This window comes from Acidobacteriota bacterium, from assembly GCA_030697165.1.
GTDB lineage: Bacteria > Acidobacteriota > Vicinamibacteria > Vicinamibacterales > UBA2999 > 12-FULL-67-14b.
Genome location: JAUYQQ010000011.1, coordinates 1 through 228,525, shown reverse-complemented (window position 1 = coordinate 228,525; position 228,525 = coordinate 1). Strand labels below are relative to the sequence as shown.

Below are 228,525 nucleotides of genomic sequence, written 5' to 3'. Positions count from 1 at the left end.
CAGCAGGCCGGCGTGCGCGTGCACGATCCGGTGGGCAACCTGGATCCGGTGTCGCGCACGAAGAGCGCGCTGGCCGAAGCCAAGGCGGTCGGCAACGACGTCGTGATCGTCGACACGGCGGGCCGGCTGCACATCGACGACGAGCTCATGAAAGAGCTGGTCGCGATTCGGGAGATTGCGGCGCCGACCGACCTGCTCTATGTCGCCGATGCGATGACGGGCCAGGACGCCATCAAGAGCGCGGGCGAGTTCAACGCGCAGATGGGCGTCACCGGCGTGGTGCTGACGAAGATCGACGGCGACGCGCGCGGCGGCGCGGCCCTGTCGGTGGTGTCGGTCGTCGGCGTGCCGATTGCGTTCGTCGGCAGCGGCGAGAAACTGGAAGACCTCGAACCGTTCCACGCGGATCGGTTCGTGTCGCGCATGCTGGGCATGGGCGACGTGCTGTCGCTGATCGAGAAGGCCGAAGAGGTCATCGACCAGGGCGATGCCGAGAAGCTGGAAGCGAAAATCCGCAAGGGCGGGTTCACGCTCGAAGACTTCCGCGATCAGCTCCGCATGCTGAAGCGGATGGGCCCGCTCGACAAGATCATGGGCATGCTGCCCGGGATGGGCGGCATGAAGGAACTGGCCGGCCAGAAGCCGGACGAGAAGCAGCTCTCGCGGATCGAAGCGATCATCAACTCGATGACGCCCGCGGAGCGGAAGCAGGCGGACCTCCTCGATGGGAGCCGCCGCAAGCGCGTCGCGAAGGGCAGCGGCACGACGGTTGAAGACGTCAACCGCCTGCTGAAGCAGTTCGTGGAAATGCAGCGGATGCTGAAGATGGTGGGCCAAATGACGGGCGAGCCCATTGCTGCGGCACCGAAGAAGAAAAAGAAGAAGAGCCCGTTTAGCTTGATGCGTTAGTCGTTCGTCGTTCGTAGGGGCGCACTTTAGTGCGCCCTCGGAAACCAAGAAGCGCGGCCACCATGTGCCGCAGGTAGAGAGTTCAAGATGTTGTCGATTCGCATGCGTCGCACCGGTTCGAAGAAGCGCCCGTTTTTCCGCATCGTGGTGTCCGAGGCCCGCTCCAAGAAGGAAGGCGAGTTCATCGAGGTGCTCGGCTTCTACAACCCGCGCAACCAGCCGGCGGTGTTCGAGATCAACAAGGACCGGGTCGCCCACTGGGTGAAGGTCGGCGCGAAGCCGTCGGACTCGGTGCGCACGCTGATGGCGAAGCACCTGACTCGCGACCGTGGCGTCGTGGTTGAGCCGGTCGTGGCCCAGCCCGCGGCCCCGACCGCCTAGGACCTCCCTGTGGCCGACCTCAAGGGACTCATCGAAGCCGTGGCGCGCGCGCTGGCCGACCAGCCCGACGCCGTCAGCGTGCGGGCATCGGAGCGCCGCGGCGCGACCGTCTACGAATTGCAGGTGGCCTCGGGCGACCTCGGCCGCGTGATTGGCCGGCAGGGTCGGACCGCCGCCGCGTTGCGGACGCTGCTGTCGAGCGCTGCCGAGGACGACGACCAGAAGGTCAGCCTCGACATCCGCGATCAAACCGGCCGCAGCTAAGTCCCGTGGAGTGGGACGCGGGCATCCTCGTGGGCGTGATCGCCCGGACGCACGGCAATCGCGGCGAGGTGATCGTGAATCCCGAGACCGACTTCCCGGAGGAGCGGTTTCGCAAGGGTGCCCGGTTGTGGACGCGCCGCCGGGGCGGCGAGCCGTCCACTCTGGACGTGGTCACGATGCGAATGCACCAGGGCCGCCCGGTGATCATGTTCTCGGGCATCGGCTCGATGAACGACGCGGAGCTGCTGGCCGGCCAGCAGCTGCGCACCGACGAAGTCGAGACGGCGCTGCTCGATGAGGGCGAGTTCTTCCACCGCGACCTGATTGGGTGCGAGGTGGTGACCGAGGCCGGCGAGTTCGTGGGGCGCGTGACCGACGTGCTGGACGACAGCGCCCAGGCGCGGCTGGTGGTGGCGGGGAAGCGCAGCGAGCTGCTGATCCCCCTCGCTGACGAGATTTGCACGGTGGACGTCGCGGCCAAACGCATCACGGTGCGCCCGCCCGATGGCCTGCTGGAACTGAACGGAGAGTGGCGTTAGCCCGCCGCAGCGGAGCGAGGCCGGGAAACAGCCCGCCGAAGCGGAGCGAGGCCAGGAGAAAATGAAGGTCGATATCATCACGATCTTTCCGCGGATGGTCGAAGCCGGCCTCGCGGAAGGCGTGGTGGGGCGGGCCCGGACCAGTGGACTGATCGACATCGTGGTCCACAACCTCCGCGACTACACGACGGATAAACACCACGTCGTGGACGATGTGCCGTTTGGCGGCGGCCCGGGCATGGTGATGAAGCCCGAGCCGTTCTTCGCCGCGCTGGCCGCGATTCGCGAGACGCGCGGGACGCCCGATGCGGTCGTGATGCTGACGCCGGCCGGAGTGCCGTTTACCCAGTCTGGGGCGCGGCGGCTGGTGGGTCTGGGCCACCTGGTGCTGCTGTGCGGGCGCTACGAGGGCATCGACGAACGGGTGCGCGAGGCGCTGGCGACCGAAGAACTGTCGATTGGCGACTACGTGCTGTCGGGCGGCGAGATTGCGGCGCTGGCGGTCGTGGACGCGGTGGCGAGGCTGGTGCCGGGTGTCGTCGGCGACGAGCAGTCGGTGGAGGGGGATTCGTTTACGCGCGGGTTGCTCGATTACCCGCACTACACGAGGCCCGCGGAATTCGAGGGACGGGCGGTGCCGCCGGTGTTGGTCTCGGGGCATCATGGCGAAATTCGCCGGTGGCGGCGCAACGCGGCGTTGGAACGGACGGCCGAACGGCGGCCCGACCTCCTGGCGGACGCGGCGCTCGACGCCGATGAACACGAGTGGTTGAGCAAAAGGAGCAAGTGATGACTGCGATGGAGATGGTAGAGAAGGCGCAACTGGTCGAGCGGCCCCGCATGAAGGCCGGCGACACGGTGCGCGTGCACGTGCGCGTCAAGGAAGGCGACAAGGAACGCATCCAGGTGTTCGAGGGGGTCGTCATCGGTCTCCGCAAGGGCGGCAACCGGGCCACCTTCACCGTCCGCAAGGTGTCGTTCAGCCAGGGCGTCGAGCGTATCTTCCCGATGCACTCGCCGACCATCTCCAAGGTCGAAGTGCTGCGCTCCGCCAAGGTCCGCCGCGCGAAGCTGTACTTCCTGCGCGACCTCAAGGGCAAGGCGGCCCGCATGAAGGAAGTCAAAAAGACGTCGTAGCCAGGGTGCCTAAGGTGCCTAATGTGCCTCGGGTGCCAAGGGTGCCAAGGGTGCCGGTGTGGCGAGGGTAAGCGCGCGCCGCACGATTGAGAACGCGCTCCGACGATACGGCTTTGTCTGTGTCGCCGGAGTGGATGAAGTCGGGCGGGGATGCCTGGCCGGGCCGGTCATGGCCGGGGCCGTCATCCTCGACCCGCAGCGGCGCATCGACGGCCTGGCCGACTCGAAGGCCCTGACCGCCGCCCAGCGCGACCGGTTGCACGAAGAGATTGTCTCGAAAGCCATCGCCTGGGCGGTGGTGTCGGTGACCCCGGACGAGATCGACCGCATCAACATCCACCAGGCCACGCTGCAGGCGATGCGGCGGGCCGTGCTGGCGCTGGCCCCCCTGCCAGATGCAGTTTTGGTAGATGCCTTTCGAATTCCGTCATTGCCGATGGCCCAGCGCGGGGTGATTGGCGGCGATCGCCGCTCGTCGGCCATTGCCGCGGCGTCGATCGTCGCCAAGGTGACCCGGGATCGAATGATGCACGAGCTTCACCGCGCTGACCCGCGATACGGTTTCGACCGACACAAGGGCTATGCGACAGCCGAGCATCTGGCGGCGGTCGCCCGGTTTGGCTACTCGCCGCAGCACCGGCGAACGTTCCGGCCGGCGACCCTGTTTGATACCATTGCCTGAGGGCCGTTTACAAAGTGCCGCCGTTCGATCGTGAAGCCGCACTTAAAAGTGCGGAAAAAGCACTCCGACAGGGCCGCATTGATGCGGCTATCGTGGAGTACGTCAAGGTAGTCGAAGCCCAGCCGCGCGACTGGAACAGCGCCAACGCCCTGGGCGACCTCTACGTGCGGGGCAACCAGCTCGACAAGGGCCTTCAACAGTTCACGCGCATCGCCGACCACCTCGCCGAGGAAGGGTTCTATCCAAAGGCGGCGGCCCTCTTCAAGAAGATCCTCAAGCTCAAGCCAGACGACGAGTACGCCCTGTTGCAGTCAGGCGACCTGGCCGCCCGGCAGGGCACCCTCGCGGACGCGAAACAGTACTTCCAGACCGTCGCCGACCGCCGCAAGGCCCGCGGCGACAAGAAGGGCGCGGCGGAGATCGCCATCCGCCTGGGGACCCTGGATCCCGACGACCTCGAGGCCCGCATGCGTGCGGCCCACCTGGCGGCCGAAACCGGCGATGTCGTGACGGCGCTGCGTGAGTTCCGCGACGTGGCCGCGCGCTACGAGAAGCAGGACCACGGCGCCGACGCGCTGAGCGCCTTGCAGGCGGCGTTTGACCTCGACAGCTCGGACGAGGAGACGCGGACACGCTTGTTTGTCGCGTACCTTGCGGGACAGACGCCCGACCTGGCGCGCAAGGTGGCCAGTGGCGCCGTCGAACTGAAGCAGGTCGCGGCGGCCTTTGCCCAGGCGGGGCAGGGCGACCTGTCGCTCGAAGTGCTCGGGCAGGTGGCGGAGGCGGATCCCGCGGACCTCGAGGTCCGGGCCGGGCTGGCCATGGCGTACGTGGCGCGCGGCGACCTCGCGAAAGCGCGCACCTATCTCTCGGCCGAGACGGCGGGGGCCGACCCAGCCCTGTGGATCACGCTCGGTGAAATGGAGCTGACGGCCGGCCGCACCAGCGAAGGCCGCGCCGCGATCAAGCAGGCACTGACGCTGGATCGCAGCCAGGCGCAGGCGGCCGTCGTGGTCGGCTGCCGCCTGGCCGAGTCGAACGCGGAGGCGGGGTACGAGTGCATTGACGCGGTCGCCGATGCGGCGCTGGAGGACGGCGACTACGCCGCGGCCGCCGTGTCGCTGCACGAGTTCACCATTCGCGTCCCCACCCACCTGGTGGCCCTCATGCGGCTGGTGGAGATCTGCGTGGACGGCGACCTCGAGGCCACCATGTACGAGGCGCAGGCGCAGTTGGCCGACGCCTACCTGAACGTCGGCCGCGGTCTCGAAGCGCGCATCATCAGCGAGGATCTCGTCGCTCGCGAGCCGTGGAACCGCGCCAACCTCGACCGGTTCCGCCGCGCCCTCGTGATGTTGGGCGAGGCCGATCCCGACGCGATCATTGCCGATCGCCTGAGCGGCGACAGCCCGTTCCTGGCCACCGAAAAGCTGGATCTGAACGAAGGCGTGTCGTTCGATACGCCGCCGGTTCCCGAACCACCGCCGGCACCGGTCGCGAAGGCCGCGCCAAAGGGTGCGCCGCTTCCGGTGGAGACGTTCTCCGATTCCGGCACCATCGAGATCGATCTCACCGATGCGCTGGCGGATCCTCCGGTGCCTGCGCCGCTGACGTCCCCGGCGCCGCGGTCGCTCGACCAGGTGTTCCGTGGCCTGCGCGACGAGTCGAACCGCCAGTCGGCCGAGGAGGCCGCTGCCGAACAGTATCGGCTGGCGCTGACGTATCACGAGATGGGGATGACCGAGGACGCCATGAAGGCGCTCGAGGGGGCGACCCGGTCGCCGCGGCAGCGGTTTGATGCCGCCTCGATGCTGGGGCGGCTGTATCTCGAACGCAAGGACCTGGAGCACGCCATCGAGTGGCTGGAGCGGGCGGCGGAAGCGCCCGCGCCCACGGCCGATGCCGGCCGGTCGCTCTTGTACGATCTCGCCCAGACGCTCGAGGTGGTCGGCGAGAGTTCGCGCGCGCTGGCAGTATTCGTCGAACTCGAATCCGAGTCCGGTGGGTATCGCGACGTGTCCGGGCATATCGATCGGCTGTCCAAAGTCCAGGCCCGGGGCTGATTTCTGTTCAGGCGCCTTCTCTTCGTCGCCCTCCTGCTCGAAACCGGTCTCCTGTTGGTGTTGATCCCGTGGTCGACCTTCTGGGAGCGCAACTACTTCGTCGAGTGGTCGCCGGCCCTCGAGGCGGTGTTGACCAGCAACTACCTGCGCGGGGCCATCAGCGGTCTGGGCCTGGTCAACATCGCCGTGGGGCTGGTGGAACTGGGCGACTCGCTCGCCTCCAAGGCCTCCCAGCCGCCGGCTGACGACCAGCCATGATGCTGTGCCTCGTCACCGACCGGCGGCGCCTGGGCGCAGCGCTCGGGATCGAGACGGGCGCCTGGGTCGAGGCGCTCCGGACGCAGGTCCGTGCGGCTGCCGAGGCGGGGGTTGACCTGGTGCAGGTTCGTGAACCCGACCTCGAAGCCGCGGCCCTGGTCGGCCTGGCCAAGGCGATCGTCAGCGATCTCAGGGATACCGCCACCCGGGTTTTGGTAAATGACCGACTGGACGTCGCCTGGGCGGCTGGCGCAGCGGGCGTTCACCTGAAGGAGCGGTCGTTCCCGGTCGAGGCCGTCCGCCACGTGACGGCTCCCGGATTCTGCATTGGGCGGTCCGTTCACAGCGCGGCGGCCGCAGTTTCTTCGGGGAATGCCGATCACCTGATAGCAGGCACGGTGTGCCCGACGGTTTCGAAGCCCTGGGCAGTGTGTCTGGGCTGGGAGGGGTTGGCGGCAGTGGTAGACGTGTCAGCTGGCCGGCCGGTGTTGGCGATTGGTGGGATCGACCTGCCATCGATTCCTCTGGTGGCAGCTAGTGGCGCAGCCGGCGTGGCGGCCATCGGCGCCTTCATCCCTTTAGGCGGAGAACGCCTGTCTCAGTTTGTGCAAAAACGAGTCATCGATCTGCGTTTGGGGTTTGACTCGGAGCATTCGGTTTCCTAATATGTCGTTCTGCCCCCTTGAAAGATAGGCAGTTCTGGCAATTAACCAACGTTCGTACACCGCAGCATTAGCTATGCAACGCCCGCTCGATCCGGCGACGCGTCTCAAGATGGCCCGCGAAGCCAAGGGCTTGTCGTGCCGGCAACTTGCCGAGATCACGAAGCTCTCGGTGCGTACGATCGAATCGCTCGAAGGCAATTGCATTACGGCGTTGCCTGATGGCATCTATCGCCGCTCGATCGTGAAGTCGGTCGCGAGCGAGGTCGGCCTCAATCCCGACGAACTGCTGCGCGAGTTCATGGCCGCGCATCCCGACGACCTGCCGCTGCCGGTGTCGGCCACGGTGGTGCTCTCGCCGGAACCGTCGCGCCCGCTCCAACGGATCATCGCGGTCGCGGGCGCCATTCTGCCGCTCTTGGCGGGCGTCGCTTACTTTGGTTGGCCGGCACGCTCGGGCGAGACTCCGGCCCGTATCGAATCGGTGTCCGCTCCATCGCGTCGTGCCGAAGTACTGCCGGCCGGCGGCTTCACGGAAGCCTCGCTGGCCTTGCCGCGGCCGGTGGTTGTGACGCTCACCATGTCGTCCCGCTGTCAACTGCGCGTCATGGCCGATGGCCGCGAGATCGTGGCCCGCATGGTCGAGCAGGGCGAGACCCTGCGAATCGATCTCGGCGAAGAGCTGTGGCTGTTGGGCGATAACGCGTCGGCCGTGCAGTTCAGCATCAACGGCCAAGCCGGCCGCTTGCTCGGCGTGCCCGGCGAGGTGCTGTCGGTGCGCATCGGCCGCGACGACTACGAAGACTTCCTGGTCCGATACTGATGGCCGCCGGCCTCGGCAGCCCGCTGCTGGACTTCTTCAGGCGCGGTGAAGTGGCCCGCGATGTGCGCCTGCTGGCGGCGCAGGGCGCCGTCGCGCCGCGGCCGCTCGAGCAGCTCGGTATCCTGATGATCCTCACCTCGGACGCCGATTCCGAGATCCGTGAAATCGCCAACACCACGCTGGGATTGCTGCCGCCGGAGCTGGTGGCGAGCTTCATCGCGCGCTCGGACGTGCCGGTGGAACTGCGCGAGTTCTTCATCGCCCGCGGCATCACGCCCTCGGCGACTCCGGCGCCCGACTTCGACGAGCCGCTGCTCGACACCGACGAGTCGGGGCTCGAGTTCGGGCAGCAAGAAGGGGAGACGGCGCTCACCTTCGGCCAGCGCCTGGCCAACATGGGTGTCCCCGAAAAGCTGAAGTGCGCGATGAAGGGCACGCGGGAAATGCGATCGGTGCTGATTCGCGATCCCAACCGCCTGGTGGCCTCGGCGGTGCTCAGCTGCCCCAAGGTCAACGACGCCGAGGTCGAGGCCTTTGCCAAGATGGGCAACGTCTCGGAAGACATCCTGCGCACGATCGCCAACACGCGCGCGTGGACGAAGAACTACTCGGTGGTGCTCAGCCTCGTGAAGAACTCGAAGACCCCGGTCGCCATGTCGATGAACCTGATGCAGCGCCTTACCGAGAGCGACGTGAAGAAGGTGGCGGCGGACCGGAACGTCCCCGAGGCCCTGCGGCTGGCCGCGAAGAAGCGCGCGGCGGCGAACCGGGGGTAGCGACGCCCCCGCGGTTGGCCTGGGCCCACTCCGACCGCATCTGCGACAACCCATCCATGTAGACCGCGACCCGGTCGCGATCCTCCTCGGACGGCAGCGTCTTCAGCAAGTCGATCGCCCGCTCCAGATCACGCTGGATGGTGGCCTTCGTGGCGCCGTAATAGAGTTTCTTGATTTCCGCGACCGCGTCCATTGGCCGCCATTATACGGGTAGGCACGGTCCGGCTAAAGCCGGACGCCACGTTCTCACCCCGCCACATTCTCACCCCCGGTTCCGGCGCAGGGCCTTTCGGAACTTCGGCAGCGGCAAGGTATTGAGCACGTCGTCCTTGGTGAGCCAGGCGCGGCGGGCGGTCAGCACGCCCCAGCGGGTGTAGCCGAGCGCGTCGATCTCGTGCGCGTCGGAATTGATGGCGATCTTCACCCCGCGATCCCGCGCCAGCCGGGCGTGGCTGTCGGACAGGTCCAGCCGGTAGGGTTGCGAGTTGATCTCGAGCGCCACGCCGTTGGCCGCCGCCGCATCAATCACCTTCTCGACGTTGACACGGGACGGATCGCGGCGCAGCAGCATGCGGCCCGTCAGGTGGCCGATGATATCCACCGACGGGTGCTCGATCGCCTTGATAATGCGCGCCGTCATCTCGGCTTCGTCCTGCTGCATGGCCGAGTGGACCGAAGCGACGACCAGGTCGAGACCAGCCAGGCAGTCGTCGGCCAGGTCGAGACGGCCGTCGGCGAGAATGTCGCATTCGATGCCGGCCAGAACCGTGAAGCCCTTTAGCGTCGCGGAATACGCGCGAATGCGCTCGGCCGCGGCGTAGGTGCGGGCCTCGTCCAGGCCGTTGGTCATTGCCAGCGACTGGGTGTGGTCGGTGATCGCAATGTACTCGAGGCCGCGGGCCATGGCGGCCGCCACCATCGTTGCCAGGCTCTCGCGGCCATCGGACTCGGTGGTGTGCATGTGGACGTCACCGCGCAGGTCCTCCTGCTTGAGAAGGGCGGGCAGGGCCTGCTGGTCCGCCGCATCGAGCTCGCCGCGGTTCTCGCGAAGTTCAGGGGGAATCCAGGCCAGGCCCAGGGCCTCGTAGATGCCTTCCTCGGTCGGGCCGGCGATCGCCCGGTCCCTGGCATCGAACAAACCGTACTCGTTGAGCTTCCAGCCGCGCTCGAGCGCCCGGTCGCGCAGGGCGATGTTGTGTGCTTTCGAGCCGGTGAAATATTGCAGCGCGGCCCCGCGCTGATCGGGTTGCACGATGCGCAGGTCGGCCTGGTAGCCGCCCCGCAGCAACACGCTGGCCTTGGTCGGCCCGTGGCCGAGGATCCGCTCGACCGTGGGATAGGTCACCAACGCGTCCGCCAGCGTCTGGTCGGCGCCGGTGGCCAGCAGGTCGAGGTCGCCGCTCGTCTCGGCGCCCCGGCGCACGCTGCCCACCGTCACGATGGTAGCCGCCGGCGCGTGCGTCGTCAGGTAGGCGATCAGGGCCTCGGCCACCTCGGTTGACTTGTGCAGCAGGTGGCGGCCGGCGTGGCGCTGGCGCTCGTCGAGCGCCTTCAGGATCAGCTCCTCTTTCTTGGCGCCCATGCCCTTGAGCCCGCGGATCCGGCCCGTCCTCGCGGCCTGGCCCAGGTCGTCGAGGCTCGTGATGTGAAGTTCCTTGTAGAGCATCGCGACGGTCTTGGGACCCACGCCCTGCAGCCGCAAGACCTCGAGCAGCGTCTCGGGAAACTCCTGCAGTAACACCCGGCGCACTTCGCAGGTGCCGGTGGCCGCGATGTCGCGAATCCGCGTGGCGAGGTCCTTGCCAATGCCGGGCCAGGCCCGCAGGGCGGCCTCGTCCAGGCCGGCGGCGGCTTCGGCGGCATGCGCCACGACGTCGGCGCCGTTGCGATACGCGCGAATCTTGAAGGGGTTCTCGCCCTTCAGTTCGAGCAGGTCGGCAATCTCCAGCAACACGCGCGCGATGGCGCGATTGTCGAGGGGCGCGGGCAGGGGTGCGCTCATGCCTCGATGACGCTCAGGCCGGTGGTTTCAATCTGGAAGTCCAGGATGCGGGCGCCGCCGTCGGCGAGTGCCTCGCGCACGGCCGGAACCTGGTCCGGGGGCGCGATGCAGACCAGGCACCCGCCGCCGCCCGCGCCGCAAACCTTGGCCCCCTGCGCGCCTGCGGCCATGGCGCGCCCGATTAGTTCGTCAATGGCGGCGGTGGTGACGCCAGGGGCCAGGCGCTTGCGATTGTCCCACTCGGTGGCGAGGCACTGCGCGGTCGTGTCCCAGTCGCCTTGCGTGAGGGCCGCGCGCATGGCGGCCGCCGTGTCGCGAATACGCTCGAAGCAGTCGAAGATGTGCCGGTCACCATCGATGTGCCGCTTGGTGATCTCCCAGTTGTTGGTGCCCGAGTTGCGCGGTTCCCCCGTGTAACAAAGGACCAGGCGCTGCTGCAGCTCGTTGGGGTCGACGTCAAGCGCGACCCGAACTGGCCGGCCGGCTTCGAGTTCGAGCGCCGCGATGCCGCCGTACATGGCCGGCCGGTAGTCCTGCAGGCCCGTCGGCACGTGGATGACCTGGGCCTCGACATCTTTCGCGACGTCCATCAGGGTCTCGGGATCGAGCTCCTGGTGGGTGAAACGCGCGAGGGCCCCGCAGATGGCGATGTTCAGGGCAGAGGAGCCGGCGATCCCGGCACCGGCCGGCGACTCGCCGCGGGTCGTCAGCCGCAGGCCATGCGCGCCAAAGCGGTGCGCCAGGCGGCCGAGCAAGGGCAGGGTCTCGTCACCCCTGAGCTGATCGGCCGGCAGGTTCACCATGCGATCGGTGTCCTCGGAGATCAACTCGATTCGATCGTCGGGCCGCGGCTCGATCCAGGCGTGCGCCCGCAGGCTGATGGCGATGTGCAGCGTCTGCGCGCCCGGGTGGAACAGGTACAACGGCCAGATGTCGATGGTGCCACCGGCCAGATCAATTCGTGTCGGAGCGGACGCTGAGATACGCACGGCGCAATTATAATTCTGTGGAGTCCGCCTTTAGGCGGACCTGAGCTCCGGCTGAAGCCGGAGGCTACAGGGAGCAAATGCCACTAGCCACGAGACGCGACCTCGGCCAATTCCTGATCGGCAGCATTCCCGATCGCACCATGCCGGTCGAGATGCGGTCGCTGGCGCGGGAGTTTGACCTGGGCGGCATCATCCTGTTCAGCCGCAACATCGAAGCGCCGGAGCAGGTGGCTGAACTGGCGGCGGAAAGCGAAGCGCTTGGCCGCACCAGCCCGGCCTGGGTCAGTGTTGACCAGGAAGGCGGCCGCGTCGCGAGACTGAAGGAGCCGTTTACCCAGTGGCCGCCCATGGCCACGCTGGGCCGCGCCGGACGCGAGGAAGGCGAGGCGCTCGCCGAGCGCTTTGCCAACGCGCTGGCCGAAGAGTTGCGCGCCGTCGGCATCACGCTCGACTACGCGCCGGTCCTCGACATTCACACCAACCCGAAGAACCCGGTGATCGGCGATCGCGCGCTTTCAGAACGGGCCGACGACGTCGCCCGGCTCGGACGGGTGATCATCAAGACCCTGCAGGCCGCCGGCGTGGCGGCGTGCGGCAAGCATTTCCCCGGCCACGGCGATACCAGCACCGACTCGCATTTCGAGTTGCCGCTGGTGGAGCATCCCCCCGATCGGCTTCGCGCCATCGAGTTCGAGCCGTTCCGCGCCGCCATTGCCGAGAACGTGGCGTTCATCATGACCGCCCATGTCCTGGTGCCGTCGCTTGACGACCAGCGGCCCTCGACCCTGTCGCCGAAGGTGGTGCAGGACCTCCTGCGTGACGAGCTGGGGTTCGAGGGCGTCATTTTGAGCGACGACCTCGAGATGAAGGCGGTCAGCGCCCGCTACCCGGTGCCCGAGTCGGCGGTCGAGGCCATTCGCGCCGGCTGCGACGGCATCCTGGTGTGCAGCGGCGACCTCGACCTCCAGGCGCGGACCCTCGAAGCCTTGGTGAGGGCGGTGGAGTCGGGGGTGATCGCCGCGGCCCGGTGTGACGATGCGTTCGCGCGCCTGCGGCGGGCCAAAGAGCGTTTCCTGATGGGCGAGCGGCGGCCGGCGGCCCGTCGCATCCGCGACTTGCGCCAGGTCCTCGGACGCCAGGAGCACCAGCTGGTGGCCGCCGAAATGGCAGCGTTCTTGTGATTGCGCTCCGGCGGCTGCAGTCCGGCGACCGCGTGGCCCTGGTCGCCCCGGCCAGCTCGTTCCCCGCAGAAGAGGTCGCCGCCGGCGTCGCCGAACTCGCGCGCCTGGGCTTCGAGGCGGTCTACGACGAGTCGCTCTTTGCCAGGCAGCGTTTCGTGGCCGGCTCGGCTGAAGTGCGTGCCCACGCCATTCACCAGGCCTGGGCCGACCCATCGATCGCCGCGTTGATTGCCATGCGGGGCGGCTACGGCAGTGCGCAGGTGCTGCCGCTGCTGGACGTGGCCCGGTTGCGCGACGCGCGTAAGGCGCTGATCGGCTACAGCGACATCACCGCGCTGCTGTCGTTCTACCAACTGAACGGCCTGAACGCGATTCATGGACCGATGGTGGACCGCCGCCTGTCGCAGGGGCCGTCCGCCTACGACGAGGATTCGTTTCGCCGGGTGATGATGACGGCGGCGCCGGCGGGGGAACTGCGCCCCGCGGGGCTGGAGGTGTTGCGGCCGGGACGCGCCAGCGGCGCGCTGATGGGCGGCACCATCACGCAATTGGTGTCGTCACTCGGCACGCCCTGGGCGTTCGCCGCGCTGCCGGGGTGTGCGCTGTTCCTCGAGGATATCGGCGAGCGGCCGTACCGCATTCACCGCATGCTCACGCAACTCGCCCAGGCCGGGGTCTTCAGCCGCGCCGGTGCGATCGTGTTCGGCGAATTCCCCGGGTGCGACGAACCGGGTGGCGACCCGGCCATTCGCGACGTACTGCGCGAGTTCACGGCCGGCTTCGCCGGTCCGGTCCTGTTTGGATTTCCCTCCGGCCATACGGCCGGTGCGACCTGGACGCTGCCGTTCGGCGTGCGCGCCGACATCATCGGCTCGTCCTCACCGGCCGTGGTCATCATGGAGGCAGCGGTTTCATAGTGGCTCGGATTCACTTAATCGGTGTTTGTGGTACGGCCATGGCAACGTTGGCCGCGCTGTTGAAGCATGCCGGGAACGACGTGAGTGGCTCAGACGAACACGTCTATCCACCCATGAGCGACTTCCTGGCCGCCGAGAGCATCACGGTGCTCGAGGGGTATCGGGCCGAGCACGTCGCCGGCGCGCTTGACCTGGTCGTCGTCGGCAACGCCATCTCCCGCGGCAACGCCGAGCTCGAAGCCGTGCTCGATCGCAAGCTGCGCTACACCTCGCTGCCTGAGGCGATTCGCGATCACTGGTTGTGGGATTCGCAGTCGATCGTCATTGCCGGCACGCACGGCAAGACCACGACGACGTCGCTGGCCGGGTGGTTACTGACAGCGGCGGGTGCGGATCCGACGGTGCTGGTGGGCGGCATCGCCCGTAACTTCGGCGTCGGCGGCGCCAGCTACCGCATGGGCAAGGGACGGGCGTTCGTCATCGAAGGCGACGAGTACGACAGCGCCTACTTCGACAAGACGGCCAAGTTCCTGAAGTACCTGCCCGACATCGCGGTCGTGAACAACATCGAGTTCGATCACGCCGACATCTACGCGAACCTGGACGAGGTGCGCCTCGCGTTCAAGCGGCTGGTGAACCTGGTGCCGCGGAGCGGACTCACGCTGCTTGGCGCCGACAGCCCCGATGCCGCGGCGTTGGCACCCCTGGCCCGCAGCCGCGTGCAGACGTTCGGTCTGGGCGAGGGCGCCGATTGGCGGGCCCTCGACATCACCAGTGGCACGGACACGGCGTTCACGGTCGTTCGCGGGGGGCGAGATCTCGGACGCTTCCGCATGGTGATGTTAGGCGAACACAACGTGCGCAACGCCGTGGCGGCGATTGCCGTGGGCGTGGACCTCGGCCTCGACCGCGAGGCCCTGCGCGAGGGGCTGGCGAGCTTCGCAGGCATCAAGCGTCGCCTCGAAGTTGTCGGCGAGGCGCGCGGCGTGACGGTCTACGACGACTTCGCGCACCACCCGACAGCGGTTGACGAAACCCTGAAGGCGCTCAGGCGCTCGATCGGGACGCGCCGCATGTGGGCGATCTTCGAACCGCGCTCGGCCTCCTCTTGCCGCCGCGTCTTCCAGGATGACTTTGCCCGCGCTTTTGCCGGCGCCGACCAGGTGGTGTTGGCGTCGATCTTCCGATCGAGCCTGCCGCCGGAGGAACGGCTGTCCGAAGCACGGCTGGTCGAAGACCTCGACGCCGCCGGCGTAGCCGCCCGCCACTTGCCCACGGTGGACGCCATTGTCGACGCGGTTTCGAAAGAGGCGCGCTATGGGGATGTGATCGTGGTGATGTCGAATGGCGGGTTCGGGGGCATTCACGGCAAGTTGCTGGACGCCTTGCGATGAGGGTTCGCGAGTGCGGGGATGCGATGCTGCTGGTCGAATTCGAGCCGGTGATCGACCCGGTCGTGAACGAGCGCGCGATCGCGCTGGCCGCGCGATTGCGCGGACGGAACCTGCGGGGGGTGCGCGATGTGGCGCCCGGATACTGCACGGTCGGCGTGCACTTCGACCCCCTGCAAACCGACCTCGCTGCGCTCGAACACGCGATTGCCGACGACGGCGGCGCGGTGGCGGCGATCGAGTCGACGGCCGCGAGCACGCCGATCGAGATCGGTGTGCACTACGGCGGGCCGGATGGCCCGGACCTCGCCGCGGTCGCCGCATACGCGGGTTGCACCGAGGACGAGGTGATCGAACGGCATGCGGGCCGCGTCTATCGCGTCTACATGCTCGGGTTCGTGCCTGGGTTCGCGTACATGGGGCGGGTCGAGCCCAGTATTGCCGCGCCACGGCATCGCGTGCCGCGCGAGCGCGTGGCGGCCGGTTCGGTAGGCATTGCCGGCCAGCAAACGGGCGTCTACCCCGTGGCCAGTCCGGGCGGTTGGCAACTCATCGGCCGCGCGGAGCGCGTGATGTTCGACCCGAACCGCACCCCGCCGAGCCTGTTGGCGCCGGGCGACCTGGTCAGGTTTGTCCCCATCACGGGGCGCCGTTCATGAACCTCGGTGCGTTGGAGATCACGAAGCCGGGACTGCTGACGTCGGTGCAGGACCTCGGCCGACACGGTCATCAAGCCGTCGGCGTGCCGGTCGCCGGCCCCATGGATACCTTCTCGCATCGCCTCGCCAACCATTTGGTGGGGAACGATCCGGACGCCGCGACACTGGAGATCACGCTGATCGGTCCCGAGGTGCTCCTCGATGCTGATACCACGGTCGCCATCGTCGGCGCGCTGTTCGAGGTCACGTGCGACGGGCGACCGGTGCCGATGGGGGCGTCGTTTGGTGTGGAGCGCGGCCAGCGCCTGAAGTTCGGCCGGATTGTGCAGGGCGCGCGCGCGTATCTGGCCGTGGCCGGCGGATTGCTGACCGGGGTCGTGCTCGGCAGTCGGGCCACGCACCTGGTGAGCGGCATGGGCGGTGTCGAGGGTCGAGCACTCCGGGCCGGTGATCGCCTGCCGGTCCAGGATCGGCCCGGGTCCCGGCCGCCGCGAAAGGCCAACGGCCTCACCTTGCCGACCGGCGGCCGGGCGCGCCTGCGCATGATCGCCGGACCGCAGGACAGCTGGTTTCGTCACGATTCGTTGAAGGCCCTGGCCGGCGTCAGCTTTCGGATCTCGCCGCGATCGAACCGCATGGGGTATCGCCTCGAAGGTCCGCCGCTCGTGCGCGCGCTAGAAGGGGAGTTGATCTCCGAGCCGGTCGGCATGGGCGCGATCCAGGTGCCGTCGGCCGGCGAGCCGATCCTGCTGATGGCGGATCGACAGACCGCCGGCGGATATCCGAAGGTGGGTCACGTCATCTCGGCGGATCTGCCGCTGGCCGCGCAGCTTGCGCCCGGCGACTTCATCGAGCTGATCCTCTGCTCGCGACAAGAGGCGGTGGCGGCGTTGATTGCCCGCGAACGCCAACTGTTGCGCTACGCCGACTTGAGGGACGCGTCGTGAGCGCCCTGGTCGAGAACCTGGCGGCGGCTTTTGGTGCCGGGCGCATCATCGTCGATGCGCCGCTGGCGCCGTTGACCACGTTCAAGGTCGGCGGCCCGGCCGACGTGTTGTTCGAGCCCCTGAACTCAGACGAGGTGCTGAAGGCGCTGGCGATTGCGCGAGCCGCTGGGCAACCGGTCACCATGCTGGGCGGCGGGTCGAACGTGCTGGTCTCGGACCGTGGCGTGCGTGGCCTGGTCATTCGTCCGCGGGGCGGGGCGGTCAACGCCGTGGGCGATCGGCTGGTGCGGGCCGACGCGGCCGTGACCATCAACGGACTGGTCCGGTGGACGATCACCCGTGGCTACGCCGGCCTCGAGGCCTGGGCCGGCACACCGGGTACCGTCGGCGGCGCCATCTATGGCAACGCGCATTGGCAGAAGACCAACCTCGGCGACCTCGTCGAGAGTGTGCGCCTCGTCAGGCCCGACGGAACCTTGCTGCAGGCGCCGGCGGATCGGATGGAGTTCGACTACGACTACAGCCGCCTGAAGCGAACGGGCGAGATCGTGCTGTGGGCGGCGTTCCGGGTCACGCCGGGTGCCGATCCGACCGCGCTGCGCCTGGTGGCGCGCGAGTCGCTGGCGTTCCGGAAGCGGACCCAGCCGCTGGCGGCGCCGAGCGCCGGCTGCATCTTCATGAATCCCGATCCGTCGCGCGATCGCATTCCGGAGGGCATTCCCCCCTCGGCCGGCGCGCTGGTCGATCGCGCCGGGCTCAAGGGCGCGGTGCGCGCCGGCGCGCGGGTGTCGCCGACCCACGCCAACTTTGTGATTAACGACGGCACGGCCACCGCGGCCGACATCAAGGCACTGGTCGAAGAGTGCCGCGCGGCGGTGAAAGATCGCTTCGGCGTGACCCTGCGAGATGAGATCATCTGCTTAGGTGAATTCTGAGCCATGTCTACATTAGTGATTGAAGGCGGGCACCGCATCGAGGGCCGGATCGACGTCGAGGGCAACAAGAACGCGGCGCTGCCGCTCATGGCGGCGTGCCTGCTGACGAGCGAGTGGTGCACCCTTCGCAACATGCCTCGCATTGCCGACGTGGAGGTGATGGCGCGATTGCTGCTCGACCTCGGTGCCGAGGTCGAAGGCATCGGCAGCACGACCTTGCGCATCCGCTGCACCGAGGTCACCAAGGACGAGCCCGATAGCGCGCTCGTCGGGCGGCTGCGGGGGTCGGTGTTGTTGTTGGGCCCGCTGCTGGCCCGGCGCGGCCGGGCATTTGTCGCGCCTCCTGGTGGAGACTTTCCGGCGCGCCGCACCATCAAGACGCATCTGGAAGCCCTGATCGCCATGGGCGCGCGCGGCGTGGCCGGCTCCGGGCATCGCCTCGAAGCGCCTGACGGCCTCAAGCCCGCGTCGATCTACCTGGACGAAGCGTCGGTCACCGGCACCGAGACCGCGATGCTCGCGGCGGCGGCCGCCATCGGCGTGACCGAGATTCGCCATGCGGCGTGTGAGCCGCACGTGGTGGAACTCGGCGAATTCTTGCGTGCGATGGGCGTCGGCGTGAGCGGCGAGGGATCGCACACGATTCGCATCGAGGGCGTGGCGAAACGATCGGGGGCCGAGAAGACCCTCTATGGCGACTACATCGAGGCCGGCAGTTGGGCCGTGACCGGCGCCATCACCGGCGGCCACGTCGAGATCGGCGGCACGCGGCCTGTCGACATGGAAGTGGTCGCGTCGGTGCTCGCCAAGATGCGCGTCCAGTGCGTGCAAGACAACGACGTGTTCAAGGTCGAGGCTTCGCGCCTCCGCGGCGCCGGGCGCATCACGACCGGGTTGTGGCCGAGTTTCCCGAGTGACCTCGTGAGCCTGGTCACCGTGCTCGCCACGCAGGCCGATGGCGCCACGCTGGTGCACGACTGGCTCTACGAACTGCGATTGTTTGCGCTGGAGCAGATGAGCGGCATGGGGGCCGACCTGTTCCTGTGCGACCCTCATCGCATTATCGTGACCGGGCCGTGCAAGCTGCGCGGCAAGAGCCTCGACAGCCGCGACATCAGGTCGGGCATGGCGCTGATTGCCGCGGCGCTGGCGGCGGACGGGCAGAGCAGGGTCGAACCCCTGGAGACCGTGGAGCGCGGCTACAGCCGCCTGGTGGAGCGCCTGCAGAAGCTGGGCGCGTCGGTCGCGAAAGTCTAGCGGCCCTTAGGCGGCTTGACCGGGGTGGGCCCCGGGGCCCGGACGGGAGCCGCCGGACCGGCCGGGGCATTCGGGAACGAGGGGGCAGTGCCAGCCGCATCGTCGCCGCCCGGTGGACGCTGCGGCAGCGGCAGGGGAATGGGCAGCGGGGCAATGTCGGTAACCGGTGCGCCGCCATCGCGGCCCATGCGGAACGGCTGCAGGTCCTCGGCGGTCAGGTTCAGCACCCGCACAATCCGCGGCGTCAGCGTCAGGATGATGTCGGTCTCCTGCGTCTCTTTCTTGTTGTAGCCAAAGAGCCGCCCAATCACCGGGATGTCGCCGAGGCCGGGGATGCTGGCGAGTGACGACCGCTCTTCATCGCGAATCAAGCCCGCGAGCATGTTGGTCTCGCCGTCCTTCAAGCGAATCACCGTGTTGATCGAGCGGCTGCCGAACGTGGGCAGGCCGCCGAACCCGGTGCCCGAAATGCTGCTCAACTCCACCTTCAGCGCCAGGGTCACGGCATCGTCGTGATGCGTCCGCGGCGTGATGTCGATGTTGACGCCGATCGGTTCGTAGTTGAAGGACGTGATCGGCTGCGTCTGCACGCCGCCGGCGGCGATCGGCGCGAACGTCGTGACCGGCACCGGCACGCGCTCGCCGAAACGGGCCTGCGCCGGGATGCCCTCCGACGTGCGCAACTGCGGGTTGGCCAGGATCCGCGTGGCCCCGTCGTTCTTCAGCAGGCGATAGTAGAGCGACGGCAGGTTGGTCAGCAGCACGTCGGCCTGGGTCAGGTTGGTCAGCGCGCGCAGCGAGATCCCCCCCGGCTGATTGATCTCCACCTGGCCGTTGATGCCGGTGGGCGACGACGCCGGCGAGGCGATCTGCAGGCCGTACTCGTGCATGTGCGTGCGGTTGACCTCGAGCAACTCGACGTCGATGATCACTTCCGGCCGCGCCTTGTCGATCGCGGCGATGATCCGGCCGGCGGCGGTAATGCGCTCGGGCGTGTCCTTGATCGTGATCGCGTTGGTCGCCGTGATCGACGACAGGCGGCGCGCATCGACGACGATGCGGAGCATGTCGATGGTTTCCTTGAGGTCGGCGTTGCTCAAGTAGAAGGTGCGGACGATTTCCTCTTCATACTCACGCCGCTTGGCGGCGTTGTCGGGGACGATCGTGATGGTGTTCGCCGAGGTGGCGCGCCAGAAGTTGCGCGTGGTCGTCGAGACCGCGGCCAGCGCCTCTTCGAGCGAGACGCCGCGCAGGTCGATCGACACCGGCTGGTCGCGGAACGTCGGGTCGAACAGGACGCTCAGGTTGGTGAACTTGCCGATCGCCGCATAGACATCCCTGGAGCCGGCATCGCGGAACACCAGGCTGTCGGGCAGCTTGACGCCGGTCGGCAGGGTGGCGCCGGGCAGCGGCGACTCCAGGCTTTGTTCGATCAGCGATTGCAGGCGGGTCTTGCCGTCTTCACGGACGGCGACCTTGGCGCGCAACTGCGAGCGCGTGGCCTGCAGCTCCACGTTGATGTCGCCGTTGCCGGGATTGAGTTCCGAGGCGAGCTGGTATTCGACCAGGGCCTCTTCGAGGCTGCCGGTAGCGGCGAGGCGGCGAGCCCTGGCAAAGTGGTCCTGCGAGGCGCGCAGCTTGGCCCGCTCGAGTCCGGCGCGGGCGTTTCGGTCATCGGGCCTGGTGCGCACGAGCTTGGTGTACTCGGCCACGGCGAGATCGTAGTTCTGGGAGGTCTCGGCGTCGCGTGCGACTGTGAAGGAGCCGCCGGAACTGGCGCAGGCCGCAATCGTCACGACGGCCGCCAGCAGCAGGGCGGTCCGAATGGAGCGGGGGAGGCGGTTATTGAGAGCGTGCACCATTGGTCAATACTTCCACGCCGCGGGGAATGCGAAACTCAAAGTCTTTATCGGTCAAACCGCGATTTTCCTTCAGGTTGGTGAAGGAAAACGACGACCGGCCGCCCTGCTTGTCGAGGGCCGTCAAGAACTGGATTTGCAGGGTTTTCGGGTCGATTCCGATGCCAAGCGAGTCGTAGTCGTGGTGGGCCTTGCGCGGCACCAGTTGCAGCGTGACCAGCCCCGGTGCCGCACCGGGCAATGGTGTGAACGTCGCCACGTAGTCGCGGCCCAGGTCTGAATGCCCGGCCAGGAAGAGCGCCGGGATGTCGCCGTCTGCGGGGTCCGGCGCCGGGCTGACGATGACCTGCTTGTCGGCCACCAGGTGCGTATAGAGCCGCGTGCCGTCAGAGACGAATTCCTTGCGCTCGGGCTTGGTGTAGGTGAAGCGCATGCGGCCCGGACGCTTGATCGCGACGGTGCCACGTTCGGTCGTCTTGGTCCGCAGCACGCCGCCCTCGTAGGTCTGGACGAAGTCGCCAGAAAAATCACGGACGGCGTTGTAGCGTTGTTGCACCTTCGTCGCCAGCGCGGTGGGATCCTGAGGAGCCTGCGCGGCGGACATGGTCAGGCCGGCGAGAACGGCGAAAGATGATGCGAGAAGAAACCTCACGGTACCCATACTATTAGGACTCGTGAGTGAGTAGTTAAGTTGCTTTGGGGGAGGTCCTTCGACTCGCATCGTCCGGCTGAGCCGGCCGATGACTCGCTCAGGACATTCGACCTGTGGAGGCCCGCCATGAGCGAACCGACGGTTCGCCGTAGGCGGAACGTCGGTGAGTCGAATGGTGGACGGCACGAGGATCGAACTCGTGACCTCAGCGTTGCGAACGCTGCGCTCTCCCAGCTGAGCTAGCCGCCCGTCAAGTCGACAACTGAACAATAATATCAAAGCTTTCTGCTTTTTCACCGTTTCTTAAGGGTTACCAAGTGCCTCAGGTCAAGAAAATCGGCGTTCTCACGGGTGGCGGCGACGCCCCGGGGCTGAACGCCGTCATACGGGCGGTCGTCAAGGCCGCCCACAATGCCGGCATTGAAGTGGTGGGGCTCGAAGATAGTTTCGACGGCCTCCTCGACCCCTCGCGCACGCGGGTGCTCACGCCGCGCGACGTCACCGGGATCCTGCGCCTGGGCGGCACCATTCTCGGTACGACCAACCACGGCAACCCGTTCGAGTATCCCGTCGATACCGCCGAAGGCAAGGTCGACTACTCCGACAAGGTGGTCGATACGTTCCACAAGATGGGGCTCAATGCCCTGGTGGTGATTGGCGGTGACGGCTCGTTGAGCATCGCGCACCAGTTCTACCTGAAGGGCATCCCCATCGTCGGCGTGCCCAAGACCATCGACAACGACATCGTCGGCACGACCAGTTGCTTTGGCTTCGACACCGCGGTCGACTTCGCCGCCTTGGCCATCGATCGCCTCCACACGACCGCGGAGGCGCACAAACGCATCATGGTGGTGGAAGTGATGGGCCGCTATGCCGGCTGGATCGCGCTGCACAGCGGCGTGGCGGGCGGCGCCGATGTCATCCTGATGCCGGAGATTCCCTTCGACCTCGACAAGGTCGCTGCGACCATTCGCAAGCGCGAGTCGTTCGGGGCCAAGTTCAGCATCGTGGTCGTGGCCGAGGGCGCCAAGCCGGTGGGCGGCAGTTTCACCGTCAGGCAGCCGGCGCGCGCCGGGTACGTCGAGCGTCTCGGTGGTGTCGGCATCACCGTCGCCGAGCAACTGGAAGAGAAGACCGGCAAGGAGGCGCGCTGCGTCGTGCTCGGCCACTTGCAGCGCGGTGGTGGCCCCACGGCGTTTGACCGGGTGCTGGCCACGCGATTTGGCGGCGCCGCGGTTGCGCTGTTGCAGCGCGGCGTGTTTGGCAAGATGGTGGCGAACAACCCGCCCGACATCGTGCCGGTGCCGCTGGCCGACATCGTGGGCCGCACCAAGACCGTGCCGCTCGACTACGACTTGCTGCGGACGGCTCGCGCGATGGGCGTGTCGCTCGGCGACTGAGTAGCCAGATGCCAGTAGCCAGATGCCAGTAGCCAGATGCCAGTAGCCAGAGGCCAGAAAGACAAGCGCTCTTCTGGCTACCGGCTACTGGCTACTGGCTACTGGCTACTGGCTACTGGCTACTGGCTACTGGCTACTGGCTACTGGCTACTACGCAAGACATCCATGTACTTGAGGGCGCCGCCGGTGTTGAACAACACCACCGTTTCGTGCGGCTTGATTCGGCCGCTCGCGACGAGCGTGCGAATGGCGCTCAGGGCCGCGCCGCCTTCGGGCGCGGCCGACACGCCTTCGAGGCTGCCAATCAGCTTCATGTCCTCGACCATCTGCGCGTCTGACACGGCCACCGCCGCGCCGCCGCTTTCCCGGAGCGTGCGCAGGATCAGGAAGTCGGCAACGGCGCGCGGCACGCGCAGCCCGTCGGCCACGGTATGCGCGTTCTCCCAGGTGCCGGCGGTCTCGGCGCCGCTGTCGAAGGCACGGATAATCGGGGCACAGCCCTCGGTTTGCACTGACACCATCTTCGGGCGCTGCCCGGCGGCCAGCCAACCGATGGCCTCCATCTCCGCAAAGGCCTTCCACATGCCGACCAGGCCGGTGCCGCCGCCGGTTGGGTAGATGATCCAGTCAGGCAGCGTCCAGTTCAGCTGCTCGGCCAGTTCGTAGCCCATGGTCTTCTTGCCTTCGGCCCGTCCCACTTCGCGGAACGTCGCGACTTCGTACCAGCCGAGCGGCTTGGCGGTGTCGTTGGCGACCTTGCCCGCGTCGGTAATGAGTCCATCGACCAGCGTCACGTTGGCGCCGTAGAGGCGGCATTCGTCAATGAATGGCTGCTTCGCATCCCGCGGAATGAAGACCTCGCACTTCATGCCCGCGGCTGCGGCGTATGCTGCCGCCGCGTTGCCGGCGTTGCCCGCCGTCGGCAGAAACACGGTTTCGGCGTGCAGGGCCTTGGCGCGCGAGATGGCGGCCGACAGGCCGCGGGCCTTGAACGAATTAGTGGGGTTGAGCGACTCGTCCTTGATCAGCAGTCGTTCGAGGCCGAGCGTGCGGCCGAGACGCTGGGCGTGCAGCAGCGGCGTGAGGCCTTCGCCGAGCGTGACGGGGGAGTCGGCGGCCAGCAGCGGCATCAGTTCGCGATACCGCCACATGTTCGGGGCGCGGTCCGCCAGCGTTTCTTTCTTCCAGGCGCGCGCCGCCTTGAGGTCGTAGCGCGCCAGCATGGGCAGGTTGCAGGCGGGGCAGAGGAAATGGACTTGCCGCGGATCGAACGGTCCCGCGCCGCACCCGCTGCTGCACTCCAGGTGCGTCAGGTAGCTATTTGCCAAGCAGTTCCTGGTCCTTCTTCTCCTGCAGGTCGTCGATCGCCTTGACGTGCTGGTCGGTCAGTTTCTGCACTTCATCGAGCGCGCGCTTCTCGTCGTCTTCCGAGATGTCGTGGTCCTTCAGCATCTTCTTGAGCCGGTCGTTGGCGTCGCGGCGCACGACGCGTACGTGGTTGCGGCCTTCCTCGGCCATCTTGTGCACGTGGCGCGAGAGGTCCTTGCGCCGTTCTTCGGTCAGCGACGGAATCGGGATGCGCAGCACCTTGCCGTCGGAGGCCGGGTTCAGGCCCAGGTCCGACAACCGGATGGCGCGCTCGAGCGCGGCCATGATCGACGGGTCGAACGGCTGGCACACGATCAGCGCCGGCTCGGGAATCGACAGCGTCGCTACCTGGTTGAGCGGCATCTTCGAGCCATACGCTTCGACGTGCACGCCCTCGAGCATGCCGGTGGAGGCGCGGCCGGTCCTGACCCCCGCCAGTTCCTTGCGGGCGAACTCCACATGCGCGTCCATGCGCTTCTTTGCTTCGGCGAACAAACCCTTGACGTCAGTTACATCCATAGTCCTGAACCTGCGTGCTTGAACCCTAGTGATTGAACCGTCGTGATTGAACCGTAGTGATTGAACCTTAGTGATTGAACCGTCGTGTTAAGCCGTCACGAGTGTCCCGATGGTTTCCCCCATCACGACCCGGCGGATGTTGCCCGGCGTCTTGAGGTTGAACACGAGAATTGGCAGCTTGTTGTCCATGCACAGGGAAATGGCGGTGGCGTCCATGACCTGCAGGCGTGCCTGCAGCACCTGCAGGTACGAAATGGTGTCGTAGCGGGTCGCTGACGGGTCCTTGACCGGGTCGGCGGTGTAGATGCCGTCGACCTTGGTGCCCTTCAGGATGACTTCGGCCTTCATCTCCATGGCCCTGAGCGCCGCGGCGGTGTCGGTCGTGAAGTAGGGATTGCCGGTCCCGGCCGCGAACACCACGACGCGGCCCTTTTCCAGGTGGCGGACAGCGCGGCGGCGGATGAACGGCTCGGCGACCGCGCGCATTTCGATGGCCGTCAGCACCCGCGTGGCGACCCCGTTGTGCTCGAGGGCATCCTGCAGCGCGAGGGCGTTGATGACGGTGGCCAGCATGCCCATGTAGTCGCCGGTCGACCGGTCCATGCCGCGCGCACTGGCCGCCAGCCCGCGGAAGATGTTGCCGCCGCCGATGACCACCGCCGTCTGGACCCCGAGCGCCTGGATCTCGGCAATGTCCTGGGCGATGCGCGTGGCCACGGCCGGGTCGATCCCGTAGTTCTGGTCGCCCATGAGGGCTTCGCCAGACAGTTTCAAAAGGATGCGTTTGTAGTGGGGAGGGGGAGAGGACGGGGCGGACACAGACCGATTATAGCTGGTGCCTAAAGTGCCTAGGGTGCCTAAAGTGCCTGAGGTGCTGATCGCACGCCAGGCACCATAGGCACTCTAGGCACCCTTAGGCACCTTATTCCTGTGCGAGTTCGCCCAGCTTGAAGCGCACGAACCGCGTGATAGTGACGTTTTCGCCCGTCTTGGCCGTGGCGGCCGCCACCATTTGATTGATCGTGACGTTGGGGTCGCGCACCGACGGCTGATCCAGCAGGCACACCTGCGAGTAGTAGCTGTCGAGCTTGCCCTCGATGATCTTCTCGATGACGTTGGCCGGCTTGCCCGAACTGGCGAACTGGGCGCGGTAAATCTCGCGTTCCTTCTCGAGGACGTCTGGGCCGAGCTCTTCGCGCCGCACCACCAGCGGGCTGGCCGCGGCGATGTGCATGGCGATCTCCTTGGCCAGCGTCTGGAACTCGGGTGTGCGGGCCACGAAATCCGTCTCGCAGTTCACTTCCACGAGCACGCCCACCTTGCCGCCCATGTGGATGTAGTGACCAATCACGCCGTCCTTGGCGAGGCGGCCGGCGCGCTTGGCCGCCTGGGCCAGGCCCTTCTTGCGCAGAATGTCGACGGCCTTGTCGACGTCGCCGCCCGATTCCTCGAGTGCCGCCTTGCAATCCATCATTCCCGCGCCGGTCTTGTCGCGCAGTTCCTTGACCTGTGCTGCTGTCGCTGCCATTTCACTAACTCCTCAACCAAAGATCGCTGTACGTAAAACGCGCCGGCCCGTGTTATCGCAGCCGGCGCGGAAAGTGGCGACAAACCTTCAGGTTTGTCGAATCGGCTCTAGGCCGTCGGGGCGGGCGTCTCAGCGGGACGCTGGGGCTTGTTGATGTCCGCCGGGCGCACCGTGCGGCTGGCCTCGCGCGCGGCGGCCGCTTCGGCCTCGCTCTGCTGCTGCTCGGCCATCGCCGATTCACGCTGGCTGCGGCCGTCGATGACCGCATCGGCCACGCGCGACACGAACAACTTGACCGAACGCAGCGCGTCGTCGTTGCCCGGAATCACGTAGTCGATCTGATCGGGATCGCAGTTGGTGTCGACGATGCCGATCACCGGGATCTTCAGCTTGCGGGCCTCGTCCACGGCAATCTGTTCCTTGCGCGTATCGACGACGAACAGCGCGTCGGGCAGGCGGCCCATGTGGCGAATGCCTTCGAGGTTCTTGAGGAGCTTGCGCTTCTCCTTCTCGGCCTTCGCGATTTCCTTCTTGGGCATCGTCTCGTAGCGGCCGTCGGTCGACATCGCCTCGAGATCGCGCAAGCGGTTGAGGCTGCGTTGAATCGTGGTGAAGTTGGTCAGCAGGCCGCCGAGCCAGCGCTCGTTGACGTAATACATGCCGCAGCGCGTCGCTTCTTCGGCGACCACGTCCTGGGCCTGGCGCTTGGTGCCCACGAAGAGGATGGACTTGCCTTCGGCCGCCAGCTGGCGCACAAAGTCCTCGGCCTCTCGGTAGTGCTTGACGGTCTTGCCGAGGTCGAGAATGTAGATGCCACTGCGTTCCCCGAAGATGAACGGCTTCATCTTGGGATTCCAACGCTTGGTCTGGTGTCCGAAGTGCACGCCTGCTTCGAGCAGGTCCTTCATCGCGAGCGGGGTCAAATTGCCTCCATCCGTGGTAGCCATTAGCGCTTGCTGAACTGGAACCGCTTGCGGGCGCCAGCCATGCCGTATTTCTTGCGTTCTTTCGCGCGCGCATCGCGCGTGAGCAAGCCGTCTTTCTTGAGCTTCGAGCGCAGTTCGAGATTGAACTCGCACAACGCGCGGGAGATGCCGAGGCGAATCGCGCCGGCCTGCCCGGTCATGCCGCCGCCAGACACGGTCGCCAGGATGTCGAACTGTTCGGCGGTTTCCGTGAGGATGAGCGGGGACTTCACCAGGATGCGGAGCGTCTCGCGCGGGAAGAACTCGACGAACTCGCGCTTGTTGACCTTGATGGTGCCGGTGCCGGGACGAAGGAACACGCGGGCCGTCGATTCCTTGCGCCGCCCGGTTGCGTAATATTCAGTAGCTGCCAAGTTACTTGACCTCGAAAGCGGTGGGTTTCTGTGCGGCGTGCGGGTGCTTGTCGCCGGCATACACATTCAACTTGCGATACATCGCGTCGCCGAGCTTCGACTTCGGCAACATGCCGCGCACGGCTTCTTCGACCATGCGCATCGGGTTCTCCGCGCGAACGACCTTGGCGCGGTCGGTGCGCAGGCCGCCGGGGTAGCCACTGTGGCGCTGGTAGACCTTCTGGTCTTCCTTGCGGCCGGTCAGCTTCACCTTGTCGACGTTGACGATCACGACGTGATCGCCGGTGTCGAGATACGGGGTGTAAATGGCTTTGTGCTTGCCCTGCAACAGCTTCGCGGCGTCGGTGGCAATGCGGCCAAGGACCTTGCCATTGGCATCAATGACATGCCACTTCACGGGCATGGTCTTCACAGAGGGTACGTAAGTCTGCATTCCTGTTTCCTAAGTCACGAGCGATCACGTCCGCCCCCAAGGGGAGGACGGCAAACCAAGATAATACAGGTATTTCGGCCTTAAGACAAGGTGCCTAGAGTGCCTCAGGTGCCTAGGGGGCCTGGAGTGCCTCGACCTTCCTGCACGAATCTTCGCACCCCAGGCACCTTAGGCACCTAGGCACCTTAGGCACCTTAAGCACTGTAGGCACCCTGATCTACTTCCGATAAGCCCGGGTGGCAGGGAAGGGACCAGCCACTCGCGTTGATATACAAAAAACGTTAGTTGATTGCAGTTTTGTATGTTGGCCGGATCCCCTAACGCCGCCTCGAATCGCCATTTCCGGCATTCTAGGCCCATTTTGGTGGATCGGGACGCTTGGGCTAAGTGGTATTCAGTTTGCCCCTGCGGCGTAGGTCTGGAGACAACGTAACGTGCTGTTTCGTCGACCAAAAAGCCTGGTAGGCCTCGACATCGGGTCGAGTTCCGTCAAGGCGATCGAACTTAAAGCGTCGGGCAAGGGCTACCGCGTCTCGGCCATCGGGGTCGAATCGGTCCCGCCCGACAGCATTGTCGACGGCGCCATCATCGATGGCGGCGCGGTCGCCGATGCCGTGCGGCGCCTGTTCGCCAACAAGCGCTTCAAGGCCAAGGACATCGTCGCGTCGCTGTCGGGCAACTCGGTGATCGTCAAGAAGATCACGCTGCCGGCGATGACCGAGTCGGAACTGTCCGAGTCCATCTACTGGGAAGCCGAGCAGTACATCCCGTTCGACATCCAGGACGTGAACCTCGACTACGAGATCCTCGACCCGGGCACCGGCCAGGACAGCCAGGGCAGCATGGAAGTGCTGCTGGTCGCCGCCAAGAAGGACAAGATCGCCGACTACACCAACGTGATCGCCCAGGCGGGCAAGACGCCGGTGATTGTCGATGTCGACGTGTTCGCGCTGCAGAACGCCTTCGAGGCCAACTACGGCTTCGAGCCGACCGCGGTCGTGGCCATCCTCAATGCCGGCGCCAGCGCCATCAACATCAACATCCTGACCGGCGCGCAGTCGGTGTTCACCCGCGACGTCTCGATGGGTGGCAATGCGTTCACCGAGGCGGTGCAGAAGGAACTGAACCTGCCGTACGAAGCGGCCGAGATGCTGAAGAAGGGGCAGGACGTCGATGGCGCCACCTTCGAGGACGCGCGCGCCGTGCTGCGGGCCATGACCGACAACGTGCTGCTCGAGGTCGAGAAGACGTTCGACTTTTTCAAGGCCACCGCGGCCAGCGAGCGCATTGACCGCATCATGCTGTGCGGCGGCGCGTCGCGGGTCGAGGGCTTTGCCGAGTCGCTGCGCGAGCGGTTCGACACCGAAGTGGAGCGGTTCGATCCGTTCCGCCAGGTCGCCTGCGACCCCAAGAAACTCGGCATCGAGAGCGCCGAGGACCTGGCGCCGGTGGCGGCGGTGGCGATGGGCCTCGCGTTGCGCAAGGTGGGTGACCGATGATTCGGATTAACCTCCTGTCGGAACGCCGCACCGTCGTCGCGGTCAGCAAGGGGTTCCAGGCCGGGCAGAAGATCACCGTGATCGGCAGCCTGCTGGTCGTGCTCACGCTCGTCGGCGTCGGCTGGCGCTACTGGGCGATCGGGCAGCAGGAAGCGCAAGTGGTGCGCGAGGTCGAGGCGGCCAAGCGGGAAGAGCAGCGCCTGGCCGAGATCCTGAAACAGGTGCAGGAGTTCGAGGCGCGCAAGGTGCAACTCGAGCAGCGGGTGGCCCTGATCGACGAACTGCGCAAGGGCCAGAACGCCCCCGTGCACATGATCGACCAGGTCAGCCGGGCCTTGCCCGACATGACGTGGCTGACCAGCGTGCGCCAGGAAGGTTACAACCTGACCATCCAGGGCCGCTGTCTCACGTTGACGTCGCTGTCGGACTTCGTCGGCAACCTCGAGGCCTCGCGCTACTTCCGGCGACCGGTGGAAATCGTCGACAGCGTGGTCGTCAGCGGTTCGGGTGCGACCCCCGACCTGATTCAGTTCACGATCCGCGGCACCTTCCAGATGGCGGGCATCGATCCACCGCCACCGCTCACGACCGGTAAAAAAGGAGGCAAGCGTGGCTAGCCTCTCATTCGGCAAGATCCCGTGGCAGGGGCAGCTGGGCATCTTCGTGGCGGTCTCGCTCGCGGCCGCCGGCGCCTTTTACTACTACTACGAGATGCCGCGCCAGGCGGCGATCGCGACCCAGTCGGTCGAGCTGAGCGCGATTCGCGCCCGCATCAGCACGGGCCAAGCCACGGCCAGGCAGTTGCCCGAGTTCCGCGCCCAGGTCACCGAACTCGAGGCACGGCTCGACAGCCTCAAGCCGATCCTGCCCGACGAGCGCGACGCCGGCGACTTGCTGCGGCGGGTGCAGACGCTCGCGGTGCAATCGAACCTCGTCATTCGCGGCTTCCGCCCCCAGGCCATCAGCATGAAGGAAATGCACGCCGAGTGGCCGATCAGCCTCCAGCTCGAAGGCACGTATCACAACCTCGGCCTGTTCCTCGATCGCGTCAGCAAGTTCCCGCGCATTATCAACATCGGCGGCCTGACCCTCGCCCAGCGCGAAGGCGCCAATTCGGCGTCGACGATGACGATTGCGTGTACGGCGACGACCTTCGTGCTGGTCGAACAGCCCGCGGCGCCGGCTGCCGCCAAGGGCAAGAAGGCGCCGAAGAAGGCGCCGGCAAAGAAGTGATGCACACGCCCGTCGTTCTCGTCGTCGTCTTGCTGGCCGGCCTCACGGCCGAGACGCTGCACGCGCAGAAGCCGAAGGCGCCAGCGCCGGCCGCTCCTGCCGCCGCTCCGGGTCCGCCGTTGCCGGCCCCGCCGCCCAACTTCCAATACAGCCCAGACGGACGGCGCGATCCGTTCGTGGATCTGGTCAACCGCGGTACGGATGCGGTGCGCGGCAACAACGCGTCGGCCAAGCGCCCAGATGGCGTGCCCGGGCTCGAGACCAACGCGATTGTCGTCAGGGGGATCATGCTGAGCCGCGGCGCGTTTCTGGCCATGGTGGCGGGTCCCGACGGCAAGGTCTTCACGGTCCGCGCCGGCGACAAGTTGTTCGACGGCGTCATTCGTTCGATCACGGCGCAAGCAGTAGTCATTCTTCAGGAAGTCAACGATCCGCTGTCGCTCGAGAAGCAGCGCGAAGTGCGCAAGTTCCTGCGCGGTGGAGAAGAGGTCAAGTGATGCACGGTCGCATTCCTCGACTGGTATTGGCTGCGCCCCTGGCGGCAGCCCTGGCGGTCACGTTGACTGCCAGCGGTCCGGTGCCGAGGGGCCCCGGCGCCGACACCCCAGCCCTACGTTCAATCTCGTCGCGGCTCGATGGCGCGCTCAGCACCGTGCTGATCGAAGCCAGCGAGCCGGTGGCGTACCTCACCAGCCAGCCGGACCCGTTAACGGTCCTGGTTGACCTGAGGAACACGACGGCCGGCAGCCTTGCTGCGATGCCGATCGCGGCGATGCTGGCGCCAGTGGCCGGTGTCGCGATTGAGGGGGCCAGCGCCCCCGACGGCGCGCCGGTGGCGCGCGTTCGCGTGCGCCTCGAACGGGCTGCCAAGCACCGCGTCCGCAGTTCGCGGAACACCATCCTCGTGGAAGTCGATCGAGGGGCCGCGCCAGGTGGAGCTGCCGTGACCACGGTGCCGTCGATTGCGCCCAAGGCGCCCACCTTCGCCAAGGCTCCCACCTCCGCCAAGGCTCCGGCGGGCGAGACGGCGGGCGAGCCCGCCGTCGCGAAGACCACGGCGGTTCGCGCCATGGCGACGGCACTGAGGTCGATCACGGCCTCAGAGGTGTCCAACGGTTTTGCGATCACGCTCGCTGGCAACGGTCCGCTGGTGGCGTCGTCGGTGGATGAAACCCGCGACCTGCCGGCGCGCGTGTTCCTCGACTTCCAGGGCGTCACCGCCGGCCGGGCCGCCCCGGTCACCGCCGTCAACGCGGCCGGGATCGAGCGCGTGCGCGTCGCGACCAACAGCCGCGAGCCGCTCGTCACGCGCGTCGTGATCGACCTGGCACGCAAGCTTCCGTACACGGTTGAAACAGTGGGAGAGGAGATTCGTGTCCTCTTCAATCGCGCCGTCGAGACCTTGGTCCCATCCGCCTCCGCTCGCGAGTCGGCTGGCGAGCTGCGGCGAGACCTCGCCGTAACGGCCTCCGGCCGCGAAGGCGGGCCGGTGGCGCCGCCTCCTCCTGCGCCGGTCGAAGTGGCGGAAGTGGCCGCGTCCGCCTCCGCTCCGAATGTCGTCAACGAGCTTCGGCGGGAGCCTGCCGTTGCGGCCATCGGCCGCGAAGGCGGGCAGGCGCCGTCGGGGCTCGCCACGCTGCAGACCGCGACCAACGCACAGGGCCAACGCACGTTCACGGGTGACCCGATCACCCTGGATTTCCAGAGCGCCGATCTGCGCGCCGTGCTGCGCACCTTCGCCGAGATCAGCGGCCTGAACATTGTGATCGACCCGTCCATCCAGGGCACGGTTGACGTGTCGTTGCGCGATGTCCCCTGGGACCAGGCGCTCGACATCATCCTGCGCGCCAACAAGCTGGGCTACAGCGTGGACGGCACCATCGTCCGTATCGTGCCGGTCAGCGTGCTGGCGCAGGAGACCGAAGACCGTAAGAAGCTGGCCGACGCCAGCGCCCTGGCCGGCGAACTGCGCGTCATCACCCGGCCGCTGAGCTATGCGCAGGCCCGCGACCTGGTGCCGATCATCACCAAGAGCGCGCTCTCGCCGCGTGGCGATGTCCAGATTGACACGCGCACCAATACGCTGATCATCCGCGACCTCGCGGATCGACTGCAGGCCGCCAGCGAGCTGATTGCCGCCCTCGACACGCCCCAGCCGCAGGTCGAGATCGAAGCCCGCATCATCACGCTCAATCGCAATTTCGCGAAGGAGCTCGGCATCCAGTGGGGCATGAACGGCCGCATCGACCCGTCGGTGGGCACCACCACCGGCCTGGTCTTCCCGGCGACCGCTGGGGCGGCCGCCACCACCGGCGGGGTCAACCTCGCCGCGCCGAGCGCGCTCGGCCTGGCGCTTGGCTCGATCAACGGCGCCCTGAACCTTGATGTTCAGCTGCGCGCCCTCGAAAACTCGGGCAAGGTGCGCATTGTCTCGAGCCCGCGGGTGTCAACCCAGAACAACATCGAGGCCGAGATCACGCAGGGTTCGCAGATTCCCGTGCAGACCATCTCGAACAACACCGTGACGGTGACCTTCATCCCCGCGGCGTTGGTGCTGCGCGTGACGCCGCAGATCACCGCCTCTGGCACCGTGATCATGCGCATCATCGTCGACAAGTCGGCGCCCAACTACTCGCAGACCTCCGCGGCGCAGCCGACCCCGTCGATCGACAAGCAGGCGGCGCAGACCACCGTGCTCGTGGCCGACGGCGATACGACCGTCATCGGCGGCATTTACAACAGCGCGGAATCGTCGACCCAGGACCGCACGCCGGGGCTGCATCGCATCCCGCTAATCGGCTGGCTGTTCAAAAACGACACCAACCGCGAGAGCCAGGACGAACTCTTGATCTTCATTACTCCCAAGATCCTGAAGTAGGGCATATGAGTACACCGAACTCGATTCGCAACATCAAAGGCCTGCTGGCCGCCGCCCTGTGCGGCCTGTCGTTCACCGCGTGCGCTGACCTGGCGCAAACGGGAAGCGGCCCCGCCTTCCTGATCATGGAGCGCGTGGCGGCGCAGGCCGGCGGCGGCACTGGCTCCGGTACCTCGAGCCTGCTGTCGGACGTCCAGACGCTGGTCGACGTGTCGGTCGGTGGCGTCACGGTGCAGCAACCGACGGTCTTCAACGACATCGGGCTGGCGACCATTCGCGCCGAGATGAAGAACGCCCTCAGCACCACCGCGCCGACCGCGCTCAACTCCGTCACACTCAATCGCTACCGGGTGCGCTATCGCCGAACCGACGGCCGCAACGTCGAAGGCGTGGACGTGCCCTACGGCTTCGATGGCGGCACCACGGCAACGATTGTGCCCGGCACGTCGGTCACGGTGAATTTCGACCTGGTCCGCCACCAGGCCAAGCTCGAGCGGCCGCTGGTCACCCTGGTCGGTGGTCGTGGCCTCATCTTCCTGTCAACCATCGCCGAGGTCACGTTCTACGGACAGGATCAGGCCGGCAATGCTGTCTCAGTCAGCGGCACGATCGATGTGCAGTTTGGCGACTTCGGCGACTCATAGCAGCGGGTAATGTGATCATGCCAACTTCAATCAAGACTTTAGCGGGCATCCTCCTGGTGGCTGGCCTCGCCGGCTGCACCAACAAGGTGGAGATCCCGGCGCTGGCCGGGCCGTCAACACTCGGCTATTCAATCATGCTCACGTCGAATACCACGTCGCTGATCCAGGACGGCGTGAGTAGCGCCACCATCGAGATCACGGGCCGTGACGCCAACGGCCAGCCGATCACGGGCCGGCCGCTGCGCGCGGCGATCATTGTGGGGGGCGTGGTCCAGGACTTTGGCACCCTGAGTACCAAATCGCCGGTCACGGGGGGGGACACTGCGCTATACCTCGCCCCCCGCGTCTCCCATTGCCGGCGGGCAGGTGGCGCAGACCGTGACGATTGCCGTCACGCCAATCGACTCCGGTGACTTCCTGAACGAGCTGGCCCGCGGGGTCGATATTCAGTTGGTGCCCCAGGGCGTGATTCTGCCGACCAACCCGGGCCTGGTTGCTGCATTCACGGTGACGCCGGCGTCGCCGCAGGCGTTCTCAACCGCCGCCTTCGATGCCTCGACGACCACCAACAACGGCACCGCGTGCCTCACTGCCTGCAACTATGCGTGGAACTTCGGCGACGGCACGTCGGGCTCGGGCATGGTCACGAGCCACGAGTACCGGACCGTGGGCGCTCTGCAGGTCAGCCTGACGGTCACCGACAGCCGTGGTGCGCAGAACACGGCGGTGCGGACGGTCACGGTGGCGGCGTCAACGCCACCGGTCGCGAGTTTCCTGATGTCGCCCACCCCGGTCGGCGTCAACCAGGACGTCTTTTTCAACGCCGAGCAGTCGCGCGCGACGTTGCCGAGACGGATTGTCAGCTACGGTTGGAACTTCGGCGACGGCCGTACCGCCAGTGGCGTGACCACGGCGCGCTCGTTCTCGACCGTCGGCACTTACAGTATCGTGCTGACCGTAACCGACGATGCCGGTTCGATTGGGCAGGCGACGCAGTCGCTGTCGGTCACCGCGGCCGGTGCCGGCATATCAGCTGCACTCGTGTTCTCACCGACAGCGCCGCTGACCACAGCGACCGAGATCAACTTCGACGCCAGTGCCAGCACCAGCACGAATCCCATTGTGGAATACAAATTCAACTGGGGTGATGGCAGCTCTGAGGAACTGCAACCCGGCCCCATCAACCGGCATCGCTTTACTCGCGCCGGCACCTACGTCGTCAGGCTGACGATCAAAGATTCACTGGGCCGCACGGCGACCACGACAGTCAGCGTGACGATCACGTAAACTGACTGAGTGGCTGCCGATAGCCCGCGGGTCCTCGAACTGCGACGCCGGGTCCAAGCGGACCCGGCGTCGATTACTTTTGCGCAACTGGCGGAGGAGTGTCGCCGGGCCGGCGACGCTGCCGAGGCCGTGGACATCTGCCGCGCCGGCCTGGCGCATCACCCGGGCTACCTGTCGGCGCGGGTCACGCTGGGCCGGGCCCTGCTCGAAGTGGGGCGGTTGGACGAGGCCGCGGTCGAGCTGACCACCGTCGTGCAGGCGGCGCCCACCAACTTGCCGGCCATCCGTGGCCTGGCTGAAATCCACCAACAGCGCGGCGACATGGCGCAAGCCCTGGCGCACTATCAGCGCGCCCTCCAGCTGGCGCAGTTCGACCCGGACCTCGAAGACTCCGTTGAACGCCTCTCCCAGGTGGTTGCCCCGGCGCCGGTCCTGGCCCCGCCATCGCCTGTGAAGGTGGAAGACCTCTTCGACTTCGACACCCTGCTTAGGCAGCTGGGAGAAACGTCGTCCGCCTCTGCGGACGAAGTCCGCTACGGCGCGAGCGGAGGCGGGCCGCCGGTGGTGCCGCCGATGATCGCTGCTAGTGCCATCGATGCGGTTGACTTGCAGCAGCAGCCGGCCGATGCCTTTGCGGATGTCGAGCGCGACCTGCGGGAGCGGGCCGAGCTGCGAGCCGCCGAGGAACGCGCCGAGCGCGAGCGGGCTGAGCGGCTGGCCGCCGAAGCGCGTGCCGAGCGCGAACACGCCGAGCGGGTGGCCGCCGAGGCGCGGGCCGAACGCGAGCACACTGAGCGGATCGCCGCCGAGGCGCGTGCCGAACGGGAGCACGAGGAGCGGATGGCGGCCGAGAAGCGTGCCGAACGCGAGCACGCCGAGCGGATGGCTGCCGAAGAGCGCGCTGAAGCCGAACGCCGTGCTGCCGAGCAACGCGCTGCGGAAGCGCGCGCTGCTGAAGCACGGGCTGCTGAAGAACGGGCAGCGCAGCAGGCCGCGCGGGAGCGAGCTGAGCGGTTCGCGGCCGAAGAGCAAGCCGCGCGGGACCGCGTGGCGCAGCAAGCCGCCGAGGAACAAGCCGCCCGCGTCCGGTTGGCCGCGCGGCGCCAGGCGGCGGTCGTCGCCGACCTGGAGCAGTGGCTCGGGGCCATCGAGGCCGACCGCCAAACCCGCGACACCGCCTGATGCCGCTGGCTCCCGGGTTGGCCGCGGAAGACATTCCGATGCCCCTAAGTGTATAATCCCAAAAGCTTTAGCTGGACCCGCCGGCGGCGGGGCGCGCGCGAACAGGCGGCGTTTTGATACCATCATCCCGACATGACACTGGACGAGATCAAGCAGCTCATCGAATTCATCAAGGCGAATGAGCTGAGCGAGTTCGAACTGGAACACGACGGCGTGAAGATCCGGATTAAGAGCGGGTCGAGTCACCAGGTCGTCGCGGTCCCGCACGTGGCGATGGCCGCGCCGATCGCGGCGCCGGCGGCGGCCCCGGTGGCCGCGCCCGCCGTGCCGGCTGCGGCGGTGCCTGTGGCCGAAGAGGGCGGCGAGCTGGCGATGGTCAAGTCGCCGATCGTCGGCACGTTCTACCGTGCCGCGGAACCCGGCGCCAAGGCGCTGGCCTCGGTCGGCGATGTGGTGCGCAAGGGCCAGGTGCTGTGCATCATCGAAGCCATGAAGCTCATGAACGAGATCGATTCCGAGTACGACGGCGAGATCACCAGCGTCTACGTGGAGAACGGGCAGGCCGTGCAGTACGGCGAACGCCTGTTCGCGATTCGTCCCACCACCTAACTTATGTTCAAGAAAATCCTTGTCGCCAATCGTGGAGAGATCGCGCTGCGCGTGATTTTCGCGTGTCGCGAGTTGGGCATCAAGACCGTGGCCGTCTATTCCGAGGCCGACGAGAATTCCCTGCACGTGCGGTTCGCGGATGAAGACATCTGCATCGGCCCGGCGCGCAGCAGCGACAGCTACCTCAACGTGCCGGCCATCATCAGCGCGGCCGAGATTACCGGCGCCGACGCGCTGCACCCGGGCTACGGCTTTTTGTCCGAAAGCGCGTACCTCGCCGAGGTGTGCGAGGCGTGCCACATCCGTTTCATCGGCCCCGACCCGAGCGTCATCCGCCTGCTCGGCGACAAGTCGAAGGCCCGCCGCGCCATGAAGAAGGCCGGCGTGCCCATGCTGCCCGGCAGCGACGGCCCGGTGGATAGCGAAGAACGGGCGATCAAAATTGCCCAGCAGATTGGCTACCCCGTGATCATCAAGGCGGTGGCCGGTGGCGGTGGCCGCGGCATGCGCATTGTCAGGGAGCAGTCGGAACTGGCGCACGCCTTCAAGACCGCCCAGCGCGAGGCGGAATCGGCCTTCGGCGTCGGCGACGTCTACATCGAGAAGTACCTCGATGCACCGCGTCACATCGAGTTCCAGATTCTCGGCGACCACCACGGCAACGTCGTGCACCTCGGCGAGCGCGAGTGTTCGATCCAGCGGCGGCACCAGAAGCTGCTGGAGGAATCGCCCTCGATTGCCGTGTCCGAGAAGGTTCGCCGCAAGATGGGCGCCGTGGTGGTCGACGCCGCCCGCGCGGTCCAGTACACCAACGCCGGCACCTTCGAGTTCCTGCTGGACGACAAGGGCAACTTCTTCTTCATGGAAGTCAACACCCGCGTGCAGGTGGAGCACCCGGTGACCGAAATGGTGACCGGTATCGACATCGTCAAGGAACAGATCCGCATTGCCGCCGGCGCCCGGCTCGGCTTCAAGCAGAGCGAGGTGACCTTTACCGGCCACGCCATGGAATGCCGCATCAACGCCGAGGACCCGGAGACGTTCGTGCCGTCGCCGGGCATGATCCACGCGTTCAGCGTGCCCGGCGGTCCGGGCGTGCGCGTCGACACTGCGGCCCACTCCGAGTGCCTGATCTCCCCGTACTACGATTCGATGGTTGCCAAGGTGATCGTGCACGGCCGCGATCGCCAGGAAGCCATCGCGCGCATGAAGCGAACGCTCGAGATGTCGGTGGTGGAGGGCATCAAGACCAGCATTCCCCTGCACCTCAAGATTCTGAGCGACCCCGACTTCATTGCCGGCCGGCTCAGCACGCACTTCATGGAGCGCTTTGCCGCCAAGCCCAAGGCCACCCGGCTCGCTGAAACAGCTTAGGCCGTTCCCACGGCTGTACGCGATCGTTGACGTCGACCTCTGTGCCGCCGGCGGGCACACACCGCTGGACGTTGTCCGGGCCTTTCTCGCCGCCGGCGTGCGGCTGATTCAACTGCGAGCCAAGACCTGGGACAGCGGCGCCTTTCTCGACCTGGCGGCTGCGGCGGTGGCCGACGCGCAGGCGGCCGGCGCAATCATCGTCATCAACGATCGTGCCGATATCGCGGTCCTGTCGCACGCGCCCGGCCTGCACGTCGGCCAGGACGATCTGAGTCCGGCCGACGCGCGCCGCATCGTCGGGCCCGACGCCTGGCTTGGGCTGTCCACTCATACGGTGGAGCAGTGGACCGCGGCTCTGGCCGCCCCCATTTCCTATGTGGCCATTGGGCCGGTGTTCGAGACCGGCACGAAGGCGACCGGCTTTGCGGCGGTGGGCCTCCACACCGTGCGGTTGGTGGCCACGGCGGCGGCTGCGCGCGCGCTGCCGGTGGTCGCCATCGGCGGAATTACGATCGAGCGCGCCCCCGCGGTGATTGAGGCCGGTGCCGCGGCGGTGGCGGTGATTAGCGGCCTGCTCGCCGGGCCACCCGAGGCGCGCGCCCGCGCCTTCATTCGCGCCCTGGCCTGACAATGCCCGGCGCAAAGCCGAGCGATCCCTCATATAATCGTGGCTGTTTGCCAGCACCCGCGCTCTAGGGGGCGGGTCCGACCACTCAGTTGGAGGCGGAATGGATTCAAATCTGTTCAAGACGAAGTCGCTCGAGCAGCTTGTGGGCGACGTTGAACATGGCGGCAAGGCCCTCAGACGCAGCCTCTCGGCGTGGGATCTCACGCTCCTCGGTATCGGCGCGATCATCGGCACTGGCATTTTTGTGCTTACCGGCACGGCGGCGGCGAACCAGGCGGGCCCGGCGATCACCATGTCATATCTCGCCGCCGGCCTGGCGTGCGCCTTTGCGGCGCTCTGCTATGCCGAGTTCGCGTCGATGATCCCCATCGCCGGCAGCGCCTACACCTACGCGTACGCCACGCTCGGTGAACTGGTCGCCTGGATGATCGGCTGGGACCTGATTCTCGAGTACGCGGTCGGTTCCATGACGGTCGCCATCGGCTGGAGCGGCTACATGCAGCGGCTGCTGGCCGGCTTCGGCGTCGAGTTGCCCATCTGGATGGCGGCCGCGCCGCCGGTTGGCATCATCAACCTGCCGGCCGTGCTGATCGTGCTCTTCATCATGGTGCTGCTGGTCGTGGGCATCCGCGAGTCGGCGCGCTTTAACGCCGTGATGGTGGCCATCAAGCTGGCGGCCGTGCTGTTCTTCCTGGCCGCCGGCGTGGCGTATGTCGAGCCGGCCAACTGGCAGCCCTACGCGCCCTACGGCTGGCCCGGCATCATGGCCGCCGCGGCGGTGGTGTTTTTTGCCTATATCGGCTTCGATGCCGTCTCGACCACCGCCGAAGAAGCCAAGAACCCGACGCGCGACCTGCCGATTGGCATCCTCGCATCGCTGGTGGTCTGCACCATTCTCTATCTCGCGGTCGGCGCCGTGTTGAGTGGCATCGTGCCAGTCGTGCAGTACCGCGCCCTGGAGGCAGCGTTGCCGGGTGTCCCCATCGTTGATGCCGCTGAATCGGTGCGGTTCCTCAACGCGCCGGTCGCCTACGCCCTGAACGTGATTGGCCAGGACTGGGCGGCCGGCCTGGTGTCGGCCGGCGCGGTGGCCGGCATCACCTCGGTCATGCTCGTCATGCTCATGAGCCAGCCGCGCATCTTTTTTGCGATGAGCCGCGACCGCCTGCTCCCCCCGGGCGTCAGCAAGGTGCACCCCAAGTTCGGCACGCCCTACATCACCACCATCATCACCTGCGTCGTCGTCGCGCTGGTCGCCGGCGTCACCCAGATCCAGGTCGTCGGCGAGATGACCAGCATCGGCACGCTGTTCGCGTTCGTGGTGGTCTGCGCCGCGGTGCTCGTGTTGCGCGTGAAGCGGCCCGACGCCAAGCGCTCGTTCAAGGTGCCGTTCGGTCCGGTCATCCCGGTGCTCGGCATCCTGTCGTGCTCGTACCTGATGCTCAGCCTGCCGATCCTGACCTGGGTGCGCTTCCTGGTGTGGCTCGACATCGGCATGGTGATCTACTGGTTCTACGGCCGCACGCACAGCCCGCTGGTCAATGCCGCGGAAGCGTCGGCGCGCACGGCGATGCAGTCGCTCGGCAACTTCATCTACACGCTGGGCCTGCTGCTGATCTTCAATGCCGTCTGCATGGTGATCCTCGGCTACATGACCGAGTTCGGCATCACGAACGAGACCACGGCGAAGTGGCACGAGATCGGCGTCACGGCCGACGAGGCCGACACCTTCGGCCTGCAGATGCTCGCCGTGTCGGTCGCGGTGTGGGCCGTCGGCTTCGGCGTGACCAAGGCTTCCGGAGAGAAGGGCTAACTCCTGGCCGCACGACGTTTAGATGGCGCCGCCTGTGCCGCAGGCATTCGCGACGAACTGGCGCCGCGGATCGCCGCGTTTGCACAGCGCCACGGCCGGTCTCCGGGACTGGCCGTAGTGCTGGCCGGCCACAACCCGGCCTCGGAAGTCTACGTCCGGAACAAGCTGAAGACCGTGACCGCCGCCGGCTGCCGGGCCGAGTTGTTCCGGCTGGAAGACACGGCCCGCGTCGCCGACGCGCTTGCCCTCGTGCGGCGCCTCAATGACGATGACCGCACGGACGGGATCCTGGTGCAGTCGCCGCTGCCGGCGGGCATGGGCGACGAGGCCGAGCAGCAGATCTTCGATGCGGTGGATCCGCTCAAGGACGTCGACGGGTTCCATCCGATCAACATCGGCTTGCTGGTCCAGAAGCGCCACAGCCTGGTGGCCTGCACGCCGTCTGGCTGCATCGAGTTGCTCGAGCGCGAGGGCATCGCGATGCGCGGCAAGCACGCCGTGGTCATTGGCCGCAGCGACATTGTCGGCAAGCCGATGGCGCTGTTGCTGCTGCACCGGGATGCGACCGTGACCGTGTGTCATTCGCGCACGGTCGACCTGCCGGCGATGGCCCGCTCCGCCGACATCCTGGTGGCGGCGATTGGCCGGCCGGCGTTTGTGACCCGCGACTACGTCAAGCCGGGGGCGACCGTGATCGACGTGGGGATCAACAGCCTGACCGATCGCGCCGAGGTCGAGCGCTTGTTTGCCGAGGGCAGCCGCAAGCGCGCGCAGTTCGACGAGAAGGGCAGTGTCCTGGTTGGCGACGTGCATCCTGAGGTGGCAGAGGTGGCCGGCGCGCTGACGCCCGTGCCGGGCGGCGTGGGGCCGCTGACGATTGCAATGGTTCTGCGGAACACGGTGACTGCAGCGGAGCTGCGGAAGGATAAAGGGCGGGCAACCTAGCCGCCCACGCGTTATGGCGATCCGAAAGATAGCGCTCACGGGTGGCATTGCCACCGGCAAGACTTACGTGTCCGACCGCCTGCGCGCGGCCGGCGTGCCGATTGTGGATGCGGATGTCCTCGCCCGCGAAGTGGTGGCCCTCGGCACCCCGGCCCTGGCGGCCATCAGGCAGCGATTCGGGCCCGATGTCATTCGCCGCGACGGCACCATGGACCGGATCCGCGTCGGGCAGATCATCTTCAAGGACAAGCGCGCCCGCCAGGATCTGGAGGCCATCATCCATCCGGCCGTCCAGAAGGCCATCGACAAGTACTTCGCCGCCCTCCCCAAGAAGACGCCGTTTGCCGTGGCGGATATCCCGCTCCTGTACGAGACCGGCCGGGAGCAGCAGTTTTCTGACGTGATCGTGGTCGCTTGCCCTCGGGCCATGCAGCTGTCGCGGGTCATGGAGCGCAATCAGCTGACCAAGGAAGACGCGGAACGCCGGCTGGCGGCACAGTGGCCCATTGAGAAGAAGGTCGAGAAGGCCACCTACGTGATTAAGACCGACGGCACCTTTGACGAGACCAACGCGCAGGTCGACAAGCTGATTGCGCTGTTCACCGAAGGCAAGAGCCGCTAGTCACATCTCGACGGTCGCCTCCTGGGCGGGGGCGATGCGCTCTTCGATAAACGAATTCCATTCGTGGCAGTGCGGACACTGCCACAGCAGCTCGGTGCTGCGGTAGTGGCACTTGACGCAGACATGCGGGTCCAGGAAGAACACCGATGACCGCGCCGACTCGATGTAGCGCTGCACCAGCGTGCGGCCGAGATCGAGCTTGAGCAGCACGCTCCACACCGCCTGGTGCACCGTCAGCCCATGCGGATTGTGTTCGAGCGCGGCCAGCAGGTAATCAAACGCCTCGCGGTCGCGTCCGCGCTTGGCCAGGTGGTTGCCAAGCGCCAGGCGCGCGCGCCAATCCTGGGGGTTGGCGGCGACCAGCCGCAGGCACCGCTCCTCGAACTTCTGTGGCTGGCCCAGTTGCTCGTACAGTTTCTCGAGCCGGCCGAAGGCCAGGTAGGCGCGCTCCGGCGAGCTGGTCATCAGCCGGTCCCACGCGTGCTCCGCGCCGGCCACGTCGCCTTGCATCAGCCGGACGTCGCCCAGGTTGAGGAACGCCGGCACCGTGCCGGCATCGAGGTCGATGGCTTCCTCGAAGTGGCGGGCCGCCCGGCCGCGATCGCCGACGCCGAGCGCCTCGCTGCCGAGCGCGTTCTCGAGAAAGCCCAGGATCGCCTGGTTGCGAGGCTGGGTATCGGGGCCGCTCAGCGCGACCAACTGCTTGCGAATGCGGTGCGCGTCGGCCCACTGGTGCTGCTCTTCATGCAGCTTCTGCAGGTAGAGCAGGGCGTACTGGTTGTTCGGATCCATCCGCACGACTTCGTTGAAGGCCTCGAGCGCGCGATCGACGAAGCCGCCGCGCTTGAAGTCGAGGCCGAGGCACAACAGGATGTAGGCGTGTTCGACCTTGGTCAGCTTGGGCCGCTGCAACAGGGCCTGGTGCACCTGGATGGCGCGGGCCACCTGCCCGCGTTCGCGGTGGACGTTGCCCAGGATCAGGTGAATCTCCAGCGCGTCGGCGTCGACTCGCGTGGCCTGGCTCAGTTCCTCGATCGCGAGGTCGATCTGGTTCGACACCAGGAAGTTCAGGCCGAGCACATAGTGATGGGAGTCGCGCGCCCGCCGCCGATCGATCCAGCGGCCGTCGCGCAGCTTGTAACGTTCCCACGCCTTGCCCACGGCCAGGCCAACGAGCAGCGCCACCAGCGCGCCCAGGAAGGGAAGCGAGTCGCCCACGCCGGCCATTACACCATTTCCGTTCGCCACAGGTCGTGCAGGTGCACGACGCCCTCGACGCGGCGGGCGGCATCGACGACCACGATCGAGGTGATCTTGCGCTGTTCCATGATCGCGAGCGCTTCGACCGCCATGGTGTCGTTGGCGATGGTCACCGGGTTCACGCTCATGACATCGCGAGCGGTCAGCTCGATGACGTTGGCCGACGCCATCTTCCGCCGCAGGTCGCCATCGGTGATGATGCCGGCGAGCGTGCCGTCCTTCTCGACCACCGCGGTCATGCCGAGTCCCTTGCGCGACATCTCGTAGATCACGTCCTTCATGACCGTGTGCAACTGCACGACGGGCAGCGCGTCGCCGGCGCTCATCAGTTGCGCCACGCGCATCAGCTTCTTGCCCAGCTTGCCGCCGGGGTGAAGGTTGGCGAAGTCTTCGGGCCTGAAGCCCTTCTCCACGAGCACCGCCATGGCCAGGGCGTCTCCCATCGCGAGGGCGGCCGTCGTACTGGCGGTCGGCACCAGGTTCATGGGGCACGCTTCTTCCGAGACGCGGCAGTCGAGCGCGACGTCGGCGGCCCTGGCGAGCGTCGACTTGAGATCCCCCGTCAGTGCGATCAGCGGCGCGCCAATCCGCTTCAACGTCTCGAGCACCCGCGTCAGTTCCTCGGTCTCGCCACTGTACGACATGGCGATCACGACATCATCGGCCCGGATCACGCCGAGGTCGCCGTGTACGGCTTCCGCCGGATGCAGGAAGAAGGCCGGCGTCCCGGTGCTGGCCAGCGTCGCCGCAATCTTGCGGCAGATGATCCCGGACTTGCCCATGCCCGTGACGATCACCCGGCCGCGGCAATCGCGGACGAGCGTGACCGCGCGGGCGAAGCGCTCGTCGAGGCGATCGACCAGCGCCAGCACCGCGGCGGCTTCGGTCTCGAGCACCTTGCGCGCGAGTGACAGGTCAGGCATGCCGGACGATCCTATCAAGGGCCACCAGCCGCTGCATGAGCGGCTCGAGCTGGTCGAGGCGGAGGGCGTTGGCGGCATCGCTCTTGGCGCGGCTGGGCTCTTCATGCACTTCCATGAACACGCCGTCCACGCCGGCGGCGACGCCGGCCTGCGCCATCGGCTCGAGGTACTGGGCGAGACCCGCGGTCACGCCGTCGCCCGCGCCCGGCAGCTGCAGGCTGTGCGTCACGTCGAAGATCACCGGGTAGCCCAGCTCGCGCAGCATCGGGAACGCCCGCGGATCGACCACCAGGTTGTTGTAGCCGAAGGACGCGCCCCGTTCGGTAACGAGCACCCGCCGATTGCCCGAATCGGCCAGCTTCGCCACCACGTGACGCATGTCGCGCGGCGCGAGGAACTGGCCCTTCTTCACGTTGACCACCCGGCCGGTCTTCGCGGCGGCGACCAGCAGGTCGGTCTGGCGCGACAGGAACGCCGGGATCTGCAGGATGTCGACGACCTCGGCCGCCGGTGCCACCTGGCTGAGGTCGTGGATGTCAGTGAGGATCGGCAGTCCGGTGCGCGCCTTCACCTTGGCCAGGACCTTGAGGCCCTCGGTCAGGCCGGGGCCGCGGTACGAGGTGAGCGAGGTGCGGTTGGCCTTGTCGAACGACGCCTTGAACACCACCGGCGCCCCGAGCCGCTTGGCGACATCGGCGACAAACACCGCCACGTCGACCGCGTGCCCTTCGCTTTCGATCACGCACGGTCCCAGGATGAAGGCCAGCGGGTGGCCCGTGCCAAACGTCACGGAACCGGCGCTGACCGGCGCGACCGCCTGCACCTAGGCCTCGCTCTTGCTGACGCGGACCGGCTCAAGGTCAGCTGCTTGCTTCTGCCGCTTCGCGGCTTCAACGAAGCTGGCAAACAGCGGATGCGGCTTGAGCGGGCGCGACTGGAACTCGGGGTGGAACTGCACCGCCAGGTACCACGGATGGTGGGCGAGCTCGGCGATCTCCACGAACTTGCCGTCGGGCGACCGGCCAGAAATGCGCATGCCCTTCTCGGCGAGGGCCTGCTCGTAGAGGCAATTGAACTCGAAGCGGTGGCGGTGGCGCTCGTGGATCAAGTCGGTGCCGTAGATCTTTCGGGCCAGCGAGTTGGGCGCCAGTTCGCACGCGTAGCGGCCCAGGCGCATGGTTCCGCCCAGTTCGTCCACGCCGAGCAGGTCGCGCAACTTGTAGATGACCTTGTGCGGCGCGGCCTCGTCGACCTCGGTCGAATCGGCGCCATCCAGGCCGCACACGTTGCGCGCGTACTCGACGGTGGCCCACTGGAAGCCGTAGCAAATCCCGAAGAAGGGGATGCCGTGGGTGCGCGCGTACTCCGAGGCCTTCATCATCCCGCGCGTGCCGCGTGAGCCGAACCCACCGGGCACCAGGATCGCAATCGCGCCGTCGAGCAGCCGCGCGCCGCCTTCCTGCTCGAGCGCTTCCGATTCCACCCACTGGATGTTGATGCGGACCCGGTTGGCGAAGCCGCCGTGATAGAGCGCCTCGTTCAGCGACTTGTAGGAGTCTTCGTAGCCGGTGTACTTGCCGACGACGTGGATGGTGAGGTCGTCTTCCGGGTTCTTGATGCGATCGACCAGCTCTTCCCAGGGCTGCATCCGCGACTCGCTCGGCGGCAGGTGCAGGTACTTGAGGACGACCGAGTCGAGGCCTTCCTCGCGCAGCGACAGCGGCACCTCGTAAATCGTCGGCACGTCCACCGCGGTGATCACGGCTTCCTCGGCCACGTCGCAGAACAAGGCGATCTTCTGCTTGATGTCGCGGGCAAGAATGCGATCGGTGCGGCACAGCAGGATGTCGGGCTGGATGCCGATTGACCGGAGATCGCGCACGCTGTGCTGTGTCGGCTTGGTCTTGAGTTCGCCGGCGGCACCGATGTACGGCACCAGCGTCAGGTGCACGTAAATGGTGTTCTCGCGGCCCACGTCCTGGCGGAACTGGCGAATCGCCTCCAGGAACGGCAGGCTCTCGATGTCGCCGACGGTGCCGCCAATCTCGACCAGCACCACGTCAACGTCGCGCCCGGCCTGGCGAATGCAGTCCTTGATCTCGTTGGTGATGTGCGGAATGACCTGGACGGTGCGGCCCAGGTAATCGCCGCGCCGTTCCTTCTGGATCACCGACATGTAGATCTTGCCGGTCGTCCAGTTGCTGTTGCGCGTCGCGGTCATGCTGGTGAACCGCTCGTAATGGCCCAGGTCGAGGTCGGTCTCGGCGCCATCGTCGGTGACGTAGACCTCGCCATGCTGGTACGGGCTCATCGTCCCCGGATCGACGTTGATGTACGGATCGAACTTTTGGAGCGTGACCGTGTAGCCGTGCCCCTCGAGCAGCGCGCCGATCGAGGCGGCGGCCAGGCCCTTACCGAGCGACGACACGACGCCGCCGGTTACGAAGATGTACTTGGTTTGCCGAGCCGTATTTTCCATCGCCATCTCACATCACGTAGGGAGCCCCTTTATGGGGCGCCAGCAGCTGCCGAATGCGTTCGAGGTCTTCGGGGGTGTCGACGCCGGCCGCAGCGTGGTCGGTCGCCACGACCCGGATGGCCACGCCGTGCGAGAGCGCTCGAAGTTGCTCCAGCGACTCGAGGGTCTCGAGCGGGGTCGGGGCGAGCGCGGCTAACTTCAGCAGGACGTCGCGCCGATATACATAAAGACCAATATGGGCAGCACTACCGGCCAGCGGCGAACGGGAAAAGTAGAGCGCCCGGCCCGCCAGGTCGGTCACGACCTTGACGACACTCTTGGTGTCGAGTTCGCGGCCGGCGAGGGGCCGGCAGAGCGTGCTCATTTCGAGGCTGGGGTCGGCCAGCATCGGCGCGATGGCCGCATCAATGGTGTCTGGTTCAATCAGCGGCTCGTCGCCCTGGACGTTGACCACCAGCCGGCAGGGCAGTTGGCCGGCGACCTCGGCAATGCGGTCGGTGCCGCTCACATGGTCGGGGCGCGTCATGATCGCGGCGCCCCCGAACGCTTCCACAGCGCGGGCAATGCGTTCGTCATCGGTCGCCACGAGCGCGGCGTGTACGAGCGACGCGGCCGCGGTGCGGCGATACACGTGCTCGATCATCGTGCGGCCGGCAATGTCGGCAAGAATTTTTCCGGGAAGGCGGGTCGCGTGGAACCTCGCGGGGATGACGGCGAGGACCGACGATTCAGTCAGCGTATTTCGAAGACGCTCGACCGAATTGGGGTGCACGACGAATCATACCACAGCGGTTTGTGTGCCACTGTGGCGTCCGGCTTGAGCCGGACCGATCTCGCGGGCGGCACTCGAATTTGGTCTAATAGGGAAGTCGCTGCGGCGAAGCCATGTTGAAAAACCTCACGTCCGGAACCGTGCTGTTGGTCGGCGTCCTCAGCCTGACGGCTGGGTGGCTGGCGGGGACGGCGTCCTCCCAGCAGGAGCCCGCCGCGGTGGACGGTCGCGCCCGTTCCGGACCGCGGCCGCTCGGCAGTCAGGCCAGTGTCGCGCCGCATACCCGCAAGCTCCGGGAGCGCTTGGACACCCAGCCGGCTCGTGTCCCGGGCGGCGGAAGAAACCCGTTCGTGTTCGGAGCGCGCCGCGCGCCCGTCGCCGCGCCGTTAGGCGATGAGCCGACCGCCGCGCCGCTGGCCGCGGCGGTGCCGGAGCCGGAGCCGTACACGCCACCGGCGCCTCAGATCAAGTTGTCGGGGATCGCGGCGAGCCAGGAGGGTGACCTCAGCGTGCTGACGGCCATTGTCAACGACAACGGTGCCCTGGTATTTGTGAAGACCGGCGACAGGCTGCCGAGTGGCGCCACGATCATCAAGGTCGAAGAAACCGGCATCGTCATCATGGACGCTGCCGGCATCACGCAAACAATCAGGCTTCCGTAGGGGCGGGCTTCAGCCCGCCCGAGTCCCTAGACGCGAACCAGCCAGGCGGCCTTCACCGGCTTCACTGCGCGAATTGCCGTCAGCACGTCTTCGCCAATCTGCTCGCCCGGTTCATCCACGTTCACGGCGCCGACGGCGCCCGTGCCGCTGCGGCCCAGCGCGAAGTTGGCGATGTTGATGCCGTGCTTGCCGAGAATAGTGCCGACTTCGCCGATCACGCCGGGCTGGTCGTGATTGGCCAGCAGGAGCAGGGTGCCGGTCAGTGGTGCCTCGATCGGCACGCCGTTGAGCAGAATCAGGCGCGAACTGTTGCCCGCGACCGTGCCTTCGACCCACCGCTCGCCGTCGCTGGTCATCATCTTGACCGACAGCAGGCTCCGGTACGCGCGCGCGCGCGTGCTGGACGACTCCACCAGGTCGATGCCGCGGGCCGTGGCCACCGCGCGGGCGTTGACCTCGGTCACCGTGTCGGAGAGGATCGCCTGGAACAAGCCCACGAGCACCGCGTTCACGATCAGCGGGTGTTGGCCCGACGCGAGATCGCCGTAGTAACGGACGCCCAGGCTTTCAATCCGCGCTTCGCCCATCTGTCCGACCAGGCAGCCCAGTTGCTTGCCGAGCTTCATGAACGGCTGCAGGCGCTGGAACTCTTCGGGTGCCACCGACGGGAAGTTGACGGCGTTGCGAATGACGCCGGTCTTGAGGAAGTCGCGCAGGGCCGACGCGGTTTCGACGCCCACCAGTTCCTGACCTTCACGCGTGGACGCGGCAATATGCGGGCTGGCCACGACTTGCGGCAGCTGCTGCAGAGTGTGATCCGTGGTCGGCTCCGCGGTGAAGACGTCCAGCGCGGCGCCGCCGATCTGGCCGCTCGTGATGGCTTCGGCCAGGGCGGCTTCGTCGATCAGCTCGCCGCGGGCCGTGTTGATTAGCTTCAGGCCCTTCTTGCAGGCGGCAAAGCGGGCGGCGTTAAAGATGTGCCGTGTTTGCGGCGTCGCCGGCATGTGGAGCGACAGGAAGTCGGCGCGCGCGCACAACTCGTCGAACGTGACCAGGTCCACGCCGAGGTCGGCGGCGACCTGGGCCGAGATGAACGGGTCGTGGGCAATCACCGTCATTTCAAAAGCCCTGGCCCGGCGGCAGACCTCCTGGCCAATGCGGCCGAGGCCGGCCAGGCCGAGCACCTTGCCGCGCACTTCCTCGCCCAAGAACGACTTCTTGTCCCATTTGCCTTGCTTCATCGACGCGTCGGCCGCCGGCAGCTTGCGGGCCAGCGACAGCAACTGCGCCATGGCCAGTTCCGCCACGCTGATGCTGTTGGCGCCCGGCGCGTTCATCACCACGATGCCGCGGCCGCTGGCCGCTTCGACGTTGACGTTGTCAACGCCGGTGCCGGCGCGGGCGATCGCGCGCAGCTTCGGGGCGGCGGCAATAATATCGGCCGTCACCTTCGTGGCACTGCGGACCACGATAGCGTCAGCGTCAGGCAGGTCGCCCTTCAACTGTTCGGGGGTTCGCCCTGAACGGGCATCAACGGTCCAGCCCTCGGCTTTGAGGAGTTCGACGGCGGACTTGGGGAGGTCGTCAGCTATGACAATCAGCATGTGTTGGGAGTGGCTATAATATCTTGTCTTTGGTGATCTGGTGATTTTGTGATCTTGTGATTTGGTTTTCGGAAGTTGCTGATCTCGTGATCTCTTGATCTCCTGTAAGGACAAATCGACGGACGCACCATTCGTGGTGCAATTCGCTGATTTGTTCCGGAACGCGGGCATTACACGGTGTTCACGCGCAGTTTTCAACATGGTTTTCCACAGAAACTGTGGATGGTGCGCGGATGAATAAAGGGAATCTGACCTAACGGAGTGCATTCATGAATCGGAAAGTTACGGTCGTTGGTGGTGCGGGCAATGTCGGCGCAACCGTCGCGCGTTCGATTGCGCAAAGAGAGCTGGCGGATGTCGTCGTCGTGGACATTGCCGAGACGAAGGCCGCGGGTGTTGCCCTCGACATTTACGAGTCGTGCCCGATTGAAGGCTCGGCGTCGCGCGTCGTCGGCGTGGGCACCAAGGATTTTTCGGAAAGCGCCAACTCCGACGTCGTCGTCATCACCTCGGGCATGCCCCGCAAGCCGGGCATGAGCCGCGATGACCTGCTGAACGTGAACTACAAGATCATGCAGGACGTGACGGCCGAAATCGTCAAGCACTCGCCCAACTGCATCATCGTGCCGGTGGCCAACCCGCTCGACGCCATGTCGCAGGCCGTGTTCAAGCTCAGTAAGTTCCCGCGCGAGCGCGTGATCGGCATGGCCGGCGTGCTCGACTCGGCCCGCATGAGCACGTTTATTGCCATGGAACTGGGCGTTTCGATCGAGAACGTCTCGTCGTTCGTCCTGGGCGGCCATGGCGACACCATGGTGCCGCTCCCGCGTTACACCACGGTCGCCGGTATCCCGATTACGGAATTGTTGTCGGCTGACAGAATTGCCGCGATTTGCGAGCGCACCGCCAACGGTGGCGCCGAAATCACCAAGCTGGTTGGCACGAGCGCGTGGTACGCGCCCGGCGCGTCGGCCGCGCTCATGGTCGAGGCCATCCTGAAGGATCAGAAGAAGATCATGCCGTGCTCGGTCTACCTGCAGGGCGAGTACGGGATCCACAACCTGTTCGTGGGTGTGCCGGTGAAGCTCGGCGCCAAGGGCGTGGAGCAGATCATCCAGATCAAGCTCACCGCCGAGGAGCAGGCCGCGTTCAACAAGTCGGCCGGCGCCGTGAAGGAATTGGTCGACGTAATCGGCGTCTAACGAATAAGCGCCTTCAGGAAATCCCGGTTCATCCTGGCAATATTGGAGATCGGGATTTCCTTCGGGCAGACCGCTTCGCATTCCCCTTCGTTCGAGCAGTTGCCAAACCCCTCGCCATCCATCCGTTCCACCATGCGGACGACGCGGCGGTCGCGTTCGGCTTCGCCTTGGGGCAAGAGGCCCAGGTGGGTGATCTTGGCGGAGGTAAAGAGATGGGCCGCGGCGTTCTTGCAGGCGGCCACGCACGCGCCGCAGCCGATGCACGCCGCCGAATCCATGGCGTGGTCGGCCACGGCCTTGGCAATCGGCAGGCTGTTGGCGTCGGGCGCGCCGCCGACGTTCATCGACACGTAGCCGCCGGCGGCGATGATGCGGTCGAGGGCCGAGCGGTCCACCACCAGGTCCTTCAGGACGGGGAAGGCCTTGGCGCGGAACGGCTCGATGGTGATGGTTTCGCCGCTCTTGAAGCGCCGCATGTGCACCTGGCAGGTGGTCGCGCCCTTGTCGGGGCCATGCGCCACGCCGTCAATCACCAGGCCACAGCTGCCGCAGATGCCTTCGCGGCAATCGGAGTCGAACGCGATCGGGTCCTGGCCCTTGCGGATCAGATCCTCGTTCACGACGTCGAGCATCTCGAGAAACGACATGTCGGCATGCACGTTGTCGGCGACGTAGTCGACCATCCGTCCTGGCTGGCCGGGGCCGGCCTGGCGCCACACCTTCAACTTCACCGTCATAGACATATAAGAAACCTTTGGCTGGTCGGGCGGGTCGGGCAGGTCGGGCGGGTGCCCCTGCCAGCCTCACCAGCCCCACCAGCCTTACCCGCCCCTACTTGTAGCTCCGCTGCGTCGGATGCACTTCTTCGAATACCAGGTGTTCCTTGTGAAGCTCGGGCCGGGCACCGACGCCCTTGAACTCCCACGCTGCCACATACGAGAACTCGTCGTCTTTGCGCAGCGCCTCGCCGTCGGGGGTCTGGAACTCTTCGCGGAAGTGGCCGCCGCACGACTCGCGCCGTTCGAGGGCGTCGAGCGCCAGCACTTCGGCAAACTCCATGTAGTCGGCCACGCGGCCGGCGTAGTCGAGGCCCGGGTTCAGGTTGTTGGGGGCACCCGGCACGGTGACGTCCTGCCAGAACTCGTCGCGCAGGGTGCGAATCTGGCTGATCGCGCCCGACAGCCCGGCTTCGGTGCGCGCCATGCCGACGTGGTCCCAGCAAATGGCGCCAATCGCTCGGTGGAACTCGCGGACGGTGCGCTTGCCCTTGACCTGCAGCACCTTGTCGATGCGGGCCTGTGCGTCGGCCTGGGCGGCGCCGAACGCGTCGTGCGAGGCCGCCACTGGCGCCAGCGTCGCGCCGCCGAGGTAATTGGCCACCGTGTAGGGCGCCACGAAATAGCCGTCGGCCAGGCCCTGCATCAGCGCGCTGGCTCCCAGGCGGTTGGCGCCGTGGTCCGAGAAGTTGGCCTCGCCCAACACGAACAGGCCGGGAATGGTGGACTGGAGGTTGTAGTCCACCCACAGGCCGCCCATCGTGTAGTGCACGGCCGGGTAGATGCGCATGGGGACCTGGTACGGGTTCTCGTCCGTGATCCGGGTGTACATGTCGAACAGGTTGCCGTAGCGCGCCTTGATGGTGTCAACGCCGCTGCGCTTGATGGCGTCGGCGAAGTCCAGGTAGACGCTCAGGCCCGAGTCGCCGGCGCCGCGGCCCTCGTCACAGACGGCCTTGGCCGCGCGCGAGGCCACGTCTCGTGGCACCAGGTTGCCAAACGCCGGGTAGCGCCGCTCGAGGTAGTAGTCGCGCTCGGCGTCGGGAATCTGCGCGGGCGGGCGCTTGTCGCCTTGTGACTTCGGTACCCACACGCGGCCGTCGTTGCGCAGGCTTTCAGACATCAGCGTCAGCTTCGACTGGTGATCGCCGCTGACCGGAATGCAGGTTGGGTGAATCTGCGTGAAGCAGGGATTGGCGAAGAACGCGCCCTTCTTGTGCGCGCGCCAGACGGCCGTCACGTTGGAGTTCACCGCGTTGGTCGACAGGTAGAACACGGTGCCGTATCCGCCCGTGCAGAGCAGCACGGCGTCGGCGGTGTGCGACTCGAGCTCGCCGGTCACCAGGTTGCGGCACACGATGCCTCGAGCCTGGTTGTCGACGACCACCAGGTCGAGCATCTCGCGGCGCTGGTAGAGCGTGACCGTGCCGGCATCCACCTGCCGCATCATCGATTGGTAGGCGCCGAGCAACAGTTGCTGGCCGGTCTGGCCGCGCGCATAGAAGGTGCGCGACACCTGGGCGCCGCCGAACGAGCGGTTGTCGAGCAGGCCGCCATACTCGCGGGCAAACGGCACGCCCTGGGCCACGCACTGGTCGATGATGCTGACCGACGCCTGGGCCAGCCGATACACGTTGGCTTCGCGGGCGCGGTAGTCGCCCCCCTTGATGGTGTCGTAGAACAGGCGATAGATACTGTCGCCGTCGTTGCGGTAGTTCTTGGCGGCGTTGATGCCGCCCTGGGCGGCAATGCTGTGGGCGCGGCGCGGGCTGTCGTGAATGCCGAACACCTTCACCGGGTAGCCCAGTTCGCCGAGCGAGGCCGCCGCCGAGGCGCCCGCCAGGCCCGTGCCGACGACAATCACCTGGAACTTGCGGCGGTTGGCCGGGTTGACCAGCTTGTTTTCAAACTTGCGGCGGTCCCACTTGTCGCCAATCGGGCCGCTCGGCGTCTTGGAATCGAGAACCATATCAGTTGCGCCCCACGACAAAGGTGTAGACCGGCAGCAGGGCGAAGCCGGCGGTGATGACCGCGGTCAGCAACCGGCCGGTCCAGATGATGCGGGGTGTCCACTGGGGGCTGTCGAGCCCGAAAGACTGCGCGGCGCTCGAGATGCCGTGCCACAGGTGGAAGCCAATCACGGCCATGCACACCAGGTAGAAAAGGACGTAGGTGGGGTCGCTGAAGATCGCCAGCTGCAGGCGATAGAGGTCGCGAACGCCGTCGGCGGTCTCGTAGTAGGCGCCGAACTTGAACGTCACCAGGTGGGTAATCACGAACAGCAGCGTGATGCTGCCGGTCAGGATCATCGTCGTCGACGACAGGCTCTTGCGGCTGCGATCGTTCTTGGTCCTGGCCCACCTGTTCGCGGCATACCGCGCGGGCCGGGCGCCACGATTGGCGACAAACCCGACGACCGTCTTGAAGATGTGCACGAGGAAGATGGCGACCAGGCCGGCTTCGGCGAACAGAATCAGCGGGTTGCTGATGAGCGCGTGCCCGTAGTGATTGAACTGGTCGGGGCCGGCGATGAACAGCAGGTTGCCGGCCAGGTGGCTCACGAGGAACAGGAACAGAAACAGCCCGGTGAGGGCGATCAGGAATTTCGAGCCGACGGATGAAGAAAACGCCTTCTGGGGTGTCATTGAGGAGGACTCGGTTTCTAATGTTAGCACCCCGAATGTATTAAACTGGTCGCCTTCACATGAAAATCCACGAGTACCAAGCCAAAGCAGTTCTCTCCAAGTACGGCGTCCCGGTTCCCAGCGGGGAGGTGGCGTTCACGCCCGAAGAAGTTCGTGACATTGCCAAGCGCTTGGGCGGCCCCGTGTCGGTGGTCAAGGCGCAGATTCATGCCGGCGGCCGCGGCAAGGCCGGGGGCGTCAAGCTCACCAAGTCGGCCGACGAGGCAGAGACGGTTGCGCGCGAGCTGCTTGGTAAGACGCTCGTGACCTACCAGACGGGTCCCGACGGCCAGAAGATTTCGCGCCTGCTCGTGGAAGAAGGCCTGGCCATCGACCGGGAACTCTATCTCGGCCTCGTCGTTGACCGCTCGACCCAGCGCATTGTCCTCATGGTCAGCAAAGAGGGCGGCGTGGAGATCGAAAAGATCGCCGAGGAGTCGCCGGAGAAGATTTTCAAGGTGTTCATCCACCCGGGCGTCGGTCTGCAGGCGTTCCAGGCCCAGCAACTCGGGTTTGCGCTCGGCCTGGCCGGCGACTCGCTGAAGAAGGGCGTCAAGATGATGATGGCCCTCTACGCTGCATTTCTGGCCACCGACGCGTCGATCCTCGAGATCAACCCGCTGATCGTGACCAAGAGCGGCGACTTGCTGGCGCTCGACGCCAAGATGAACTTCGACGACAACGCGATGTACCGGCAGCCCGACATCCGCGAACTGCGCGACATCAGCGAAGAGGATCCGCTGGAGGTCGAAGCCTCGAAGTTCTCGCTGAACTACATCCGCCTCGACGGCACCATTGGCTGCATGGTCAACGGCGCCGGCCTGGCCATGGCCACCATGGACATCATCAAGCTGGCCGGCGGCTCGCCGGCCAACTTCCTCGACGTCGGCGGTGGCGCCAACGCCGAACAGATTCGCAACGCGTTCAAGATCCTGATGTCGGACAAGAACGTCACGGCCGTGCTGATCAACATCTTCGGCGGCATCCTGCGCTGCGACGTGCTGGCGGCCGGGGTGATCGCGGCCGTCAAGGAGTTGGGCGTGCCGGTGCCGATTGTGATTCGCATGAAGGGAACGAACGTCGAGGAAGGAAAGAAGATGCTCGCCGAAAGCGGACTGAACTTTGCGACCGCAGACACGATGAGCGAGGCGGCCGACAAGGTCGTGGCCCTGGCCAGCAAGACTGCGGGAGGTCGCTAATGGCAGTTCTACTCGACAACAACACGCGGTTAATCGTCCAGGGCATCACCGGTCGTGAGGGCACGTTCCACGCCAAGGCCGCCGCGGCGTACCACACCACGGTCGTCGGTGGCGTCACGCCCGGCAAGGGCGGCACCACGCACGAAGGCTGGCCGGTGTTCAACACGGTGGCCGACGCGGTGAAGGAAACCGGCGCCAACGCCTCGGTCATTTTCGTGCCGCCGCCGTTTGCGGCCGACGCGATCATGGAGGCGGCCGAGGCCGGCATCGGCCTGGTCGTCTGCATCACCGAAGGCATTCCGGTCGTCGACATGCTGAAGGCGATGACGTTCATGAAGGACTATCCCGGCACGCGCCTGATCGGGCCGAACTGCCCGGGCATCATCTCGCCTGGCAAGGGCAAGGCCGGCATTATTCCGGCCAACATTTGCAAGGAAGGCCGCATTGGCATTGTCTCGAAGAGCGGCACGCTGACCTACGAGGCCATCGACCAGCTCACGCGCCAGGGCCTGGGGCAGAGCACCTGCATTGGCATTGGCGGCGACCCGATGATCGGGACGACGCATATCGACGCGTTGGACCTGTTCCAAAAGGATCCGGAAACCGATGCGGTGATCATGATCGGCGAGATTGGCGGCTCGGCCGAGGAAGAGGCCGCTGCGTGGATCAAGGTGAACTTCAAGAAGCCGATCGTGGCCTTCATCGCGGGCCAGACCGCGCCCGAAGGGCGCCGGATGGGCCATGCCGGGGCGATTATCGCCGGCGGCAAGGGCACGGCGGCCGAGAAGATGGCCGCGCTCACCGCCGCGGGCGTGCGGGTCGTCAAGAGCCCGGCCGACATGGGCCAGGCTCTAGTTGAAGTGATGACGTAGATGACCAGCCAGGATCTTGCGGCACTTCGGAAGAGCCTGGACGATATCGATGCCGTGCTGGTGTCGGCACTCGGTGAACGGGCGCGGCTGGCGCGCGACATTGCGCGGGTCAAGGCCGATGGCGATGGCCCGGTGCGCGACGCCGACCGGGAAACGGCGCTGCTGCAGCACCGCTCGGCCGTCGGCGAGCGGCTGGGTCTCGACCCGGCGTTTGTCCGGCGCATCTTCCGCGAGATCCTGGACGACTCGGTCCGGCGCCAGCACGACGAGCTGCACGCGACGCCCGATGCGGCCCAGACGGAACTACGGGTGGGGTTCCAGGGTACCGAGGGCGCCTACGGACACCAGGCGGCGCTGCAGCACTTTGGTGTGACGAGCCGGGCCGTCGGGCTGAAGGCCTACGCCACCTTCAGGGAGATGCTCGAGGCCGTGATCGAAGGCCACGTCGATCGCGGGATGTTGCCCATTGAGAACACGACTGCGGGGTCGGTCTACGAGGCCTACGACCTGTTGCTGCGTTACAACCTCTCCCTGGTCGGGGAGGAGATTGTCGATGTTCGCCATTGCCTGCTCGGCGTGGCCGACGTGCCGCTCGGGTCCATCCGCCGCATTCACTCGCATCCGCAGGCGCTGTCGCAGTGCAGCGAGTTCCTGGGGGGGCTGCCGGGGTGTGAAGGCGTGGCGGCCGCGAACACCGCCCTAGCGGCCCGCCACGTGCGTGACCTGAAGGACCCGACCGAGGCGGCCATTGCCAGCGAAGAGGCCGGCGTGCACTTCGGGCTCCACGTGCTGAAGCGCGAGATCGCCAACCAGGCCGTCAACTACACCCGCTTTGTCGTGGTCTCGGCCCAGCCGGAGGACTGCGATCCGCGGATTGCCGCCAAGGTATCCATGGTCTTGTCGACCCGCCACGAGCACGGCGCCCTGGTTCGCTGCCTGAACATCATCGCGGAGGAGGGGTTGAACCTCACCAAGCTCGAGTCGCGGCCCCGGCCCGGCATGCCCTGGGAGTATGTGTTCTACATCGACGTGGAGGGGCACCTGAGCGAACCCCGGGTGCAGGCCGCGCTGGCGGGCCTGGCGGCCCGGACGGTGTTTCTCAAGGTCCTGGGGTGCTATCCCTCCCGGGCCTTGCCCCGGCAATGACGAGGTTTCAGATACAATTGGTCGGATATGGAAAGAACGTTTGCCATCATTAAACCGGATGCGGTCAAGAAGAACGTCGCCGGGCAGATCCTCGCGCGCATTGAAGGGGCCGGCTTTACCGTCCGCGGGATGCGCATGATTCACATGAGCAAGGGCGAGGCCGAAGGCTTTTACCACGTCCACAAGGCGAGGCCCTTCTTCGGCGGGCTGACCGACTTCATGTCGTCGGGCCCCTGCGTCGTCCTGTGCCTCGAGGCGCCGGATGCGATCAAGAAGTGGCGCGACCTGATGGGTGCGACCGACCCGGCCAAGGCCGAGGCCGGCACCATGCGCAAGGATTTCGGCGCGTCGATCGACAACAACGCGACGCACGGATCGGATGCCCCGGAGACGGCGGCGTTCGAACTCGGTTACTTCTTCCGCGGAATGGAGCTCTAGAACCTGCCGGGAGTCGGGAGTCGGGAGTCGGGAGCCGGGAGTTCGCTTTTCGGATCGACTCCCGACTGCCGACTGCCGGTTCCCGAGAGAAACGTATGGCGATTAAGGCAGATCGGTGGATCCGCAAGATGGCGCTCGAGCACGGCATGATCGAGCCGTTCGAGGACCGGCAGGTCCGCGCCGGGGTCGTGTCGTACGGCGTCTCGTCGTACGGCTACGACTGCCGGGTCGGCAACGAGTTCAAGGTGTTCACCAACGTCTACAACACGGTGGTGGACCCCAAGAACTTTGACCCGAGGTCGTTTGTCGACATCGTCGGCGACGTGTGCATCGTTCCGCCGAACTCGTTTGCGCTGGCTTCTACCGTCGAGTACTTCCGCATTCCGCGCGACGTGCTGACGGTGTGTTTGGGCAAGTCCACCTACGCCCGCTGCGGCATCATCGTGAACGTCACGCCGTTCGAGCCCGAGTGGGAAGGCCACGTCACGATCGAGATCTCGAACACCACGCCGCTGCCGGCGAAGATTTACGCGAACGAGGGCATTGCGCAGGTGCTGTTTTTTCAGAGCGACGAGCCCTGCGAGATTTCGTACAAGGACAAGAAGGGCAAGTACCAAGCCCAGCGCGGCGTCACGCTGCCAAAGATCTGAGGTCGGCCGGACCTCATGATCCGAACCTTCAAAGGCCTCGCGCCCACCGTTGACAAGAGCGCTTACGTCGACCAGAGCGCCCAGGTGATCGGCGATGTGGCGATTGGCGCCGAATCCTCGGTGTGGATGAACGTGGTCATCCGCGGCGACGTGAACCACATCCGCATCGGCAAGCGGACCAATATCCAGGATCTGACGATGATCCACGTCATGCGCGAGACGCATCCGACGATCATCGGCGATGAGGTCACGGTGGGGCACTCGGCGGTCGTCCACGGGGCGACGATCGAGGATCGCGTGCTGGTGGGGATGGCGGCGGTGCTGCTGAACGGTGTGCACATCGAGTCGGATTGCGTGATTGCCGCCGGCACGTTGCTGACCGAGGGCACGCGCATCCCGGCGCGGTCGCTCGTGATCGGGCGACCCGGCAAGGTGAAGCGGCAGCTGACCGACGAGGAAGTCGCCGAGATCCGCTGGTATGCCGACAACTACGTGAAGTACCGGCTCGACTACTCAACCGAGACCCGGCCCTCCAAGCCGTTAGGATTCAAGTGAACACCGGACCTGCCCGTGGGATGCGCGACTTCCTGCCGGAAGACGTGCGGCGGCGCCGTCACGTGATCGGCGTGATCGCCGACGTCTACCAGCAGTACGGGTTCGAGCCGCTCGAGACCCCGTCGGTCGAGAACCTCGAAACGCTGCAGGGCAAGTACGGCGAAGAGGGCGATCGACTCATTTTCAAGATTCTCAAGCGCGGCGAAGGCGCCGAAACAGGGCAGGCCGACCTCGCGCTTCGCTACGACCTGACCGTGCCGCTGGCGCGCGTGGTGGCCGAGTACCGGAGCAAGCTGCCGAAGTTCTTCAAGCGCTACCAGGTGCAGCCCGTGTGGCGTGCCGACCGGCCCCAGAAGGGCCGCTTCCGCGAGTTCTACCAGTGTGACGTGGACGCGATTGGCTCGACCTCGATGGTAGTGGAGGCCGAGTTGTTGGCGGCGGCGGCCGATGTGTTCCTCAAGCTGGGTTTCAAGGACTTCCAGATCGTCGTCAACCACCGCAAGCTGCTGAACGCCGTGTTGACGCACGCCGGCATTGCGCCGGAACGGCATGGCCCAGCGCTTGTCGCCATGGACAAGGTCGACAAGATTGGCGTTGACGGCGTGAAGAAGGAGTTTGCGGAGCGCGGCCTGCCTCCGGAAGCCGCCGACAGACTCGGCGCGTTGCTTGGCACCATGACCAGGCAGTCGCTCGGGGGGTTCGCCGAGCACTTGAATGACGAAGGCAAGACCGCGATTCGTGAACTTGGGGAGCTCTTCGCGCTGACCGACTGCACCAGTGCCGGGCCTTTCCTGGTCCTTGATAGCTACCTCGCGAGGGGCTTGTCGTATTACACCGGCGCCATCTTCGAAATTCGGGTCCCCGACCTTGCCGGAAGCATGGGTGGTGGCGGGCGTTACGACAACCTGATCGGCATGTTCTCGGGCGAGGACGTGCCGGCCTGCGGCATCTCCCTGGGCCTCGAACGGATCCTGGTCGTGATGGGCGAGCGGAACATGTTTCCCGCGTCCCTGGTGGCGTCATCGGCCGACGTGATGGTCGTGCAGTGGTTCGCCCATCGCACCGACCTGTACCTGGGGCTGGCGACCGAGTTGCGGGCGGCCGGGTTGCGGGTCGAGCTGTATCCCGAGGCGCCGGCCGAAGACAACCAGAAGGGCGCCCTCGTCAAGCAGTTCCAGTATGCGCAGGCGCGAGGCATTCCATTTGCAGCGGTCATTGGCAAACCGGAGCTCGCAGCAGGTACTGTGAGTCTTCGCACACTGGCGACGCGGCAGGACGAACCACGACCGCGGGCCGATGTGGCCGCGTATTTGAAGAAGGCAATCTCCGGCTAACGCCGGAGGCGACTGAAGAACAATGGCTGAACAGCTCGGATCCCTCGCTCGCACGCACACTTGTGGCGCCCTTCGCCCCGCCGACGTCGGCCAGAACGTCGTCCTCCTGGGATGGGTACACCGCGTCCGCGACATGGGGGCGTTGATGTTCCTCGACGTCCGCGATCGGCACGGCCTCACGCAGGTAATCATCGAAGGCGACGCGGCCCTGCTCGAGAAGGCCAAGCCGCTGCGCTCGGAGTTCGTCGTCGCCATTCTCGGCGAGGCGGAGCGCCGCTCGCCCGAGACCGTGAACCTGTCGCTGCCGACCGGTGAAGTGGAAGTGCGCGCACGGCAGGTGCGCATCCTGAACGAGGCCAAGACGCCGCCGTTCTCGATCGCCGAGGATCAGAACGTCTCGGAAGAGACGCGGCTGAAGTATCGCTATCTCGACTTGCGCCGGCCGCAGTTGCAGCACAACCTCGCGTTGCGCCATCGCATTACCATCGCGCTGCGCAAGTATTTCGACGAGCACGGCTTCTACGAAATCGAGACGCCGATCCTGACCAAGTCAACGCCCGAGGGCGCGCGCGACTTCCTGGTGCCGAGCCGCGTGCACCCGGGCGAGTTCTACGCGCTGCCGCAGTCGCCGCAGATCTTCAAGCAGATCCTGATGATCGCCGGCTTCGATCGCTACGTGCAGATCGCCCGGTGTTTCCGCGACGAGGCGTTGCGCGCCGACCGGCAGCTCGAGTTCACGCAGGTCGACCTCGAGATGTCGTTTGCCACGCCGGCCATGGTGTTCGAGATCGTTGAAGGCGCGCTCGCCGCGTGCTTCAAGCAAATCGGCGTCGACATTCCGCGTCCGTTCAGGCGCATGCCGTACGCAGAGGCGATGGCGAAGTACGGCAACGACAAGCCCGACCTGCGCTTCGGCCTGGAGATCCAGGACTTCGGGCCGCTGTTCACCGAGTCGCCGTTCGGCATCTTCCGCGAGGCGGTGGCGCACGGCGGCACGATCCGGGGCTTTGTCATCCCGGGCGCGGCCAAGTTCTCGCGCCGTGAAGTGGACGACCTGGTGGAGCAGGCCAAGCAGCTGGGCGCCGCCGGGTTGATCTACACCCGCTACACGGCCGAGGGCGTTCAGGTGTCGGCCAAGGCGATTGGCGACGACGGCGCGCGCAAGGTGCTCGAGGCGTCGGGCGCGACGAAGGACGACCTGCTGGTGCTCGCGTCGGGCGCTCCAGAGGCGGCCTCGAAGGTGCTCGGCCAACTGCGGCTCCAAGTCGCGAGGAAGCAGAACCTGATTCCGGAAGGCAAGTGGGAGCTGACCTGGGTCACCGACTTCCCGTTGTTTGGCTGGAACGCCGACGAGAAGCGCTGGGACTCGGTGAACCACCCATTCACCGCGCCACGTGAAGAAGACTTGCACCTCATGAAATCGGACCCCGGCAAGGTGCTGGCGAAGGCCTACGACGTGATCCTGAACGGCTGGGAGCTCGGTGGCGGCAGCATCCGTATCCACGACCGCGAGACGCAGGCCGACGTGTTCCGCCTGCTCGGCCTCTCTGAAGAAGATGCCAAGAACCGCTTCGGCTTCTTTCTCGAGTCGCTCGAATATGGCACGCCTCCGCACGGCGGCCTGGCGCTCGGCCTCGACCGCATTTGCGCCTTGCTGGCCGGCGAGACCTCGATCCGCGAGGTGATTCCGTTCCCCAAGACGACGCAGGCGGTTGACTTGATGTGCGACGCGCCCTCAACTGTCGACCCGCGCCAGATTCGCGAGTTGCACATCAGGCCGATTGCATAGCTTTAGGGTGCCTCAGGTGCCTCGCGTGCCTGAGGTGCCCAAAGCCGCAGGAGAGTGATAGCCTTAACCACACCTGCGGGCGCGAGTAGGCTCGGTAAACGCAGTTAACTGTCTGTTAAACAAGGAGATAGCTGAATTAGTACCACGTCGATGCGCAAGGTAGCCGTCCCCGAGACGGGCATGTCGACCCTGTTTGGGGCCTACGACGTCAACCTCCGGCAGCTCGAAGACCTCCTCAACGTCCGCATCCGGACCCAGGGCCACGAACTGCTGGTCGAAGGGATGCCGGCGGATACCGCCAAAGTGGCGCGCCTCATCGAACAGCTTGGCGGCCTGATCGCCGACGGGCATTCCATTTCTGACCGCGACGTGAAGACGGCATCGCAACTGCTGGTGGACGATGGCGCCATCGATCTGCGCGACCACTTCCTGAAGGACGGCCAGCTGCGCCAGGCCGGCAAGAAGCGCATTGCCCCGAAGTCGGCCAACCAGCGCCGGTATCTCGACGCCATCGACCAGTACGACATCGTCTTCGGCGTGGGCCCGGCCGGCACCGGCAAGACCTACCTGGCCATGGCCCAGGCCGTGAGTTACCTGATTGCCAAGAAGGTCAGCCGCATCGTGCTGGTGCGTCCCGCGGTCGAGGCTGGCGAGAAGCTCGGTTTCCTGCCCGGCGATTTGCAGGAGAAGGTCAATCCGTATCTCCGCCCGCTCTACGACGCCCTCTACGACATGCTCGACGTCGAGAAGGCGGATCGCCTGCTCGAGCGCGGCACCATCGAGGTGGCGCCGCTCGCCTTCATGCGCGGCCGCACGCTGAACGACGCGGTCGTCATTCTCGACGAAGCGCAGAACACCACGAGCGAGCAGATGAAGATGTTCCTGACACGCCTGGGCTTTGGCTCGAAGGCCATCGTGACCGGCGACGTCACCCAGATCGACTTGCCGATCGGGCGCATGTCGGGCCTGGTGCAGGCCATGGAAGTGGTGGGGAAGGTCGACGGCATTTCGTTCATCTATTTCGACGACAAGGATGTCGTGCGGCACAAGCTCGTGCAGGCAATTGTGAAAGCGTATGACGCATATGGCAGCGGCCCGTCTGCACGTTAGTGTCGCCTCGCCGGATTCCGGGACCCTGTCCACACGGGGGCTGGGCCCTTGGCTGGCGAAATGGGCGCCGGCGTCGGCGCGGGGCGACGTGAGCATTGCCGTGGTGTCGGATCGCCGCATGCGCGCGCTCAATCGACAGTTCCGTGGCAAGGACGCAGCAACCGATGTGCTGTCGTTTCCGGCCAGGACGCCGGGTTCATTTTCGCCTGGCGCGGACACGAAAATGAACCCGGCGTCGTTCCTGGGCGATATCGTCATCGCGGCCGGCGTGGCCGCGCGACAAGCGCGCGAAGCCGGGCATCCGGTCAGCACCGAGCTGCGGGTGCTCGCGCTGCACGGCCTGTTGCACCTGCTGGGCTACGATCACGACACCGACGGTGGCAAGATGGCGCGCGCCGAAGCGCGGCTGCGCAAGAAGGCGGGTTTGCGCGAAGGACTCATAGAACGGGCCCGATGACACCGCTGCTGTTGTTTCTGCTGGGGTGTGCCGCCACCTACCTGGGTACGGTGTCGGCGGGCTTCAACGCCCTGATGCGGTTATCGCTCCGGATCCATGCCGAACGCACCGACCGGGATGACGCGCTCGGGTGGTACCTGGACGACCCGCGCCGCCTGTTCATTCCCGTTCGCATCCTGTTTTCGATCATCACGGTCCTGTCAACGGCGCTACTCGCGCGGGTGACCGGCGTCGATCCAGCCGGCTTCCCACTGCTGGTGCTCTCGGTGATTGGCGTCATGCTGAGCTGCGAGCACCTGATCCCGCTGCTGATCGTGCGGCGAGACCCGGAACGTGTGCTCGATGTGTTGCTGCCCTCGTTTGACGTCGTGGCGAAGGGGCTGCGCCCGTTGACGGCGGCACTGCTGCGCGTGGGCACCAGCCGGCGCCGGGCACCGGCGGCGAACGGCAACGGCCACGCCGACCCGCCCACCACGGAGAGGACGCCGGTGCAGGCCGAGGTCGAAGCGGCCCAGGACGGGCAGGCCCGTGAGCTGCTGCGTAACCTGGCGGATTTCCGCGAAACGATGGTGCGCGAGGTCATGACGCCGCGGCCCGACATCATCGGCATCGACCAATCGGCGACCATCGAGCAGCTCTACACGCTGTTTCGCGAACAGCAGTACTCGCGCATTCCCGTCTTCAAGGACTCGCTGGATAACGTCACCGGCTTCATCTTCCTGAAGGATCTGATCATGCGCGGCGCGCCCACTTCGGGCCCGATCCTGCCGTTCACGCGTCCGGCGCACTTCGTGCCCGAAACCAACCGGGTACCTGAACTGCTGAAGGAGTTTCAGCGCAAGCGTCTGCAAAGCGCCATCGTGGTCGACGAGTACGGCGGCACCGCGGGCCTGGTGACGGTCGAGGACCTGCTCGAAGAGATCGTCGGCGAGATCCGCGATGAGTACGATGTGGAAGTCGAGCGGATCCTCGATGAGGGCGGCGGCCAGTTCGTGTTCAGCGGCAGCACCCACGTCGAGGAGATGGCCAACCTCATGAGGGTGACCATCGAAGGCCAGGGCTTCGAGACCGTTGGCGGCTTCCTGTTGTCACGGCTCGGCCGCGTGCCGGCCGTCGGCGAGCACTTTGACCTCGACGGCCTCGACGTGGAGATTCTCGAGACCGAACAGCGCCGTATCACCCGCGTCCGCCTGCGACGCCAGGACGAAGATGCCGGCGAGCGCGAGGCGGTGCGTTGAAGGCCGGCTTTGTGGCACTGATCGGCCGCCCGAATGCGGGCAAGTCCACGTTGCTCAACAAGCTGGTCGGCCAGAAACTCGCCATCGTCTCCGACAAACCCCAGACCACCCGCAATCGAATTGTCGGCGTTAAGAACTATCCAGACCCTTCGACAGGCTCAGGGTCGCCCCGAGCGGAGTCGGGGGGCGAAGGTCAGGTCGTGTTCCTGGATACTCCTGGCGTGCACAAGCCGCTGCATCGCTTGAACGTGCGCATGGTGGATGCCGCGCTCGACACGCTCAAGGAAGTGGACGTGATCGCGGTCGTCGTCGATGGCAGCGAGCCAGGTGGGGCGGGTGACGACTTCCTGATGGATGTCATTCGCCGGTCGAAGGTGCCGCGCGTCCTCGTGCTCAACAAGGTCGACATTGCGGACAAGGCGTCCCTGTTGCCGCGGCTGGCCGAGTACGAAAAGGCCGTGGGCTTTGCGGACCTGGTGCCGGTCTCGGCGCTGACCGGCGAGAACGTCGATCGGCTGGAGAGGGTGTTGCTGTCGCACCTGCCCGAGGGCGACCCCATCTATCCGGACGACTACCTCACCGATCAGCCGGAGCGGTTTTTCGTGGCCGAGCTGATTCGCGAGCAGGTGCTGCAACAAACGCGTGACGAACTGCCGTTCTCCACGGCCGTGGTGGTCGATAAGTTCGAAGAGGCCGACGCCAAGGGGCTGATGCGGTTCTTTTGCACCATCCTGGTCGAGCGCGACAGCCAGAAGCCGATCCTGATCGGCCGCGCCGGCGCGCGCATCCGGGAGATTGGGACGGCGGCGCGCAAGGAGCTCGAGGCGTTCTTCGACGCGCGGGTGTTCCTCGATCTGCACGTCAAGGTCCGCGAAGGCTGGCGTGAGGACGAGCGCATGCTCGACACACTGGGTCTGCCTGCCCGCCGTAAGGGAAAGTAATGTAGCGTCCGCCTTTAGGCGGACCGGGTATCAATGTGGCGTCCGCCTTTAGGCGGACCGTGCTAAATTTGCTCGAATCGCATGGCCGTGTCCCGCCGAATCGACGTCGTCCTCGACTCTGTCAAGCGGCTGCTCCGCATTGGCGCGACGGCCAATCTCCTGAACCTGCTCCAGAAACAACACCCGGCCGACCTGGCGCCCGTGTTCGCCGCGCTGCTCGAGACCGAGCGGCATGCGGTGTTCTCGCTGCTGGCCGAGCGCAGCGGCCGCCTCGCCATGGAAACCGTCAGCGAAATGGGCCCCGAAGAGGGCGCCAAGCTGCTGACCGGCCGGTCCGCCGAAGAGATCGCCAGGCTGCTGCAGGAAATTGCCTCGGACGACGCGGCGGCGTTGATCGACTACTTGCCTGATGAGCTGTCGACCGAAGTCCTGGAGTTGATGCGGCGCCGCGAGTCGGGCCAGGTCGAAAGCCTGCTCGAATACGGCGAGCAGACGGCCGGCCGCATCATGAACCCCCAGGTGTTCGCCTGCAGCGAAGACCTGACGGTGGCCGAAGCCATTACCGCGCTGCAGGGCGCTCGCGATGTCGAGATGGTGTTCTACCTCTACGTCGTCGACGCCCGGCGTCACCTCGTGGGGGTGACCTCGCTGCGCCGGTTGCTGCTGGTCTCGCCAGAGACGCCGCTCAAGCGCATCATGACGCCGGAAGTCACCAGCGTCCGCGTCGATACCGACCAGGAAGAGGTCGCGCGGCAGGTGGCGTCGTACAACCTGCTGGCCGTGCCGGTCGTCGACGAAGAAAGCAAGCTCGTCGGCGTGGTCACCGTGGACGACGTCATCGACGTCATCAAGGACGAGGCCAGCGAAGACCTGTTGCGCCTGGCCGGCGTGTCGGGTGACGAGCGGGTCACGACCCCGGCCTCGGAAGCGTTTCCCAAGCGGCTACCGTGGCTGCTGGCGAATCTGGTGACGGCGTTTCTCGCCGCCTCGGTGGTGGCACTCTTCGAGGGCACCATTCAGCAGGTGACGGCGCTGGCCATCTTCATGCCGATCGTGGCCGGCATGGGCGGCAACGCCGGCACCCAGACGCTGACGGTCATTGTCCGCGGCCTGGCGCTCGGCGAGCTCAGCTGGGAATCGGGCAAGAAGGTCCTGGCCAAAGAGGCGTTGATCGGCCTGGGCAACGGGTTCGCCCTTGGCATTGTCGCGGCCGGTGTGGCCTGGGCGACCAAGGCCGACCCGATTCTGGCGCTGCTGCTGGGCATGGCCATGGTTTGCAACATGTTTGTCGCGGCCACGGCCGGCGTGCTCGTGCCCCTCGGGCTGAAGGCCATGAAGGTGGATCCGGCCCTGGGGTCGTCGGTCTTCATCACCACCTTCACCGACGTCGTCGGGTTTGCCTCGTTCCTGGGGCTGGCCACGATATTCCTGCGGTATCTGATCCAATAGAAACCACGAAGTCACGAAAAACACGAAGAAGGCCAATCTTCGTGCGCTTCGCGTCATCGTGGTTGCCTCCGAGTACAATAGGCGGCTACGGCATGCCTCTGTACACGGCCGAGGCCCTCGTCCTCCGCACCTATAAGTTGGGCGAAGCCGACCGCATCGTGGTCTTTTTGACGCGCGATCGGGGCAAGAAGCGGGGCGTGGCACCCAATGCGAGAAAGTCGCGCAAACGGTTTGGCGCCGCGCTCGAGCCGCTCACGGAAGTGCGCGTTTCGTACTTCGAGAAAGAGCGTCGCGAGCTGGTCGGGTTGAACTACGCGGAACCGGTGCGGTCGCCGCTGTCGTCGCCCAGCCCGGAAGCGCTCGGTTACAGCCACTACTTCGCCGAGTTGATCGACGAGTGGGCGGCCGACGCGGATGTGGACGAACGGCTGTATCGGCTGGGTACCTCGGCGCTCGAAGCGCTGGTCACTGGCACGCCGGTCGAGGCGCTCGCGCGGTACTTCGAGTGCTGGCTGTTGCGGCTGCAGGGGGTGTATCCGTCCGACCTGCGGCTGTCGAGCGGGGCGGCCCTGTTCCTGGACGGCGTGCGGCGCATCGGCCCGCGCGATGTAGATTCGTTGGGCGCCACCAGCCGGGTCCTGCGAGAGATTGAACTGATTCACCGGAAGCTGATTACGATGCACCTCGACAGGGAACCCCGGTCCGTTCGCGTGTTGAACGAACTGCGGCGTTCGTAGAATCCCGTGACGTTCCAGGACCTCATTCTCAAGCTCCAGCATTTCTGGGCCTCGCAGGGCTGCCTGATCCAGCAACCGCTCGACCTCGAAGTGGGCGCCGGCACCTCGCACCCCGAGACCCTGCTGCGCGTGCTCGGGCCGACGCCGTGGAACGTCGCCTACGTGCAGCCGTCGCGGCGTCCCGACGATGGGCGGTTTGGGCAGAATCCGAATCGGCTGTTCAAGCATCACCAGCTGCAGGTCATCCTCAAGCCGTCGCCCGACGAGGTCCAACAGATCTATCTCGACAGCCTCGAGGCGGTCGGCATCAACCCGCGCCAGCACGACATCCGGTTCGAAGAAGACAACTGGGAGTCGCCGACGCTCGGCGCGTGGGGCATTGGCTGGCAAGTCATGCTCGACGGCATGGAGATTACGCAGTTCACCTACTTCCAGCAGGTGGGCGGTACCGACCTGTCGCCGATCGCGGCCGAGATCACCTATGGCCTCGAACGCATCGCCATGTTCCTGCAGAAGGTGGACAACGTGTTCGACCTCGCGTGGGGCGGCGGCAAGTCGTACGGCGACGTGCGCCTGCGCGAAGAGGTGGAGCAGTCGAAGTACGCCTTCAACCAGGGGACCGGGATCGCGCGCGAGCGCTTCTCGTCGTTCCATCGCCAGCAGTTCGACGAGTGCTTCAAGTTCGGCGAGGAACTGTTCAAGGGCGGCCTGCTGTTGCCGGCGCTCGAGTACTGCTTGAAGTGCTCGCACCTGTTCAACCTGCTCGACTCGAGCGGGAGCGTCGGCGTGACCGAGCGCACGGCCTACATCCTGCGGGTGCGCCAGCTCGCCATCGCCATCTGCAAAGAATACGCAGCCCAGCAGCAGCCTGTGGCGGCCGAGCCGGGAGCCTGACGTGGAGCGCGAACTGCTGCTTGAAATTGGCACGGAGGAGATTCCGGCCAGCTGGTTGCCCGGGCTGACCGCGCAGATCGGCCAGGCGCTCGAGGCCAAGCTGAAAGAAGCGCGGCTGTCGATCGACGAGCCGGTGCGGACCTACAGCACGCCGCGTCGGCTCATCGCCCATGCTGGCAGGATCGGCGAGCGCCAGTCCGACCTCGAAGAGCTGGTGATGGGGCCGCCCGTCTCGGCCGCGTTCAAGGACGGGGGGTTGACCCCGGCCGGCGCCGGCTTTGCGAAGAAGCAGGGCGTCGCCGACGATCAGATTGAGCGCATCACGACGCCGAAGGGCGAGTACATCGGCGTGCGCAAGCACCAGCGCGGCAAGACGGCCAGTGACGTGCTGCCCGACGTTCTCGCGGGCGTGCTGCGAGCCCTGTCGTTCCCGAAACAAATGCGATGGGACGCGGCCCTGACCGACGGCAAGGGCGAGTTGCCGTTCGGCCGGCCCATTCGCTGGATCCTGTATCTCTACGGGGGCCGGGTCGTCCCGTTCATCATCGGCCGCACCGCAGCGGCTCACGACTCGCGGGTCCTCGATATCAGCGCCGGTGCGTCGACCTATGGCCATCGGTTCCTGACCACCAGCGGCCGGCCGGGCCGGGCCATCAAGGTCAAGAACTTCGACGATTTCCGCAAGCGCTTGGGCGAGAACTTCGTCGTGCTCGAGCGCAGCGAACGGCACGACCGCATTGTCCGCGAGCTCGACGCCGAAGCGCGCCGCCGCGGCGGCCGCGTCGCCCGCGCCCTGGTCGGCCAGGGCGTGCTCGAGGAAGTGCCGGACCTGGTCGAGTACCCGGTCGTGGTGTCGGGCACGTTTGCGGATGAGTTCCTGAAGCTCCCCGAAGAGGTGCTGACCACGACGATGATTCACCACCAGCATTTCTTCCCGGTCAACACCGACCACGGCAAGCTGATGCCGGTGTTCCTGGCCGTGCTCAACATGCAGCCCGAGCAGCCGGACGTGATCGCGCACAACATGGAGCGCGTGCTCACGGCGCGGTTGCGCGATGCGCGCTTCTTCTTTGATGCCGATCGCAAACAGCCGCTGGCGGCGTACACCGATCGCCTGAGCACGGTGTTGTTCCACAAGAAGCTGGGCAGCTACCAGGAGAAGGCCACGCGCGTCGAAGCGCTGGCGCGCTGGATTTGTGCCGACGTGCTGGGCCGCCCCGATCTCGCTGACCACGCGGCCGAGGCCGGACGCCTGTGCAAGGCGGATCTCGCCACCGACATGGTGCGCGAGCTCACCGAGTTGCAGGGTGTCATGGGCGGCATCTACGCGCGCGAAGACGGCCGGCCCGAAGAAGTCTGGAAGGCGATTTACTTCCATTACCTGCCGGTAAGCGTGGAGGCGACCGCGCCGCCGACCAGGGAACAGCTCGGCGCGGCCGCCGTCACCTGGGCGGCGGTGGCTCTGGCCGACAAGCTCGATACCGTGACCGGCATGTTCTCGGCGGGGGAGCGGCCGACCGGGTCGCGCGACCCATACGGTCTGCGCCGCGCGGCCCAGGGCCTTGTGCGCATCCTCGTGGACCTGCCCGAGCTGACCGGGCTCGACTTGAGCCTGACGCTCGGCCAGCTGGTGAAGACCGATGGCCTGGACGATGCGTTCTGGTCGTTCATGATCGACCGCGTACGTTTCGTGCTCGAGCAGCGCGGCTCTGACACCCGCAACGTGCGGGCAGTGACCCATGGGGCGCCGGCAAACGTCAGCCCGCTCGTGGCACGCCGCAAGTTGGAATCCCTGCCTGAGTTCACGGAATCGCCGGACTTCAAGCAACTGGCGGTGCTCTTCAAGCGCGTGAAGAACATCGCCAGGAACCTCGATGAGGCCGCGCCGAGCCTGGGCGGGACGCTGACCGACCCGTCCGAACTGGCCCTCGAGCTTGAGATCAATCGTCTGGCCCCCGTGATTGCAGGTGCGGTCGCCGCTGGCAGCGGCTACCGCCAGGCGTTTGCCGAGGCGGCCAAGGCCGGCCCGGCGGTGGCGAAGTTTTTCGACGATGTGATGGTGATGGCCGACGACCTGAAGCTGCGTGACGCGCGGCTTCGGCTGTTGAAGCGGTTGGAGGGTTCGATCCTTCAACTGGCAGATGTTTCAGAAATCGTTCCCGAAGCGGACAAGCAGGAGTAGAAATCGCACATGGCGAAGAAGAGAACCACGAAGGACGCGAAGAAGAAGGTCACCAAGGCCACGAAGACGGCCCGAGGCACCAAAGGCACCCGAGGCACCAGCAAGAAATTCGTGTATTTCTTCGGCAACGGGAAGGCTGACGGCGATCGGTCGATGAAGGACACGCTCGGCGGCAAGGGCGCGGGCCTGGCCGGGATGACCAGGGCCGGATTGCCGGTGCCGGCCGGGTTCACCATCTCCACTGATGCCTGCAACATCTACTCCGCGAGCGGCAACAAGCTGCCGGCGAACATCGAGACCGAGATGGTCAAGGAGCTGCGCAAGCTCGAGAAGGCGGCCGGGGCCACCCTCGGGTCGGCCAAGAAGCCGCTGCTCGTGTCGGTGCGGTCGGGCGCGAAGTTTTCGATGCCCGGCATGATGGACACCATTCTCAACCTCGGCCTGAACGACGATACTGTCGAGGGCCTGAAGGCGTGGACCGGCAACGGCCGTTTTGCCTTCGACAGCTATCGCCGCTTCATGCAGATGTTCGGCAGCGTCGTGCTCGAGATTCCGAAGGCAGCGTTCGAGCACGAGTTCGAAGCCGTCAAGCACGCCAAGGGCGCGCAGATGGATACCGACCTGGACGAGACGGCCCTGCGCGAGGTCGTAGCGGCCTTCAAGAAGATCGTCAAGGACAAGACCAAGAAGCCGTTCCCGCAGGACCCGATGGAGCAGTTGCGCGGCGCGCGCAACGCCGTGTTCCGATCGTGGAACAACGCGCGGGCGAAGGAATACCGCCGCATCTATGACATCCCGGACTCGATCGGCACCGCCGTCAACGTGCAGATGATGGTGTTCGGCAACACCGGCGATCGCTCGGGCACGGGCGTGGGCTTTACGCGTAATCCCGCCACCGGCGCCAAGGAGTTCTTCGGCGAGTTCCTGATCAACGCGCAGGGCGAGGACGTGGTCGCCGGCATTCGCACGCCGCAGCCGATCAAGGAACTCGAGCGCGTGATGCCCAAGGCGTACAAGCAGCTGCGCGACATCACCACGCGCCTCGAGCGCAACTACAAAGACATCCAGGACTTCGAGTTCACCATCCAGGACGAGACGCTGTACATGCTGCAGACGCGCAGCGGCAAGCGCACCGGCTACGCCGCGGTCGTGATTGCCACGGACATGGCGAAAGAGAAGCTGGTCACGCCGAAGGAAGCGATCCTGCTGGTCGATCCGGAAGCGCTGTCGCAGTTACTCGCGCCCGGCTTCGACCAGAAGGAATGGAAGAGCATTGCGGTCGTGACGCGCGGTTTGCCGGCCTCACCCGGCGCGGCGTGCGGCAAGGCGGTGTTCTCGTCGGAGACCGCGGTCGAGTGGTCGAACAAGGGCGAGCCGGTCATCCTGGTCCGTCGTGAAACGGTGCCCGACGACATTCATGGCATGTGGGTGTCGCAGGGCATTCTCACCGCCACCGGCGGCATGACCTCTCACGCCGCCGTCGTCGGTCGCCAGATGGGCAAGCCGTCGATTGTCGGCGCCGGCGAACTGCGCATCAACGAGCATGGCAAGTCGTTCACCGTCAACGGCCAGACCGTCAAAGAGGGCGACTACGTCGCGTTCGACGGCCTGTCGGGCGAGGTCAAGCTCGCCAAGGTGGCGTCACAGCCGAGCGAGATCCTGCAGGTGATTGCCGGCAAGATGAAGCCGGCCGACTCGCCGATCTACCAGCGCTTCCACACGCTGCTCGAATGGGCCGATCGGTTCCGCCGCCTGGGCGTGCGCGCCAACGCCGACCAGCCGGATCAGGCCGAGATCGCCTATGCCTTCGGCGCCCGAGGCATCGGATTGTGCCGCACCGAGCACATGTTCTTCGGCGAAGGCCGCATTCCCATCGTCCAGCGGATGATCCTCGCCGAGACCGAGGCCGATCGTCGCGCGGCGCTCGACGAACTGCTGCCGATGCAGCGCGAGGACTTCTACGGCGTGTTCAAGGCCATGAAGGGCACGGCCGTGACCATCCGCACCATTGACCCGCCGCTGCACGAGTTCCTGCCCAAGCGCGAGGACCTGATGGTGGAGGTCGCCGTACTGGAGACCAAGGGCGTCAAGGGCAAGGAGTTGGAAGAGAAGAAGGCGCTGCTGTCGCGCGTCGAGCAGCTGCACGAGTTCAACCCCATGCTCGGCCACCGCGGCGTGCGTCTCGGCATCACCTATCCCGAGATCACTGAAATGCAAACCCGCGCCATCATGGAAGCGGCCTGCAAGCTCAACAAGGAGGGGCTGAAGATCGTCCCCGAGATCATGATTCCGCTGGTCGGCGACGTGCGCGAGTTGCGCGACCAGAAGGCCGTGGTCCACCGCGTGGCGGGGCAGGTGCTCAAGGAGCAGGGCATCAAGATCAAGTACCTGGTCGGCACCATGATCGAAGTGCCGCGGGGCGCGCTGACCGCCGACGCGGTGGCGCTGGAGGCCGAGTTCTTCTCGTTCGGCACCAACGACCTGACCCAGATGACCTTCGGGTTCTCGCGCGATGACGTCGGCAAGTTCCTGCGGGTCTATCAGGATCGCAAGATCCTGGAGCGCGATCCGTTTGCGACCTTCGATGCCGCCGGCACGGGCCAGCTCGTCGCCATGGCCGTGGCCAAGGGCCGCGTCGCCAACCCGTCGCTGAAGCTCGGCATTTGCGGCGAGCACGGCGGCGATCCCTCGTCGATCCACTTCTTCCACCAGGTCGGCCTCGACTACGTGAGCTGCTCGCCGTACCGCGTGCCGGTGGCGCGGCTGGCGGCGGCACAGGCCGCGCTGAGCGTCAAGGTCGGGGATTGATTCGCTACTTCGTCCACCGAGGCGGTTGCACCGAACAGGTCGACCGCCTCGACCCGGCCTGGCTCGCCTCTGGCAGCGAGGTCGTGGTGTGGGCGGATGTCAGTGAACCCACGGAGGCGGACGCCGAGGTCCTGCGAAGCGACTTCGGCCTCCACCCGCTGGCTGTCGAGGCGGCGGTGCAGCGCGAGACCAGCCCGAAGGTTGAAAGCTACGGCAAGTATCTGTACGTCGTGCTGCACGGCATCAACTTCGATGCCGCGGAGCATCGCTTCGAGACGCACGAAACCGACTTCTTTCTTTCCGCCAACTTCCTCGTCACCGTGCACGACGGCAAGCGGCGCAGCATCGAGCACGTCAGCGAGCTGTGCGGCCGGACCGACCACGTGCTGGCCGAAGGCCCGGTCGCGCTGTTTCACCGGATTGTGGACACCATGGTTGACCACTACCGGCCGGAAGTGGATGAGGTCGAAGAGCGGCTCAACGACATCGAAGATCGCGTGATTGAGGACACGGCGTCCGCCACGGTCGGCGACATCCTGGCCATCAAGCGCGACATCACGGCGCTCAGGCGCATCCTGGTGCCGCAGCGCGATGCGGTGGGGCGGCTGGCCCGGCGCGAGTTCGAGATCATCAACCAGGAAATGGCCTACCGGTTCCGGGACGTCTACGATCAGTTCGCGCGCATGGCGGACGACGGCATCATGTTTCACGATCGGGTCACCGGCATTCTCGATGCGCACCTGGCGAGCGTCTCCAATCGCCTGGCCGACGTCTCGAAAGTGCTGGCCGTGATCGCCACGCTGTTCGGTCCGATGACCGTGATCACCGGGTTGTTCGGCATGAACGTGCCGTTGCCGACGTTCTTCGGCCGGCCTGAGTGGCTGTTCTGGGAGATCATCCTGGTGATGATGCTGTCGAGCGCCGGGCTGTTCGCGTGGTTCCGCAAGTCGGGGTGGTGGTAGTGGGCCGGATCACGCGTCTGCCCGAAGACCTGGCCAACCAGATTGCGGCCGGTGAAGTGGTCGAGCGGCCGGCCTCGGTCGTCAAGGAACTGATCGAGAACGCCATCGACGCGAAGGCGACACGAATCACCATCACCGTGGAATACGGCGGCAAGAAGCTGATTCGGGTCGAGGACGATGGCATCGGCATGGATCCGGACGATGCGCGGCTCTGCCTCGAGCGCCATGCCACCAGCAAGATCAAGCGTGCCGACGACCTGGGCGCGATCGTCACCCTGGGGTTCCGCGGGGAAGCGTTGCCATCGATGGCCTCGGTGTCGCATTTCCGCCTGCGCACGCGCGCGCGGGGGAGCGACAGCGGTACTGAGATCCGCGTCAACGCCGGCATTATCGAGTCGGTGGTCGAGTCGGGCGGCCCGGAAGGCACGCTGGTGGAAGTCGCCGACGTCTTCTACAACCTGCCGGCGCGCCGGAAGTTCCTGAAGTCCGACGCGGCCGAGGCCGCGCAGGTCTCGCGGTTCGTCACGCAGCTGGCGCTTTGCTACCCAGAGGTCGGCTTCACGCTGATCAGCACCGGGCGGAAGGTCCTGGCGGTGCCGCCGGTGGCAAGCTTGTCGGACCGGCTCTATCAGCTTTACGGCGATCGCCAGGATCTGGTCGCCGTCGATCGCGAGTTTGGGGGGCTGCGCCTGCACGGCTTTATTGCCGCCCTGGCTGAGCAGGGCCCGGTGCGCGGCCCCCAGCATGTGTTCGTCAACCGCCGGATCGTGAAGGACCGCACGATCGCCCACGCGATTCTGGATTCGTACAGCGTCGCCACCAACAAGGAACGCAGCCCCGAAGTGCACTTGTTCCTCGACATCCCGCCCGACCGCGTGGACGTGAATGTGCACCCGACCAAGGCCGAGGTGCGGTTTCGCGAGCAGTCGATGGTGCACCAGATGGTGCGCCACGCGTTGGGCGATGCGCTCGGCAAAGGACCCGCCCCCGAGCTGACGCTTCACACCTCGGATGTGTTGGCGGGCCGGCCATTGCAGCCGTCCATTCCCGGCGCGCTGGCTGGCGCGAGCTTTACCAGCCGGTGGGCGCCTACCGGGGCGGGTCAGGCTGGTGGGGCTGGTGGGGGGGCTGTTGCACCCGCCCTACCGGCCCCACCCGCCCAACCTGCCCCACCAGCCGTAAGGCCCATGATCGCGCTCGGCCAGTTCCGCGACACCTTCATCATCGCGATGGACGACGAGGGGTTGTGCATCATCGACCAGCACGTGGCGCACGAGCGCGTGCTGTTCGAGCGCATCATGCAGCGGCTCACCACCGAGAATCTCGAGAGCCAGGGCATGTTGGTGCCGATGATCCTCGAGTTGCCGGCCGCCGAGCGCAATGCCCTGGTTGCGCGAGCCGAGGCGCTGGCGAAGTTCGGCTTCGAGGTGGAGGAGTTCGGCGGCGACAGCATCAAGGTGACGGCCATGCCGGCGCTGCTGCCGCGCGATGAGTGCGAGGCAGCTTTGCGCGCGCTGGCTGATGACCTCGAAGGCCTCGACCGCGGATTACGACTTGAGGAATCGATCAAGCAGATTGCGGCCACTACCGCTTGCCACGCCGCCGTCAAGGCCAACTACCCGCTGACGCTCGAGAAGATGCATCACATTCTCGAAGAGCTGCGCGCCACCGCGTACTCGACGGTGTGCCCCCACGGACGGCCGGTGATGTTGCGCATCACCCGTCGCGAGATCGAGAAGAACTTCGACAGGATCTAGATAGGGCGGGTAGGGCTGGTCGGGCGGGTCAGGAGCGTAGGGGCGCACTTTAGTGGGCCCACAAGGGGGCTAATGAAACGCTGGCTACTTCTGCTCGCTCTCGTCGCCTCGGTGTCACTGTCCGGCCTCTGGCTATGGCTGCAGGTCGCGCCCCTGGACGCCATTGTCCGCGGCGGCGAGGGGCCGCCCTCGCTCGTGTTGCTGCACGGCTACGGCTCGAGGGGCGGCGACTGGTTGCAGTTCGAGCACACGCTCCAGGTCCCGCAACAGGGGCGCTTGGTACTGCCACAGGGTCCGCTGCGAGGTCCAATGGGCGGGCGGGGCTGGTGGTGGCTCAACATCGAAGGGCACATTCCCGCGGGGCAACGTTTCCCTGACTTCTCGACGGCCAATCCGGGCGGCATCAAGGTGGCCTCGCGGCTGGTGCGCAACCTGATCGAGAAGGAACCGGGCGCGGTGATCCTCGGCGGCTTTTCGCAGGGAGCGATGCTCAGTGCCGAGATTGCCTTCCAGACCGATCAACCGTTGGCGGCGCTGGTGCTGCTCGGTGGCACCACCGTGAACGAGGCCGCCTGGGCCGAGGGGTTCGCTGCCCGCCGGATGATGCCTGTCTTCATTGCCCACGGCCGCAGGGACGGCGTCCTGCCGTTTGCGACGATGGAGAGGTTCCAGGCGCGGGTCAAGGCGGCCGGCCTGAACGTCACGTGGGTTCCGTTCGACGGCGGCCACAACGTCCCGGACACTGTGATCTCCGCCCTGAACGAGTTTCTTGCGGGAGTTACCTGGTAGGGCAGGTGGGGCGGGTAGGGCTGGTCGGGCGGCGTAGGGCGGGCAAGGCAGGTGGGGCTGGTAGGGTTGGGCTGGTGCGGCGGGTGGGAGCGTCAGGTGCGGGCGCTTGACTGCTGCCTCGCGAGGCCCAGGAGCGGAGCCGCCGTCTTGCGGACTTCGACGTCGATTGTCGTCCAAGCGTCGCTCTTCAAGTAACCCACGCGTTTCGAGAAATGCCAACCAGCCCGACGCCGCCCGACCAGCCCTACCCGCCCGACCTATGGCACAATTCGCGCGGGAGATTTCCTCATGAGCGTGACAAGGCGTTGGGCGGGCTGGGTGGCAGCCGGCCTGGTTGGATGCGTGGCGGTTACGGCCCTCCAGGGGCAACAGGCGGCACCGAAGGTCACCGATGCGACCCTGTTGAAGCCGGCCGACGGCGACTGGGTCGGCTACGGCCGCGATTACGCGGAAACGCACCACAGTCCCCTCAAGCAGATCGATCAGAGCAATGTGACCAGGCTGGCGGAAAGCTGGGCGGTCGAAGTCGGGTCGGACGGCAAGCTCGAGACCACGCCGCTGGTGTTCGATGGCGTGCTCTACGGCACGTCAACCTGGAGCCAGGTCTACGCCATCGATCTGCGCACGAAGAAGGTGAAGTGGAAGTACGACCCGGCACTGGTGCGCGGCGGCTTCGACGCCATGGGGCCGCGCCCGTGCTGCGGCCCGGTGAACCGTGGCGCAGCCATCTACGACGGTCGCATCTATGTCGGCTTGCTTGATGGCCGCCTGGTCGCGCTGGATGCGGAGACCGGCGCGCCGGTGTGGGCGGTGCAAACGACCCCTCCCGGCACCGACTACACCATCACCGGCGCCCCGCGCATCATCAAGGGCAAGGTCGTGATTGGGCAGGGCGGCGCCGAGTACGGCGTGCGCGGCTTCCTGGCCGCCTACGATGCCGCCACCGGCAAGCAGGCCTGGAAGTGGTATGTGATTCCCGGCGATCCATCGAAGCCCTTCGAAGACGAGTCGATGGCGGCCGCGGCGAAGACCTGGACCGGCCAGTGGTGGAAGTTCGGCGGCGGCGGCACGCCGTGGGACGGTATTGCCTACGACCCCGAGCTGAACCTGGTCTACGTCGGCACGGGCAACGGCTCGCCGTGGAACGCGAATCACCGCAGCCCCGGCGGCGGCGACAACCTGTACCTGGCGTCGATCGTGGCGCTCAATGCCGACACCGGCAAGTACGTGTGGCATTACCAGACGGTGCCCGGCGACAACTGGGACTACAACTCGGCGCAGCCGATGATCCTGGCCGACCTGACCATTGCCGGGCAGGTACGAAAGGTGCTGATGCAGGCGCCGAAGAACGGCTTCTTCTACGTGCTGGATCGTGCCACCGGCAAGCTGATCTCGGGCGCGCCGTACGTCTACACCTCGTGGGCGACGTCCATCAACATGGACACCGGCCGGCCGATCGAAACCGAGGCGGCTCGCTACCGCTTCACGCCGGTGCGACTGTCGCCGTCGCCCGTCGGCGCGCACCACTGGCCGCCCATGGCGTTCAACCCGACCACGGGGCTCGTTTATTACCCTGGCCAGGAAACCAGCTCGGCATTTGCGATGGAAGAGAAGTTCGAGTTCAAGGAAGGGCAGTGGAACCTCGGCATTCGCCGCGGCACGCCCGCGGGCAGCAAGCCCGTTCCGCCGCCTCCGCCAGACCCGAAGGCGCCGCCTCCTGGCGGCTTCTTCGTGGCGTGGGATCCGGTTGGGCAGAAGGCCGCGTGGAAAATTCCATTCCAGCCCGCCGGCGGCGCGTTGTCAACGGCCGGGCAGCTGATCTTCGTCGGCAACGGGGGCGGCAAGTTCTTCGCACTCGATCCGCTGAGCGGCAAGACGCTGTGGGAAGCGCAGCTGGGCCAGGGCGTCGCGACGCCGATCAGCTACGAGCTGGAGGGCAAGCAGTACATCGCGGTGATGGCGGGGATCAGCAAGGGTAAAGTGCACGGCTTCGCGGTGCCTTAGGCACTGGCCACGTCGCTGAGGGAGAAACCGTGGAACTGACGGTCTGGCTGTTTCTGGTGGCGGGTCTTGCGGGGCTGGTGATGGGGGCCGAACTGCTGGTGCGCGGGGCGTCGCGGCTGGCACTGCGCTTCGGCATCTCCCCGCTGGTGATCGGCCTGACCGTGGTCGCCGCCGGCACCAGCTCGCCGGAACTGGCGGTGAGCGTGCAGTCCGGACTTGCCGGGCAGGCCGACCTCGCCGTCGCCAATGTCGTGGGGAGCAACATCTTCAACGTGCTCGTCGTGCTCGGGCTGGCCGCGCTGATCGCCCCCCTGCTGGTGCAACAGCAGCTGGTGCGCTTCGAGGTGCCGCTGGTGGTCGGGCTGTCCGTGCTGGTCCTGGTGATGGCGCAGGATGGGCGAATCGGCCCGTTCGATGGGCTGCTGCTGGTCGGAGGTCTAGTCGCCTACACCGTGTTTGTGATCCGGCAGGGCCGGCGGGAGGCCGCGGCCGTGCAGGCCGAGTATGAGAAGGGGTTCGGCGTCGCCACGTTGGGATGGCTGGCACGCCTGCCGGTGCAGATCGTCTTCGTACTCGGAGGATTGGGCCTGCTGGTGCTGGGCGCGACGTGGCTGGTGGACAGCGCCGTGGCCATCGCTCGCGCGCTGGAGATCAGCGAGGCAGTCATCGGCCTGACGTTCGTGGCCGCGGGCACCAGCCTCCCGGAACTGGCTACGTCCGTGGTGGCGGCGATGCGCGGGGAGCGTGACATCGCCGTCGGCAATGTTGTCGGCAGCAGCGTGTTCAATCTGCTGGGCATCCTGGGAATCGCCGCTCTTGTCACACCGGGCGGGCTCTCGGTGGCACCGGCGCTGGTGTTTTTCGACGTCCCGGTGATGATTGCGGTTGCCTTTGCCTGCCTGCCGATCTTCGCCACCGGGTACCGCATCGAGCGCTGGGAGGGGGCGCTGTTCCTGGGTTACTACGTGGTCTACGTAACCTATCTGAGCCTAGCCGCCACCCAGCACGACGCGCTCCGCAGCTTTGGGTCGACCATGTTGGGGTTCGTGCTGCCGCTGACCGGCGTCACGCTGCTGGTGCTCTGGGCGCAGCAACGCTCGCGAGAGACCCCATCTTGAGGCGGGGATCGGCCAGGCAAGGTCCACGCCTTCGCGTTGCCGTAATAATCCGGCTAAAGCCGGATGCTACATCTGGGGATGTGGCGTCCGGCCTTAGCCGGACCTTCGCGACTTCCACCAGGCCAGACGCTTCTTGATCTCTTTTTCAAAGCCGTAGTCAGTCGGCTTGTAGAACTCGCGGCCTTTCAAGTTGTCCGGCAGGCAATCCATGCTCGCTACAGCATCGGGCTCGTCGTGCGCATACTGGTAGCCCTTGCCGTAATCCAACTGCTTCATCAGCTTCGTTGACGCGTTGCGCAGATGTAGCGGCACGGGTGAGGCGACGTCGTTCTTGGCCGCTTCGGCGGCCGCGCCGTACGCTGCGTAGACGGCGTTGCTCTTGGGCGCGGTGGCCAGGTAGATCGCCGCTTGCGCCAGCGCCGTGTTGCCTTCGGGCATGCCGATGAAGTGGACGGCGTCCTTCGCCGCGACCGCGATGGTCAGCGCCTGGGGATCGGCGTTGCCGATGTCTTCGGACGCAAATCGGATCAGCCGTCGCGCGATGTACTTCGCGTCCTCGCCGGCCTCCACCATGCGCGCCAGCCAGTAGATCGACGCATCCGCATCGCTGTTGCGCATGGACTTGTGCAACGCCGACATCAGGTTGTAGTGCTCTTCGCCGGTTTTGTCGTAGAGCAGCGTGCGGTTCTGCAGTGTCTTCTCTAGCAGCGCCTTGTCGAGGCGCGGCCGTCCGGCCGGGTTGTTGGCCGACGAGACGGTGAGTTGCAGCAGGTTCAGGGCCGATCGGGCATCGCCGTTCGCAAACCGCGCAATCGCCCTGAGCGCGTCATCGTCGGCTTCGGGATTCTGCTTGCCGAGGCCGCGCTCGGGATCCGCCAGCGCCGTCTTCAGGATGGTGACGATGGCGTCTTCGCTCAGGAGCTTCAGGACGAAGACCTTCGAGCGCGAGAGCAGGGCGGCGTTGACCTCGAACGACGGGTTCTCGGTGGTGGCGCCGATCAAGACGATGTCGCCGCTCTCGACGCGCGGCAGGAATGCGTCCTGCTGCGCCTTGTTGAAACGGTGAATCTCGTCCACGAACACGATGGTGCGCCGGCCGGTCATGCGCCGCCGTTGCTCGGCCGTGGCCATTACGTCTTTCACTTCCTTGATGCCGGCGAGTACGGCGCTGAAGGCAATGAACTCGGCCTTGGTGAGATCGGCGATCAGGCGGGCGAGCGTGGTCTTGCCGGTGCCCGGCGGGCCCCACAGGATGATCGACTGCAGCAGGTCGCGCTCGATCATCTCGCGCAGCGGCCGGCCGGCCGCAATCACGTCGTCCTGCCCGACGATCTCGTCGAGCGTGCGCGGGCGCATCCGTTCGGCCAGCGGCACCGTCTTCGGGTCAACCGGGGCCGGCGGGTCGTCGAACAGGCTCATTGGCCGCCTTCGCCGAAGGGCTTCGGCGCGCCAAGCGCGCGCTGCCTCCGGGCTTCGTACAGGATCAGCGCGGCCGCCACGGCCACATTCAGTGATTCCATGGCGCCGGCCATCGGGATGGAGATGCGAGCGTCAGCCGCCGACAGCACCTCGGCTGGCAACCCCGGTCCCTCGCCGCCCATCAGGACCGCGACTGGGCCGGTGAGGTTCATCTCGTGCATCGGGACGCCGCCGCGCGGCACGGCCGCGATCAACGTCACGCCGGCGGCCCGCCACTCGTCGGCATGCCCGAGCGGATTGCGGCTGCGCACGACCGGCAGGTGAAAGACGCCGCCCATCGACGCGCGCAGCGCTTTCCAGCTCCAGGGGTCCGCGCTCAGGTCATCGAAGACCACGCCGGTCGCCCCGGCGGCGGCCGCGGATCGAATCACCGCACCAGCGTTGCCGGGATCCTGCAGTCCGAAGCCGGCGATAACCAGGGGGGGTGGCGGCGCCAGCACGGCTGCACTGTCAATGGCCGGCTTGCGCGCGGTGGCCACGACGCCCGTGGGCGAGTTGACCGGCGACAGCGCGTTCAGTACCGCGCCCGACACCTCGACGACGCGGGTGTGTCCGCGGCGCGCTCGATCGAGCAACGTCTGCTCGTCGGCGGTCGGCGGACCGCAGAGCGCAAGCGTCTCGACCACGAGGCCCGCGCCCACGGCTTCCGCCAGCAGGTGCCATCCGTCCAGCAGCATGAGGTCGCCGCCGCGGGCGGCGTCGCGGAACTGCTTGACGATGGGGTGGTGGCGGCTGGTGATGACGGTCATGGGCGGGTGCGCCGGAGGCTCCGGGCAATTGTGCTACAGTCGGTCTTTACGCGATGAAGGAAAAACTCCTTAAGCGGTTTGAAGATGAGCTCAACGCCTATGAGCGTGAGCTGCACATGGAACTCCCCAAGGAGATCCAGCGCGCACGCGAGCTCGGCGACCTACGCGAGAACGCGGAGTATCAAGCCGCGAAAGAGCGCCAGACCCTCGTCAACGCGCGCATTGCCATGCTGAAGCGGCGCATGAGTGAAATTGCGCTCATGAACATGGATCGTATTCCGCACGGCAAGGCGGGATTTGGGTCGGTCGTGACGCTTCGCGAAGGCGATCAAGAGATGGTTTACCAGCTCGTGATGCCCGAGGATGCGGAAGCGGAGAAGGGCCTGATTTCCACCTCCTCGCCGATTGGCCGCGCCATCCTCAACAAAGAGGAAGGCGACGAGCTGAGCGTGTCCACCCCCAATGGCACGCGCAAGTTTGAGATCCTCAAGCTCGTCACCATTCACGACGACTAGCAGGCGACGGCCGTGAGCGAGCCACGCGACTCGTATTCCCCCGAACGCCGTACCGCGCTCCTGTTCACCGGAACGGGGGCTGACGGCGCGTACCACGCCGGTGCCATGCGCGCCATTCAGGAGGCCGGCGTCAAGATCGACATCGTGGGTGGCCGCGGCATGGGCGCCATGGCCGCCGTGCTGGCCGCGGTCGATGGCAGCGCGCAGCTCTGGGAGGCCGGCGGCTTCTGGCGGTCGCCGCCGGTTGCCATCCTGTATCGCTGGCGGTGGCCATTCCGCGTGCTTCGATGGTTGGCCGCCGCGCTGGTGGTCGTGCTCGCCGTTCCCGCGGCGGTGCTGGTGCTGGGCCTGATCGTGTACCCCATTGCCCTGATGCTCGGGATGGCCGGCCTCGATGCCGGCGCGCGCTTTGTACAGTCGTTCATCGAGACGCTGACCTCGGCGTTCTCGCCGGCGGCGTTACCGACGTGGGTGCCGCGGCTGGCGGCGTTGCTGTCAGCGGCAGCGGTGGTAACCCTGGCGGTCGGCGCGTGGCTGACGTGGTGGCGGGCGCCCCTGCATCGGCGTACGGCGGGCGGGCGGGCATGGGCGCTACTGGGCTCGCCGATTGATGCGGGCGTGGCGGTGCGGCAGGCCACCGAAACCGTGTGGCGTCTGCTGAAGGGCGGCGCCGCGATCAAGACGCCCGACGCCAGGGATCTCAGCCGGCGGTATGCCGAGTTGCTGGCCGAGAACCTGGGCCAGCCGGGCTTCCGCGAGTTATTGCTCGTGGTGCACGACATGGATGCCCACCGCGACCTGGTGTTCGGCCTGGTTCGGGATCCCTTCCGCAAGGCGCTGTTTCCGCCGCCTGGTGGCGTGTCGTCGCGACGCGCGGAGGCGCACGACCTGTCGAGCGGCACGCAGGCCTTTACGGCCGATGTGCTGGCCGCGGCGATGAGCCTGCCGGGCGTGAGCGATCCGCGACTGGTCCAGTTCGCGCCTGACTCCTACTGGCGCGGTGAGACCCATCGGCTGGTCGATCGGCCGGCGTGCCTGGCGCGCCTGCTCGAAGAGGCGGCGGCCGCCGGAGCGGAACAGGTCGTCATTATCGCCGCCACGCCGGATCCGCCCGGCCCCCATGAGCTGCGGCCGCCACGCCTCGACGGGTTTGGCCGCGTCGGCGAGCAGCTGGCTTCGGCGGAAACCGCGGCCCTCAGTGACGCCGTGCGCCACCTGCATCACCGCTTCCAGGGCGTCTACGTGATTCGTCCGGCGCACAACCCGATCCGGCCGCTCGATCTCACCGGCGCGTACGACGAGAAGTCGGACCGGGTGCAGACGCTCGACGAACTGATGGAGCGTGGCTTCGAGGACGCCTACCGCCAGTTCATCGAACCGGTTGTCGGCGCCTCAGGCGACCGCATGACGCAAGTGAGCCGCGACACCGACGAGTACTAGCCACAGAGGACACAGAGTGACTTCTTGAAAGGCGTGTCAGCTCACTCGAAGCTTGATCGCATTTAGAAGAGTTTTCTCTGTGTCCTCTGTGTCCTCTGTGGCTAAGATTCGTTACATGAAGCCAGCCACCCACCTTATTCATGCCGGCGAACGGATCGATACCGGCGCGACGCCGTCACTGACCGTCCCCATCTACGAGACGAGCACGTTCGTGTTCGACTCGGTGGCCGACGTCATCAAGTACCAGGAAGGGAAGCTGAACGGCTATCTCTATTCGCGCTACGAGAACCCGACCGTGGTGGCGGTCGAGGAGAAGATCGCGGCGGTGGACGGCGCGGAAGCGGCGCTGTTGTTCAGTTCCGGCATGGCGGCGATCTCGACGGCGCTGCTGACCCTGCTCAAGCCGGGGGACGAGATCCTGTGCAGCGCGGCCATCTACGGTGGCACGTTCCACGTCATCGAGGACCTGATGGTGAAGTTCGGCGTCGAGCGCCGCTTCATCACCCTCGAGCAGCTTGCCGACCTGGCGACGGTGATTGGCCCCAGGACGCGGATGGTGTGGTTCGAGTCGCCGATCAACCCCACGCTGCGCTGCGTCGACGTGCGCAAGGTCGCGACCGCGTGCAAGAAGGCCGGCGTGCTGTCCGTGATCGACAACACCTTCGCCAGCGCCCTCAACCAGCCGGTGTTGTCGATGGGCATCGACCTGTCGATGCAGAGCGCCACCAAGTACCTGAATGGTCACAGCGATGTCACCGGCGGGGCGTTGTCGGGCGCGAAGGCGATGGTCGCGCCCCTGGCCAAGGCCCGCCGCCTGCTGGGCGGCATCATGGACCCGCTCCCGGCGTTTGCCCTTGGCCGCGGCATGAAGACCATGCCGCTGCGCGTCGCGCAACACAACGCCAACGCCCTGGCCATCGCGCAGCACCTCGAGCACCATCCGGCGCTGGAGCGGGTCTACTATCCGGGCCTCGCGTCGCACCCGGATTACGCCATCGCCGTCGGGCAGATGAGCGGGTTCGGCGGGGTGGTCACGATTGACGTGAAGGGCGGCCGGGACGCGGCCTTCCGGGTGTTCGACAGGCTGACGGTGATCAAGCGGGCCGCCAGCCTGGGCGGCGTCGAGAGCATTTGCAGCCTGCCGATCCTGACATCGCAGTACGGCCTCACCGACGAGGAACTGGTGGCGGCCGGCGTGTCGAAGGGGATGATCCGGATGTCGATCGGTCTCGAAGACGCGACGGATCTGATCGCCGATCTGGAACAGGCGCTTGGGTAGTAGCCAGATGCCAGTAGCCAGATCCCAGTAGCCAGTAGCCAGATGCCAGAAGTGCTCGTCTCTTTCTGGCTACTGGCTACTGGCTACTGGTTACTTGTCCCGGGTCTCGTGCAGGAACTCCAGCACCAGTTCCAGCATCCGCTGGTTGATGCGGCTGCCTTCGTAGGTTCCGAACTTCTTCTGGAACGCCTCGAGCGGCACCACCGCCTTGGCCATGGTGCGGTGGCCGCCGGCGCTGCCGATGTCGTTGAACCAGCGGCGCACGAAGTCGCCGGCGTTACGCGAGTAGCCCAGGTTGCGCACCGACACCACGAAGGTGTCGTTCACCACGCCGCTGATCACCGTCCACTGGACGTTCTCCAGCTGCAGGTAGAAGTCCGCCACGTACGGGATGAAGTCGTCGCGCGGCGGCTCGCCGAGGAACGCGCAGAACACGTGTTCCATCATGCGCCCCTGCTGCCAGCCCTTGATCAGGTAGTCGAGCCGCTCGGCGGTGATTTCCGCGCCCTCCATCTTGCGGATCATCGTGGAGTCGGCGAGCGGGTACAGGTGCGAGAACGAGTCGAGGTCGGCGCGGTTGGCGTGACGGTTGAAGAACAGGGTGTCCGACTTGATGGCGTAGAGCATCGCCGTCGCCGTCCGCTCCGAGATATCCATGTCGACGGCGCGCAGGTGCTCGGTGAGGATCGTGCAGGTCGAGCCGTAGTCGGGGCGGATGTCCTTGAAAATGGCGTTGTAGCCCGGCTGCTCGGGGTGGTGATCGATCACGAGATCGACGTGCGGCAGCAGCCCCGGGAAGTAATGCGGCTGGACGTCGACCAGCGCAATCTTGTCGAAGTCCTTGAACTGGTCGGGGGTGATCGTCTCGATCTTGAGGTCCAGCAGCTTGACCATCCGCAGGTTCTCGGGCCGCGTCACCGGCTGGAGGCAGGCGACCACCGCGGTTTGCCTCGTGCGGCGGAGAATCGTCCGCAGCGCCAGGCCGCTGGCCAAGGCGTCGGGGTCGGGATCGTTGTGCGTGAGGATCAGCACCCGGTCGGCGTCGGCCATGTAGCGCTGGTACTGCTGGACCCGCTGCCGGGTCACCGAACGGCCCAACTCGCTGAGCAGCGGGGGGCCGAGCAGCTCGGCGAGGGTCAGGGTCGTCACTTCGGGGAAGTCGTCGCGCAGTTCTTCGGCACGGCGCACGTCGGCGAGGCTGGTGCCCAGCACGTAGATGAGCGTGCCGCCCGCGCCGCGCAACGCTTCAAGCACCTTGCGCAGGCCCTTGCGGCCGTTATCTTCAACAAAGACCGGGGTGACAGGGGACAGGCCCGCCTTGACGTAGCTGTCGACTCTCGCCGGATCGGCCACCGACACCGGCAGTTCCGAATCTTCGAAGTGGCGGGCGAGCGCCCGGCTTTCCACTAAGACGTCGAGCTCCGAGTTCGGAGTGAGGACTGCCTCCAGGAGCCGGACCACCAACTCCGTGTGACAGACCGCCAGACAACGCACGATGCCTTGAGTATATCCCTGCCGGCTTTGGTAGCATGGCGGCGTGCGACAGGCGATCGCCGCGGGCTTCGTGGTGTTGGTGGCCGCTTTTACCGCCGCGGTGGGCGGGCAGGCGGGCGGCCAGCAGAGCTTCCGCTCAGGTGTTGAGCTGGTGTCCTTCGGCGTCACCGTGGTCGATCGCCGGGGCAACCTGGTCACTGACCTCAGCCGCGACGACTTCGAGGTGGTTGAAGACGGCCGTCCCGAGGAGCTGAACTACTTTGCGGTCGGCGACGGTGACACGGCGCCGCCCCTGCACGTGGGGCTGATGCTCGACGCCAGCGGCAGCATGCAAACCGACCTCAAGCTCGCGCAAGGCGCGTCGATCAAGTTCCTGAACCTGTTGCCGCACGCCGAAGACATCACTCTGGTCGACTTCGACACGCAGGTACGGATCACGCGCTATCCGCAGCGCGATTTTCCGCGGCTGGTCGAGCGCATCCGCCAGCGCAAGCCCGAGGGCTGGACGGCGCTGTACGACGCGCTCGGCACCTTCCTGGACGGGGTCGACCAGCAGGAGGGCCGCCGCGTGCTCGTGATGTACACCGACGGCGCCGACTCGCGGTCGGTGCTGAGCTTCGGTGAAACCCTGACGCTGCTGCGGGCGTCGCCGGTCACGGTCTACGCCATTGGCTTCGTCGGCAACACCGGCTCGTCGCGGCAGCTGCTGCAGATGACCTTGATGCAGTTGACCGAGGTCACCGGCGGACAGGCATTCTTTCCCTCGAGCATGAAGGGCGTCGAGGAGGCGTATGACCAGGTGCTCGCCGAGATCGCCGGGCAGTACCACCTTGGCTATCTGTCGGACAACACCACTGCTGACGGCGCATGGCGCAAGGTCGAGATCAAGATGAAGCGGCCCGACACCCGCGTCCGCGCCCGCAAGGGCTATTTCGCCCCATACAAGACCTCGCAGAATTAGGGTACGATGGTGTGCTTGTCCACCGTAGCGCGGAGCGCGAAGGTGGGCTCTGGCACACGCCACCATGCCCACCGTCTCCGACCGTTTCGTCCTCGCGTCAGACTTCGAGCTCGCCGGCGATCAGGTGCACGCTGTACCCGAACTGGTCGACGGCCTGACTCGCGGCGACAAGCACCAGGTGCTGCTCGGCGTGACCGGATCGGGCAAGACCTACACCATGGCGCAGGTCATCAACCGGGTGAACCGGCCGACGCTGGTGATGGCCCACAACAAGACGCTGGCGGCTCAGCTGTTCCAGGAGTTCCGCCGGTTCTTCCCCGAGAACGCGGTCGAGTACTTCGTCAGCTACTACGACTACTACCAGCCGGAGGCCTACATGCCCTCCAGCGACACCTACATCGAGAAGGAATCGACGATTAACGAGGAGATCGATCGCATGCGCCTCTCGGCCACGCGCTCGCTCTTCGAACGCCGGGACGTCATCATCGTCGCCAGCGTCTCGTGCATCTATGGCCTCGGTTCGCCGGACGCTTACTACGGCCTGGTCATGCCGCTCGAGAAGGGCCAGCGCATCGACCGAGACCAGATCCTGCGCAAGCTCGTCGAAATCCAGTATGAGCGCAACGACCTGGAGTTCAGCCGTGGCACCTTTCGGGTGCGCGGCGACATTATCGAGGTCTATCCGTCGTACGAGGAGTTCGCGCTGCGGATCGGCTTGTTCGGCGACGAGATCGACGAGCTCACCTCGTTCGACCCGCTCACCGGCAAGGCGCTGCGCCGCCATGACCGCACCACCGTGTTTCCCAAGTCGCACTTTGTCACCGGGCGCGAGCGACTGAAGGAAGCCGTGGTGACGATCAAGGCGGAACTCGAAGAACGCCGCGGCGACCTCGAGCGCAACGGCAAGGTGCTGGAGGCACAGCGGCTGCACCAGCGCACGATGTTCGATCTCGAGATGATCCGGGAGATCGGCTACTGCCACGGGATCGAGAATTACTCACGGCACCTGACGCAGCGCTCGGCGGGACAGCCGCCGCCGACGCTGCTCGACTACCTGCCGGCCGATGCGCTCGTGGTGGTCGACGAGAGCCACCAGACGGTGCCCCAGATTCGCGGCATGTATCACGGTGACCGCTCGCGCAAGGAGGTGCTGGTCGAGTACGGCTTCCGCCTGCCGTCAGCGCTCGACAACCGCCCGCTCAACTTTGACGAGTGGGAGGACCGGGTCGGTCAGCTGGTCTACGTGTCGGCCACGCCCGGTCCGTACGAGTTGAAGATGGCCGGCGGCGTCGTGGTCGAGCAGGTGATCCGCCCGACCGGCCTGATGGACCCGCCCGTGGAAGTGCGCCCGGTCAAGGGCCAGGTTGACGACCTGTTGATGGAGATTCGGGACCGGGCCTCGCGCCAGGAGCGGGTGTTGGTCACGACCCTGACCAAGCGCATGGCCGAGGACCTGACCACGTACTACCAGGAACTCGGGGTCAAGGTCCGCTACCTGCACTCGGACATCGATACGCTCGAGCGCGTCGAGATCCTGCGCGACCTGCGGCGGGGCGTGTTCGACGTGCTGGTCGGCATCAACCTGCTGCGCGAGGGCCTGGACTTGCCGGAAGTGTCGCTGGTGGCCATTCTCGACGCCGATAAGGAGGGGTTCCTGCGCTCGGCCGGCGCCCTCATCCAGACCTCGGGTCGCGCGGCGCGAAACCTCAACGGCCGTGTGATCATGTATGCGGACCGTCACACCGATTCCATGCGCGCCGCCATCAACGAAACCGACCGCCGCCGCACCCGGCAAGCGGCCTACAACGCGGAACACGGGATTACCCCGACCAGTATCGTCAAGGCCATCGACGACGTCTTATCGAGCGTGTACGACCGGGATTATTCGTCGATGGTCGACCCGCGCGAGAAGCAGGTCTTCCGGACCCAGGCGGAACTGGATGCGCACATTGTCACCCTCGACGCCCAGATGAAGGGCGCCGCGGCCAACCTCGACTTCGAGAAGGCGGCATCGTTGCGGGATCAGATACGCGGGCTGAAGACGCGCGAACTGGGGTTGGGCCCCTTCGACTCCGCTCAGGGCAAGCGGGGCCACGCATGAGCAACGCGCGGCAAGCCTGGCTGCTCGAGTGGCTCAAGAACGCCCTGCTCGAGGTCCAGGAATACTTCAAGTTGTGCCTCGCCGCCATCAAGGGGGCGATGTCGCGGCCGTTCTATGCCCGCGACGTCATGGAGCAGATCGACGTCATCGGTCTCGGCTCACTGACGGTGGTGATCCTGACCGGCTTCTTCACGGGCGCCGTGTTGGCCCTGCAGTCGGGCATGACGCTCGACCAGTTTGGCGCCCGGCCCTTTGTCGGCCGCCTGGTCAGCGCCTCGATGATCAAGGAGCTCGGCCCGGTGCTGACCGCGCTGATGCTGGCCGGCCGCGTCGGCTCGGGCATTGCCGCGGAGCTCGGCTCGATGATGGTGACCGAGCAGATCAGCGCCCTGCGCGCGCTCGGCACCGACCCGATTCGCAAGCTGGTGGTGCCGCGCGTGCTCGCGGGGTTCATCATGTGCCCGATCCTGACGGTGGTTGCCAATGCGGTGGGCTTGACGGGCGGGTGGTTGATTGCGCTGACGCAGTTGCGCGTGCCGTCGGGCGTCTATTGGAGCTCGGTGGTGGAAGGGCTGTACATCCAGGACGTCTGGATGGGCCTGATCAAGCCGTTTTTCCTCGGCTTCGTCATCGTGACCATCGGCTGCCACGTCGGCTTGCGCACGAGCGGCGGCACCCAGGGGGTTGGCCGCTCGACGACCAACGCGGTGGTGGCGGCGTCTGTGGTGGTACTGATTGTCGACTTTTTCCTGACCCGGCTGTTAATCTCGATCTTCTTCTGATGCGTCACAAGAGCCTCGATGAATTCGGTGTCGCGGTCGAGCTGGCCGAGCCCCACGCCCCGGTGGTGCTGTTCGACAAGGTGTGCCTGGCCTTTGACGAGAAGGTCATCCTGAAGGACGTCACCTTCGACGTGCGCGCCGGCCACACTAAGATCTTTCTCGGCGCCAGCGGCGCCGGCAAGTCGACCATCCTCAAGTTGATGCTGGGGCTGCTCAAGCCCGATTCCGGCACGATCTGGGTGCTCGGCCACCGCGTCGACCAGATGACCGAACAGCAGTTGATGGGCGTGCGCCACCACATGGGCATGGTGTTCCAGGAGGGCGCGTTGTTCGACTCGTTCACGGTCGGCGAGAACGTCGGCTACAAGCTCTACGAAGAGACCACGCTGCCGCTGCCGGAAGTGCGCCAGCGCGTGGAAGAGGTCCTCGGCTTCGTCGGTCTCGCCGAGCACATCGACAAGCAGCCGTCGGAACTGTCGGGCGGCCAGCGCCGCCGCGTGGCGATTGCCCGCGCCATGGCCGCGAAGCCGACGTTGTTGCTGTACGACGAGCCCACCACCGGTCTCGACCCGATCACCTCGCTGACCATCGACGCCGAGATCATCAAGCTCCGGGATCTCGAGGCCGTGACCTCGGTGATCGTGACCCACCAGCTGCGCGACGCCTTCTACGTCTCGACCCACGCGGCCTCGCGCAGCAGCAGCGGCGAGCTGGAGATTACCGCCGCCGACCAGGCGAAGATCAGCCAGGCCGACTTCGTCATGCTGAAGGACGGCACCATCCATTTCGAAGGCTCGGCCGACGAGTTACGGGCCTCGACCGACGAGTACATGCAGACGTTTCTTTCGTAAGGGGACCACAGCACCATGCCGCGCACTCATTCACTCGCCTGGGCCCAACTGAAGTTCGGCATCATCGCCGTCTTCGCGCTGATCATGGCGGGCATGTTAATCTTCGCCGTCGGCGGCGGGAGCGGCATGCCGTGGCAGAATTACTCGCTGAAGGCCCGCTTTGGCAACGTGGCCGGGTTGATGGCGGGGTCGCCGGTGCGAGTGGCTGGTGTCCAGGTCGGCACGGTCGACCGGGTCATCTTGTCCGACACCGGCGTCGAGGTCTGGTTCACCGTGAAGAACGAGTACCAGGCGCTCGTGACCGACCGCTCGAATGCCGTGCTCGGCAGCATCTCCCTGCTCGGCGAAGGCGCGGTGGACATCTCGGCCGGCATCGGCGGCACGCCCGTCCCGGAATGGGGCTACGTCAACTCGGGTGTCGCCGAGGGCAGCATCGCGCAACTGACCACCGAGGCCACCGCCGGCCTGAACGAGGCGAAGCTCTTGATTTCGGACCTCCGCGCCGGCAAGGGCACCGTTGGCAAGCTGTTCACCGACGACACCATTTACCGGGAGTTCGAGAGCTTCGTGCAGGCGGCCGAACGCGTGGCGCGAAACGTTTCCGACGGCAAGGGCACGATCGGCAAGTTCGCCAACGACCCCAAGATGTACAACGAGCTCGAGGCCTCGCTGGCCAACCTCAACGTGATTACCGGCAAGCTGCGCAGCGGCGAGGGCAGCCTCGGCCAGTTGATGAACGACCCCGCGCTCGCCAAGAGCCTGAACCAGACGTCCTCGAACCTCGAGGCGATGACCGGCCGGCTCAATCGCGGCGAGGGCACTGCCGGCAAGCTCCTGAACGACGATGCGCTGTACCAGCGCATTGACAGTATGACTGCGCGCCTCGACACGGTTTTGCAGCAGCTCAACGATGGCCAGGGCACGGCCGGCCAGCTGCTGCACGACAAACAGTTATATGAGAACATGAACGGAGCGGTGGCCGAGATCAAGGCGCTGATCGCCGAGATCAAGAAGGACCCGAAGAAGTATCTCAACGTGAAAGTCAGCATTTTTTAAGGAGTCCCATGTCGAACGACAACCACGGCAGCAGCATGATGATTGCGTTCGTGGCCGGTGCCCTGACGGGTGCGGCCATGGCGATCCTGTTTGCGCCGGCCTCTGGCGAAGAGACGCGCGAGTACCTCGGCAAGAAGGCGCGCGACAGCAAAGACAAGGCGCGGGAGGCCATGGACCAGGGCCGCGAGTACTACGAGCGCCAGCGCGAGAACCTCGTCACCGCGGTCGATCGCGGCCGCGAGGCCTTTCACCAGGCCCGCGAACGGGGCGATCAGGCGTGAGCGACACCGGCGAGCTCTTTCTCGGCGTCATCGCGTTGGCGGTGCTGCTGATGGCGGTGATCCAGGTCGCCGCCATCGTCGCCGGGATCCGCCTCGCCCGGCGGGTCGACCAGCTCGCGACGCAGCTCGAGCGGGACGTCAAGCCCTTGCTGGCGAACCTCACCGCGGTGACGACCGAGGCGGCCCGGACCGCCGCCCTGGCCGCCAGACAGGTCGAGCGGTTCGACCAGGTGTTTGCCGAGTTGACGGAGCGCGTGGACCAGACGCTGGCCGCCGCGCAGTCGTTTGTCATCGGCCCGGCCAAGCAGGGCATGGCGATCTTCGCCGGGGTCTCGGCCTTAATCGATTCGTTCCGCGGCCTGCGCGAAGCCTCGCGCCGGCGGCAGGCCAGCCGGCCGGTGGTTGACGAGGAAGAATCGCTTTTCATCGGCTGAATCCGCCTTCGCCCTAGGCTTCGGCGCGACAAGTGTGTTAAATGGGGGACATGAAATCTGTGTCCCGGTCCCTCGCTCGCCTCCTCGTCGTCCCAGCGTTGCTCGTTACGGCCTTCGCCACGCCGTCGTTCGCCCAAGAACCCCAGTCTGCCGCGCTCGCCAAAGAGCTAGCTCAGCTGCTGACCGATAAGAAGCTCGACAGCATCGCTGCGCGCATGCCCGACACCCTCGAAGAGTTCGTGGGCGCCCTGCATTTCCCCGGCACCTTGATGGTGGTGTGGGCCCGGACGACTGCGCCGGCCGTGGTCAACGAGAAACTGATCGGCAAGGACTACAAAGAGGTCTACCTGGACCTCAACAGCGCCTCGGTCGTCGAGTCGCGCAACTTCGTCACCGATGTTGGCGCCGACGGGCTCAGGGCCAAACCCACCGTCAAGCAGGGGCCCGCCGACTCGCACGACCTGGCGGCCAAGTCCATGCGCTTCGATGGCAACTGGCGCGAAGACAAGATGTCGGAAGCCGAGTACATGAAGGCCCACGCGGCGGCCGACGCCGCGTACGCGCGGGCGCTCCAGGCGCTGCTGAACGAGATCAAGAAGGCCAGCTAAGACCACTACCGCGCCACGCGGTCAATCCCGCTAGACTAGAATGGCGTCCGAGGGCGAATCGCCGCCGATTGGCCCTTGGCCCACCATCCCATATGCGCGCAGCCACCACTACCGCCCCGCGTCCCTTGCTGCTGCTGGTCGATGACGACCAGCAGATCCGCCAGTTGCTGAGCGACATCGGCAACCGCGAGGGCTTCGAGGTCCTCGAGGCCGCCGACGGCGCGGCCGCACTCCAGATGCTGCATCGCCGGCACATGGATTTGGTCCTGCTCGATCTCCACATGCCGCGCGTGAACGGCCTGGAGGTGCTGCGCGCGGTCCGGGCCGGCGGCACGAGTTCCCAGATCGCGCTCATGAGCGGGGCGGCCAGCGTCGAGGACGCCGTGGAGGCGATCAAGCTCGGCGCGACCGAGTACTTCTCGAAACCCCTCGACTTGCCGCGGGTGCGGGCGTTGATGGGCGCCATGCGGCAGCAGTTCCAGGACCGCACGTCGGTGCTCGACAGCGACGCCGCGCTGGCCGCGCGCCTCGAAGTGTGCGGCATGATCGGCCGTTCTCCGGCGATGCGTGAACTGTTCAGCGTGATCAGCCGGCTGGCGCCGCATGCCCGGACGGTGCTCGTCACAGGCGAGACCGGCACCGGCAAGGAACTGGTGGCCCGGGCGCTACACACGCTGGGACCACGCAGCGCCAAGAGGCTCATCACCGTCAACTGCTCGGCGGTGGTCGAGACGTTGTTCGAATCTGAACTGTTCGGGCACGTGCGGGGCGCCTTTACGGGTGCTACGGCCGACAAGACGGGGGTGTTCGAGGCCGCCAATGGCGGCACGGTGTTCCTGGACGAAGCCGGGGAGTTACCGCCCGGCGCCCAGGCCAAGTTGCTGCGGACGCTCGAGAATGGCGAGTTACAGCGCGTGGGCTCGGTCGAACTGAAGAAGGTTGATGTGCGCGTGGTCGCCGCGACCAATCGGCAGCTCGATGCCGAGATCGCGGCGGGCCGCTTTCGCAGCGACTTGTATTACCGCCTCAACGTGGTGGAGATCACGGTGCCGCCGCTGCGCGAGCGGCCCGAAGACATCCCGTACCTGACAGCCGCGTTCGTCCGTCGCTTCTCGCTGGAGTTCGACAAGGCGATTACCGGGCTGACCGAGGAGGCTGAAGAGCGGCTGGTGCAGTGGCCCTGGCCGGGCAACGTGCGCGAGTTGCGCAACGTCATCGAGCGCGCCTGCCTGTTATGCGAAGGGCACTTGTTGACGGAAGGCGACCTGGCCCGCTCGCTCAGCGAGCGTCCGGCGGCCGTGCCGGTGGCGGTCCCCGATGACGAACCAGTGGGCCCGCCGCCGGATGCCGACGCGGTCGCGGTCGCACTCGACCGCGCCGGCGGCAACAAGTCGCTGGCGGCGCGCCGGCTGGGCATCAGCCGCCGCGCGCTGTATCGCCTGATCGACAAATACGCCCCGAAGCCGGGCGGCGTCTAGATGCGCCGGGCGACGCTGCTTCTGGTCGCCGCCGTGACGATCGCGGCGGTGGCCTTTGCCGTGCCCCTGGTGCCCATGGCGACTTGGTATGTCACGCACCCGGAGCGGATGCGGCAGGTGGTGGGCGCGTACGAACTTGGCAAGAGTGTCGCCGCCACCGGCGCGACCGTCGGCGCCGGGTTGACCTCGGTGAAAAATGCGCTCAGCCTCTACTGGTCGTTTTTCAGTCCCGAGTACCTGTTTCTGCTCGGCGACCCCAGCCTGATCAACTCGACGCGGCACACGGGCCTGTTTCCGTTGAGCTTCGCGCTGCTTATCCCGTTCGGCGTCTGGCACCTGGCGAGGCGCCGCCGCGAGCTCGATCTGGTGGTCCTGGCAGGACTGGTCACGGCACCCGTGGCCGCGGTGGCATCGGGCGCGATCGAAATGAATCGGGTGATGTTCGTGGTCCCGTTTGGCGCGCTCGTTGCCGTTTACGGCGTGGAGTGGCTCCTGACGGCAGCAAGGCGCGGGGGGGCGATCGTGGCGTTCGTCCTGGTGGGAGCGGTGCCGCTGCAGTTCGCGGTCTTTTACGGCGACTACATGGGCCGCTACCGGGTCGCGGCGGGACCGGCGTTCGGCGGCAACACCCGCGAGTTGTTCGTGACCGCAATTGCGAGAGCAGGGACTGGCGACGCACCGCCGGTGTACGTCAACGCCGCCATCCAGCATGCGGACCGTTATTGGCGGTTCTTCGCATTAGCCGGGGGCCGGCCTGACGTGATCGGCCGGCTGCACACGTATGGCCAGCAACTGCCTTCGCCCGCACCCGCGGGGGCCCTCCTGGCCTGCGCGCTGGCCGACCCGGAGTGCGCGGGGCTGCTGCCCGGCGCGCAACGCTGGCAGCCCATCCACGTGGTCTCCGAGCTGGATGGCACGAGATCATTTGCGCTGTTTGAAGCGCGCTAGGCCGACGCGACCGACCAGGCGGCGTCAATCACCCACGCTGCAATCACACCCCAGACCAGGGTCCGCGACCAGGCATCGCCACGCGCCAACCAGCCGGCCACACCGCAGGCCGCCAGCACGACGACCAGTGGCACCATCACCAGGAAGTCGGCGATGGCATGCGGTGAGCCGAAAGTCGAAGCCGCCAGCGGAGCGACCGCCACGCCTGCCAGCAAGAGCAGAGTCACCGGCGTAAACCCGCCGCGCAGCCGCTGGGACACGCCGGCAACGAACGCGACCGCGGTGGCGAACAGGAACGGCGATGTGCCACGCAGGGGCAACGCCGGCGAAGCTGGGCCGTCGAAGAACAGCCACGACGGATCGAAGAATCCCCAGTAGAGCGACAGGCGCGTGCCCAAGGTGTTCCAGTTCACGAACGCCAGGACGCCATCAAGAGGCGAGCGCAGGTGGGCGGCGTGGATTGCCCAGCGGCCGAACGTGTCGGGGTAGGCACTGGGGTTGGCCGCGAACCAGGCGGCCGCGACGAGGAGCGGAGCCAGAAATGCCCCAGCCGGAACAGCCATGTTCACCGCACCGCGACGTCCGCTCAGCCAGATGGCCAGCAGCGTGACGAGCAAGAGAGAGCCCATCGTCCACGGCGCAGACGGATGGGTGAAGGCCCCGAGCCCTAGTGCCAGCCCCCCGGCAGCCGCCTGTCGCCGATCGCCGCCGTCGAAATAGGCCACGATTGCCAGCAACCACCCGAGGACGAATGGCAGGGGATAGATCGCGTCAACGCCTGTCCGCGCGAACACGAAATGGGCCGGCGTGATCATCAGGAGCAGCGCCGCGCCGACGGCCAGCGGCGCTGACGACAGGATCCGCCGACACAGCACGAAGAGCAACGCGACGTTGAGGGCGCCAACCCCGGCTGCCGCCAGGCGCCCCGCGGTCTCTGGTGACGCGACCAGGCGCATCAGCGCCGTGGAGTACACCGCCACCGGCTGCAGCCAACGATCGTCGCTCACGCGGAAGAAGAGGGGATAACCGTCGGCCCCGATGCCGGCCGTGGCCGCGTGGTGCAATAGCTCCGTTTCAGCGGGTGAAAGTGGCGAGCTGCCGATGCGTATGGCGTACAGCCCAAACGCCACAATGGCTAAGAGTCCCGCGGTGGCAATCGACCGGAGGCGAGGGCTCAAGATGAAGGTGGGTGAATGGTGCGCGCTCCAGGATTCGAACCTGGGACCCCTCGCGTGTGAAGCGAGTGCTCTACCACTGAGCCAAGCGCGCGGCCAGACCAAGGATCATAGCATAAGGCCCGGCCGGCTCAGACCGTGCCGAACAGCCGATCGCCGAAGTCGCCCAGTCCGGGCACGATGAACTTGTGGGCATCGAGCTCGCGATCGACCACCGGCGTGAAGATGGGAACCGCCGGGTAGGCCTTCTCGACCGCCGCCACACCCTCGGGCGCCGCCACGATGCACACCAGCCGCAGGTGGCGCGCGCCCGCCCGCGTCAGCACGTCGAGCGCCGCGACGGCGCTGCCGCCGGTGGCCAGCATGGGGTCGATCAGCAGCACGTAACTGTTCTCGATGCCTGGCGGCAGCTTGGCGTAGTACTGCGATGCCACCGCCGTGCGCTCGTCGCGCTGGAGCCCCAGGTGGCCGACCCGGGCGTTGGGCACGAGTTCGAGCAGGCCCGGCAGCATGCCGAGGCCGGCCCGCAGCACCGGGGCCATCACGACGTCAGCGGCCAGCCGGCGGCAGGGCGAGGGCCCGAGTGGCGTCTCGACAATCGCGTCGGCCATGGGGACATCCCGCAACGCCTCGGCGCCCAGCAGCACGCTGATGCGGTTCGCGAGGGCCCGGAAGCGCTCGGGCGCTGTGCGCGCGTCGCGCAGCTCCGCCAGGCAGTCATGAACCAGTGGGTGAGTGACCAGGTGCAACACGGGGGAAGAGCTTAACAGGAGATCAGGAGTTCAGGCGCAACTTTGACCTGCATCACGTACAATTCCCCTGCATGCGCGCACGCTTCCTGGTTACCGGGCTGGCCCTGATCCTGGCCGCCGCCGTGCTCCTCCCGGCCTTGTCGGCCCGGCAGGCGGCCGACGTGTCGCTGATCGTCGCCAACGGCATCGTCGTCACGGTCGATGGCAGCCGGCGCATTCTGGATCCCGGGTCCGTCGCCATCAACGGCACACAGATCGTCGCCGTCGATACGCCGGCGGCCATCGCGGCCCGCTACCGCAGCGCCGACACCATTGATGCCACCGGCAAGGTGGTCATGCCGGGGCTGATCAACACGCACACCCACGCGGCCATGGTCATGTACCGCGGGCTCGGCAACGACCTCGCCCTCATGGACTGGCTGCAGAAGTACATCTTCCCGGCCGAGGCCAAGACGGTCTCGCCCGCGTTCGTGCGCATTGGTACTCGGCTCGCGTTGCTCGAGATGATTCAGTCGGGCACCACCACCTTTGCCGACATGTATTACTTCGAGGAAGAGGTCGCGCGCGTCACCAAGGCGGCCGGTGTCCGCGGTGTGCTGGGGCAGACGGTGATCGAGTTCCCCGTGCCCGACGCCAAGACGCCGGCCGACGCCTTGAAGCGTACCGAGGCGTTTGCCCGCGAGTTCGCGCAGGACGATCTGATCACGCCGTCGATCGCGCCGCACGCCGTCTATACCCTGGACGCGGCGACGCTGACCGCCACCAGCGACCTGGCCAAGCGGCTCAATATCCCCATCCAGATCCACCTGGCGGAGACGGCGGCTGAGATTGGACAGTCGCACGATCGGCACCAGCAGCGCCCGGTCGCCTTGCTCGACCGCCTCAAGTTCTGGGCGCCGATCACGATTGGCGCCCACGGGGTGTGGATCAACGCCGACGAGATCGCGCTGCTCAAGGCTCGCAACGTGGGCATTTCGAACAACCCCGAAAGCAACATGAAGCTCGCCAGCGGCACCGCGCCGGTGGTCGGCTATCGCCAGGCCGGCGTCAACGTCGGCCTCGGCACCGACGGCGCCGCCAGCAACAACGACCTCGACATGTTCGAGGCCATGCGGCAGGCCGCCTTCCAGCAGAAACTGGTCACCATGGACCCGCGCGTGATCAGTGCGCCCGAGGCCCTGGAGATGGCCACCATCGGCGGGGCCCGCGTGCTCGGCCAGCAGGCGCGGATTGGCTCGCTCGAGCCCGGCAAGCGCGCGGACCTGATTGTGGTGGGGATGTCGCGGCCGCGCCAGACGCCGCTATTTGATCCCGTGTCGCAGCTGGTCTACGCGTCGCGCGGCGACGACGTCGAGACGACCATCGTGAACGGGAAGGTGCTGATGCGCGACCGCACGATGCTGACGATGGACGAGGCCACCGTGCTGCGCGAGGCCCGCCAGGCGGCGGACCTCGTAAGGAAGGCCGTGCAGTAGTAACTATTCCAGGATGCCGATGTAGGGCAGGTTGCGATACTGCTCGGCGTAGTCGAGGCCGTAACCGACGACGAAACGATCTTCGATGGTGAAGCCGATGTAGTCGACCTTGACCTCGATCTTGCGGCGTGAGGGCTTGCTGAGCAGGCAGGCGGTACGCAGCGATCGCGGTCCGCGTGCCTGGAGAATGTCCTGCAGGTAGTGCAGGGTCAGGCCGGTATCGACGATGTCCTCGACGATGATCACGTCGCGGCCTTCGAGCCCCGAGTCGAGGTCCTTCGACAGGCGGACTTCGCCGGTGGAACTGGTGCCGGAACCGTAGCTGGAGCAGGCCATGAAGTCGATGGTGACGTGGCCCTCCATGGCACGAATCAAGTCGCCGAGGAAGAGGAAGGCGCCCTTGAGGACGCAGACGAAATGCAGTTGCCCGGACGGAAAGTCCTGGCGAATTTCGCGGGCGAGATCGGCAATGCGCGCCGACAGTTCTTCCTGGTCGATCAAGACAGCGGGGGTGGCACTCGGCATGGCGGAAAAGACTAACACGAACGGGAATGCATGAAGGCCTTTGACATCATCACCGAGACCGATGCGCGAAGCCTGGAGCTTGGTTCCAGCGTCACGCTGAAGCCGGGCGGGCACGTCACGCCGCTGGCGGCCGACACGTTGGCGGCGCGCCGGATTACGGTGCACCGCGGCGTGGCCGACGCCAGCCTCGATGGACTGGCGCCGGTGGCCGCTGTTCGCGCCCTGGCGATCGGCAGCGACCACGGCGGCGTCGCCCTCAAGGGGGCGTTGCGCGATTACCTGCGCCAGAAAGGGCTGAGCGTGCTCGATGTGGGTACCGACGGCCCAGACGCCGTGGACTATCCGGACATTGCCGCGCAGGCCGCCCGGCTCGTCGCCCGCAAGGAAGTGGACGCCGCCATCGTCATTGACGGGGCCGGGATTGGCTCGGCGATTGCCGCCAACAAGATTGATGGCGTCCGCGCCGCCATGTGTAACGACAAGACCCTGGCTCGCTACGCCCGCGAGCACAACGGCGCCAACGTCCTGACCCTCGGCGCGACCCTCGTGTCGGTGGACGAGGCCAAGGCCATTGTCGACACCTGGCTGGGCACGCCGATGGGCGAGGCGCGCTACCTTCGCCGCCTGGCCAAGATTCGCGCGCTGGAGAAGACGCAGTGACCGATTATCGCCGTGTCATCGAACTGATTCTCGAGGAGTTGGCGCGTGCCGGTGCGGTGGCGCCGACGCGGTGCGCCTGCCACGGCTTCACGTTCGACTGTTGCCCAGATCGGGTGCAGCACGTTCTCGACGCCGGCGCCACCCGGCTGGGTTTGCATGCGGCCGACGGCGGCGCGCAGGGGCTGCCGGGACTGATTGACCACACCTTGCTGAAGCCCGACGCCACGGCGAAGGAGATCGAACAGCTCTGCAAGGAAGCGGCCGAGTGGAAGTTCGCCACGGTGTGTGTCAATCCGACGTGGGTGGCGCTGTCGGCCAGCCTGCTGCGCGGGTCTGGCGTGGCGGTGTGCTCGGTGGTGGGGTTCCCGCTCGGCGCGACCACGCCGGACGTGAAGCAGTTCGAGGCCCGGCGGGCGATTTTCGATGGCGCGTCCGAAATCGACATGGTCATCAACGTCGGCGCGCTCAAGTCTGGAGACATCCGGCTCGTCAGCGACGACATACGGGGGGTGGTCTCGGCCTGCCATGCCGCCGGCGCAGGCAGCAAGGTGATCATCGAGACGGCGCTGCTCACGGACGAAGAGAAGATCACGGCCTGCACGCTGTCGAAGGCCGCCGGCGCCGACTTCGTCAAGACCTCGACCGGCTTTGGCCCCGGCGGCGCCACCGCCGCGGATGTGGCCCTGATGCGCCGCATTGTCGGCGACGACATGGGCGTGAAGGCGTCGGGCGGCGTCCGCGACCTGGAACAGATGAAGGCGATGGTAGCGGCCGGCGCCACGCGCATCGGCGCGAGCGCCGGCGTCCGGATCGTCAAGGAGTCCCGCGGTGAAGCCGGGGCAGGAAAGGCGAGCGGCTATTGATGCGGCTCGGCGCAATGTGCCTGCTGGCGCTGCTCGTGTCGGCCCCGGCAGCGGCCCAAACCCCTGAACGGCTGCCGTGGTTCGCGATTGATCTTCACGGCGGCCTGGTGGGCCTGCCGACCGCCGAGGGCTGGGTGCCCACGGTTCCCGAGGTGACACCCCTGCCCGGCCGGGCCTGGGGCGTGGCCGGCGGCGCCACCGTGTATCCCCTGAAGCTGGGCATCATGACCCTCGGCCTGGGCGTGTCGATGCACACGGGCAAGAGCACGAGCGACGCCCTCACCTCGACCACCACGAGCGGCACCACCGAGACGACGGTGCCGACCACGACGATCGTGACGACGCAGATTACGAGCCTGCTGCCGCAAGTCTCGATCAACTTCGGGCACAAGCTCGGGTGGAGTTATCTCAGTGCCGGGTATGGCCGCTCAAAAGTGGCGAGCAGCGCCGAGGCGTTCGGCACGCAGCCGGCCCAGGCGGTGCCCGAGGCGTGGAACGGCGCCATCAACTTCGGCGGGGGAGCCCGGTGGTTCATGAAACCGCACCTGGGCGCCGGCTTTGACGTGCGCTTCACCAAGCTGGGCTCGCGCGGCGCCACCGAGACGCTGCCCTCGGCCAAGCGGACGCAGATGGTGACGATTAGCGTGGGAATTTCGATCCAGTAGGTGAGGGCGAGGCTTTCAGCCTCGTAGGGGTTGTTCGCTTCGCTCACTTCCTGGGGCTCGGGCTTCGCCCGTCGTAGGGCTCGCCGCCCAAGGCTGCACGTGGGGCCGATAGGGTCTGCTAGAATAGCTTCGCTGAGCGGGAGTAGTTCAGCGGTAGAACGCGAGCTTCCCAAGCTCGATGTCGCGGGTTCGATCCCCGTCTCCCGCTCCATTCGACTCACCTGTCCGTTCGCTTTGCGAACCGACAGGTTCGCTCATGGCAAGCCAACCGTCGAATGCCCTGAGCGAGCGTAGCGAGTCGAAGGGCGCGCTATCCTCGAATAATCCCAAGAATCTCGTCGCGGCGCTGCTCCATGATTTCGGGCGTCAGGCCTTCGAGATTCAGGCGGAGCAGCGGCTCGGTGTTCGACTGGCGGACGTTGAAGTGCCAGTCGTCGAACTCCGCCGATACGCCGTCAAGCGTGTAGACGTTGCCGTGGGCGTAGCGCTTCGCCAACTCCTGGATTGTTACCTCGGCGATTCCCATGTTGGCGACCTTGGTGTTGATCTCGCCCGAGATGAAATACTTCTCGCGCAGCGGCTGCAACAGGTCGCGCAGCGACAGGCCCTTCTTGGACATCAGGTCGAGGATCATCAAGGCCGGAATGAACCCGTTGTCGGCGAAGAAGTTGTCGCGGAAGTAGTAGTGGCCGGTGACCTCGCCGCCGAACACCGCGTCCTCCTCGCGCATGCGGCGCTTGATGAAGGCGTGGCCGACGCGGTTCATCAGGGCCGTGCCCTGGTACTTCGCGACGATGTCCTTCACCGCGTAGCTGGCGCGCACGTCGTAGATCACCGTCTGGCCGGGTTTCTTGAGCAGGAACGCTTCGGCCAGCAGTGCCGTGATGAAGTCGCCGGCAATGAACTCGCCGCTGCCGTCGATGAAGAACACCCGATCGGCGTCACCGTCCCAGGCAATGCCGATGTCGGCCTTCTGCGCGATCACGGCGGCGGTGATGTCGGCGCGGTTCTCCTCGATCAGCGGGTTCGCTTCGTGGTTGGGGAAGGTGCCGTCCACCTCGAAGCACAGGCGGGTGGTCTTACAGGGCAGGCGGTCGAACAGGCGCGGCGCCACCAGCCCGGCGACGCCGCTGCCGGCGTCGAGCACCACGTTGAACGGCTTGAGCGACGCCTCGTCCACGAACGACAGGACGTGCTCGATATAGCGGTCCATGATCTCGCGCTTCTCGACCGTGCCGCGGATCGCCGGCGGCGCGGGAATGGTGCCGGCCAGGATCATCTCCTTCATTTCCTTGATGCCCGACTCGCCGCTCAGCGGGAACGCCTCGGCGCGCACCATCTTGCAGCCGTTGTACTCGCCGGGATTGTGCGACGCGGTAATCTGCGCGCCCCCGTCGAGCCCGTCGGCCGCCACCGCGTAGTACATCTGGTCGGTGCCGAGCAGGCCGTAGTCGAAGATCGTGCCGCCCTGCAGCGTGGCGCCGTCGATGAACGCCGCCGTCAGCGACGGCGACGACAGGCGCATGTCCCGCGTCACCGCGTACTTGCCGGGGCCCAGGTAGGCGATGAACGCCCGGCCCAACTGGTGGAACAATTCCTCGGTGACCTCTGACGGGTAGAGACCGCGAACGTCGTAGGCCTTGAAAACGGATGGATTGATCATAGCGTGGTGTAGTCAGTCAGTTGCGTCTTGTCGCCGATCACGGAGGCGGATTTCAGCACGGCGTTGCGGCCGATGTGACAGTTGCGGCCGACGATCGGGCCGTGCACGACCGCGCTCTGCCCGATGCGCGTGTTCGGCCACACGATGGTGTTCTCGACGTCGGCCGATTCCTCGACCAGCACCGACCGGCCGAGCACGGAGTAGGGGCCGATGCGGGCGCCGCTCTTGACGTGCACGCCGGCATCGATGAAGCACGGACCAACCAGGGTCACGCCATCCTCAATCCGCGCGTCGGGCGACACGATCGGCTGGGTGCGATCGGCCGTGGCGAACACGCCGCCGGCAAACTTGCCGTCGAACATGTCGTGGTGTACCTGGATGTACTTCTCCGGCGTGCCGATGTCGATCCAGTAGCCGCGATCGATGTACGCCACGAACATGTCCTGCCGCTCAATCAGCGACGGGAAATACGTGCGCTCGATCGAATACGAGACATCCTTCGGGATGCGGTCGAACGTGTCCGGTTCGAGCACGTAGATGCCGGCGTTGATCGTGTCGCAGGTAATCTCGTCGGGATTGGGCTTCTCGAGGAAGCGCCGCACGCGGCCGTCGCTCTCGGTCTCGACCAGGCCGTAGGCGGTCGGGTTCTCCACCGGTGTCAGCACGATGGTGGCCTTGGCCTTGCGCTCGCGGTGCAGCCGGAGCACGGCGTTGACGTCGACACTGGTCATGACGTCGCCGTTGAAGACCACGATCGTGTCGGTGACGTTCTGGGCGGCATAGCGAATGGCGCCGCCGGTGCCAAGCGGCGCCGGCTCGACCACATACCGGATGTGCACGCCGGTGCCCGTGCCGTCGCCGAAAACCTCTTCAATGCGGCGGGGCTGGTAGTTGAGGCTCAGGATGACCTCGTCGATCTCCGGGACCTGCTTGAGCTGGTCAATCTGGTAGTGGAGAAAGGCTCGGTCGAAGATTGGGACAACGGGCTTGGGGGTGTGCAGGGTGAGCGGGCGCAGCCGCGTGCCCTTGCCCCCGGCAAGGAGGATGGCCTTCATGACAAACTTCCATGTTACACGAGCGAGGGGTAGAATGGCCGCGGGTAGACATGAACCTCCCGAACAGCCTAACGATCGCACGCATATTCCTGGTGCCGGTGCTGGTTTCGGTCCTGCTGACGAAATTTGAGGGCCGGCTCGTCGCTGGCCTTCCGGTCGAGCTGGTCGCGGCTGCCATTTTCGGCCTCGCGTCGCTTACCGACTGGCTGGATGGCTACCTCGCACGCCGGCGCGATCAGGTCACCCCCCTCGGCCAGATTCTCGATCCCCTTGCCGACAAACTGCTGATCTCGGCCACGCTCATCTCGCTCGTCCAGCTCGACCTGGCATCGGCCTGGATGGTGGGCGTGATCATCGGCCGCGAGATCGCGGTCACGGCGCTGCGCAATGTGGCGTATTCCCGCGGGCTGGCCATGCCGGCGTCCGGGATGGGTAAGTTGAAGATGGCGTCGCAGGTCACGGCCATCCTGCTGCTGATCCTGGGCTGGGAACGGTGGCCCTTGTTGCTGTGGCTGGGGCAGGCCGCGCTGTGGGTGGTGTTGCTGACTGCCGTGGTCTCTGGGCTGGATTACTACCGCGACTTCCAGCGCGCCATGGGCATTCGCGCCGCGAAAGTGACCGACTTCGCGGCGGCGAAGTCGGCCAGGCAAAAAGAACAGGAAAAGAAGGTCAGCTAGGCTCGCGCAGCCTCACCGCCGCGGGACCGCGATATCGGTCACCTGGACCACGTCCCGCGTGGTCGTCACAATCAACTTCGCTGAGGCCGATGAGGGATCGGTCACGATCGCCTCGGCGATGTGAACGAGGGGCTTGCCGTCCTTGCGGTCGCGATAAATCGCATAGCGCGCGCCGACGGCCACGCCGTCGTCGGTACCACGGGCAATCGACAGCGTGTCGCCGCCGGCAAAGATTTGGCGGCCTTCCAAGCCGGGAAGAATCTGCACCCGCTCGGTGAAGTCTGGCGCGAGCAGGATCGCGTCCGGCGAGGGCAGCACCGGTTCGACATAAGGCACCAGGTAGTCGTTCGGTTCGATCGCGTCGCACGAGTGGTCGACATTGGCCAGGGCGTTGTACTCGTCGAGAGCCGTGATCGTGATCCAGCCCACGGTCCTGATCGGCACGTAGCCGCCTTCTTTCGGCAGGATTGCCTGCTGGCCCCAGGGGAGCCGGCGGACCAGGTAGCGCTGGCCGACTGCCAGGCCGTCTTCGGGCCGGCGGGAGACGACCGCGACATCGCTGCGATTGAGCGCGAGCCGAATCTCGGCGTGATGGGCGCCGGCAATGTGCAGGGCCGGCGTCGGCAGCGCCGGCACGAGCATATCTGCGCACATCACGTGTGAGGGCAGCGTGGTTCGCGGGGCGAGGATGGGCTTCGATTGGGCCCAGGCTGGTGCCGCCGTCATCACGGCGATGGCGGCAGCAAACACGACGCGGACGCGCATAACTGGCCTACTTTCCGGCGGGTGGCCCGCCTTTGAGCTCCGCGACGCGTTTCTGCGCCAATTCGAGAAACTGGCTCTTCTCGAACTCCAGGAGCAAGCGTTCATAGTAGGGGAGCGCTTCTGCTTTCTTCTCGGTTCGATACAGCGATTCCGCTAGATGGTAATAGACCGCATCCCGGTTACTGAAGGCCGGGTCGTTCTTGAGCAATTCCTTGAACCGATCGATGGCACCCGGGTCCCATTTGACCCGGAAATAGTAGAACCCGACCCGGTACTCGGCTTCGCTCAACCGGTCGCGGGCCTCGCGCTCCATGATGCGCGCTTCGGACATGAGCGAGCTGTTCGGGAATCGTTGCAGGAAGATCTCAATCTCCTTGATGGCGTCCTTGGTCGCGGACTGGTCGCGCTCGGGCGCCAGCATCTGCTCCATGAACGACTTGGCGATCTGCAATTGTGCGTAGTCGGCGCGCGCGTGAGTGGGGTAAAAGGTGAGGAATTCGCGGAATTCGTTGGCGGCGAGCAGCAGCGATTCGGTGGTGTCCTCTCCGATATAGGTGTCGCCGAGAGCCAGCTTCGCGTCGGGGCGAAACGGGCTCTGCGGATAGTTGTCGACCAGGTTGCGCAGGTATTCGCGCGAGTTCAGCCACTTGCGTTCCTTGGCCGCCTCAACGCCGCGTTCGTACAGGAACTTGTCGGCGTCCACCGTTCCGGGTGGCAGGTCGCCTTGCTTCGCCGCGCATCCGCCCGCCAGCGCGGCCGCCAGCGCCAGCGCTGTCACTAGTCGCATTGCACTCATGCTTTCGTCGCTTCCATCCAGCGCCACATCGCCCGAAGACCTTCTTCGAGCGTCACCGACGGCGCAAACGCCAGGTCCTGCCTGGCCCGTGTCGTGTCGGCGTAGGTATCGCGCATATCGCCCTTCTGGGGGCCTTGGTGATCGATCGTGACCTTGCGGCCGGATACCTTGGCCAGCAGGTCGAACACTTCCTTCAGGGACACGCGCGAACCCCCGCCAATATTGTAGACGCGCCCGGGCACTCCGCGGACGGCGGCGGCGGCGGTCGCCGCTGCCGCATCGGCCACAAACGTGAAATCGCGGGTCTGCAGGCCGTCGCCGAACTGGATCAGCGGCTGGCCGTTCAAAATGGCGGTAAAGAAGCGGTTAAAACCCATGTCGGGCCGCTGCCGGGGACCGTAGACGGTGAAGTAGCGCAGCGAGACCGCCGGCACACCGTAGTTCACGAAATACAAGTGGCACAGTTGCTCGGCCGCCAGCTTGGTGACCCCGTACGGCGACACCGGCTGGGGCAGCGCCGTCTCGGTCATCGGAATCGCCACATCGTCTCCGTACACCGAAGAACTCGACGCATAGACCAGGCGCGCGATGGGCTTGGTCGCACAGGCCTCGAGCAACGCCTGCGTCGCGTCCACGTTCAGGCCGGTGTAGACCTGGAACTCCTTGCCCCAACTCCGGCGCACGCCGGCCTGGGCCGCGAGGTGGAACACGTGGGTGATGCCGTCGAGCGCGGCGTTCAGATCGACTTCGCGCAGGTCGCCTTCAATGAAGTCGTAGCCGGCGCGGCCGCGCAGGTTCTCGAGGTTGCGTTCCTTGAGTGGACGCGGATAGAAGTCCGTAAACGCGTCGATGGCGCGCACGCTTGCCCCCTGTTCGAGCAAGCGCTCGCTCAGGGTCGAACCGATGAAACCCGCTCCGCCGGTGACCAGTGCTTTCATACGAATAAATCCTTCATCCGATCCGGCAGGCGTGCCGGGCGCCCCGCCGGACCGATGGTGGCGTGGACCGTATGACCCAGAGCAAGCGTCGTGCCATCGACCGGCCGTACCACCTCGTAATCGAACTGGATGCGAACCGGCGACACCAGGCTCGCCCGCGTCCGAATCTCCAGCTCATCGTCGTATCGCGCGCTCTGCTGGTACTCGCAGTGCGCCTGGATCACGGGCAGCTGAAAGCCGTCGGCTTCCATGGCCCGGTACGTCCACCCGGTGTCGCGCAGCCAGTCGGTGCGGCCGACTTCAAACCACACCAGGTAATTGGCGTAATAGACCACGCCCATCTGGTCGGTTTCGGCATAGCGCACACGCACGAGCGACGCGCTGGTGCGGGCCGTCACCGGCCGCCGCCACGAGCGGCGTGTTCGGCGGCGTCCTTGAGCGCGCGCGCCGCAGTCGCCGGATCGCCGCTGCCGAAAATGGCCTGGCCCGCGACCAGCCACTCGGCGCCGGCCTCAACCACCGCCGCCACCGTGCTCAGATCCACGCCGCCATCCACTTCAATAGGGGCCGCCGTGTTGCCCGCCCGGTCGAGCAGCGCCCGCACGGCGCGAATCTTGGCCACGCTGCGCGGAATAAAGACCTGGCCGCCGAAGCCGGGATTGACCGACATCACCAAAACGAAGTCGACATCAGCCGCAACCTCCTCGATCGCCGACACCGGCGTCGACGGGTTCAGCACCACGCCCGCCTTGGCGCCAAGCTTCTTGATCTGGCTGATGGTTCGGTGGAGGTGCGGCAGCACTTCCACATGCACCGACACCATGTTGGCGCCGGCCTCGATGAACGGCTCGATGAACCGATCCGGGTCGGTAATCATCAGGTGCACGTCAAGCGGCAGCGTGGTCGCCTTGCGCAACGACTTCACCACGGGCACGCCGATGGTGAGATTCGGCACAAAGTGCCCGTCCATGACGTCCACGTGGATCTGGTCGGCGCCGCCGCGCGTGACGGCCTCGATGTCACGGCCGAGGGCCGCGAAGTCGGCCGACAGGATGGACGGCGCAAGGCGGACCGCAGGTCCTGAGCGAGATGTCATGTGAGCCTCGGGAGCGTGACAGCGGGTCGAAGGATCACCGGCTGACCTCGAGGGCAATGGGGTCACCGGGGTGAACCTGGTAGCCACCCGCCGGCGCCTGCCGCACGACCACGCCCGGTGGAATGGACGATGCCGCCGACTGCGCGGTGATGGAGACGCGGAAACCGCGCATGCGCATGACGTCGGCCGCACGGTCGCCGTTCAGGCCGATCAAGTCGGGCATCACGTACGCCGCGCGATCCTCGCCGCGGTTGACCAGCAAGCGAACTTCAGCAGTTTCGGTCGCGGGCGGCGGGTCTTGCGCCACGACCACGTCGGGCGGGTAGAGCGCGGAGCGAATTTCCGTGACGGCGCCAATCAACAACCCGTCCTGCGCCACGCGAATCTCGGCCGACCGCTGGGTCTCGCCGAGCAGGCTCGGGGCGCGCGCAATGCGCGCACCGTCGCTCAGCACCACCCGGATGCTTCGCTGGCGGCGCGCGGCGGCACCCGCGGCGGGATCCTGCAGCAGCACGTGTCCCGCGGGCACTTTCGGGTCGGGTCGCTTGAGCGGGTCGATCCGCAGGCTCAAGTCGAGGGGGGCCGCCAGGGCGGTGGCATCGGCCAGCGACACGCCCACGAGGTTGGGCACCGTGACCTGCCTGGCGCGCACTGCCACGCGCATGGCGATGGCAGCAAAGACGAGAAAGGTCATCGCAAGGGCCCCTGCCAGCAGCAGGACCTTGCCGAAGCCCCAGACTCTGGTTCCAAGCGGCATGGACAACACTCCATGGTACTACAGGGAAGTGCTCGGGTGCTTGGGTGCTGAAGTGCTTAAGTGCTACCGAACGCGATGTTTATGCGCGGCGGGTCAGGACCGACCCGAAGAAGGCCTCGAGCCCGTCGCGGAAGGGCCACGTCTGGTGCACGCGGGTTTCAGAAAATTCAGGACAGGTGGCCAGAAACGCCGCCACCACCTGCTGGTTCTCGTCCGGCTCGCTCGAACACGTGCTGTACACGATCGACCCGCCCCGGCGCACCAGCGCCGCGGTGCGCTGCAGGAGCAGCACTTGTGTGGCCGCCAGCGCCGGCAGATCGGTCTCTGAGATGCGCCACCGGATGTCAGGATCACGCCTCACGGTGCCGAGGCCCGAGCATGGCGCGTCCACCAGGATGCGGTCGAAGCTCTCGTCCGTGAATGGGAGTGGCCCCGAGACGGGCACCTGAACGACACGGACGCGCGCCAGGCGGCATCGCGACAGCGTTTCGGTCAGCACCCGCAGTCGATGGCGGCGGACGTCCGTTGCCACCACCAGGCCCGTCGATCCCGCGTCGGCCGCGAGCAGCACGGTCTTGCCGCCGGGCGAGGCGCACAAATCGAGAATGCGATCGCCTCGCTTGGCAGCCACCAGTTCGCCGATCAGTTGCGAGGCCTCGTCCTGGACCAGGCAGCGGCCTTCGCGAAACGCGCGCGTGGCCAGGGCCGGGCCTGCGGTGACGAGCAACCCGTGGGTGGCGTGCGTGGTTGGCTGCGTCTCCACGCCATCGGCTGCCAGTTCGGCGGCGAGGGCCTCCCGGGACGCGAGCGTCCGGTTGGGCACCAGGCACACCGCCGCGGCGCGGTTGTTGAACTCGAGCCAGCGTTCCGTGTCGGCGATGCCGTAGCGGCGCAGCCATCGCTCGATCAGCCACTCGGGATGCGAATGCACGATCGCGAAATAGCTGGCCATCCCCGCCAGGCCGCCGGCCTCGCCGGGCCGCGCGGGCCACGTCAGCCGTTGCCGCTCGCGGTTGAGCGCGCGCAGCACCGCATTCACCAGGCCGGTCGCGCTCGTCTTGCCGCCGCGGCGAGTCAGATCCACGGCGTCGTTGATGACGGCAGACGAGGGCGTCCGCGTCAGGTAGATCAGTTGGAACGCGCTCATCCGCAGGATGTCGCGGACGATGGCATCCAGCTTGGCGAGCGGTCGCGTCAATCGCAACGACAGCTGGTGGTCGAGGGCCGCGCGCATGCGCAGCGTGCCGGTCACGATCTCGAGCAGCAGGGCCCGGTCGCGTTCGTCGGTCAACGGCTTGCGGACCCGGTCGACGGCCTCGCCCAGATCGAGCCGCTCGTCGTCGATCTGGCGAAGCGCGTCGAGCGCGGCAACACGCGCAGGGGCAATCATGGCGTCGAGAATCGCGCGCCGGATTTCAGCAGGGGACTGGCCATCGCATCACGCGCGCTCATCACGCGCTTGCCTTCGAGTTGCAGGTCGATGATTTCGAGTGCGGCGTCGCCGCACGCCACATGCAGGCCGTCGGCTGCCGACGCGGCGAGAATGGTTCCGGGCGGCGCGGACGACAGGTGCGACGACAACCGCGATCGGTGGAGGATGAAGCGCGTCCCATCCAGGAACGCATACGCGTGCGGCCAGGGCCACAGGCCGCGGATCAGGTTGTGGAGTTCGCGGGCCGGCCGCCGCCAGTCGATCGCGCCTTCCGCCTTGGTCAACTTGGGCGCGTAGGTCACGAGCGACTCGTCCTGCGGCGTCTCGGCGGCCCGCCCGTGTTCGATGTCGTCGAGCGTGGCGACCAGAAGTGCCGCGCCACGCACCGCCAATTTCGCCTCGATCATCGTGGTCGTGTCGGCCTCGCCGATGGGGACCTGAACGCGCGACAGCATCGGACCGGCGTCGAGCGCCTTCACGACGCGCATGATCGTGACGCCGGTTTCAGTATCGCCACTGATAACGGCGCGATGAACGGGTGAGGCGCCGCGATAGCGGGGCAGCAGCGAGGCGTGCACGTTAATCAGGCCCAGGCGGGGCGTGGCCAGCAGCCAGTCGGGCAGAATCTTGCCGTAAGCCGCGACCACGCCGATGTCGGCGCCGAGCGCCGTGAACGCCTCCTCGAAGTTCTCGCGGGCGAGACGTTCGGGCTGCAGCACCGGCAATTGTAGAGACACGGCCAGCGACTTGACGGCCCCCTCGGTGATCTGTTGGCCGCGGCCGCGCGGGCGGTCCGGCTGGGTGACCACGCCGGCCACCGTGTGCGAGGAGTGGTGCAGATGCTCCAGTGTGGGCACTGCGAACGACGGCGTGCCAAAAAATGCGACGCGCAGGCCCATCAGCGGATTACCACTTGCCGGCCTTCGACAACTTCTTGACCTTGCGCAGGATCAGGTCGCGCGAGATGCCGCGCAGGCGATCGACGAACAAGCACGATTGCAGATGGTCCATCTCATGCTGCAGGGCGCGTGCCAGCAGCCCCGTGCCCTCAATTCGGTACTCGGTACCCTCGCGGTCGAGGCCCTTCACCACGACCCGCTTCGGACGCGCGACCGTCGCCGTGAAGCCGGGAATGCTGAGGCACCCCTCCTCCTCGAGCTGCATGCCTTCACGCTCGACGAACTCGGGGTTGATCATCACTTTCAGCGCGGCGGGGTCGCGTCCGACCGACAGGTCGACCACAAACACGCGCAGCGACACGCCCACCTGTGGCGCGGCCAGGCCGATGCCGGGCGCCGCGTACATGGTTTCGATCATGTCGTTGACGAGCGCGTCGATCTCAGGGGTGAACGCTTCGACCGGCTTGGCCGGCTCGGTCAGGATCGAGTCCCCGAGCCGCAAGATGGGACGCAGCACGAATCAGGCCCGGACCGCGGCAGGGCGGCGCGACAGCCGGCCGCGGATCTTGACGCCGGCCGCCGCGACCCGCGCCAACAGGTCGGTCATCGAGTCGCCGCCAAACCGATCGAGCAGCGCGTCGGCGAGCACCAGCGCGACCATCGCTTCGGCGACCACCGCGGCCGCCGGCACCGCGCACACGTCGCTGCGTTCGATGGCGGCCGGCGCTTCTTCGAGCGAGGTGAGATCGACCGAGCGCAGCGGCTTCATCAACGTCGCGATCGGCTTCATGAAGCCGGTCACCCGCACCTCCTCGCCGTTGGTGACACCGCCCTCGAGGCCGCCGGCCCGGTTGGTGGGTCGGCGCAGCACGGACTCGCCCGCGACCGCCGCCGCATCGGCCACAATCTCGTCGTGCACTTGTGAGCCGGGACGCCGCGCCCCCTCGACGCCGTCGCCAACGGCCACCGCCTTGATGGCGGGGATGGACATCAACGCTTGCGCCAGGCGTCCGTCCAGCTTGCGGTCCCATTGCACGTAGCTGCCAAGGCCAACCGGCACGTTGCGGGCAATCACCTCGAAGGAGCCGCCCAGCGTATCGCCGGCGTGCTTGGCCGCGTCGATCGCCGCGATCATCTGCTGCTCGAGCGCGGGGTCGGTGCATCGCAGCGGCGCGTCGAGCTCCAGGGCCGCCGCGGTCTCGAACGTGACGGGCGCGCCGGCCGGAGCCGTTACGGCGCCGATGCCGGTGATGTGGCTGGTCAGTTCGCAGCCGATGGCGGCGAGCAGCTGGCGCGCAATCGCACCCGCGGCCACCCGCGCCGCGGTCTCGCGCGCGCTCGCGCGCTCCAGCACATCCCGAATGTCGTCGTGGTCGTACTTGAGCGCGCCCGCCAGGTCGGCGTGGCCGGGCCGCGGACGCACGACGGCCGCGCGGTTGGCGCCGGTCGCCCCGGCCGGCGCTTGCGGCTCGACGTGCATGGTGTTCTGCCAGTTCTCCCAGTCCTTGTTGCGGACCAGCAGCGCGACGGGGGCGCCGGTCGTGCGGCCGCGCCGCACGCCTGACAGGACCTCGGCGCGATCCGACTCGATCGCCATGCGGCGCCCGCGGCCATAACCACCCTGGCGTCGCCGCAGCTCGACCGTCATGGCGTCGGTGTCAATCGCGAGTCCGGCCGGCAGGCCCTCGACAATCGCGACGAGGCCTTGCCCGTGGGATTCCCCGGCAGTCAAAAAACGCAGCATCCGACGAGCATTCTATACGAATAAATTGCGATCCCCTGGCGGCCCGCAACGCGGATCTCTCCGCGAATCGTCGAATCGCGCTCGGCAACCCGTTTGCACTACCCGGGGCATGTTGATGCTCGATCGCTATCTCGTCTCCGGCGGACGCGCGCTCGACCTCGCCACCGGCGTCGGCATCCGCTGGCACCTGCGGCGCAGCTCGACCAGGCCCATGCCGGCGCTGTTCACGACACGGGCCCGCGCGTGGTTGATTGACTTCGATCTGCGCGGCCACTCGCGAATGGAGATCTGGGAACGGGTCGGCGATGGCGCAGGCCGCGAACCAGAGCACGGTGCCACCCTCGAGGCCTTTCGCGCCGCGCTCGGCGACGCGCGCGACGGACGGCCGCGAGCGCTCGACCTGGTGGAGCCCTCGCTGGCCAGTTGGGCGCGCACGCATCGCCTGCTGGCGCGCGAGGCGCGCCTCGCCGGCTTCGTGCCGCTCGCGGCCGATGCGCTCGGCGCCGTGCTCGCCCAGGGCCGATGGCGGTGGCCGTCGTGGTTACGGGATCGGTCGATCGTCGTGTTCGCGACCGACGCCCGCTTGTCGCCAGACGCGTCGCTGGCGTTGTTCCGCCTCGCCACCAAGGACGCGCGACCACACCTGGTGGTCCGGGCGGCGACGAGCGACTGCGCCTGGCGGCCACGGATGGCGCCGGCGGCCTTTCGCGTGCACGAGGGCGGCGTCGACGACCTGGTGGCCGGAGCGGACGGCCTGATCGAGCGCGCCCGCGGCCTCCAGGCCGACGGCCGTCTCGTGGATGCGGAAGCCACGGCACGGTGGAGTGTGCTGCTGACCGAGCCCGGCCCCGAGCACACCGCGGCCCGCTGCGCGCTGGCGCGGTGCCTCATCACCCAACGCCGGCTGCTCGAGGCGCGGGCGGCATTGCTGTCGGCCGATGGCGCCGAGGCCGACGACTTGCGACGGGAGATCCTCGCCGGGCCCACCGACCCGCGCAACGAACCCGCGATGGTCGAGACCTTCATGGAGATCCTGCGCGCATGCCAGGAGGTGGACGATGGCACCGTGACGCTCACGCGCGTGGCGGCGTTGGTGCAGGAACGGCTGGCGGCGTCATCGGTCGCCTTCGTGACGCGGCACCATCAGCAGCCCCTGCCGGTAGCGCATAGCGGCGCCCAGGCGCCGCGCACGGCGCAACTGGAGATCGCGCTGCGCGTGCTCGATACCGGCGTCGCCGTGGGTCCCACCGACCGCGGACCCGCCGTCGAGGCCGCGTGGCCCGTGCGCTACGGCGCGTCGGTGACCGGCGCCCTGTGGTGCCACTGGGCCATTGGCGCGCCAGTCGTCGCGGCGGATAGCGCGGTGATCCTGCGCCTGGCGGCGACGGCGTCGGCACCGGCGGTCTATGAACTCGCGGAGCGATCCCGCGTGCCGGCCGCTGCGAACGGGCTGGTGCCCGATCTGGTCGGCGACAGCCAGGCCATGCAGCACGTCCGACAGGCGGTGATTCGCGCCGCCGCGTCGCCGTTCCCCGTCCTGATCGAAGGCGAGAGCGGCGCCGGCAAGGAACTGGTGGCGCGCGCGGTGCACGCTGGCAGCCCGCGTCGCGCCCGCCGCTTCTGCGCGCTCAATTGCGCGGCGCTGACCGACGACCTGGTGGAAGCCGAGCTGTTTGGCCACTCGCGCGGTGCCTTCACCGGGGCTGTGGCCGAACGTGTCGGCCTGTTCGAGGATGCGCAGGGCGGCACGCTCTTCCTGGACGAAGTCGCTGAGCTCGGCCCGCGAGTGCAGGCCAAGCTGCTGCGGACGCTCCAGGAAGGCGAGGTGCGCCGACTGGGTGAATCGCACCTGCGCAAGGTCGACGCCCGCATTGTGGCCGCCACCAATCGGCCGCTGGCGGCGGCGGTCTCGGCCGAGCAGTTCCGCGCCGATCTTCGCTACCGCCTCGACGTGCTTCGCATCGTGGTGCCACCGCTGCGCGATCGGCTCGAGGACCTCCCGCCGCTCGTGCGCCACCTGTGGGCCGTGCTCGCCGCCCGCACCGGGAGCCGGGCCGTGCTGTCGCCGTCGGCGCTCACGGCGCTTGGCGCGTACGACTGGCCCGGCAACGTGCGCGAACTGCAGAACGTGCTGGCATCGGTGATGGTGGCGGGGCCCGCCAGGGGCGTGATTGGCGCCAATGGCCTGCCGAGCCACATCACGCGAACCACCGCCATCAGCAGCCGGGCGACGCTGGCTGAGGCGCGCCGCAGCTTCGAGGTGCATTTCGTGCGCGCCGCGCTGGCCCGCGCCGGCGGCCGCTCGATTGCGGCCGCGCGCGAGCTCGGCCTCTCGCGACAAGGACTGGCCAAGCTGGTGGCGCGGCTCGACCTGCCACCGATCGACCGGGCGCGACCGGCCAACGCATTAGAATGAGCGCGGTGGTTGGTTTTCTCGTCCGGCGGATATTGCTGACGGTCCCGGTGCTGCTCGGGGTGGCCACCCTTGTCTTCTCGCTGATTCACCTGGTGCCGGGCGACCCCGCGCAAGCGATGCTGGGGGACGGCGCATCGCCGCAGGACATTGCGGAACTGCGGACCAGCCTCGGACTCGACCGGCCGCTGCCGTCGCAGTACGTCGCCTTCATGAAAAGCGCCGTCACCGGTGATTTGGGCCGGTCGTTTCGCACGGGCCAGCCCGTGACGCAGATGATCGCGGAGCGCGTGCCGGCCACCGCCGAACTCGCCTTGGCGGCGATGACGGTCGCCATCGTGCTGGCCATCCCGCTCGGCATCGTCGCCGCGGTGTGGAAGAACACGTGGGCCGACCATGCGGCCATGACGTTCTCGCTGGCCGGCATTTCCATTCCGAACTTCTGGCTGGGGCCGCTGCTGGCCATTGTCTTCGCCGTGGAGCTCGGCTGGCTGCCGGTGTCGGGGCGGGGGACACTCGCGCACCTGGTGTTGCCTGCCGTGTCGCTGGGGCTGGCGCTCTCGGCGATTCTGGCGCGCATGACGCGGGCGAGCCTGCTCGAGGAACTGGGCGAGCTGTACGTCCGCGCGGCGCGCTCACGCGGCGTGTCGCCGGCGGCGGCCGTTCTCGGGCACGCCCTGCGCAACAGCCTGATCCCCCTGGTGACGATCGTCGCGCTGCAGTTTGGCGCGGTGCTGACCGGGGCCGTGATTACCGAGACCATTTTCGCATGGCCAGGCATCGGCCGGCTGTTGATCCAGTCGATCGGGTTCCGCGACTACCCGATGGTACAGGGCTGCATCCTGCTGATCGCCGTCACCTACGTGTCGGTCAACCTGCTGACCGACATCCTGTACGGCGTCCTTGATCCGCGGATTCGACTCGAATGATGCGCCTTGGTCTCGTCATCGTCTCGGTGGTGGTGCTGTCGGCATTGTTGGCGCCGTGGGTCTTGCCGTGGGACGCAAACACCCAGGTATTGGCCAGCCGTCTCGAAGGCCCAAGTTGGCAGCACTGGTTCGGACTGGATGAACTGGGCCGCGACATCCTCGCGCGCGTGCTGCTCGGCGCCCGCGTCTCGCTGCTGGTTGGCGTGGTGGTGGTCGGCGTGTCGGCGGTGGTCGGCATGGCGGTGGGCGCCGTCTCGGGATACTACGGCGGCCGCATCGACCAGGTCATTGGCCGCATCATGGACGTGTTGATGGCCTTTCCCGGCATGTTGCTGGCGATTGCGCTGGTGGCGGTGCTCGGTCCCAGCCTCACCAACGTGGTGCTGGCGCTGGCCGTGATCGGGTGGGTGGGCTACGCGCGCCTGGTGCGGGGCCAGGTGCTGCGCGCGCGCGAGTTCGAATACGTAGTCGCCGCCCGGGCCTTGGGCGCCAGCACGGTGCGGATCCTCGCGCGGCACGTCCTGCCAACGGCGCTGCCGCCCGTCATGGTGCAGGCCACACTCGGCATGGCCGGGGCCATGCTGGCTGAGGCGGCGTTGAGCTTTCTCGGGCTGGGCGTTCAACCGCCGACGCCCAGTTGGGGCACCATGATCAACGGCGGCCGGGTGCACCTGCTCGACGCGCCCCACCTCACCATTTTCCCGGGGTTGTTCCTGGCGATCGTCGTGCTGGGCTTCAACTTCCTCGGCGACGGCCTGCGCGACGCGATCGATCCGAAAAAAGGGGGTTGACCTCTCCGCAGCAGCGCCTACGGCTGTTGCGCCGCGAGCCGCTGCTTGAACTGCAGCAATTGGCGATTGCCCGGCTCGGCGGCCAGGGCTTCGTCAATCACGTGACGCGCCCGCTCGCGGTCACCGCCTCGTAGTGCGGCGTCAGCCAGGCGGATCTGGAGTGTCGTGCTCGGTCCGGCTTCGTTAATTGCCCGCTCGAGCCAGCGGACGGCGAGGGCTGGTTCGCCGAGCCGCAGCGACATGTCCGCGATCCGCGAGCTGATCGCGGCGAGCGGCTTGTCGTCACCGACGAGCGTCGCGTACCTCAGCAACGCATCGCGCGCATCCTGGATACGGCCGTCGCGGCCCGTGACCTCGGCGAGTTGCAGGTAGGCGTCAGGCGGCACCGGGACCCGCGCCACAGCCTGGCGCAAGGCCCGCTCTGCGGCCGGCCGGTCGCCCGCCAGCAACCAGGCCCGGCCCAGTTCCGCAAGGGTGTCGCTCGTCGCGTCGGACCGGCCCGCGGCCTGCTGCAGCGCTTCGAGCGCCTTGTTGAGCGCGACCCGATCGCCGCGCCGTTCGGCGCTGGTCAACCAGACGTGGCCAAGCGCCGCGTACGCCGCCGGGGCATCGGGAAAGCGCTCGAGCGCCCGGCTCAGGGTCACGACCGCCGCCTCCTCGCGCCCGGCCCGCGCCTGGGCCAGGCCCACCGCCACCAGTCGATCGGCCCGCGCCACGTCGAGCGCGGCGAGCGCTTCCAGTTCGTTGATCGCCCGGGTGTGCTCGCCCGCGAGAGCGTAGACCTCGGCCAGCGCCTCGCGCGGCGCCGTCTGGCCGGCCGGCAACCGGCGCGCGGCCTCTTCGAGCGAACGACGGGCCGCCGGCAGCTGGTTCTGGTCGCGCAGGACCAAACCCAGCACGTAATGCGCGTCGCCGAGTGCCGGGTCCAGTTTAAGCGCCTGGTGCAGGGCCGCCGCCGCCGGCTCAAGGTGCCCCGCTCGATAACGGGACAGGCCCAGCTTGTACTGGACCCGCGCGCTGCGTTCGTCGAGGTTGAGATACGTCTCGTAGCGCTCGATCGCGCGTTCGGCCCGGTTCAGCGAGGCGTTGACGTCGCCCAGCAGTTCAATGGCCAGCAGGGCGCTCGGGTCAAGTTCGACGGCTTCGCGCAAGTCGCGCAGTGCGGCGTCGAGTTCGTTCTGGTTCAGGTAAACAGCACCCCGCTTGAGATGGGCCAGCATCGAGTCTGGCTTGAGCGCGATCGCGCCCGAAAATGCCTCGATGGCCTCGAAATGGCGTTCCGCGGCCACGGCCTGGTCGCCCTCGCTAATCCGGCGCTCGAACGCCCGCTCGTTGGCCAGCGCAGAATAGGCGAGCGCCCCCGCCACCCCCGTGATGGCCACGAGTACGACAACAACCAGGGTCGGGCGCACGGAGACGATGGTAGCAAATGGGAGGGAACTTTCGGGCCCCGGTGGTTTCTAAGCTGATAGACTGACCATGGGCATTCGATTTGTCACCGATTCCGTCATGAAAGACGCCGGGGCACTCGGTTGGGCTGAGGTCGGCCACCACGAAGCGGCGCTTATCGAGCGTTGTGCCGCGGGGGAACAGGCCGCGTGTGCCGAGTTGGTATCCGGCCACGAGCGCATGGTCTATCAACTGGCCCTGCACCTGCTCGGAGACCGTGACGAGGCCCTCGACCTCTCCCAGGAAGTCTTCTTCAACGTGTTCCGCACTATTGGCAGCTTCCGCGGCCAATCGGCGCTCAAGACCTGGATCTATCGCATCGCGATCAACCAGGCCCGGAACCGCCAGCGCTGGTGGCGGCGTCGCCACCAGTCCGACCAGGTCTCCCTCGATCAACACGTGGCCGCGCATGGTGACCTGCGCCAGCCCGGCGAACACACGTCGCCCGACCGCGCCTACGCGCGCAAGGAGCTGGCCGAACGGCTGTGGACCGCCCTCGATCAACTACCGTTCGACCAGCGCACCGTGATCGTGCTGCGCGAGATCGACGGCCTGAGCTACGACGACATCGCCTTCTCGCTCGGCGTCGCGGTCGGCACGGTCAAGTCTCGCCTGACGCGGGCCCGTCAGACGCTGCGCCAGCAACTCCAGGGGGTGCGCGTATGATGCACGAACATTCGTGCGCCGACGTGCGCGGACGGCTCGAAGCGTTCTATGACGGCGAAGTGCCGTTTCCCGAGCGCCTCGCCATTCAGAACCATCTCACCGAATGCGTCGCCTGCAGCCTCGAGACGGAGCAGATCTTTGCGCTTGGGGCGACGCTGCGCGGCATGGCCGCCGAAGTCGGCGAGCAGGCGGCGATCGAGCCCCTGCGCCTGTCGGAACAAGTGGTCGAGCAACTCGGCGTCGAAGAGCAGCTCTCGGCGCAGACGCGGATCGTCACGTTGTTCCAGGACATGCACCTGGTGTGGGCGGGCCTTGGCGCCACGGTCGCCACGCTGATTTGCGTGGTCGGCTCGGCCAGCGTGCTGCATGCCGCCAACCAGGAGCGTCCCGACTCGCTTGCGGCCGTCATCTCGCTGCTCGCCAATCCCGGCTCCAACGCCAACCCGGTGCGGCTCAACTACGACATGATGGCGCCGCGCGCCATGACCGATCCGGCCATCCAGATGTCGGAAGAGGATGCCGAATACGCGTTGTCGGCGGTGGTCTCCCGCGAGGGGCGCGTGCAGGGGATTGAAGTCATCAACGATGCGCGCCCCCTCGCAGAGCGAGCGGTGGTCAATGCGATGTTGAATGAAGCGTATCGCGTGCAGTTCGCGCCGGCCCAGGCCCGCACCGGCGATGCGGTCGCGGTGAAGATGGTGTGGCTCGTCGCCAACACCACGGTCAAGGGCCGCCACGACGACGACCTCGTGTTGTTGCGCTAGCCCTTCGACTCCTCGCTCAGGGCAGGCGAATCACGACCTGCCCGGTCCCGACATTTCCCAACGCATCGATCGCGCGAATTACCAGCGTGCGCCCGGCCGCGCCGGCGTCCAGCCGAATCTCGAACAACTCCTGGCGGGCGTCGAGAATGCCGTCGCGCGGAAAAGCCGGCTGCCAGCGCTGGGCGTCGACCGAGAACTCCACCCGGGTGATGGCGGAGTCGGTGTCGCGAATCTCGGCCGGCACGATGAATCCGGTGCCATCGCGACGCACGGCGCCGGCTTGCACCGTCGGCGCGACGTTGTCGATCTCGAAGCTGGTGCTTTCCAGTTCGCCGACGAGCGCCGACTCCGCCGGGTTGGCCCGCGCATCAGACGCGGCCACCTTCAGGACGTACGTGCCGTTCGGCACCGATGACGTGTCCCACACCAGCAGCGTGTCGCGCAGGTCGCGCTTGAGCGGCAGCCAGGCCGTCTCTCCCTCGCGGCGGTAAAACACGTCGTAGGTCAGTTCATCGCCATTCTCATCGTCGGCCTTCCAGACAAAGGTCTGCAGGCCCTTCTGGTAAATGCGCCGGCCCAGCGCCGGGCCGCCGGGGCCGGGCGTGCCGACCGCCGCCGAGCGGCGCTCGCTCACCTCGTCTTCCAGACCGGCGATCTCGGTTTCTCCGCTCGAGAAGGGCTTCTGGAACACGGTGCCGGGAGGGTGCACGGTGATCGAGGCCACTTGCGGCCTGACGTTGCGCGGCAGGTATGCGGAGGTGATCGAGGTCAGCACCGGACTGGCGGTGGTAGCGGTGAGCACGGCACGCCACTGGAGATAGCGAGCCTTCGGGCTGGTGATGGCGGAACCGTCGGCGCTGGCGTAGGGGCCGGCCCAGGCACTCCACGCCTCGTCCGGGGTGCGGGTGTTGCCGGAGCGGGTGAAGACCTCCACCTTGGCGCCTGCCGGCGTCACGGCCTTCCAGGCCACCACGCCCCAACTCGATACCAGGCGGGCGTCTTTCACGTCCGATTCGAACGTGCCGCGCGCCGCGCGCGCCGACGAGATGGCCATCAGCCGTCCGGGATTCGAGGTCGCAATCAGCGTGCGGTCGGCCGTCCGAATCAGCTGGGTCGCTTGCTGCGCCGGCACGCGCGTCACGAGCACCGCGCGAACAGGGTCTCCGCTGAGCCGATAGAGCTTGCCCTTGCCGCCGGTGGCGACGAGCAGGGCGCCATCGGGCTCGATGACGATGTCATAGGGGGCGTCCTCGGCCGGCGCCCAGATCTGATCCCAGAGGCCATCGGGCTGCACGCGGAAAATCGCGCCGGTCTGGTTGCGACGGTCGCCCGTGGGTGACTGAGCTGCGGCCGGCATGTCAACCACCGCGATGGAGGTGATCTCGGTCGAGACGTTCGGGATCGAGGGGGTGACCGTTGGCGGCGCCACTGCGGGCTCGGCTAACGTATCGCCGCCGCCGGCACCGCGGCTGCTCTGCGCGCCGGCGTAAATCACGCCCTTCGCATCCACCCGCAGGGCGCGGATTTCCTGCAGGGGCGTGTCCAGCAGGAGAAAGCCCTTGCCGGTGCTATCGACTCGAAAGACCCGCCCCGGGGAACCGGTGCCGACGAGCAGCTGGTTGCTGGCGTCGAACGCCAGCGACACGGCATGCGTCGCCTTGGTGGAAAAGAACGTCTCGCCCTTGCCGTCGCTGTTGATGCGATAGACGGTGCCCTTGTCGCCGGTACCCGCGAACACGGTGCCCTGGCGGTCCACGGCCAGCGACCAGATGTACTTGTCGTCCGGGTCGAAAAAGGTCGTGGCCTGGCCCTTGGCGTCCACCTTGTAGATGCGGCCGTCCGGTGACGTGGCCACGTACAGGCCGCCGCCCGGTGCGGCCGCCAGCGCGTGGACTTCCATCTCGTTGCTGTCGAAGAACACGGTGCCTTGGCCCTTGGCATCGACGCGAATCACTTTGCCGTCGTTGCCGGTGCCGAGATACACCGAGCCATCGGCGGTGGTGAGCATGGTCCACACGAACGGCACCCCGGGGTCGTGAACCGGGGTGAGTTCAGGTCCGAGCGTCAGCCGGCCGTGCTCGTCGATCGACAACTGGTCGACCTCGCCACGGAGAAAATCGGCCTGGGTCGCGGCCTGCCAGAAACCCGGCGCGGCCGACAGCGTGGACACCGCGAGCAGGCCCGCGGCCAGGGCCGCGCCAAACAGGGTTCGACGAGTCATTTAAGGTTGATCGAGGTTGAGGGTCAACTGGCGCGAACCGGTCACGGCGAAATCGAGGGGCAATTCCCACTCGCCGCGCGTGGTCGTTCGCAGGACACCGACCGTGCCGCTGTTGCGGTCGGCTTCGAGCACCGACAGCACCGACGGCGGCAGCGCCGCCATGGGCTCGCCGTTGACGACGGCGCCGGAGTCGGGGGAGGTGAGGCGGACGTAAAGACGGTTGTTGCGGCGGGCGCGGTTGAAGGTGCGCATCAACTGCGACACGCGCTGCATGTCGGCGCCGCGGGTATCGCGGCGGTCGTCGGCGGTCGTTCGGGCGGCATCAGCCACGATCAGCTGCAGCGAACCGGTAGCGTTGGCCGGCAGCTGAATCGGCACCTGCTTGATCACTTCGTCGCCGCGCGCGTTGCGCATCGCGACATTCACCACCGCATCACGGCCGGCACGGGGCCGGGTCGTGTCGAGCCAGACCCGCTCGATGCGGGCGCTGCGCTGCTGCTCGCTGGCATCGATCACGAGGTCGATGCGATCGACGTCCACGGTTTCGGAGGCGTTCTTCAACAACGCCGTCAGCGGGCCAGCCACGTAGGCGGCGGCGCCCCCGGCAGGTTGCTCGCCCGAGAACATGTCCTCGAACGCGATATCGCCCTGCGTCCTGATGGACGCGGTGCCGCGAATGGCAAACGATGCAGGACCGGCGCCGCGTTCGTACGACGTGAGGACGTTGGCGACGGTCAGATACGTGAGGAGCGGCGTGAAGGTGAAGTCGCGGACCACGCCGAAGTTGAACGACCGCGACGGCCCCCGGTCGGAGTTCAGCGTAATCGACACGGGAATCAGCGACGGGCCGGCGCCAAGGCGTCCGGCAATCGCGGTCGCGCGGTCCTGCTGCACCGTGCCGACAATCTCGCCAAAGCTAGCCAGCTTGCTCGACGCCATCAAGCTGGGCAGCACAACCTGCACCTGGGCCTTGGTCATCGGGAACTCGGTCGGCCCCAGGTTGTACAGCGGGTGCCCGAAGGCATAGACGCGATCGCCATCGACGTGAGTGACCGTGCCGGTCGCGCCCAGTTCGAAGTCGCCGGTCATCAGCGCCACGCCCACCGCGTCTCCAGGCGCGAGCCGGCGGTCGTTGCCACCGGCCGTCGTGGTGCCCGGCGATTGCGCAGCACTCGACAGCCCCGCCCCAGAGACCGGCACGAAGCCGGCGGCGGCCAGCGCCGGCGAGATCGGATCCATGACCGACTGGTCAAAGCCCGCGGCGACCATGGGCACCGCAATCGGCCTCAGCATCGATCCCAGGCGGCCGACCTCGCCTGCCACGCCCGACAGGACCAGTGCTTGCGACGGGTCATCCACGAACGATCGCGATCGACCCAGGTCCTGGGACCAGATGCTGATCAGCTGCGCGGGCGTGGCCGGCCAGGCGATGGCCACCGGCCGCGAACCCCGCGCGGCCGCCGGCATCATGGTCGCGTCGATCATCTCGGCAATCGGCGTGATCCCGGCAATCGGCTCTGTCGAGAACTGGCCGAGCGAATACGACACGGCGCCGATCAGCCGCCCATCGATGTAGACCGGGCTGCCGCTCATGCCGGCGATCACGCCGGTCTTGGCCAGGGGCCCGCCTTCGAGCCGCGCCAGGATCAGGCTCCGCTTGGGGGCAAGCACGTTGCGCAGCACGCCCAGGACGTGGACCTTGAAATCCTCGAGGGTGGTGCCCGAAAACACGGTGCGGCCGACGCCGACCATGCCAGGGCGGACCTCATCAAGCGGCATCGTGGCCAGCTGCGCCTGCGGCGCGGCGACCAAGGAACCGATCACGAGGGCGATGAGCGCGAAAATGCGTGAATACATGCAAGTTTCTGATGAAAAGGCGGCTGACATTGGTTATACGGTGTTCCCCCGGGTGAAGCAAGCTCGGAACGGGATGCCTCAAGTGCCCCAGCCACCTCCGCGGTTTGACGCCAACACACTGGGTCTGTTAGCCTTTCGACGTTCACATGCGCTCGCGAGTCTTGTTCACCGCCCCTCGGAACCGGTCTTTCGACCAGATCGGGAGCGGTGTGCGTACGTGGTGGTATTGGTGCCCAGCAGGAGAGGCTAGCCGGTCCGTATAACCACGACGCGTAATACGACGCTCGACCGAAGCGCCTCTTCAACCCGATAGGGAAGAGGCGCTTTTTTATTTGGTGGATTGGTGATTTGGCGATCTGGTGCTTTGGGATGCTGGATTTAGGGATTTAGGGATTTTGGGACTTGGGGATTTTGGAATGAAGGCGAAACTCTGCGCGACCGTGACGGCCGACACCATGGCCGAGCTGCGTACGCGCCGTGACCAGGCGGGCGAGGCCGACCTGGTGGAGTTGCGGCTCGACTCCGTTCGCGACCCCAGTGCGGCCGCGGCCCTGGCCGGCCGCCGCAAGCCCGTCATCGTCACCTGCCGCCCCAAGTCCGAGGGCGGGCATTTCGCCGGCAGCGAAGAAGAGCGCCGGCGCATTCTCGCCGAGGCGCTCACCCTCGGCGCCGAGTTCGTGGACCTCGAGTGGAACGGCAGTTGCGCCGACTTGATGGCGCAGACCGGCGGCCGGCGAATCGTGCTCTCGCATCACGATTTCGAGGGGACGCCGGCGGATGTGCACGACAAGGCGCAGGCCATGCTCGCCAGCGGCGCCGAGGTGGTCAAGCTGGCGGTGACGGCACAGCGGTTGGCCGACTGTCTCACGCTGCGATCGATCGGCCTTGCGACCCGGGTGCCCATGGCCCTGATTGCCATGGGGGATGCGGGCATCGCCACGCGCGTCCTGGCGAGTTGGTTCGGGTCGTGCTGGACCTACGCCGGCGACCAGGTCGCGCCCGGCCAGATCGATCTGCCGCGCATGCTGAATGAGTTCCGCTTCCGGCGCATCGGCAGCCACACCGCCATCTACGGCGTCGTCGGCAAGCCCGTGACGCACTCGGTGTCGCCGTCGATGCACAACGCCGCTTTTCGCGCCGCCAACCTCGACGCGGTGTACCTGCCCCTGGCAGCCCACGACTACGACGACTTCACGGCGTTTGCCGAGGTGGTGAATCTCGCCGGTGCCAGCGTGACGGCCCCGTTCAAGGTGCAGGCGTTCGAGCGGGCCGACGAATGCGACCCGGTCAGCCGCCGCATCCAGTCGGTGAACACGTTGCGGCGGGTCGGCAAGAAATGGCTGGGCTGCAACACCGACGTCGCCGGTTTCCTGTCGCCCCTCGAATCGGCCATGCGGCTGCCCAACAAGCGCGCGACCGTGCTCGGCGCCGGCGGCGCCGCCCGGTCGGTGGCGATCGCCCTGGCTGCGGCCGGGGTCCACGTGACCTTGTGCGCCCGCCGGCCGGAGCAGGCCCGGGAGATTTCCGCCCTGACCAGTGCCGCCATCGGTGAATGGCCACCCGCGCCAGGTTCCTGGGACCTGCTCGTGAACGCCACTCCCGTGGGCACCGCGCCCGACACTGAGCGGTCGCCGCTGCCGGCCGGCCATTCGCTTGACGGTGAGTTGGTCTACGACCTCGTCTACAACCCGCCGCAAACCCGGCTGCTGCGCGACGCTGCCGCCGCGGGCTGCCGGACGATTGGCGGCCTCGACATGCTGGTGGCGCAGGCGCAAGCCCAGTTTGAGTGGTGGACCGAGCAGCGGCCGGCCGATCGCGTGATGCGAGACGCCGCGGCCGCAAGGCTTGGCATATTGGAGAAGCAATGAAGCAGACGACGTTCGAAGAGTTCGTGGATCTCGCGAAGCGGGCCACGTTTGTGCCGGTGTGCAAGGAACTGGTGGCCGACCTGCTGACGCCGGTGTCGGCCTTCCTGAAGATTGCCGAGCATTCCGACTATGCGTTCCTGTTGGAGAGCGTTGAGGGCGGCGAGCATGTTGGGCGCTATTCGTTCCTCGGCAAGGATCCGTTCCTGATCCTGCGCGGCAAGAATGGCGAGACCGAGATCGAGAAGGCGGGGGTCACCAGCAAGAGCGAACAACCGTTCATCGAGACCCTGCGGGGCCTGATGAACAGCTTCCAGTCGCCGTTTGTGCCGGGCCTGCCACGCTTCACCGGCGGGGCGGTCGGCTACCTGGGCTACGACACCGCCGCGTGGTTCGAGCCGACCACGGCGCGCGCCGATGCGGGCACGTCGGAGCGCGATGACGCCGGCTTCATGCTCTTCGACACGGTGCTCGCGTTCGACCACGTGCAGCATCGCATCCTGTTGATCGCCAACGCCCGCATCTCGGGCGACGAAGACCTGAAGTCGCTGTACCAGTTCGCGTGCGCCAAGATCGAATTTCTCGAGGGCGAGCTCGATCGCGCGCTGTCGCTCAAACGCACGGCCGGCGGCGACGCGCTGAAGCTGGTGTCGAACTTCACCCAGGAAGCCTACGAGTCGATCGTCAAGCAAGCGAAGGAATACATTGCCGCCGGCGACGTCTACCAGGTCGTGTTGTCGCAGCGCTTCGAGGCCGAGGTCGGCGTCGATGCGTTCACGGTCTACCGGGCGCTGCGCCATGTCAACCCGTCGCCCTACATGTTCTTCATTCGCATGGGCGACCGCTCGATCGTCGGTTCGTCACCGGAAATGCTGGTGCGGGTCGAGGGCCGTCACGCCGTCACGCATCCCATTGCCGGCACCCGGCCGCGCGGCAAGACCGACGAAGAGGATGTGCGGCTGGCCGAGGAACTCAAGCGCAGCGAGAAGGAGAAGGCCGAGCACGTGATGCTGGTGGACCTGGGCCGCAACGACATTGGCCGCGTCTGCGACTACGGCACCGTCCGCGTGCCGACCTTCATGGCGCTCGAGCGTTATTCGCACGTGATGCACCTGGTATCGGTGGTCGAAGGACAGCTCGCTGAGGGCAACGACCGGCTCGACGCGCTGGTGTCCTGCTTCCCGGCCGGCACGGTCTCGGGGGCGCCCAAGGTGCGCGCCATGCAGATCATCAACGAGCTCGAACCGGACCGCCGCGGGCTGTACGCAGGCGCCGTCGGCTATCTCGACTTTGCCGGCAACCTCGACTTCTGCATCGCCATCCGCTCCATCTTGATGGAAGGCGGCAAGGCCTACATCCAAGCCGGCGCCGGCATCGTCGCCGACTCGAACCCGACCGCGGAGTACGAAGAGACCAAGGACAAGGCGCGCGCCATGTTGCGGGCGCTGGAACTGGCGCAGACCGGACTGTAGGCATTCATGGTCCTGGTCATCGATAACTACGATTCGTTCACCTACAACCTGGTGCAGTACCTGGGTGAACTTGGCGCGCAACTGGTCGTCAGGCGCAACGACGAGGTGTCGCTCGACACGCTGCGCTCGCTTGGCCACGACCGTGTGGTGATCTCGCCTGGCCCAGGCCGCCCCGAACAAGCGGGCGTCTCGCTCGACGCCATCAAGGAGTTCGGGCCGCGGATGCCGGTGCTGGGCGTGTGCCTCGGCCACCAGGCGATCGGATTGGCGTTTGGCGGGGAAGTCAGGCGCGCGCCTCAGCCCATTCACGGCAAGACCTCCACCGTCGAGCACAACGGCCAGGGAGTGTTCGCCGGCATCTCCACGTCGTTCCAGGCCGGCCGCTACCACTCGCTGATCGTGGCCGAATCGAGCATGCCGCAAGACCTGGAGATCACCGCGCGAACCAAGGAAGACAACCTCGTCATGGGCATTCGCCATCGGACGTTGCCGATTCACGGCGTGCAGTTTCACCCCGAATCGGTGCTGACCAACGAAGGCCGCCGCATTCTGCGCAACTTCCTCGAGATGTGACCATGTTCCCAGCCCTGATCGAGAAACTGCGCCGGCAGGAAGACCTGAGCACCGAAGAGGCCGCGGCCGCGATGGCCGCCATCATGCGTGGAGAGGCCGCACCCGCGCAGATCGCCGGGCTGCTGGTCGGTCTCGCCATGAAAGGCGAGCGGCCCAGCGAACTGGTGGGCCTGGCGCAGACGATGCGGGCCAATGCAGTGGCCGTGCCGGCGCAACCAGGTCCGGTGTTCGACACGTGCGGCACCGGTGGCGATCGCTCCGGCAGCTTCAACATCTCCACGGCGGCCGCGATCGTGATGGCCGCGTGCGGCACGCCGGTGGCCAAGCATGGCAACCGATCCGTTTCGAGCCAGTGCGGCAGCGCCGACGTGCTCGAATCCCTCGGCGTCAACATCCAGGCCACGCCCGATGTGGCGGCACGCTGCCTGGCCGAGGTCGGCATCGCGTTCTTCTTCGCCCCGACGTTCCATCCCGCCATGAAGCACGCGGCCCAGGCACGCAAGGACCTCGGCGTGCGCACGGCCTTCAACCTGCTGGGGCCGCTCACGAACCCGGCGCGCCCGACCCGGCAGATCGTCGGCGTCCCGCGGCCCGACCTCACCGAGTTGATCGCGCGGTCGCTGGCGCTGCTTGGCTCCGAACGCGCCTGGGTCGTGCACGGCGCCGATGGCCTCGACGAGCTGTCGACGACGGGCTACACCAAGGTGTCGGAGTGCCGGAACAACGCGGTGCAGACGTTCTATGTGCACCCCGCGGACTTCGGTCTCGCCAAGGCCACCCCCGAGTCCCTGAAGGGCGGTGATGCCACCACCAACGCCGTGATTGTTCGCTCGGTGCTGACCGGCGCCAAGGGCGCGCCACGCGACGTCGTGTTGCTGAACGCCGGCGCGGCGCTGTTCATCGCGGGCGCCGTCGAGACCGTGCGGGCCGGGGTCGCCCGCGCGGCGACCGCCATCGATAGCGGCGAGGCGGCCGCGGTTCTCGACCGTCTCATTCGCGTCTCGAACGGAGCCGGCGCGTGAGCGCAGCGACGCCCGACCTGCTGGAGGCCATTGTTGCCGCCACCCGGTCACGGGTGACGTCGGCGATCGCGCGCGAACCGCGGGCCCAGCTCGAACGGCGCGCGATGGCCGCCACGCCGGCCGGCGACGAGTTCACCGCGCGTCTGTCGCGCCCGAACGCGGTGAACATCATCGCGGAGTGCAAGCGCCGCTCGCCGTCGCGTGGCGTGCTGCGGTCGGCGTACGACCCGGTCGCCATCGCCGCCGGATACGAGCGGGCCGGTGCCGCCGCGATTTCGGTGCTGACGGAGCCGGGGTTCTTCGACGGCTCGCAGGAACACCTGGTCGCCGTGCGAGCTGCGGTGAAGGTGCCGCTGTTGCGCAAGGACTTCATGGTCCACGAATACCAACTGCTCGAGGCCCGCGCCGCCGGCGCCGACGCGATCCTGTTGATCGTGGCCGCGCTGAGCGACGCCGAGCTGCGCGACTTCTCGGCTGCCGCCCGTTCCCTCGGCCTGGCCGCCCTCGTCGAAGTGCACGACCTGGTGGAATGCGATCGGGCACTTGCCGCAGGCGCGTCGATCATCGGCGTGAACAACCGCAACCTGCGCACGCTTCAAGTGGACCTCGACGCCTCGCGAACCATTGCCGGGCGGATTCCCCAGGGGGTCATCGGCGTCAGTGAGAGCGGCTTGAAGACCCGCGAGGATTTGCAGGCAATGACAGCACTCGGCTACCAGGCATTCCTGGTGGGCGAGCGCTTCATGGTTGATCCTGATCCGGGCGCGGCCCTGGCCGGCTTGATCGAGACGATGGGAGCCACCGCGTGACCGCCGTCAAGATTTGCGGCCTGACGCGGCGCGAAGACGCAGAGGCGGCCGTCGCTTTCGGCGCCAATGCGGTTGGCTTCGTGCTATGGCCTGCCAGCCCTCGTCATGCGAACCTTGAAGCCGTCGCGACAATCGTTGATGGCCTGCCACCGTTCATTACTCCCGTTGGCGTGTTCGTGAACCCGTCCGCCGACGACATTGCGCAAGCGGCCCAGGCGGGGCTGCGGCTGGCGCAGGTGCATGGCGCGCTCCCGCCTGGCCGTCTGGCGCTGCCGGTGCTGCGCGCGGTGCATTTGGCGGCGTCGACCGACGGCATTGAGCCCGCGGTGGACGATGAGACGGTGTTGCTCGATGCGCACGACCCCGTGCGGCACGGCGGCACGGGGCAGACGGTCGATTGGACGCGAGCGCGCGCGATCGCGGCGAAGCGGCGGATTGTGTTGGCCGGCGGACTGACCGCAGAGAACGTGTCCGACGCCATCAAGACGGTAGAGCCTTACGCGGTGGATGTCGCGTCGGGTGTCGAGACCGAACCGGGCATCAAGGATCTTCTTAAACTCCGCGCATTCATCGACGCAGTAAGAGTAACAGGCACTTAACCCTATGGCACCCCAGGCACCTATGGCACCCTTGGCACCTTATTCATGGTTTGGCCGGCGCGATCCCGACGCGCGCGGCTACTACGGCGCGTTCGGCGGGCGCTTCGTGCCCGAGACGCTGGTCGCCGCCATCGAGGGATTGGAGGCGGCGTACTTCGAGGCCAGGCGCGACCCGGCGTTCAGCGAAGAGCTACAGCGGCTGCTGCAGCACTACGTGGGCCGTGAAACGCCACTGTGGGACGCCCGTCGGTTGAGCGAGGCCTGCGGCGGCGCGCGCATCCTGCTGAAGCGCGAGGACCTGACCCACACCGGCGCCCACAAGATCAACAACGCCCTGGGGCAGGCGCTGCTCGCCAAGCGCATGGGCAAGACGCGCATTGTCGCCGAGACCGGCGCCGGGCAACACGGCGTGGCCAGCGCCACCGCGTGCGCGCTGCTCGGCCTCGAGTGCGTCGTCTACATGGGCACCGAAGACATGCGCCGCCAGGCGCTGAACGTGTTCCGCATGCGGCTGCTCGGCGCCACCGTGTGCGGCGTGGATTCCGGCAGCTGCACCTTGAAGGACGCGATCAACGAGGCGATGCGCGACTGGGTCGCGCGCCCGGACGACACGCACTACCTGCTGGGGTCGGCGCTCGGCCCGCACCCGTATCCGCTGATGGTGCGCGAATTCCAGTCGGTGATCGGCAAGGAAGCCCGCGCGCAATGCCTGGCGCAAGTGGGACGGCTGCCCGATGCGGTGATTGCGTGCGTCGGCGGCGGCAGCAACGCCATCGGGATCTTCGACGCGTTCATCGACGATGCGGGGGTGAAGCTGATTGGGGTGGAGGCCGGCGGGGAAGCAATCGATTCCGGACGGCACGCCGCGCGCTTCGCGGGCGGGGCTCCAGGAGTGCTGCAGGGCACGCGCACCTTCGTGCTGCAGGATGCGCACGGCAACATCGAGGCGACCCACTCGGTGTCGGCCGGCCTCGACTACGCGGCCGTGGGTCCCGAGCATGCGTTCCTGCAAGAGACCGGTCGCGCCGAGTATCACTACGCCTCAGATGCCGAGGCCCTGGCGGCGTTCCAGGAACTGGCGCGGCTCGAGGGGATAATTCCGGCGCTCGAGTCCGCACACGCCATCGCCTACGTGCTCAAGCACGGGAAAGACTTCGGACCTGGTGCCGTACTGGTCATCAACCTGTCTGGTCGCGGCGACAAGGACGTGCAGACCGTCGAACAGATCCTGAAGGAGGCCGGCCGTGGGGCGCATTAGCGACCGCTTCGCGGCGCTCGGCGCCAAGGGCGAAACCGGCCTCGTGACCTACATCACGGCCGGCGATCCCAGCCTCGAGCAGACCGCCGAGATCCTGAAACGGCTCGACCGGGCCGGGGCCGACGTAATCGAGCTGGGGGTGCCGTTCTCGGATCCGCTGGCCGACGGTCCGGTCATCCAGCGGGCCACCGAGCGGGCCCTGGCGGCCGGTGCGACCTTGCCGAAGGTGCTGACCATGCTGGCAGCCACCCGCGCCTCTATTTCGGCGCCGGTCGTGATCTTCAGCTACGCCAATCCGATACTTCGCATGGGGTTGGACGAGTTCGTGAGCCAGGCCCGAACGGCCGGGGTGGACGGGGTGCTGACCCTGGACATGCCGCCCGAGGAGGGCGAGGCCTTTCGGACCGCCTTTGCCGGCGCCGGGATTGATACAATTTTTCTGCTGAGCCCGACGACCACGGTCGAGAGGATTCGCAAGGCGGCGGCCCTGGGCAGCGGCTTCCTGTATGGCATTTCGCGCCTCGGGGTCACCGGCGTCCGCGATACGGTGGATGATTCGGCGCGGGAGTTGGCGGAGCGGGTCAAGGCCGAGACCAACCTGCCGCTGGCCCTGGGATTTGGCCTGTCGCGGCCAGAGCACGTGAAGGCCGTCGGCCAATGGGCCGACGCCGCGGTGGTGGGGAGCGCCTTGGTGAAAGTCATTGCCGAGCACGGACAGGCCCCGGGCCTGCTGGACGAGGTGGAGCGGTACGTGCGATGGCTGCGGAATTGAACCTCGAAGCGCTGCGGGACGAGATCGACAAGATCGACGAGGTGATCGTGCGCCTCCTCGACAGCCGGGCGCGGTGCGCGTATACGGTCGGCCGGCTGAAGCACGAACTGGGACGCCCGATCTACGAGCCGGCGCGCGAGGCGGCGGTGATTGCCCACGTGCGGAAGGTGAACGAGGAGCTCGGCGGGCCGCTCGACGGCGACGCCGTGGCCCGGTTGTATGAACGCATCATGGACGAGGCCCGGCGCATTCAGCGCCTCGAAGCCGAACGGGATGCGCGCGAGAAGAAGGAAAAGGAATAGTCATGGTTGTCGTAATGAAAGAGCGGGCGAGTGATGGTGAGGTCGAAGCCGTCATCGCGAGCCTCGTCGGGATGGGGATGGACGTGCACCGGTCCACCGGCGCCGAGCGCATCGTGCTGGGCGTGGTCGGTGGTGGCAAGGCCGACCCTCGGCTGATCGAGCTGATGGCCGGCGTGCACGAAGTGCTGCGCATCACCCAGCCGTACAAGCTGGCCAGCCGCACCTTCAAGCCCGAAGACACGATCATCACCATTGGCGATCTCCGCATTGGCGGCGACGAAGTGATCGTGATCGCCGGCCCCTGCTCCGCCGAGAGTGAAGAGCAGGTCCACGCCACCGCCGCTGCGGTCAAGCGCGCGGGCGCCAAGATCCTGCGTGGCGGCGCCTTCAAGCCGCGCTCGTCGCCCTACAGCTTCCAGGGCATGGGCGAAGCCGGGCTACAGTTGCTGCGCTCGGGCGCCAACGCCCACGACCTGAAGCTCGTGACCGAGGTCATGGACGCCAGCCAGATCGAAGTGATCGGCAAGTACGCCGACATCTACCAGGTCGGCGCCCGCAACATGCAGAACTTCACCCTGCTGCGCGAACTCGGACGCACGCGCAAGCCGATCCTGTTGAAGCGCGGCATCGCCGCGACGATGGAGGAGTGGCTGTTGTCGGCGGAGTACATCCTGGCCGGCGGCAACACCGACGTGATCCTGTGCGAGCGCGGCATCCGCACCTTCGAGACGTTCACCCGCAACACGCTCGACCTGTCGGCCATCCCGATCGTGAAGGAACTGTCGCACCTGCCGATCTTCGTGGACCCGAGCCACGGCATGGGCCGGCGCGACAAGGTGGCGCCAATGGCGCGCGCGGCGGTCGCGGCCGGCGCCGACGGCCTGATCATCGAGGTGCACAACGACCCCGACCACGCCATGAGCGACGGCGCGCAGTCGATGTTCCCGTCACAGTTCGATCGACTGATGGCGGAACTGCGGATCATTGCCCCGGCCATCGGCCGCAGCATCTGTCTCGAGCCGGTCGCGCGAAGGGGATGGGCTCGCTGATTGCCTGACACGCAGCCCCGGCTCGCCATCGTCGGTCCCGGTCTGATCGGCACCTCCGTGGCGCTGGCGGCCGCCCGGCGGTGGCCAGGGCTCGAGGTCCGCACCGTCGACCGGGGTGACCCCCTCGAGTCGATCCGCGACTCGCTGGTCGTGGTGCTGGCCATGCCGGTGGATGTGATCATCCGGGTGCTGCCGCGCCTCAGCGCGGTCATGCATCCGCAGGCGCTCGTGATCGACACCGGCAGCACCAAGCGCGCGATCATGGCCGCTGCCGCGGCGGCCCGGCTGCCACAGTTTGTCGGCGGCCATCCCATGGCGGGGGGCACCAGCACGGGGCCATCGGAAGCCCGCGCCGACCTGTTCGACGGCCGGGCGTGGTTCCTGACCAATCCCGACGCCCCAGACGCCGTCCGTCGCGCCGTGAGGTTCGTCGAGGCGCTTGGCGCCCGCCCGGTGGTGCTGCCCGATCGCGGCGAGGAGCACGATCGGCTCATGGCGGCCGTCAGTCACCTGCCGCAACTGGTTGCGAGCGCCTTGATGGTGACCGCGGCGCGGGCGGTCGGCGAGGACAACCTGAAGTGGGCGGGGAAGGGACTGCGCGACACGACGCGGCTCGCCAGCAGCCAAGCCAGCGTCTGGGAGAGCGTGCTGGCGTCGAACAGCGCCGAGATCAAACCGCTGCTGCGCGCCATGGCCGCCGAACTGGTGGCTCTGTCCGATCGACTCGAAGATCGCGAGGCGATCCGAAAGTTCTTCGCCGAAGCGGCGCGCACCAAGTCTTCCTGCCTATAATCGTCGGATGAATAAGGTCCTGGCAACTGCGGACGAGGCAGTCGCCGCGATTCCCGATGGCGCCAGCATCATGATGGGCGGCTTCGGGCTCTGCGGCATTCCCGAACACCTGATCGCGGCCCTGCACCGCCGCGGCACCAAGAACCTGACCATCATCAGTAACAACGCCGGCATCGACGACTACGGAGTGGGACCGCTGCTCAAGTCGCGCCAGGTGCGCAAGATGATCTCGACCTACGTCGGCGAGAACAAGGAGTTCGAGCGGCAGTTCCTCCAGAAGGAAATCGAGGTGGAGCTGGTGCCGCAGGGCACCTTCTCGGAACGAATGCGCGCCGCGGGCGCCGGCATTGGCGGGTTCTTCACGCCGACCGGCGCCGGGACGTTGATCGCGGAAGGCAAGGAGAGCCGCGTGATCGACGGCCGCACCTACATTCTCGAGGCGCCGCTGGCCGCCGACTTCGCGTTCGTCAAGGCGTGGAAGGGCGACCGCGTCGGCAACCTGATTTACCGCAAGACCGCGCGCAATTTTAATCCCGTGATGGCCACCGCGGCGCGCCACACCATTGCCGAAGTCGAGGAGCTGGTCGAGGCCGGGGCGCTCGAACCGGATGGCATCCACACACCAGGGATCTTCGTGAAGCGGTTGCTGCAGGGACCCTCCTACGTCAAGCGCATCGAGAAACGGACGGTCCGCAATGGATAAACGCGATCGCATTGTTCGCCGCATCGCCCAGGACCTCAGGGACGGCGACTACGTGAACCTGGGGATCGGCATGCCGACGCTCGTCGCCAACTGTGTGCCTCCGGGTGTGGAGATCACGCTGCACTCCGAGAACGGCATGCTGGGCGTGGGACCGTACCCGGGCGAAGACGAGGTCGATGCCGACCTGATCAACGCCGGCAAGGAGACGGTGACGGAACTGCCGGGCACGTCGTACTTCAGCAGCGCCGATTCGTTCGCCATGGTGCGCGGCGGACACATTGACCTCACCGTGCTGGGCGCGCTCGAGGTGGACGAAGCGGGCAACCTCGCCAACTGGATGATCCCCGGCAAGATGGTCAAGGGCATGGGCGGCGCCATGGACCTGGTGGCCGGCGCCAAGCGCGTGGTGATCGCGATGGAACACACCACGAAGGACGGCGGCCACAAGATCCTGCCCGCATGCACGCTGCCGCTGACGGGCGTGAAAGTGGTCAACCAGATCGTGACCGAGCTGGCGGTGATCGACGTTACGCCGGATGGATTGCTGCTGAAAGAGATCGCCAGCGACACGACCCTCGAGGCCGTGATTGCCGCCACCGGCGCAAAGCTGCAGGTCGCCGAGCCGCTGGGACGCTTCTAGCGCCCCCGGCCGATGGTTCTGCCCCGTCAAGAGGCGTCAACCCCGGCCAACAGTGTCACCCCGGCGGGGAACTTACTGTGGTTTACCCTCGTCCGTACGAGTGGGTTCAATCCGGCTAAAGCCGGACTCCACATTCGAGGGGTCCTTGATGCGAAAAGCGCTGCTGACAATCGTCTTGGCCGGGGTTCTGTCGCAAGGCGCGGTGGCCGCACAGGTCACCGAGCCCACGACCTACCGGCTCACCGGCACACGGGTGGCCCTGGCCCAGGACGTTCACATCGAACGCGATGAAGAGGTCACCGACGTCGCGGTGGTCGTCGGCGGCTCGCTGGTGGTCGATGGACGCGTCCGCGACGGCATTGTCGTCGTCGGCGGCGACCTGCGGCTGACCGGGACGGCCGACGTGCGCGGCGACATCGTGCTGGTCGACGGCCGCCTGCAGCGAGACGAGGGCGCCCGGCACGCGGGCAGCGTCAACTACATTTCGTTCGGCGACTGGTCCCGTCGCACCCTTGGGTTCTTCCCGACGTTTGACTTTGGCGACTACGGCCGCTGGCTGAGTCTCGCCGGCACGTTCGCACGCGTCTCGTTGCTCGCGGTGCTGATGCTGGTGGTGCTGGTGGTGGCCCGGCCGGCGGTGGCCCGCAGTGGCCGCGCCGCTGTCGCCGAACCCGTACGCGCGGGCCTCGTGGGCCTGGCCGCGGAGATCTTCTTCGTGCCGTTCCTGATCGCCGCCTCGATTGGCCTCGCCATCACCATCGTCGGTATTCCGTTCGTGGCCTTGCTGGTGCCGATCGCGATCGTGATCGCGGTCTTTGCGCTCGTGCTGGGGTTCACGTCGCTGGCCTGCCGCCTGGGTGAGTGGGTGGAAGATCGACTGGGATGGCAGCCGGGTAACGCCTTCATCGCCACCACGATCGGCTTTGTCCTGATCATGGGCCCGACGATTGCGGCGCGGCTGATTGGGGTTGGCCCCGAGGCGCTGCGCCCAGTGGCGTTCGCCTTGCTGGTGGTGGGCCTGTCAGTGGAGTTTGCAGCGTGGACGATCGGGCTGGGCGGCACCATTCTGACCGGCCTCGGCCGCTGGCACACAGTGCCTCCGCCGATTGCGCCCCCACCGAGCATGCCGCCGCCGGTTCAGAGCGCGGCCTACTGATCGCCGGTGTGACCGAGACCCGGACGGACCTGGACGAGGGCATTCGAGCTGCCAATAACCTTCGTCCCTTTCTTGAGCAGCAGCCGAATCCGGAAGCTGCCGGCATTCCGGTAGCGGTGTTCAACGGTGTAGCGCCGCTTGATCTGGCTCTTGCCGGCCTCGTAGGGTTCGCAGTCGGCTTCGACCGTTGACGTCGTCAAGTCGCCCCACTCCCATTCCACGGTGGGGCAGTAGAACTCCTCGTTGTCGTCAGCCCCGCCCTTGACCTCCGCGACCACCACTACGCGCGCCGGAGCGAACGACACGGCCGGTGTCGCCTTGAGTGATAAGCTAGGCTTCTTGTTGCTGCCCTGGGCGCGGGCCTGCGCGGCGTGCGGGATCACGAGCAGCGCGCTGACTGCCAGGACTGTGAACTGAGCGACGCCTGTGTGTAATTGCATGGCAAGGTCCCCTGCAGGCGGGGCGCAAAGGAATTCTAACCTAACATGCCTCCCCCCTACGAAGTGCCACGCCTGTCCGTCAGTAGCGCCGCGCTTGGCGCCGCCGACGTTGACCTGATCATCATTCCCATCGCGCAGGATCACACCGCCTCAGCCATTGGCGCCTACGACGCCGTCTTCGGCGGCGACCTGGGATCCGCCCTCGAGCGCGGGGAGTTCCGAGCCAAACCCTGTGAACTGTTCGTGCCCCGGACGCCGGGCAAGGACTGGCGCGCGACGCGGGTGATCTTCGTCGGCGGCGGGCCTCGCGCCGAGATTCACGCCGAACGCATGCGGCGCATGGCCGCGACGGCCGCGCACGCGGCGCGTCATCAGCACCACGGCCGCATTGCCTGGGCCGACGTCGAGCCGGGGACGCTGGCGACGACCGCTCGCGTGGAGCTGATTGCCGAGGGCGTGACGATCGCGAACTTCGACAACGGCGTGCACAAGAGCCGGGGCGACCGCGAGTTCTTCCTGAAGGACGTGGTCATCCTGACCGGTCCCGACGCCGCCGCGGCCGCCGCGACGGGCCGTGCCACGGGCGAATCGATCAACGCCGCCCGGGTCCTGATCAACGAACCCGGCAACTTCCTGACGCCGCGCATCCTGGCCGAGAAGGCGCAGCAGCTCGCCTCGGTGCCTGGCATCACCGCGGAAGTGCTCGACGAGCGCGCGATTGAGGCACTCGGCATGGGGATGCTGCTCGGCGTCGCGCGCGGCAGCATGGAGCCGCCGCGGCTGCTGGTGCTGCGCTATGCGCCGGCCGACGCGCCCGCCGGCGCGACCCTGGGCCTGGTCGGCAAGGGCGTCACCTTCGACACCGGTGGCATTTCGCTCAAGCCCGCAGACGGCATGGAGCGCATGAAGGACGACATGGCCGGCGGCGCAACGGTCGTGGCCGCGCTGCGGTCGATTGCGCTCCAGCAACTGCCGATTCGCGCGATGGCGATCGTGCCCATGGTCGAGAACATGCCCGGTGGGAAGGCGACCAAGCCCGGCGACATTCTCCGCGCCGCCTCGGGTCTCACGGTCGAAGTGAACAACACGGATGCCGAAGGACGGCTGATCCTGGGCGATGCGCTCTGGTACGCGCGCAAGCTCGGCGCAACGCATGTGGTCGACGTCGCCACCCTGACCGGCGCCGTGGTGGTCGCGCTGGGCAAGATCACGACCGGGCTGTTCGGTACACCGGAGCCGTGGGTCGAGCACGTGCGCGCGGCCGCGGGTCGAGCGGGGGAGAAGGTGTGGCCGCTGCCGCTGTTTGATGACTATCGCGAGCAGCTGAAGAGCGAGATTGCCGACATGCTGAACAGCCCGGGCCGGCCGGCTGGCTCGATCACCGCGGCGATGTTCCTGAAGGAATTTGCCGGCGACGGCGCCTGGGCCCACCTCGATATTGCCGGCACGGCCTGGGCTGAAGAGAGCAAGCCGTGGCAGCCGAAGGGCGCGACGGGCACCATGATTCGGACGCTCGTGGATGTCGCCCGCGGCGGCCTTCCCGGTGTCTAACCGTTGTAGCATCCCCGCCTACGCTCTTCGAGCTACGGCGAGGCCTCGCCGTAGCGGCCATGGGCCGCGCAGGCGGGCGCCTTTAGGCGGATAATCAAGACATGCAGGACCCCCAGCCGCCAACGCCGACGCAGACGGCGCCGACGCTCACCATCGTCCAGGTCGTCACGGACGACCCGGCGAAGGAACTCGGCATGATCGATGTGTCGGTGGCGGCGTTTGGCCTCACCGGCGTGATTATGGCGGCGGCGCTCGTGGCGGGACCGCTCGCAGGCGGACTGTACATCTGGTATCGATCACGCCGCCCGATCACGATCATCGAGGCGCGCGGCAACCAGCACAACCTGTTCCGCGCTTAGTCTTCCTGGGACGCAATGGCCGGCTGGCCCTTCAGCGACTTGCGATACCGCATCACCGCGTTGAACAGCGACTCTGCGATCCTCTGCTTGTAGGCGTTGGTCTTGAGCAGTGCCAGCTCCTGCCGGTTGCTGACAAACGAGATCTCGGCCAGCACGCTCGGCATGGCCGCGCCAATCAGCACGACGAACGGCGCCTTCTTCACGCCGCGGCTGCGTACTTCCTTGTTGGTCTTGCGCAGCGACGTCACCAGCGACTCCTGCACCATGTTCGCCAGGTCGCGCGACTCGTCCAGCTTGTTGTTGAGGGTGATCGCCTTGATGATGTCGGGCAACTGGTGCATCTCGCGGTTCGACGCCGAGTTCTCGCGCGCCGCCACGGCCTCGGCTTCCGGAGACGAAGCGAAGCTCAGGTAGTAGGTCTCGATCCCCTTCGCCGCCACGTTGCGGCTGGCGTTGGCGTGAATCGACAGGAACAGGTCGGCGCTTTCGCGGTTGGCCAGTTCGGTGCGCTCCTCCAGCGGAATGTAGACGTCGGTGCGCCGCGTCAGCACGACCTCCAGGCCGGGTTCTTTCTGCAGCAGTTTCTCGAGCCGAAGGGCCACGTCGAGCACGAGGGCGGCCTCGGTCAAGCCCCGGCCGAGCACGCCGGGATCGTGGCCGCCGTGGCCCGGGTCGATCACGATACGAGAGACGCCCAGGCCGAGTTGCCGGGCCATCGAGAAGCCGCCGGCAACATTGGCCGCGGCCGCAGAGGGGGACGCAAGCGGCACTGACGCCGTCGTCGTGGGCGCTGACGGCAAGGTGGGCGATGGCGGCGCTACCGGCCGCGGGAACTCGGTCGGCCGCGCAACCTCGGGCTGGGACAGCGCGATCGCCAGCGGTGGTTCAGGCGAAATGGATGTCGGCGCGACCGTGGACGGGGTCGCCACCGTGCGGCGAACCGAGCGTTCGGCATCGATCACCAGCCGGTAAGGGTTGTACAGCGTGAAGACGCTGTACCGCGACACCGCTTCGAGGTCCAAGACCACCCGCACGGTGGAATCGGGATGACGGCCGACGCGGATCTTGCTGACGATGTCGCCGGGGTAGGTCAGGACCTTGTCCAACAGGGCCGGCGTCAACTGCACCCCCTTGAGGTCGAAGAACAGCCGCGCCGGACCAGCAATGCGTTCTTCGCGGTACGTCACCTCGCGGTCGAGTTCGAGGGTGATGCGCACGGTGTCGGGCAGCACCGTGCGATCAATGGAGAGCAGGGTGGCTGCGGGGCTGGCTGCGGCCGTTGGCGCGGGCCGTGACGCTGCCAGCAGCGGCGCCGCGACCGGCGCCGGCTTCGCGAGCTGCGCCAACTGCTGGTTCGCCCGCCGCACCAACGAACTGGTCGGATACTCCGCCACCAGCCAGCGATACAGCCGAATGGCCTGCGCCTGATCGTCGGCGTGGTTGAACCGCTGATAGGCCGCATCCGCCAGGCTGGCGGCCTGCCAGAGCGCGTTGTCGGAGTAGCCGCTGGTCGGATAGCGCCGCACCACCGCCTCGAACGCCGCAATCACCTTCGCGACCTCGGCCTTCGCCTCACGGGCCTGGACCTCACCGCCGGCCAGTACCACCCGGACCTTCTGGTCGCGTTCGAGCGCCGACTCATACCGTTGCCGCGCGGTCTGCGCCACGGCCGGCACCGACACCACGAGCGCGATGGCAAATGCCACGCTGGCGCGAACGAGATGAGCCCTACCGAAGCTGAGCATCGACCTCCTCGAAGTACTCACGGCCGACCAGCACCTCGCGCGGCTTGCCGCCGGTGGCCGGCGAGACGAGGCCTTCGGCCTCCATCATGTCGACCAGACGAGCGGCGCGGCTGAAGCCGATCCGCATCTTGCGCTGCAGGTACGAGATCGAGACCTGGCCGGCCTGCACCACAATGCGGGCGGCTTCGTCGTACAAGTCGTCCTTCTCGTAGAGCAGTTCCTGGTTGTTGGTCCGCTCTTCCTCGGTGATCGATTCGTCGTAGACGGGCTTGCCCTGCTTGCGCAGGAAGCTGGCGACGCGCGCCGATTCCTGCTCTGAAATATAGGGCCCGTGCAGGCGGATGTGCCGCGACGAGGCCGGCGGCAGGAAGAGCATGTCGCCCTTGCCCAGCAGCTGCTCGGCGCCGTTGCTGTCGAGAATGGTGCGCGAGTCGATCTTCGACGAGACCCGGAACGAAATGCGCGCCGGCAGGTTCGCCTTGATCAAGCCGGTGATGACGTCCACCGACGGCCGCTGGGTGGCCAGGATCAGGTGGATGCCGACGGCGCGCGCCATTTGCGCGAGCCGGCAGATCGACTCTTCCACCTCGTTGCCGGCCACCATCATCAGGTCGGCCAATTCGTCGACCACCACCATGATGAAGGGCAGGGGACGGGTCGGCTTGCCTTCCTCCGGCACCTCGCCCGACTCGATCACCGCGCGGACATTGCGGTTGAACTGCTCGATGTTGCGCACGCCGTACGACGCCAGCGTCTTGTAGCGTTCCTCCATTTCGCGCACGGCCCAGCGCAGCGCGTTGGCGGCCTTCTTCGGCTCGACCACGACCGGGGTCATCAGGTGCGGAATGTCCTCGTACATGCCGAGTTCGAGGCGCTTCGGGTCCACCATGATCATCCGCACATCGTCCGGCGTGGCGCGATAGAGGATGCTGGTGAGGATCGCGTTCAGCCCGACCGACTTGCCCGAGCCGGTCGATCCGGCGATCAGCAGGTGGGGCATGGTGGCCAGGTCGGCCATGTAGGGCTCGCCGTGAATGGTCTTCCCCAGCGCGAACGTGAGCTTCGACGCGGAGCGCGTATACGCGTCAGCCTCGAGCAACTCGCGCAGCGAGATCGCTTCGCGGTTGGGATTGGGAATCTGGATGCCGACCGTCGCCTTGCCGGGGATGCGGTCGATCAGCACCGATTCGGCCTGCATGGCCAGGCACAAGTCGTCTGACAGGCCCGTGACCTTCGAATACTTGACACCGGCGTCGGGCTTGAACTCGAACGTGGTCACGACCGGGCCCGGGTGAATCTGCACCACCGACCCTTCGACCGAGAACTCGCGGCACTTCTCTTCGAGCAGGCGCGCCGATTCCATCAACTCGCGCTCGTCGATCTTGGTCTCGGCCTTCGCCGCGTCGAGCAGTGACACCGGCGGCAGGGTGTACGACCCGAGGCGGCGTTCGACATTGCGGTCGGGCTCCGGCAGCGGCAGCGGCGACGCCATCGGCGTCCGTACCGGCGCCTTCTTGACGACCGGCAGGGCCCTGGCGGCGGCGACTGGCTCGTCCTCGACCACCCGCGCGGCGGCGCGCGCGGGCACCACCGGTTCGGGCCGGTCGATTCGGGCCGTCTTCTTCTCGGGTGTGTCAGCCTTGGCGGCCGCGGCGTCCTTCTTGCCGTACTTGACCAGGACCTCGCGGCGCTGCTTGGCCTTGCGGCGCTCTTCGCGCCACAGCCGGAACGACTCGCCGCCCTGGGCGGCTACCCCCTGCAGGGCCACGAACACCGCGCTAAAGAGCCGCCCGAACGAGACCTGCGTCGAGATGATCACCGCGGCGACGATCAAGGCGAGGATGACGATCACCGACCCGGTGCGGCTCAGGTACTCGGCCATGACGCCGCCAACCCATTCGCCCAGGTAGCCGCCGGCGCGGAACGGGCGCGGCCCGAAGTCGACCCGGCCGAGCGTCAGGCCCAGGAAGGCGCTGCCGCACGTGAGCAACATGGTGGCGCCGATCATCTTCGTGTAGGCGGCATCGATCTTCGTGCACCAGAAGTAATGCCAGCCGGCCACCGCCACCGCCGCGGGCAGCAGGTACGACGCGTAGCCGAGGAGCTGGTACGACAGCTCAGCGAGGAACGCTCCGACCCGGCCGGCGAAGTTGGCCGGCACGTCGTGGGTGCCCGTGCTGAAGAACCAGGCCGGGTCGTTCGGGTCGTAGGTCGCCAGCGCGATCAACCAGATCAGCGTCACCGCGAACAGCGCGACCCCAACCACTTCGCTGACGCGGCGCGACAAGGCGGATCCGGATGCAGCCACTGGCGTCTCTCCTCAAATCTCAATCACGACCGGCAGCACCATGGGCCGCCGGCCCGTACGTTTCTTCAGGAAGCGCCGCACTTCCGTGCGAATGCGCTCCTTCATCAAGCCCGGATCGGTCCGTTCCTCGACACTGCATTCGGTAATCGCGCTGCTGACGACGCGCGCGCCTTCGAGCAGCAGGGCAGCGGTGGTGTCGTCGCTCACGAACCCGCGCGCCACCAGTTCCGGTACGCCTTCGACGATCCCGGTGCGGGCGTTGATCGCCACCACCGGCATGATGATGCCGTCGATCGAGATGTGCCGCCGGTCGCGCAGCACTTCATCGTCTACCTCACCGATGCGCGTGCCGTCGATCAACACCCGGCCGGCCGGCGCCTTGTCCGCGATCCGGCCACCCTCCGCGTCGAAGCGAACCACGTCGCCGTCTTCGGCGGTGATGACCTCGACCGCCGTCGGCAAGCCGCGGGTCACGAAGCGGGCCACTTTCGCATGCCGCGCCAGGTGGCGGAACTCGCCGTGAACGGGAATCAGGTACTTCGGCCGGACCAGCGACAGCACCAGCTTGATCTCTTCCTCGGCGCCGTGCCCCGACACGTGGACATGCTTGGTCGACTCCGTGACCACGTCGACGCCGCGGCGCGCCAGGTGGTCCATCACCCGGCCAATCGACTTCTCGTTGCCGGGGATAGCCCGCGCCGACAGCACGACCCGGTCGCCTTCGCCCAGCTTCACGTGGCGGTGGTCGTTGATGGCGATGCGCGACAACGCGGCGTTGGCCTCGCCCTGCGAGCCGGTCACCAGGCACACCACGTCCTGCGAGGGAAACACCCCGACGTCGCTGTCCTTGATGACGACACCGGATTGCAGGTGCAGGTGGCCCAGCCGCTGCGCGATCTGCGAGTTGGTGGTCATGCCGCGGCCGATGAACGCCAGCTTGCGGTCGAACTGGGCGGCCAGGTCGGCTACGATCTGCAGCCGGTACAGGCTTGACGAGAACGAGGCGACGACGATCTTGCCCTCGGTGCTGGTGAAGACCTCCTCGAAGCCGTCTTCGACGTCCTTCTCCGAGCCGGTGTAGCCGCGGCGATCGATGTTGGTGCTGTCGCAGAACATCGCGAGCACGCCTTCAGCACCGAGCCGCGCGAAGCCATGCAGATCGAACGCCTCGCCGTCCATCGGCGTCTGATCGACCTTGAAGTCGCCGGTATGCAGCAACACGCCCTGCGGCGTGCGAATCACCACGGCGACGCAGTCGGGCATGCTGTGCGTGACGCGCAGGAACTCGAGCGTGAACGGACCGATGGGGATCACGTCGCCGGGCTTGACAGCGACGGTCTTGGGGTCGAGCTCGTGCTCTTCGAGCTTCTTGCCCGCAAACGCCAGTGCCAGCGGGGTGCCGTAGATCGGACCGTCGAGATGCGGCAACACGTAGGGCACGGCGCCCATGTGATCCTCGTGACCGTGCGTGAGCACCAGCGCCTTGACCTGGCCCTTGCGGCTTTCGAGGTAGGCCATGTCGGGAATGATCAGGTCGACGCCGAGTTGATCGGCTTCGGGGAACATCGCACCGGCGTCGACAACGATAGTGGTATCCCCACACGAGATGGCCATCATGTTGAGGCCGAACTCGCCGAGGCCGCCAAGCGGCACCACGTCGACTGCAAGCGCCGCGGCCGGAGCCACGGGCACGGACACACTCATGCGATATCCCAGCCAGGCGTGCTCACACGCCCAGGGAAAACTAGCAAGGCAACCGAGGACTCTGGCGAGCCGGCAAGGTCACCCGTTCAGGCCGCTGGGAGCGCCTGGAAAACGAGGCGGGTTTCGTCGGAAACTATAGCACAGCTTCAACTTCCGGCCCGACCGGTTCTCACCGTCTGTGCTTGATCGGTGCCTAATCGGTGGCCGCGAAGGCGCGGGAGAGGGCCGCCATCTCGGCCATGTCCAGCGTCTCGGGTCGCCGCTGGCCCTCGATCCCCGCCCGCGCCAGCGCCTCGGTTGGCGCCACCGACCGTTCGAGGCCGAACGGCTTCAGCGCGTTCGACAGGGTCTTGCGCCGCTGGGTGAACATGGTCCGGACCATCCGGACAAAGCCCGGCATGTCGGGAATGTCCACGGCCGGCGGTCGAAAGGTGAGCCGGACCACGGCCGATTGCACCTGTGGCGGTGGCCGAAACGCGCCCGGCGGCAGCGACAGCAACCGCGTCACGTCGGCATGCACGGCGGTCAGCACCGTCAGCACGCCGTAGTCGCCGGTGCCCACCCGGGCCACCAGCCGATCGGCCACTTCCTTCTGGAGCATCAGGATGGCGTCGCGGACCCCACCGGTCGTGGCGGCGAGTTCAAGCAGCGAGAACAGGATCGGGGACGAGATGTTGTAAGGGAGGTTGCCGACCACCCGCACCGCGTGCCCGGGCCCGAGCGGCGCTCCCAGCCAGTCCGACAGCGACGCCGCCAGGTCCAGCTCGAGCACGTCGCCGACGATCACGGTGACGTTGGCGGGCTTGGTGGCCTCCAACTCGCCGGCGAGGTCGCGATCGACCTCCACCGCCAGCAGGCGGCCGCACTGTTCCGCCAGCGGCCGGGTAATGGCGGCGCGGCCCGGGCCAATCTCGAGAATGCTTTGGTCGGCCCTGGCGTCCACCGCCTTCACCACCTTGACGACCCAGGCCGGCTCGAGAAAATGCTGCGCGAACCGCTTGCGTGCCCTCATGCCTGCGGCTCCTCGTCATCGTCCGAGTCGTCTTCGCCGCGCAACCAGCGTTCCTCGTGCGGCGCGATGTCCTCCTCGGACATACCGAAGTAGTGGCCGAGCTCATGGATCAGGGTGAGACCAATCTCAACGAAGATCTCGTCCTCGTCGTTATCGCACTCGTCTTCGATTGGGCCCTGGAACAACGTGATCCGGTCCGGCAGGGTGTTGCCGTAACCCGATCGTTCCGTGAGCGGCGTGCCCTCGTAGAGCCCAAAGAGGGTTCCGCCGTCATCGATGTCCCGGTCGTCGAGCAACTCGTCCGAGGGCTCGTCTTCGACCACGATTGCCACGTTATGAATGGCGCGCGCGAAGCGGCGCGGGATCTGGTCGATGGCTTCCTGGACCAGCTCCCTGAAATGCTCGCGGGTCATCGCCGCGCCTTCTTCTTCACCGATGTAGCGTCCGGCTTCAGCCGGACCTTCGGCGACGATGTGGCGTCCGCCTTCTTGACCGCCGAAGCCTTGGCGGAGGTGGTTAGGCGGACCTTAGGCTTGGTCACGACCCCCGACATAAAGAAGTCGCAGTCACTACGCACGTTGCAGATCGGGCAGTTGGGCTTCGGCTTGCAGATGCGGCGGCCGTGCAGGATCAAGTCGTCCGACGCGCGCGTCCACCGCTTCGGCGGCAGTTGCTCGCACAGTTGCGCCTCGACCTTCACGGGATCATCACCGTGGGCGAGGCCAATCCGGTTGGCGACCCGCAGCACGTGACGATCGACCGGCAGTCCGGGGACGCCGAGGGCGTGCCCCAACACCACGTTGGCGGTCTTGCGCCCGACGCCGGGCAGGGCCGTGAGCGCCTCCATTGAGGCCGGAACCTTGCCCTTGTGTTGCTCGACCAGTATCGCGGCCATGCCAAGCAGCGACTTGGCCTTCTGGCGGAAGAAGCCGGTGGCGTGGATCAGGGTCTCGAGCTCCGCCGTGCCGGCGGCCGCCAGCGACCTGGCGTCGGGGAAGCGCGTGAACAGCGCCGGCGTGACGAGGTTGACGCGGGCATCGGTCGACTGCGCCGACAGCATGGTCGCCACCAGCAGCTCGAAGGCGTTGCGATGGGCCAGTTCCGTATCCGCGTCTGGGTAGTGCCGGTCGAGACCGTCGAACACACGACTGACCGCAGCGGCTGTTTTCATCGGGAGAAGCCGCGGCTAGTGGATTGGTCCCTTGCCGGGCGGCACGGGCGGCGGTGGCTGATGCGACTCGGAATAGACGCGCATGTTCTCCGTCAACGCCGCGATCAGCGTCGGAATGAACTGCACCGGCAGCACGATCTTGGCGCGCACCGGCGCGCGGACCACGTGCTCGGCCTCGGCCTCGCGAATCTCCTTCTCCGACAGCGGCTGCACTTCGCAGAAGGTGAGGGTGAAGTCGAACGGGGTGTGATTTACCGCGCAGAAGTTGGCGTACGTGCGCGGCTCGGAACCACCGTCTTCGGGAACGATGGTGAAATTGATCTGTTTGCGGTCGCTCATATTGGGGCCTGCTTGAGCAATAGGCTATCACTCGCTCCCCGCAAGGCGTGCAACCCCGTCAAGAGGTGCCACCCCGTCAAGAAGTGCCGCCCCGGCAAGCAACTAGTATTTTCGCATCACGCCGACGACGACGCCCTGGATCTGCACGCCGTCGAGGTCGACGTAAATCGGCTGCATCGACGGGTTCGCCGGCTGCAAGCGAATGCGGTTGCTTTCCTTGTAGAACTTCTTGAGCGTCACGTCCTGGCCATCGACCAGCGCAATCACCATGTCGCCGTTGTCGGCGGTCTTGCGGTCTTCGACCACCACCCAGTCGCCGTCGCGAATCTGCTCGTCGATCATGGATTCGCCCCGCACGCGCAGCACGTAGGTGTCGCGCTTGCCGGCAATGAGCGAGTCGGGCACGCTCACCGTCTCGGTGCCGGCCACGGCCTCGATGGGCATACCAGCCGCCACGTAACCCAGCATGGGCAGCTCGACAGCGCGGCCGCCCGATCGGCTGGGCAAGAGCTCAACCGACCGGCTGCGATTCCACGCGCGGCGGATGAACCCCTTCTCCTGCAGGTTGGTGAGGTGCTTGTGGACGGTGGCCAGTGATGACAGGCTGAACCGTTCGCCGATTTCCTCCAGGCTCGGGGCGTACCCGTGCTGCTGGATGAACTCGTTGAGGTAGTCGAGAATTTCGCGCTGGCGTTTGGTGAGTGGTTGCATAAATGCACTCCCGGGTGTCGGGTTGCTCCGTTTCTTCGCCCTGAACAGGAAGCGTAAGCAAACAGGAGGCGAAAGTCAACCCGGTGCGGTCACGCACGGGCGGCTTGCCGCATACTGATTCAACCTTCCGCCCCGCTGCCGGTCTAATTCCTACAGCAGAGGACCGCGGTCATGACACATGGATCGGCTGTTCGTAACGCATGGCCCCCGGCGGCTGACACCCGGTGGACGGTCACGGTGGTGACCCCCGCTGACGCCATCACCGTCGTCGCCACCGAGTACAGCGCCCTGGACGATGGGGCGCTGGTGACGGCGTCGGCCGAGGGCCAGTGCGGCGCGTTCGACGTGATCGTCGAGCGCCACCGCCGGACCGTCTACCAGGTCTGCTACCGGTTCGCGGGCAATCACGAGGATGCCAGCGACCTCGCGCAGGAATCGTTCGTGCGCGCGTGGCGCGGCATCAAGACCTTCAAGGGCCAGTCGGCGCTGCCGACGTGGCTCTATCGCATCGCGGTGAATGTGTGCTTGAACCGCGTGAGCGCGAAGGCCCCGGCCACCGATCCGATCGAGTCGACCGATCACTTCGAAGACACCCGCATCGAAGGCGCGCAGTCGGCGCTGCTGCGCGAAGAGCGCGCGACGGCGGTTCGCAAGGCGATTGCTTCGCTGCCGAAGAAGCAGCGCGCCACGTTAATCCTGCGGGCGTACCACGAGTTGTCGCACCAGCAGATCGCCGATATCCTCGGCAGCTCAGTCGGCGCCACCAAGGCCAACTTCTTTCACGCGTTGGCCAACTTGAAGAAGATTCTCGGGAACGAACCATGAACCATCTGACTTCCGACGAACTGCTCGACGCCGCCGAAGGGACGCTCGACCCGGCGCGTCAGCAGCACCTCGACACCTGCGACGCCTGCCGGCAGCAAGCGGCCGACCTCGCCACCGTGCTGGGCGAGGCGCTCGCCGTGGCCGTGCCCGAGCCGTCGCCGCTCTTCTGGTCGCACCTGTCCGAGCGCGTGCGGACCGCGATCGACGCCGAGCCGCAGGTGGCCGGCGGCTGGCGCCAGTGGATGCGCTGGCCCGTGCTCGCGCCAATCGGCGCCCTCGCCCTGCTCGTGCTGACGCTCGGCGTGGCCTTGCCGCGGCCGCAGGCAATGCCTGCGGCCGTCGCGATCGCGACCGAACCTGCCGAGACCGACAGCACCGACCGGGTAGACGAGGGGTTCGCCCTCGTCGCCGACCTGGTCGGCGACCTCGACTGGGACACCGCCATGTTGGCCGGACTGGGGGTCGCCCCGGGCGCTGCCGACCTCGCGGTGCTCGATCTGACTGCCACCGAACAACAGGAACTCACCCGTCTATTGATGGCGGAACTGACGCGAGCCAAGTCATGAACACCCCACGAATCGTGCTCGCCGTCGTGTTGCTGACTGCGCTGTCGACCAGCGCGTCGGCGCAGGAGTACCAGGCCCAGCCGGGCCGCCAACCGCTGCCCGGACTCGACCACAGCGACATGACGCCGGGCGAGATCCAGAAGCTGTTCGACGCGTACCTGGTGATGGAGGCGCAGCAGGCGCTGTCGCTCACCGACGAGCAGTATCCGCGGTTCCTGACGCGCCTGCGGGCGCTGCAGGAGACCCGCCGCAGCAATCAGCAGGAGCGCTTTCGCTTGATGGGCGAACTGCAGCGCCTGACCAACCCGCGCCAGCAGCCCGTGCGCAGCGAGGACGCGATGATCACGGAGCGGCTGGCCGCGCTGCAGGAACTCGAGTCGCGCACCGCGGCCGAGCTGCGCAAGGCGTACACCGCGCTCGACGAAGTGCTCGACATCCGGCAACAGGCGCGCTTCCGCATCTTCGAGGAGCAGATCGAGCGCCGCAAGATCGAGCTGCTGATGCGGGCCCGCCAGCAGAACCGTCCCAATGCTCAGCCAGGAAATCCGCCGGTTCGGCGTCCGCCTCCGCTCAACTGACCGGGTCGAGCTTCGGCGCGACAAATCCCGGCGGGAAGGCGGGCCTGCCGCGCCGTAGCGACCATTGGGTCGCGAAGGCGGGTAGAATAGAGCATGCGCGCGCGACTGATTCTTGGTGGGTGCGTGGTCGCAGGCACCACGCTGATTGCCGCCGCTTCCTTGACGCCCCGGCTTGCCGAGTCGTTTGAGAAGAAGATCGTCACCGTGCAGGCGAACGCCGACACGAAGGCGAAGGCGCCGCGTCCCACGCAGTTCACCCAGGACGAAACCAATTCGTACCTCAGGTTCAAGTCCGGGCCGCTGCTGCCGATCGGGCTGGCCGAGCCGGTCATCACCATGCACGGCCAGGGCCGGGTCACTGGCACCGCGGTGGTCGATCTGGATGTCGTGCGTAAGACGCAGAGCAGCGGCGGCTGGTTCGATCCGACCAGTTACCTCACCGGCAAGCTGCCCGTGAGCGCGGTCGGCCGCATTGTCACCGCCGATGGCAAGGGCCGCTTCGAGCTCGAGCGCGCCGACGTCAGCGGCATTCCGGTGCCCAAGTCGCTGCTCGCGCAGATGGTCAACTACTTCACCCGCACCAAAGACAATCCGCAGGGGTCGTCGATCGACGACACGTTCGAACTGCCGGCCGAGATCCGGCGCATCGACGTCGCGGCCGGCCGTTTCACCGTCGTGCAATAGCGCTTGTGGCCGAGGATGTCCTCCAGCTGCCCCTGCAGTTCCTGAAGGGCGTCGGCCCGCGCAAGGCCGCCGACTTGAAGAAGGCGGGCCTGCACACCGTCGAGGACCTGCTGTTCCGCTTTCCCCGCCGCTACGAAGACCGCAGCAAGCTCCAGGCCATCATCTCGTTACGCCCGGGCATGACCGCGGCGATCAGCGGGGAAGTGCTGAACGCCGGCCTGGCCCAGACCCGCCGGCCCGGCTTCCGGCTGTTCCAGGCGCTCGTGCAGGATCCGAGCGGGCAGATCCAGGTGGTCTGGCCGAACCAGGCATTCCTCAAGGACGTGATTCGGCCTCACCAGCGCCTGGTGTTGTTCGGCAAGGTGGAGTTCTGGGGCTCGCGCGGGTTGCAGATCACCGACCCCGAGTTCGAGATCATCAAGGACACGGCAGAGCCTGACGGGAGTCGGGAACCGGGAGTCGGGAGTCGGGATATTGACACGCTGCATACCGGGCGCATCGTCCCCGTCTACGAGCGCACCGGCAGCGTCACGCCCAACATGCAGCGCCGCTTCGTGTGGCAGGCGCTCGAGCAAATGACGCCGGACGGGTTCGATCCCGTGCCCCTGGATATTTTGGCGAAAGAGCAGTGGCCGTCGCGGCGCGACGCGTTGTGGCAGGCGCATTTTCCCGACGCGAGCACGCCGGTTGACGCGCTCAATGCCTTCGCGACGCCGGCGCAGCGCCGGCTGATCTTTGAAGACTTCTTCGTGTTCCAGACGGGCCTGGCCCTGCGGCGCCACGAGAACGCGCAGGTCCGCAAGGGGCTGGTGTGCGTGGTGGACGACCGCATTCGCGAGTGCGCGCGCGCGGTGCTGCCGTTCAAGCTCACGCCGGGCCAGCGCGATGCCTTGCTCGAAATCGTCACCGACCTGCAGCGCCCGTGGCCGATGCAGCGGCTGCTGCAGGGCGACGTCGGCGCGGGCAAGACCATTGTCGCCGTGCTCGCGGCGGTGGTGGCGATGGAGAACGGGTTCCAGGTGGCCGTGATGGCGCCCACCGAGATTCTGGCCGAGCAGCACTACCGGACGATCGTGAAGGTGCTTGACGGCCGGCCGTACCGCACCGCCCTGCTCACCGGCCGCGTCACCGCCGCCACGCGGCGCGACTTGTTGCCGGCGATCGAGCGCGGCGAGATCAACCTGGTGGTCGGGACGCAGGCCCTGGTCCAGGACCACGTCAAGTTCAAGGCCCTGGCGCTGGCGGTGATCGACGAGCAGCATCGCTTCGGCGTCGTCCAGCGCGGCACCCTGGCCGCCAAGGGACTGAACCCCGACGTGCTGGTGATGACCGCGACGCCGATTCCACGGACGCTGGCGCTCACCGAGTGCGGCGACATGGAAGTGTCGGTGATCCGCGGCCTGCCGCCGGGCCGACAGCCGGTGCGCACCCTCGTCAAGGCCGACTCGCGTCGAGACGAGGTGTACCAGATGATCCGCGACGAGATCCGGCGGGGACGCCAGGTCTACGTGATCTACCCGCTGGTCGAGGAGTCGGAGAAGATCGATTTGAAGGCCGCCACCGCGATGGCCGAGGAACTCACCCGGGTGTTCCCGGAGTTCACGGTATCGCTGCTGCATGGACGCATGAAGGGCGACGAGAAGGAACGGGTCATGCACGCCTTCACCAGCGGCGCCCTCCAGTTGCTGGTCTCGACCACCGTCGTCGAGGTCGGCGTGGACGTCGCCAACGCCACGCTGATAGTGGTGGAGCACGCCGAGAGATTCGGGCTGTCGCAACTCCACCAGTTGCGTGGGCGGATCGGCCGCGGCGAGCACGCCTCGACCTGCGTCCTGCTATACCAGGCGCCGTGGACGGACGAAGCGCGGGCGCGGCTGAAGGCGATGGCGGACACGTCGGACGGGTTCGTGATTGCCGAGCGCGACTTGCAGTTGCGCGGTCCAGGAGATTTCTTCGGCACGCGCCAGTCCGGCTTGCCGACGTTGCGCGCGGGCGACCTGACGCGTGATGTCGACTTGCTGGAGCGGGCGTACGAAGAGGCCCGCGTCCGCGTTGACGGGGGCACCCTGACGGAGGCGCAGCAGGAGTATGTGCGCAGCGTCTGGCAGCGCCAGTTCGGACTGATCACCGTTGGCTGACGGGCGCGCTAAAGCACGCCCCTACGACCGTAGGGTCGCACTTTAGTGCGACCATGGATTGAGGAATGCGGATCATCGCCGGCACGAACAAGGGCAGGGGACTCAAGGCACCAAAGTGGGACGGCCTGCGCCCGACTTCGGATAAGCTGCGAGAGACCTTGTTCAATATCATCGCGCCCCATGTCGTGGACGCCCGGGTGCTCGACGTGTTCGCCGGCACCGGCGCGATTGCGCTCGAGGCGCTCAGCCGTGGCGCGGCGGCGGCGACCTGCGTGGAACAGGATCGCCGGGCGGTTCAGCTGATCGAAGAGAATCGCGCGCGCTGCGGCGAGGAAAAGCGCTGTGCTATCATCCGCGATTCCGTAGCGCGCGCACTGGCGCAGCCGCTGCCCGGTGGCCCGTTCGACATCATCGTGCTCGATCCGCCGTACGACTACCCGGCGCTCGCCAGCGCGGTTCGCGACGCGGCCAGCCAGCGCCAGCCGGGCGCGGTGCTGATCCTCGAGCATGCCGCGCGCGTCACGCCGCCGGCTCCGGACGGATTGACCGTGACCCGCACCGTTAAATCGGGCGACAGCGCCTTGAGCTTCTACTCATGACCATCCAGCACTCGCCACGCATCGCCATCTACCCGGGGTCGTTCGATCCGCTGACCAACGGGCACGTCGACATCATCGATCGTGGGGCGCGGATCTTCGACCGGATCATCGTCGCAATCCTGGCCAATGCCGAGAAGACGCCGCTGTTCTCGGAATCGGAGCGCGTGGCGTTGATCGAGGATGTGTTCAAGGGGCGGCCCAACGTGCAGGTCGAGACCTTCGACGGCCTGCTGGTCGACTACGCCCACCGCAAGAACGCGTCGGTGCTGGTGCGCGGCCTGCGCGCTGTGTCGGACTTCGAGTACGAGTTCCAGATGGCGCTGATGAATCGCCACCTGGCGCCCGAGATCGAGACGGTCTTCATGATGCCGGCCGAGCAGTACACCTACATCAGCTCGCGGTTGATCAAGGAAGTGTTCATGTTGAACGGCAAGATCGATGGCCTGGTGCCGCCGATTGTCGAAGAGCGCCTGCACGCCAAACGGGCGGGCCGGCCCAAGGCGCAGGACTAATTTGCAAGGATCAGACCGATGACTTTCGCACGCCGTATGAGCCGCGTTACCGTGTCACCCACCTTGAAGGTGTCGGCAGAAGCCGATCGCCTGCGCCGCCAGGGCGTGGACGTGGTCGACCTGGGCGCGGGCGAACCGGACTTCGGCACGCCTGAGCACGTGAAAGACGCCGGCCACGCGGCGCTGACCGCCAACTTCACCAAATACACGCCGTCGGCGGGCGTCCTCGAGTTCCGGGACGCGGTCGCCCACGACTACAGCGCGCGCTACGGCGTCACGCTCAAGCCGGACGAAGTAATCATCTCCGCCGGCGCCAAGCAGGCCCTCTACAACGCCGCCATGGTGTTGTTCGACCAGGGTGACGAGGTGATTTCGCACAGCCCGTTCTGGCCGACCATCGCCGATCAGATCAAGCTGGCCGATGCGACCCCGGTGATGGTGCAAACGCACCGCGAGGACGGCTTTGCCATCAAGGCCGCCGCCATCATCGCCGCGGTCACGCCGAAGACCAAGGCCATCATCATCAACTCGCCCTGCAACCCGACCGGTGCGTTGATTTCCGAAGCCGAGATGACCGCGATCGCCGATGCGGCCGCGGCCCGCGGCATCTGGGTGATCGTCGACATCACTTACGAACACCTGATCTACGACCCGGTGCCGCACAACCTGGTCAAGATCCTGTTCGACCGCATGCCCGACCGGACCGTCATCTGCAGTTCGGCATCGAAGAGCTACGCCATGACCGGCTGGCGATGCGGCTGGGCCATCGGGCCCAAGGCGATGATCGCCCAGTGCAACGTCATCCAGGGGCACGCGACGTCGAACATCAACTCGATCACACAGAAAGCCGGCATTGCCGCGCTCACCGGCCCCCAGGACGGCCTCACGATGATGCTCGACGAATACCGCAAGCGCCGCGACGCGGTGCATGGCTGGTTGACCGCCGATCCCCGGTTTGTGTGCGTCAAGCCCTCGGGGGCGTTTTACCTGTTCCCGTACGTTGCCGACCTGCTGTCGCCCGGGGGCATCAAGACCACCGGCGAACTCGCCGAGGCCCTCTTGAAAGACGTGTCCGTCGCCGTGACGCCGGGCGAGGGGTTCGACGCGCCCGGCTTCTTCCGGCTGTCGTACGCCACCTCGATCGACCGGCTGCGGGAAGGGGTCGACCGGATGTTCGCGTTCGTCGCGGCCATGGAAAAGAGCGGCAAGATTCCTTCTGCCGCTACCAGGTAGAGGCGGGTCTGAAGGAAAGTAGAGGCGGGTCTTTAGACCCGCCTGTGCCCATGTCCAAACCAACCACCATTCGCATGGCGCCGTGGGTGCTGACCGCCATTGGCGCGTCGGCCGCCGCGTTTCTCGGCATGTCGTCGTACTTCTTCTTCTACGGCGACTCGTACCTGCTGCGCTACGCCGGCATGGCCGCGGCCGCCTTCGCGCTGGCCGCCACCGCCGACGCGCTGTTCTCGCGCATCGTGCTCGACGGCGACACCATGCACGTCAACAGCCTGATGAAGCGTCGAACGTTCGCGCGAGCGGATTTTCTGTATGCCAAGGTCGAGCGCGGGGTGGTCGCCCTTCGACGAAAAGACGGCGGATGGCTCCTGATGCCCGGCACCGGCAACGACCTGCTGTCGGTCCGCAACACGATTGACGCGTGGATCAAACGGTCCTGAATGGTCCGGCTAAAGCCGGACGCCACATTGGCGACGATGTACCGTCCGCCTTTAGGCGGACCCGATCGATGTAGCGTCCGGCTTTAGCTGGACCTAACGGTTGGCCACCAGCACCACGCGCGTCAGGTCTCGTGACGGGTCGGGCCACAACAGCGTCCGCACCCGCACACCGGCTTCGTTGAAGTAGGGTAGTTCCGCGATCCGCACCATCCGCAGGTTCCGCTCGCGCTCGAGTCGGTCGATCACATCGGCCGGCGCCACCATCAGGGCCCTGTCGGGCTGTGACATGAAGTCCAAGGCCTGATCGTCGGTGATGATGTCGGTGGTCTTGGTGTGCGCGTAGAACACCAGGTTGCGCACGAACACCCGGTAGGTGCCCACCGCCTCGTGTGAGGTCCGCTCGGCCTGGACCAGCCGCGCCATTTGCTCGACCGTGTCTTCACGGCCGCTCGACAGGCCGCCGAACTGCAACGCCGGCAGCGTCACGGCGGCGGCCAGCGCAATCACCGCCGGCGCGATCCGCCACCGACCCGACAACGCGACCAGCACGATCACGACGCCGGCCGTGGCGATCACGCCGGCCGCGACCTGGGTGAACATCGGCGCCACGTTGATCAGCAGGGGCTCCACGCGGTACAGCAACGCGCCGAGCGCGATGAAGAACGCCCCGCTCAGGAGCGAGCCGACCACCACGCCGGTGGCACGGCGCGGGCGCGAGCGCGCCCCGTCGAACCCGCGCCACTCCTGGGTGCGTTCGACGATGGACGAGGCGAGGAGTAGCGCGAGCGGCGGCAGCACCGGCAGGATGTAGCGCGGCTGCTTGCCGACCGACAACGAGAAGAACACCAGGGGCAACGCCGCCCACAGCATCAGCCGCAGATCGATTGTGCCGATATCGCGCCGGCGCCTCACGAACTGCGTCAGCGGTCCCAGCCACACCAGCGCCAGCGGCGTCCACGGCAGCAGGCCGCCGGCCAGAATCGGGAGATAGAACCACCACGGCCGCGGATCGTTGAAGCGATCGGTCGCGAACCGCTCGAAGTTGTCGCCGATGAAGAACCCCTGCAGGTACTCGTTCCCGTGGCGGAACCACATCACCACGTACCACGGCGCGGCCACGCCGACCGTGACGATGAAACCGAGGAGGAGGTCGCCGGGCGACAGCGCGATCGAGCGCCGCTCGATCATCAGCACCGGCACAATCACGATGATCGGGATGATCAGTCCCACCGGCCCCTTGGTCAGGAACCCCAGGCCGAGCGCCAGCGCCGCCAGCAACACGAACTTGCGGGGCGACCGTTCCTGCTCCAGCGTGGCCACGAGCGCCGCCCAGATCGCCAGCGAGATGCAGAAGGCCAGCGGCAGGTCGGGCAGCGCCATGCGGCCGATCGAGAAGTAGCCGAAGTTGGTGGCGACAATCGCGCCGGCCAGCAGGCCCGTCGATTCGTCGTACCAGCGGCGGCCGGCCGCGGCCGTCACGAGCACGAGACCCAGCCCGGCCATGGCGGCCCAGAAGCGGGCGGCCATCTCGTTCGCGCCAAGCACGAGCGACGCGGCCGCCGTCAGCCAGTAATACAAGACCGGCTTCTGGAACCGCGGTTCGTAGTTGTAATAGGGGGTGATCCAGTCGCCAGACGCCACCATTTCTCGGGCCGCGTCGGCGTAAAACGCCTCGTCTGAATCGGTAATGGCCCCCCGGCCGAGGCCGGCGAAGAACGTGACCGCCGCGAGCAGCAGCAGGGGGAGCGTGATGCGATGCACTTCTGGTATACTAACGGCAGTTTCTCCCGGTTTTGCCTCTGTTTCGTTCCGTCCGCGTTCGAGACGCGTCACCTGCGGACCCGCTCCGCTCCTTTCCCGAACCTGACAACCCGAGCCAGCTTCTCTTGGAATAACCTGCATGCCCAGTCATAAGCGTCACGGTCCCCACCGCGGTGGCGGTCACCAGCCCCCACCCCAGCCCGATGTAGCCGCCGAATCGGCCGAACATGCCTTGAACGAGAGCAAGAAGCCCGGGCTCAACATCAACCAGCTGAAGGAGATGAGCATCCAGCATCTCACCCAGGTGGCCAAGGACCTGGACGTCGCCGGCGCGACCGGCATGCGCAAGCAGGAGCTGATCTTCCAGATCCTCAAAGCGCAGACGGAGCTGAGCGGGTTCATCTTCTCGGAAGGCGTGCTGGAAGTGCTCCCCGACGGCTTCGGGTTCCTGCGCGCCCCCGACTACAACTACCTGCCCGGGCCCGACGACATCTACGTCTCGCCTTCTCAAATCCGCAAGTTCGACCTCCAGACCGGCGACACCGTGTCGGGCCAGATCCGCTCGCCGAAAGAAGGGGAGCGCTACTTCGCCCTGATCAAGGTCGAGGCGGTCAACTTCGAGGCCCCCGACCAGGCGCGCGAGAAGCTGTTCTTCGAGAACCTGACGCCGCTCTATCCACTCGAGCGCATCAAGCTCGAAACCGAGGCCGAGAACCTGTCGGCCCGCGTCATGGACCTCATGACGCCGCTTGGTAAGGGTCAGCGCGGACTGATTGTCGCCCCGCCCCGCACCGGCAAGACCATGCTGCTGCAAAGCATCGCGCAGTCGGTGGCCAAGAACCATCCCGAGATCTACCTGATCGTGCTGCTGATCGACGAGCGCCCCGAAGAGGTCACCGACATGCAGCGCTCGGTGGACGGCGAAGTGATCTCGTCCACCTTCGACGAACCCGCCCAGCGCCACGTGCAGGTCGCCGAGATGGTGATCGAGAAGGCCAAGCGACTGGTCGAGCACAAGAAGGACGTGCTGATCCTGCTCGACTCGGTCACCCGCCTCGCGCGCGCCTACAACACCGTGATTCCCGCGTCGGGCAAGGTGCTGTCGGGCGGTCTCGACAGCAACGCCCTGCAGAAACCCAAGCGCTTCTTCGGCGCCGCCCGTAACATCGAAGAGGGCGGCTCCCTCACCATCGTCGCTACCGCGCTGGTCGATACCGGCTCGCGCATGGACGATGTGATTTTCGAGGAGTTCAAGGGCACCGGCAACATGGAGATCCATTTGGATCGCAAGCTGTCGGACAAGCGGACGTTCCCGGCCATCGACATCCTGAAGAGCGGCACCCGCAAGGAAGAGTTGCTGCACACCAAGGAAGACCTGAGCCGCATTTACGTGCTGAGGCGCGTCCTCAACCCCCTGTCGCCGGTCGAAGCCATGGAGCTGCTGCTCGACAAGATGGCGAAGACCAAGAACAACGCCGAGTTCCTCTCGGCCATGCAGCGCGGATAGTGGGCGCGCTAAAGACGCCCCTACGTTCTGAAGCCGTAGGGGCACACTTTAGTGTGCCCGGAGAACACATGATCACAATCAAGGTTCGAGAAAACGGCTCGCTGCTGGTCGAGGGCGAGGACGTGAAGTTGATCGACTGGACCGGCGCCGAGTATGTAGTGCCGAAGAAGCCCTTTGCGCTCTGCCGCTGCGGACAGTCGAAGCAGAAGCCGTTCTGCGACGGCGCGCACAAGACCTGCGGCTTTGTCGGCAACGAGTGCGCACCCGGCCCCAAGGCCAACCCGCCGACGCCACAGCCTTAAGCTGGTGGGCAGGGTGAGGCGGGTGGGGCGGGTGAAGCGTTCCCGACCTGCCGCACCAGCCCTGCCCGCCCTACGCAGCCTACAGCTTCGGAATCATCCACGGGAAGACGTATTGCTGCAGCATGGCGAGGATGCCCATCAGCGTGGTCAGCACGAGGCTGTGGACGATCACCTTCGAGAAGATCTCACCTTCCCGGCCCACCGCACCAACGCCCGCTGCGCCGACCGACAGGTTCTGCGGGCTGATCATCTTGCCCATCACGCCCGCCGAACTGTTGGTAGCGCCCATCAGGATGGGATCAAGCCCCGACACCTTGGCGGTCGTTGCCTGCAGCGGGCCAAACAGGGTATTGGACGAGGTGTCGCTGCCGGTGAGGAACACGCCGAGCATGCCGAGCCACGCCGAGAAGAACGGGAACAGCCAGCCGGTCTGCGCCAATGCCAACGCCATGGACGAGGTCATTCCCGAGTAGTTCATGACGGTGGCAATCGACAGGATGAAGGCGATGGTGATGATCGGCAGGCGTAGCTGCGCCGCGGTCTTCCTGAACGCGACGCCGAGAATGCCGGGACGCGACCCTGCCAACACCATGGGAATGAGCGCGATGAAGGTGGCAAACAGCACCAGCGTGCCGGCCGTGGCCAGCAGGTCGAGCCGGTAGGTCAGCGCGTACGGTGACACTGCTTCCACCACCGGCGGCTGGCGTTGCACGAGCGGCTGCGGCCTGCCATCAACCATGTTGTACGCGCCCGGCCAGCTGAACTCCCACACCGGGAAGCGGAAGCCCTGCGGATTCACCGAGGCCGGCTCGCCGATCCACGGCTCCGGGCACAGCCGATTGCCGATCTGTCCGCAGCGGAGCAGGGCGGTGACATTGGCCGGCGGCTGCAACTGCGACATGCCGGCGAAGTTGCCGACCTGGCCGATCAGCACGGTCACGATCAGGATGCCGTAGGTGGCATAGGCGCGCCAGACGCGTTTGGGCACGTCGGTCGTCGTCTCCACCACCGGCTTGGTGCCATCGTTGTAGGTGTCGCGCGGTTGCCAGAACTTCAACAGCAGCGCGACCGAGGCCAGCGAGAAGAGCGCCGCCAGCGTGTCGGTCAGCTCGGGGCCGACGTAATTCGAGACGGCGAACTGGCCGATCGCAAACGAGAGACCCGTGACCAGCACGGCCGGGAAGACCGCCAGCATCCGGCTCCATCCGGCATACAAGACGATCAGGTACGCCGGGATGATCAGCGAGAAGAAGGGGAGTTGCCGGCCGACCATGGCCGACAGGGCGCGAGTCGTCGTCTGGACGTCTTCGCCGAGCATGGGCGCGAGCAGGCCGCCGAGGGTCGTGACCGGAATGCCGAGCGAGCCGAAGGCCACCGGCGCGGTATTGGCGATCAGGGCCAGCACCGCGGCCATGATCGGCTCGAAGCCGAGGCCCGCCAGCATCGCCGCGGTAATGGCCACCGGGGCACCGAACCCGGCGATGCCCTCGATGAGCGCGCCGAAGCAGAAGGCGACCAGCAGGATCTGGATGCGGCGGTCGCTCGTCAGCCGCGCCAGCGAACGGCGGATCACGTCGAAGTCGCCGCTCTCGACCGACAGGTTGTAGAACATCACCGAGCAGAAGACGATCCAGCAGATCGGCCACAGTCCGAAGGCCATGCCGTGCGTGGCGGCCGCCATCGTCAGCCCGAGCGGCATGCCCCAGACCATCCAGGCCAGCACGAAAGCGCTGCCCGCGCCGACGATCGCCGACTTCCAGGGCGCAATGCGCAGCCCGGCCAGGCAGATCGCCAGCAGGATCGGCGGGATCGACGCAACGAGGGCCGACAGCAGGATGCTGCCGGCTACGGGACTGTAAGTCTGTTGAAACAGTTCGGCCAAGTTGGGAACCTCGGCCGAAACTATATAACGGGACTTGGGGCGTGGGCCAAATACGAAACAGGAGACCAGGAGTTCAAGAGTCTAAGAAGTTGGGAGGTTGTGCGCGGAGCGGCTGGTTGGTCGAGAACAGGTAGCGATGGATCTTCCAGGCGCCCTGCTCGCGCCGGAACACGAACAGCTCGTTGTTGCCTTCTGCGGTCTCCGCGCCGTTCGACAGAATCCGCGTGCGACCGGCCGAGCTCGTGCGGGCCCAGGCCCAATCGTCCGCCTCCTGGACCTCGTGAATGTCGAAGCGGATCGTCAGCTTGATCGTGTCGAACACCTGCTTGTAGCCGGCACGCACGGCGTCGCGCCCGACGAGCGCAGGCGCATGCTGCGGCATGAACACGGGGTCGCCGCCGTACAGGCCCAGGATCGCTTCGATGTCGTTGGCGTTGAGTGCGGTTTCATAACTCTTGAGAATGGTTTCGATAGACATGCCGTTGACTCCCTTCGCTGCCGTCCGGGCAGCTGACGCAACAGTGTCGCGCCATCCCACTCTTGGGACAATAGACAGCATTGGGAATCATTATTGCTAAAATGGGACAATGAATCAGCCTCCTGACCTCAATGCGATGGTGCTGTTTGCGCGCGTGCTTCAGCACGGCAGCTTCTCGGAAGCCGCGCGACGCACGGGCACTCCCGTCTCCACCCTCAGTCGGAAGGTCAGCGCGCTGGAGCGCCAGCTCGGCGTGCGACTCCTGGAACGGACCACCCGGGCCGTCACTCCGACCGACAGCGGCCGCGAATACTTTCTGTACTGTGAACAAATCGTCGATGCGCTGGACGGCGCCCAGGCAGCGCTCGAGAAACGGCAGGTCGAGGTGGCGGGGACGCTCCGGCTCGCAGCGCCGCCGAGTCTGTCAGACGTCCTGCTCGTCCCCTTGGTCGATGGGTTCCTTCGGCGGTACTCGAACGTTGCGGTCAAGGTCCTCGTGACCGATCGGCATCTGGACCTGGTGCAAGACGAGATCGACATTTCGCTGAGGGTTGGGCCTCAGCCTGCCAGCAGCCTGGTGTTTCGACGGCTCTTGAGCTACCGGCACATCCTGGTGGCCGCGCCGGCGTATCTCGCCGGCGCAGAGGCCCTCGACGAACCCGCAGACCTCGCGCGCCACCGACTTCTCGGTTTCACCAAGTGGTTCGACGAGACGACGTGGACGCTGTCGAACGGCAGTCGCACCGAACGCCTAGCGACCAAACTCGGGTTAGGCATCAACGACTACGCGGGCGTGATCCGCGCGGCCGTCGCCGGAATGGGAGTCGCCGAGATGCCATCCATCGTGTGCCAACGTGAACTGGCCGCCGGACATCTGGTGCCCGTGCTGGCGGACTGGCGGTTCGAGGAGGTGGATTTGTCCGCGTACTATCTCTCCAGGCGTCACCCTTCCCGAGTCGTGGAGCTGTTTCTCGGGCATTGCGTCGCGCATGCCGAAAAGGTCTTACGCTCCATGGCAAACAAGAGCTCAACAGTTCAAGAGAAGTCTCAAAGGAGCGCCCGAGCGGCCCCTGGCCCCTTGAACCCCTGAACCCGTGAACCCTTTACGTCTCTCGCAACGCGTTCATGGGATCGATGCGCGAGGCGCGCCGGGCCGGCAGGTAGGCCGCCAGCAACGCCGCCGACGCCAAAGCGAGCATCAGCGCGGCCAACTGCCACAGGCTCATCGAGACCGTTCCGAACAGCAGACCTTGCATCAGTGTGCCAAGGCCATACGCCATGGCCCCGCCGATCGCTATTCCGACCAGCGTGATCCGAACCGCCTGCGCCGTGGTCAGCCGGACAACCTGCCAGCGCCCGGCGCCCAGCGCCATGCGCACCCCAATCTCCTGCGTGCGCTGAGTGGTGAGGTACGCCATCAGGCTGTAGATGCCAAGCATCGACAACACCAGGGCAATCAGGGCCACGACGCTGAGCGCCCTGGCGATGAAGGTAAAACCGGCCGCGCGATCCGCGACCAGGTGCTCGAGCGATGTCAACGACGCGAGCGGCTGGTCCGGGTCCATGGCGGATACTGCGCGGCGCAGGTCTCCGGCGACCGCCTCGGGATCACCGACCGTCCGAATCGTGAAGGCGCCGCCGTAGGGCACGTCCTGGCTGATCGGGCGGTAGACCGTTTCAGGGCGCCGCGTGGCCCAGTTGTGGAGCACATCGCCGGAGACCCCGACCACGCTGACCCACGAGCCATCTGCGGTGAACTTGAATCGCTTGCCGATTGGATCCTGGCCTGGCCAATACCGCCGCGCCAACGATTCGGAGACAACGGCCACGGCGGTCGACTCCAGCCGATCCTCGGTGCCGAACCCACGTCCTCGCACCAGGGGAATTCGCATGGCTTGAAAGTAGTTCGGCGACGTGCGCCGGTAGCCGACAAAGCGGGTCTCGGCTTCCGTCAACTCGACGCCTTCGGGCCACAACTTGCGGCCGTGGTCGTTGAATCCGGAAGGAATGTGGCTGGTAAAGCCTGCCTCGCTCACTGCGGGTATGGCGCGCATGCGATCCAGAACTCCCGCCACGAAACGCCGGCGCTTCTCGGCGTCGGTATACGACCGTTCGGGCAAACTGAAGTGCGCGACCAGAACGTCGCGTTTCTCGAAGCCAAGCACACCGTTGACCTGGGTTTCGGCCGCCGTCAGGACCAGCGTGGAAGCGAACAGCAGCGCCAGCGCCAGTGCGACCTGTGTCGTCGCCAGGGCGCTACGAAGCCACCGGCGTTGCCGGCCCGGCGTCAGGGTCCGGCCCGACTGGCGCAGGCTGTCCGACACCTGCGCGCCCATCGCCTGCACCGCGGGGACGATCGAGAAGATCAGCATTGCAACGGTGCCCAGCACCGCCGTTGCGACAAACAGCCGTGTGTCGACTTGAATGAAGTCCCAGCCGGGAATGAATCGCAGTACGGACGCTGGGATCGAGGCCTTCGACAGCCCGATGCCGACCGCGATCAGGGGCATCGACAGCACCACGGCGATCACCGACAGCAGCAACCCTTCAACGACGGTTTGGGTGAACAGGCGGACGCGACTGGCGCCAAGCGCCAGCCTGACCGCGTATTCCTGGCTGCGCTCGGAGCTGCGGGCCATCAACAAGTTGGCGATGTTGGCGCAGGCGATCAACAGCAGCAGCACGGCCGCCACTTGCCAGACGCCGATGAACGCGCCGGCGCCGGGATCGCTCATGCCTTCCGTGAAAGCCATCACCTTGGCGTAGCGGTTCTGATTGGTGTCTACATGATCGCGCCGTTGGGTCTCGATGATGGCGGTCAGTTCGGCGCGCGCCCCCTGGACGGTGGCACCATCTTGCAGTCGCGCAAACGCGCCGTAGTGGTTGTCCCGGCGATCGGCCCACTGCTCGGCCGTCAGCGCCAATGGCGCCCACACTTCCGCGCCGTCTGGCACCTTGAATCGCTCGGGTGCCACTCCTACCACTTCGTAAGGCTCGCCATCGAAGCGGACCATCTTGCCGATGATGGCGGGGTCGCCGGCAAACCGCCGCTGCCAGAGGGCGTGACCGATCACGACGCGATGGCGCCGGGCTGGATCGGTTTCGTCCTCCACGAACTCCCGCCCCATCACCGGACTTGAGCCCAACAGGCCGAAGAACCCCGGCGACACGCGGAAACCGGCGACCTGCTCGGGAATGTCCACCCCCGAAAGATTGGCATCCCACCATTCGTGCATCGACCACTGGCTGACGCTGGTGGCTTGCTGGCGCCATTCTCGATAGTCAGCGGCGGACACATCTTCGCGGTCCACGAACACGCTATCCGGCGCCATCGTCGTGACCACCAGCAGCCGGTCCACGCCGACGAAGCGATACGGCCGCAACACCAAGGCGTCCAACAGGCTGTAGGTCGTGCTGTTGGCGGCGAGAGCGACAGCGAGGGTGACCACGACCACTGCCGAGAGGGCCGGGCGTTGCGTCACCGCGCGCCACGCGTACAGCACATCGCGGGTCATGCCGGCCGTCCACGCGCCCTCTGGTTCATCGGCGACCACCGCCAGCCATCGAGGCGGTGGCGTTCGTCGCCGCAGCAGGCGATGCGTGCCGTAACGGAGGGCGATGCCGAGCGACTGGCGCCGGTGCCAGCGCCGCGCGCGCGCCGCGCCCACCCGCATAACCAGGCGCGCGTGCTCTTCACGCAAGTCACCAATCACCCCATCCCGCCATTCGGGGTCGCGCACGACCATGGCCAGGACGCGCTCCGCGAATCGGGATGGGGAAGTCATGATTGCTCCAGGATGGTTTCGAGGCCCCGGGCCATGCTGGCCAGGGCGCCGTGCGTGGCCTTGAGGGCTTTGAGTCCGGCGGCGCTGACGGTGAAATAGCGGCGCGCCTTGCCGCCGCGCTCGTCGGTGGAGTCGCCCATGCGCGAGCGCAGGCAGCCCTTGGCCTCGAGCCGGTCGAGCGCTGTATAGAGCGCGCCGCGGGCCACCGGCCGGCCGGTTCGCGACTCGATCAGCTCGCGAATTGGCACCGCGTAGGCCTCCTGCTCGAGGTGCAGGGTCGCCAGCAGGACCGCGTATTCGAACTCGCCGAGGTAAATGGGTGCCATGACTGCATTGCAGGCTATATCAATGCCTGCAATGTAGTCAATAGACGGACGAGCGAAGTCAGGAGTTCCAGAAACAGGAGGCCAGGAGTACAAGAGAAGTCTTAAGAAATGGCTACTCCTGAACTCTTGATCTCCTGTTCCTGCGGTTGGGCACTCATGATCTCGCGCAGCTCATCGCCTTCCATCACTTCCTTCTCCAGCAGGCGGCGGGTGACGCGCTCGAGCACTTCGCGGTGTTCGCGCAGGATGCGCCGGGCTTCGTTGTGGGCGCCGGAGATGAGCTGCTTCACCTCGTCATCAATCATGCGCGCGGTATCGTCGCTGTACAGGCCCCGTTCGATCGGCATGCCCAGGTCCAGGAAGCGGCCCCGGCGCGGCGGATCGAAGTTGATCGTGCCCAGCCGCTCGCTCATGCCCCATTCGGTGACCATCGAGCGGGCGAGGTCCGAGACCCGCTGCAGATCGTTCTGCGCGCCGGTCGAGATCTCGCCGATGGCAATCTCTTCCGCGGCGCGGCCGCCCAGCAGGATGGCCATCTGGTTGAGCAGGTCGCCCTTCTGCATCAGGTAGCGCTCTTCGAGCGGCAACTGCATGGTGTAGCCGAGCGCACCGAAGCCGCGGGCGACGATCGAGATCTTGTGCACCGGGTCCATGTTGGGCAGCACGCTCGCGACGATGGCGTGACCCGACTCGTGGTACGCGATAATCTCGCGTTCCTTGGTGTTCATCACGCGTTTCTTCTCGAGCCCGGCGACCAGGCGGTCGATGGCCTCGTTGAAGTCCTGCATCTCCACGGTCTCGGCATCGCGCCGCGCGGCCAGCAGGGCGGCTTCGTTGACCAGGTTGGCAAGGTCGGCGCCGGCAAAGCCGGCCGTGCGCGCCGCCACCGTGCGCAGGTCCACGGCCGCGTTGAGCTTCACGTTGCGCGCGTGAATCTTCAGCACCGCTTCGCGGCCCTTGACGTCGGGCTTGTCCACCAGAACCTGGCGGTCGAAGCGGCCTGGGCGCAGCAACGCCGGGTCCAGCACCTCGGGCCGGTTGGTCGCGGCCATGATGATGATCGCCTTGCGGGCATCGAAGCCGTCCATCTCCGACAGCAACTGGTTGAGCGTCTGCTCGCGTTCCTCGTGACCGCCAAACGCGCTTTGCTGGCGGGCCTTGCCGAGCGCGTCGAGCTCGTCGATGAAGACGATGCACGGTGCCTTGGCCTCGGCCTGGGCGAACATGTCGCGGACCCGGGCGGCGCCGACGCCGACGAACATCTCGACAAACTCCGAGCCGCTCATGCTGAAGAAGGGCACCTTGGCCTCGCCGGCAACAGCGCGCGCCAGCAGGGTCTTGCCGGTGCCCGGCGGGCCGACCAGCAGCACCCCCTTGGGGATCTTGCCGCCAAGATTGGTGTACTTCTTCGGGGTCTTCAGGAACTCGACGATCTCGCGCAGTTCCTGCGCCGCCTCGTCCACGCCAGCCACGTCGGCAAACGTCGTCTTCACGTCGTCTTCCGCCATGAGCTTGGCCTTGCTGCGCGAGAACGACATGATGCCGCCCTCGGCGCCGCCCATGCGCTTGAAGAAGAACGTCCACAGGCCAAACAGCAGCAGCAGGGGAATCACCCAGCCGAGCAGCTCGGGCACCCACCGGCTGACGAGCTCGCCCGAGTACTTGACGCTGGCGGCATCCAGTTCCTCCACGAGCTTCGGGTCGGTCACCCGGGTCGTCGAGAACGCGGTCGTGCCATCGTCGCCAGCCTTCTTGAGCGAGCCGCGGATGATCGAATCGCCAACTGAGACTTCGGCCACCTGGCCGCTGCGGACCAGCCCCTTGAACTCGCTGTAGGACAGCTGCCGGCCCGCCGGCGCCAGGAAAAACGCCTGGCCCAGCGCGAGCACGGTCAGCGCACCGAGCACCCACCAGATGGTGGTCGGCTTGGGGGCCGCCGGCCGGCCTTTCGGGCCGCCGGGCGGCGAGACGGGACTAGACATGGACCGGCTGACCTTTCGCGAAGCTGAGCTTGTCGGTAATCAGGTCCACGACGACGGTATCGCCGTCGCGGAACTCGCCGTCGAGCACCCTGAGCGCCAGGGGGTCGAGCAGCAGACGCTGCAGGGCCCGTTTCAGCGGCCGAGCCCCGTATACCGGATCATACCCTTCGCGGACGAGGAAGTCCTTCGCCGCGTCACTCAGGGTGATGTGAATCTTCCGGTCGGCCAGGCGCCTCAACAGTCCGCGCATCTGGATCTCGACGATCTGCGTGATGTGCTCCCGATCGAGCGAATGGAAGAACACGATGTCGTCGATGCGGTTGATGAACTCCGGCCGGAAATGCCCCCGCAGCGCGTCGAGGTCGCGCAGATTCGAGGTCATGATGACCACGGTGTTGGTGAAGTCAACCACCCGGCCCTTGCCGTCGGTCAGGCGGCCGTCATCAAGTAACTGCAGCAACACGTTCAGCACTTCCGGATGAGCCTTCTCGACCTCATCGAACAAGACCACCGCGTACGGCCGGCGCCGGACGGCCTCGGTCAACTGGCCGGCCTCGTCGTAGCCGACGTATCCGGGCGGCGCGCCGATCATGCGCGAGACGGTGTGCTTCTCCTGGTACTCGGACATGTCGAGTCGAATCGTCGCCTGCTCCGAGTCGAACAGGAACTCGGCGAGCGCGCGCGCGAGCTCGGTCTTGCCGACGCCCGTGGGGCCCAGGAAAATGAAGCTGCCGAGCGGCCGGTTGGGGTCCTGCAAGCCGGCGCGCGCGCGCCGAATGGCGTTTGACACCGACACGACCGCCTCGTCCTGGCCAACCACGCGCTGGTGCAGCCGCTCTTCCATCTTGAGCAGCTTCTGGACTTCGCCTTCGAGCAGCCGGCTCACGGGAATGCCGGTCCACTTGCCGACGACCTCGGCGATGTCTTCTTCGTCGACCTCTTCCTTCAGCATGCTCTTGACCTGCTGCAGGCCCTGGAGGCGCGTCTCGCGTTCCTTAATCTTCGCCTCGAGCTCCGGCACCCGGCCGTACTGCAATTCCGACGCCACGGCGTAGTCGCCGGAGCGCTGCGCCTGTTCCACTTCGACGCGGACCTGTTCGAGTTGTTCCTTCAACTGGCGGCCGGCCTGGATGGCTTCTTTCTCCTGCTCCCAGTGCGAGCGCAACTCGGTATCCTGCTCCTTGAGGTCGGCGAGGTCCTTTTCGAGTTTGGCCAGCCGGTCCTGTGACGCCTTGTCCTTCTCCTTGCGTAGGGCTTCACGTTCAATCTCGAGCTGCATGATGCGGCGACGCACCTCGTCCAGCTCGACCGGCATGGAATCAATCTCCATGCGCAGCTTGGACGCGGCTTCGTCCATCAGGTCGATGGCCTTGTCGGGCAGGAACCGGTCGGCGATGTAGCGCTGCGACAACACCGCCGCCGCCACCAGCGCCGCGTCCTTGAACTTCACGCCGTGATGGATCTCGTAGCGTTCGCGCAAGCCGCGCAGGATGCTGATGGTGTCTTCGACGGTCGGCTCGCCGACCTGCACCGGCTGGAAGCGGCGCTCGAGCGCGGCATCCTTCTCGATGTACTTGCGGTACTCGTCGAGGGTGGTGGCGCCGATGGTGTGCAGTTCGCCGCGGGCGAGCATGGGCTTCAGCATGTTGGACGCATCCATCGACCCTTCCGATGCGCCGGCTCCGACCACGGTATGCAGCTCGTCGATAAAGAGGACGATCTGGCCCTGGGCCTCGGACACTTCCTTCAGCACCGCCTTCAGCCGGTCTTCGAACTCGCCGCGGGACTTGGCGCCGGCGATCAACGCGCCCATGTCCAGCGTGACGATCTTCTTGTCCTTGAGGCCCTCGGGGACGTCGCCGCGCACAATGCGCTGGGCGAGCCCCTCGACAATGGCGGTCTTGCCGACGCCGGGTTCGCCGATCAGCACCGGGTTGTTCTTGGTGCGACGCGACAGCACCTGGATCACGCGGCGCACTTCCTCGTCGCGCCCGATCACCGGGTCGAGCTTGCCCTTGCGTGCCAGCTCGGTGAGGTCACGGCCGTACTTCTCGAGCGCTTCGTACTTGCCCTCGGGGTTCTGGTCGGTCACGCGCTGGTTGCCGCGCACCGCGGTCAACGCCTCGAGCACTTTTGCCCGGGTAATGCCGTTGGCCTTGAGCTGATCGACGGTGGCCGACTGGCCGGTCTCGATCAACAGGCCGAGCAGCAAGTGCTCGGTGCTGACGTACTCGTCCTGCATGGTCTTGGCCTCGGCCTGGGCCGCGTCGAACGCGACCCGCAGGCGAGGGGAGAGGTGCGGCTCGGAGCCGCCGTGCGCCTTGGGCTGCTTGCCGAGGTGCGCGCGCAGCGCGCCGCTGACGACGGATGGATCCACACCGAGCTTCCTGAACACCGTGGGCACCACGCCATTCTGCTGCTCGGCGAGCGTCACCAGCAGGTGCTCGGGCTCCACCTGCGCGTGGTTCAGCGCCGACGCCAGTTGCGGCGCCGCCAGCACGGCCTCCTGGGCCTTCTCGGTAAATTTGTTGAGATTCATGATCCGCTTCTCACTTCCTACTTCTCACTTCTCACTTTTCACTTCACGCAGTGCGCGCAGTTGCTCATATAACGCGCGCTCGTCGTCGCTGAGCGCTTTGGGAATGTCCACTTCGACATTCGCGTAGAGGTCGCCGCGGTCGTCGGGCTTGCCGACCGACGGCATGCCCTGGCCGCGCAGGCGGAAGCGCTGGCCGCTGGACGTGCCCGCCGGCACCCTGAGCCGCAGCGTCTTCGATTCGGGCGTCACCACGTCCACTTCGCCGCCGAGCACCGCCGTGGTCACCGGCACGCGGGTCTTGGTGTAGACATCGCGGCCCTTCACCTCGAACACGGGATGCGCCTTCAGGTGCACCCGCAGATACAGGTCGCCACTGGGGGCGCTGCCGGTGCCGCGGCCGCCCTCGCCGGCGACGCGCACGCGCGAGCCGTCGGTCACACCGGCCGGGATGCGCACTTCCACCGCGCGCGAGTGGCCGTCGTGCCGGAGCTGCAGGCGCTGCACGCTGCCGCGCAAGGCATCCTCCAGGTCCAACTCGAACGGGTGCTCGACATCCTGCCCCTTGCGGGTGCGCGCCCGGCCACGGCCACCACGGCCACCGGCCGACGGCTCGGGCCCGCCCATGCCGCCGAAGAAGGTCGTGAAGAAGTCCGAGAACGGACTTTCGCCGCCGAACATGTCGGCCATGTCTTCTTGCGACATGGTGTGAAAGCCGCCGCCGCCCTGGCCGAACGGACTGCCACCGGCATGGGGGGGCGGGGCGTTCTCATACGCGCGCCAGTTCGCCCCGAGTTCGTCGTACTTCTTGCGCTTGACCGGGTCGCTCAGCACTTCGTTGGCCTCGTTCAGTTCCTTGAACTTGGCCTCGGCGCCCTTGTCGCCCGGGTTGACGTCGGGGTGGTACTTGCGTGCGAGCTTGCGAAACGCCGCCTTGATCTCTTTCTCGGAGGCGGTCTTCGCGATCCCGAGCGTGGTGTAGTAATCCTTGAAATCCACGCTACGCCTCGCCGTCCAGGCCCAGCAGGGCCGCCAGCTGATCGATCTCCCGCAACAGGCGGCGACGGGTGGCGTCGCGCTGGAGCGCACCGGGCTGCATCAAGGGGCGAATGCGCTGCATGGTTTCGGCGACCGACAACAACTGCTGCACGCCTGCAAGATTGACACCCGCTTCGTCCACGAGCCGCTTGATGAACCGCAGCCGCTCGATCTCGTCGTGCGAGTAGAGGCGCATGCTGCCGACGGTGCGCGCCGGGCGGACCAGGCCGAGCCGCTCGTACTTGCGCAGCGTTTGCGGGTGCATGTCGAGCATCCGGGCCGCGACCGAGATGAAGATCAGCTCTGAAGTTGACACGCCTCAAGTGTAGCACTTGATACGAGGCGTATCAACTAGCTAGAGTGCCTAGGGTGCCTAGGGTGCCTAAGGTGCCTAGGGTGCTGGGTTAGCTGGAAGGGTCGAATTTGCGGGCGGCGAGGACGGCCTTCACGAGGTCCTCCGGGACATCGGCCGGGAGCTCGTCGCTCATCTCGCCGCAGGCGATGCGGCCGGCCTTAACGCAGCCTTCGTACTGGACGAGGTACTCGCGACAGTTGCGGCAGCGCGACAGATGCAGCTCGAAATGGGAGCGGTTCTCCTCGGGGAGCTCGCCGCTCACGTAGTCCATCAGGAACTCCGCCAGCTCACGGCACTTCATGATGCCGCCTTTCCCGGGCCCGCCCCGGCGAGGTGCGGCGCGAGCAGCGAGCGCAGCGCCTGGCGGGCGCGGTGCAGTCGAATCTTGGTGGCGTTGACAGTCAGCCCCAGCATGTTCGCGGTTTCCTCGGTGTCTAATCCTTCGATGTCGCGCAGCACGAGAACGGTACGGTAGCTCTCGGGCAGCGCGTCGATCTGGGCCCGGACCAGCTGCCGGGTTTCGGCGCGCTCCATGACCTGGTCAACCGGCTCATCCCAGCTCTGAAACCGTTCTTGGTGGTGGCCGTCATCCAGGAATGCGGGCAGCAGCGTCTCAATCGACTGCTCGGGTTTGCGCCGGCGCGTCCGCAGCTTCATCAACGCGGCATTTACGGCAATGCGATGCAGCCAGGTGGAGAGCTTCGAGTTGCCCTCGAAGCGGTTGACGCTGCGGAAGGCGTTGAGGAAGGCGTCCTGCACGACATCACGGGCGTCTTCGTCGGAACCGAGGATCCGGCGGGTCACGGCCAGGAGGCGGCCGCCGTAGGTGCGCACGACGTGTTCGTACGCCGACTCCTCGCCGGCGCGCAGCTGTGCGATGAGGCCGGCCTCATCATCTACAGGGGTCGCGCTACCCATCAGGACGGAGCGTATCATACGGCTACGGGACCCGACGGGCGGCGGGTTGGCATCGGCATTGCTAATGAATGCCTTGAAAGTTGTCGAACCAATGATGCCGAACACCCCGCATTTGAAGATCCTGGTCGTCGACGATAATCCCGATTCGGCCACGAGCATGGCGATGATGCTGTCGATGATGGGACACGAGACCCGGACCGCGCACGACGGCGAAGCCGCGCTCAGCACCGCCGAGGAATTCAGGCCGCGCGTCGTGCTGCTCGACATCGGCCTGCCCAAGCTCAATGGCTACGAGGTCGCGCAGCGCATCCGGCAGGCGGAGTGGGGTGCCGCCATGTTCCTGGTGGCCATCACCGGCTGGGGACAGGACGAAGACCGCCGCCGCTCCGAGGATGTCGGGATGAACCTCCATCTGGTGAAGCCCGTCGAACCCGGCGCCCTCGATCGCGTGCTCGCCGACCTGTAATACCCACTTGCCGTTCAGTTAGCTTCGGGTCAAAGTACGTAGCATGCTGCGCACCTTGACCCTCTGCGGCCTCTCGTTCGCCGCGGTCCTCACGGCCACCCCTTCGCTAGAGGCGCTTCGGGGTGCCGGTCAATCCCAAGCCACGCCACGCGCCACGCCAGAAGCCGTGGGCCTGTCTGCTGAACACCTGCAACAGGCCACCGCAGTCCTGCGCCAGGCCGTCGCCGACCACAAGATCGCCGGCGCCGTGGCGCTGGTCGCCCGTCACGGCAAGATTGCCTACCTCGAGCCAGTCGGCCTGCGAGATGTCGCGGCGCGCACGCCCATGGACGAGCGGACCATCTTTCGCATCTACTCACAAACCAAGGCGGTGACCGCGGTCGCCGTGATGATGCTCGTGGAGGAAGGCAAGGTCCGCGTGTCCGACCCGGCCTCGAAGCACCTGCCCGAGTTCAAGAACGTGATGGTGCAGACACCGGACGGCTCGCGCAGGCCGTCGCGCGAGATCACCGTTGAGGACCTGCTGCTGCACACGTCGGGCCTGAGCCACCGCGGGTCGGAGTTGTACCGCGCGCGCCAGGTGCGGGTGCGGACGCAGGCCTTACCGCAGTTCGTCACCAACATCACGCAAGCGCCGTTGATGGAGGACCCCGGCACCAGGTTCCGTTACAGCGAGGGCACCACGGCCCTCGGCCGGCTGGTGGAAGTCGTGTCCGGCAAGCCGTTTGACGCGTTCGTGACCGACCGCATCCTGAAGCCGCTCAAGATGCACGACACCGCGTTCTGGGTCGAAGGAGAGGCGCAGTCGCGCCTGGCCACGGTCTACCAGGTGGCGCCGGCCGGCGGCCTGGCGCCGTTCGAGATCGAAGAAGTGGTGCCGTTCACCACGCGTCCCGCGCTGATCGAGGGCGCCGTCGGCCTGGTGTCAACCGCGCCCGACTTCATGCGCTTCTGCCAGATGCTGCTGAACAAGGGCGAACTCGACGGCGTGCGCCTGCTCGGCGCGAAGACGGTGGAGCAGATCACCGGCAACGGCCTGCCGCCGGCCGTGCTGCAACAGCGCGGCAGCGGCGCCATGGGCTGGGGCCTCGCCAACGTTGACGTGGTCATCACACCAAGCCCGCGCGGTTACCTGACGGCGGCGGGCGAATACGGGTGGGATGGTTCCGCCGGTACGTTCTTCTCGATCGATCCGGCGCGGCAACTGATCGTCTTGCTCAACACGCAGAATGTGCCGGCCAGTCCCGACGGGCTGCGGCAACGCTTCAAGGCTGCGGTCGACCAGGCCGTGGTCAATCCGTGACCCCAGGCGCGACTTGCGGCAATGACCGGCTGACGCTCGTATAATTAGCGGCACCCATGGGTCGAAAAGCAAAAAGCAAGAATCAATCGAGCGCGACGTTCCCCGCAGGCACGTTCAGGCCAACGCCAAACTGGCCGCTGCTGGCGCTAGGTCTGATCGGCGTCGCACTGGCCGGTTATCTCTCGTGGACGAGTTTGACGAGCGCCGCCGTGCAAGGCTGCGCCGAGGGCGGCGGGTGCGACGCGGTCCTGTCGAGCCGATGGGCCACGTTGCTCGGCGTGCCGACGGCGGTGTGGGGGTTACTGACCTATCTCGCGCTGGCGGCAACGGCCTTTATCCGGCGAGCCGAAACGCACTGGCGCATGGCGTGGACCATTGCCTTCTTCGGCGCCCTCTATAGCGTGTACCTGACCACGGTGTCCCTCACCATGCTCGGCGCCACGTGCCCGTATTGCCTGACCAGTCTCGCGCTGATGACCGCGATCCTGGTTCTCGTCACCTTCCAGCGGCCGTTCACGATCAAGGGGTTCTCGTGGCAACGGTGGCTGACCTGGCGGGGAGCCGTCTCGGCGGCGCTGATCCTGTTCCTGCACCTGAACTACACCGGCGTCGTCGGTCGGATCCCGGGAGTCGAGGATCCCACGTCGCGCGCCCTGGCCATCCACCTGGCGAACAGTGGCGCGGTCATGTACGGCGCCCATTGGTGCGACCACTGCAAGCAGCAGAAGGACCTCTTCGGCGAGTCCGCGCGCCGGCTCCCGTACATCGAGTGCAGCACGGGGGGACAGGGTTCGCCGCAGACATCGGACTGCCGCAACCGCGGGATCAGGACCTACCCGACGTGGGTCATCAACGGCCAGCGCTATGAAGAGCTGTTGACGCCAGCACGGCTCGCGTCGATGACCAACTTCCAGCCACCCGCCACACCGGCCGCGGGCAGTGGCCAACCCTAGGTTGGACGGCACGCGCCTTGCTGTAGAGGCGGTATGCACTCAAGACTCCTCGTGTTCGCCGCCGCCACGGCCGTTGTCTTCACCATCAGTGGCACCGCGATACCCATTGCCGCTCAGCAGCCACCAACCGCGAAGCCCGACATGCTGGCCATGCAGGTGATGCTCGACCGGGCGCGATTCTCGCCGGGCGAGATCGACGGCAAGGGCGGCCCCAACACCAAGCGCGCGATCGCCGCATTCGAGCGGGCGAAGGGCAGCAGCGCGGCCGACGCCGTCGCGGCCATGGATGTGCCCGCGACGATCCCCTACACCATCACTGCCGAGGACGCGGCCGGACCGTTCGAGCCGATTCCCCAGGACATGATGGAGAAGGCGTCGCTCAAGCGCCTGGACTACACCTCACTCGCTGAAGCGCTGGGGGAACGCTTTCACGCCTCGCCGAGCCTGCTGAAGCGGCTGAACCCGTCGGCAAAGCTGGTCGCCGGCGAAACCATCCAGGTCCCGAACGTCCTGACCGCGCCCGAACCCACGTCTGGCGAGGGGGTGTCGATCACCGTCTCGAAGCGCACCTCGTCGCTCACGCTGACCGACGGCTCCGGCACCGTGATCTACCACGCGCCGGTGACCACCGGCAGCAAGCACGATCCACTGCCACTCGGCGAGTGGACGGTCACGGCCATCGCTCGCAACCCCACGTTCAACTACAATCCCGACTTGTTCTGGGATGCCGATCCAGCGCACGCCAAGGCCAAGCTGCCGCCGGGTCCCAACGGCCCGGTCGGCGTCGTGTGGATCGACCTCAGCAAGCCCCACTACGGCATTCACGGCACGCCTGAGCCCGCCAGCGTCGGACACACGTCGTCCCATGGCTGCGTGCGTCTCACTAACTGGGATGCCTCCGCCGTGGCGGCGTTGATCGGCAAGGGAGCGAGAGTTACGTTCACGCAATGACGACTCGGACCAGACCCGCCTACACGTGGCTACTCGCGGCCGGCGCCGGCGGGTTCGTCGCCGGCATGGTGGTGCTGGCCGCGCTGTTCACAATCTTCCCGGCAGGCGGAAGGCTCGCCGCCGACCCGTCCTCGGCGGCCGCCGTGCGGCCGGAGCCATCACCGGTCGAAGAGGTGCGCCCCAGCGCGAGGGAGACTCCGCCGGCCATTTCGCGACCGCCGGAAACGGCGAGTACGGTGCCGGCCATGTCGGCCAACGCGGTCGAGGTCCTGCGCAATCGCCGGCTCGAGGTGCCGGTACAGGGCGCCAGGCGCGAAGACCTGCGCAGCATGTTCGACGAACAACGGGGCACGTCGCGTCGGCACGAGGCCATCGACCTGCTGGCGCCGCGCCATACCCCGGTGATCGCGGTCGAGGACGGCACCATCGCCCGGTTGTTCATCAGCGACGCCGGCGGCCTCACGGTGTATCAGTTCGATCCGACCTCGACCTACTGCTACTACTACGCGCACCTGGAGGGCTATGCTGCCGGGCTGAAGGACGGCGACCGCGTCAAGCGCGGCGACCTGCTGGGCTACGTGGGGACGACGGGCAATGCGCCGAAGGATACGCCGCACCTGCACTTCGCGATCTTCCAGCTGACCGACCAGAAGCAATGGTGGCAGGGCACGCCGATCGATCCCTACACGGTCCTGAGGTAGGTCGCGCGCGCCTCTTCGAGGCTTTCGAGAATACGATCGGCAAACGCTTGTGGCGCAAGCACGCGCGCAGCCGCGCCAAACCCCATCACCCACGCCTGCAGTTCCCAGTCGAGCACCACGTGGAGCGTGAGCCGCAGGCGGCCGTCGGGCAGTTCCTCGAGGGCTTGCGACGCGTGCCATTGCCGCTCGCGCACGTATGGCGCCTCGGCGGCGTTGAACTCGATCACCACTGATTCGGGGGTGCCCGAGAACGCGCCGAGGGAATGCGGAAACACATCGGCAGGGGAGTCGGCGACCGGGTTGAAGCTTTCCTCGAGCGCCACGGCCAGCTCGATGCGCTGCACGGCAAAGGTCCGCATCTCCGCGTAGTCGGGTACGAACGCCTGCAGGTAGAGCCCACCTTGCGCGTAAGCGAGGCGGTACGGCTCGACCACGTAGTCCTTGAGCTTCTTGCTCGAGAACGAGTGATAGCGCATGCGCACGCGGCGGCGGCCGAGAATGGCCGACATCAACGTGTCAACCGACTTGGCCGAGCCGGCGGCGAGCGGCCGCGAGGCATGCTCCTTCGCGCCCAACGCGTCGGGCAGGCTGTCAATGAACTTCCACAACGACGGCGGCAACGCCTCGTAGAGCTTGTCGAACGCCGAGGCGAGGCTGTCCTGAAACGGCCCGCCGGTGACGGCCGAGAGCACGGTGCGACTGAGGTAGAGGGCGCACAACTCCGACAGCGAGAAGCCGGCCGCGGCCACGCCCTTGAAGACGTCGCGGTTCAGGGTGAACGCGGTCTTGCCGTCGCGCTTGGTGGTTTCGATGGGGAAGCCGGCCTGGGTGAGGGCGTCCAGATCCCGGCGGATCGTGCGTTCTGACACACCCTCGCCGGCAACCGCCTGGGCCTCGGCCAGGGTCAGCCCCCGGACACGCCCCTCGAGGGCTAGAAGAATTCTCCACTGCCGGACAATCTCGGTATGGCGTTCCATGGGACTCACGAATCAAGCGGGAAATCGAACTTCTGGGATCGGCATGCCGTATGCATTAGTAGGCAGCAGTGTGCAACGACGTTGCGCACTTGGCGCAACGGAATGCAACTTCGTTAGTGGTAACCCGGCTGACCTAATCTGTCACGCCCCGCAAATAAGGTGTGGTTATGACAATTCGCATCCGCTTCCGTCAACCCGCTCCGGCCGCCAAAAAGGTCTGCCAGCACTGCGAGAACCGCCGCAGCCTGTTCCGGCAGCAGGGCATTGCCACCTGGGACCCGTACTACGCCCTCTGCTACAAGTGCTACCAGCGCTACGTCACTCGCGCCCAGGTGGCACCGGTACAGCGGGACGCAGCGGCCATTGCCGCCCGTCGCCCTCGTAAAACACTCGCTCTAGAAACAGGCCTGATGCCGGCGCAGTAAGCTCCGCCGGCGCCGGCTGGCCGCTACGGCCTGAAGGTGGAGGCAACCCCTTCTTGGGGTTGCCTGTGAGCAGCAGATCAATCTCCTCGACCGCCATGCCGCCCTTGGCGATCTCGACGAGCACGCCGACCATGCGCCGCACCATCTTCCAGATGAAGTGTGAGCCGGCGACGCGCACCAGGATGAGGTCACCGTCCTCGGCGATGATCACTTCTTCCACCAGCACCTCGGTTGACTTTTCATCAGGGTCGTCGTCACTGAAGGCCTGGAAGTCGTGCATGCCGGTGAGCCGGCGGGCGGCGGCGGTCATGCGGGCCACGTCCAGCGGCTCGCGCACCCACCACACGAACGGCTTGGCAAAGGCGCTGCGCCGGCGCGATAGTTGGTACAGGTAGCTGCGCGCCACCGCGCTGTGGCGGGCGTGAAAGCGGTGCGGCACCGTGTCAACGGCGAGAATGTGGATGTCGGCCGGCAGGCCATCGTTGATGCCGCGCCTGATGGTTTCAGCGGGCAACGGCTTGCGAATATCGAGGTGCGCGACCTGCCGCAGGGCGTGCACGCCGGCGTCGGTGCGCCCCGAGCCGTAGAACTCGAACGTCTTGTCGCGGGTCAGCTCGCCAACGGCCCGTTCGATCTCGCCCTGGACGGTCCGCGCGTTCTTCTGCTTTTGCCATCCGCTGTAACGCGTCCCGGCATATTCGATCGTGAGCTTGAATCTGGGCACGGTGTAAGGAACCGGGTTGATTTTCCTGGTGTGTTCGCTGGAAAATCAACCCGGTTCCTTTATGAAGCATAGTCCCGTTCACGCCGCAAATCTTCCGAAACCCGTTGGCCCCTACTCACCAGGCATGAACTTCGAGCGCCTGCTCTTCGTGTCGGGCCAGGGGGCGACCGACCCCGCCACCGGCGCCCTGGCCGGCGCTGACGTCGAAACCCAGACCGAGCAATGCCTCAAGAACCTGCAGGCCATTCTGAAAGCCGGCGGCTCGGACCTGCAGCACGTGCTGCGCTGCGGCGTGTTCCTGCTCGACATGAAGGAATTCCAGCAAATGAACGGGGTCTACGCGCGAGTCTTCGGCGAGCATCGTCCGGCCCGCACCACCATTCAGGCCGCCGGCCTGCCCGGGGTGGGTTTGCGCGTGGAAATCGACTGCATTGCTTACGTCCCGTAGCTCCCTGATAATCGGGGGATGACACAAGCGCCTCGCCGCTTCCTGGCTTCCCTTGCCGCAACGCTGGCTCTCTTGGTGGCGCTGCCCTTGGTCGGGCACGCCAACGAGGGTTTCTGGCCGTTCAATCGGATTCCACGCGCGGCCATCAAACAGGCGCTCGGCGTGGACCTGACCGACCAGTGGATCGAACGGGTTCAGCAGGCCTCGGTCCGGTTCCCCAGCGGGTCGGGCTCGTTCGTCTCGCCCGACGGACTGGTGCTGACCAATCACCACGTCTCGCTCGACCTGCTGCACAAGATGAGCACGCCGGAACGCGACCTGGCCGGCCAGGGGTTTCTCGCCGCGGCGCGCGGCCAGGAGATCAAGGCGCCGGACCTCGAACTGCTCACGCTGCAGAAGATCGAGGACGTGACGGCCAAGGTGAACGCGGCGGTCACGCCCGGCATGTCGTCAGCCGACACGCTGGCGGCCCGCCGCTCGGCCATTGCGGCGATCGAAAAGGACGCGCAGGCCGGGACCGGCCTCGAAGCCGAAGTGGTCACTCTGTTCCAGGGTGGGCAGTACCACCTGTATGTCTATAAGAAGTTCACCGACGTGCGGCTCGTGTTTGCCCCCGAATTTGACGCGGCGTTCTACGGCGGCGATCCCGATAACTTCACGTTCCCGCGCTACGCCCTCGACATGACGCTGTGGCGCGTCTACGAAGACGGCAAGCCCCTCGTCACGAAGCACTTCCTGCCGTGGTCGTCGAGCGGCGCCGCCGAGGGCGAGGCCGTGTTCACGTCCGGCCACCCGGGCGCGACCCAGCGCCTGAACACCGCCGCCCACCTCGAGTTCCTCCGCGACTACGCGCTGCCGCTGTCGCTGGCGGCGTTCACCGAGATGCGCAACGCGCTCGACGCCTACGCCAAGGAGGGCAGCGAGCAGGAGCGCCAGGCCAAGGATGAATTTTTCGGCATTGAGAACTCGCTGAAGTCGTGGAAAGGCCAGCTCGCCGGCCTGCAGGATCCCGCCTTGATCAACAAGAAGCGCACCGATGAAGCGGCGCTGCGCGCCCGCGTCGGCGCCAGCGCCGAGCTCAAGGCCAAATACGGCGATGCCTGGGACAAGGTCGCCGCCGCCCGCGGCGCGTTGCCGCCCTACAACCAGGAACGCGTGTTGTTCGAGAGCGGACTGGCGCTCTACTCGCAGTACTTCACCACGGCCCGATCGCTGGTGCGCTGGGCCGATGAATCATCCAAGCCAAACGGCCAGCGTTTGCCCGAGTACTCGGATGCGCGCAAGGCCGCGCTCGAACGTCAGCTGGGGTCGGCGGCACCGGTCTATCCGGGCGTCGAGCAAGCCAAGCTGGCCGCCGGTCTCGCGGTGATGCTGAAGCAGCTCGGCGCGGACCACGCGCTGGTCAAGCCGATCCTCGCCGGCAAGACGCCGGTGGCACGGGCGGCCGAACTGGTGGCCGGCACCAAACTGGGTGACCCCGCCGTGCGCAAGGCGTTGTTCGCCGGCGGCAAGGCCGCCATCGACGCCTCGACCGATCCGTTCATTGCGCTCGCGAAGCTGGTCGACCCGCGTTCGCGTGAACTGCGGACGAAATTCGACAACGAAGTGCTCGGCGTCGAGCGCGACGCGTATGCGCGCATTGCGCAGGCGGTGTTTGCCATCGAGGGCGATGCCGCGTATCCCGACGGCACCTTCACGCTGCGGCTGTCGTACGGCCAGGTGAAGGGCTACACGGAGAACGGCCAGCAGATCTCGCCGTTCACCGAGATTCGCGGCCTTTACGTGCGAGGCGACGAGCACAAGCAGCAGCCGCCGTACAAGATCGCCGACTCGTGGATGAAGGCCCGCGCCACCGTTAATCCGACCACACCCTTCAACCTCGTCAGCACCAACGACATCGTCGGCGGCAACAGCGGCTCACCGGTGATTAACGTCGTGGGCGAACTGGTGGGCTTGATCTTCGACGGCAACATCCAGTCGCTGCCGGGCTATTTCGTGTATGACGGCGCCGTGAACCGCGCGGTATCGGTCGACTCGCGTGGCATGCTCGAGGCCCTCAAGGTCGTCTACAAGGCCGACGCCATCGTCGCCGAGCTCTTGAAGAAGTAGGCGCGCACGGCACAGGCCCCGCTCCCGCGACCGGTCAAGCTGCTTGGGTGGGTGAGTCTGCTCACCGACGCGGCGACCGAGGCCGTGTATCCGCTGCTGCCGGTCTTCATCACGCAGGTGCTCGGCGGCCCGCCAGTGACACTGGGCATCATCGAAGGCGCGGCCGATGCCACCAGTAGTGCCCTCAAGGTGTTCGCCGGGCGCTGGTCCGATCGCCTCGGCGCCCGCAAGCCGATGGTCGTCGCCGGCTACGCGCTGTCGTCGCTGGTGCGGCCGCTGATCGGCCTGGCCACCTCGTGGGGCCACGTGTTTGCTATTCGCGTGACCGACCGCGTGGGCAAGGGGCTGCGCGGCGCGCCCCGGGACGCCATGCTGGCCGCCCTCGCCCCACCCGGCCAGCGGGGACGGGTGTTCGGTTACCACTGGGGCATGGACCACGCCGGCGCCGCGATCGGCCCGCTGCTCGCCACGGTGTTCCTCTGGTTCTCGCCCGACAACTACCGCCTGCTGTTCGGCCTGACGATCATCCCCGGCGCGCTGGCGGTGCTGACGCTGCTCAGGGTGCCAGAGGTGAAGGCACCAACGCACCCTGGCACTGTGGCACCCCTGGCATCCGCCTCCGCTCGCGCTGAAACAGGCGAGCTACGGCGAGACCTCGCCGAAGCGGCCTCCGGCCGCGAAGGCGGGCCTTTGGCACCAGTGCCGCTCCCGCCTCCATTGAAGCAGTACCTGTGGATTCTGTCGGTCTTCACTTTAGGCAACTCGTCCGACGCGTTCCTGTTGCTGCAGTTGTCGCAGGCCGGCGTACCGCTCGTGGGCCTGACGGCCCTCTGGAGTGCGCAGCACGCGATCAAGGCGCTGCTGTCGATGCGCGGCGGCGCGCTCTCCGACCGTCTGGGCCGTCGCACGCTGATCGTCTCGGGCTGGATTCTCTACGCCATCGTCTATGCCGGCTTTGGCTGGAGCCAGTCGGTCGAGGCCCTGATCGGCTGGTTCATGCTCTACAGCGTCTACGCGGCGGCGGTCGAGGGGAGTGAGAAGGCGCTGATCGCCGACCTGGCGCCCGAGACCATGCGCGCCGCCGCCTACGGCTGGCACGCCGCGGTCCAGGGCTTCGGCGCCCTGGCGGCGGGGTTGTTCTTTGGATTGCTGTGGCAGACCTTCGGCGCGCCGGTCGCATTCACGACCGGCGCCGCCCTGGCATTGATTGCCGCGGCTGCTTTGTGGCTCAGTGCCCTGGCACCTGAGGCACCTTAGGCACCCTACTTCTTCGCCTGATTCACGACGTTCATGGCGGTAGTGATCATGGCCGCCACATCGCTAAGGTTTGACGGCAGGATGATGGTGTCGGCGTTGTTGATCACCTTGCCGAACTCGGCGATGTACTGCTCGGCCACCTTCAACTGAATGGCTTCGGCGCCGCCGGGGGCGGTGGTTGCTTCGGCAACCCGCTTGATGCCTTCGGCCGTGGCCGTGGCGACGGCCAGGATGGCCGACGCCTGGCCCTCGGCTTCGTTGATCTGCTGCTGTCGGCGGGCTTCCGACGCCTTGATGACCTGTTGCTTCTCGCCCTCGGCCGAGTTGATGTTGGCATCGCGCTGGCCTTCGGAGGTCAGAATCACCGCGCGCTTTTCGCGCTCGGCGCGCATCTGCTTTTCCATCGCGGCCAGGATGTCGGCCGGAGGCGTGATGCTCTTGACCTCGTAGCGCAGCACCTTCACGCCCCACGGCTCCGTCGCCTTGTCGAGTTCAGCCACCACCGAGATGTTGATGTTGGTGCGCTCCTCGAAGGTCTTGTCCAGGTCGATCTTGCCAACCTCACTACGCAGGGTCGTCTGCGCCAGTTGCGAGATCGCAAAGATGTGGTCCGAGATGCCGTACGAGGTCCGTTCGGGATTGAGCACCTTCAGGTAGAGCACGCCGTCCACCTGCACCTGCACGTTGTCGCGCGTAATGCAGATCTGCGCTGGAATATCGAGCGCCATTTCCTTGAGCGAGTGCTTGTAGCGCACCACATCGATGAACGGCACCAGGATGTGAAACCCGGCATCGAGCACGCCCGAGAAGCGGCCCAGACGTTCGACGACGAATGCGCTCTGTTGCGGGACGACGATCGCGGTCTTGGCCAGGATGACCAGCGTGATGACCGCGAGCAGGACGATGACGAACAGGCCGCCTTCCATATCGGTCTCTCCAACGTAGGGGCGCGCTTTAGCGCGCCCGGGTACGAACTTATTCGGGAACGACGGTCAGCAGCAGGCCGTCAATGCCGGCGACCCGCGCCCGTTGGCCTGCCGCGAGCGTGACGTTGCTGGTGTTGCGGGCGCTCCACGACGCGCCGCGCACTTCAACCCGCCCGACCAGACCCGGCTGCAGGCTCTCCTGCACCACCGCCAGCACGCCGACGAACGAGTCGATCGACGGCGGGGGAGGCGGCTGGAACGTCGTCTTGAGCCGTCCGCGGAAGACCAGCAGCGACGCCACCGACAGCACGGTAAACAGCAGGCCCTGCATGGGCAGGGAGGTGACGACGCCGAGCGCGGCGAGCACACCGACCGCCAGCGCGCCGATGCCGAAGAAGATGATGAAGAAGCCGCTGGGGGTGATGAGCTCAGCCACCACCAACGCAAGACCGCCGGCGAGCCAGAGCCACCATTCCATACTCGCGATTATAGCGAGTTCGGGCGTTCGGCTATGATCAGAGGTTCTATGCCCTTGATTCTCGTGACCAATGACGATGGCGTGCAGTCGGAGGGGATTCATGTCCTCGCGGCGGCCCTGAAACCGCTCGGCGACGTGGTCGTGGTCGGCCCCCTGCAGGAGGCCAGCGCCATTGGCCACGCCCTGACGCTGCGCCGGCCGTTGCGCATTGAAACCATCAGCGAGGGCGTCTACGCCGTGGACGGCACGCCCACCGACTGCGTGAACCTGGGTTGCGAGATCGTCCTCAAGCGGTTGCCGGACCTGGTCGTCTCGGGCATCAACAAGGGCTGGAACCTGGGCGACGACATCACCTACTCGGGAACCGTGTCGGGCGCGCTCGAGGGCGCCTTGCTGGGCGTGCCCGGCATTGCGGTCTCGCTCCGGCGCTCGCGCGCCTACAACTTCGGCCCCGCCGCCGCCGACGCGGCCACGGTCGCGACGATGGTGCTGGCGCAGGGCATCCCGCCGCGCTCGTTCCTCAACATCAACGTCCCGGCCGGGACGCCCAAGGGCCTGCGGGTCACGACCCAGGCCAAGCGCAATCACGTCACGCAGATCGACTCGCGCACCGATCCCCGGGGCAACCACTACTACTGGATCGACGAGGCGCTCGATGAGTATCATCCCGACAGCGGGCGCTCGGATTACGAGGCCGTGATGGATGGCTACACCTCGGTGACGCCGCTCCAGCCCGACCTGACCGACTACGCCTTTCTTGAGAAGCTGGCCACGAACCTAAAGTAGGCGGGAGGGCACTGCTTGTCGGGAAGACACGTCTTGACGGGATTGCTAGCTTGCCTGGCGGCGGCCGTGCTCGTCCGGCCGCCGTTGCAAGCGCAGTCCACCCGCATCCCAACGGCTCGCCTCGTTTCCGCGTCCCGTTTTGACCTCCCAGGCGAAATCGATTCCAGCAATCCCATGGCGTGGTCGCTCGTTGACGGTGTCAACCGGCTGTTCGTGCTCACGTCCTGGGGCGGGGTGCCGGTGCGCTCGTCGGGCGCGACGCTCGAGACCCTGCAGCGCGGCGCCCCGGTCGCGTTCAGTTCGCATCCCGGTAACGGCGTGTGGATGGAAGCCATCATCCCGGACGAAGCCGGCACGTGGTACGGCTATTACCATCACGAGCGGCCCGCTGATCAATGCGGCCGGCCCGACCGCCAGTTGCCGAGACTGGGCGCCATGCGGTCCAGCGATCAGGGCGCTACGTGGGAGGATCTCGGCATCATCCTCGACGCGCCGCCCGGCAGCGAGGCCTGTGACTCGGCCAATCGCTTCGTGCTGGGCGGGGTGGGCGATGTCACCGTGGTGCTCGACGCCAACGGGCAGGACCTGTATCTCTACTTCAGCCAATACCTGCGCGAGCCGTCCCTCCAGGGGGTGGCAGTGGCCCGAATGGCGTGGGCCGATCGCGACGCACCGGAAGGAAAGGCCACTGTCTGGAACGACGGCGCGTGGCTGCCGGCGTCGCGCGCGGATGCCGCCACGCCGTTCGTCTACCCGGCGGGTACACCGCTTGTCGGAGCAAGCCGGCCGTTCCACGATCGCTCGGCCACCAACGACGTGTTCTGGGGCGCATCCATCCACTGGAACACGTATCTCGAGCAGTACGTGATGCTGCTCAACCGCGCTAAGGACGACCAGTTCGGGCAGGAGGGGATCTATGTGTCGTTCGCGCCAGGCGTGTCGGACCCGCGCGCGTGGTCCACGCCGGCCAGGATCATGACCGGCGGGCAGTGGTATCCGCAGGCCGTCGGCATTGAACCCGGCACCGGCACCGACAAGGTCGCCGGCCGCCGCGCCCGCTTCTTCATGACGGGTCGATCAGATCGAATGATCGAGTTCGAGAAATAATCCGGCTAAAGCCGGATGCCACCAGGTCCGGCTAAAGCCGGACACTACATCGATGTGGTGTCGTGCCGATGTGGTGTCCGCCTTTAGGCGGACCTTGCCTACTGCTCAATGCCGCTGCGCACGAAGTCGACGAGCGCCTTCTTCTGCGCGTCGGTCATGGGCAGGTTGCCGTTGGTCATCATCATCAGGCCGTCGAAGCCCGCCAGCTACTCCGGCGTGAAGAAACTGAAATCCAGCTTCCCGGCCTCCTGCTTGTAGCCCTCGACCGTCGTCACCCCGGCTGCGCTGCGACCAGCACCGATATCCCAACCAGCCCGACCCGCCCCACCCGCCCGACCAGCCCCATTCTCATGGGACGAATACTACGCCGAACCGAACAAAACATGGGGTCCTGGCGTCCAACTGCTAATGGTCGACACTCTGCTTCGCGACATCCGTCACGCCCTCCGCATGTTCGTGCAAAGCCCGGCTTTTGCCTTGGCCGCTGTGGCGGCCCTGACCCTGGGCATTGCCGTGAACACAGCTATTTTCTCGGTGGTAAACGCGGTCTTGCTGCGGCCGCTGCCGTTTCCGGATGCGGAGCGGATCGTCTACTTCATGACCGGCGAGGCCAGCGGCTCCGGACCGATAGCGTCGCCCGCCAAGTTTCAGCATTTTCGCGAGCAGACCCAGGTTGTCGATCGCGTATCGGCGTTCAACCAGGGCGTCGTGAACTACACCGACGGCAGCCAGCCGGAGCAGTTCCGCTCGGGCCGCGTCTCGTCGGAGTTCTTCAGCCTGTTTGGCGCGCGGACCATCCAGGGCCGGACGTTCACGCCCGACGAGGATCGGCCTAGTGGCGATCGCGTGGTGGTGCTCAGCAAGGGCTTGTGGGAAACCCGCTTCCAGGCCGACCCTGCCATCGTCGGCAAAGCGCTGTCGCTTGGCGGCTTCCCATATACCGTCGTGGGCGTGCTTGGCGACTTCAACTTCCAGGACTTCGGCGCCCAGCCGCCCCAGGTGTGGGTGCCGTTTCAGCTCGACCCCAACACCAGCGACCAGGGGCACTACTTCCAGAGCGCGGGCCGCCTGAAGGAGGGCGTGTCGCTCGACCAGGCGAAGGCGCGGATGAACGCGTCGAGCGCTGACTTCAAGGCCAAGTTCGCAAACGGCCTCGGTCCGAACCAGTCGTTCGGCGCCGAGTTGGTCGGGGAAGTGCTGGTCCGCAACGTGCGCCAGTCGCTGTTCGTTCTCGTCGGCGCGGTCGGCTTCGTCCTGCTGATCGCGTGCGCCAACGTCGCCAACCTGCTGCTGGTGCGCGCCACGGGACGCAAGCGGGAGATCGCGATCCGCGCGGCGCTCGGCGGCTCGCGCGGCCGCATCATCAGCCAGGTGATGACCGAGAGCGTCGTGCTGTCGGTGATCGGCGGCGCGCTGGGCCTGGCGTTCGGCACGCTGGCCATCCGCGCGCTGCTGTCGGTGAACACCGCCGGCCTGCCGCGCATTGGCGTCGACGGTGCGCTGGTCGGCATCGACTGGCGGGTGGTGGCCTTCACGGTGGGCATCTCGCTGGCAACCGGCATCCTGTTCGGCTTGATTCCGGCGCTGCAGAGTTCAAAGACCGACCTCAGCTCGACGCTGAAGGAAACCGGCGGCCGCTCGGGTACCGGCTTCCGCCAGAACAAGACCCGCTCCATCCTGGTCGTCGTCGAAGTGGCCCTCGCGCTGACGTTGCTGGTCGGCTCGGCGCTGCTGATTCGCTCGGCGATCGCGTTGTCGCAGGTGAATCCAGGCTTCGACGCCAACAATGTGTTGACCATGCGGATGTCGGTCTCGGGTCCGCAGTACGCGTCGGCACAGGCCGTGGACCTGATGGTGCGCAGCGGCACCGATCGGCTGCGCGCGCTGCCCGGGGTGGTCGCCGCCAGCTCCACGTGCTGCGTGCCGCTCGAGGGCGGCTACGGCCTGCCGTTCGTGATCACCGGCCGCCCGCTCGCCGACGGCCCGTTCCACGGCGGCGGCCAGTGGATCAACATCACGCCCGGCTACTTCGACGTGTTCAAGATTCCAGTGAAGCGCGGTCGCGACTTCACTGACCGCGACGACAGCGTCGCGCCGCCGGTGGTGATCATCAACGAAGCGTTCGCGAACGAGTTCTTCAAGGACACGGACCCGCTGAACGAGCGGCTGGTGATTGGCCGCGGCGTGATGCGCGAGTTTGCGACCGAAGGGGAGCGGCAGATCATCGGGGTGGTCGGCGATACGCGTGACGGCGGCCTGCAGCAGCAGCCGGGGCCGGCCATGTACATTCCCCAGTCCCAAGTGCCCGATGCCGCCAACGCCCTGAACCTCGGGCTGACGCCCATGGGCTGGGTGGTGCGGACCGCCGGCGATCCCTACGCGATGAGCACGGCCGTGCAGGAAGAACTGCGACAGGCGACCGGGCTGCCGGTCTCAAACGTGCGATCAATGGCCGACATCGTCGTGCGCTCGACCTCGCGCCAGCGGTTCAACATGTGGCTGATGACGGTGTTCGGCGCCTCGGCGCTGCTGCTGGCCGCCATCGGCATCTACGGCCTGATGGCCTACACCGTGGAGCAGCGGACGCAGGAGATCGGTATTCGCCTGTCGCTCGGCGCCGACGGCGGCAGCGTGCGGCGCATGGTGGTGTTCCAGGGCATGCGGCTCGCGATCGCTGGTGTCGTGATTGGCCTGGCCGTTTCGTGGGGCCTGGCGCAACTGATGACCGCGTTCCTGTTCGACGTCGAGGCGCGCGACCCGCTGGTCTTCGTCGGCGTGCCGGTGCTGCTGACCGTCGTGGCCTTCTTCGCCGTGTGGTTCCCGGCCCTGCGTGCCGCCAAAGTCGACCCAATGGTGGCGTTGCGTTACGAATAAGCGGGAGGGCACGACTGGTCGGGAGGGCACCTCCTGTCGGGAGGGAACTCCTTGTCGGGATCGCGCTGCAGGTGGAGGCAACCCCTTCTTTGGGGTTGCCTGATATCTGGAGGTGGAGGCAACCCTTTAGGGTTGCCGATCTCCCGTTGACGCCAGTGCCAGCAACACGCCCGGCACGATGAAGATGAAGAAGAAGGGGTCGTAGTTGCTGTGGACCAGGGCCCAGGCGCCGAACGCGATGTAGGCGACCGAGACCACGGCGGGCGCGAACGTGGACGCCGGCTCGCCGCGAAGGCGCTTCAGGAACACGGCGATCACGATGATGCCGAACACCAGCATCGCGGCGCCGCCCCATTTCCAGCCGATCTCGAGGCCGGTCACGAGGTCCGTCGGGGTGTTGGTCCTGGCTAGTTCAGCGCTGAGCGCCTGCCAGCCGAGGAAGGTGTGGGCGCCGCTGCTCAAGACCAGCATGACGCCGGCAATCAGCCCGAGAACGTTGCGGAGTTTGGACATGGCGAGCGGAGAATAATCCCAAAAAGACGAGTTGGGGTGTATTTCGGCCCCGCATTGGGTTATGCTGTTTGGGCGTCGGGGCGTGGCTCAGCCTGGTAGAGCGCTCGGTTCGGGACCGAGAGGTCGAAGGTTCGAATCCTTTCGCCCCGACCAACTTATCGCTAGAAAGGCCCGGGTATACCGGGCCTTTCGCATGTACGGTCCCATTTCTGGTCCCACGTTTATCTCCACAGCGGGCCCACGGCGCCCTCACAACGATTGCGTCTGTATATTGAACGATATATAGTCCGCTCCGAACATGACGGACAGACCACGAAAAGACGACCACCTGCTGCCGTTGAAGCCCAAGGTCCTGCACATTCTGCTGGCCCTGGCCGACGGCCCCCGTCACGGCTACAGCATCATGCAGGAGGTCGCCACACGGACCGAGGGACAGGTCCGGGTGTGGCCGGCCGGCATGTACGGCGCGCTGCGCGAGTTGGAAGAACTCGACTGGATTGTCGAGTCCGAGAAACGCCCCAGTGACGATGACGAGCGGCGACGCTACTTCGCCCTCACGCCGCTCGGCAAGAAGGTGCTGACGAGCGAAGTCCGGCGTCTCGAAGCCATTGTCGATCACGCGCGCGCGAGCCTGGCGCTCAGAAAGCCAGGACGCGCATGAGTTACGGCCACTTCCTCTGGCTGCTGCGCGGCCGCGATGTCCAGGAGCAGCAGGCGATCAAGGACGATGCGGAGCGGTTGCTCGATGCGGCGCGTGCCCGCGGTCGCGGGGCAGTCGTGGCAACCTGGCTCGCCCTGCTGTGGGACCTCCTCATCGTCGGCGCCGGCCACGACGTGGCTCGCGCACTTCGAGCAGTCGTGCGCGCGCCCGGGTTCACGCTCACGGTGTCGCTGCTGCTTGGCCTCGGCGTCGCGGCCACGACCACGCTGTTCGCGCTGGTCAACACCGTCATCCTCAAGCCCTTGCCCTATGCCGAGCCGGAGCAACTGGTCTCGGTCTGGGAGTCGAACGTGCCCCTGAACCGCCTGCGCGAGGGGCCCTCGCCCGGCAACCTTCACGACTGGGTCGCCAACAACGATGCGTTCGAGGCGCTCACCGGGTGGTGGACGGCGCAGGCCACCCTGCGCGGCCGCGATGGCAGCGCGCCCGTCACGGGCGTCCAGGTAACCAAGGGGTTCTTCGAAGTGTTCCGGCGCGCGCCGCTGCTGGGGCGCACCTTCTCGGGCGACGAGTACGACGGCCGGCCGTCGATCCCGTCTGGCCGGGTCGGGCCCGAGCCAATCCTTGTCCTGAGCCATCAGCTGTGGCAGAGCCTCGGGGCCGACCCCTCGCTGGTCGGCGGGTTCCTGTTCGTTGAAGGCCGCAACTGGCGCGTGCTGGGCGTGATGCCGCCCGACTTTGCGATTCCGGATCTTGGCGCCGCCTTCTGGACGCCCTGGGATATGCGCGAGTCCTATAACGGCCCGCGCTTTCCCGAGGGCCCGCCGCGCGAAGCCCGGTTCCTGAAGGTCGCCGGCCGCCTGAAGCCGGAGCTGTCGATCGATGCCGCCGCCGGCAGGATGGAGATGCTCGCGGCCCGCATTGCGGCCAATCAACCGAAGACCAACTCCGACTGGACCGTCCGCCTGGTGCCGCTCAGCGAAGAGTTGGTGCGTTCGAGCCGCACCGGATTGCTGCTGGTCTTCGGCGCGGTGTTCTGCTTGCTGATGCTCGTGTGCGCCAACGTGGCCAGTCTCGCCGTCGCGCGGGCCACGGCGCGTGCGCGCGAACTCGCCATTCGCCTCGCGCTCGGCGCGGGGCGGACCCGCATTGTCAGGGAGCACCTGGCCGAGACGGCCCTCTGCGCCGTGCTGACCGCGCTCGTCGCGATCGTCCTCACGCCGGCGTCATTGGGCGCCGTGATCGCATTTGCCCCATCGGACATCCCGCGGTTGAACGAAGTCGAGGTCAACGCCGGCGTCGTCTCGTTCGCGGTGGCACTGGCGTTCCTCGTGACGATCATCGGCGTGGTCCTGCCGGGGCTTCGCGGCAGCGCTCCGGAAGTTGCGCCCGCGCTGAAGGACGGCGCGCCGGCGTCTGGACAGCACGCGAGCCGGGTTCGTCGCGCGCTGGTGGTTGCGGAAATCGGCGTCACCGTCGTACTGCTCGTCGGCGCCGGCCTGCTGGCCCGCAGTTTCGCCGGCCTCCAGCGCGTTGACCCGGGCTTTGATACCGAGAACCTGCTCGTCATGCGCCTCGCGCCGGATGTGACGAGGTACCGAGGGGCGCCGCAGGTGATCGGCTATTACAACCGGGTGTTCGACTCGATCCGCGAGCTGCCCGGAGTGGCGTCGGTCGCCGCGGTCACCCTGCTCCCGATGAGCACGATCGGCGCGGACTTCTACCGGCCGTATTGGTTGGAGGGCGCCAAGCCTGACGGTTACAAGCTGCCCGAGGCCAACGTTCGCATGGCCTCGCCGGGGTACTTTGCCACGCTGGGGCTGCCACTCGTCTCGGGCCGCGAGTTCCTCGAGCAGGACGCGATCGATGCGCCTCGGGTCGTGATCGTCAACGAAAGCCTGGCGCGAAGCACCTGGCCTGGCCAGGACCCGATCGGCCGCTCGCTCGTGCTCGACTACCAGGGAGGCGCCGGCACCCGCCAGGTCGTCGGCATCGTCCGCGATGCCCGGTACAAGGGCCCGCGCAGCGAGCCGGCGCCCGAGATCTTTGTTCCGCACGCGCAGAATCCCTACCTGGTGATGAACGTTCTGGTGCGCACGACCGTCGAACCCGGCGCTCTGGCCCAATCGGCGCGCGCGCAGGCGCTGAAGGTGGATCCCGACCAACCCGTGCACTCGGTCACGACGATGGAGCGGTTGCTGGACGACACCATGCAACAGGATCGATTCGCGATGCTGTTGGTGGCGTTGTTTGCGGCGGCGGGGCTCGTGACCGCGGCCACCGGCGTGTACGCGCTGCTGGCCTACACGGTGGGGCTGCGGCGTCGTGAGATCGCCGTCCGCATGGCCATTGGCGCGTCATCGGCGTCGGTGGCGCGGCTGGTCGTCATGGAGTCGCTGACGCTCGCACTCGTCGGCTGCGTCGTCGGCGGCCTCGGCGTTGCCGCCGTCAGCCGGCTGGCGCGTTCACTGCTATTCGGCATCGCGCCCGAGGATCCGCTCACGCTGGTCACGACCGCGGGGGTGCTGCTCACCGTGGTGTTGGCGGCCAGCTGGCTGCCGGCGAGACGGGCGGCGCGGATCAACCCGGTGTCGGCCATGCGGGTGTGACAAGGGCGGAGTTTGGTCCGGCTAAAGCCGGACACCACATCGGCCTCGTTAGCGCTCGCCGACCGCCACCAGGTGGCCGCGCGTGCGGAACAGGAACGTGCCTTCTGAGATCGCCGGCGTCGCCATGGCGACTTCGCCCAGCGGGTTGGTGGCCAGCAACTCGTACGCCGGTCCCGCCTTCACCACGTAGACGTCGCCGTCCTCGCTGGTGAAATAGAGGCGGCCACCGGCCGACACTGCCGACGCCGAGAAGCCGGTCCGGCCATCGCCCAGCCGCGCCTGGTAGTGGCGCACACCGGTCTTGGCGTCAAACGCACTCAGCACGCCGTTGTCACGGCAGACGTAAAGAATGTCGCCGACGACGATGGGCGTCTGCATGTAGCCGCCGTCGCGCTGGTAGCTCCAGGCGATGTGGGCGTTCGCGGTTTCGCCCTCCTTCAGCGAGATGTCGCCGGTCGCGGTTGGCTTGATGGCATAGATCGGCGCCATCTTGCCGTGCGCGTTGGTGATGAACACCAGGCCGTGCGCGGCAATGGGCGTGGGGACGGGGATGTCGCCGCCGCCGGTCATGCGCCACACTTCCTTGCCGGTTTCGAGGTCGTAGCCGCCGATGTGCTTCCAGCCGTTGACGATCACCTGGTCGCGGCCGTCCATGTTCACGACCGCGGGCGTGCTCCAGGTCGGCACATCCGCGCGCGGGGTCCGCCACAGTTGCTTGCCGGTGCGCACGTCGAAGGCGGCGACGAACGATCCCTTCTGCACATCCGCCTGCACGATCACGCGGCCGTTGTGGATGATAGGGGAGCTGGCAAAGCCCCACTGCGCCTCGGGCGCCATGAAGAAGCCGGAGTCGAGCGCGCCGAAATCCTTTTTCCACACCAGCCGGCCCTTGAGGTCGTAGGAATACAGGCCCTCGGAGCCGAAGAAGGCCACGACGTGCGTGCCATCGGTCGCAAGGGTCGAACTGGCGTGCGTGGACTTGGGATGGCGCTTGATGATGGGCACGCCGGTCTTGGCCGTCTGCTCCCACCGCAGCTTGCCGGTGTTCTTGTCGAAGCACATCACCATGAACTTGTGCTCGGTGGTGTCGAGCACGGACCCGATGTCGCCGTACAGGCCGACCTTGAGCTGCGGATCCGGGGTGCCGCTGATGGCGCTGGCGGTGCAGACCATGTTGCCCCACACCACGGGACTCGAGTGGCCGAGACCGGCGACCGGCACTTTCCACTTCACGAGCTTGCCGTCGGGCACGCTCCAGTTAACGGGCACGGCCGCGGCATCGTTGACACCGGCGGCGGCAATACCGCGGAAGCCTGGCCAATCGACGCCCGCACGCGGACTGGATGGGGTCTGGGCCGACACACTCCCGAGAACCAAGACCGCCAGTACAACGCTGTACTTCATGAATGCCTCACTCTGAAACACTGAATCACAGAATCAATCAGCGCTGCAGGACAACCCATTCTGGTTCCGTGCTTCCGTGCTTCCGTGCGATGAATTCTCAACGCGGGTACCATTCGGCCAAACGAACATCGATTCCCTTCGGCGTCAGGGCCGCCTTCAGCTCCTGTAGTCCGCGCGTCGTTGGCGTGGGGCGGGCACCGCCAGCCGGTACCGGCCGCACCCATTGCTGGTCGTAGTGGTAGGGATAGACCACCTTCGGGTGGATTGCCGAAATGCAGTCGATCGCGGCGGCCGGCTCCATACGCGCGAGCGGCAGGTTGAGCGGGAAGAATGCCACGTCTACGTTCTTGACGGCCCTCACTTCCGGAACGCACTCGGTGACACCGACCACGTAGATGCGCTTGCCGCCGACGGTGATGACATAACCGTTCGCCTCGCCCTTCGGGTGATACGGGTCGCCCGGCGTGATGTCGTAGGCGCCGACAGCCTCGATGCGGACGGCGCCGAACTCCTTCGTGTCGCCGTTGTTCATCACAATGCCGTCGGGAACCAGCTTCCGTCCGTTCGCAGCGATCACGACCGGCGTGCCGGCCTTGCGCACTTTCGCGATGGCCTTCACGTCCAAGTGGTGGCTCACGTCGTCGGTAATCAGGATCAGGTCCGCAGGCTTCGCCCGAGTGTAGAAATCGCCGGCGCCCCAGGGGTCGATCTGGATCACCGTGCCGGCGTTCTCGATCTGGATGCTCGAGTGGACGAAGGTGGCGATCGCGACGTCGCCGAACTTGTCAGCGGCAACAGCTAGACAGGAGATCAGGAGAATAGGAGAAACCATGATTAATCTCCTGATCTTCTGATCTCCTGTTCGCCTTTCTTGATCTCTCGCGCTCATGGCAATCGATACGCGATTAACTCGCCGGGCCGGATCGAGCTGCCGGCCGCGACGACGATGTACTGCTTGCCGCCGAGCATGTAGGTCATCGGATTTCCTGTTTGCGCGCCGGACATCTGCACCGCGCCCACCTCGGCGCCGGTCTTCTTGTCGTAGGCACGCAGCATGGCGCCGCGTTGACCATCGGGCATCATCACCGTGCCGCCCTCACCGGAGATCAACAGCGTCTTAGTGACGAGCGTGCCGATGCCGCCCGAACTGCCGCCGGCGCCACCAGGACGGCCGGTCCTCGGAATGGTGAGGCCCTTCAGGGCCGGGTGGCTCTTGATCGCATCCGGCGTCTCGCCGTGGGCGATCTGCCAGGCGATCTCACCCTTGTTCATGTCAATCGCGGTGATCCGGCCCCACGGTGGTTTGACGATCGGGAGGCCATTCACCGACAACCCGCCGCCGCCACTCTCGGACGCGCTGCCGTCGGTGATGTAGGCCATGTCCGATCGCTTCGGATCGTTGACCATCGACAGCACGCGAACCAGCGTGTGGGAATACACGTAAAGCATGCCCGTGTCCGGATCGAACGAGCCCCCGGGCCAGTTGGCGCCGTTCGGGATGAACAGCAGGCCCTCTTTGCCGTTCTCGCCCCGGACGATGGGCGGCGTGAACAGCGGGCCAATCTTGTACTTCGCCACCAGCGCCAACGCCTCGGCCTTGATCTCGGGCGTGAAGTCGACGACGTACTCTTCGAGGAAGCCCTGGCGCTCGAAGGGCGGCGGCTTGGTCGGGAACGGCTGCGTCGGCGAGTACCACTCCCGCGGGACCGTGCCCTTCTCGACCGGCCGCTCCTCGATCGGCCAGACGGGCTCGCCGGTCTGGCGATCGAACACGTAGACAAAGCCCTGCTTGGTCGGCTGCGCGACGGCGGCGATCTTGCGGCCGTTGACGGTGATGTCCACCAGGATTGGCGCGCACGGGATGTCGTAGTCCCAGATTGGATGGTGCACGAGCTGGTAATGCCAGATGCGCTTGCCGGTCTGAAGATCCACGGCAAGCAGGGTCTCGGCGAACAGGTTGTCGCCGGGACGATGACCGCCGAAGTAGTCGCCGGTGGGGATCTCGACCGGCAGATAGGCAATGCCGAGTTGCTCGTCCACCGTCATCTGCGTCCACACGCCGGTGTTACCGGTGTACTCCCACGACCCTTCGTGCCAGGTGTCGTTACCGAACTCCCCGGGCATCGGGATGGTGTGGAAGATCCACAGGCGCTTGCCGGTGCGCGCGTCGTAGGCGCGGATGTAGCCCTTGGCGTTCTTGCGGCTGCGCGGGATCGAGCCGGCGCGATGCGCGGCGCCGACCAGCACCACGTTCTTCGCGACCACGGGTGCGCCGTTCCACGCGATCTCGCCCTCAATCGGATCCAGATCCTGGTCCGCGTCCTTCTTCAGGTCAACGACACCGTTGACGCCGAAGTCCTTGAGCGGGTGGCCGGTCTTCGCATCGAGGCCGACCAGCTGGTAGCCGATGGTGACGTAGAAGACGCGTTCGTCGCCCTTGCCGTCGGTCCAGTAGCCGACCCCGCGGCCCGACAGCCGTCGCGACGACCGCTGCGCGCGTGGGCCTTCCTCGAGCCGGTGCATCCACAGCAACTCGCCGGTCGCCGCATTCAGCGCCACGGCGTTGCGATGCTCGCCGGCGGTGGCGTAGAGCACGCCGCCAATCATCAGCGGCGTGGTCTGCAGGTTGAAGTCGGGGCGCGAGCCCAGGTTTTCGGTCCTGAATCGCCAAGCGACTTCGAGATCCTTGAAGTTGGCGGCGTTGATCTGATCGAGCGGGGCATAGCGGGTGACGCCAAGATCGCCGCCCCACGTGCGCCACTCGCCGCCAGTGGTCCCGTATTGGGCGGCCAGTGTCGCCGGCACGAGGAAAAGCACCAGCACGTAGAGGCGGGTCTTTAGACCCGCCTGCACCTTGCGAATCACTTCGCGAGCGGATCCGGCCGCATCTGCAGTTTGTAAACCTTGCTGGTAGTGCCCCTGCCGCCTTCCATGTGGAACGGCGTCCGCGTGCTGATCGTGGCCCAGAGCCCGCGGCCCTTCCAGCCGGCGTTCGGGTCGTCGATCCGGCCATCCATCCACTTGGTGTAGAACCCCTGCGGGTAGGGCACGCGCAGCACCACCCACTTGCCGTCCTTCAAGGCCAGCAACGCTTCAGAGGCGTTGCCGGTGTTGATCGGCACATTGGCGCCCAGGCCGAGCGTGTCGAACTGATCGACCCACGTGTAGTAACTCGCCTCGACGCTGCCGCCGTCGCGCACGCCGCGGAACTGCGGCATCGGCTCGGTATAGAGCGTCCAGCCCTCAGGACAGTGCTGGCCGGTGGCCTTAGGACCGTTCAGCGGACCCTTGCACTTGCGACGGTCGAAGCTCGCGAGGTGACCGCTGGCCAACGCGGCCCAAAATACGCCGTGGCGATCGACGTCGCCGCCGCGGGGCGAGAAGCCGGGTCGCTTCGGATCGTTGAAGGGCGGCTCGTAGACTTCGGCCAGCGCGGTCTCGGGCGGGTTCGTGCCGGGATCCAGCCGCACGACCGATCCTGGATAGCCGAGCACCGTGCCCCAGATCGATCCGTCCGGCGCCGGCGCCACTGAATAGAACGCGGCGCCGTAGCGTTTGTCCTTGGTCGGATCGACCGGCTGGTCGGGTTCGACATAGGCATCCCGGCGGCCATTGCCGTTGGTGTCCATCACCACGGCGGTCCAGCCTTGCGACTTCTGCTCGTCACCGGTCTCGTCGTAGATCTTTCGATTCAACCAGCCCACGACCTGTCCGCCGCCACTGGTCCACAACGTGTTGTTGGCATCCTCGGCAAACATCAGGTGGTGCGTGCCGAAGCAGGTGTCGATGTGCTTGATCTGTTTCGTCTTCGGGTCGTACATCGCGAGTTGGCGTCCCGAGCGCTGCAGCGGGAACAGCTTCGCCGACGGGTGCGCCGAGCCCTCCTTGCACCACGCCGGGTTCTCGGGCGCGCGCACGGCCGAGGTCAGCCACAGCCGGCCCTGCTCGTCGAGCATCGGGTTGTGCACGTTGTTCTTGCTGGTCCAGATCACTTCCTCGCCCCAGTACGGCGACGCCGCCGGGATTTTCGGGGAGGTCGGCGGTGTGTTGGCGTCGCGCACGGTGAGCGGCACCTGGCTGATGGTGTTCGTCACCGGATCGAGCACCGGCACGTAGTCAGCGCTCAACTCGAGCGCACCGTACAGCGAGCCGTTGGCGTTGACCGTGGGACGGCGGCGGTCGGTGGACACGACATCGTGGAGGTAGGCTTTCGGATCGGCCCAGTCCCACATGCTGATGACCACGTTGCGCTCGATGCCCTGTGGCCGCGCCGGCACGGGCGGCAGTTCGCCGCGATTAATGCGGTCGGTCCAATCGGCGAACAGCAGCAGCGCCCGCTCCTTGCCCAGTTGGTTCAGCCCGCCGATCATGTTGCCGCCGGCCTGTCCCGAGGCGAGCCGACGCTCCCACGCGTGCGACAGCGACGGGAAGGCGCCCAGCTCCTTCGGGATCTCGCGAGTGGCCTTGGTGCCCAGCTGGTGACACGCGGTGCAACTGCCCGACTTGATCAGCCGCAGCCACTCGGCCTGGCTCTTGACGTTAGGGTTGATGCCGTTGCCCTGCGGCCCGGTGCCAGGGAACTCGCTCCCTTCGGGGATCCGCAGCATCGATAACCAGTTGCCGGCCGGGTAATACTGCGCGGCGGCGTGGTCGTTTGGTGCGGTGACCGCAGTCAGATCCAGCGTCGTGCCCGGGGCGGCCGTCACCCGCGCCGAGTCGACCAGGCCATAGCCGCGCACGAACACGCTGTAGGTGGCCTTCGGCAGGTCGGGGAGGAGGTATTGTCCGCGGTCGTCGGTGACGACGATCTTCACGTACTTGGTGGGGAGGCCGGTGGTCTCGGCAATCACCCAGACGCCGGCCTCGGGTCCTTTCGAACTGCGGACGATACCGGCGAGGTCATCGCCATCGACGGCAATGGCGGATTGCCTGGCCGTGATCGACGCCATCGACGCCACGACCACGGCGGCGACACCTACGGTGATCAAACTGGCCCGCAGCAGGCGCATCGTCATTGGCTACTCCTTTTGTCGGGGCCTGGCACGGTTACATCGAATTCGTGGCAGTTCTTGCACACGTCGCAGGAACTGCAACGTTTTCCCATGTAACCGTGCCAGGCCCCCGGTCTCCCCGGTCTCCCGGTCTCAACGTTGTTGGCGCGGGTCTGTCGTCGCCCTGCGTTGCTGCCGGCGGGCGGCGAGCTCTTCCTGGTATTGCGCCTCGCTCAGGAACGCCACGTCCGTCCAGCCATGTCCCATCTCGTCCATGGTCCGGCTGCCCCAGCCGATCCAGGCGGTGGGGTCGGGGTTGTGCTTGTTGTTGGCGGTGTTGTCGTGCGTCGACACCGTGTGGAGGATGGTGCCCGCGGGAAACAGGTGCGGCGTCTTGTACTTGTAGGTGACCTGCCAGTTCTGTTCGTAGTGCGTCGCGCTGGTCAACATCTCGCGGCGGCCGTCGGGGTGAATCGCCTCGAGATACAACTTGGATCCGCGGAAGTGCATGTGCGGCTGAAAGCTGATGACCAGGGCGGCTTTCGGCAGCGGCCAGAAGCGTTCGTGCTGAACAACCGTATTCGGCGGGATGCTGAGCAGCGCCGCCGCATGCAGCGGGTTTTCTGCAATCAGCGCGCCCGTGGGCATCGACGGCTCGTCGATGGCGATCTTGTGGCCGGCGCGCAGCAGCAGGTCTTCAATGCGCTCGCGGTTGAGCACCCAGTCGTTGCCGACGCCGGTGCGGATGCGATGCGAGGTGACCACGCGCGACGGCACGACGCCCTTGGGATAGAACTTGATGCCGACGCGCATGCGGTCGAAGGTCTCTTCGCCGTACGGGTGGTAGTGCGCCTCGAACCGGAACTGGGCGCCCTTCTTCAGGATCTTGGCGGTGCCGTCCGGGAAGACGTCGGCGTCGTTGCCGGCGCCGTACTCGATCAAGTCGAGCGAGTTGCCGACGTTCGAGCCCATGCCGAGGTTCAGGCCGCTGGTGTCGACGCCTTCGGGATGGTCCACATAGACATGCGCGTGATGCACGGCGCGATGCGCGTCGGGGATGATCTGAACCCATTTCACGTAGCGGTCTTCCGTCAGGCCCGGATCCACGTGCTCTTCGGGAATGAAGTCCGGGCCATCCGCAGGGATCCTGAAGCCCTTCGCCATGCGGACGATCAGGTCGGGTTCACCGTAGGTCCACTCGGTGTTGGCCGAGAAGGTCCGCGCCGGCGGCGCGTCGGACGCGCGGCCCTCGGCGGCGCCGCCATCCACCCACGCCGCAATCAAGGCGACTTCCTGGTCACTGAGCGACGGGTCTTCGAGATACTCGCCGATGCTGCGGTCGATGTGCCACGGCGGCATCTCGCGGCTCGTCACCTTCTGCTTGATCGAGCGCGCCCACGGCCGGGCATCGCGGTAGGTGATGAGCGACATCGGCGCATGCGTGCCCGGCCGGTGGCACGTCTGGCACGAGCGCTGCAGAATGGGCAGCACGTCCCTGGTGAACGTGGGGGCCGGCGCGCCGGGTGCCTGCGCGTGGGTCGCGGACTGGGTGGACAACAGCAGGGTCGCGGCAAGCACGAACCCCGAGGCGCCGGCGAATTGTCGAACGGTGACCATCTGGCCTCCCTGTGCGGCATACTCTAGCACCGTAGGCGGGTGCCAGGAGGGCGGGACTTTAGTCCCGCCGGGAAGGAGAACGGCGATGCGAGTTGTAAGCGCGTTGGTGGCGGCGGTGGCCTTGGTGACGGCGGCCAATGCTCAGCAAAACCAGCCCATTTACCCGGCCTACGACGGCTTCCTCAAGAACCCCGACGGCAGCTACACGCTATCGTTTGCCTACTTCAGCCACAACGCCGACGTGGTAACCATCCCGCCAGGCCCCAACAACAGTTTCGGTCCGGCGCCGACCGACCGCATGCAACCGACCACCTTCAAACCTGGCCACTGGCGGTTTCAGTGCGTGATGGTGGTCGGCCCCGAGTTCGACGGCAAGATGAAGTGGACGCTCGGTTACGCCGGGACGACCACCGGCACCAGCGAGCGGATGCTGCAGTCGAACTGGAACCTGGTCGAAGGCGCCGCCGCGCTCTCGAAGCTCGACTACGCCAGCGCCCCGCGCGGCGTGTGCCTGAACCGGGCCCCCACCGTGCGCGTGCTCGGCGTCACCGCCCGCCCGAACAATCCGCCGGTGCTGGCGGTCGGACTCAACGAAGAACTCAACCTGTTCGGCAGCGCGCACGACGAGGGCTTGCCGAGAGGGAAGGGCCTGGTCGTCGAATGGAAGATGCTCACGGGGCCAGGCACGGTTACATTCACCATCCCCGGCGCCGCCCGCACCAAGGCGACATTCTCTGCACCGGGCCTGTACGAACTGGAACTCACCGCGACCGATTCGGAGTTCACGGAACGGACGCGGGTGAACGTGAGGGTCGGGCCGTAGTGCGTGCGCCCTCCTGGGGCTCGTCCTTCGGCTTCGCTCGGGACTTCGTTAGGCTCGCCCTTCGCTGCGCTCAGGGCTTCGTGGGGTTGGCCGCTGCGAGGGGATTCGCCCGGCCGCTGCTCCGAGAGAAATTCGGCAGGCCGCCAAGACCCTCCAGCCGCAGATTTGACGCCGACTCTCCGAACGGGCCGGCCCTTCAGTCAGCGGGGTTCAATCTGCGGCTGTTCCCGCTGTGCGGCACCCGCGCGCATCGATAGTGCATTACCGTGGTAATATGCAGTATGGCTCTCGCCCAATCCAAGCTGACAGCGCAAGGTCAAATCTCGGTGCCTGCCGAAGTCCGGAGACGACTGGGCCTCGCGCCAGGCTCGGTGATCGAGTGGGATGCGGACGGCGAGCAGATTGTCGTTCGGCGGAAGGGCCAATACTCGTCCGAGGACATCCACAAGGTGTTGTTTCCCGAAGGCCCGCCCAAGCGGCGTTCGGTGGCCGAGATGAAGCAGGGTATTGCCAAGCGGATGCGAACCCGCCATGCGCGCGGTTGATACCAACGTCCTCGTCCGCATGATCACCCGCGACGATCCGCGCCAGGCCGCGGCCGCGGATGCCTTCGTCGCCAACGGGGCGTGGGTCTCCGTGTTGGCGCTCGCCGAAGCCTCGTGGGTCTTGACCTCCGTGTATGACATGTCCCCGGCGGAACTCGGCACCTCGGTGCGGATGCTTCTCGACCACGAACGGCTGACGCTTCAGGACCCCGACGTGATCGAGTCGGCGCTCCAGACCTTTACGGCGAAGCCGGCGGTCGGCTTTTCCGATGCCTTGCTGCTCGAGCTGGCACGCAAGGCCGGACATGTGCCACTCGGCACCTGTGATCGCGATCTCGGCCGCCTGCGCGACGCCCAGAAGCTGTAGTCTTCACGTCTGGCCCTGATGCGTCCGAAGTTCTCCCTGCTCAACATCCTGGTCGCCCTCGTCGGCGTCGGCCTGCTCGTGTTCACCATCCGCCGGGTGGGGTGGGCCGAGGTGGTGTCGGGCATCACCAGCGTCGGCTGGTGGTTCATCCTGGTGCTGATCCTCGGCGCCACCCGCATGGCCTGCCGTGCCCGCGCGTGGCTGGTGTGCGCGAACGATTCTGAACTGCGCTTTCGCGATACGTTCAGCGCGATGATCGCGGCCGATGCGCTCGGCAACCTCACGCCGCTCGGACTGCTCGCCAGCGAGCCCACCAAGATCATCCTGACGCGGTCGCGCATTTCCACCGTCACCAGCGTCGCTTCGGTCACGATCGAGAACGCCTTCTACACGGCGTCGGTGGCCGTCGTGTTGCTGGCCGGCACGTGGTTCTTCTTCCAGCGCGCCGGCCTGCCACCGGCGCTGGAGCAGATCGCCGAAGTCATTGTCGGCACCATCGCCGTGGCCGCGGTCGTTGGCGTGTGGCTGGCGCGCTCACAGCCGGCCCTCTTGACACGGTTCGCGCCGCTGATTACCCGGCTGGCGGGACGAACGGCGGTTCCGGCCGAGGCGATTCGTGAAGTCGAGGCCCGCATCTACGGCGTCCTGAGCTGGCCGTTTGGCCGACTCGCGCACGTGGCCGCGTGGGAAGTGGCGTTTCACGTGGCCGCGGTCGCCGAGGTGTGGCTGGTGCTCCGCCTGTTGCCGACCGCCGGCACGGTGACGCTGGTCGACGCCTTCCTGCTCGAGAGCGCCGGGCGCTTCGTCACCATTGCCTTCAAGTTCATCCCGTATCGATTGGGGATCGATGAAGCCGGCTCGGGCGCCGTCGCGCAGGCCATCGGCATTGGCCCGGCCGCCGGCGTCACGCTGGCGCTGGTGCGGCGGCTGCGCATCCTGTGCCTGAACGCGGTCGGCCTGGTCGTGCTGGCGCGCAAGTAGGCGTACAATAGGCTCCTGTTTCACTCGACGCTGAAGCCCTGGGAGTCCCAACCATGAAACCGTTTCGTACCCCGCTGATCCTTGGATTCCTCGCCGCGGCTGGCCTCGCCGGAGCCCTGTCCGTGACGCCGTCACTGAACGCACAGTCGGCGAGCGTGCCCGACCCGTCGCTCTACAGCGGCATGCAGTGGCGCAGTATCGGCCCCGCGCGCGGCGGGCGCTCGATCGCCACCGCCGGCAGCGATGCCCGCCCGCTCGAATACTGGTTCGGCGCCACCGGCGGCGGTGCCTGGAAGACCACCGACGGCGGCACCAACTGGGCGCCGATGACCGACGGCAAGATCAACACCTCCTCCATTGGCTCCCTCGCGGTCTGCAATTCGAACCCCGATGTCGTCTACATCGGCGGCGGCGAAACCCAGTTCCGCGGCAACATCATCCAGGGCGACGGCGTCTACAAGACCTCGGATGGCGGCGTGAAGTGGGACCACCTCACCGACCTGCGCGACTCGCAGGCGATTGCGCGGCTGCGCGTGCACCCGACCAACTGTGACGTGGTCTACGCGGCGGTCCTCGGGCAGGTCTACAACGAGCATCCACAGCGCGGCATCTTCAAGTCCACCGACGGCGGCAAGACCTGGCGCCGCACGCTGTTCCGCGACGAGAAGACCGGCGGCGTGGATCTGTCGATCGATCCGAAGAACCCGAACGTGATTTTTGCCGGCATGTGGGAGGCCAACCGCACGCCCTGGAGCATGTCGAGCGGCGGTCCTGGCAGCGGCCTGTTCAAGTCCACCGACGCCGGCGACACCTGGACCGAGATCACCAAGAACCCCGGCCTGCCGACGGGCCTCTGGGGCAAGGTCGGTGTCTCGGTCTCGGGCGCTGACGGCAACCGGGTCTACACCATCATCGAGCACGAAGCGGCCGGCGGCCTCTACGTGTCGGACGATGCCGGCGCGACGTGGAAGATGATCAACGACAACCGCAACATCCGGCAGCGCGCGTTCTACTACACCCGCGTCAACGCCGACCCGGTCGACAAGGACACGGTCTACCTGTTGAACGTGCAATTCTTCAAGTCCACCGACGGCGGCAAGACGCTGTCGACGATCCGCGTGCCCCACGGCGACAACCACGACCTGTGGATCTCGTCCACCGACAACAAACGCATGGTTCAGTCCAACGACGGCGCGGCCAACGTCAGCTTCAACGGCGGCCAGACGTGGACCGGGCAGGATATTCCCACCGGGCAGTTCTACAACGTCTTCACGACCAGGCACGTGCCGTATCACGTGTGCGGCGCGCAACAGGACAACAGCACGGCGTGCGTCGGCAGCCAGGCCAGCCCGGGCGCGGGCGAGGGCAGCCTGCCGCCGATCTTCTACGCGGTGGGCGGCGGCGAAAGCGGTTACATCGCCCCCGACCCGAACGACCTGTCGGTGTTCTACGCCGGCAGCTACGGCGGCTACCTGAGCCGGCTCGATCGCGAACTGGGCCAACAGCGCGCCATCCACATTTATCCCGACAACCCGATGGGCTGGTCGTCGATCGACATCAAGGAGCGGTTTCAGTGGACGTTCCCGATCGTCTTCTCGCCGGTCGATCCCAAGGTCCTCTACGCCTCGTCGCAGCACCTTTACCGCACCACCACGGGCGGCCAGAACTGGGAGAAGATCAGCCCCAATCTCGCGCGCTCCGACCCCAAGACCATGCAGGCGTCGGGCGGCCCGATCACCAAGGACCAGACCGGCGTCGAAACCTACGCCGTCATCTTCACCGTGGCGCCGTCGCGCCAGGACGCCAACACCATTTGGACCGGGTCGGATGATGGCTGGGTGCATGTGACGCAGGACGGCGGCAAGAACTGGGAGCGCATTACGCCGCCTGATCTTCCGGAGTTCACGCGCATCAGCCTGATCGACGCCTCGCCGCACCAGAACGGCGTCGCCTACCTCGCGGGCAATCGCTACCAGATGGGCGACCGCAAGCCGTACGTCTACAAGACCGCGGACTTCGGCAAGAGCTGGCAGAAAATCACGACCGGCATTCCCGACACCGACTTCGCGCGCGTCATCCGCGAAGATCCGAAGCGCAAGGGCCTGCTGTATTTGGGCACCGAGCACGGCGTCTACATCTCGTTCAACGACGGCGGGTCATGGCAGTCGCTGAAGCTCAATCTGCCGGTCACGCCCATCCACGGCATCGTCGTCGAAGATCGCGACCTGGTGATCGGGACGCATGGCCGCGGCTTCTACATCCTCGACAACATCGGCGTGTTACGGCAGGCCACCCCCGAGCTGACCAGCAGCGCGCTGCACCTGTTCGAACCGATCCACCCCATGCGCGGGCGCGATCGCAATGTCTCGTTCGACTACTTCCTCAACCAGGAGGCGACCGAGGTGAAGATCGAGTTCCTCGACGCCCAGGGCGCGGTGTTGCGCAGCTTCTCGGGCACGCCGAAGGCGGCCGAGGCGCCGGCTCCAGACAACCCGTTTGGCGGCGGCGCCCCCCCGCGCGTTGCCACCGCCAAGGGGATCAACCGCTTCTCGTGGGACATGCGCTACGAAGGCTCGACGGTGTTTCCCGGCATGATCATGTGGGCGGCGCAACCGCAGCGCGGCCCGGCGGCGCCCACCGGACGTTACACCGTGCGCATTACCGCCAATGGCGAGACCAAGTCGCGCGACTTCAACATCACGCTGGATCCGCGGCTGGTGGCGGCCGGCATCAGCGAAGCCGACCTGGCCGAACAGTTCACCCTGTCGCGGCGCGTCCGCGACAAGGTCAGCGAAGCCAACCAGGCGGTGATCGACATCCGCAACATCCGCGACCAGGTCAACCAGCGCCTGCAGAAGGTGACCGGCCGCCGCAAGGTGGAGATCCAGAAGCTGGCCGACGGCCTGTTGCAGCCGCTCGCGCAGGTGGAGGAGGAGGCGTACCAGGTGCGCAACCGCAGCGGCCAGGATCCGCTGAACTACCCGATCAAGCTGAACAACAAGATCGCGGCGCTGGCCGGCGTGATCGAGAGCGCCGACAACAAGCCCACCGACCAGAGCGTTGAGGTGTTCAACGAGCTGTCGGCACAGCTCGATGCGCAGCTGAAGAAGATGCAGCAGACGCTGGCCGTTGAGTTGCCGCGCCTGAACGCGGCGCTGCGGCGCGAGAAGGTCGAAGCGGTCGACCCGAAGGCCAAGCCGGCGCCACCGACGATGCCGATCACCAAGCCCTAGGTGAGAACAGGAGGTTTAGAGGTCAGGAGTCACTCTTGATCTCCTGATCTCCTGTGATCACTGCGCTGGGCTAGAATGGGGGGATGCGCGTCGCCCGGAAGTTCCTGCTGAGTGGACACGTCCAGGGCGTCGGGTTCCGGTACTTCACCCAGGATGCGGCGCGGCGCGAGGGGTTGAGCGGCCACGTGACCAATCACCCCGACGGCACCGTGGAAGCGGTGGCGGAAGGCGAGGCCGAGGCGCTGGACCGATTCGAGCGGGTGTTGCGCCGCGGTCCCAGCCGATCACGCGTCGAACGCGTGCTGGTGGACGGCGTCGAGCCAACCGGGCTCCACGTAGGGTTTGAGATTAGATAGCGATAGGGACTCATGGATCACCTGAAGGCGAAGATTCGACACGTGCCCGACTTTCCGAAGCCGGGCATCCTGTTCTACGACATCACCACGCTGCTGTGCGACCCGCAGGGCTTTCGCGACACCATCGATGCGCTCGCCGCTCCGTACATGGGTGAAGACATCGACCAGGTGGTCGGCATCGAGAGCCGCGGCTTCATCCTCGGCGCGGCCGTCGCCGTCACCCTGGGTTGCGGCTTCGTGCCCATTCGCAAGCCCGGGAAGCTCCCGGCCGCGACGCACCAGGAAAGCTACAGCCTGGAGTACGGCACCGACGCCCTCGAGATCCACCAGGATGCGTGCGGCCACCCGCAGCGCATCCTGATCGTGGACGACGTGCTGGCCACCGGCGGCACCGCGCGCGCGGCGCTCGACCTCGTCAAGAAGACGGGCGCCAAGATCATTGGCGCGGCGTTCCTGATCGAGCTGGACTTTTTGAAGGGTCGAGACAAATTGGCGGGGGAGCCGGTTTATTCTGTATTGCATTACTAGTCCGGCTGAAGCCGGACTCTACAGGCGCCTGTAGCTCAGTTGGATAGAGCACTGGTTTCCTAAACCGGGGGTCACAGGTTCAATTCCTGTCAGGCGCACCAACCTCCGCTCAGGTTCAGGCGGAGGTTGTCCACCATAGCTGGCGAGCCTTTCGAGCCAGCGACGGTGGACCAGCGGGTCCGAACCCGAGCTACGGTTGGCAAGCCAACTTCGATGGCAGGCCACGCGAAGGTGGACCGATAATTGGAAAGAGTTTATGAAAACAACCGAACGGCATCACCTGAAAGACAACGAACTGGCCCTGGCGCTCGGCAGCGCGCAGGCCTGGGTCGAGAAGAACCAGCGGACCCTCCTGGGCATCGTGGTCCTCCTCATCGTCATCGGCGTCGGCATTGCCGGCTACACCGCGTGGAGCCGCAGCACCGACAACAAGGCCCGCACGCTGCTGGCCGAGGCCATGGTGATCGAAGAGGCGCGCGTGATGCCGCCGGGCCCACCGGCCGGTACGAGCACCGACCCGACGCTGATGCCCGGGCAGGCGCCCGGCACCTATCCGACGCAGCAGGCCAAGCTCGAAGCCGCGCTGCCCAAGTTCCTGGCCGCCGCCGACGCCTACCCGTCAACCGACTCGGGACTGACGGCGCGCTATCACGCGGCTGCGAACCTGGTGGCGCTCGGCCGCTTTGCCGAAGCCATCACGCAGTACGACCAGGTGATTGCCGGCGGCAGCGGTCTCGTCCAGCGCATGTCGCGCCTCGGCAAGGCCGAAGCACAGCTGCGCGCCGGGCAGTTCGACCCCGCCATTGCCACGCTCAAGGAAACCTCAGAGCAGGCCAACACCAACCTGCCGGTCGATGCCGTGCTGATGGAATTGGCCCGCGCGTACCAGCTGGCGGGGAAGACCGCAGAGGCGCGCAACACGCTGACGCAGGTGGTCGAGAAGCACGCCGATTCGCCGCTGGCGGCTGACGCCAAGACCGAACTCGACAGGCTGAAGAGCTAGCGCTTCGTCACTTTCCGCAAGAACGTGAAGTCCGCCGAGGGCGTCAGCTTGACGCCCTCGATTCCTGTACGGGACACCGCGACGTTGGTCTTGTTCCAGAGGCTGATGTACGGCGCATCTTCTGCCACCAGGCGCTGGGCCGCCCCGAACAACCGCCGCCGCTCATCATCTGTCGTCGCGGCCGCGGCTTCGTCGATCAGGCGATCCACGTCAGCATTCTCGTAGTACCCGCGATTGAACCCCGATGGCGGCATCTGCTTCGAGTGGAACACGCGCCGCAACATATCGGGATCGGAGACGCCCACCCACTGCAGCGTGAACATCTGAAAGTTGCCCTTGAGCACGTCGGCATAGAGCGTCGCGAACTCGTACGACCGGACGTCGAGGTCGATGCCGGCCTGCTTCAGGTCCTGCTGGATCACCGCGGCCTGCAGCCGGATGAACTCGTTGGTCGAGACCTTGAGCGTCAACCGCAGGCGCGGCGCCGGGCCGTCGCCGTCGGGGTCAGGATAGCCGGCCTCGTCCAGCAGCACCTTCGCCTTCGCGACATCGTGCGTGAACTGGAACACGTTCGGCTCGAACGCCCACGACACCGGCGGCAGGATGCCGATGGCCGGGGTCGCCAGTCCGCGGCGCAAGTGATCGACGATGGCCTGGCGATCGATCGCATAGCCAATGGCGTGTCGAACCCGGCGATCGCTCAAGACGGGATCGCGCATGTTGAAGCCGACGTAGGCGTAATCGGTGCCGGGGGACTCAGCCACCGACATGCCCGGGTCGGTCGCCAGCTGGTGGACCACATCCGGCGACAGGTCGTTCACCACCAGGTCCACCGTGCCCTTGCGCAGTTCGAGCGCCCGCATGATCTCGTCGGGCACGACCTTCAGCACCACGCCGTCGTTGGCCGGCGCGCCGCGGAAGTACTGCGGGAAGGCGGCGAGCTCCAGGTTGTCGTCAACGGCAAAGCTGACGAACTGGTACGGCCCAGTGCCGACCGGGCGGTCCCGCAGTCCCGGGCCCGCGTCCTTCGGCACAACCGGCATTACTAGTTGGATGGGAAACGACCCAAACGGCTCCTTCAACGAGAAACGGGCCGTGTAGCGATCGAGCGCCGTCACCTTGTCGAGCACCCGATAGGCGCCCCTGCGGGGCGAGATGAACGCGGGATCGATGAACGAGCTGAAGGTGTAGACCACGTCCTCGGCCGTTAGTTCGTGGCCGTCGTGAAACAGCACGCCCTGCCGCAGGACCACGTCGTAGGTAAGGGGATCGACCTGCTGCCAGCTCGACGCCAGGCCGCCCGTGACCTTGAGCTGCTCATCGAGTGCGAGCAGATTGTCGTACAGCAGCTGGTGAGCGCGCTGCGAGGTTTCGTCAGAGCCCACGCGCGGATCGAGGCTGTTCGGCGAGCTGAGCACGGCGAGCGTGACGATGCGGTTGGCCGGCGGCGCCGGCGTGCAGGCTGACAGCAGCGCGGCGAGTGTGATGCTGCCAATGCTCCACATGGCAACACGGAAACACCGAACCACGAGACTTCGGCCTCTCATGACCGAGAGAGCTTCGTGGTTCCGTGCTTCCGTGCTTCCGTGCAAGGCATTCATCACCGGCTAGTCGTCGAGGGACTTCTTCAGGTCTTGCAGAATTTGGAGCGCATCGATCGGCGTCGTGCGATTGATGTCGACCTCGCGGAGCCGTTCGCGCAGCTTCTCGTCGGCCGGCGAGGTTGCCTGGAACAGCCCGAGTTGCTGCTGGGGCACGACCGGCACGCCGCTCAGCGACGGCTTGCCGCCGCGCGCCAGTTCGTCGTGTTCGAGCGAGGCCAGGATGTCGCGGGCACGCGCAATCACCGTGGCCGGCAGGCCGGCCAGTCGCGCGACCTGGATGCCGTAACTGCGATCCGAGCGTCCCGGCAGGATCTTGTGCAGGAAGATGATGTCGTCTTTCCACTCGCGCGCCGTGACGTGCGCGTTCACGACCCCAGGCATGGCGTCGGCCAGGTCGGTGAGCTCGTGGTAGTGGGTTGCAAACAGGGTCTTGGGCCGCGCGCGCTCGTTGGTCGCCATGAACTCGGCCACCGCCCAGGCGATGCTGAGGCCGTCGAAAGTCGCGGTGCCGCGGCCAATCTCGTCGAGCACCACGAGGCTCTTCGACGTGGCGCCGCTCAGGATGTGCGACGTCTCCTGCATTTCCACCATGAACGTGGACTGGCCCCGGGCAATGTTGTCTGAGGCGCCGACCCGGGCGTACAGGCGGTCGATTAACGCCAGCTTGGCCTCGCGCGCCGGAACGAATGAACCGGTCTGCGCCATCAGGCAGAGCAGGGCGACCTGCCGCAGGTAGGTGGACTTGCCGCCCATGTTCGGGCCGGTCAGGATCACGAGTTGATGCGTCGTGCCGTTCAACGTGATGTCGTTCGGCACAAAGGCGCCGGCGGCCAGCCGTTCGACCACCGGATGCCGCACGTCAACTGCCACCATCTCGTCGCCATCGTGGACGTGGGGCTTGGTGTAGTTGCAGACGGTGGCCGTTTCGGCCAGCGCCGACAGCACGTCGAGGCCGGCCACCGCGCGGGCGGTGTCGAGCACGCGCGGCGCTTCGGCTGCCACGCGCTGCCGCAGCGTCTCGAAGATCTCCAGCTCGCGCGTCACGATCCGCTCGTCGGCGCCGAGGATCTTCTCTTCGTACTCTTTCAGCGCCGGCGTGATGTAACGTTCGCCGCCGGCAATGGTCTGCTTGCGGATGTAGTCGGCCGGTACCGAACCCAGGTTCGACTTGGTGATTTCAATGTAGTACCCGAACACACGGTTGAAGCGGACCTTGAGCGAACTGATGCCGGTGCGGGTGCGCTCGCCCTCTTCCATTTCGGCAATCACCTGCTTGCCGGAACGGCTGATGGTGCGTAACTCGTCGACGACCGGGTCGAACCCGTCGCGCACGAAGCCGCCTTCGCGAGCGAGCGCCGGCGGTTCGTCCATGATCGCGGCCTCGACCCACTGGCGCACATCGCTCAAGTCGTCGAGCTCGCCGACGAGGCTCCGCACGAGCGGCGCACGGCATTCCGTCAGCATCAACGCGAGACGGGGGACCGCCGCCAGGGAGCGGCCGAGCGCGACCAGGTCGCGCGGGCTGGCGGTTGACAGCGCGATCCGCGAGACCAGCCGCTCCATGTCGAGAATGGATTTGAGCGTTTCGCGCAGCTTGCCGCGCTCGGTGGTTCTGACGGCCAGCTCCTCGACCGCGTCGAGCCGGTCGCGGATCGGTTCGAGCGCCGTGAGCGGCCGCAGCAGCCAGCCGCGCAACAGCCGGCCGCCCATCGGCGTGACGGTGCGATCGATCTCGTCCAGCAGCGAGCCGGCGCGGCCGCCTTCCATGGATTCGACCACTTCCAGATGCTTCAAGGTGGTCGGATCGATCAACAGTCCGTCAACCGCCTGGCGCAACCGCACGGAACGCACGTGGGCCAGGTCGGCCTTCTGGGTGTCGCGCAGATAACGGACCAGCGCGCCGCCGGCACACACCGCCGCCTGCCGGCGTTCGAGGCCGAAGCCCTCGAGACCACCGACGCGCAGTTGCTCGATCAGCGTCTGCCGCGCCGATTCCAGCTCGAAATGCCAGCCGTCGATCTCGGTGACCGGCACCGCCTGCTGGTCAATCTCTGGCAGCAACGCCCGCGCATCGGCGCCCGAGGAGACGACGATCTCGCGAGGCCGCAGCACCGCGACTTCGGCGCGTAACGAGGCGAGGCCATCCGGACCGGAGTACTCGGCGACGTCGAACTCGCCGGTCGACAGGTCAACCAGCGCCACGCCGTACTCCGCCGGATGCCCGGCAGCAGTCTTTATGGCGACGATCGACATCAGGAAGGCGGGCTCGCGCGCCTCGAGGTAGGCCGAATCAGTGAGCGTGCCAGGTGAGACCACGCGCACGACATCGCGCTTGACCACGCCCTTGGCCTTCTTCGGGTCCTCAATCTGCTCGCAGATCGCGACGCTGTAGCCCTTCTTCACCAGCCGCGCGATGTAACCGTCGGCGGCATGGTACGGCAGGCCGCACATGGGCACGGGCGTGCCAGCGGAGTCTTTCGACCGCGACGTCAGCGTCAAGTCGAGCGCCCGCGAGGCGACCAGGGCGTCCTCGTAGAACATCTCGTAGAAATCGCCCATGCGGAAGAACACCAGGGCATGCCGGTACTGGCGCTTGGCATCGAAGTACTGCCGCATGGCCGGCGTCAGCTGCGCACCGGTAGGCGGCACCGCGGATACGTGAGATGGTGGTTGGGACACGGTCGCGGTTCGAAAAAGGCGTGTGGTCGAGTATACGATGGCAGCAGCCTCAATGGAGCGTCTCAACTTGGTTTGATCGGCCGGTCAACTTGCTCAGCCAGCACTTTGAGGCCGTGGCTTCGCAACGGCCCTTCTGGGCGACCGAGCTACACTCCATGGGACCCGATGTTCATTCTCGCCCTGGATACCAGCACGCGCGGCGGCAGCGTGGCTGTGACCCGCGACGCGGAGCTTCTGGCGCTCGTGCCGGGCGATGCCACCCGTTCGCACAGCGAGCGCCTGCCCGGCGAGATCGAGGCCGCGCTGGATCAGGCCGGCCTGCAGCGCGGCGACATCGGCCTGCTGGCGGTCGCCACCGGCCCCGGCGCCTTTACCGGCCTGCGCATTGGCCTCGCCGTGATGCAGGGCCTGGCCATGACGCTCAACCGGGCCGTCATCGGCATTTCAGCCCTGGACGCACTGGCCGCGGAGGTGGAGGGCGCGGACCTGGTGGCGCCGTGGATGGATGCGCAACGCGGCGAGGTCTTCGCCATGCTGCTCGACCCCACCACCGGGCGCACGCTCGAGTCACCGCTCGCCGGTGACCCCGCGGCCGTGCTGCTGGCATGGCGGGTGCACCTCGAGGGCCGCGCCGCGGTCTTCATTGGCGACGCCACCTCGCGCGATGCCGCGCTGATTGCCGCGGCCGGGGCGGGGCAGTGGACCACGCGCACGCCACCGCCACTGGCGCCGGCACTGGCGCGCCTGGCCGGCATGCGCGCCGCGCGCGGCGAGGCGGGATTGCCACACCAGCTCACGCCCATCTACGTGCGCCGTCCGGATGTCGAAATCGAGCGCGAGCGGCGGGAGCAACCATGATCGTCGAGCGGCTGGCGACCGCCGCCGACCTGGACGAGGTGCTCGCCATCGAGGACGCCTCGTTCAACAACCCGACCACGCGCGACTGGTACGAGGAAGAGTTGAAGCGCCCCGAGGTGTGCCACATCTACCTGTTGCGCACGGAGGCGTGTCCGGTGGCCGCGTTCTGCGCCTTTTGGCGGGTGGCCGATCAAATTCACATCAACAACCTGGCGGTCAGGCCCGATAGCCGCGGCCAGGGGCTGGCCACGCGGTTGCTGACCGCGGTCATGGCTGAGGCGGCAGGGATGGGTGTCGAACGCGCCACCCTGGAGGTCCGCCGGTCGAATACCCCGGCGCTGCGGCTGTATGCCAAGGCCGGCTTTGTCGAGGTTGGGGTGCGGCGAGACTATTACACCAAGCCGGTAGAGGATGCCCTGGTGCTGGTTGGCCACGTCGCGAGATAAAGAAAGACACCTGGTGCCCTTTTAATCGTATTTCCGTGGTGGTAGAGTCCAGTTCATAGGGGCGGCAGCGTTCCCGCACCGACCCCGGAAGGGAGGCGGAGAAGATGGCTGAGGACTTGAAACATCGGCTCCTCGAGACCAACCCGGAATATCGCGAGTTGGCCTTCACGCACCACACACTCGACGATCGCCTGCACGAACTCGAAAGCAAGGTCTACCTGTCGGACCAAGAGCAAGTCGAAGAGATCAGTCTCAAAAAACGCAAACTTCATCTTAAAGACCGCATGGAAGCCATCCTGCGGCAACACGGCACGACCGCGCACCCGCTGTCGGTCTAAGACCCTCGACGCCGGGCGGCGTTCCGATAGTTTCGGGAAAACCCGCCCGGCGTCTTATTATCAAGAGGATGTTTATCGATCGGGCCGGCCTGCCCTTCATTGGCGCGGCCTTGCTGGTGGCGCTCCTCGCAGGCCTGTGGTTCGGGCGTTCGTGGTCAGTGCCCTTTCTCATCCTTGCCGCCTTTTTCGTCTTTTTCTTCCGCGACCCCAACCGTAACGTCCCCACGGCCGATAACCTGGTGGTCTCGCCGGCCGATGCCCGGATCATGGCGGCAGGCGAGCGCGTCTGGCCCGGGGCGCCGCAGGGCGAGTGGCAGGTGGTCAGCATGTTCCTGTCGCCGCTCGACGTGCACGTCAACCGGACCCCGGTGGCCGGGATCGTGACGCGCGTGGAATACCATCCCGGCCAGTTCCTGCCGGCCTTTCGCAAGGAAGCCGGGCAGTTGAACGAATGGACCGAGGTCTGGTTCGATCGTCCGGGCGGTCCAATCGTCGCGCGGCAAATTGTCGGGGTGCTGGCGCGGCGCATTGTCTGCCGCTTGCAGGTGGGCGACCGCGTCGCGGCCGGTCAACGCTACGGCGTCATGAAGTTCGGTTCACGCATGGATTTGTTTCTGCCGCTTTCGGCGACGATTCGCGTGAAAGTGGGCGAGAAGGTCGTCGCCGGTGAGACAACGATCGCAACGCTGGAGTCGTAAAGTGGAATCGCGGCACGGATCCCCCCTGAAGCTGCACGCCTTCAATCGCGGCGGCCACGATCGACGCGCGTTGCGCCGCGGCGTGTCGCTGCTGCCCAGCCTGTTCACCCTCGCCAACCTGTTCTGCGGCTGGGCGTGCGTCGTGCACGCCATGCGCGGAGAGTTTGCGACCGCCGCGCCGTTCATCGGCGTGGCCGTGGTCCTCGACATGCTCGACGGCCGCATTGCCCGCATGACCGGCACCACCAGCGACTTCGGCGTTCAGCTCGACTCGCTCGCTGACTTGATCTCGTTCGGCATGGCGCCGGCGGTGTTGGCGTTTCAGTGGGGCCTGGTGCCCCTCGGCCGCCTGGGCTGGGCCGTGGGCTTCGTCTACCTGACCGCGGCGGCGCTGCGACTCGCACGGTTCAACATCCAGACCAACACCGACAAGCGCTACTTCATTGGCTTGCCGAGCCCGGCCGCGGCCGGCCTGGTGGCGGCCACCATCTTCTATTTCCCAGAGGGCCTGGCGGCCAAGCCATGGGCGTGGCTGGGCATGGTGATGCTGACGGTGCCGGCGCTGCTGATGATCAGCACCATCAAATTCCAGAGCTTCAAGACCTTTGACTTGGGCATGCCCGGCGGCTACCGCCTGCTCCTGGTGTTTGCGGCCTTCATCGGTCTGCTGATCACCTATCCGCACCAAGTGCTGATCGTCATCGCGTACTCGTACTTCGCTTCGGGCTTCGTCGGGACGTTGATGAGCAAACTCAAGGGCCGAAGTGCCGAGCCGGCGCAACCCGAAGCGCCGCAGAGCCACGCGGCCCGCGTCACAGGCGAAAATCGGAGCCATCCCTAGTACGCCCTCGTGGCCGATTGGCTTCGGGGTATAGTCCTGCGGCATGACCAGGTCAGCACTCGCCGCCAGTGTTCTCGTCTTCGGACTCGTCGCCGTCGGGCTCGGGGCTCAGGACCGGGAGGCCGCCAGGCGGGCGGTGCTCGCCCGCGGCAAATCTCTCGAATTGCCCACCACATACGTGCCGCCACCTGGCGAGAGGGTCGCGCACGACGCATCGGGCTACGCAAAGATCATGTGCACTGCGGTCTTTGTCACCGGGCTCGACCCGGCCTTTGCCGCGGAGAACGTCGGCTACTTCACGGCGCCCTATGAAGTGCGCGCCACGCTCGGAACACCGAAGATCGATCGCCAGGCGCAGACCGTCGAGGTGACGATGCCGAACGGGACGGTTCGGGTGGCGAAGCACGTCGCCAGCCAGGGGTGCGTGACACTGCCGATTGGGAAGACCGACGTCTTCTTCACGCCATCCATCGTCACCCCGAAGGGGTCCGACCCGAAGACTACGCCGTGGCCCATGGGCGACCTGGTGCCGGCCGGTCCGGCGCCCGTGGGCGTGGACATGGCCAAAGTGCAAGAGGCAGTCGCGGCTGCATTCGACCCGGCGGCCATGACCGGTGCCTTCGTCGTCACCTACCAGGGTCGGATCATCGCCGAGCGTTATGGCGAGAACATCACGCCGACGACCGCGCTCGAGAGCTGGTCGATGGGCAAAAGCCTGAGCGGCACCCTGATGGGGATCCTCATCAAGCAGGGCGTCTACACGCTCGACCAGCCGGCGCCGATTCCCGAGTGGCAAGCGGCCGGCGATCCGCGGCAGAAGATCCGCATCCGCGACATCCTGAATATGTCGAGCGGCCTGCGCATCCTCGCGCCACAGGACCCGGACTACGACGCAAGCGGCCCGTACCCTGATCACCTCTACTACTACACTGGCTCGATTGATTCGTTCAAGTACGCCGCGACGCGGCCGCAGCAGTGGCCGCCCGCAACCGTGGGCCGCTACCGCAATACCGACCCGGTCTTGACCAACTATCTGGTGCGAATGGCGGTTGAACAGCGCGGCGAGGATTATCACTCGTGGCCACAGCGCGCACTCTTCGACAAACTGGGGATTCGGACCTTCGTCCTCGACACGGATCCGTACGGCAACTTCCTCACGCACGGGTACGAGTCCGCGTCAGGACGCGACTGGGCGCGGATCGCAAACCTCTACCTGCAGGATGGCGTCTGGAATGGCGAGCGGATCCTCCCCGAAGGGTATGCGAGGTTCGTCGGCACGCTTGCGCCGGCGTGGGTCGCGGACAATCGCCCGCAGTACGGTGGGCTGTTCTGGGTGAACGGTGACGGTGCCTGGCCCGCGCCCAGGGACATGTATTTCATGTCCGGCGTGGGCGGCCAGCAGGTGCTGATCATTCCATCGCACCAATTGGCGATCGTGCGGCTGGGCCACTACAAAGGCGGACCAGCCGCCGGCCCGGCCACGCGCCGCGCCGTTGGGCTGCTGGTCGAGGCTGTCCCTAAGGGCTAACAGGAGTAGAATCGGCCTGATGGCACACCGCATAACGCGCGAGCGGATGATCGAGGCGATTCGTGAACTGCCCGAGGATGCCTCAGTTGATGACGCGATCGAACGCCTCGTGTTTCTTGCGAAAATCGAGGAGGGACTGGGGCAACTCGACCGGGGCGAAGGTATTCCCCACGAAGAGGTCAAGCGCCGTCTTGGCCTGTGACCGATATCATCTGGTCTCCGCGGTCGGTCGCCGACCTCGAAGAGATTCGCACCTTCATTGAGGCCGACTCGCCAGCCTGGGCGGATCTGACTGTCCGTCGTCTAGTCACCGCCGTTGAGCGCCTTCGACAGTTTCCAGATTCTGGACGTATCGTGCCCGAACGACAGTCGCCAGATCTTCGCGAAGTCGTCTCTGGCAGCTTCCGCATCGTCTATCGGCGTGGCCCGAGTGCCGTGGAAATCGCCACGGTATTTCGAGGCTCACGCGAGTTCTCGACATTAGGCTTGTAGCACGCCACGTCCGTCAGGCGAGCGGCAGCGTGAGCGTGACGCTGGTGCCGCGGCCGCGTTCTGAGTCCACGCGGATCGTCCCGCCGTTCGCCTCGGTGTTGCGCTTGGCAATCGTCAGGCCGAGGCCCGTCCCGATTGCCTTCGTCGAGAAATACGGTTCGAAGATCCGCGCCAGCGCGTCGGCGTCCATCCCGATGCCGGTGTCGGTGATGCGCAGCTGCGCCATCCGGTCTGGCGCGAGGGCGGCGGCAATCGTCAGTTCGCCGCCACCGGGCATGGCGTGCAGCGCGTTCTCGATCACGTTGGTCAGGGCGCGGCCCACCAGCATGCGGTCCACGCGCAGCGGCGGCAGTTGCGCCGGCACGTGCGTCTCAATGGTCACGCGTCCCGCCAGGCCTGAGCGGTACGGATCGATAATCTCGGCCACCAACTCAGAGAGGTTGGTCGCCACCGGGTTCGGCTCTGGCGCCGACGCAAAGCTCGAGAACTCGGACGAGAGCTGCCGCAGCAACCGGACCTGGCCCAGGATGTTGCCGACGCAGTCGTCGATCACGCTGCCCAGGGGCTTGCCCTGGTCCAGGTGGACTCGTCGCAGGTGCTCGGCATTCAACTGGATTGGCGTCAGCGGGTTCTTGATGTCGTGCGCCACCTGCCGCGCCATGTCGGCCCACGCCGCCAGCCGGTTGGTCCGTTCCAGTTCCTGCCGCTGGCGCTGCAGATCGGCGGCCATCTGGTTGAACGCTTCCACCAGCCGCCGCAGTTCGTCAGCCGATGTCGCCAGCACCCGCGCGTCGAGATCGCCCCTGGCGATGCGCCGCGTCGCGCGCATCAGCCGGTTGACCGGATCGGCAATGCGTTCCGCCATGTAGTAACCGATGCCGGCGCCCAGCATGATGAACAACACCGCGGCGAGCAACACGCGGCGATCGAGCTCCTCGATCTGCGCCTGCGTTTCCTGCTGCCGCGAGGTAAGGGGCACCGTCAGGACCGCCTGCCGTCCGCCCGGAATCCTGACCGGCGTGGCGGCCGTCAGGTACTCGAGGCCGCCGGCCATCTCGCGGCCGACGAACGACGGCTGGCCATCGAGCAGGATGGCGCGAAACACTTCATCCGGCGTGCGCGTCGGCAGCAGGCCCGAGGCAAACAGGTCGCGCTCGCTCGACGCCAGCAGTTCGGCGCCTTCGAAGATGTTGACGTCCTGCGCGATCACGCGGCTCAGCCACACGATGATGTTGTCGTCGACGGCCGACTGGCCGATCTGCACGCCGACGTCCTCGACCACGCGGCTGGCGACGTTGGCCAGCCGGGTGGCCTCGCTCTCAATGTCGGCGAACATCAGCTGCGCCATGTAGGCGCGCGACACGAGGGCCAGCGCCAACACGGGGATCACGGCCGACAGCACAAACGCCAGGAACAGCTTCTGGTAGAAACTGGCGCGCACCTCGGCCAGCAGGGCCCGGCCGGTCGCCGGCGCCCGCGACAGCAGAAAGTTCGCCAGCGCCGCACCGAGCAGCACCAGCACGAACACGGCGAACGCCAGCGCGACCAGTTCGGCGATGGTGACGACGTGGCCAAAGGCGGTGGGGTCGGCGGTGCCCAGCACGTAGATGGCCGCGCGATCGCTCATCACGTACACCTCGAGCGGCGCGGAGCCGCGCGTGATGGTGGTCCAGAACGGCTCCCTGGACTCGTAGGCCCGTCGAAACACATCCTCGGTCAGCGGCGGCGGCGCCTCCACCGAGCTGTACATCACGCGCCGGCTCCAGCCGTAGACGTACATCTCGACCTCGGCCCGCGGCCGCGGTTCCGGGGCCGGCTGGCCCGATCGCATCAGCGCGGCGTAGGGGTTTTGCGCGGTGATGAACGACAGGTTCGAGTAGTCCAACATCGAGTGGACCACCACCGAGCCGGCCACCACGCGACGGCCCGTGCCGTCGGCGGCACAGATCGCCCGGCCGGCATGCAGCAGCCGGCGCTCCTCGGAGAAAAACGGCGAGACCTCCTCGAGCATCTCCCATTCACACGAGGTCTCGTTCCACGGCTGGCCCTGCGCGTTATCTGGCAGGTTCAGCGCGAACCGGCTCACCATGGCGCCGTCGCGGTTGTGCAACTCCACGCTCGACGTCAGCCGCTGGCTGGCGAGGCTGGTCTGCGACCACACGTGGAACGCCGCACCGGTGGGGGGCGGCCCCACTGGCGGCGCGTCGCTCACTTCGACGAACGCATCCAGCGCCTCGATGCGATCGATCTCAGCCAGCGCCTGCGACAGCTTAAGTCGCAGATCGGAGCGTTGGTTGAGCACCTCCGGCGCGTAGCGCTCGGCCACGAGCTGACGGCGCGCGCGTTCGGCGGCGTCGACGAGGGACGGATACAGCACCACTGAGGGCAGCACCAGCGCCAGCAGCGCGACCAACAGACGGCGCGCGCGAGACCCTCGCGGCAGCGCCGGCGCCAACTGGTGGAGGGTCAGCGCCGCCGCGGCGGTGAACAGGATCGCCAGCAGCGTCGGCGCGAGCGGGGCATAGGTGTCGGTCAGCCCGGGCCACGCCAGGATCGCGGCGGGCACCAGCCACGCCACGCCTCCGCGCCACCGCCATGCCCGGGGCGAGGTCGCAAACACCCACGGCGACGAGGCGGCCCGCAGGACCAGCACGGCGGTACCAATGACCGCGGCGTTCAAGGCAAGCAGGCCGACGACCACCAGCAGACGGGCCCAGTCGCGCGGCTCGATGGCGAAGCGCAGGATATCGACCGTCACCTGCGAGACGTGCGTCCGCAAGAACGCCGCATAGGACACCACCAGCGCGGTCACCGCGGCGCCGGCCATCACCTGCACCGCGAGAAAGAACCACGCGAGCACCGGCCGATCGACGACAACCACGCCAATGCCGGGCCGATGGGCCACGCGCCACAAGGCGAAGGTCGACGTCGCCAGCGCCATCAGGCCCAACGCCGCCAGTCCCGTGAGCAAAAAGTCCACTGGCGACGCCAGCAGCACGCCGGAGGTCGTCGACCATAGCGAGGCCGGCACCAGCGCCGGCTCGGCCAGCCCGACGCGCCGTGTGGCGATCCACAGCAGCGCGCGCGCCCCGATGATTAGCAAGGCCACGGCCAGCGTCAGGGCGGCCGCGAGCCGCAGCGACCGCGTCGAGCGCCGCCAGTCGAGCAGGGCCCCGCTGAACAGCAGCAACAGCACAGCCGCCAGCGCGATCTCGGCCGCATTCCGGCGATCGCGAATGCGCTGCCGTGACGCCACCAGATCCGCGTCCGACAGTTGCACCGCCGCCAGGGGTTCGCCGGCCGGGGTGCGGATGATGAACGCATCGGGTCCGGCATCGGCCGCGCCCTCGACCTGGAGGCGCAGCGACACGGGCACAATGCTCGTCTCGAGCAAGAAGTCCTGGCCGGCCATGGGTGCGCGACCCTCGGGCGACAGGGGTGCCCCGGCGACGATGGCGCCGAGGTGGCGCGCCGGGTCGGCGGGGTCCACGACCGGCTGGACGTGGACCAGCTGCAGGCCTTGCGTGCTCTGCGCGAGAAACTGCGACGCCGAGCCGGTGAGGCGGGCGTCAGGGATATCTTCAGAGCGGCCGACCCACCCCAGCGGCTGGTTGCGCGCGCCATAGATCGTGATCGCGACCCCGTCTCCCGAGACCTTCACGCCGGCGGCGGCCTGGTCGAACACTCGGCGGGTCGCGACGGCGTCGCCTTGCTGCGCGATCCCCATCGTTTCGGCGTCAAGCGTGACGGCGCTGACTGCGGCGTCGAGCCGGCGGCCGAGCGCGGCGAACTGGCCCGACACCTCGGCCTGCAGGCGCGCCCGCGAGGTGGCCAGGTCGGGCCCGAGCTGGGTGCGCTCGACCACCTCGGCCGCCACCCAGATCGCCAAAGCCGCCACGGCCCCGCCCAGGGCCAGCTTTTGGGCGCTCCGGGCAATGAAGGAAGGGAAGGCCATCGGCACGGCCATTGTAGAATGTGGATCTGTCCAGCACAGCCGGTTCGTTGAAGTTCGCCCTGAAGCGCGGTGCCCTCGTGACCGCCGCCAACTGGCAAGTGGTCCTCGTCCAGTTCCTGGCCGACACCTTGTTCAAGACCCTGCTCGCCGTGCCCATCGTCGGCGGCCTCGTGCTGGTGGCGCTGGTCGTCGGCGGGAATCCGTTCGAGCTCCTCCGCCTTGAACCGAGCCGGATCATTTCGACCATGGTTGGCGTGCTGCTGGCGCAGCCGTTTGCGCTGGCCGCGTTCCTGGCGGCGCTCGGCCTGGTGTTGTGCGGCGGTTCGGTGCTGATGTTCGCGGTCAAGGCCGGCAGCGTGACCGTGCTGCTGGCCGGAGACCGGGTGGCGGGCCCCATCGAGCAGCCGCCGTTGCGCCTGTCGTCGTTGAAGCAGGCGAGTCAATCCAACGTGGAACGCTTTACGACCGGCGTGCGCTCGCTGTTTTCGCGCTACCTGCGGCTGGGGATCGGGCTGACGGTGGCCTATGCGCTGCTGGCGGGGAGCTACATGGTGCTGGTGTTCGGCCCGCCGGCTACGGCGACCCTCGCCGGCCCGCTGGCCGTGACGCTGGCCTCGCTCGGGCTTATTCTCGCCGTCACGCTGGTGAACTTCGTCTACCTGCTGCTGCAGATCGTGATCGCCGCCGAGGATTGCGACGTCCTGGAGGCCGTGCCGCACGTGGCGCGGTTGCTGCGCCGGCGGCTGAAGGCGATGGGCCAGGTTCTGGCTTCGATTCTCGCGCTGATGCTGATGGCGACTGGCGTCTCGATTCTGGCGACCGCGGCGCTCGGCCTGATTGCCTTCGTCCCGTTCGTCGGCCTGGCGGCGCTGCCGCTGCAGGTCTTCGCGTGGCTGGTGCGCGGGCTCGTCTTCCAGTTCGTCGGCCTGACCGGCGTGGCCACCTATGTGCGCCTGCATCGCACGCTGCAAGGGTCGACGGTGCCGGTCCGGTCCGACGGCCTTCAGCAGGTGACGCGCGCATGAGCCATCTATCCCACGCGGCCCAACAGTTCCAGGAATCGGCGATTCGCCGCACCGGCATTCTCGGCGCCGCGGTGCCCGGGTTGATCTCGCTGGCGGCGGGGTACCCTGCGCCCGAGGTCTTTCCCTGGGACGATCTGCAATCGATCACCGCCGACCTGCTGGCGAAACGCGACGGCAACACGCTGCAGTACGGAGCGACCCGCGGCTACCGGCCGCTGATTGAGCAATTACTCGCCAAGACGCTGCACGACCGCGGCATCGGCGGCACGTTCGAAGACGTGGTGATCACCACGGGTTCGCAGCAGGGTCTGGATCTGGTGGGCCGCGTGCTGATCGATCCGGGCGATATCATCCTCGTCGAGCTGCCGACCTACAGCGGCGCGATCGCGGCGTTCCACAACCTGCAAGGCGAGTTTGCGGGCGTGCCGCAGGATGCGGAGGGCATGAACCTCGCCGCGCTCGACGCTGCCATCGCCGCGATCACGGCGAAAGGACAGCGCGCGAAGTTCATCTACGTGACGCCGAACTTCCAGAACCCGGCCGGCCTGTTGATGAGCCGCGCCCGGCGGCTGGCGCTGCTCGAGGCGGCGCGCCGGCACGACCTGGTGATTCTCGAGGACGATCCGTACGGCTCGATCTACTTCGAGGACGTGGCAACGGCCGCCGATACGCGGCCGATCAAGGCCGACGACACCGACGGCCGGGTCGTCTACCTGGGGAGCTTCTCGAAGGTCCTCGTGCCCGGGCTGCGCGTGGCGTGGGTGGTGGCGCCGCGCGAGATCGCGCAGAAGGTGGAACTGGCGAAGCAGGCCGCCGATATTTGCAGCAGCGTGTTCGACCAGCGCATCGTGCACGGCGCCATGGACCGCGGCGTGGTCGATCGCATCGCTACCGGTCTTCGCGCGCACTACCAGGCCAAGCGCACCGTGATGGAGCAGGCGCTGCAATCATCACTCGCGGGCCGCGTGACGTGGACCTCGCCGCGTGGCGGCTTCTTCCTGTGGATTGAATTGCCGGCCGGCGTGAACGACGGCGAACTGTTCGAACGCGCCCTGAAGCAGAAGGTGAGTTTCGTGCTCGGCAGTTCGTTCTTCGTGGACGGCCAGGGCCACGGATTTGCGCGGCTGGCGTTCTCGGGCGTCAGCCACGAACAGATCACTGAGGGCATTACTCGGCTGGCAGCAGCCATCGGCCACTGATTGAAGACGGCCACAGATTAGACACCGATTAGTCACAGATTCACGGCAAGACTGACAGACCCGCGGCGGCCCTCCGGGCCGCGCTGCGAACGACGAACCCGGGATCAAGAGAACCCGATTCGACCGCTGCGGTTCTCTTGAGTCCCGGGTTCGTTGTTCGCAGCGTGCGCCGGGCGGAGCCCGGCGTCGCGGGTCTGGGGTTGCAGGAATTACAGCGCTTCACAACTCCCGGTGCCTCAAGTTCTGCCACCCTCACATCAATAGGTCGTCCGCTCTGCATCTCTTGGCGAGCAATTGCCACTAACCGGCGCGTGGAACGGATCGTGAACATCCCGGGGCATGTCGATCCATCAATTGCATGACCCGAGGACATACCAAATCATCGGCGCAGCCATGGAGGTCCACAGGATTCTCCATCGCGGCCTGCTCGAGCAGATCTACTGCGAGGCGCTCGCAGTGGAGTTTGAACTACTCGCCATTCCATTTGCGCAGCAGGTGCCCTGCCAGGTCGTCTACAAGAAACGCCGGCTGACGGGATATCACCGCATCGACTTCGTGTGCTTCGACGAACTGGTGGTCGAGGTGAAAGCGTCGACGCTCACGGGTCCGGTGGAGCAGGCTCAGGTGTTGAACTACCTCGCACTCAGCGGGCACCGGCTGGGTCTGCTGCTGAACTTCGGCCGGCCGTCGCTCGAGTACAAGCGCTTCGTTTTGGATTAAAGGGCTTGGGGCTTGGGGCTTAGGAATTAGGGAGTGGGAGGGGAGGCCGGATTCCCCCTTCCCTTCACTTGTCATTCCCCCGTCCGTCATCCTCGGGCTTGTCCCGAGGACCCATTGTTCAATGGCTACACTCCTGAAGGCGACGCACGTCACAGATACATCGCGCCCACCCCAACCGGCTGCGCGACGGTGGAATGGGTCCTCGGGACAAGCCCGAGGATGACGGGAAGGAGGTGTGGCGAAAAGTTGGGCGGAGTTTGTAGTGAGCCCCAAGCCCCAAGCCCCAATCCCCAAGCCCCAAACCCCAAGCCCCAAGCCCACCCCTACCGCGGTGCCCCCATTGCCAGAAACCGCAGCAGCGTCCGCCGGTG

General features: G+C 66.6%; 214 protein-coding genes, 5 tRNA genes and 1 pseudogene (1 of these 220 only partly in view). 144 read left to right on the top strand and 76 right to left on the bottom strand.

Annotation, left to right across the window (positions count from 1 at the left end; translation table 11 throughout):
• From ffh to Q8T13_12430, 12 genes are all read left to right on the top strand, one after another.
• A protein-coding gene (ffh, locus tag Q8T13_12485; protein MDP3718572.1) for a signal recognition particle protein crosses the window boundary here: on the top strand, nucleotides 1-909 show its 3' portion. 453 nt of this gene lie to the left of the window's left edge; only the last 909 of its 1,362 coding nucleotides appear in the window; its start codon lies beyond the left edge, outside the window; the stop codon is at nucleotides 907-909.
• An 87-nt stretch (nucleotides 910-996) separates the two neighbouring features.
• Nucleotides 997-1,290, top strand: coding sequence for a 30S ribosomal protein S16 (rpsP, locus tag Q8T13_12480; protein MDP3718571.1), 294 nt, complete (start codon nucleotides 997-999; stop codon nucleotides 1,288-1,290).
• Nucleotides 1,291-1,299: 9 nt separating this feature from the next.
• Nucleotides 1,300-1,554, top strand: a complete 255-nt coding sequence (locus Q8T13_12475) for a KH domain-containing protein (protein ID MDP3718570.1) — start codon at nucleotides 1,300-1,302, stop codon at nucleotides 1,552-1,554.
• A 5-nt stretch (nucleotides 1,555-1,559) separates the two neighbouring features.
• Nucleotides 1,560-2,093, top strand: a complete 534-nt coding sequence (gene rimM / locus Q8T13_12470) for a ribosome maturation factor RimM (GenBank protein ID MDP3718569.1) — start codon at nucleotides 1,560-1,562, stop codon at nucleotides 2,091-2,093.
• A gap of 61 nt (nucleotides 2,094-2,154) precedes the next feature.
• On the top strand, nucleotides 2,155-2,883 hold the full coding sequence (gene trmD / locus Q8T13_12465; protein ID MDP3718568.1) for a tRNA (guanosine(37)-N1)-methyltransferase TrmD: 729 nt from the start codon (nucleotides 2,155-2,157) through the stop codon (nucleotides 2,881-2,883).
• Entirely contained in the window at nucleotides 2,883-3,230 is a 348-nt protein-coding gene (gene rplS, locus Q8T13_12460) for a 50S ribosomal protein L19 (protein ID MDP3718567.1), read from the top strand. The genes trmD and rplS overlap by 1 nt, the downstream gene beginning before the upstream one ends.
• A 58-nt stretch (nucleotides 3,231-3,288) precedes the next feature.
• Complete coding sequence (locus tag Q8T13_12455) at nucleotides 3,289-3,912, top strand: ribonuclease HII (GenBank protein ID MDP3718566.1); 624 nt, start codon at nucleotides 3,289-3,291, stop codon at nucleotides 3,910-3,912.
• 14 nt (nucleotides 3,913-3,926) lie between these two features.
• Complete coding sequence (locus Q8T13_12450) at nucleotides 3,927-5,975, top strand: tetratricopeptide repeat protein (protein ID MDP3718565.1); 2,049 nt, start codon at nucleotides 3,927-3,929, stop codon at nucleotides 5,973-5,975.
• Nucleotides 5,976-6,032: 57 nt separating this feature from the next.
• Nucleotides 6,033-6,233 carry a hypothetical protein gene (locus Q8T13_12445; GenBank protein ID MDP3718564.1) on the top strand — a complete coding sequence of 67 codons (201 nt, stop codon included), beginning with the start codon at nucleotides 6,033-6,035 and terminating at the stop codon, nucleotides 6,231-6,233.
• Entirely contained in the window at nucleotides 6,230-6,898 is a 669-nt protein-coding gene (locus Q8T13_12440) for a thiamine phosphate synthase (GenBank protein ID MDP3718563.1), read from the top strand. The genes Q8T13_12445 and Q8T13_12440 overlap by 4 nt, the downstream gene beginning before the upstream one ends.
• 73 nt (nucleotides 6,899-6,971) lie before the next feature.
• Complete coding sequence (locus Q8T13_12435; protein ID MDP3718562.1) at nucleotides 6,972-7,718, top strand: DUF4115 domain-containing protein; 747 nt, start codon at nucleotides 6,972-6,974, stop codon at nucleotides 7,716-7,718.
• Nucleotides 7,718-8,494, top strand: coding sequence for a hypothetical protein (locus tag Q8T13_12430; GenBank protein MDP3718561.1), 777 nt, complete (start codon nucleotides 7,718-7,720; stop codon nucleotides 8,492-8,494). The genes Q8T13_12435 and Q8T13_12430 overlap by 1 nt, the downstream gene beginning before the upstream one ends.
• Nucleotides 8,495-8,756: 262 nt before the next feature.
• Here Q8T13_12430 and polX read toward each other — a convergent pair whose 3' ends face one another.
• Both polX and Q8T13_12420 read right to left on the bottom strand, forming a co-directional pair.
• On the bottom strand, nucleotides 8,757-10,496 hold the full coding sequence (gene polX, locus Q8T13_12425; GenBank protein ID MDP3718560.1) for a DNA polymerase/3'-5' exonuclease PolX: 1,740 nt from the start codon (nucleotides 10,494-10,496) through the stop codon (nucleotides 8,757-8,759).
• Nucleotides 10,493-11,485, bottom strand: coding sequence for a GHMP kinase (locus Q8T13_12420; GenBank protein MDP3718559.1), 993 nt, complete (start codon nucleotides 11,483-11,485; stop codon nucleotides 10,493-10,495). Before Q8T13_12420 ends, polX begins: the two co-directional genes overlap by 4 nt.
• Before the next feature lie 77 nt (nucleotides 11,486-11,562).
• On the opposite strand from Q8T13_12420, the gene nagZ reads away from it, so the two are divergent.
• From nagZ to Q8T13_12385, 7 genes are read left to right on the top strand one after another with little or no spacing between them, the layout of a single operon-like run.
• A complete protein-coding gene (gene nagZ, locus Q8T13_12415) occupies nucleotides 11,563-12,666 on the top strand; it encodes a beta-N-acetylhexosaminidase (protein MDP3718558.1) in 1,104 nt (367 codons plus the stop codon).
• Complete coding sequence (locus Q8T13_12410; protein ID MDP3718557.1) at nucleotides 12,663-13,583, top strand: LD-carboxypeptidase; 921 nt, start codon at nucleotides 12,663-12,665, stop codon at nucleotides 13,581-13,583. The genes nagZ and Q8T13_12410 overlap by 4 nt, the downstream gene beginning before the upstream one ends.
• The gene (gene mpl, locus Q8T13_12405) at nucleotides 13,583-14,977 is read left to right on the top strand and encodes a UDP-N-acetylmuramate:L-alanyl-gamma-D-glutamyl-meso-diaminopimelate ligase (GenBank protein ID MDP3718556.1); all 1,395 of its coding nucleotides are present in this window, start codon (nucleotides 13,583-13,585) and stop codon (nucleotides 14,975-14,977) included. The genes Q8T13_12410 and mpl overlap by 1 nt, the downstream gene beginning before the upstream one ends.
• On the top strand, nucleotides 14,974-15,633 hold the full coding sequence (gene pxpB / locus Q8T13_12400; protein ID MDP3718555.1) for a 5-oxoprolinase subunit PxpB: 660 nt from the start codon (nucleotides 14,974-14,976) through the stop codon (nucleotides 15,631-15,633). Before mpl ends, pxpB begins: the two co-directional genes overlap by 4 nt.
• Nucleotides 15,630-16,580, top strand: coding sequence for a biotin-dependent carboxyltransferase family protein (locus tag Q8T13_12395; GenBank protein ID MDP3718554.1), 951 nt, complete (start codon nucleotides 15,630-15,632; stop codon nucleotides 16,578-16,580). Before pxpB ends, Q8T13_12395 begins: the two co-directional genes overlap by 4 nt.
• The gene (gene murB / locus Q8T13_12390) at nucleotides 16,577-17,515 is read left to right on the top strand and encodes a UDP-N-acetylmuramate dehydrogenase (GenBank protein ID MDP3718553.1); all 939 of its coding nucleotides are present in this window, start codon (nucleotides 16,577-16,579) and stop codon (nucleotides 17,513-17,515) included. Before Q8T13_12395 ends, murB begins: the two co-directional genes overlap by 4 nt.
• Before the next feature lie 3 nt (nucleotides 17,516-17,518).
• Complete coding sequence (locus Q8T13_12385) at nucleotides 17,519-18,772, top strand: UDP-N-acetylglucosamine 1-carboxyvinyltransferase (GenBank protein ID MDP3718552.1); 1,254 nt, start codon at nucleotides 17,519-17,521, stop codon at nucleotides 18,770-18,772.
• On the opposite strand, the gene Q8T13_12380 is transcribed toward Q8T13_12385, so the two are convergent.
• From Q8T13_12380 to Q8T13_12370, 3 genes are all read right to left on the bottom strand, one after another.
• Entirely contained in the window at nucleotides 18,769-20,634 is a 1,866-nt protein-coding gene (locus Q8T13_12380; GenBank protein ID MDP3718551.1) for a hypothetical protein, read from the bottom strand. The two genes, Q8T13_12385 and Q8T13_12380, sit on opposite strands and share 4 nt — an antisense overlap.
• Entirely contained in the window at nucleotides 20,615-21,235 is a 621-nt protein-coding gene (locus tag Q8T13_12375) for an outer membrane lipoprotein carrier protein LolA (GenBank protein MDP3718550.1), read from the bottom strand. The genes Q8T13_12380 and Q8T13_12375 overlap by 20 nt, the downstream gene beginning before the upstream one ends.
• A 221-nt stretch (nucleotides 21,236-21,456) precedes the next feature.
• Nucleotides 21,457-21,532 (bottom strand) — tRNA-Ala (locus Q8T13_12370).
• Nucleotides 21,533-21,600: 68 nt separating this feature from the next.
• On the opposite strand from Q8T13_12370, the gene Q8T13_12365 reads away from it, so the two are divergent.
• Nucleotides 21,601-22,683, top strand: coding sequence for an ATP-dependent 6-phosphofructokinase (locus tag Q8T13_12365; GenBank protein ID MDP3718549.1), 1,083 nt, complete (start codon nucleotides 21,601-21,603; stop codon nucleotides 22,681-22,683).
• A gap of 140 nt (nucleotides 22,684-22,823) precedes the next feature.
• Here Q8T13_12365 and Q8T13_12360 read toward each other — a convergent pair whose 3' ends face one another.
• The 7 genes from Q8T13_12360 to rplM all read right to left on the bottom strand — a co-directional run bounded on the left by Q8T13_12360 (nucleotide 22,824) and on the right by rplM (nucleotide 27,870).
• Nucleotides 22,824-24,011 (bottom strand): threonine synthase, encoded by a 1,188-nt coding sequence (locus Q8T13_12360; protein ID MDP3718548.1) that lies wholly within the window; start codon nucleotides 24,009-24,011, stop codon nucleotides 22,824-22,826.
• On the bottom strand, nucleotides 24,001-24,570 hold the full coding sequence (gene frr, locus Q8T13_12355) for a ribosome recycling factor (GenBank protein ID MDP3718547.1): 570 nt from the start codon (nucleotides 24,568-24,570) through the stop codon (nucleotides 24,001-24,003). Before frr ends, Q8T13_12360 begins: the two co-directional genes overlap by 11 nt.
• An 87-nt stretch (nucleotides 24,571-24,657) precedes the next feature.
• A complete protein-coding gene (gene pyrH, locus Q8T13_12350; protein ID MDP3718546.1) occupies nucleotides 24,658-25,389 on the bottom strand; it encodes a UMP kinase in 732 nt (243 codons plus the stop codon).
• 103 nt (nucleotides 25,390-25,492) lie between these two features.
• Complete coding sequence (gene tsf / locus Q8T13_12345) at nucleotides 25,493-26,098, bottom strand: translation elongation factor Ts (GenBank protein ID MDP3718545.1); 606 nt, start codon at nucleotides 26,096-26,098, stop codon at nucleotides 25,493-25,495.
• A 107-nt stretch (nucleotides 26,099-26,205) separates the two neighbouring features.
• Nucleotides 26,206-27,021: a 30S ribosomal protein S2 gene (rpsB, locus tag Q8T13_12340; GenBank protein ID MDP3718544.1), complete on the bottom strand. Its 816-nt coding sequence runs from the start codon at nucleotides 27,019-27,021 to the stop codon at nucleotides 26,206-26,208.
• A 23-nt stretch (nucleotides 27,022-27,044) separates the two neighbouring features.
• Nucleotides 27,045-27,437 carry a 30S ribosomal protein S9 gene (gene rpsI, locus Q8T13_12335; GenBank protein MDP3718543.1) on the bottom strand — a complete coding sequence of 131 codons (393 nt, stop codon included), beginning with the start codon at nucleotides 27,435-27,437 and terminating at the stop codon, nucleotides 27,045-27,047.
• A 1-nt stretch (nucleotide 27,438) separates the two neighbouring features.
• Entirely contained in the window at nucleotides 27,439-27,870 is a 432-nt protein-coding gene (rplM, locus tag Q8T13_12330) for a 50S ribosomal protein L13 (protein ID MDP3718542.1), read from the bottom strand.
• A 434-nt stretch (nucleotides 27,871-28,304) separates the two neighbouring features.
• Here rplM and pilM point away from each other — a divergent pair, with 434 nt between their 5' ends.
• The 15 genes and pseudogenes from pilM to coaE all read left to right on the top strand — a co-directional run bounded on the left by pilM (nucleotide 28,305) and on the right by coaE (nucleotide 42,584).
• A complete protein-coding gene (gene pilM / locus Q8T13_12325) occupies nucleotides 28,305-29,369 on the top strand; it encodes a type IV pilus assembly protein PilM (protein ID MDP3718541.1) in 1,065 nt (354 codons plus the stop codon).
• A complete protein-coding gene (locus Q8T13_12320) occupies nucleotides 29,366-29,986 on the top strand; it encodes a PilN domain-containing protein (protein MDP3718540.1) in 621 nt (206 codons plus the stop codon). Before pilM ends, Q8T13_12320 begins: the two co-directional genes overlap by 4 nt.
• Nucleotides 29,979-30,602: a type 4a pilus biogenesis protein PilO gene (gene pilO, locus Q8T13_12315; GenBank protein MDP3718539.1), complete on the top strand. Its 624-nt coding sequence runs from the start codon at nucleotides 29,979-29,981 to the stop codon at nucleotides 30,600-30,602. Before Q8T13_12320 ends, pilO begins: the two co-directional genes overlap by 8 nt.
• On the top strand, nucleotides 30,602-31,099 hold the full coding sequence (locus tag Q8T13_12310; protein MDP3718538.1) for a pilus assembly protein PilP: 498 nt from the start codon (nucleotides 30,602-30,604) through the stop codon (nucleotides 31,097-31,099). The genes pilO and Q8T13_12310 overlap by 1 nt, the downstream gene beginning before the upstream one ends.
• On the top strand, nucleotides 31,099-33,480 hold the full coding sequence (pilQ, locus tag Q8T13_12305; GenBank protein MDP3718537.1) for a type IV pilus secretin PilQ: 2,382 nt from the start codon (nucleotides 31,099-31,101) through the stop codon (nucleotides 33,478-33,480). Before Q8T13_12310 ends, pilQ begins: the two co-directional genes overlap by 1 nt.
• A gap of 5 nt (nucleotides 33,481-33,485) precedes the next feature.
• A complete protein-coding gene (locus Q8T13_12300; GenBank protein MDP3718536.1) occupies nucleotides 33,486-34,124 on the top strand; it encodes a hypothetical protein in 639 nt (212 codons plus the stop codon).
• A 17-nt stretch (nucleotides 34,125-34,141) separates the two neighbouring features.
• Complete coding sequence (locus Q8T13_12295) at nucleotides 34,142-34,537, top strand: hypothetical protein (protein ID MDP3718535.1); 396 nt, start codon at nucleotides 34,142-34,144, stop codon at nucleotides 34,535-34,537.
• A complete protein-coding gene (locus tag Q8T13_12290; protein MDP3718534.1) occupies nucleotides 34,503-35,411 on the top strand; it encodes a PKD domain-containing protein in 909 nt (302 codons plus the stop codon). The genes Q8T13_12295 and Q8T13_12290 overlap by 35 nt, the downstream gene beginning before the upstream one ends.
• Before the next feature lie 9 nt (nucleotides 35,412-35,420).
• Nucleotides 35,421-36,593, top strand: coding sequence for a tetratricopeptide repeat protein (locus Q8T13_12285; protein ID MDP3718533.1), 1,173 nt, complete (start codon nucleotides 35,421-35,423; stop codon nucleotides 36,591-36,593).
• A 132-nt stretch (nucleotides 36,594-36,725) separates the two neighbouring features.
• Entirely contained in the window at nucleotides 36,726-37,202 is a 477-nt protein-coding gene (gene accB / locus Q8T13_12280) for an acetyl-CoA carboxylase biotin carboxyl carrier protein (protein ID MDP3718532.1), read from the top strand.
• A gap of 3 nt (nucleotides 37,203-37,205) precedes the next feature.
• Nucleotides 37,206-38,576 carry an acetyl-CoA carboxylase biotin carboxylase subunit gene (accC, locus tag Q8T13_12275; GenBank protein MDP3718531.1) on the top strand — a complete coding sequence of 457 codons (1,371 nt, stop codon included), beginning with the start codon at nucleotides 37,206-37,208 and terminating at the stop codon, nucleotides 38,574-38,576.
• Nucleotides 38,533-39,204 (top strand): thiamine phosphate synthase, encoded by a 672-nt coding sequence (gene thiE, locus Q8T13_12270; GenBank protein ID MDP3718530.1) that lies wholly within the window; start codon nucleotides 38,533-38,535, stop codon nucleotides 39,202-39,204. Before accC ends, thiE begins: the two co-directional genes overlap by 44 nt.
• A 100-nt stretch (nucleotides 39,205-39,304) precedes the next feature.
• A pseudogene (locus tag Q8T13_12265) lies at nucleotides 39,305-40,741 on the top strand (amino acid permease).
• Nucleotides 40,742-41,020: 279 nt separating this feature from the next.
• Nucleotides 41,021-41,962: a bifunctional 5,10-methylenetetrahydrofolate dehydrogenase/5,10-methenyltetrahydrofolate cyclohydrolase gene (locus Q8T13_12260; protein ID MDP3718529.1), complete on the top strand. Its 942-nt coding sequence runs from the start codon at nucleotides 41,021-41,023 to the stop codon at nucleotides 41,960-41,962.
• Between the two features lie 13 nt (nucleotides 41,963-41,975).
• Nucleotides 41,976-42,584, top strand: coding sequence for a dephospho-CoA kinase (gene coaE / locus Q8T13_12255; GenBank protein ID MDP3718528.1), 609 nt, complete (start codon nucleotides 41,976-41,978; stop codon nucleotides 42,582-42,584).
• Here coaE and Q8T13_12250 read toward each other — a convergent pair whose 3' ends face one another.
• Genes Q8T13_12250 through kdsB form a run of 5 tightly spaced genes read right to left on the bottom strand, consistent with a single transcriptional unit; the run spans nucleotide 42,585 to nucleotide 47,982 of the window.
• On the bottom strand, nucleotides 42,585-43,802 hold the full coding sequence (locus Q8T13_12250) for a tetratricopeptide repeat protein (protein ID MDP3718527.1): 1,218 nt from the start codon (nucleotides 43,800-43,802) through the stop codon (nucleotides 42,585-42,587). It abuts the gene before it with no gap.
• An 8-nt stretch (nucleotides 43,803-43,810) separates the two neighbouring features.
• A complete protein-coding gene (locus tag Q8T13_12245; protein ID MDP3718526.1) occupies nucleotides 43,811-44,767 on the bottom strand; it encodes a KpsF/GutQ family sugar-phosphate isomerase in 957 nt (318 codons plus the stop codon).
• The gene (gene kdsA / locus Q8T13_12240; GenBank protein ID MDP3718525.1) at nucleotides 44,760-45,590 is read right to left on the bottom strand and encodes a 3-deoxy-8-phosphooctulonate synthase; all 831 of its coding nucleotides are present in this window, start codon (nucleotides 45,588-45,590) and stop codon (nucleotides 44,760-44,762) included. The genes Q8T13_12245 and kdsA overlap by 8 nt, the downstream gene beginning before the upstream one ends.
• Nucleotides 45,591-47,246 carry a CTP synthase gene (locus tag Q8T13_12235; protein MDP3718524.1) on the bottom strand — a complete coding sequence of 552 codons (1,656 nt, stop codon included), beginning with the start codon at nucleotides 47,244-47,246 and terminating at the stop codon, nucleotides 45,591-45,593.
• Nucleotides 47,247-47,253: 7 nt separating this feature from the next.
• Entirely contained in the window at nucleotides 47,254-47,982 is a 729-nt protein-coding gene (gene kdsB / locus Q8T13_12230) for a 3-deoxy-manno-octulosonate cytidylyltransferase (GenBank protein ID MDP3718523.1), read from the bottom strand.
• A gap of 149 nt (nucleotides 47,983-48,131) precedes the next feature.
• On the opposite strand from kdsB, the gene Q8T13_12225 reads away from it, so the two are divergent.
• Complete coding sequence (locus Q8T13_12225) at nucleotides 48,132-48,680, top strand: hypothetical protein (protein ID MDP3718522.1); 549 nt, start codon at nucleotides 48,132-48,134, stop codon at nucleotides 48,678-48,680.
• 26 nt (nucleotides 48,681-48,706) lie between these two features.
• Here the strand turns inward: Q8T13_12225 and serA are convergent, their stop codons facing one another.
• Nucleotides 48,707-50,284, bottom strand: coding sequence for a phosphoglycerate dehydrogenase (serA, locus tag Q8T13_12220; GenBank protein ID MDP3718521.1), 1,578 nt, complete (start codon nucleotides 50,282-50,284; stop codon nucleotides 48,707-48,709).
• Nucleotides 50,285-50,553: 269 nt separating this feature from the next.
• Here serA and mdh point away from each other — a divergent pair, with 269 nt between their 5' ends.
• Nucleotides 50,554-51,486: a malate dehydrogenase gene (gene mdh / locus Q8T13_12215; GenBank protein ID MDP3718520.1), complete on the top strand. Its 933-nt coding sequence runs from the start codon at nucleotides 50,554-50,556 to the stop codon at nucleotides 51,484-51,486.
• On the opposite strand, the gene Q8T13_12210 is transcribed toward mdh, so the two are convergent.
• The 3 genes from Q8T13_12210 to Q8T13_12200 all read right to left on the bottom strand — a co-directional run bounded on the left by Q8T13_12210 (nucleotide 51,483) and on the right by Q8T13_12200 (nucleotide 54,907).
• Nucleotides 51,483-52,223, bottom strand: coding sequence for a succinate dehydrogenase/fumarate reductase iron-sulfur subunit (locus Q8T13_12210; protein ID MDP3718519.1), 741 nt, complete (start codon nucleotides 52,221-52,223; stop codon nucleotides 51,483-51,485). The two genes, mdh and Q8T13_12210, sit on opposite strands and share 4 nt — an antisense overlap.
• A gap of 94 nt (nucleotides 52,224-52,317) precedes the next feature.
• A complete protein-coding gene (locus Q8T13_12205) occupies nucleotides 52,318-54,231 on the bottom strand; it encodes a fumarate reductase/succinate dehydrogenase flavoprotein subunit (GenBank protein ID MDP3718518.1) in 1,914 nt (637 codons plus the stop codon).
• A 1-nt stretch (nucleotide 54,232) separates the two neighbouring features.
• Nucleotides 54,233-54,907: a succinate dehydrogenase cytochrome b subunit gene (locus Q8T13_12200; GenBank protein MDP3718517.1), complete on the bottom strand. Its 675-nt coding sequence runs from the start codon at nucleotides 54,905-54,907 to the stop codon at nucleotides 54,233-54,235.
• Nucleotides 54,908-54,966: 59 nt separating this feature from the next.
• Between Q8T13_12200 and sucC the strand changes: the two genes are divergently transcribed.
• The 22 genes from sucC to Q8T13_12090 all read left to right on the top strand — a co-directional run bounded on the left by sucC (nucleotide 54,967) and on the right by Q8T13_12090 (nucleotide 81,375).
• The gene (gene sucC / locus Q8T13_12195; protein MDP3718516.1) at nucleotides 54,967-56,145 is read left to right on the top strand and encodes an ADP-forming succinate--CoA ligase subunit beta; all 1,179 of its coding nucleotides are present in this window, start codon (nucleotides 54,967-54,969) and stop codon (nucleotides 56,143-56,145) included.
• Nucleotides 56,145-57,017, top strand: coding sequence for a succinate--CoA ligase subunit alpha (gene sucD / locus Q8T13_12190; protein ID MDP3718515.1), 873 nt, complete (start codon nucleotides 56,145-56,147; stop codon nucleotides 57,015-57,017). Before sucC ends, sucD begins: the two co-directional genes overlap by 1 nt.
• Complete coding sequence (locus tag Q8T13_12185; GenBank protein ID MDP3718514.1) at nucleotides 57,018-58,163, top strand: bifunctional chorismate mutase/prephenate dehydratase; 1,146 nt, start codon at nucleotides 57,018-57,020, stop codon at nucleotides 58,161-58,163. It abuts the gene before it with no gap.
• Nucleotides 58,164-58,190: 27 nt separating this feature from the next.
• A complete protein-coding gene (gene ndk, locus Q8T13_12180; protein MDP3718513.1) occupies nucleotides 58,191-58,601 on the top strand; it encodes a nucleoside-diphosphate kinase in 411 nt (136 codons plus the stop codon).
• Between the two features lie 95 nt (nucleotides 58,602-58,696).
• Nucleotides 58,697-59,251, top strand: a complete 555-nt coding sequence (gene dcd, locus Q8T13_12175) for a dCTP deaminase (protein MDP3718512.1) — start codon at nucleotides 58,697-58,699, stop codon at nucleotides 59,249-59,251.
• 15 nt (nucleotides 59,252-59,266) lie between these two features.
• Nucleotides 59,267-59,806 carry a gamma carbonic anhydrase family protein gene (locus Q8T13_12170; protein ID MDP3718511.1) on the top strand — a complete coding sequence of 180 codons (540 nt, stop codon included), beginning with the start codon at nucleotides 59,267-59,269 and terminating at the stop codon, nucleotides 59,804-59,806.
• Nucleotides 59,803-61,140, top strand: a complete 1,338-nt coding sequence (gene hisS / locus Q8T13_12165) for a histidine--tRNA ligase (GenBank protein MDP3718510.1) — start codon at nucleotides 59,803-59,805, stop codon at nucleotides 61,138-61,140. The genes Q8T13_12170 and hisS overlap by 4 nt, the downstream gene beginning before the upstream one ends.
• A 22-nt stretch (nucleotides 61,141-61,162) precedes the next feature.
• Nucleotides 61,163-62,929, top strand: coding sequence for an aspartate--tRNA ligase (gene aspS, locus Q8T13_12160; protein ID MDP3718509.1), 1,767 nt, complete (start codon nucleotides 61,163-61,165; stop codon nucleotides 62,927-62,929).
• A 150-nt stretch (nucleotides 62,930-63,079) separates the two neighbouring features.
• Nucleotides 63,080-64,039: a PhoH family protein gene (locus Q8T13_12155; protein ID MDP3718508.1), complete on the top strand. Its 960-nt coding sequence runs from the start codon at nucleotides 63,080-63,082 to the stop codon at nucleotides 64,037-64,039.
• Complete coding sequence (ybeY, locus tag Q8T13_12150; GenBank protein MDP3718507.1) at nucleotides 64,014-64,496, top strand: rRNA maturation RNase YbeY; 483 nt, start codon at nucleotides 64,014-64,016, stop codon at nucleotides 64,494-64,496. The genes Q8T13_12155 and ybeY overlap by 26 nt, the downstream gene beginning before the upstream one ends.
• The gene (locus Q8T13_12145) at nucleotides 64,493-65,734 is read left to right on the top strand and encodes a hemolysin family protein (protein MDP3718506.1); all 1,242 of its coding nucleotides are present in this window, start codon (nucleotides 64,493-64,495) and stop codon (nucleotides 65,732-65,734) included. The genes ybeY and Q8T13_12145 overlap by 4 nt, the downstream gene beginning before the upstream one ends.
• A gap of 11 nt (nucleotides 65,735-65,745) precedes the next feature.
• On the top strand, nucleotides 65,746-66,675 hold the full coding sequence (era, locus tag Q8T13_12140) for a GTPase Era (GenBank protein MDP3718505.1): 930 nt from the start codon (nucleotides 65,746-65,748) through the stop codon (nucleotides 66,673-66,675).
• A gap of 87 nt (nucleotides 66,676-66,762) precedes the next feature.
• On the top strand, nucleotides 66,763-68,124 hold the full coding sequence (gene mgtE, locus Q8T13_12135; protein MDP3718504.1) for a magnesium transporter: 1,362 nt from the start codon (nucleotides 66,763-66,765) through the stop codon (nucleotides 68,122-68,124).
• Nucleotides 68,125-68,216: 92 nt separating this feature from the next.
• Nucleotides 68,217-68,861 carry a DNA repair protein RecO gene (gene recO, locus Q8T13_12130; GenBank protein ID MDP3718503.1) on the top strand — a complete coding sequence of 215 codons (645 nt, stop codon included), beginning with the start codon at nucleotides 68,217-68,219 and terminating at the stop codon, nucleotides 68,859-68,861.
• A gap of 6 nt (nucleotides 68,862-68,867) precedes the next feature.
• Nucleotides 68,868-69,755, top strand: a complete 888-nt coding sequence (locus Q8T13_12125; protein ID MDP3718502.1) for a glycine--tRNA ligase subunit alpha — start codon at nucleotides 68,868-68,870, stop codon at nucleotides 69,753-69,755.
• A gap of 1 nt (nucleotide 69,756) precedes the next feature.
• Nucleotides 69,757-71,937 (top strand): glycine--tRNA ligase subunit beta, encoded by a 2,181-nt coding sequence (glyS, locus tag Q8T13_12120; GenBank protein ID MDP3718501.1) that lies wholly within the window; start codon nucleotides 69,757-69,759, stop codon nucleotides 71,935-71,937.
• Nucleotides 71,938-71,946: 9 nt separating this feature from the next.
• Nucleotides 71,947-74,745, top strand: a complete 2,799-nt coding sequence (gene ppdK, locus Q8T13_12115; protein MDP3718500.1) for a pyruvate, phosphate dikinase — start codon at nucleotides 71,947-71,949, stop codon at nucleotides 74,743-74,745.
• Entirely contained in the window at nucleotides 74,742-75,707 is a 966-nt protein-coding gene (locus Q8T13_12110; protein MDP3718499.1) for a magnesium transporter CorA family protein, read from the top strand. Before ppdK ends, Q8T13_12110 begins: the two co-directional genes overlap by 4 nt.
• Nucleotides 75,680-77,464 (top strand): DNA mismatch repair endonuclease MutL, encoded by a 1,785-nt coding sequence (gene mutL, locus Q8T13_12105; protein ID MDP3718498.1) that lies wholly within the window; start codon nucleotides 75,680-75,682, stop codon nucleotides 77,462-77,464. The genes Q8T13_12110 and mutL overlap by 28 nt, the downstream gene beginning before the upstream one ends.
• A gap of 72 nt (nucleotides 77,465-77,536) precedes the next feature.
• A complete protein-coding gene (locus Q8T13_12100; protein MDP3718497.1) occupies nucleotides 77,537-78,253 on the top strand; it encodes an alpha/beta fold hydrolase in 717 nt (238 codons plus the stop codon).
• A gap of 288 nt (nucleotides 78,254-78,541) precedes the next feature.
• Nucleotides 78,542-80,257 carry a PQQ-dependent dehydrogenase, methanol/ethanol family gene (locus tag Q8T13_12095; GenBank protein ID MDP3718496.1) on the top strand — a complete coding sequence of 572 codons (1,716 nt, stop codon included), beginning with the start codon at nucleotides 78,542-78,544 and terminating at the stop codon, nucleotides 80,255-80,257.
• A 35-nt stretch (nucleotides 80,258-80,292) separates the two neighbouring features.
• Complete coding sequence (locus Q8T13_12090; GenBank protein MDP3718495.1) at nucleotides 80,293-81,375, top strand: calcium/sodium antiporter; 1,083 nt, start codon at nucleotides 80,293-80,295, stop codon at nucleotides 81,373-81,375.
• Nucleotides 81,376-81,468: 93 nt separating this feature from the next.
• On the opposite strand, the gene Q8T13_12085 is transcribed toward Q8T13_12090, so the two are convergent.
• Entirely contained in the window at nucleotides 81,469-82,794 is a 1,326-nt protein-coding gene (locus Q8T13_12085) for a replication-associated recombination protein A (GenBank protein ID MDP3718494.1), read from the bottom strand.
• Nucleotides 82,791-83,603, bottom strand: coding sequence for an RNA methyltransferase (locus tag Q8T13_12080; GenBank protein ID MDP3718493.1), 813 nt, complete (start codon nucleotides 83,601-83,603; stop codon nucleotides 82,791-82,793). The genes Q8T13_12085 and Q8T13_12080 overlap by 4 nt, the downstream gene beginning before the upstream one ends.
• Before the next feature lie 53 nt (nucleotides 83,604-83,656).
• Here Q8T13_12080 and greA point away from each other — a divergent pair, with 53 nt between their 5' ends.
• The 3 genes from greA (at nucleotide 83,657) to Q8T13_12065 (ending at nucleotide 86,837) form a co-directional block, all read left to right on the top strand.
• Nucleotides 83,657-84,118, top strand: coding sequence for a transcription elongation factor GreA (gene greA / locus Q8T13_12075; protein MDP3718492.1), 462 nt, complete (start codon nucleotides 83,657-83,659; stop codon nucleotides 84,116-84,118).
• Nucleotides 84,119-84,130: 12 nt separating this feature from the next.
• On the top strand, nucleotides 84,131-85,558 hold the full coding sequence (locus tag Q8T13_12070; GenBank protein ID MDP3718491.1) for a hypothetical protein: 1,428 nt from the start codon (nucleotides 84,131-84,133) through the stop codon (nucleotides 85,556-85,558).
• A 115-nt stretch (nucleotides 85,559-85,673) separates the two neighbouring features.
• Nucleotides 85,674-86,837 carry an aminotransferase class I/II-fold pyridoxal phosphate-dependent enzyme gene (locus Q8T13_12065; protein MDP3718490.1) on the top strand — a complete coding sequence of 388 codons (1,164 nt, stop codon included), beginning with the start codon at nucleotides 85,674-85,676 and terminating at the stop codon, nucleotides 86,835-86,837.
• 90 nt (nucleotides 86,838-86,927) lie between these two features.
• Here the strand turns inward: Q8T13_12065 and Q8T13_12060 are convergent, their stop codons facing one another.
• Nucleotides 86,928-88,331, bottom strand: coding sequence for a DHH family phosphoesterase (locus tag Q8T13_12060; protein MDP3718489.1), 1,404 nt, complete (start codon nucleotides 88,329-88,331; stop codon nucleotides 86,928-86,930).
• 43 nt (nucleotides 88,332-88,374) lie between these two features.
• Between Q8T13_12060 and Q8T13_12055 the strand changes: the two genes are divergently transcribed.
• From Q8T13_12055 to Q8T13_12010, 10 genes are all read left to right on the top strand, one after another.
• Nucleotides 88,375-89,292, top strand: a complete 918-nt coding sequence (locus Q8T13_12055) for a VWA domain-containing protein (protein MDP3718488.1) — start codon at nucleotides 88,375-88,377, stop codon at nucleotides 89,290-89,292.
• Nucleotides 89,293-89,356: 64 nt separating this feature from the next.
• Nucleotides 89,357-91,393: an excinuclease ABC subunit UvrB gene (uvrB, locus tag Q8T13_12050; GenBank protein MDP3718487.1), complete on the top strand. Its 2,037-nt coding sequence runs from the start codon at nucleotides 89,357-89,359 to the stop codon at nucleotides 91,391-91,393.
• Nucleotides 91,390-92,175, top strand: coding sequence for an ABC transporter permease (locus Q8T13_12045; GenBank protein MDP3718486.1), 786 nt, complete (start codon nucleotides 91,390-91,392; stop codon nucleotides 92,173-92,175). The genes uvrB and Q8T13_12045 overlap by 4 nt, the downstream gene beginning before the upstream one ends.
• Complete coding sequence (locus Q8T13_12040; protein ID MDP3718485.1) at nucleotides 92,175-93,026, top strand: ATP-binding cassette domain-containing protein; 852 nt, start codon at nucleotides 92,175-92,177, stop codon at nucleotides 93,024-93,026. The genes Q8T13_12045 and Q8T13_12040 overlap by 1 nt, the downstream gene beginning before the upstream one ends.
• Nucleotides 93,027-93,041: 15 nt before the next feature.
• Entirely contained in the window at nucleotides 93,042-94,082 is a 1,041-nt protein-coding gene (locus tag Q8T13_12035) for an MlaD family protein (GenBank protein ID MDP3718484.1), read from the top strand.
• 8 nt (nucleotides 94,083-94,090) lie between these two features.
• Nucleotides 94,091-94,363: a YtxH domain-containing protein gene (locus Q8T13_12030; GenBank protein ID MDP3718483.1), complete on the top strand. Its 273-nt coding sequence runs from the start codon at nucleotides 94,091-94,093 to the stop codon at nucleotides 94,361-94,363.
• Entirely contained in the window at nucleotides 94,360-94,797 is a 438-nt protein-coding gene (locus Q8T13_12025; GenBank protein MDP3718482.1) for a hypothetical protein, read from the top strand. Before Q8T13_12030 ends, Q8T13_12025 begins: the two co-directional genes overlap by 4 nt.
• 50 nt (nucleotides 94,798-94,847) lie before the next feature.
• Nucleotides 94,848-95,405, top strand: coding sequence for a hypothetical protein (locus tag Q8T13_12020; protein MDP3718481.1), 558 nt, complete (start codon nucleotides 94,848-94,850; stop codon nucleotides 95,403-95,405).
• A 92-nt stretch (nucleotides 95,406-95,497) separates the two neighbouring features.
• The gene (locus Q8T13_12015; protein MDP3718480.1) at nucleotides 95,498-96,883 is read left to right on the top strand and encodes a sigma-54 dependent transcriptional regulator; all 1,386 of its coding nucleotides are present in this window, start codon (nucleotides 95,498-95,500) and stop codon (nucleotides 96,881-96,883) included.
• Entirely contained in the window at nucleotides 96,884-97,831 is a 948-nt protein-coding gene (locus tag Q8T13_12010; protein MDP3718479.1) for a hypothetical protein, read from the top strand.
• Here Q8T13_12010 and Q8T13_12005 read toward each other — a convergent pair.
• The 3 genes from Q8T13_12005 to upp form a co-directional block, all read right to left on the bottom strand.
• Nucleotides 97,828-98,895, bottom strand: a complete 1,068-nt coding sequence (locus Q8T13_12005) for a hypothetical protein (protein MDP3718478.1) — start codon at nucleotides 98,893-98,895, stop codon at nucleotides 97,828-97,830. The genes Q8T13_12010 and Q8T13_12005 overlap by 4 nt on opposite strands.
• Before the next feature lie 130 nt (nucleotides 98,896-99,025).
• A tRNA-Val gene (locus Q8T13_12000) sits at nucleotides 99,026-99,100 on the bottom strand.
• A gap of 37 nt (nucleotides 99,101-99,137) precedes the next feature.
• Entirely contained in the window at nucleotides 99,138-99,758 is a 621-nt protein-coding gene (gene upp, locus Q8T13_11995) for a uracil phosphoribosyltransferase (GenBank protein ID MDP3718477.1), read from the bottom strand.
• Nucleotides 99,759-99,829: 71 nt separating this feature from the next.
• Between upp and Q8T13_11990 the strand changes: the two genes are divergently transcribed.
• Nucleotides 99,830-101,233: an amidohydrolase gene (locus Q8T13_11990; GenBank protein ID MDP3718476.1), complete on the top strand. Its 1,404-nt coding sequence runs from the start codon at nucleotides 99,830-99,832 to the stop codon at nucleotides 101,231-101,233.
• 3 nt (nucleotides 101,234-101,236) lie between these two features.
• On the opposite strand, the gene hpt is transcribed toward Q8T13_11990, so the two are convergent.
• Nucleotides 101,237-101,758, bottom strand: coding sequence for a hypoxanthine phosphoribosyltransferase (gene hpt / locus Q8T13_11985; protein ID MDP3718475.1), 522 nt, complete (start codon nucleotides 101,756-101,758; stop codon nucleotides 101,237-101,239).
• A gap of 30 nt (nucleotides 101,759-101,788) precedes the next feature.
• On the opposite strand from hpt, the gene Q8T13_11980 reads away from it, so the two are divergent.
• The 4 genes from Q8T13_11980 to Q8T13_11965 all read left to right on the top strand — a co-directional run bounded on the left by Q8T13_11980 (nucleotide 101,789) and on the right by Q8T13_11965 (nucleotide 104,157).
• Complete coding sequence (locus Q8T13_11980) at nucleotides 101,789-102,418, top strand: RpiB/LacA/LacB family sugar-phosphate isomerase (GenBank protein MDP3718474.1); 630 nt, start codon at nucleotides 101,789-101,791, stop codon at nucleotides 102,416-102,418.
• A gap of 152 nt (nucleotides 102,419-102,570) precedes the next feature.
• Nucleotides 102,571-103,281 carry a deoxyribose-phosphate aldolase gene (gene deoC, locus Q8T13_11975; protein MDP3718473.1) on the top strand — a complete coding sequence of 237 codons (711 nt, stop codon included), beginning with the start codon at nucleotides 102,571-102,573 and terminating at the stop codon, nucleotides 103,279-103,281.
• Nucleotides 103,281-103,946 (top strand): hypothetical protein, encoded by a 666-nt coding sequence (locus Q8T13_11970; GenBank protein ID MDP3718472.1) that lies wholly within the window; start codon nucleotides 103,281-103,283, stop codon nucleotides 103,944-103,946. The genes deoC and Q8T13_11970 overlap by 1 nt, the downstream gene beginning before the upstream one ends.
• A gap of 136 nt (nucleotides 103,947-104,082) precedes the next feature.
• Nucleotides 104,083-104,157, top strand: a tRNA-Gly gene (locus tag Q8T13_11965).
• Nucleotides 104,158-104,256: 99 nt separating this feature from the next.
• Here the strand turns inward: Q8T13_11965 and Q8T13_11960 are convergent.
• Complete coding sequence (locus Q8T13_11960; GenBank protein ID MDP3718471.1) at nucleotides 104,257-105,609, bottom strand: phosphomannomutase/phosphoglucomutase; 1,353 nt, start codon at nucleotides 105,607-105,609, stop codon at nucleotides 104,257-104,259.
• On the bottom strand, nucleotides 105,606-106,664 hold the full coding sequence (locus Q8T13_11955; protein ID MDP3718470.1) for an NDP-sugar synthase: 1,059 nt from the start codon (nucleotides 106,662-106,664) through the stop codon (nucleotides 105,606-105,608). Before Q8T13_11955 ends, Q8T13_11960 begins: the two co-directional genes overlap by 4 nt.
• A 50-nt stretch (nucleotides 106,665-106,714) precedes the next feature.
• Here Q8T13_11955 and pgsA point away from each other — a divergent pair, with 50 nt between their 5' ends.
• Entirely contained in the window at nucleotides 106,715-107,341 is a 627-nt protein-coding gene (gene pgsA, locus Q8T13_11950) for a CDP-diacylglycerol--glycerol-3-phosphate 3-phosphatidyltransferase (protein MDP3718469.1), read from the top strand.
• 12 nt (nucleotides 107,342-107,353) lie between these two features.
• On the opposite strand, the gene Q8T13_11945 is transcribed toward pgsA, so the two are convergent.
• From Q8T13_11945 to aroC, 10 genes are all read right to left on the bottom strand, one after another.
• Nucleotides 107,354-108,106, bottom strand: coding sequence for a hypothetical protein (locus Q8T13_11945; protein MDP3718468.1), 753 nt, complete (start codon nucleotides 108,104-108,106; stop codon nucleotides 107,354-107,356).
• Nucleotides 108,107-108,113: 7 nt separating this feature from the next.
• Entirely contained in the window at nucleotides 108,114-108,893 is a 780-nt protein-coding gene (gene bamD, locus Q8T13_11940) for an outer membrane protein assembly factor BamD (protein MDP3718467.1), read from the bottom strand.
• A gap of 5 nt (nucleotides 108,894-108,898) precedes the next feature.
• A complete protein-coding gene (locus Q8T13_11935) occupies nucleotides 108,899-109,840 on the bottom strand; it encodes an NAD-dependent epimerase/dehydratase family protein (GenBank protein ID MDP3718466.1) in 942 nt (313 codons plus the stop codon).
• Nucleotides 109,837-110,238, bottom strand: coding sequence for a thioesterase family protein (locus tag Q8T13_11930; protein MDP3718465.1), 402 nt, complete (start codon nucleotides 110,236-110,238; stop codon nucleotides 109,837-109,839). Before Q8T13_11930 ends, Q8T13_11935 begins: the two co-directional genes overlap by 4 nt.
• A complete protein-coding gene (gene rpe, locus Q8T13_11925; GenBank protein MDP3718464.1) occupies nucleotides 110,235-110,936 on the bottom strand; it encodes a ribulose-phosphate 3-epimerase in 702 nt (233 codons plus the stop codon). The genes Q8T13_11930 and rpe overlap by 4 nt, the downstream gene beginning before the upstream one ends.
• A gap of 34 nt (nucleotides 110,937-110,970) precedes the next feature.
• Nucleotides 110,971-111,693, bottom strand: coding sequence for a PASTA domain-containing protein (locus tag Q8T13_11920; protein ID MDP3718463.1), 723 nt, complete (start codon nucleotides 111,691-111,693; stop codon nucleotides 110,971-110,973).
• A gap of 79 nt (nucleotides 111,694-111,772) precedes the next feature.
• Nucleotides 111,773-113,083: a 16S rRNA (cytosine(967)-C(5))-methyltransferase RsmB gene (rsmB, locus tag Q8T13_11915; GenBank protein ID MDP3718462.1), complete on the bottom strand. Its 1,311-nt coding sequence runs from the start codon at nucleotides 113,081-113,083 to the stop codon at nucleotides 111,773-111,775.
• Nucleotides 113,080-114,024, bottom strand: coding sequence for a methionyl-tRNA formyltransferase (fmt, locus tag Q8T13_11910; protein ID MDP3718461.1), 945 nt, complete (start codon nucleotides 114,022-114,024; stop codon nucleotides 113,080-113,082). The genes rsmB and fmt overlap by 4 nt, the downstream gene beginning before the upstream one ends.
• Nucleotides 114,025-114,031: 7 nt before the next feature.
• The gene (def, locus tag Q8T13_11905; protein MDP3718460.1) at nucleotides 114,032-114,541 is read right to left on the bottom strand and encodes a peptide deformylase; all 510 of its coding nucleotides are present in this window, start codon (nucleotides 114,539-114,541) and stop codon (nucleotides 114,032-114,034) included.
• A gap of 3 nt (nucleotides 114,542-114,544) precedes the next feature.
• Nucleotides 114,545-115,768: a chorismate synthase gene (gene aroC, locus Q8T13_11900; protein ID MDP3718459.1), complete on the bottom strand. Its 1,224-nt coding sequence runs from the start codon at nucleotides 115,766-115,768 to the stop codon at nucleotides 114,545-114,547.
• 109 nt (nucleotides 115,769-115,877) lie between these two features.
• Between aroC and Q8T13_11895 the strand changes: the two genes are divergently transcribed.
• From Q8T13_11895 to Q8T13_11885, 3 genes are read left to right on the top strand one after another with little or no spacing between them, the layout of a single operon-like run.
• Entirely contained in the window at nucleotides 115,878-118,184 is a 2,307-nt protein-coding gene (locus Q8T13_11895) for a sigma 54-interacting transcriptional regulator (GenBank protein ID MDP3718458.1), read from the top strand.
• Nucleotides 118,185-118,189: 5 nt separating this feature from the next.
• Entirely contained in the window at nucleotides 118,190-119,110 is a 921-nt protein-coding gene (locus Q8T13_11890) for an ABC transporter permease (protein ID MDP3718457.1), read from the top strand.
• Nucleotides 119,107-119,901, top strand: a complete 795-nt coding sequence (locus Q8T13_11885; GenBank protein ID MDP3718456.1) for an ABC transporter permease — start codon at nucleotides 119,107-119,109, stop codon at nucleotides 119,899-119,901. Before Q8T13_11890 ends, Q8T13_11885 begins: the two co-directional genes overlap by 4 nt.
• 17 nt (nucleotides 119,902-119,918) lie before the next feature.
• Here Q8T13_11885 and Q8T13_11880 read toward each other — a convergent pair whose 3' ends face one another.
• Nucleotides 119,919-121,313 carry a tetratricopeptide repeat protein gene (locus Q8T13_11880; protein ID MDP3718455.1) on the bottom strand — a complete coding sequence of 465 codons (1,395 nt, stop codon included), beginning with the start codon at nucleotides 121,311-121,313 and terminating at the stop codon, nucleotides 119,919-119,921.
• Nucleotides 121,314-121,380: 67 nt separating this feature from the next.
• On the opposite strand from Q8T13_11880, the gene Q8T13_11875 reads away from it, so the two are divergent.
• Nucleotides 121,381-122,016 (top strand): sigma-70 family RNA polymerase sigma factor, encoded by a 636-nt coding sequence (locus Q8T13_11875; GenBank protein ID MDP3718454.1) that lies wholly within the window; start codon nucleotides 121,381-121,383, stop codon nucleotides 122,014-122,016.
• A complete protein-coding gene (locus tag Q8T13_11870) occupies nucleotides 122,013-122,780 on the top strand; it encodes a zf-HC2 domain-containing protein (GenBank protein MDP3718453.1) in 768 nt (255 codons plus the stop codon). Before Q8T13_11875 ends, Q8T13_11870 begins: the two co-directional genes overlap by 4 nt.
• 16 nt (nucleotides 122,781-122,796) lie before the next feature.
• On the opposite strand, the gene Q8T13_11865 is transcribed toward Q8T13_11870, so the two are convergent.
• The gene (locus Q8T13_11865; GenBank protein ID MDP3718452.1) at nucleotides 122,797-125,001 is read right to left on the bottom strand and encodes a hypothetical protein; all 2,205 of its coding nucleotides are present in this window, start codon (nucleotides 124,999-125,001) and stop codon (nucleotides 122,797-122,799) included.
• On the bottom strand, nucleotides 125,002-126,858 hold the full coding sequence (locus Q8T13_11860) for a SpoIVB peptidase S55 domain-containing protein (protein MDP3718451.1): 1,857 nt from the start codon (nucleotides 126,856-126,858) through the stop codon (nucleotides 125,002-125,004). It lies immediately after the preceding gene.
• 416 nt (nucleotides 126,859-127,274) lie between these two features.
• On the opposite strand from Q8T13_11860, the gene aroE reads away from it, so the two are divergent.
• From aroE to Q8T13_11790, 14 genes are all read left to right on the top strand, one after another.
• A complete protein-coding gene (gene aroE / locus Q8T13_11855; protein ID MDP3718450.1) occupies nucleotides 127,275-128,726 on the top strand; it encodes a shikimate dehydrogenase in 1,452 nt (483 codons plus the stop codon).
• Entirely contained in the window at nucleotides 128,723-130,195 is a 1,473-nt protein-coding gene (trpE, locus tag Q8T13_11850; GenBank protein ID MDP3718449.1) for an anthranilate synthase component I, read from the top strand. The genes aroE and trpE overlap by 4 nt, the downstream gene beginning before the upstream one ends.
• Before the next feature lie 6 nt (nucleotides 130,196-130,201).
• A complete protein-coding gene (locus Q8T13_11845) occupies nucleotides 130,202-130,768 on the top strand; it encodes an aminodeoxychorismate/anthranilate synthase component II (protein MDP3718448.1) in 567 nt (188 codons plus the stop codon).
• Between the two features lie 2 nt (nucleotides 130,769-130,770).
• Nucleotides 130,771-131,790 carry an anthranilate phosphoribosyltransferase gene (gene trpD / locus Q8T13_11840; GenBank protein MDP3718447.1) on the top strand — a complete coding sequence of 340 codons (1,020 nt, stop codon included), beginning with the start codon at nucleotides 130,771-130,773 and terminating at the stop codon, nucleotides 131,788-131,790.
• On the top strand, nucleotides 131,787-132,599 hold the full coding sequence (gene trpC / locus Q8T13_11835; GenBank protein ID MDP3718446.1) for an indole-3-glycerol phosphate synthase TrpC: 813 nt from the start codon (nucleotides 131,787-131,789) through the stop codon (nucleotides 132,597-132,599). Before trpD ends, trpC begins: the two co-directional genes overlap by 4 nt.
• Nucleotides 132,596-133,198 carry a phosphoribosylanthranilate isomerase gene (locus Q8T13_11830; protein MDP3718445.1) on the top strand — a complete coding sequence of 201 codons (603 nt, stop codon included), beginning with the start codon at nucleotides 132,596-132,598 and terminating at the stop codon, nucleotides 133,196-133,198. Before trpC ends, Q8T13_11830 begins: the two co-directional genes overlap by 4 nt.
• A gap of 31 nt (nucleotides 133,199-133,229) precedes the next feature.
• Nucleotides 133,230-134,456 (top strand): tryptophan synthase subunit beta, encoded by a 1,227-nt coding sequence (gene trpB / locus Q8T13_11825; protein MDP3718444.1) that lies wholly within the window; start codon nucleotides 133,230-133,232, stop codon nucleotides 134,454-134,456.
• The gene (gene trpA, locus Q8T13_11820; GenBank protein ID MDP3718443.1) at nucleotides 134,443-135,228 is read left to right on the top strand and encodes a tryptophan synthase subunit alpha; all 786 of its coding nucleotides are present in this window, start codon (nucleotides 134,443-134,445) and stop codon (nucleotides 135,226-135,228) included. The genes trpB and trpA overlap by 14 nt, the downstream gene beginning before the upstream one ends.
• Entirely contained in the window at nucleotides 135,213-135,530 is a 318-nt protein-coding gene (gene pheA / locus Q8T13_11815; protein MDP3718442.1) for a chorismate mutase, read from the top strand. The genes trpA and pheA overlap by 16 nt, the downstream gene beginning before the upstream one ends.
• A 2-nt stretch (nucleotides 135,531-135,532) precedes the next feature.
• Nucleotides 135,533-136,579 (top strand): 3-deoxy-7-phosphoheptulonate synthase, encoded by a 1,047-nt coding sequence (gene aroF / locus Q8T13_11810; GenBank protein MDP3718441.1) that lies wholly within the window; start codon nucleotides 135,533-135,535, stop codon nucleotides 136,577-136,579.
• The gene (locus Q8T13_11805) at nucleotides 136,580-137,371 is read left to right on the top strand and encodes a prephenate dehydrogenase/arogenate dehydrogenase family protein (protein ID MDP3718440.1); all 792 of its coding nucleotides are present in this window, start codon (nucleotides 136,580-136,582) and stop codon (nucleotides 137,369-137,371) included.
• A gap of 7 nt (nucleotides 137,372-137,378) precedes the next feature.
• The gene (locus Q8T13_11800) at nucleotides 137,379-138,074 is read left to right on the top strand and encodes a CoA transferase subunit A (protein ID MDP3718439.1); all 696 of its coding nucleotides are present in this window, start codon (nucleotides 137,379-137,381) and stop codon (nucleotides 138,072-138,074) included.
• Entirely contained in the window at nucleotides 138,067-138,714 is a 648-nt protein-coding gene (locus tag Q8T13_11795) for a CoA transferase subunit B (protein MDP3718438.1), read from the top strand. Before Q8T13_11800 ends, Q8T13_11795 begins: the two co-directional genes overlap by 8 nt.
• A 148-nt stretch (nucleotides 138,715-138,862) precedes the next feature.
• Nucleotides 138,863-139,870: a hypothetical protein gene (locus tag Q8T13_11790; protein MDP3718437.1), complete on the top strand. Its 1,008-nt coding sequence runs from the start codon at nucleotides 138,863-138,865 to the stop codon at nucleotides 139,868-139,870.
• On the opposite strand, the gene Q8T13_11785 is transcribed toward Q8T13_11790, so the two are convergent.
• Nucleotides 139,864-140,310 (bottom strand): hypothetical protein, encoded by a 447-nt coding sequence (locus tag Q8T13_11785; protein ID MDP3718436.1) that lies wholly within the window; start codon nucleotides 140,308-140,310, stop codon nucleotides 139,864-139,866. The two genes, Q8T13_11790 and Q8T13_11785, sit on opposite strands and share 7 nt — an antisense overlap.
• A gap of 45 nt (nucleotides 140,311-140,355) precedes the next feature.
• Between Q8T13_11785 and Q8T13_11780 the strand changes: the two genes are divergently transcribed.
• Nucleotides 140,356-141,861, top strand: a complete 1,506-nt coding sequence (locus Q8T13_11780) for a leucyl aminopeptidase (GenBank protein ID MDP3718435.1) — start codon at nucleotides 140,356-140,358, stop codon at nucleotides 141,859-141,861.
• A 101-nt stretch (nucleotides 141,862-141,962) separates the two neighbouring features.
• The gene (locus Q8T13_11775; protein ID MDP3718434.1) at nucleotides 141,963-142,220 is read left to right on the top strand and encodes a hypothetical protein; all 258 of its coding nucleotides are present in this window, start codon (nucleotides 141,963-141,965) and stop codon (nucleotides 142,218-142,220) included.
• Here Q8T13_11775 and Q8T13_11770 read toward each other — a convergent pair.
• The 8 genes from Q8T13_11770 to lexA form a co-directional block, all read right to left on the bottom strand.
• Nucleotides 142,217-143,965, bottom strand: a complete 1,749-nt coding sequence (locus Q8T13_11770; protein ID MDP3718433.1) for an N-acetylmuramoyl-L-alanine amidase — start codon at nucleotides 143,963-143,965, stop codon at nucleotides 142,217-142,219. The two genes, Q8T13_11775 and Q8T13_11770, sit on opposite strands and share 4 nt — an antisense overlap.
• Nucleotides 143,949-146,273, bottom strand: a complete 2,325-nt coding sequence (locus Q8T13_11765; protein MDP3718432.1) for a DNA translocase FtsK — start codon at nucleotides 146,271-146,273, stop codon at nucleotides 143,949-143,951. The genes Q8T13_11770 and Q8T13_11765 overlap by 17 nt, the downstream gene beginning before the upstream one ends.
• Nucleotides 146,274-146,285: 12 nt before the next feature.
• On the bottom strand, nucleotides 146,286-147,977 hold the full coding sequence (locus Q8T13_11760) for a ribonuclease J (GenBank protein ID MDP3718431.1): 1,692 nt from the start codon (nucleotides 147,975-147,977) through the stop codon (nucleotides 146,286-146,288).
• A gap of 193 nt (nucleotides 147,978-148,170) precedes the next feature.
• Nucleotides 148,171-148,989 (bottom strand): 16S rRNA (adenine(1518)-N(6)/adenine(1519)-N(6))-dimethyltransferase RsmA, encoded by an 819-nt coding sequence (gene rsmA / locus Q8T13_11755; protein MDP3718430.1) that lies wholly within the window; start codon nucleotides 148,987-148,989, stop codon nucleotides 148,171-148,173.
• Entirely contained in the window at nucleotides 148,986-149,402 is a 417-nt protein-coding gene (locus tag Q8T13_11750; GenBank protein MDP3718429.1) for a metallopeptidase family protein, read from the bottom strand. The genes rsmA and Q8T13_11750 overlap by 4 nt, the downstream gene beginning before the upstream one ends.
• The gene (gene nth, locus Q8T13_11745) at nucleotides 149,399-150,160 is read right to left on the bottom strand and encodes an endonuclease III (GenBank protein MDP3718428.1); all 762 of its coding nucleotides are present in this window, start codon (nucleotides 150,158-150,160) and stop codon (nucleotides 149,399-149,401) included. The genes Q8T13_11750 and nth overlap by 4 nt, the downstream gene beginning before the upstream one ends.
• 15 nt (nucleotides 150,161-150,175) lie before the next feature.
• A complete protein-coding gene (locus Q8T13_11740) occupies nucleotides 150,176-150,499 on the bottom strand; it encodes a DUF3467 domain-containing protein (protein ID MDP3718427.1) in 324 nt (107 codons plus the stop codon).
• A 102-nt stretch (nucleotides 150,500-150,601) separates the two neighbouring features.
• On the bottom strand, nucleotides 150,602-151,210 hold the full coding sequence (lexA, locus tag Q8T13_11735) for a transcriptional repressor LexA (protein MDP3718426.1): 609 nt from the start codon (nucleotides 151,208-151,210) through the stop codon (nucleotides 150,602-150,604).
• A 171-nt stretch (nucleotides 151,211-151,381) separates the two neighbouring features.
• Here lexA and Q8T13_11730 point away from each other — a divergent pair, with 171 nt between their 5' ends.
• The 9 genes from Q8T13_11730 (at nucleotide 151,382) to Q8T13_11690 (ending at nucleotide 158,785) form a co-directional block, all read left to right on the top strand.
• Nucleotides 151,382-152,035 carry an RNA polymerase sigma factor gene (locus Q8T13_11730; GenBank protein ID MDP3718425.1) on the top strand — a complete coding sequence of 218 codons (654 nt, stop codon included), beginning with the start codon at nucleotides 151,382-151,384 and terminating at the stop codon, nucleotides 152,033-152,035.
• Nucleotides 152,032-152,601, top strand: a complete 570-nt coding sequence (locus Q8T13_11725; protein ID MDP3718424.1) for a hypothetical protein — start codon at nucleotides 152,032-152,034, stop codon at nucleotides 152,599-152,601. The genes Q8T13_11730 and Q8T13_11725 overlap by 4 nt, the downstream gene beginning before the upstream one ends.
• Complete coding sequence (locus Q8T13_11720; protein ID MDP3718423.1) at nucleotides 152,598-153,179, top strand: hypothetical protein; 582 nt, start codon at nucleotides 152,598-152,600, stop codon at nucleotides 153,177-153,179. Before Q8T13_11725 ends, Q8T13_11720 begins: the two co-directional genes overlap by 4 nt.
• Nucleotides 153,180-153,272: 93 nt before the next feature.
• Nucleotides 153,273-153,863, top strand: a complete 591-nt coding sequence (locus tag Q8T13_11715) for a hypothetical protein (protein MDP3718422.1) — start codon at nucleotides 153,273-153,275, stop codon at nucleotides 153,861-153,863.
• Between the two features lie 5 nt (nucleotides 153,864-153,868).
• On the top strand, nucleotides 153,869-156,001 hold the full coding sequence (gene recG / locus Q8T13_11710; protein ID MDP3718421.1) for an ATP-dependent DNA helicase RecG: 2,133 nt from the start codon (nucleotides 153,869-153,871) through the stop codon (nucleotides 155,999-156,001).
• A 65-nt stretch (nucleotides 156,002-156,066) separates the two neighbouring features.
• Entirely contained in the window at nucleotides 156,067-156,600 is a 534-nt protein-coding gene (gene rsmD, locus Q8T13_11705) for a 16S rRNA (guanine(966)-N(2))-methyltransferase RsmD (GenBank protein ID MDP3718420.1), read from the top strand.
• The gene (gene coaD, locus Q8T13_11700; protein ID MDP3718419.1) at nucleotides 156,597-157,112 is read left to right on the top strand and encodes a pantetheine-phosphate adenylyltransferase; all 516 of its coding nucleotides are present in this window, start codon (nucleotides 156,597-156,599) and stop codon (nucleotides 157,110-157,112) included. The genes rsmD and coaD overlap by 4 nt, the downstream gene beginning before the upstream one ends.
• A 51-nt stretch (nucleotides 157,113-157,163) precedes the next feature.
• On the top strand, nucleotides 157,164-158,345 hold the full coding sequence (locus Q8T13_11695; protein ID MDP3718418.1) for a pyridoxal phosphate-dependent aminotransferase: 1,182 nt from the start codon (nucleotides 157,164-157,166) through the stop codon (nucleotides 158,343-158,345).
• A 50-nt stretch (nucleotides 158,346-158,395) separates the two neighbouring features.
• Nucleotides 158,396-158,785, top strand: coding sequence for a hypothetical protein (locus Q8T13_11690; protein MDP3718417.1), 390 nt, complete (start codon nucleotides 158,396-158,398; stop codon nucleotides 158,783-158,785).
• Between the two features lie 93 nt (nucleotides 158,786-158,878).
• Here the strand turns inward: Q8T13_11690 and Q8T13_11685 are convergent, their stop codons facing one another.
• Nucleotides 158,879-160,546: a glycosyltransferase family 39 protein gene (locus Q8T13_11685; protein MDP3718416.1), complete on the bottom strand. Its 1,668-nt coding sequence runs from the start codon at nucleotides 160,544-160,546 to the stop codon at nucleotides 158,879-158,881.
• Nucleotides 160,547-160,685: 139 nt separating this feature from the next.
• Here Q8T13_11685 and rho point away from each other — a divergent pair, with 139 nt between their 5' ends.
• Both rho and Q8T13_11675 read left to right on the top strand, forming a co-directional pair.
• Complete coding sequence (gene rho, locus Q8T13_11680) at nucleotides 160,686-162,053, top strand: transcription termination factor Rho (protein ID MDP3718415.1); 1,368 nt, start codon at nucleotides 160,686-160,688, stop codon at nucleotides 162,051-162,053.
• A 68-nt stretch (nucleotides 162,054-162,121) separates the two neighbouring features.
• Nucleotides 162,122-162,355, top strand: a complete 234-nt coding sequence (locus tag Q8T13_11675; GenBank protein MDP3718414.1) for a CDGSH iron-sulfur domain-containing protein — start codon at nucleotides 162,122-162,124, stop codon at nucleotides 162,353-162,355.
• A gap of 79 nt (nucleotides 162,356-162,434) precedes the next feature.
• Here the strand turns inward: Q8T13_11675 and Q8T13_11670 are convergent, their stop codons facing one another.
• Both Q8T13_11670 and Q8T13_11665 read right to left on the bottom strand, forming a co-directional pair.
• Nucleotides 162,435-164,237: an L-lactate permease gene (locus tag Q8T13_11670; GenBank protein MDP3718413.1), complete on the bottom strand. Its 1,803-nt coding sequence runs from the start codon at nucleotides 164,235-164,237 to the stop codon at nucleotides 162,435-162,437.
• 73 nt (nucleotides 164,238-164,310) lie between these two features.
• The gene (locus tag Q8T13_11665; protein ID MDP3718412.1) at nucleotides 164,311-164,715 is read right to left on the bottom strand and encodes an SgcJ/EcaC family oxidoreductase; all 405 of its coding nucleotides are present in this window, start codon (nucleotides 164,713-164,715) and stop codon (nucleotides 164,311-164,313) included.
• A gap of 109 nt (nucleotides 164,716-164,824) precedes the next feature.
• On the opposite strand from Q8T13_11665, the gene Q8T13_11660 reads away from it, so the two are divergent.
• Nucleotides 164,825-165,805 carry a LysR family transcriptional regulator gene (locus Q8T13_11660; GenBank protein MDP3718411.1) on the top strand — a complete coding sequence of 327 codons (981 nt, stop codon included), beginning with the start codon at nucleotides 164,825-164,827 and terminating at the stop codon, nucleotides 165,803-165,805.
• Nucleotides 165,806-165,818: 13 nt separating this feature from the next.
• Here Q8T13_11660 and Q8T13_11655 read toward each other — a convergent pair whose 3' ends face one another.
• The 8 genes from Q8T13_11655 to Q8T13_11620 all read right to left on the bottom strand — a co-directional run bounded on the left by Q8T13_11655 (nucleotide 165,819) and on the right by Q8T13_11620 (nucleotide 175,655).
• Complete coding sequence (locus Q8T13_11655) at nucleotides 165,819-168,500, bottom strand: ADOP family duplicated permease (GenBank protein ID MDP3718410.1); 2,682 nt, start codon at nucleotides 168,498-168,500, stop codon at nucleotides 165,819-165,821.
• A complete protein-coding gene (locus Q8T13_11650; GenBank protein MDP3718409.1) occupies nucleotides 168,497-168,826 on the bottom strand; it encodes a helix-turn-helix transcriptional regulator in 330 nt (109 codons plus the stop codon). Before Q8T13_11650 ends, Q8T13_11655 begins: the two co-directional genes overlap by 4 nt.
• 101 nt (nucleotides 168,827-168,927) lie before the next feature.
• Nucleotides 168,928-170,808 carry an ATP-dependent zinc metalloprotease FtsH gene (gene ftsH / locus Q8T13_11645; GenBank protein ID MDP3718408.1) on the bottom strand — a complete coding sequence of 627 codons (1,881 nt, stop codon included), beginning with the start codon at nucleotides 170,806-170,808 and terminating at the stop codon, nucleotides 168,928-168,930.
• The gene (clpB, locus tag Q8T13_11640) at nucleotides 170,801-173,347 is read right to left on the bottom strand and encodes an ATP-dependent chaperone ClpB (protein ID MDP3718407.1); all 2,547 of its coding nucleotides are present in this window, start codon (nucleotides 173,345-173,347) and stop codon (nucleotides 170,801-170,803) included. Before clpB ends, ftsH begins: the two co-directional genes overlap by 8 nt.
• Before the next feature lie 24 nt (nucleotides 173,348-173,371).
• Nucleotides 173,372-174,343 carry a J domain-containing protein gene (locus Q8T13_11635; GenBank protein MDP3718406.1) on the bottom strand — a complete coding sequence of 324 codons (972 nt, stop codon included), beginning with the start codon at nucleotides 174,341-174,343 and terminating at the stop codon, nucleotides 173,372-173,374.
• 1 nt (nucleotide 174,344) lies between these two features.
• Entirely contained in the window at nucleotides 174,345-174,698 is a 354-nt protein-coding gene (locus Q8T13_11630; GenBank protein ID MDP3718405.1) for a MerR family transcriptional regulator, read from the bottom strand.
• Between the two features lie 88 nt (nucleotides 174,699-174,786).
• Complete coding sequence (locus tag Q8T13_11625; protein MDP3718404.1) at nucleotides 174,787-175,038, bottom strand: zf-HC2 domain-containing protein; 252 nt, start codon at nucleotides 175,036-175,038, stop codon at nucleotides 174,787-174,789.
• A complete protein-coding gene (locus Q8T13_11620) occupies nucleotides 175,035-175,655 on the bottom strand; it encodes a sigma-70 family RNA polymerase sigma factor (protein ID MDP3718403.1) in 621 nt (206 codons plus the stop codon). Before Q8T13_11620 ends, Q8T13_11625 begins: the two co-directional genes overlap by 4 nt.
• A gap of 91 nt (nucleotides 175,656-175,746) precedes the next feature.
• On the opposite strand from Q8T13_11620, the gene Q8T13_11615 reads away from it, so the two are divergent.
• From Q8T13_11615 to Q8T13_11595, 5 genes are read left to right on the top strand one after another with little or no spacing between them, the layout of a single operon-like run.
• Nucleotides 175,747-176,121 carry a response regulator gene (locus tag Q8T13_11615; GenBank protein ID MDP3718402.1) on the top strand — a complete coding sequence of 125 codons (375 nt, stop codon included), beginning with the start codon at nucleotides 175,747-175,749 and terminating at the stop codon, nucleotides 176,119-176,121.
• A gap of 43 nt (nucleotides 176,122-176,164) precedes the next feature.
• Complete coding sequence (locus Q8T13_11610) at nucleotides 176,165-177,424, top strand: serine hydrolase domain-containing protein (protein ID MDP3718401.1); 1,260 nt, start codon at nucleotides 176,165-176,167, stop codon at nucleotides 177,422-177,424.
• 56 nt (nucleotides 177,425-177,480) lie between these two features.
• Nucleotides 177,481-178,377 carry a vitamin K epoxide reductase family protein gene (locus Q8T13_11605; protein ID MDP3718400.1) on the top strand — a complete coding sequence of 299 codons (897 nt, stop codon included), beginning with the start codon at nucleotides 177,481-177,483 and terminating at the stop codon, nucleotides 178,375-178,377.
• 33 nt (nucleotides 178,378-178,410) lie between these two features.
• Nucleotides 178,411-179,328, top strand: a complete 918-nt coding sequence (locus tag Q8T13_11600) for a L,D-transpeptidase (protein MDP3718399.1) — start codon at nucleotides 178,411-178,413, stop codon at nucleotides 179,326-179,328.
• Entirely contained in the window at nucleotides 179,325-180,029 is a 705-nt protein-coding gene (locus Q8T13_11595; GenBank protein MDP3718398.1) for a M23 family metallopeptidase, read from the top strand. Before Q8T13_11600 ends, Q8T13_11595 begins: the two co-directional genes overlap by 4 nt.
• On the opposite strand, the gene Q8T13_11590 is transcribed toward Q8T13_11595, so the two are convergent.
• The gene (locus tag Q8T13_11590) at nucleotides 180,011-181,006 is read right to left on the bottom strand and encodes a transcriptional regulator (protein MDP3718397.1); all 996 of its coding nucleotides are present in this window, start codon (nucleotides 181,004-181,006) and stop codon (nucleotides 180,011-180,013) included. The two genes, Q8T13_11595 and Q8T13_11590, sit on opposite strands and share 19 nt — an antisense overlap.
• A 318-nt stretch (nucleotides 181,007-181,324) precedes the next feature.
• Nucleotides 181,325-182,155 carry a tRNA pseudouridine(38-40) synthase TruA gene (gene truA / locus Q8T13_11585; protein ID MDP3718396.1) on the bottom strand — a complete coding sequence of 277 codons (831 nt, stop codon included), beginning with the start codon at nucleotides 182,153-182,155 and terminating at the stop codon, nucleotides 181,325-181,327.
• Nucleotides 182,156-182,216: 61 nt separating this feature from the next.
• Between truA and Q8T13_11580 the strand changes: the two genes are divergently transcribed.
• From Q8T13_11580 to Q8T13_11570, 3 genes are read left to right on the top strand one after another with little or no spacing between them, the layout of a single operon-like run.
• Nucleotides 182,217-182,603, top strand: coding sequence for a Rid family detoxifying hydrolase (locus Q8T13_11580; protein MDP3718395.1), 387 nt, complete (start codon nucleotides 182,217-182,219; stop codon nucleotides 182,601-182,603).
• Nucleotides 182,604-182,621: 18 nt separating this feature from the next.
• The gene (locus Q8T13_11575) at nucleotides 182,622-184,712 is read left to right on the top strand and encodes a S46 family peptidase (GenBank protein MDP3718394.1); all 2,091 of its coding nucleotides are present in this window, start codon (nucleotides 182,622-182,624) and stop codon (nucleotides 184,710-184,712) included.
• 51 nt (nucleotides 184,713-184,763) lie between these two features.
• Complete coding sequence (locus Q8T13_11570; GenBank protein MDP3718393.1) at nucleotides 184,764-185,969, top strand: MFS transporter; 1,206 nt, start codon at nucleotides 184,764-184,766, stop codon at nucleotides 185,967-185,969.
• A gap of 5 nt (nucleotides 185,970-185,974) precedes the next feature.
• Here Q8T13_11570 and Q8T13_11565 read toward each other — a convergent pair whose 3' ends face one another.
• Both Q8T13_11565 and Q8T13_11560 read right to left on the bottom strand, forming a co-directional pair.
• Nucleotides 185,975-186,895, bottom strand: a complete 921-nt coding sequence (locus tag Q8T13_11565; GenBank protein ID MDP3718392.1) for a stomatin-like protein — start codon at nucleotides 186,893-186,895, stop codon at nucleotides 185,975-185,977.
• Between the two features lie 49 nt (nucleotides 186,896-186,944).
• Nucleotides 186,945-187,373, bottom strand: a complete 429-nt coding sequence (locus Q8T13_11560; GenBank protein MDP3718391.1) for an NfeD family protein — start codon at nucleotides 187,371-187,373, stop codon at nucleotides 186,945-186,947.
• Between the two features lie 48 nt (nucleotides 187,374-187,421).
• Here Q8T13_11560 and surE point away from each other — a divergent pair, with 48 nt between their 5' ends.
• From surE to Q8T13_11545, 3 genes are all read left to right on the top strand, one after another.
• On the top strand, nucleotides 187,422-188,159 hold the full coding sequence (gene surE / locus Q8T13_11555; protein MDP3718390.1) for a 5'/3'-nucleotidase SurE: 738 nt from the start codon (nucleotides 187,422-187,424) through the stop codon (nucleotides 188,157-188,159).
• 174 nt (nucleotides 188,160-188,333) lie between these two features.
• Nucleotides 188,334-189,266, top strand: coding sequence for a hypothetical protein (locus tag Q8T13_11550; protein MDP3718389.1), 933 nt, complete (start codon nucleotides 188,334-188,336; stop codon nucleotides 189,264-189,266).
• A 408-nt stretch (nucleotides 189,267-189,674) separates the two neighbouring features.
• Complete coding sequence (locus tag Q8T13_11545) at nucleotides 189,675-192,140, top strand: ABC transporter permease (GenBank protein ID MDP3718388.1); 2,466 nt, start codon at nucleotides 189,675-189,677, stop codon at nucleotides 192,138-192,140.
• Nucleotides 192,141-192,266: 126 nt separating this feature from the next.
• On the opposite strand, the gene Q8T13_11540 is transcribed toward Q8T13_11545, so the two are convergent.
• Complete coding sequence (locus Q8T13_11540) at nucleotides 192,267-192,653, bottom strand: hypothetical protein (protein MDP3718387.1); 387 nt, start codon at nucleotides 192,651-192,653, stop codon at nucleotides 192,267-192,269.
• Nucleotides 192,654-192,729: 76 nt separating this feature from the next.
• Between Q8T13_11540 and Q8T13_11535 the strand changes: the two genes are divergently transcribed.
• From Q8T13_11535 to Q8T13_11525, 3 genes are all read left to right on the top strand, one after another.
• A tRNA-Pro gene (locus tag Q8T13_11535) sits at nucleotides 192,730-192,806 on the top strand.
• Between the two features lie 145 nt (nucleotides 192,807-192,951).
• A complete protein-coding gene (locus tag Q8T13_11530) occupies nucleotides 192,952-193,314 on the top strand; it encodes a PadR family transcriptional regulator (GenBank protein MDP3718386.1) in 363 nt (120 codons plus the stop codon).
• On the top strand, nucleotides 193,311-195,923 hold the full coding sequence (locus tag Q8T13_11525) for an ABC transporter permease (GenBank protein ID MDP3718385.1): 2,613 nt from the start codon (nucleotides 193,311-193,313) through the stop codon (nucleotides 195,921-195,923). The genes Q8T13_11530 and Q8T13_11525 overlap by 4 nt, the downstream gene beginning before the upstream one ends.
• A 48-nt stretch (nucleotides 195,924-195,971) precedes the next feature.
• Here Q8T13_11525 and Q8T13_11520 read toward each other — a convergent pair whose 3' ends face one another.
• From Q8T13_11520 to Q8T13_11500, 5 genes are all read right to left on the bottom strand, one after another.
• A complete protein-coding gene (locus Q8T13_11520; protein MDP3718384.1) occupies nucleotides 195,972-197,327 on the bottom strand; it encodes a PQQ-binding-like beta-propeller repeat protein in 1,356 nt (451 codons plus the stop codon).
• A gap of 97 nt (nucleotides 197,328-197,424) precedes the next feature.
• Entirely contained in the window at nucleotides 197,425-198,159 is a 735-nt protein-coding gene (locus Q8T13_11515; protein MDP3718383.1) for an MBL fold metallo-hydrolase, read from the bottom strand.
• 53 nt (nucleotides 198,160-198,212) lie between these two features.
• Nucleotides 198,213-200,192, bottom strand: a complete 1,980-nt coding sequence (locus Q8T13_11510) for a PQQ-binding-like beta-propeller repeat protein (GenBank protein MDP3718382.1) — start codon at nucleotides 200,190-200,192, stop codon at nucleotides 198,213-198,215.
• Complete coding sequence (locus tag Q8T13_11505) at nucleotides 200,189-202,342, bottom strand: carboxypeptidase-like regulatory domain-containing protein (protein ID MDP3718381.1); 2,154 nt, start codon at nucleotides 202,340-202,342, stop codon at nucleotides 200,189-200,191. Before Q8T13_11505 ends, Q8T13_11510 begins: the two co-directional genes overlap by 4 nt.
• 129 nt (nucleotides 202,343-202,471) lie before the next feature.
• Entirely contained in the window at nucleotides 202,472-203,935 is a 1,464-nt protein-coding gene (locus Q8T13_11500; protein MDP3718380.1) for a hypothetical protein, read from the bottom strand.
• Nucleotides 203,936-204,020: 85 nt separating this feature from the next.
• On the opposite strand from Q8T13_11500, the gene Q8T13_11495 reads away from it, so the two are divergent.
• The 9 genes from Q8T13_11495 (at nucleotide 204,021) to Q8T13_11455 (ending at nucleotide 211,771) form a co-directional block, all read left to right on the top strand.
• A complete protein-coding gene (locus Q8T13_11495; GenBank protein ID MDP3718379.1) occupies nucleotides 204,021-204,758 on the top strand; it encodes a hypothetical protein in 738 nt (245 codons plus the stop codon).
• 281 nt (nucleotides 204,759-205,039) lie between these two features.
• Entirely contained in the window at nucleotides 205,040-205,303 is a 264-nt protein-coding gene (locus Q8T13_11490) for an AbrB/MazE/SpoVT family DNA-binding domain-containing protein (GenBank protein ID MDP3718378.1), read from the top strand.
• Complete coding sequence (locus Q8T13_11485) at nucleotides 205,290-205,670, top strand: PIN domain-containing protein (protein ID MDP3718377.1); 381 nt, start codon at nucleotides 205,290-205,292, stop codon at nucleotides 205,668-205,670. The genes Q8T13_11490 and Q8T13_11485 overlap by 14 nt, the downstream gene beginning before the upstream one ends.
• Nucleotides 205,671-205,688: 18 nt before the next feature.
• Nucleotides 205,689-206,651 (top strand): lysylphosphatidylglycerol synthase transmembrane domain-containing protein, encoded by a 963-nt coding sequence (locus Q8T13_11480; GenBank protein MDP3718376.1) that lies wholly within the window; start codon nucleotides 205,689-205,691, stop codon nucleotides 206,649-206,651.
• 53 nt (nucleotides 206,652-206,704) lie between these two features.
• Entirely contained in the window at nucleotides 206,705-209,884 is a 3,180-nt protein-coding gene (locus Q8T13_11475; protein ID MDP3718375.1) for a glycosyl hydrolase, read from the top strand.
• 83 nt (nucleotides 209,885-209,967) lie between these two features.
• On the top strand, nucleotides 209,968-210,240 hold the full coding sequence (locus Q8T13_11470; protein ID MDP3718374.1) for an acylphosphatase: 273 nt from the start codon (nucleotides 209,968-209,970) through the stop codon (nucleotides 210,238-210,240).
• A gap of 12 nt (nucleotides 210,241-210,252) precedes the next feature.
• Complete coding sequence (locus tag Q8T13_11465) at nucleotides 210,253-210,768, top strand: adenine phosphoribosyltransferase (GenBank protein ID MDP3718373.1); 516 nt, start codon at nucleotides 210,253-210,255, stop codon at nucleotides 210,766-210,768.
• Nucleotides 210,769-210,792: 24 nt separating this feature from the next.
• Nucleotides 210,793-210,869 (top strand) — tRNA-Arg (locus Q8T13_11460).
• Nucleotides 210,870-211,024: 155 nt separating this feature from the next.
• On the top strand, nucleotides 211,025-211,771 hold the full coding sequence (locus Q8T13_11455; GenBank protein MDP3718372.1) for a tetratricopeptide repeat protein: 747 nt from the start codon (nucleotides 211,025-211,027) through the stop codon (nucleotides 211,769-211,771).
• On the opposite strand, the gene Q8T13_11450 is transcribed toward Q8T13_11455, so the two are convergent.
• Both Q8T13_11450 and mutS read right to left on the bottom strand, forming a co-directional pair.
• On the bottom strand, nucleotides 211,768-213,276 hold the full coding sequence (locus tag Q8T13_11450; GenBank protein MDP3718371.1) for an ABC transporter substrate-binding protein: 1,509 nt from the start codon (nucleotides 213,274-213,276) through the stop codon (nucleotides 211,768-211,770). The genes Q8T13_11455 and Q8T13_11450 overlap by 4 nt on opposite strands.
• Nucleotides 213,277-213,378: 102 nt before the next feature.
• Nucleotides 213,379-216,024, bottom strand: a complete 2,646-nt coding sequence (gene mutS, locus Q8T13_11445; GenBank protein ID MDP3718370.1) for a DNA mismatch repair protein MutS — start codon at nucleotides 216,022-216,024, stop codon at nucleotides 213,379-213,381.
• Nucleotides 216,025-216,219: 195 nt separating this feature from the next.
• Here mutS and tsaB point away from each other — a divergent pair, with 195 nt between their 5' ends.
• The 7 genes from tsaB (at nucleotide 216,220) to Q8T13_11410 (ending at nucleotide 220,965) form a co-directional block, all read left to right on the top strand.
• Nucleotides 216,220-216,912: a tRNA (adenosine(37)-N6)-threonylcarbamoyltransferase complex dimerization subunit type 1 TsaB gene (gene tsaB / locus Q8T13_11440; GenBank protein ID MDP3718369.1), complete on the top strand. Its 693-nt coding sequence runs from the start codon at nucleotides 216,220-216,222 to the stop codon at nucleotides 216,910-216,912.
• Nucleotides 216,909-217,358, top strand: a complete 450-nt coding sequence (gene rimI, locus Q8T13_11435) for a ribosomal protein S18-alanine N-acetyltransferase (protein MDP3718368.1) — start codon at nucleotides 216,909-216,911, stop codon at nucleotides 217,356-217,358. The genes tsaB and rimI overlap by 4 nt, the downstream gene beginning before the upstream one ends.
• Before the next feature lie 104 nt (nucleotides 217,359-217,462).
• On the top strand, nucleotides 217,463-217,696 hold the full coding sequence (locus Q8T13_11430; protein MDP3718367.1) for a YdcH family protein: 234 nt from the start codon (nucleotides 217,463-217,465) through the stop codon (nucleotides 217,694-217,696).
• Nucleotides 217,697-217,764: 68 nt separating this feature from the next.
• The gene (locus Q8T13_11425) at nucleotides 217,765-218,394 is read left to right on the top strand and encodes a phosphatidylserine decarboxylase (protein MDP3718366.1); all 630 of its coding nucleotides are present in this window, start codon (nucleotides 217,765-217,767) and stop codon (nucleotides 218,392-218,394) included.
• Between the two features lies 1 nt (nucleotide 218,395).
• On the top strand, nucleotides 218,396-219,235 hold the full coding sequence (gene pssA / locus Q8T13_11420; protein MDP3718365.1) for a CDP-diacylglycerol--serine O-phosphatidyltransferase: 840 nt from the start codon (nucleotides 218,396-218,398) through the stop codon (nucleotides 219,233-219,235).
• A gap of 43 nt (nucleotides 219,236-219,278) precedes the next feature.
• Nucleotides 219,279-220,763, top strand: a complete 1,485-nt coding sequence (locus Q8T13_11415; GenBank protein ID MDP3718364.1) for a serine hydrolase — start codon at nucleotides 219,279-219,281, stop codon at nucleotides 220,761-220,763.
• A gap of 19 nt (nucleotides 220,764-220,782) precedes the next feature.
• A complete protein-coding gene (locus Q8T13_11410) occupies nucleotides 220,783-220,965 on the top strand; it encodes a hypothetical protein (protein ID MDP3718363.1) in 183 nt (60 codons plus the stop codon).
• 303 nt (nucleotides 220,966-221,268) lie between these two features.
• Here the strand turns inward: Q8T13_11410 and Q8T13_11405 are convergent, their stop codons facing one another.
• Nucleotides 221,269-225,210, bottom strand: coding sequence for a HAMP domain-containing sensor histidine kinase (locus Q8T13_11405; GenBank protein MDP3718362.1), 3,942 nt, complete (start codon nucleotides 225,208-225,210; stop codon nucleotides 221,269-221,271).
• 20 nt (nucleotides 225,211-225,230) lie between these two features.
• Here Q8T13_11405 and Q8T13_11400 point away from each other — a divergent pair, with 20 nt between their 5' ends.
• The 3 genes from Q8T13_11400 to Q8T13_11390 all read left to right on the top strand — a co-directional run bounded on the left by Q8T13_11400 (nucleotide 225,231) and on the right by Q8T13_11390 (nucleotide 228,154).
• Complete coding sequence (locus tag Q8T13_11400) at nucleotides 225,231-226,235, top strand: hypothetical protein (protein MDP3718361.1); 1,005 nt, start codon at nucleotides 225,231-225,233, stop codon at nucleotides 226,233-226,235.
• Complete coding sequence (locus tag Q8T13_11395) at nucleotides 226,232-227,434, top strand: PLP-dependent aminotransferase family protein (protein MDP3718360.1); 1,203 nt, start codon at nucleotides 226,232-226,234, stop codon at nucleotides 227,432-227,434. The genes Q8T13_11400 and Q8T13_11395 overlap by 4 nt, the downstream gene beginning before the upstream one ends.
• A gap of 339 nt (nucleotides 227,435-227,773) precedes the next feature.
• A complete protein-coding gene (locus Q8T13_11390; GenBank protein MDP3718359.1) occupies nucleotides 227,774-228,154 on the top strand; it encodes a GxxExxY protein in 381 nt (126 codons plus the stop codon).
• Nucleotides 228,155-228,525: the final 371 nt, after the last annotated feature.

Excerpts from the sequence above, each read along its gene's own strand:
- Q8T13_11885 (MDP3718456.1), top strand. The coding sequence starts at position 119,107 with ATGATGCGCCTTGGTCTCGTCATCGTCTCGGTGGTGGTGCTGTCGGCA.
- Q8T13_12225 (MDP3718522.1), top strand. The coding sequence starts at position 48,132 with ATGTTGAAAAACCTCACGTCCGGAACCGTGCTGTTGGTCGGCGTCCTC.
- Q8T13_11730 (MDP3718425.1), top strand. The coding sequence starts at position 151,382 with ATGACACATGGATCGGCTGTTCGTAACGCATGGCCCCCGGCGGCTGAC.
- Q8T13_11515 (MDP3718383.1), bottom strand. The coding sequence starts at position 198,159 with ATGGTTTCTCCTATTCTCCTGATCTCCTGTCTAGCTGTTGCCGCTGAC.
- Q8T13_12235 (MDP3718524.1), bottom strand. The coding sequence starts at position 47,246 with ATGGAAAATACGGCTCGGCAAACCAAGTACATCTTCGTAACCGGCGGC.
- rplM (MDP3718542.1), bottom strand. The coding sequence starts at position 27,870 with ATGCAGACTTACGTACCCTCTGTGAAGACCATGCCCGTGAAGTGGCAT.
- accC (MDP3718531.1), top strand. The coding sequence starts at position 37,206 with ATGTTCAAGAAAATCCTTGTCGCCAATCGTGGAGAGATCGCGCTGCGC.
- Q8T13_11600 (MDP3718399.1), top strand. The coding sequence starts at position 178,411 with ATGCACTCAAGACTCCTCGTGTTCGCCGCCGCCACGGCCGTTGTCTTC.
- Q8T13_11690 (MDP3718417.1), top strand. The coding sequence starts at position 158,396 with ATGTCCAAACCAACCACCATTCGCATGGCGCCGTGGGTGCTGACCGCC.
- aroF (MDP3718441.1), top strand. The coding sequence starts at position 135,533 with ATGGTTGTCGTAATGAAAGAGCGGGCGAGTGATGGTGAGGTCGAAGCC.
- Q8T13_12155 (MDP3718508.1), top strand. The coding sequence starts at position 63,080 with ATGCGCAAGGTAGCCGTCCCCGAGACGGGCATGTCGACCCTGTTTGGG.
- Q8T13_11740 (MDP3718427.1), bottom strand. The coding sequence starts at position 150,499 with ATGAGCGACCGCAAACAGATCAATTTCACCATCGTTCCCGAAGACGGT.
- rpsP (MDP3718571.1), top strand. The coding sequence starts at position 997 with ATGTTGTCGATTCGCATGCGTCGCACCGGTTCGAAGAAGCGCCCGTTT.
- Q8T13_11605 (MDP3718400.1), top strand. The coding sequence starts at position 177,481 with ATGGGTCGAAAAGCAAAAAGCAAGAATCAATCGAGCGCGACGTTCCCC.
- Q8T13_11550 (MDP3718389.1), top strand. The coding sequence starts at position 188,334 with ATGGCGTGGTCGCTCGTTGACGGTGTCAACCGGCTGTTCGTGCTCACG.
- rplS (MDP3718567.1), top strand. The coding sequence starts at position 2,883 with ATGACTGCGATGGAGATGGTAGAGAAGGCGCAACTGGTCGAGCGGCCC.
- Q8T13_11945 (MDP3718468.1), bottom strand. The coding sequence starts at position 108,106 with ATGCGCGTCCGCGTCGTGTTTGCTGCCGCCATCGCCGTGATGACGGCG.
- Q8T13_11795 (MDP3718438.1), top strand. The coding sequence starts at position 138,067 with ATGGATAAACGCGATCGCATTGTTCGCCGCATCGCCCAGGACCTCAGG.
- Q8T13_11920 (MDP3718463.1), bottom strand. The coding sequence starts at position 111,693 with ATGCCGCTTGGAACCAGAGTCTGGGGCTTCGGCAAGGTCCTGCTGCTG.
- dcd (MDP3718512.1), top strand. The coding sequence starts at position 58,697 with ATGGCGATTAAGGCAGATCGGTGGATCCGCAAGATGGCGCTCGAGCAC.
- Q8T13_11770 (MDP3718433.1), bottom strand. The coding sequence starts at position 143,965 with ATGCTCAGCTTCGGTAGGGCTCATCTCGTTCGCGCCAGCGTGGCATTT.
- Q8T13_11495 (MDP3718379.1), top strand. The coding sequence starts at position 204,021 with ATGCGAGTTGTAAGCGCGTTGGTGGCGGCGGTGGCCTTGGTGACGGCG.
- Q8T13_11575 (MDP3718394.1), top strand. The coding sequence starts at position 182,622 with ATGACACAAGCGCCTCGCCGCTTCCTGGCTTCCCTTGCCGCAACGCTG.
- lexA (MDP3718426.1), bottom strand. The coding sequence starts at position 151,210 with ATGCAACCACTCACCAAACGCCAGCGCGAAATTCTCGACTACCTCAAC.
- Q8T13_12245 (MDP3718526.1), bottom strand. The coding sequence starts at position 44,767 with ATGCCTGACCTGTCACTCGCGCGCAAGGTGCTCGAGACCGAAGCCGCC.
- Q8T13_12085 (MDP3718494.1), bottom strand. The coding sequence starts at position 82,794 with ATGAGCCTGTTCGACGACCCGCCGGCCCCGGTTGACCCGAAGACGGTG.
- Q8T13_11615 (MDP3718402.1), top strand. The coding sequence starts at position 175,747 with ATGATGCCGAACACCCCGCATTTGAAGATCCTGGTCGTCGACGATAAT.
- Q8T13_12040 (MDP3718485.1), top strand. The coding sequence starts at position 92,175 with ATGCGTCACAAGAGCCTCGATGAATTCGGTGTCGCGGTCGAGCTGGCC.
- tsaB (MDP3718369.1), top strand. The coding sequence starts at position 216,220 with ATGTTCATTCTCGCCCTGGATACCAGCACGCGCGGCGGCAGCGTGGCT.
- Q8T13_11565 (MDP3718392.1), bottom strand. The coding sequence starts at position 186,895 with ATGGAAGGCGGCCTGTTCGTCATCGTCCTGCTCGCGGTCATCACGCTG.
- rho (MDP3718415.1), top strand. The coding sequence starts at position 160,686 with ATGCCCAGTCATAAGCGTCACGGTCCCCACCGCGGTGGCGGTCACCAG.
- Q8T13_12030 (MDP3718483.1), top strand. The coding sequence starts at position 94,091 with ATGTCGAACGACAACCACGGCAGCAGCATGATGATTGCGTTCGTGGCC.
- greA (MDP3718492.1), top strand. The coding sequence starts at position 83,657 with ATGAAGGAAAAACTCCTTAAGCGGTTTGAAGATGAGCTCAACGCCTAT.
- Q8T13_11530 (MDP3718386.1), top strand. The coding sequence starts at position 192,952 with ATGACGGACAGACCACGAAAAGACGACCACCTGCTGCCGTTGAAGCCC.
- Q8T13_12200 (MDP3718517.1), bottom strand. The coding sequence starts at position 54,907 with ATGACACCCCAGAAGGCGTTTTCTTCATCCGTCGGCTCGAAATTCCTG.
- Q8T13_12100 (MDP3718497.1), top strand. The coding sequence starts at position 77,537 with ATGAAACGCTGGCTACTTCTGCTCGCTCTCGTCGCCTCGGTGTCACTG.
- Q8T13_11845 (MDP3718448.1), top strand. The coding sequence starts at position 130,202 with ATGGTCCTGGTCATCGATAACTACGATTCGTTCACCTACAACCTGGTG.
- pgsA (MDP3718469.1), top strand. The coding sequence starts at position 106,715 with ATGAACCTCCCGAACAGCCTAACGATCGCACGCATATTCCTGGTGCCG.
- Q8T13_11800 (MDP3718439.1), top strand. The coding sequence starts at position 137,379 with ATGAATAAGGTCCTGGCAACTGCGGACGAGGCAGTCGCCGCGATTCCC.
- Q8T13_11580 (MDP3718395.1), top strand. The coding sequence starts at position 182,217 with ATGAAGCATAGTCCCGTTCACGCCGCAAATCTTCCGAAACCCGTTGGC.
- Q8T13_11505 (MDP3718381.1), bottom strand. The coding sequence starts at position 202,342 with ATGACGATGCGCCTGCTGCGGGCCAGTTTGATCACCGTAGGTGTCGCC.
- hpt (MDP3718475.1), bottom strand. The coding sequence starts at position 101,758 with ATGCCGAGTGCCACCCCCGCTGTCTTGATCGACCAGGAAGAACTGTCG.
- Q8T13_12430 (MDP3718561.1), top strand. The coding sequence starts at position 7,718 with ATGGCCGCCGGCCTCGGCAGCCCGCTGCTGGACTTCTTCAGGCGCGGT.
- Q8T13_11895 (MDP3718458.1), top strand. The coding sequence starts at position 115,878 with ATGTTGATGCTCGATCGCTATCTCGTCTCCGGCGGACGCGCGCTCGAC.
- Q8T13_11935 (MDP3718466.1), bottom strand. The coding sequence starts at position 109,840 with ATGAAAGCACTGGTCACCGGCGGAGCGGGTTTCATCGGTTCGACCCTG.
- frr (MDP3718547.1), bottom strand. The coding sequence starts at position 24,570 with ATGGATGTAACTGACGTCAAGGGTTTGTTCGCCGAAGCAAAGAAGCGC.
- trmD (MDP3718568.1), top strand. The coding sequence starts at position 2,155 with ATGAAGGTCGATATCATCACGATCTTTCCGCGGATGGTCGAAGCCGGC.
- Q8T13_12145 (MDP3718506.1), top strand. The coding sequence starts at position 64,493 with ATGACACCGCTGCTGTTGTTTCTGCTGGGGTGTGCCGCCACCTACCTG.
- Q8T13_11785 (MDP3718436.1), bottom strand. The coding sequence starts at position 140,310 with ATGCAATTACACACAGGCGTCGCTCAGTTCACAGTCCTGGCAGTCAGC.
- Q8T13_11625 (MDP3718404.1), bottom strand. The coding sequence starts at position 175,038 with ATGAAGTGCCGTGAGCTGGCGGAGTTCCTGATGGACTACGTGAGCGGC.
- uvrB (MDP3718487.1), top strand. The coding sequence starts at position 89,357 with ATGCCCACCGTCTCCGACCGTTTCGTCCTCGCGTCAGACTTCGAGCTC.
- coaE (MDP3718528.1), top strand. The coding sequence starts at position 41,976 with ATGGCGATCCGAAAGATAGCGCTCACGGGTGGCATTGCCACCGGCAAG.
- aspS (MDP3718509.1), top strand. The coding sequence starts at position 61,163 with ATGGCTGAACAGCTCGGATCCCTCGCTCGCACGCACACTTGTGGCGCC.
- Q8T13_12095 (MDP3718496.1), top strand. The coding sequence starts at position 78,542 with ATGAGCGTGACAAGGCGTTGGGCGGGCTGGGTGGCAGCCGGCCTGGTT.
- pxpB (MDP3718555.1), top strand. The coding sequence starts at position 14,974 with ATGAGGGTTCGCGAGTGCGGGGATGCGATGCTGCTGGTCGAATTCGAG.
- tsf (MDP3718545.1), bottom strand. The coding sequence starts at position 26,098 with ATGGCAGCGACAGCAGCACAGGTCAAGGAACTGCGCGACAAGACCGGC.
- Q8T13_11525 (MDP3718385.1), top strand. The coding sequence starts at position 193,311 with ATGAGTTACGGCCACTTCCTCTGGCTGCTGCGCGGCCGCGATGTCCAG.
- Q8T13_12380 (MDP3718551.1), bottom strand. The coding sequence starts at position 20,634 with ATGGTGCACGCTCTCAATAACCGCCTCCCCCGCTCCATTCGGACCGCC.
- Q8T13_12395 (MDP3718554.1), top strand. The coding sequence starts at position 15,630 with ATGAACCTCGGTGCGTTGGAGATCACGAAGCCGGGACTGCTGACGTCG.
- sucC (MDP3718516.1), top strand. The coding sequence starts at position 54,967 with ATGAAAATCCACGAGTACCAAGCCAAAGCAGTTCTCTCCAAGTACGGC.
- Q8T13_11750 (MDP3718429.1), bottom strand. The coding sequence starts at position 149,402 with ATGACCCGCGAGCATTTCAGGGAGCTGGTCCAGGAAGCCATCGACCAG.
- Q8T13_11875 (MDP3718454.1), top strand. The coding sequence starts at position 121,381 with ATGGGCATTCGATTTGTCACCGATTCCGTCATGAAAGACGCCGGGGCA.
- Q8T13_12065 (MDP3718490.1), top strand. The coding sequence starts at position 85,674 with ATGAAGCCAGCCACCCACCTTATTCATGCCGGCGAACGGATCGATACC.
- Q8T13_11775 (MDP3718434.1), top strand. The coding sequence starts at position 141,963 with ATGCAGGACCCCCAGCCGCCAACGCCGACGCAGACGGCGCCGACGCTC.
- Q8T13_12010 (MDP3718479.1), top strand. The coding sequence starts at position 96,884 with ATGCGCCGGGCGACGCTGCTTCTGGTCGCCGCCGTGACGATCGCGGCG.
- rimI (MDP3718368.1), top strand. The coding sequence starts at position 216,909 with ATGATCGTCGAGCGGCTGGCGACCGCCGCCGACCTGGACGAGGTGCTC.
- Q8T13_11410 (MDP3718363.1), top strand. The coding sequence starts at position 220,783 with ATGGCACACCGCATAACGCGCGAGCGGATGATCGAGGCGATTCGTGAA.
- Q8T13_11595 (MDP3718398.1), top strand. The coding sequence starts at position 179,325 with ATGACGACTCGGACCAGACCCGCCTACACGTGGCTACTCGCGGCCGGC.
- Q8T13_11720 (MDP3718423.1), top strand. The coding sequence starts at position 152,598 with ATGAACACCCCACGAATCGTGCTCGCCGTCGTGTTGCTGACTGCGCTG.
- Q8T13_11475 (MDP3718375.1), top strand. The coding sequence starts at position 206,705 with ATGAAACCGTTTCGTACCCCGCTGATCCTTGGATTCCTCGCCGCGGCT.
- Q8T13_11790 (MDP3718437.1), top strand. The coding sequence starts at position 138,863 with ATGCGAAAAGCGCTGCTGACAATCGTCTTGGCCGGGGTTCTGTCGCAA.
- Q8T13_12320 (MDP3718540.1), top strand. The coding sequence starts at position 29,366 with ATGATTCGGATTAACCTCCTGTCGGAACGCCGCACCGTCGTCGCGGTC.
- recO (MDP3718503.1), top strand. The coding sequence starts at position 68,217 with ATGCCTCTGTACACGGCCGAGGCCCTCGTCCTCCGCACCTATAAGTTG.
- Q8T13_11405 (MDP3718362.1), bottom strand. The coding sequence starts at position 225,210 with ATGGCCTTCCCTTCCTTCATTGCCCGGAGCGCCCAAAAGCTGGCCCTG.
- Q8T13_11430 (MDP3718367.1), top strand. The coding sequence starts at position 217,463 with ATGGCTGAGGACTTGAAACATCGGCTCCTCGAGACCAACCCGGAATAT.
- sucD (MDP3718515.1), top strand. The coding sequence starts at position 56,145 with ATGGCAGTTCTACTCGACAACAACACGCGGTTAATCGTCCAGGGCATC.
- Q8T13_11560 (MDP3718391.1), bottom strand. The coding sequence starts at position 187,373 with ATGGAATGGTGGCTCTGGCTCGCCGGCGGTCTTGCGTTGGTGGTGGCT.
- Q8T13_11500 (MDP3718380.1), bottom strand. The coding sequence starts at position 203,935 with ATGGTCACCGTTCGACAATTCGCCGGCGCCTCGGGGTTCGTGCTTGCC.
- ftsH (MDP3718408.1), bottom strand. The coding sequence starts at position 170,808 with ATGTCTAGTCCCGTCTCGCCGCCCGGCGGCCCGAAAGGCCGGCCGGCG.
- ppdK (MDP3718500.1), top strand. The coding sequence starts at position 71,947 with ATGGCGAAGAAGAGAACCACGAAGGACGCGAAGAAGAAGGTCACCAAG.
- Q8T13_11610 (MDP3718401.1), top strand. The coding sequence starts at position 176,165 with ATGCTGCGCACCTTGACCCTCTGCGGCCTCTCGTTCGCCGCGGTCCTC.
- Q8T13_11470 (MDP3718374.1), top strand. The coding sequence starts at position 209,968 with ATGCGCGTCGCCCGGAAGTTCCTGCTGAGTGGACACGTCCAGGGCGTC.
- bamD (MDP3718467.1), bottom strand. The coding sequence starts at position 108,893 with ATGCGACTAGTGACAGCGCTGGCGCTGGCGGCCGCGCTGGCGGGCGGA.
- Q8T13_11760 (MDP3718431.1), bottom strand. The coding sequence starts at position 147,977 with ATGAGTGTGTCCGTGCCCGTGGCTCCGGCCGCGGCGCTTGCAGTCGAC.
- rpe (MDP3718464.1), bottom strand. The coding sequence starts at position 110,936 with ATGACATCTCGCTCAGGACCTGCGGTCCGCCTTGCGCCGTCCATCCTG.
- Q8T13_11545 (MDP3718388.1), top strand. The coding sequence starts at position 189,675 with ATGGTCGACACTCTGCTTCGCGACATCCGTCACGCCCTCCGCATGTTC.
- clpB (MDP3718407.1), bottom strand. The coding sequence starts at position 173,347 with ATGAATCTCAACAAATTTACCGAGAAGGCCCAGGAGGCCGTGCTGGCG.
- Q8T13_12205 (MDP3718518.1), bottom strand. The coding sequence starts at position 54,231 with ATGGTTCTCGATTCCAAGACGCCGAGCGGCCCGATTGGCGACAAGTGG.
- Q8T13_11725 (MDP3718424.1), top strand. The coding sequence starts at position 152,032 with ATGAACCATCTGACTTCCGACGAACTGCTCGACGCCGCCGAAGGGACG.
- surE (MDP3718390.1), top strand. The coding sequence starts at position 187,422 with ATGCCCTTGATTCTCGTGACCAATGACGATGGCGTGCAGTCGGAGGGG.
- mdh (MDP3718520.1), top strand. The coding sequence starts at position 50,554 with ATGAATCGGAAAGTTACGGTCGTTGGTGGTGCGGGCAATGTCGGCGCA.
- Q8T13_12080 (MDP3718493.1), bottom strand. The coding sequence starts at position 83,603 with ATGACCGTCATCACCAGCCGCCACCACCCCATCGTCAAGCAGTTCCGC.
- Q8T13_11980 (MDP3718474.1), top strand. The coding sequence starts at position 101,789 with ATGAAGGCCTTTGACATCATCACCGAGACCGATGCGCGAAGCCTGGAG.
- Q8T13_11540 (MDP3718387.1), bottom strand. The coding sequence starts at position 192,653 with ATGTCCAAACTCCGCAACGTTCTCGGGCTGATTGCCGGCGTCATGCTG.
- accB (MDP3718532.1), top strand. The coding sequence starts at position 36,726 with ATGACACTGGACGAGATCAAGCAGCTCATCGAATTCATCAAGGCGAAT.
- Q8T13_12300 (MDP3718536.1), top strand. The coding sequence starts at position 33,486 with ATGAGTACACCGAACTCGATTCGCAACATCAAAGGCCTGCTGGCCGCC.
- Q8T13_11480 (MDP3718376.1), top strand. The coding sequence starts at position 205,689 with ATGCGTCCGAAGTTCTCCCTGCTCAACATCCTGGTCGCCCTCGTCGGC.
- trpE (MDP3718449.1), top strand. The coding sequence starts at position 128,723 with ATGAAGCAGACGACGTTCGAAGAGTTCGTGGATCTCGCGAAGCGGGCC.
- Q8T13_11860 (MDP3718451.1), bottom strand. The coding sequence starts at position 126,858 with ATGTATTCACGCATTTTCGCGCTCATCGCCCTCGTGATCGGTTCCTTG.
- fmt (MDP3718461.1), bottom strand. The coding sequence starts at position 114,024 with ATGGGCCTGCGCGTCGCATTTTTTGGCACGCCGTCGTTCGCAGTGCCC.
- Q8T13_11970 (MDP3718472.1), top strand. The coding sequence starts at position 103,281 with ATGCGGCTCGGCGCAATGTGCCTGCTGGCGCTGCTCGTGTCGGCCCCG.
- polX (MDP3718560.1), bottom strand. The coding sequence starts at position 10,496 with ATGAGCGCACCCCTGCCCGCGCCCCTCGACAATCGCGCCATCGCGCGC.
- Q8T13_11390 (MDP3718359.1), top strand. The coding sequence starts at position 227,774 with ATGTCGATCCATCAATTGCATGACCCGAGGACATACCAAATCATCGGC.
- Q8T13_11955 (MDP3718470.1), bottom strand. The coding sequence starts at position 106,664 with ATGAAGGCCATCCTCCTTGCCGGGGGCAAGGGCACGCGGCTGCGCCCG.
- ndk (MDP3718513.1), top strand. The coding sequence starts at position 58,191 with ATGGAAAGAACGTTTGCCATCATTAAACCGGATGCGGTCAAGAAGAAC.
- Q8T13_11425 (MDP3718366.1), top strand. The coding sequence starts at position 217,765 with ATGTTTATCGATCGGGCCGGCCTGCCCTTCATTGGCGCGGCCTTGCTG.
- Q8T13_11870 (MDP3718453.1), top strand. The coding sequence starts at position 122,013 with ATGATGCACGAACATTCGTGCGCCGACGTGCGCGGACGGCTCGAAGCG.
- Q8T13_12185 (MDP3718514.1), top strand. The coding sequence starts at position 57,018 with ATGACCAGCCAGGATCTTGCGGCACTTCGGAAGAGCCTGGACGATATC.
- rsmA (MDP3718430.1), bottom strand. The coding sequence starts at position 148,989 with ATGAGGGCACGCAAGCGGTTCGCGCAGCATTTTCTCGAGCCGGCCTGG.
- Q8T13_11960 (MDP3718471.1), bottom strand. The coding sequence starts at position 105,609 with ATGATCAATCCATCCGTTTTCAAGGCCTACGACGTTCGCGGTCTCTAC.
- coaD (MDP3718419.1), top strand. The coding sequence starts at position 156,597 with ATGACCATCCAGCACTCGCCACGCATCGCCATCTACCCGGGGTCGTTC.
- nagZ (MDP3718558.1), top strand. The coding sequence starts at position 11,563 with ATGCCACTAGCCACGAGACGCGACCTCGGCCAATTCCTGATCGGCAGC.
- Q8T13_11620 (MDP3718403.1), bottom strand. The coding sequence starts at position 175,655 with ATGGGTAGCGCGACCCCTGTAGATGATGAGGCCGGCCTCATCGCACAG.
- Q8T13_11465 (MDP3718373.1), top strand. The coding sequence starts at position 210,253 with ATGGATCACCTGAAGGCGAAGATTCGACACGTGCCCGACTTTCCGAAG.
- Q8T13_12210 (MDP3718519.1), bottom strand. The coding sequence starts at position 52,223 with ATGACGGTGAAGTTGAAGGTGTGGCGCCAGGCCGGCCCCGGCCAGCCA.
- Q8T13_11655 (MDP3718410.1), bottom strand. The coding sequence starts at position 168,500 with ATGACTTCCCCATCCCGATTCGCGGAGCGCGTCCTGGCCATGGTCGTG.
- Q8T13_12020 (MDP3718481.1), top strand. The coding sequence starts at position 94,848 with ATGAAATCTGTGTCCCGGTCCCTCGCTCGCCTCCTCGTCGTCCCAGCG.
- pheA (MDP3718442.1), top strand. The coding sequence starts at position 135,213 with ATGGCTGCGGAATTGAACCTCGAAGCGCTGCGGGACGAGATCGACAAG.
- rsmB (MDP3718462.1), bottom strand. The coding sequence starts at position 113,083 with ATGATTGCCCCTGCGCGTGTTGCCGCGCTCGACGCGCTTCGCCAGATC.
- Q8T13_11650 (MDP3718409.1), bottom strand. The coding sequence starts at position 168,826 with ATGGCACCCATTTACCTCGGCGAGTTCGAATACGCGGTCCTGCTGGCG.
- Q8T13_11865 (MDP3718452.1), bottom strand. The coding sequence starts at position 125,001 with ATGACTCGTCGAACCCTGTTTGGCGCGGCCCTGGCCGCGGGCCTGCTC.
- aroC (MDP3718459.1), bottom strand. The coding sequence starts at position 115,768 with ATGCTGCGTTTTTTGACTGCCGGGGAATCCCACGGGCAAGGCCTCGTC.
- Q8T13_11485 (MDP3718377.1), top strand. The coding sequence starts at position 205,290 with ATGCGCGCGGTTGATACCAACGTCCTCGTCCGCATGATCACCCGCGAC.
- nth (MDP3718428.1), bottom strand. The coding sequence starts at position 150,160 with ATGAAAACAGCCGCTGCGGTCAGTCGTGTGTTCGACGGTCTCGACCGG.
- Q8T13_12295 (MDP3718535.1), top strand. The coding sequence starts at position 34,142 with ATGCCAACTTCAATCAAGACTTTAGCGGGCATCCTCCTGGTGGCTGGC.
- trpD (MDP3718447.1), top strand. The coding sequence starts at position 130,771 with ATGTTCCCAGCCCTGATCGAGAAACTGCGCCGGCAGGAAGACCTGAGC.
- Q8T13_11395 (MDP3718360.1), top strand. The coding sequence starts at position 226,232 with ATGAGCCATCTATCCCACGCGGCCCAACAGTTCCAGGAATCGGCGATT.
- pilQ (MDP3718537.1), top strand. The coding sequence starts at position 31,099 with ATGCACGGTCGCATTCCTCGACTGGTATTGGCTGCGCCCCTGGCGGCA.
- Q8T13_12170 (MDP3718511.1), top strand. The coding sequence starts at position 59,267 with ATGATCCGAACCTTCAAAGGCCTCGCGCCCACCGTTGACAAGAGCGCT.
- Q8T13_11715 (MDP3718422.1), top strand. The coding sequence starts at position 153,273 with ATGCGCGCGCGACTGATTCTTGGTGGGTGCGTGGTCGCAGGCACCACG.
- Q8T13_11665 (MDP3718412.1), bottom strand. The coding sequence starts at position 164,715 with ATGTCTATCGAAACCATTCTCAAGAGTTATGAAACCGCACTCAACGCC.
- Q8T13_11780 (MDP3718435.1), top strand. The coding sequence starts at position 140,356 with ATGCCTCCCCCCTACGAAGTGCCACGCCTGTCCGTCAGTAGCGCCGCG.
- Q8T13_12045 (MDP3718486.1), top strand. The coding sequence starts at position 91,390 with ATGAGCAACGCGCGGCAAGCCTGGCTGCTCGAGTGGCTCAAGAACGCC.
- Q8T13_11660 (MDP3718411.1), top strand. The coding sequence starts at position 164,825 with ATGAATCAGCCTCCTGACCTCAATGCGATGGTGCTGTTTGCGCGCGTG.
- Q8T13_11590 (MDP3718397.1), bottom strand. The coding sequence starts at position 181,006 with ATGGAACGCCATACCGAGATTGTCCGGCAGTGGAGAATTCTTCTAGCC.
- Q8T13_12435 (MDP3718562.1), top strand. The coding sequence starts at position 6,972 with ATGCAACGCCCGCTCGATCCGGCGACGCGTCTCAAGATGGCCCGCGAA.
- Q8T13_12440 (MDP3718563.1), top strand. The coding sequence starts at position 6,230 with ATGATGCTGTGCCTCGTCACCGACCGGCGGCGCCTGGGCGCAGCGCTC.
- Q8T13_12310 (MDP3718538.1), top strand. The coding sequence starts at position 30,602 with ATGCACACGCCCGTCGTTCTCGTCGTCGTCTTGCTGGCCGGCCTCACG.
- Q8T13_12385 (MDP3718552.1), top strand. The coding sequence starts at position 17,519 with ATGTCTACATTAGTGATTGAAGGCGGGCACCGCATCGAGGGCCGGATC.
- Q8T13_12375 (MDP3718550.1), bottom strand. The coding sequence starts at position 21,235 with ATGTCCGCCGCGCAGGCTCCTCAGGATCCCACCGCGCTGGCGACGAAG.
- Q8T13_11675 (MDP3718414.1), top strand. The coding sequence starts at position 162,122 with ATGATCACAATCAAGGTTCGAGAAAACGGCTCGCTGCTGGTCGAGGGC.
- Q8T13_11455 (MDP3718372.1), top strand. The coding sequence starts at position 211,025 with ATGAAAACAACCGAACGGCATCACCTGAAAGACAACGAACTGGCCCTG.
- ybeY (MDP3718507.1), top strand. The coding sequence starts at position 64,014 with ATGGCAGCGGCCCGTCTGCACGTTAGTGTCGCCTCGCCGGATTCCGGG.
- Q8T13_12015 (MDP3718480.1), top strand. The coding sequence starts at position 95,498 with ATGCGCGCAGCCACCACTACCGCCCCGCGTCCCTTGCTGCTGCTGGTC.
- aroE (MDP3718450.1), top strand. The coding sequence starts at position 127,275 with ATGAAGGCGAAACTCTGCGCGACCGTGACGGCCGACACCATGGCCGAG.
- Q8T13_12035 (MDP3718484.1), top strand. The coding sequence starts at position 93,042 with ATGCCGCGCACTCATTCACTCGCCTGGGCCCAACTGAAGTTCGGCATC.
- Q8T13_11990 (MDP3718476.1), top strand. The coding sequence starts at position 99,830 with ATGCGCGCACGCTTCCTGGTTACCGGGCTGGCCCTGATCCTGGCCGCC.
- rsmD (MDP3718420.1), top strand. The coding sequence starts at position 156,067 with ATGCGGATCATCGCCGGCACGAACAAGGGCAGGGGACTCAAGGCACCA.
- Q8T13_11490 (MDP3718378.1), top strand. The coding sequence starts at position 205,040 with ATGGCTCTCGCCCAATCCAAGCTGACAGCGCAAGGTCAAATCTCGGTG.
- Q8T13_11450 (MDP3718371.1), bottom strand. The coding sequence starts at position 213,276 with ATGTGGAGCATTGGCAGCATCACACTCGCCGCGCTGCTGTCAGCCTGC.
- Q8T13_11415 (MDP3718364.1), top strand. The coding sequence starts at position 219,279 with ATGACCAGGTCAGCACTCGCCGCCAGTGTTCTCGTCTTCGGACTCGTC.
- Q8T13_11520 (MDP3718384.1), bottom strand. The coding sequence starts at position 197,327 with ATGAAGTACAGCGTTGTACTGGCGGTCTTGGTTCTCGGGAGTGTGTCG.
- serA (MDP3718521.1), bottom strand. The coding sequence starts at position 50,284 with ATGCTGATTGTCATAGCTGACGACCTCCCCAAGTCCGCCGTCGAACTC.